A 230686-nucleotide genomic window follows, 5' to 3' on the forward strand; every position below is an offset into this window, starting at 1 on the left:
AAAGCCGAAGGCCATACGCAAGTCTTCTAACTTGTAGAATCCGTTGGGGGCACGGGCAAAGGCCTTGAATGGCTCGTCCCGATACTGCGCTCCTGCGATATCGGCGAACAGCGCCCCGCGGATATCCTGGAAGCCGATGGGCAACGGCCATCCCATGAGGAAGTAGCGGATCAGAGGGAAGCGGAATTCAAAGTTGGTCAGCACAAACCAGTTGCCCGCCAGCTCGTAGTAGCTCCCGCCGCGGAAGGGCATCTCGAAGGAGGCAAAATAGATCTCCTCGATGTTGTTGACCCGCACGTAGCCGCCGGCGAATTCGCGATTGATCCAGTTCTCCACGCCGCCGACAAAGAACTGCTGGGGCTGTTTCCCAAAGCTGGCTCCGCCCGCCGCCCGCAGGACAAAGTTGTACTCTTTGCCTATCTTGTAGTACCTGCGCCAATCCAGGCGGGCAGTGACGAATTCCGCACCGCGCTCCTCGAACAGCCCGGGGCTTGCCATCAGGCCAATGGCACTCCGACGCCCGTTCACCGGACCGGTCATGCCCCACAGCGACGTGTCGTCCACCCACGAGCTCCCCAGCAGGACGAACCGGCGCCGGGTGGGCGGCAGGTAACCGATGTCCTCGAGGAACTTCTGATCCTCCTCGCTAAAATCTAAGTAGTCGCGGTCAATGCCCATGAAGCCCGCGCTAAAGTCGATGCGCCGAAAGCGCGACAGCGGCAAGCTGAAGTAGGCGCTTAGCCCATAGTTGCGATCGCGGATGAGCCCGAGGTTGTAAGAGAAGAAGAAGTAGGCGTTGTGATAGCCACCGACGCCAATGTCCAGACGGCGCGGCAAGTAGAAGTAGGTGACCATGTAGTCCGAGTTGCGAAAATCATAGAAGAGGTTGGTGTAGATGTTGATGCGGTGGTTGCCCAGAACGTCGGAAAGGGCCAGTTGCGTGGTCCCCTGCACACCAAAGTACTGACTGTATTCTGCCGTGCCGTAGATGATGTCCGGCGAGAACTTGACCACGTAGTCGTGCACCCGGAAGGCGCCGCTCTCGGTCCTGATCTCCGCCGAGTCCAGCGCCACCTTCTTCACTTCCGGCTCGAACTCGATCTGGCCATCTGCGAACCTTTCGTCAAACACAAAGTTCCGGTACTTGTTCTCCCTCTCCGGGAATCCCGGGCGCACGTCCACCACCCGCGCAAGCTCCATCTCCCGCTTTTCCCTCTCCTTCTCCTGCTGCTCCATCACTCTGCTGAACAAAGCCGTGGGTGCAGGATTCACCGTGTGCGGCTTGATCTCCAGGGGATTGCTCAGGAGGTAGAGGTCGTAGCCCGCGTTGTAGAACGAGGTGAAGGCTAAGCGAGTGCCGTCCCCGCTCCAGGTCGGTTGAAAGGCGCCGGTGAGCACATCGGTGATCGCCCACTCGTCGCCGGTGGCCAGGTCTTTGAGGTAAAGATTGGCAATACCGGTGCGGTCGCTGGTGAACGCGATGTACTTGCCATCCGAGGAGTAGACCGGCGTGCGCTCCACGAAATCGGTAGTGGTCAACCTGGTGATGGCGCGGTCTTGCAAGGAGAGCTCGTAAATGTCAAAGTTCTTGTAGGCAATTTCGTGAATCTTCACATCGCCAGCCACGGTTGGGTCTACGTACGGCCCGCGGTCGCTGGCAAAGACAATCCTTGTGCCATCGGGCCTCCAGGAGGGCTCTACATCGCTGAAGCGGTCGTTGGTCAGCTTGCGGAGTTCCCCGGTCGGCAGGTCCACCACGTAGATATCGCTCTGGCCATGGTAAGTGCCGGCAAATGCGATCCGCCTGCCATCTGGGCTCCAGCTCGGGTTGAAGGCGCCATCCAAGGCAAAGCTCAGCGTACGCACGATCTTGCGCTGCTTGACGTCCACGATGTGCAACACGTCGCCTTCGCCCGCCTTGGAGCCGAAGACGATCTGCTCGCCATCCGGAGACCAGCTGATGTTCGGTCCTTTTAGCCAGTGCAACTCCTCGAGGTTGGCTGTCTTTTGTCCGCTCACCAACTTGGCCAGAATCTGTCCGTCCACGGCGCTCATTAGGTAGACGTCGAAGTAGTCAGAGCGGTCGGAGAGGAAGGCAATCTTGTCTCCCTTTGGGCTCAGGGCTGGGCTAGTGTTGACAAAGTTACGGTCCTTCTTGTGGTCGGTGAGGCGCTTGGCAATGTCCTCCGGCTCACGATGGGAGCCAATGTCCGGCCAATAAAGCTCCTTCACCCACTTCTGCCACCGTTTGGAAAGGTCCTTGACGTTGACACCAACCGCCTGCTTCACCCCACGGTCGACGCTCTTGCTCACTTTGATCTTGCCCAATAGCTCGCCGATCTTCTGCCCGCCATGGCGGTCGCTGACAAACAGCAACACCGACTGCCCACCCTTGTAGGCCAGGAACCCGCTGAGCATCTCGATCTCCGGCAGGTAGCCGTTGATGGCCGCGTCGCGCATGTACATGTCGGATTCAAAGTCCCAGCCGCGGCTCTCGTACTCGGCCAGCCCCTCCACCAGCCAGAGTGGCAGCTGCAGGCGCGTGAGCCCGGTAATGATGGACTGCACGCCACTGCCGTACACCATCTGGAGCATCACCGCGTGCGTCAGCTCGTGGTGGATGACGTGGCGAAACCTCTCCCACTCTCCATCATAGGGCACCACCACCCGGTTCTTGAAAAACTCGGTGAATCCACCCACCGACTCCTCAGGCGGCGAGAGGTCCACGTTGGTCTGGCCAAAGTCGTTGTGCGAGTTGTGCACGATGATGGTAATGCGATCGGTGAGCTCATAGCGAAAGTCCTTCTTCAGCGCGCGGTAGCTCTGTTCAGCCACCTCGGCTGCAAACTCGGCGATGCTTTGTCCCCCTTCGGTGAAGTAGATGTTGAAATGCTCCGACTGCAGGTAGTGCCACTTGAAGTTGGTGTACTGCACCTTGTTTTTGCCAAACTCTTGGCCCGTGGCAACGCTGGTGCCCAGCGTCCACAGGTAGGCAATGGCAAGAATGCGAGCAAGCTTCATGGTCCTACTCCGTGACTAAGAGGTGGCCGCCAAGCTGTGCGTCTCCTGGACAATGGGAGAAGATACATGCAAGCACCTTGCCAGCACAAGAAGGTCTGGCTGTGCAGGCTATTCGTGCTGCACTTCCGCTCTCGACGCAAAGTTTGTAGCCACCTGTGCAAAAAGTGTTTCGCCGCCCTGTTCGCGACGCCGATCCTATTGTACCAAATCCCCGCATAAGAATCAAGCGGAAATTGGCCCGCAGCAACTCCGCTCCCGCGGCCTTTCCGCGCTGGCAGCACCACTTGATGCGCGATTCAGCTCTGCAATGCCCACTGTTAAACTGGTGCCCGCGCTGTCCAGTTCCATTGCCAAGGCGCTTCATCCCGCAGCCCGGCCAGAGCGACAGCGGAAAACTCTTGACACAGAGGGTGGGGCTGCATTATATTTTACAGGGTAGACAAGGACAGGGAACGCGCAGACAAGGAGGCATGCAGGGACATGGCAAGGAGCAAGAGCAAACAGAAACGGCGTCGGATGAAGCTGCAGCAGAAAAGGAAGGCGCGGAAGAAGCGGGCCAAGGCGCTGCGGGCGGCGCAGGCGGCAGCGGCTACCGCAAGCGGCAACTGACGAGGGACAAGCTGCGAGCTGGCCGCACCGCGCCACTTTCCGGCCCGGCTGAAGGAGAAGGCACACGGGCAGCAGAGCGGCACCAACAGCATGGCCCCTGCAGTGCGGAGGGGAAGCGCTGTACCCTGTTGGCTGGGAGACAGGGGGAATTGACCCCTACGCCCGCGGGCAGTTCTTCATGTTGCACCGGTTCTCAGGATTCGTTACATTGCACTGGAGACGGATGACCCGGCAAAGGCCAACGCGGAAGCGGACGGAGCCTGCTACGGCTGGCAGCCTCCGCGGCGGGATGAATTCACCGCGGCGAAGAAAGCCGAGAAGTCCTTGACCTCACAACCTCGCTCCCCTTGACCTCTCTGCGTCCGGACCATTCCCGCGGTTCACAGGTTAGTGGAATCACACCAAAGGAGCGCACCCATGTCCGTACTGCAGCGCAGAGCCCACTTTCAGAACTGGCGTGATGAGGTGCCGAACCAGGAACTGACTAAGGAATTGGCCCAGGCACAAGACCGCGCCGGGATACGGGAGATCGCCGAGGGGCTATGCCACGACAACCCCAACGTGCAGAGCGACTGCATCAAGGTCCTCTACGAGGTCGGCTACCTCAATCCTGAGGTGATCGCCGAGTATGTCGACGACTTCTTGAACCTGCTGAAGAGCAGGAACAACCGCCTCGTTTGGGGCAGCATGATTGCCCTCTCCACCCTCGCGGGCATCAAGGCAGAAACGGTGTTTTCCCGGATAGAGGAAGAGAAGGGAGCGATGGAGAAGGGGTCGGTCATCACCGTGGACAATGGGGTGAAGACGCTTGCGGCTGTAGCCGCCAGGCACGAGGACTAGCGCAGGCAGATATTCCCGTATCTGCTGAACCATCTCCGCAGGTGCGCACCACGCCGAGAAGGTCCTTGTTACCGCCAGCAGCGAGAACAAAGGTAAGTTCATCGCCGTGTTGGCGGAGCGCTCGGCTGTGCTCAGCGGTGCGCAACCTTCCCGGGTGCGCAAGGTCATGAAAGAGGTCGAAAAGAGGTAGCGGTTTCCCCGAGTTCTGTCCACCGGCCGCCTGCTCAGTTGGGCCTTGTTTGGTCACGTGCGCTTGCTTGTTGCCCGAGTACGTGGCTCGCCGAAAAGGCCGCACCATCCCAGCGCGCTACGCACGCAAACACCCAGCTTCCCGAAACGAGGCCTTGAACGCGACCACGCCCCGCGCGCTAACATCAAGGCGGAACCGCCTTCGGTTCCGCCTTTCGCGTGGATGGATTGGGGAAGCCAACGCTTCTGTCAGCCAGGCATGGTCGGCCTCTTGGCAAGCCCCAAACCGCCAGGAAGCCCGCTCAGCCGCCAGTGCTGCTAGCCCTGCGTCGCGTTTCGCTCAGAACGGCCGCATCATGCGCGGTTGGGCGCTGGGGAAGATGCGCCCCAACACCTCCCGCAGATTGCCGCCCAAAAGGTCGGTGATCTCGCGCTCGGCCCATCCCTCCTCTTTCAGGGCGATGGTCAGTTCCAGCATGCGATCCAACTCCGCCACGCGCAACGGCTGGCCAAAGTCAGGATAGAGGGTCAAACTCTTCGGGCCGAGCTGCTCCCGCAACTCGCGGAGCTTGGCAACGGTGGCGGCCGACCCCTCCGCAGGGTCGTACGGCACGGCCAGTAGGGCGCCATTCTCCTTCAACTTCTGGCCTACTGAGTCGCTCACTGCAGCGACGCCCGCCACCACCACCGGCGCCTTGCTCGCGGCCACCACCTGGCAGATGACCGACTCCGGCAGGTTCTGGAGGATGAGCAACATCTTCTGCTCATTGGCAATGGCCACAGCCTGCTTGCCCTCCTCTGTGAGCCCGTTCCGTGTGATCCAGGTGCCGTCGCAGCCATTCAGCACAAGAAAGCGGGCGCCCAATTTCCCTGCCACCGCCAGAAATTGCAGGTCGCCATGCACCGTGCGTGCACCATCCAGGCCCACCAATGCCGCGGTCTTTTCGCGGCGCGAACTGAACATCATGGCCATGGCCCGGTCAAGCCGAGAGGGATCGCCCACCTCCTTGCTCGCCTGCTCCAAGGAGCGCACGACGTTGACCAGCTGATCAGAGGGCCTGAGCAGGGAGTCAAACGGCACGCTCACGAACTGCAGGTCGATCCACTCATCCTGCAGCGAGTCGAGCACGGCCATGCCTGGCGTGTAGGGGAGCGGGTGCAGATTGGCAACGACCGCCGATTTGTGGATGTAGCGGGGGAGCCGCTTTTCGACGATCAGCTCCCCTTCGTGGTCGGCAAGGAGCAGCGCCGTCTTGTAGACAAAGCGCGCCACCTTGCCCATCAGCTCGGCATCGATCTTTTCGGCATCATCGCTTGGATGGTGATAATTCGGGTGCGCATCGAACGGCGAGGTCATGAGCGCAAAGGCCGGCACGCCGCGCGTGATGAACGGCGTGTGGTCGCTGCCGCCCGGGCCGCCGCGGCTGGCTTCGATGAACTCCAGCTCTTCTGGCGTGAGGTTTTCCCTGATCAGCCCCCACAGCTCAGGCGCATAGTAGATGCCGGGAAAGCCCAGCTTCTTGCCCAAGCCCACCATGTCCATGTTCAAGTTGGCGACGGTCTTTTCGATGGGAAAGCGGGGGTGCTCGGCGTAGTAGCGGGAACCCAGCAGGCCGCGTTCCTCTCCGCCCCAGCAAGCGAAGACGATGCTCCTGCGCGGCTGCACCCCGTTGCGCGCCATCACGCGCGCCACCTCCAGCACGGTCGCCGCGCCAGAGGCATTGTCGTCGGCGCCGTTGTAGACCTCCCCGTACTGCACGCCGACATGGTCTAAGTGGCCGCCCAGAACAATAGCCTCCTCACGCAATTGCGGGTCGCTGCCTGGGAGCACGGCGATCACGTTTTTCCCCTTGCGGTTGGGGTCAAACACCACCTTCACGGAAAGCTCGGCTTTCTTGCCGGTTGTGTGCGACATGGGCTTGAGTTCTTTGTCCAATTTCTCCTGCTCAGCGCGCATCCGACGGTCAAACTGGCGCTTCGCCTCTTTGTCGCCGATCAAAAGGAACTGCGCGACTCTGTCGCTGACGGCGAAGGCCAGGAAGCCGGGTTTGTAGTTGCCGGGACGGAGTCGCCAGCGCCAGGCGCTGCGATCTTCCTGGCGGAAATGGGCGCACATGAGCATGCCCACGGCCCCATGCTGCACCGCCATGGCCGCCTTGGCGCTGTCGCTTGCCAACGCTCCCCACTTGGCCTCCTGGTCGCCCGGGCAGCCATGCATGAGCAAGACCACTTTGCCGCGCGTGTTCACCCCCGCATATTCGTCCAGGCCCTTCTCCGGGGCACTGATCCCGTAGCCCACAAAGACGACCTCGGCGCCGACTTTGCCTCCCCCTGAATAGGCCATCACGCGAAAGTCCTCCTCCTGGAACGAAAAAGGCCGCCCAGCTACTCTCAGCGTCGGCACTTCGATGTCGGCTTGATAGAACTCAAACGGAAACTCCTGGAAATAGGTGCCGTTGTCGCCGCCCGGTTGCAGGCCCCATTCGCGAAAATGCGCCGCCACCCAGGCTGCCGCCTTCGCAAAACCCGGCGTGCCAGTATCCCTCCCTTGCAGGGCGTCGCTGGCTAAATAGGTCACGTACGACTTGGCGGTCTCCCCGTTGGGGAGCTCCTGCGCCACCAGCGGCAAGGCCACCAGCGCGATGACCACCAGGATCAACGTCGCCTTTGCTGCATGCGTGCGCTTCATCTGTTCGTCTCCCATTCGCTTAGTCCTTCTGGTACACGACCTTTCCGCCGACAATGGTGAGCACCACCTCAGTGGTGAGCATCTCTTCAGGAGGAATCGACAGCAAGTCCTTTGACAAAATCACAATGTCCGCATACTTGCCAGGCTCGATGGACCCCTTCACCTCTTCTTGGAACTCGGCAATGGCCGCGCCGAGCGTGTAGAGGTAGATGGCCTCCTCGATGGTCAAACGCTGGTCCGGGAACCATCCGCCTGGGGGCTCGTGCGTGTCGATGCTTTGCCTGGTGACTGCAGAGTAGAGGCCGCGCATAGGGTCGAGGGGCTCCACGGGCCAGTCGGTGCCGAAGCAGATCTTGCCACCGGCGTCGAGGATGCGCCGCCAAGCATATGCGCCTTTGCACCGCTCGTGGCCGATGCGTTGTTCAGCCCAGCGCATGTCCGAGGTGCAGTGGGTGGGCTGCATGGAGGCAATGACCCCCAGCTCGGCCAGGCGTGGGATGTCCACCAGCCTGAGCACCTGCGCGTGTTCTAAGCGGTGCCGGCTGTCGCGGACACCAAAGCGCCGCTGCGCCTCCTCAAAGGCGTTGAGGGCCATCCAGTTGGCGCGCGAGCCGATGCAGTGCAGCCCTACCTGAAAGCCGAGGCTGTCGGCGGTGCACACCATGGCGGTGAGCTTCTCCTGGTCAATCTGCGGGATACCCACATTGCCCGGTTCGTCCTCGTAGCCCTCAAAGAAGTAGGCGGTACGGGAGCCCAGAGTGCCGTCGACAAAGCCCTTGAGCAGGCCAAGGCGGAGGCAGCGCCCGTCACAGAAGCGCTGGTTTTCTCGATGAACCTTTTGGAGCAGAGTGGGCTGCGCGGCAAGGCCAAAGTCCAACCACTCGGTAACCCGGACGGTCAGCTCGCCGCGGTCCAGAAACTGCCTGTACAAGCGTACTGACGAGACACCTGAATTGTCCTGGACGGAGGTAACACCCAGCCTGCGGGCCTCGGCGAGCGCCTTGCGCACCGCTTCCCGCTCCTGCTCGGCGGTAGGCGGTGGTACGACGCGTGCCACCAAGGAAGAGGCAGCCTCCTTGAGGATGCCCGTGGGCTCGCCTGTCAAAGGATCCCTCACGATCTGGCCACCCGGCGGGTCGGGGGTCTCACGCGTAATCCCGGCCCGGGCCAGGGCCAGAGAATTTGCCCAGCCCACGTGCCCGTCGACTCTGGTCAGATAGACCGGGTTGTCCGGGCTGACCTTGTCCAACAGGCCCTTGTGCGGCCAGGTGCCTTTGTTGAACAGCGTGTGGTCCCAGCCGCGTCCGGTGACCCACTGCCCGGGGCCAAGCTCGGCCACCTTGGCTGCCACCCGCTGCTGCACCTCTTCAGGCGTGCGACAGCCGTCCAGCACCACCTGCAGCAGGGCGGCGCCGCCACTCCTGAAGTGCAGGTGAGCGTCGTTGAACCCGGGCATCACCAGCCTGCCCTCGGCATCGATCACGGTGGTCCTACTGCCGCGCCGAGCGAGGATATCCGCGTTGCTGCCCAGGGCGACAATCTTGTCGTCCTGCACCGCCACGGCCTCCGCCAGTGGCTGTTGTGCGTTGACGGTCCAGACCTTGCCATTGATGATGATCAAGTCCGCGCTGCGGCCGCAGCCGCTTGCCAGCAGGCCAAGCAAGACGGCCAGTAGGACGAACCTCCTGGTCTTCATAGCGCAGTCTCCTCCTGGGTTCGGGTCTTGCGCAATATAAGAATCGTTGCCAAAGAATGCAAGAGAAATCCTGCAATTTTTGCGGCGTGTCGTGCGTCCGGCTCACACCCTGGCCAAGCCTCGGGCTGGCGCCCTACGAGGCTGTGTGAGGGTCTCCACAAGTCTTCGCCGGCCCGGGCGCTGCTTCGCTGTGCTTTTCCCTTGACATTGCCCCAGGAATTGCGTACAATAGCACGGAAACATGGGCCGCCCGGCGCCTCAGCTCCACATGACGGACATGGGAGGGGCAGGCAAGCACAGCCGGCCCAGGCCACCACCTCGGGCCAGAAGCTGCCAGGTGCAACCGGGCTGGCAATGGCGCCCGGGAAGTGTGGCCGAGGCGTGTCGCGGGCTGCTCGGTGTGCCGATTGTCAATTGGGAAACCCTTGCGCAAAGGAGCGCACCATGCGCCTGTTCGCCATTCTCATCGTAGCTGTTGCCCTTGGCAGATGCAACAGCCAGGGGGAACGAATGTTGCTCACCAAGGCCGACCACGGCAGAGAAGTGCGCGTTCGCCAGGGCCAGGAAATCGCGCTCACCTTGGAAGGAAATCCCACCACCGGCTTCACCTGGGAAGTGGCCGAAATCGACTCGGCCACCATTGTCCAGGCGAAAGAGGTGGAGTACGTGCCGCGCTCCAACCTCATGGGGGCGCCGGGGACTTTTACCTTCCGCTTCAAGGCAGTGAAGAATGGGGTGGCGACTCTGCGCCTGGCGTACCGGCGGCCATGGGAGAAAGAAGCACCGGCCGACACTTTCAGCGTGCGCATCGTGGTCAAGTGAGCAGGACGGCCGCGCCAGGCACCCTTGCCCTGCACTGAAGAGACCTGAGCATTGCTCGGCAGGCGGCCGTATCTGTTGCTTCGCAGCCTAAGCAGTGGAGGTGGGAACATGCGACGCACCCTCTTTGTGTTCTTGGCCCTGCTGCTGGTGTGCAGCGCCCTGCTTGCCCAGCAGCTCACGCAGGCACAGATCGAAGCGCACCTGCAGCGATTGCAGACGGAACTGGCCAGCGGGCGTTACTCCTTCACGGTCGGTGCCAATCCTGCACTGAGCTTCACCCTGGAGCAACTCTGTGGGTTGCGAGAAGCACCCGATTGGCGCAAGACGGCCCGGCAGCGCTCCTTAGCCACGGTGCGGCCCGCGCCGCTGCGCGCCATTGAAGAACGCGTGGCCCTCCCCTCTTCCTGGGACTGGCGGCAGCACAACGGGGTTAGTCCGGTGCGCGACCAAGATGGCTGCGGCAGCTGCTGGGCCTTTGCCACCGTCGCTTCTTTGGAGTCGGTACTGCTCATCAAACAGTCCTTGCTCACCGACCTCTCCGAGCAGTACCTGGTCTCCTGCAACGCCAAGGGGTGGGGCTGCAACGGCGGCTGGTGGGCGCACGACATGCTGGTGAGTCCGGGTGCGGTGCTGGAGGCCGATTTCCCTTACGTGGCCAGCGATGTGCCGTGCGGAGGGCCGTACAACTACCCCCACAAGCTGAACGGCTGGGCCTATGTGGACGGCGAGGACCGCGTGCCGGCAGTGGAGACCCTCAAACAGGCCATCTACGAGTATGGGCCGGTGTGCGCGGCGGTGTACGTGGGACCCTTCTTTCAGGCCTACACAGGCGGCGTGTTCGACAAGAACGAGGTACCCCAGGGCGGGCTATTCAGCTGCTGCCCGGCGCCCGCTTCGGTCAACCATGCCATCTTCATCATCGGCTGGGACGATAGCAAGGGGGCCTGGCTGCTCAAGAACTCCTGGGGCACTGGCTGGGGCGAGACCTGCGGCTATGGCGCGGAACGCGGCTACATGTGGATCAAGTACGGGACGAGCAACGTCGGCTACGCCGCAGTGGTCGCCTGGTAACCCCCAAGACCACGCCTGACAAGAGGCAGAAGCGCAGGTGGGATGGCTTAGAGCACCATCCCACCTGCGAGTTTTGCCCATGTCGGAGTTATCCCGCGAAGGCCTATTTCCTCACCCGCACCGGATAGGGCGGGCGCTGCGGCTTGCGGGGCGGGTTCTTCTCCAGTTCGACCATGATGAGTTCAATGGCTTTCTCAAGCTGGGGGTCGTGGCCGGCAATCACTTTGGCCGGCTCCTGTTCCACCTCATGATCGGGAGGCACGCCTTCGTTTTCCACGACGAAACCCTCTTCCGTCCAGATGGCCAAGTTGGGCGCCGTCACGTAGCCGCCGTCCATGAGCACCGGGAAGCCGAGGATGCCCACCAGACCGCCCCAGGTCCGCTTGCCCACCAGCGGGCCCAGGCCCAATTTGCGGAACATCCATGGCAGCAGGTCACCTCCCGAGCCGGCGTTCTCATCGATGAGCATCACCTTGGGGCCAAAGATCGCACCACTGGGCGTCACCAGGTCCTGCCCGTAGCGCAACGCCCAATTGCAGATGTACGGGCGCCGCAGGTGGTCGATGTAATAGTCCGCCACTTGCCCGCCACCGTTGAACCGCTCATCGATGATGATGGCCTCTTTGTTGGTCTGCGGGAAGAAGTAGCGTTTGAAATAGGTGTGCCCCAACCTGGCGGTGTTCGGCACGTACACGTACGCCACTCGCCCCGCGGTGGCGGCGTCCACCTTGCGGATGTTGCTCTCCACCCAGTCGCGGTTGCGCAGGTCGCTTTCGTCCTTGATGGGCACCACCTGCAGCGTGCGCGACCCCACGCCGTCCGGGCGCGGGCCAACGGTGATCTCCACGATCTTGCCGGCGGTGTTCTCGAAGCGGCTGAAAAGGTTCTCCGGTGGGCGCAAGTCCTTGCCATTGACCGCCAACAGGTACTCCCCCGCCTGCACGTCGATGCCCGGCTGCTTGAGCGGAGACTCCAAGTCGGGATTCCAGTTCAATCCGCCATAGACCTTGGCAAAGCGATAGCGGCCATTGTCGATGACATAGTCCGCTCCGAGCAGACCGCAGGGTACGCGCTTCGGCTTGGCAAGCTGGTCGCCGCCGCTCACGCGATGGTGTCCCACTGCCAGCTCGCTGCACATCCACTGGATGAGCCTGTTTAGGTCATTGCGGCAGGCAAGATCCGGCAAAAAAGCCGCATACTTCTGGCGCATGGCTTGCCAGTCGGCCCCGTGGAAGTTGGAGTCATAGAAGTAGTCGCGATTGATGCGCCAGGCTTCGTGGAAGATCTGCCGCCATTCGGCCTGCGGCTCGATGCGCACCTCGATGGCGTCGACGTCCAGCTTCCCCTTGCTCGTGTCAATTTTGTCGGCCAGGTCGGTGATGAACCACGACTGCCCGGTGCGGCACAGGAGCTTCTTGCCGTCCCGAGAAAGCTGGTAGTCATCGACCTTTTCCAAAATGACCTTATCCTCTCGCTTGTCGAGGTCATAGTGGTGCAGCTTCGTGGGACCGGCAGGCACGGTCTCGAGGAAGTAAAGCTGTCCCTCCTTGCCCACCTGCAACTCTCGGTAGTCTGCCTCCGGCAGCGGCAGCGCCACGATGCGTTCGTTCATGCCGGCAAAGTCGATGACCAGCTTCGCCGGAGGTTTTTTCTCCACCTCCTTTGCCTTCTCCGCCTTGTCCTCTTTCTCCTCCTCAGGCTTGCCCCTTTCTTCATCGCTCTGCCTGGCCAACGGCGAAGGGGTGCCTTTTTGCAGTGAGGCAAGGTAGATGGCGTTCTTCATGCGCACGTCGGCGTTGGACATGGCAAACCAATGCTTCACCGGGCCGGCGTCGGTGGAAGCGAAGAAGTAGAGGAACTTGCCGCTGGGGTCGAACACCGGGTCGCTGGCCTCGGCCATGCCATCGGTAACAGGCCAAGACTTGCCCTGCTCGATGTCGTACACGAAGATCTGCTGAAAGTAGGCGGTGTTCGTCAGCGTGTAGGCGACCCAGCGGGAGTCTGGCGACCAGGCGCCGCGAATGGTGCCAAAGGCACCTGGCATGTAGAGGGCCTCCTGCGCGATCTTAGTGATGCGGCCGGTCGCAAGGTCCAACCAGAAGAGCGTGCGAGCGTTGTCGGCAAAGCAAAGCTTCTTGCTATCTGGGGACCAGGAGATGGCGTTGTAGAAACCGGCGCCGCCCAGCGGCACCACGCGCGGAGCCCCTTTGCCATCCTGCGGCAAAATGTGCAGGGCATATTCGCCGGAGGCATCCGAGAAGTAGGCGATGAACTTGCCGTCCGGGGACCAGGCTGGGAAGCGCTCATGCACCCCTGGGGTCGCGGTCAGGTTGCGCGGGTCTCCCTTCTCTGCGGGCACCGTGACAATCTCGCCCCGGAATTCGAAGACTGCCCGCGTCCCCGAGGGAGAGATGTCGCGGCTGCGAATCCACTCGGCGCCTTTCACATAGCGAGGCCGCAGCTCCAAAAGGTCCGCAGCCACTCCTACCCGCAGCCTTTGCACCTGCCCGCTGACGAGGTCGTAGGTCTGCAGGTAGCCGGCCTGCTCGAAAATGATCACGCCCGCGCCGTAGGAGGCATCAAGCACCGGAAAGTCGGAAAAGAAGGTGATCTGCCGCACTTCCTTGCTGACGGTGTCGTAGCAAAAGAGATTGAACTCGCCGTTCCGGTCGGAGCGGAAATAGACCTTGTCTCCCACCCACATCGGATCGGTGTCGTTGCACCTGCCATCCGGCTGCGGGATCTTGTCCACGGAATGGTCCGCGAAGGTGTACAGCCAGATCGTGGCCACGGTGCCGCCCCGATAGTGCTTCCATTGCTGAAAGACCTCGCGTACCGGCAGGTAGGCCAGGCGCTTGCCGTCGGGCGAATAGCAGGCCTTGAAGCCCACGGGCAGCTCGAGCTGCTGCGGCCAGCCACCCTCCACCGGCACGGTAAAGAGCTGACAGTAGCGGCTGGTGAAGGAGAAGCGGGGCGAGTAGAAGAGCACCGCCTTGCCGTCCGGGGTAAAATCGCAGACCACGTCCGGCGCCGGGTGATGGGTCAGCCGGATAGGCACGCCACCGGAGGCCGGCACAAGGAAGATATCCGTGTTGCCGTCGTACTCGCCACTGAAGGCGATCCACTTGCCATCCGGCGAAAAGACCGGGTTGAATTCGTTCCCCTCACCAGAGGTCAGGCGCCGCACATTGCTGCCATCCCGGTCTGCCACGTACAGGTCACCGGCGTAGGCAAAGGCAATCTGGGTGGCGCTGATGGCCGGTTGGCTCAGCATCCGGGTGTCTGTGGTGTCAATGGCCAAAGCCACGGCCACGGTGAGGAGCAGTGCCGCCGCGGCGACCAACGTCACGCGACGCATGGTAGGTCCCTCCCTAAGCCGCGAGGGGCGAGCCGGCGGCCCACCCCTCTTCGGTTACCTGATTCCCTCAATCTCGTCGGCCAAGGCCGCGGCGTCGTAGAGCTTGCGCAACGCCTCGCTGATGTAGCCGGTGTGCACGGCCACGGCCCGGTTGGCCTCTTCGTCGTAGACAAAGCGCCCCACAAGACTTTCGATGTTGCCGTCAAAGATCAGGCCGACCACCTCGGCGCGCGCGCTGATGACCGGCGAGCCGGAGTTGCCACCGATGATGTCGCAGGTGCTGACAAAGTTCACCGGCGTCGAGAGATCGAGACGGTCCTTGCGCTGCCAGAAGCGCTCCGGCAGGTCAAAGTCCTTTTCCCGGTCAAAGCTCAGCGCGCGGTCGTAAAGCCCGTAGAGCGTAGTCTTGTATGGCGCCTTGGTGCCGTTCATGGGATAGCCTTTCACCGCGCCATAGGAAAGCCGCAAGGTGAACGTGGCGTCCGGATAGGCCGATTTGCCGTAGACGGCAAAACGCGCCTGCGCGATTTTCTCGGCAGCGGGAGTGATCACGCTCTCCACGTGCTTCTTGTTCCACTCGATGTCGGCGCGCATCATCGGCTCCAATTTGCGCATGAGCACGATGAGGGGATCGTTGCAGGCCTGGAGTGCGCTCTCGCCGCCTTCGAGGAGCGACTTGCGGAAGGCCACGTCGGCAAGCTTGGTGCCCTGGATGAGCTCTGCCGCCACCTCCCGCGGCGAACGGCCGTTGAGCACCGTCTTGATGAAGGGATGGTCGGCGCCCAATTGAGCCAACGACAGCGCAAGTGCCCCGCCAAGGTTGGCTTCTTCGAGGTCGTGATAAATGGGTGCCGGCGACAGGAGGCGGAACTTGAGCTCATCCAGCTCGGAGTCGTGGTAACCAGGAAGCCTCTGCCCGTCTGGCTTCTTGACTTCGATGCTGTAGAAGACCAGGGTCGAGGCGAAGCCCGCCAGGCGGGAGCCCATGATGCGCGCGTAGAAGCGCTCCTTGGCCCTGGCTGCCTGCTTCTTGATGACGCGGGCCACCGTGTCCCAGGCGTCGCCATAGGCCTTCTTCCACTCCGGCTTGGAGGCGACCAGGGCGCGGAATTCATCCTCGGCCTTCTTGCGCTTGGCCATCAGCTTTGCATCTAAGAGGCCCTGATACTCGCCGGTGAGGGCCTTCTTGCTGTTTTCCAGGCCGAAGATCTGCACCAAGGCGCGCCGCTCCTGCTCCGGGCCGCGCTTGGCGTACTCGCGCAGAATGGCGATGCGCTTGTTGATGTAGTCCAGCAGCATCGGGTACTGGTAGTCGCGCTGGAAAAGGAGCTGCTCGTAGGTGAACAACCGGTCTGTGGAGCCAGGGTTCCCGGAGACGAAGACCAGCTCGCCGTCGCGTGCGCCCTGCGCGTTCCACTTGAAGTAGTGCTCGGAGTTCACCGGCTTGTCATTTTCGTAAACGCGGAAAAATGCCACGTCCAGATCGTAGCGCGGGTAGGTGAAGTTGTCAAAGTCGCCACCGAAGTAGGCCACCTGTCGCTCCGGGGCAAAGACCAGGCGCACGTCCGTGTACTTCTTGTAGCGGTAGAGCCAGTACTCGCCGCCATGGTAGAGGCTGATGACATTAGAGCGGAGGCCCGTATTTTCGAGGCTCTCCTTTTCGATGGCGGCGATGGCTGCGCGCCGCGCCTCTAATGCCTGCTCGTCCTTCATGCCTGGAGTGACCGCCGCCCGCACGCGCGCAGTGACGTCTTCCATGGAGACAAGCACGTTCACTTCCAGGTCGGGGCACTTGAGCTCCTCTTCCGGCGTGGCGGCATAAAAGCCCGTGGCCACATAGTCGCGCTCAGGCGTGGACACCTTCTGCAGCTGGCCCACCGCCACGTGATGGTTGGTCATCACCAGGCCGTGCGGACTGACAAACGACCCGGAGCCGCCGTCCATGAAGCGCACGCTCGCCAGGCGCACGTGCTCTAGCCACTCCTGCGTCGGGGTAAACCCGTAGCGCTCCTGCAGCAACTTGGTAGGGGGACTATCGAACGTCCACATGCCTTCGTCGGCCACGCTGAGGTGGACCCAACAGGCAGCCAGGGCTAACGCCAGCAAAGCGCCACCGACCCGAGAAACACTCTTCCGGTACATCGTCGTTTACCTCCTGTTTGGTTCGCTCCACACCGCGCCGTGGGGACAACGCACGCGCCTTCGCATATGGCCCCGGGTGCGAGAAGTTTCACCCGCGCCGTGGTAGAGGCAAGGCTGCGATCGAGTGACTCGGCAAGCGCTGGGCCCTACGACGGATGGGCGCGAGCCTCGGCGCTTTTCGGCCCTCCCCAGCGGGCGCGGCCATCCCCGCCAACGAGCACAAGCACCGGGATCGGGAACCGGTCCTCGTGCGACCTGCCGAGTATACGCAAAAAGGAGGGAAAAATCAAGTGGAAAGATGGGGCATTTTGTGGAGAACAGAGCGCCTACCAAAGAAGGCCCGGCGGCGGAGCTGCGGCACTACCTCCTCCATCACCATCCTCTGCGGTGCTCCTGCCGAAGGGCGGACGGGGGGCAATTGGCCAGCCATCAAAGGCAACGGTCGTGACTCGTGACGGGAAGGACGCCCCGCGCGCCGCACCCACCGAGGTATTAGGGAGCGCGTCTGCTCTGTCCTCGGTTGACCTGCCGCCGGAGCCGCTGCCGGTTGCTGGCGTTCCACCAGCTGGCGGGGCAGGTCTTGCCAGCCACCGCACTGCCCTGAAATCAACCACAGCCGAGTAACGGCTACTCAATACACCAGCGTCATCTTCATTACGTCCGCAAACCCACCGGCGTGCATGCGACAGAAGTAGACGCCGGCGGGAACGCGAGCGCCGCCCTGATCGCGTCCATCCCCCACCACCGAGTAGTGTCCGGGTGCCCGCTGCTCATCTGCCAACAGGCGCACACGCCGCCCCACCACATCGTAGACCTCACGCACCACCTCGCCGCTTCGCGCCACACCGAAACGAAGCAGCGTCGAGGCATTGAACGGATTGGGAAAGTTCTGCGCCAGATAGAAGCTTGCCGGCACCCCAGGTCGGTCGCGGTGCACCCGGGACTGGGCGCGGTGGTACACCAGTACCCCACTCCCCTCGGTTGCCGCGTAGATGTAGCTCGGGTCCTTGGGGTCGACGCGAATCTTGTTTACCAGGCCAAGTGCGCCGGCAGTCCTTCGCCCATTTCTTGCCAGGTAGCGCCTGCGTCGTAGCTGACGTAGACCTCGGTACCCGCCGCGTAAACAATGTCGGTATCTGCCGGGTCGATGGCAGCCGAGAAGACATACTGCCCACCCTCCAGCCCGATACCCGTGTTTGCCGAATACCACGAAGGCCCACGGTCGTGTGATTTGTAGACACCGCCCTTGTACCCCAATGCAACCAACAAGGTACGAGAATTTACCGGATTGATGGCCAGGTCCTCTCCCAGGTGCCATTCACCCTCCGAAACTCCCGAAAAGGCGAACACCCAGTGCTCGCCTGTGTCCTCTGACCTGTAGAGACCATGTGGCTGGGCCACGGAACCGGAGCGGACGCCCGCATAGACAATCTCCGGCCGAGAAGGGTCCACGGCGACAAGTCCACGCTTCCTGGTGGCAGACCGCTGCTCCTTGGTTGCCAGGTCTCACCCCAGTCAACACTCTTGAACAGGCCGCCGCCCATTGTGCCGCAATATACCACTGCAGGGCTGCTGGGGTCAACGTCTATCGCGAGGGGAAAGAGGCCCGCCAATGGCGCGCCCACTGCACGCCAGCTGTGGCCACCATCCATGCTAACGATAACAGCATCCGCGTAGTAACGCGGTGGGCCTGCGCTGCGGACCACCGTCGCGTACATTGTCGAAGGGAGTGTAGGAGCGATTGAAAGCCCCCGAACCTCGAGCATACCGTTGTCGGCTTGCGCATCGACCCAGGTGTTTCCACAGTCGTCGCTGTAGTAAAGACCTCCGTGATCTGCGGCTGTCCACACTCGGGATGGCGTGGTGGTGGTATCGCAGACAGTAGATAGCATCGGGACGCAACGCTCCCCCCGTCGTAGGTTGCATACAGACCATCACAGGTGCCCAGGAGGAGACGTGCCGAGTCCAGCGGCAGGATGGAAAGAACCGCCGTGTTGCCCAGGCCAAAGTTGCGCTCCTCCCATGAGCGCCCGCCATCCGGTGAGAAATAGAGCCCCACGGTGGTGCCAACATACAAGCTCTTGGCAGGGGGTGTTCCTCGGGCCAACGCCCTTAGCCACAGTCGACCACCCCGGGAGGCGGGGCTGAAGATTTCCCGCCAGGCACTCATGCCGTCACCGACATAGACACCAGCAAGCCCCCCCAGCACCATCTCCTTCTCCCCCGCGAGCGGGGGGAGCACGGCGACAACCGCTTGGCCGGCTAAGTTCTGGCTGATGTCCCGCCAGCTGCCCGTTCCTGCCCCGCCGAGCCAGGCTCTTGTGTACACTCCGTCGCGCGTTGAAGCAAATAGGGTATCGCCAGTCGCGTCCCATTGGCGGTCAAGCACATTTCCGGACCGGAGGCCGGCGTTCGCGGGTCCCCAGCTGTTTCCGCTGTCCTGGGAATACATCACGCCAGCTGGGGAGTCGTTTCCCACCAGCAGCCCTCCCGCGCGCTTCGGCTCCACCAGCAGCACGGTGGGAACCATCCCTGCAAACCAGGCCATCAGCCCCCAGGTACGCCCCCATCCGAGCTCTTGAACAATCGGCCCCAAACGCCATAGTAGATGGGATTCTTCACGTGCGAGGAGACTACCACGTCTCCAAGATCGAACCCTGAGGCACCGCTCCCGACCCAAGGGTATTCCAGCACCCGGTCCCACGTGTAGCCCGTATCGGAACTCACGTGCAACCCTCCCTTCCCCGTATGCAGGAGGACGACTTCCGGGCGTACCGGACTCTGCGATCCTGTACACCGTGCATACCTGAGGACCGTCAGCGGTCCAGCAGTCATCGCCGGCCTGGGCCCACGGGGCGCTGATCACCCCGATGCCCACGGCAAAAGTAACAATCAGGCGTCGTCTCGTCATCATCTTTCACTCCTCCGGTTGGTGGCGGAGAGGCTGGGTCGGCCAGAACCGGTCAAGACTACGGAACTTCAAGGCACGCTTCGTTCAAAGCTCCGAAAGCCCAATAGCAGTGATAACCAGCCTGGACCAGGTCGAAGGCGCGGTAGTTCCCATCACAGCTCGGGCCAGAGACCGGATCGTAATATGATTGCCACTCATAAGGGAGCACGCCCTCAACGGCGACCTCGCCATCGCAGTAAAGATCCGTGGGTGGGCACCCGTGATACGACCACCATTCCACCCGTATCTCGTACCACCAGCCCCCTGGGGGCGCCCAAAGGGGCATTACCCCTGGAAAGAAGCTGTCCACATTGTAGTATTTGTTGCCGGTCTACTCCGCTGACATCATGTACACGATTATCGGGCTCCCCAGGACTCCTTTGCCCGCAAACAGGCCATCAAGGGCAAGCAGGAGCCCAGCCACCAGCAATAGCGACACTGATCTGCGCATAACCCACCTCCCGGGCCTTTGCAGGCCCTCATTCCTTTCCCCCATAAAGGTTCCTTCGGCCGGCCCGGGCCTCTATTGCCAGCGAATCACCAGGTCAACATCCGTGCACAGCTCTTTCCTTCTCACCCGGTGGAAGCGTCTTTCTCCTTCCAGCCATGTAGAATCAGGCCGCGGGGACAACTCCACCCCTTGCCAGCTGGCCGGCAGCACCACCACGAACTCTGCCTCTCCCACAGGCACCGGCCAGGCCTGAGTGGTGCGCAAAATGTAGCGTACCTTCTTGCCGCGCATTTCCTGCAGGTACCTCACCCTCACCGTCTCCGCACCAGCAGGCCTCACCTGCATTGCCCAAAAGATAGCCGTGTCGCTCACACTCGTCCAGAACTCGTGCCCCTCTACCTCACACTCATAGGGAAATGCCTGCTCTTCGTCCACGGCCACAGGAAAGCACACCGTTGCGGCCACAGTTGCCCTGCGCAGGTTCTGGAAAACATACAAGCCCTCCACCAGCACCTGTCCAGGCCAACACGAGAGCACCACGCGTTCTGCTGACAAGTGCAACCAACCCGGAGGGATGCGAAAGGAGCCTTGCTGGGCCACGCTCAGCGAGGGCAAGTAGGCGAGGTAAAACGAGGCCAAGAGCACCACAAGGATCGGGGCCGGCACCACAGCAGTGCTCGTCTTGTGCGCAGAGCGGATTTGGGGGCCCTGGCAAGAAGCCCCGCCTGGGAGAAAGGAGGATGCGGACCCGAAAGGGCCAATTCTCCCCGTCCCGGCAGTTTTGCTCCGCCACCATTTGCGCAGGGTTGAGCAGGGGCCGCGTCGTTGGTTGCCGGACGATGAGAGGAGCGCCTCCATTGTGGCCTCCCTTTCCTCTCCCGCATCCAAACGCTTCCGCCGACACACGTCTGCTGGCCCCCGGCCGTGGCTAAGGTAGTCGGCCATCGGCCCGAGAAAGCCATCAGTCTGCCTGATCCAACCTCGGTTCGCAAGCGTGATAAATGTAAAAAAAATGAGCTCCTGTCAATACTTTTCTTGAGGAGGCCAACCTCCGGGAGGTGCTCGCGCATCGAGTGGAAGGGGGTGCAGCCGCAGCCAGGCGTGCCGAGTGAAGAGTCATTTTCCCGCCCAAGGGAGCGCTCAGGGGAGCATGGTTAAGCACTGCCCGCCGAGGGATGAGACGGCTGGTCGCTCCCTGGCCCGAGCTCTGGCCGCAAGAGCAACCGCGCCACAGGGCCACCCTGCCCTCATTAGCCGCAAGGGGATGCCCCTTTGGGCAACACTATTCAGCCGCGTGGGGACAGCGCTTCGAACGACCCCAGGGTCACATCATCCTCTCCAGCACCAGGAAGCGCTGCCGCAGCGCGGCCCGCTGGAAGCGCACCAAGTCGGTGCGGAGGAAGCTTTGGAGGTCTCCGCTGCCGGCAATGCGCAGGGCTTCGTACCGCCATTGGTGGGGATCGTAATGTGGGCCCAGGGCGTTGTCGGCAAATGCCTCGGGGAAGGTCTCCACCCAGGCAGCGCAGCGCTCGGCAAGGGTGTGGCGTCCGCCTGCCGGCACGAGAGCAAAAAGCGCGCGGAGCTGCTTTTCGAGGCTGGCCCATTTGCCACTCACCCTGCGGGTGCCGCGCGCGGCACACAGCCAGTCGAACACTGCCCGCGCCGCATGGCAGAAGCGCGCAGGGTTATCCCGTTCGAAAGTGCGCCCCCGGAAGTCGACGTACCGCCAGCGCTCGTAAGGGAGGTCAGGATAAGCATAGGCCTGCAAGTGGCCAACCCTGGCCCGGAACAGGTCCAGCACCACATCCCAGGCACGTCGGCAGCGGCGCCATTCACCATCGACGAAGCGGCGCAGGGCGCGCACGTCGTTTTCCAGGTGGCGGCGCCCGGAGAAACCTTCGTGGGCCCAGGTGTCGGCGTAGGCGTGCAGTGCCACACCAAGCTGGTAAAGCCTCAGCTCACCCCGTTCGGCGAGGGCCCGTTCAACAGGTAGCCGGCTCAAGGTACAGTCCGCAGTGGTTGCATAGGGCGAGTACTGCCCATCCCAACGCAGGGAGGGGACAAAATGAAAGGGAAAGTAGATCTTCTTGTGCACGTTCCAGGTAAAGAACTGCAGGCCAAGATGCGCGGTGCGCACAGTGTCGAAATAGTAATCCCCTACCTTTACCTGACCGCTGTCGCTAGAATCATCCACGAACTGCGAGCTGTAGGCGATCACCCGGGCCTCGGCCGGAGAGAAGCCGGCAAGGTGCGCCAGCACCATCACCGCATAGTAGTGAAAGTCCTTCTGCATCATACCTCCCTGGCTCTACCCACACCCAGGCCGAGAGCTTGTCTCGCCCCAGGGGACTTTTCCTACTTAGGCCCGGGCCTGGCTCGCGATAGCCGGGTCGTGGTAGTGAGCTACCAACCAGGCTGACCTTCCCGTCGCTTCTTTCCATCGAATAATCCCCTCAGCGCCACGGGCGAAAGGTGCCAAAGAAGTAGCTATCGAGGTTCTCGTGGGAGGCTTGCGCCGGCATCGGCAAAGCCAGCAGGTCTCCCACGCGCGGCTCTTCTCCTGGCTCAGTCCTCACCAGCACCGCGATGCCGCGCTCCTCTCTCCGCTCTGAAAGCCTCACCGTGGCAACGACTCTCGTGCTTCCCCCCTGCGCCCGTACCACCTGCAGGGTCATGCCAGGACGCCAAGCTTCGGGCAGGCCAGTCACAAAGACATATTTCCCGCGGGTCTTGGCCACCTGCGGAACTGGGCCGGAAAGACCACCTGCTGCAGTTTCCTGAATCCTGGGCGCAGTTAAGGAAACTATGTCCCCTGGTCGGATCGGCTCATTGGGGCTTTCGCCCACGATGGCTGCTGTTGCACAGCTTGGCTCTACCTGCAGGAGCCGCGCCGCGCCGCTAGGGTGCGTGCCGCCCTCGCCTTGCCGCTCGATTGCCACGGTATCGCCGGGGGCACGCGGGGCACATGCGCCGGCGATGGCCAACTGCCCGCCTCGCACTGCCACCACCTGCGCCTTTGCGCGCTCATCGGCCCGTATCGGGCTTGCCAGCGGTACTCGCCCGTCCGGTGCCACCAGCCAGTCGCCAACTTGGACTTTCTGTGGGGCGATCTCGCTGACCACCCGGCAGATGGCAGACCCACGTGGGACTTCATCGATTACAGCCCTCCCCACAAGCACCAACTCTCGCCCGGTGGCGCGAAAGACCGACAGAGTGTCACCGACCCTGCCCCCGGGTGGCGGAGCAGAAGAGAGCGCGTAGGCGCCACGCACCCCCTGCACCTGCTGCCCCTCTGCCCCAGACGCCAAGGACAGGAGGACTGCGAGCATTGCGGCCATCACCCCTCGTCGCATGGCTCATTTCCCTCAAAACTCGTACTGAGCGCTCAGTCGCAGCAGCGGGGTAGGCTCCACGCCTACCAATCCCGTGAGCCATAGGCCAGAGGCCATTGGCACGCGGCCGCCAAGGTTGATCCTGGGCAGGGGAACGTTGCGGAGAGGCGTTCCCCCGTTGCCTCGGGGCCTCACCTCGTCGCCAAGATCGCTGCTCAACCCCACGAAGAAGTAACGAAGATCAAGGCCCAGGCCGCCGCCGTAGCGCAGGCGCAGCCCGCGCGCTTCGCGCCGTTGCAGTGCCAGGCTGAACTGGCCAGCATACAAGGCAAGGTGGGCAGAGAGAGCCACCGTTGCCGACTCCCACAATATGCCGAGCTGCAGAGAGCCGGGCAGGCGCAACTCTGGCATGAAGACATTGTGGCTGGCCAGGCGCTCAGTCAGCGTCAACTTCGCCAAATCGATCTTCGTGGCGTCGATGAGGTCCTCGACATCTCCGCCTGCCCCTTCTTCCACGCGGATGAAGGGGATGCGATTGTTGACGGTGGAATCTCGCCCGCCCAGGCGCAGCCGCGCTGGCAGGCTTGCGGCAGCTCCCACGTGCAGATGCTCCCCCAGCCGGTGCAGTACCCCAAGACGCACGCCCCAAGCCTCGCCGGCATATTCTGCAAAGAACGACTGGTGCAGCCTGTTCTGCTCCCCCCTGGCAAAGTCGATGCGCGGATCGTAAGGGTCATTGAAGGCGTACTCGCCTCCCGACATCTCCACAATCCCTTCAACTGCCGCGTAGGCATTGCACCTGCCGCGGAGCACAAGCCGCCTGAGCGCCACGCCGATGCTGGTGGCGCGCCCAAGCTGGGCGCCCAGGCCCACGTAAAGTTCGTGAGCCTTGATTTCCAGGTCCGCATTGACGTCCAGCCAGGTGCGCATGCGAATGCGCCGCCTCTCCCCTTGCACTTCCTGTTCGCTGTCGAGCGCTACTTCAAACCCGCTGCCCAGAAGGGCACCGCTCATGGCAAATGGTTGGCGATAACCCAGCCCTACTCCTACCTTCCTCCCGCTCACCTGGAAAGGCAGGCCGACGGCAAAACCGCTCACCAAAGGATGAAATCCCACATTGGCTGCCAGCTCTGGGTAGTGGACCGCTGCGGAAGGTGCGCCGTAGTCGTCGATAACCGCGTCCAGCTGTTCGTTCAACGTGCCGGAGAGATCGAGCAGAGATTGCGCGTTCTGCACCAGCCCAGGCACCCAGTCAAGCACCACGCTCCTGCGATTGAGGGCAGAAAGGCCGGCGGGATTCCAGCCGATGCAACTGGCATCGACGCGGCTGGCAGCGGGGCCACCGAGCGGGGCCATACTTCCCCCGAGACCCAGAAACGCGCCTGACAAGGAAACGTCTACCCGAAGGTGCTGACCAACCAGTTCGGTGATCGGGCGGTCGCTTTGGGCCAGTGCAACCGAGCTCAGGAAAAGCGCGAGGAAAGCGATGTTGGGGCGCGGCTTCATTTTCAGAACCACAGTGAGACCGAAACCCTGGGCGTGGGCGCCAGAAAGTGGAGTTGATAGGCAAAATCGAACCTGGCGCCGAAACTTTCCCAGAAGAACTGGATGCCGAATCCGCAGTTTGCCTTGCCGTTGGTTACCGGGTCCAAGTTCTGCGACCAACCAGCGCGCAGGTAGAGCATCCTGAAAAGGAGCCATTCCCCGCCCACACTGATCCGGTCCTTCAGGTCAGCGTAAAAGGACTTGTCCACATCAAGTGCCAGCACCACATTGGGCCTGGCCAGGAAGGCGGCACCCACAATCAAGGCCGCCGGGACTGCCTCCCCGTAGGAAGTGCGGCGCGTCTCATTTTCGTAGTGCAGACTGTTCAGGAAATCACGGAGCAACAGCCCTACGGCCCAGCGACCGGCCGGCTTCCAGCGGAGCCCAAAGTCGAGCCCGTAGCCGGCTGCCGTACCCTGAATACGCTGCTCTCCCCCGCCGGCATTGTTGCCAAAGCTCGACCAGCGCACCTTCGCCGTGAGGCCGGCAGAGAGCGCAGCCCCTGCTTTGCCCATGAAGTCCAGGCGGCGGGCATAGCTGAGGTACACGGCCGACTCGCGGAGCATCTCGTCGCCCGAGGTCAGGAAGCCTGCGCCCACCCCGGTGCCGTGGCCAGCCCCCTTGGCAGCAGCGGCGATGGCATAAGGCACAAGGCCGAATTGCCGCGCATACATGGTGCTGACCTGCCAACCCTGGACTGCGGTCAGGCAGGCTGGGTTCCAGAACAGTGCGTAGGGGTCGCTGGCCAAGGCGACATAGGCGCCGCCCATCCCCATGGGACGCGCACCGTACCCCACATCCGCGAACGCGGCCGGGATGTCGGCTCGGGCCACACCCGAGGCGACTAACGCCATTGCCGCAACCACCATCCAACGGCCGCTTCTCCGCGGGCGCAGTGCAGCGCAGCTTGCTGGCTGCCCAGGCATCAGCGGTGTGCAGGTGGCTTGCCACCTCCGTGCAGCGCGCACCATGGGTCTCATTTCACTAACACCACCGGCGTGAGCATCTTCTTACTCCCCTCACCGTCCTTCACCTCGATGTGCAGCAAGTACCTGCCATTCAGCGCCATTGCTCCACCGTCCGTCCTGCCGTCCCAGGTCACGCTGAACCTCTGCCCTTGGGGCACAGCGGCCTCAGTGAGTCTGCGCGCCAGCTCACCGGTCATGTTGTAGACCTTTATGGTCACAAACACTACGGAGGAACTCTGCGAGGTCGGCCGGAACGATATCTGCAGGGGAGCCACGAAAGGCGAAAAAGGTGTCGGCTCGGCCTTGAATTCACGGATGCCCAAAGGGAGCGACGGTTGCATCACCGCCCACTGGCCGAGCACGCTCACCTCCGCCTGTAAGCCGCCGGACACAGCGACGGACGGCAGCTCCTCCCACGCCAATCGGGAGGGATTCCATGCGAAGAGGGCGCACCCGGCGGCACTGGAATCTGGCACGGGGAGAGTGACAACCATCGGCTTCCGCAAGGTGATACCCCCGGGTCGCAGCGCGTAGGTCCGCCCGGCGATCTGGTAGCCCGGGACCCTCTTCTTGACGTCCGGCAGGTTCGGGTAACTTAAGCCCAGGCTCAACGGGCTTGCGACACAAGCCGCCGGCAGCGAGAATGTCGCCCCTCGATAGTCCGTGAGCACCCTCGCCGCACCGTTCGGATTGACTGTCGCCACGACCTGGAGCAACAACGAGTCCGCGACTCCAGAGAACGCATCGCGCAGCATAAGGCAGAGCGGGCCGATGTAGTCGCGCTTCGGGGTAAGTCTGCCGTTCTCGGAGAGCGCCTCCACCGCCGCTGGATGATCCACTGACCACTGGGCCTCAATCGGCACCTCTCGGCCGTCAGAAGTGGTGGCGCTGAATGAGAAACTTGCAGTTCCGTCGTTGGTGACCACCACAGGCCCGGAAATGGCGACGCTGGCCACGCCCACCCTGTCCAGTACAAAGTTCACGTTCAGGCTGTCGCCGCCGTTGTACAGGCTCACCGTGCGTGTGCGCGGCGTGCTCAAGTGGCCTGCCTTGGTCACCGAGACCTGATAGGCGTTTGCCGTCAGGCGCGCGAACCCATAGCGCCCTGTAGCGTCGGTGGTGTCCTTGAAGGCGGTGGCTCCAGCCTGCGCCTGGACGATGGCCCTCTGGACAGGCTCCCCGGACTTGAGCGTCACCTTCCCGCCGATGGCGCCGTAGACGCGGGCCAGCCGAAAGTCGGTGGTGTCGCCTTTGGTGGCCGACACGGTCCGGACTACGCTGCGATAGCCGCTCTTGCTCACCGTGAGCTGATAAGGATAGAAAACAGGGAGTGCCTGCAACTCGTACTGCCCATCGCTTTGCGAGGAGGTACGCGCTTCGTTGCCATGTCCGTCCCCGACGAATATGCTCGCCCCAGGTAACCCCTGGTTGGTTTCCACATCGATGACCGTCCCCCAGATGCGGCCTGCGTTGGCCGTGAGCCGCAAGGCGATATTGCCCTGGGGCGCGCTGACCACCGTGTCCCTGGCCCAGGTGTAGCCAGTCAACTGCGCGCTGAGCCGATACTCTCCCGGCGCAATAGGGGCGATCCTGAATGCGCCATTGCTGCGACTCACCGCGGTGAAGCGGGAGGTTCCGTCGCTCTTTTCCGCGATTACCAAAGCATCCGAAAGAGGTGCGTTCCCGTCGCTCACCACGCCCTCCAGCCAGGCCTCGTGGCGCCTGAGGGGCAGGTCCAAGGAGGCGGTGCTCCCTCCGCGCAGTGCCACACCCGTCACGACCGTGTCAGCGAACCCCTGCTTTCCTGCCCACAAGTCATAGGTCCCTTCGGTGAGGAACGGGCGACCCTTGTCGTCAACAAACTGGAACTCGCCGACCTGATCGGACACCGTCGAAGCAATCGTCTCTGCACCACGTTGCAGGCGTATGGCCGCAGCAGAGACAGGGGCGCCTTCGCGGGCGCTCAGCGTCCGACCCCGCAGGCCAGCAAAGTGGGTGCGGATAGCCAAATCGACCGTCCGCTCCTCACCGGCTCTCAATGTGACCGTCACCGGGGGTGCATCCCAGACGTAACCCGGCTTCCGCGCGAAAACAGCAAAGGTCCCGCCGCTGTGCGAAACAGGCAGCACATAGGTGCCGGACTGCGAGCTGGTGGTGGCAAATGTGTCCGGGCCGGCAACCGCCAGCACGCGCGCAGCGGACACCCGGGCCCCGAATTCGTCAAAAATCGTGCCTGCAAGGCGAGTGCTCAGCGGCGTGAGAGCCAGCTCAAGGGTCGCGGTGTTTCCGGCCTGGAGCGGGCCAGTCTGACGGGCTAGCGGCGCATAGCCAGGTTTGGTAGCGGTGACCGTGACGCCACTTGGCTGCGGGTCCAGTTCTATCTTGAAGCTCCCGTCCTGCCGCGATGTGGTGCTCAGACCGCCTGGGTCGACCACGAGGGAGGCGGACGGAATTGGGCTCCCGGTACCGGCATCCAGCACTGCCCCTTGCAGCGTGGCCACCGAACGGCTGAGGCGTATGTTTTGCCCCTCGAGCACTTGCGCCTGACCAACTTCTACAGTGACCGTCTCCGACGAGAAACCGGCCTTCTGCGCCGTCAGTGTCCAGACCCCTGGCTCCACTCCCAAGGAGTAGTTGCCGTTGTCGTCGCTCATGGTGCTCTTCTGGCCTGGGCCGATGGCTCGCACCACGGCGCCAGCCACGCCGGAGCCATATAGGACTCTACCTTTGATGACGCTGGCATGGGGAGGCAGGAGAAAGTTCACCCCTTGCACGCTCTGGCCGGCGCCAACGGTCACCTCCACCGGGGCCGGGTCCAAGTAACCTTCCTTCTTGGCCATTACTGCGTAAACGCCTGGAGGGACCGACAGCAGGTAACGGCCGCCGGCATCGGTGGCGGCGCTTTGCCCGCCCGCACTGACTGTGCCATTGACCAGGGGAACCACACCGTCCGTGGTAACGGTGCCGCTGATGCTCCCGGCATTGGGTAGCAAGAGCAATTCGATGCCGCTGACCGTCTCGCCGGGCGCCAAGCTGATGACCTGTGAGCCCGCTGAGGTGAAGCCGCTCTTGCGGGCCTCGAGGGTGTAGGTGCCGGCGCTCAAGCTGAGCGAGAAGCGGCCATACCCGTCGCTTGTACCCGACTGTATCTGACCCGCCAGCGGTATGGCGCGGATCTCGGCCTGGGCCAAAGGGGCCAGCCCATCGGTGACCACGCCAGCCACTAGCGCAGCCATCGGCATAATGGCGAGCGGTGGACTGATCTGGTACGACGTTCCACCCGCAACCGACACGCCCCGTTGTGCCGAGGAAACAAATCCAGCCTTGCTGGCCTGCAGGACCCAGGAGCCATCGAAGAGCGAGAAGCAGAAGCGGCCGGAGGCGTCGGTGGCTGCCTGCAGCCTTTCGCTGCCCGAAGTCGCCACCACAGTGGCGCCGTAGACGGGCACCCCTGCATCGTTCACCACCGCCCCGGTGAGTGCGTTCCGGTTGCGCGTGACCACCAAAGGTGCGGGCAACTCCTCCGCCTCACCTGCCTTGACTTCGACGGCCACCTCGGCGCTGGCCCGGAAGCCACTCTTCGTCGCCGACACCCGCCAGGAGCCGGGCGGAAGGGCGAGGCTGAATTGCCCTAACTGATTGGTCGCGCCCTCGCGCACCAGGTCGGTGCGCAGACTGTGCACGGCGCGCACCGTCGCGGCGGCGACCGCCTGCCCAGTTTGATCCCGCACATCCCCACGCACTGCTGCTGGGTCGGGCTGGAGGCGCAACGCCACGTCGTACACCTTCCCAGTGGCCACAACCAGCGTGTCGCGGAGCGGGGCATACCCTTCGCGCTGCGCGCGCAGCAGATACACTCCCGGCGCGAACAACACCCCATTGCGTCGCCCCTCCGTGTCGGTGGCCAGGGGCAGACCCAAGTCCACGCCGACCAAAGCATCATAGGTGACCGTCGTGCGCGGCAGGGGGATATCATCATCCGAAGCCTCAGTGCCGCGGTTATCCAGCGTCCTTAGGTTCACGGTGGCAGCTGGCGCATCATAGCGGAAGGCGCGCGGCAGACTGGGCACTTCCACACCATTGGTCGCCACCGCGGCCACTTTCCACAGGTAGTCTCCCTTGACCAGGAGACGAGCAGCCGGAAGGTCCAGCGCCGTGTTGGTGGTCGCGATCACCGACTCCCAAATCGGTCGAACCACCTGCACGCCCGCTTCCACCTCGATCTTGAACGGATAGAAGTGGTAAACGACGGCATTGCGCACTGCCTCCCACCGGAACAAAATGGACGGTCCGGACAGGGAGGCATTGTCCGCCGGAGATAGCAGAGCAGGCGCCCGCATGTTTGGCAACGGCAGGTCCACGCGAAATGAACCGACTCCTGACTGCGCGGTGGAGCTCAGCTCCGGCGTTGGGCCGTAGCAGTTGAGCACCACCCACCAGTACTCACCTGCTGGGGCAAGGGGTGCCGGAGCGGAGGTGAAAGTGCCGCTGGGATCGGGCACGCCGTACGGGACCCCATGCTCGGAGGTCAACACGGCCCAAAGGGGATTCGCCCCCTCAATGGAATAGTCGCCCGTCACCGGATCCTGGACAATGCTGATCTTCTGATCGGTCATGATGACCAGGTAGTAGGGGACACCCTCCACCGGTTCCCACTGGAACGTAGGGGAAAGAGTTCGTACTGGACCGAGGGGCGAAATCATCCGCGGGGCGCTCGGCGCCTCGACCACCAGAGTAAACTCGTCACTGGCCAGCGCGTCCAGGCGGATGCGGCAGAAATAGACTCCCAGCCCCATGCCCACCTCACGGGGCACAAAATGGACCTGATTGTTGCTACCCTGTTCGGCGATCGAGCCTGTGTAAGCGCCAGGCGACCGCCCATACTCAAAGACCGCCTGACCAGGAAAGGGCTCCTGCCACCTAAGTACCACCTCCCGGTCATAGGGAAAAAAGTTCCGCGTAGAGGTGAGCAGCATGGGGCGGGCCACCGCCGGCTCCACATAGAGCCGCCAGGAGTGCGTGTCGCGCAGGGTGCCGTCGCTGACTTCGAGCTCAACCTCTACTGTGCCAGCAAAGTCTAAGGGTGCCGCAAAGTTGAACGAGGCCCCTTGCTGGCCGGGGACCACCGTCCCGTTGGTCCGCCACGTGAAAGAAAGCGACGCGGGGGCTTCATCCTCTACCTGCACCCGCAGCGGCACCGTCTGCCCGGCCACCACCGTGGTATCGAAGCGCGGCGTGTAGGAAGTGATTGTCGGCGGCTCGTTGCCAGTGCTTTGGCCAGTCACTGTCACCGCGGTCTGGCTGCGGCGGGCCACATCGGCGCGCACGTAGTAGACCCGCTGGTTACTGCCATGGTCAATGGCCTGCAGCACCGCGCCACCGGCCACGGCAAACGGAGCGGCATCCCGTCGGACATGGAGCTTGACGAGCACACCGTCAAGGTCGACGTCGTTGTCGTTGCGGATGAGCGCCCCGGCCTTCCACGAGCTGCCGTCCTGCGCAGGATAGGTGTTGACCCACAGACGCCCACACTTGAGCACCGGGAAGTCGACGATCCTCCCATCGCGCACCTTGAGCAGCCGATACTCCCCATTGTCGTTCATGGTGAAGGAGGTGTTGAGCATGAGGCTCTGGCGCGTGCCCACGGTCCTGACGTTGTTAACGTGCGTGTGGCCGTAGATGACGGCATCGACCAGGTACTGGTCGAGAAAGTCGCTCGTGAGCTGACCAGACTGGTCATAATGGGTGAAAATGATGCGTGCGCCCTCCCTGGCGCTGATCGACTCGTCCAGCACATCGCGCAGCCACTTCATCTGCGAGGCGGGAAAGGTAGGGCTTGGGATGTCGTACATCTCCAGCCCCACGAAGCGCATGCCGCCGTACAGGAAGGTGTAGTCCATGGCAGCGCCGAAATAGCGGCGCCAAAGCTCGTGCCCGTCGTACCACAGGTCGTGATTGCCGCCAGTAAGGAAGAACGGCACCTGGCTCTGCTCCAGGAGCGATTGCGCGATGCGGTAGTGCTCGCCGATCTGGCCGTCATCGACCAGGTCCCCGGTCTGAAGCACGAACTCTGGGTTGAGATAGGCGAGCTCCTGGAGTATCTGGCTCAGCTCCGGCACAGTATTGCGGTCGTCGTAGAAACCGATCCAGGCCACCGATGGGAGATGGCAATCCGGCAGGTGCACAAAGGTGAAGGTATCGCGATAGGCTGGAATGACGCGCACGCAATGCCTCAGCACATCGCTCACCCCGCCGCTGCCTGTGAGGCGGAGGTCATAGAGCTCAAAGGGAGCAGAGGGTGGCACGGCAGCGGTGAGCGTTCGCACCCCATCGGCATAGCCACCCACCGTCAGCTGCAGCGGCACGTCGGCATAGGGCATGGAAAGCGAGGCCTGCCAGCTCCCTGTGGAGCTGGGGACTTTGCAGAGAATGGTGAACTGCCCCCCGGCAGCACGAATGCCGGGCGATTCATGAGCGGGTACTGCACAATCGACACGGGGTCGACCGCCCGGCCCGCAGTGCCCAATAGCAGAACCGCAGAAAAGACGAAGATGCCGAACCAGCGCTTGCGCAACGGTCTTCCTGCCCAACCCTCGGTTCGCGTCGCCACATCAGGAGTGAGTTTCCGGGTACATTTTCAACTTACGCCCCATGTCTCTCTTTTGCGGACAGCATCTCGGGCACCGGTCGGTCTCGCTTGTGGACCTCTGTCCTCTGCAACAAACAGCTTGCATTTCTCAAAGGATTTGTTAAATTGGTCTAGCGCAAGGGTACCTCGAACCAAATTGGAGATGGAAAGGAACGATGAAAGGACCAGCGATGTGCATGGCGCTCTGCTCGCTCATAGCCTTCGTTGCCCAGAACACAGCCCACTCCGGCGTCTTCCCTTATCCGTACCGCACGGAGGTGCTGGACAACGGTTTGACCGTAATCGTCATCCCCATGGAAAGTCCTGGCCTGGTCTCCTACTACACGGTGGTGCGTACGGGGAGCAGGGACGAGTGGGAACCCGGCCACACGGGATTTGCCCACTTTTTCGAGCACATGATGTTCCGTGGCACCAAGAAGTACCCGGGCAGTGTGTACGACCGCCTCATGACCGAAATGGGTGCAGACGCCAATGCCTACACGACTGACGACTACACCTGCTACCACATCGGTTTGGCCAAGTCCGACCTGGAAAAGGTCATGGAACTGGAGAGCGACCGTTTCCAGAACCTCTTCTACGACGAGCTCGCTTTCAAGACCGAGGCCGGCGCCGTGCATGGCGAATACCTGAAGAGCCTGGCGAGCCCGTGGATGGTATTAGAGGAGAAACTCCTAGCAACCGCCTTCACCGCCCACACCTACCGCCACACGACCATCGGCTTCCGCGAGGACATCGAAGCCATGCCCACGATGTACGAGTACAGTAAGAGCTTCTTTCAGCGCTACTACCGTCCCGAAAACATAGTGCTGATGATCGTGGGAGACGTGGAACCCGACGCCACCATTTCACTGGTCAAGAAGTACTACGGCCAGTGGCAAAAAGGCTATGTGCCTCCCCAAATCACGCCTGAGCCAGAGCAAAAAGGGGAGCGCGTGGCTCACGTCACCTACAAAGGCAAGACCCTACCCATTCTGACTGTGGCCTACAAGGGGCTGGCCTTCTCTCCCACCCAGGTGGACGTGGCAGCGTGCTATCTCTTGGGGGACCTTGCGTTTGGCCAGACGAGCGACATCTACAAGAAGCTGGTGATTCAGCAGCAGAGGGTCGAGTTCATTAGCGCCGACTTTTCTGCCAATCGCGACCCGAAGCTCTTTGTCATCTACACGATGGTGAAGGACCAGAACGACGTCGAGAACGTCCGCGACGAGATCTTTGCAGCAATCGCCGCCTTGCAAGACAAGCCGGTGACCCAGGAGAAACTGGACACGCAGCGCAAGAACACCATGTACAGCTTCCTCATGAACCTGGACACCCCTGACAAAGTCGCGGGCAACCTCGCCCGCTTCGCCGCTATGACAGGCGGCATCGCCTGCGTTGATCAGCTCTTCGCTACCTTCGAGCGCGTCACCCCGGTGGACATCCAACGGGTAGCCAAAGAGTACCTGGTGAGCGACAGACGCACGGTGGTCACAGTTACGGGAGGAGAGTAGGATGAAATCGTTCGCCTTACCTGCGTTGGCACTGCTCATGTTCCTGGTCGCCTGTGGTCCCCAAAAGAGGCTGGAAGTGGTCACCCTGCCGGTGGCCAGTGACCAGACCATTTCCATCAGACTCTGGTTCAAGGTCGGCTCGCAGAACGATCCATCAGGCAAAGAAGGGCTGGCTGCGCTCACGGCACAGATGATAGCCGACGCCTCCACCAAGAAGAACGGCTACGAGCAGATACTCGAGAAGCTCTACCCCATGGCCGCTGGCTACTCGGCGCAGGTGGACAAAGAGATGACCATCATCATGGGTAGGGTGCACAAAGACAATCTCGACGCCTACTACAAGCTCTTTGTGCAGGCCGTGCTGGAACCTGCCTTCCGTGAGGATGACTTTGCTCGACTGAAGAGCCAGCAGCTCAACTATCTGGAGCGCACCTTACGCTACCAGGACGATGAAGAACTGGGGAAAGAGGCACTCAGCCAGTTCATCTTCGCCGGCACGCCGTATGCCCATCCGGTCGCCGGACTCATCGAGTCGGCGAAAAGCATCACCTTGGATGACGTGCGCGCCTTTTATCGGAAATACTATACCAAGGACAACGTGGTGGTCGGAATCGGTGGCTCATTTGACAAGCGCTTTGCGGACCGACTGTGCCGCGATTTGGCGCGGCTGCCAGCCGGCGCGCCGGAACAGCCCGACCCACCGCAGCCGGCGCCCATCAAGGGGCTGCAGGTGCTCCTCATCGAGAAGGACACCGAGTCGACCGCCATCAGCTTTGGCTTTCCCCTCGATATTGTGCGGGGCGCTCCGGATTTCCATGCCCTCTGGTTGGTCAACTCGTGGCTGGGTGAACACCGCAATTCGAGCAGCCACCTTTACCAGGTTATCCGTGAGGCGCGGGGCATGAACTATGGCGACTATTCCTACATCGAGGCCTTCCCGCGCGGCAGCCGGCTGCAGTTCCCGCCCAGCAATGTGGCGCGCCGCCAGCAGATCTTCCAGATCTGGATCCGCCCGGTACGCAACGAGGCCCGTCACTTTGCGCTGCGCGCTGCGGTGCGCGAACTGCAGAAGCTGGTCGATAACGGCCTGAACCAGGAAGCGTTCGAGCTGACAGCGCAGTTCTTGAAAAAGTACTACCTCCACTTTGCGCCGACGACGATGGAGCGTCTCGGCTACGCCTTGGACGACGTGTTCTATGGGCTCGACGAGAATTTTCTTAACCAGTTCCCCAAGCATGTTGACGAGTTGACGCTGCCCGAGGTGAACGCGGCGGCGGGGCGCCACTTGCAGGACCAGAACATGAAGATCGTCATGGTGACCAAGGACGCCGAGGCTCTGAAGGAGGCGCTGGTAGCCAATGCGCCAAGTCCCATAAGGTACGCCACGCCCAAGCCGCAGGCAGTGCTCGAGGAGGACAAAGAGATCGCTGTCTATCGCTTGCCGGTGCGCCCTGAGAATGTGCAAGTGGTCAAGGTGGAACAAATGTTCCTGCGGTGAAATGGTGCTCGCTCAACAGCGTGCCCAGGTCTTGCTCTCGCAGAATGAACCTGGGCGGTGAAACGCGGTTACGCCTGCGGAGGCGCAAAGTGGGGGACTGCCCTTCCGGAAGTGCCAACCGATGCTGCGCACACGAAACAAGAAGGAGCGGAGGACTATGCAAAGCAGCAAGTGGCAAGGCCTGAGCGCGATCCTGATGCTCGTCGCCATAGGGAGCAGCGCCGCCCAGACGAACTTCCAGGGATCGGGAAACGCCCTCCTTGGCTTCCCGCAGGGCAAGTTCAAGGAGAACGCGGCCAGCATCGGTGGCGCGGCCGGTTTCGACTTTGCCTACTCGCCGGCAACCTCGCCATTTGGCCTCGGGGCAGCCGTCGGCTTCATCATCTACGGCTCCGAGACCAGAAGGGAGATTGTCAAGACCAGCACTGCCGATTTCTCGGTAGACGTGACCTCCACCAACGCCATCATTCAGGCGCACCTGATTGCCCGGGTTCAGCACAAAGGCGGCCCGGTGCGACCGTACCTGGAGGCGGCCTTTGGCCTCAACCACCTCACCACCGACACGAGCATTAAAGAAGCAAACGGATGGCATAGCGATGATGAGGATGGTGAAATCAGCACCAACAACATGAGCGACACCGCGGTGAGCTATGGCGGCGGCGCCGGGATCATGGTGAAAGTGCACGAGGGCAAAAGAGTCAGCAAATCGGGCAAGCCCGGGATCTGGAACCTGCTTGTGGACACCCGCGTGCGCTATCTGGTGGGCGGCCAGGCGCGCTACTTGAAGAAGGGCTCCATCAGGAGAGTGGACGACGACCTCGTCTACGACATCAAGGAGTCGGCCACAGACCTATTGACCGTGCAGCTCGGCGTCACCGTAGAGTTCTGAGAAGAGTCCGGAACTCGAAACCTTGCAGTGCGAGAATGCGGGTAGGTAGCGGCCGTTCACTGAGCCGCTCCCAGCGGCCGCAGGTCAAGAACGCGAGAGCCCCGCTCTATCCAGGGCGGGGCTCTGTGCTCCTCTTTCGCTGCGTCGGAGGGACCACGTTGTTTCTTGGTCGGGGCGCCGAGATTTGAACTCGGGACCTCCTGCTCCCAAAGCAGGCGCGCTAGCCGAACTGCGCCACGCCCCGTCGCTTGACCTCCAGCTCACTCACCTCCAGCCTCTACCACCTGGCTCGGCTGCATCTCCTCCGCAGAACGTTATCCCCTTTGCTCGTGGGTCTTCCACGTAGCGAGCACCGCTTTCGCCTGCCGCAGCGCCTGTCCACGATGGCTGAGCGCATTTTTCTGCGCAAGCGACATCTCCGCGAACGTCAGTCCGAGTTGGGGCACCAAAAAAACCGGATCATAGCCAAAGCCACCATTGCCCCTTGGCGCCATGGTGATACGCCCTTCGCATACCCCTTCCACCGTTTGCACGCGCTCGTCCTCAGCGATAGCGATTACGCACCGGAAGCGGGCGGCACGCTGCTCCTCTGGCACGCCATCCAGGTCGCGCAACAGCTTCCGCACGTTGTCGGCGTAGGTGGCACCCGGGCCCGCATAGCGACTGGAGCAGACCCCTGGGGCTCCGCCCAGCGCCGCCACTTCCAAACCGGTGTCATCAGCCAGCGCGACAAGACCCGTATGCTGGGCGATGACCAAGGCCTTCTTGATGGCGTTGGCCTCGATAGTGGTGCCATCTTCGACCACTTCTCGCACCTCGGGGAATTGCTCCAGCGACAGAACCTCCCAGCCGACATCTGCCAGCACCTGCCGCATTTCCCGCACCTTGTCCATGTTGCGGGTGGCCAATACGAGTTTCTTTGCCGTCACAGCCACGCGTGCAGGCTCCCCACAGGTCTTAGCTCAGCCAAGAACTTCCTTCTGCGTACACTTGCACACGCCAACAACCCGCTCGGTGAAACGCCATGCTCCACTGCGCCCGCGTTGCTCGCTCACCACCAGCACGTGCGGGACCAAAAGTTCGCCGCACTTGGGGCAGCGCTTGCCGAACTCCATCTTTGCCTTCGCCACCTTGGTGGCAAAGCTTCTATCCTTGCCCATCTATGCTCCTCCTTCGGGTATTCCCCCTCCGCATTGCACTTCGTGCTCGCCGGCACTCTCCGAAACCAAGCACTGTCCGGGAGCAAACGACCGGTGGCGAATATACAAAAAGAGTGGCAAAGAAACAACCGAAAAGAGCCTAGCCAGGGAGATGATGCGAAAAGGGCTATTCTCTCGGTGAGGAGCGGCGGAGGGAACGAATCTCTTTTTCCAGTTCTCCGAGGCGGTGTTGCAGTCGGCGCACGGTCTCTTCCAGGGTGCGCTGGTCTGTTGGCACGATGGGAGCCGGCGAGAGCTCGGGCAGCGGCCAGGCGGTGTTGGGGCTTCGCCGTACTGCCACTTTTGGGGCGGCCGGCCGTTGTCCCACCGTCACCTGCAGAGAGAGCGGCTGTCCATGGCGCTCCACCTCCAACGTGACGGTCGACCCCGGCGCGGTAGCACGGACTGCGCGCGCAGCCTCATCGCTGCCGGAGAGCTCTTTGCCGGCGAAGCGCAGGAGAATGTCCCCTTCCCGCACGCCTGCCTGGTGAGCCGGACCGCCTTCGACTATTGCCGTCACCATCGGCTTGTCCAAGGAGTCACGAGACATCACAGTGATGCCCAGCCAACCATCGCCCACGCTCTCTATCTCAATGATGCGTTGCACCACGCTGCGCACTTGCTCGATTGGGTAGGCCAGCACGTAGCTTGGCGCCTCCCCAGCAGAAAGCAGGGTGCGCCCATGGCTGCGTGCGCCCACTGCCGCAGCGACCAGGCCCACTACCTCGCCTCTGGTGTTGAACACCGGGCTCCCGGCACTGCCAGCCGCCACCGAGGCAGAAAGCTGCATGAGCCCGTCGTCGCGGAGGCCGTCCACCAGGCCAAAGGAGACAGTTGGCGCCATGCCCAGAGAGCTGCCGATTACCGTCACCCACGAGCCGGAGCGGAGGGCCTGCGTGGAACCGAGACGGGCGGCGCGCGGCACTGCCGGAATGCGGATGACCGCCAGGCCTACGCCATGGTCAGCACCGACAAAGCGTGCCGGCTCCAGGCGTCCGTCGTACAAGCGCACCACAATTTCATCCGCGTCCGCCACAACTGAGGTGCGGGTCACCACATGCCCGGAGTCGTCTACTACCAGACCCGATCCGACGTTGTGGAGGGTGACCGTACGTCTGCTTCTCTTCTGGCCCCACAGGCCCAAGAAGCCTCCCTCTCGTCGGTCCTCATAGCAGGTGACCACTTTGGCCGCCACCGATACCACGGAGGGCTTGGCTTCGTCCACCAGGGCAGCGAGGTCGCGCTCCAGCTCGCTGAGCACCGGGGCCTGCGTCTGTGCCAGCACTGCCGCTGGCATAGCGAGGCACAAGCATGAGGCAAGTGTGACGGCAGCAATCTTCATGGTGTGAAGACCTGAGGGCAGACTGCGGAAACGCGCTCAGAAGGACACAAGGCGAGGCTTCAGACTCGGCGGCGGTGCCATTTCCCTCCCCTCAACGCTGTCCGTGGCCAAGAACGGACCGCTCACAGGCTGCGAACTCAGCGGGACTCCTTTGCCCAAGAGCATCGCGTCCATGGGCACCGAATCGAGCACGTAGTTGACCCACACGCCGGCGCTGTCGTCTTCGAGTGCTGCGTCAACTGCCACGGCGCGCGTGCCCTCCTCCGACGATGCGACTAACTGTTGACCGTGCCGGAAGATGAGCAGAGCACCGAATGCCGCCAGGCATAGGGCCACCACCGCCAGCGCAAAGGCAGGCACGCGCCAGGAAGAAAAAGGCGCAGCGGCGAACACCTTGCGCCACCGCGCTTGCTCATCAGCGCGGAGACGGGCGCGAAGACCGACGTCGAATCCCGGGGAAGTACAGACTCGTGGGAGGTTGCGCAACTGAACCCGCAACAGGCGAAGCTTCTGCACCTGGGATGTACAATGCTCGCACTGCCGTAGGTGCTCCAGCAATCGCTGGCGGTCTCTCCCGGCGAGTTCCCCATCGACATAGTCCATGATGAGCGAAACAAAATCGTCGCAATTACCCATGGCCATCTACCAGACAGTTCCTCCTGCCTCGTGCACCTTCCCACCGCCGACCGTCTGCGTCAATTGGCGGCTATTTCCTCCAAACGCTTCTGTAACCTGAGCCGCGCGCGGTTCACGCGGGACTTGACCGTGCCCAACGGCGCCTTAATAATCTCGCTGATCTCCTCGTACGACAGCTCTTGGATGTCGCGCAAAATGATCACCTCGCGGAACTTCGGGGGCAACCTGTCGATCTCGCGTTGAATGATCGCCCCCTTCATGGTGCCGTCCACCTCCTGCTCCGGATCAAAGGCGCTATCCTCAATCTCATAGTCTTTGTCCTCGCAGCCGAGCTGGGAGATGGCCAGCAGGCGACGCCCTTTTCGTTTGCGCAACGCCGTCTTGGCCAAGTTGCCTGCGATGGTGTAGATCCACGTAGAAAAGCGCGCGATCCGGCGGTACGAATGCTTGTTGCGATACAGGCGCACGAAGGTGTCCTGAACAATGTCTTCGGCCTCCTCGCGGTTGCCCACGAAGCGGCAGACAAAGTTCGTCAGTTGGTTCTTGTACCGCCGGACGAGTACATCGAACGCGTAAAGGTCGCCGTTCTGAAACTTGGCGATCAATTCCTCGTCAGTGGGATGCAACCCTGCTCTGGTCTCTTTTGTCATGGTCACATGCACGCTATTTTAACGGCCGTGCGGAAAGCAAAGTTCCGTAGATTTTCCGGGGGTCTGCTCTCCGCGCCGCAGTTCTCTTGTTCGAGTCACTGCACTGCCGCGCGCGGGGCAGGCTGGCGCGCGCCAACAAGCTGCACCAGCAACAATTCTAACACCAAACGAGCCCGATTCCTGTGGGCGCTACTCTTGAGCGCGTTATCGGTGGCCAGCAACAACTCGAACGCCGCCCGCAGTTCCTCCGCCGTAAACCTCTTGCTCTGCTCCACGTATTTGTCCACGAAGTAAGAGGGAACGTCAAGTTTCTCGGCAAGCTCGGGAGCGGGCAAGCGCCCGGCCAGGCCGCGCGCAATAGTCAGTAGCCGGAAATGGCGCGCCATGCTGGCAAGCACCGCCGTGGGGGCTTCGCCCGCATCAAGTAAGTGGCGGAGGATGAGATGTGCCGCACGCAGGTCCCTCCTGCCCATGCTGTCACACAGCTCAAAGACCGTGAACCCCCTGGTCACGCCGATGGTGTTCGCTACGTCATCCTCGGCAATGGCAGTGCGGGGGTAGATGTTCATCAACACCTTGGTCAGCTCGCTAACAAGGGCGCGCAGCGAATTGCCTGTGCACGCATGAAGAAGGCGCAGGGCCTCTTCGCTGATCGCCACCCCCTGTTCGGCAAGATAGCTCCTCACCCATGCCTGCGCGCGGGAGTCCCGGAGCCCCTTCAGTTCCACCAGGGTGGCCTGCGCGCGCAAGAGACGCGCCCCTTGGCGACGAAGGTCCAACGACTCGCCCATCACCGCCAGGCACGTAGTGGGGCACGGCCGCCGGGCATAGGAGGCCAGCAACTGCAGCCCGGCAGCAGTCAGCCTCTCCGCCTCCTTGACCACCACGACGCGATGCCTCGCCGCCATGGGGTAGGCGGAGGCAGCGTTGACCATGCTGGCGGCATCGGCCTCGCTCGCGAAGAAAACGTCGAGATTGAACTGCTCGGCACCGGGTTCCAGCAGGCTGCCTATCAGCCGGCGCAGCAAATCCTCCGCAAGGAAATCCTCCGGCCCGAGCAAGAGGTAGGTCTTGCCGATGCTGCCCTGTTCGATCTGCGCCCGCGCCTCCCAGTAGTCCACGACTGTGCCTCCCTTGGACTCTCCGTTCTTCTCCGGCCCTACTCCTCTTTCCCCTCTGCGGCCTCATCCTGCCCCCGGCCTATCCGCACCAGGAGGTAAACAAATGTGCCCCACACTCCGCCGAGCCTGATCATCGTCATGGCGATGCCGAGCGCGCTCACGTCCGGCTCCCTGCGCTCAAGAACCGTCGCGCAAGGAATCTGTTGGCACACAGGAGGGCCCCAATGCCTGCGCCCCATTGCGCCAGACAGGTACCCAAACTGAAAGTTCGCAGCGGGTTCCACCAGGAGTGGGGCTCGAACACGACGATTGCCTGGTAGAACCACCAAGCGACCAGCGCCAGAAACTCTGCAGGGATCACGAAGCGCAGCAACAGTTCCCACCAGCGCCCGACCCGCATGCTTGCACCGGGGGCGTTAATCAGCTCCTCCCTGAACCTCCGCACGCCGTAGCGGTTCACCGCGATTGTGAAGAAAAAGCCGCATAGCAGCAAACCCAGTCCCCATGCCCAATCCTGGTTCTCGAGAAAGGAAAGGCGGAAGGCCGAGGGAAGGCCGGCCAAAAAGCCGAAGCCAGCGGCCACGCTGACTGCTGTGCGTCGTGTCATCCCAGCATCCACCAGGTTACAGGTAGCCAGCTCCAACATGCTCATCAGGGAGGTAATTGCCGCCATGCTCAAGGCGAGGAAAAAGACCACCATCAGCCATCTGCCGCCTGGGCACACCGCAAAGAGCCGGGGCACCCAAAGGAAGGCCATGCCGGTACTGGCCGGACCCGACTCGCGGAGAACATCGCCCGGCTCGAGGCCCAAACCAGGGGCCAAGGCAAACACCGCCGGAAAGAGGCCCATACCGACGAGTAACGAGGCGCTGTTGTTGCCAAAGCCCACGACCAGCGAGTTTAGCGGCACATCTTCGCGCTTGCGCGAATAGACGGCGTAGGTCAGGAAAAGCCCCCACCCAGCCCCCGTGCTCCAGGCAGACTGCGTGAGCCCTTCAAGCCAGACCCGGTAGTGGGCGAGAGTGCTCCACTTCGGGCGGAAGAAGAACTCTAAACCTCCTACGGCCCCCGGCAAAGTCAAGGCGCGAACGGCAGCAATTGCCAAGAGCACAAACAGTGAGGGGATGAGCACCTTGTTGACGCGCTCGATCCCTCTGGCCACACCGCCATGGAGGACGGCAACCGCTATGGCCATGGCACCCAGGTGGAAAAGGGAGGTCTCCCAGCGGTGAGCGATAAAGTTCTCCCAGTAAAGGCGAGTGTCGACCCCGGTCAACCCGCCGCCTAACGCCGCCGCCAAGTACCTGAGACACCAGCCGGTGACCACGGAATAGTAGCACATGATGGCGACCGTACACAGCGCCACAAACCCGCCCATCCAGGCACCTCGTCTGCCCACCAAGGAAGCGAATGCGCCGACAGTGCCACGGCGCGTGGCCTTGCCTATTGCCGATTCGGCCATCAGCAGGGGAATGGACCACAGGAGCAGAGCCAACATCCAGGGGATGAGGAAGGCGCCCCCCCCATTCTTTGCCGCGATGCGCGGGAAGCGCCAGATGTTACCGGTGCCAATGGCCATCCCCAGGGCGGACGCGACCAATCCCCACTGCGAAGAGAACTGTTCCTTCCTGGCCATGCGCATCTCCCTCTGCCTGGTCAGAGCACCGGTTGCTCATCTCCTGGCGTGCATCCTTTGCCGCACGGCGTCCAGGAACGCGGCGAAGAGCGCGCGCTGCCGCTCGTCGTCCCGCATCCGCTCTGGGTGCCATTGCACCGCTATCGTGAAAAAGTCCTTGGGCACTTCAATGGCTTCCGCCACGCCGTCGGGCGCGGTCGCCACCACGCGCACTCCCTCGGCCACTCGCCTGATGGCCTGATGGTGGAAGGAGTTGACCTCCGCCTCTACGCACCCAAGAATCTGGGCAATCCGGGAATCGGCATTTATGCGCACACGGTGCCTGGCGCCATGCGGGTTTCCCGCAGCTTGGTGCTGCAGGGCACCAGGAATCATGCTCGGAATGTCCTGGTACAGGCTGCCGCCCAAGGCCACGTTGATGGCCTCGCACCCACGACAGATGCCAAAAATGGGCATGCCTGCGCGGCGCGCCTCCGCAATCAGCGCCTGCTCGAACACCGTCCGCTGTCGGTCGGTCTTCCAGCGCAGGTCAAGCAGCCTTTCGCCATAAGCCTCTGGGTCAATGTCGTCTCCTCCGGTAAGCAGCAGCCCGTCGATTCGGGCCACGTAAGTCGCCACCAGCAGCGGGTCAGACGTGGAAGGCAGCACCATCGGTGCGGCTCCCGCATCGCTCAGCGGCCGCACGTAGTCGCAATTCACAAAGTACAGGTCATACCCGCGCGAGAAAGCCCGCTCATCATCCACTGGGCTGTAGTCGCAGGTAAGGCCGATGATTGGCGCCATCTGTTTTTCCTGGCGCTGGTGCACGCTTCCCTCCACTTTTTCCTCGCCCTCTTGGCCCGTCATCGGCCCTTTTCACCTCCTCGCTTGCCTGCGCAGCATCGGATAGAAGAGAAGCCTCGGCAAGAGAAAGAGCACCGTCACTGCCAACAGGAGATTGATCCCTGTCGAGCTCGTTACCGGCACCCTTTGCCACCAGAATGCCGCTGCCAGCAGGGCAAGTCCCAACAGGAGCCACCCCGTCAGGAGCGTGGCCATCCGCTGCTTTGCCCACTGCGCGAGCACGCGCGGCACGTTGAAGAAGAGGTCAAAGACAATGTGCTCCAGCAATGCTCCCTTCTCGCCAAAGACTGGGACGATACGCACCGTATTGGTCGCCCAGCGGCTGGCCATGAATCGCGCCAGAGCTGGATAGGTGGTGACCATCTGGAATGGGAATGCCAAGTACCCAAGGTACTTCACGAACGAGACCGGAGCCGCGACCATGTAGCTCCGGAAATCTCGCTCCTTCACCATCAGGTACACGACGTAGGCCCCTCGGCAGAGAGAACCCGGAGAGACCGGCACCACTTGGAAAAAACCCACCGCGAGGGTGAAGCGAGCCAAGGCATTCGCCCAAGAGGCACCTGCAAGAAGCGCCGACACCGCCAGGACACTCCCGACGATAACTGAGACTACCTGCGTAACCGGCAACGTTGCCATGTGCACGCCCAGGCACTTGAGATATTTGACGATGAACGGGTCGCGCACGTGTGCCAGGATAGTCTGCCGCTCGCCCTCGTCCAACATACCCTCTTGGCACCCTTCCTCCACAATGTCGGTGAACCACTTTTCCCGGAAGGCTGCGTCGCGGAAAAAGGAGCGCAGAAAAGACATGGCGTTGCGGACTCGGGCCACCACGTAACTCGGCTCCGCCACCTGGCGGTGCAGGCGGGGAGGGAGCCACCCCAACGTGATTCTCTGCAGCCAGAACAGCCACGGGCGAGCCAGGAGCGTGCGAGTGCGTTGCTCGCCGGTGCGACCCTTGCGGTGCCACTCCACAAGCCTTGCTGCCACCCCACTCCTGACGGCCCGCCGCAGGTACTCTCTGTCCTGCAGCATTTGCCGCACGTGGGCGCGGTAGGAGCTGTTGCCCCACAGGCGGCGCAGCAGGCGACCAAGAAGAGGGACTGCCCCCAAAACGTAGAACCGAGCAAAGCGCCAAGCAGAGCTGCGGAGACGTTCCGCAAACTCCGCATCGACCAGCTCCTTGACGAGATAGCCCTCCACCAGCCCAGCACGAACCTCCTTGCGGAGCGCGCCGTCCAGAAGAAGCCGCAGGCCATGGTGGGCAAGGTCGGGCATCGAGCGCCGGTACTGCCGGTCATAGTGCTCAAAGGCGTCCACGAGCGGCAGCAGCTCGCCGTTGCGCTTGTCAAGCGTCGCCGCATAGGCGCGGAGCTGCCGGTAGTCGCAGCGGTCGAACTGCACCAAAGAGCCGCGTGCCAGCCCCTCCATGATGAGGGTCACATCGCGCGGGTTCATTGGCAGGAACGGCAGCACCGCCAGCCCGGCACGAAAATCCACGGCACACAGTCCTGCCGCCGGGTGGTTGTTGGCATCCAGCCGCTTCAACACGTTGGGCTGGCCCTTCATCGTCCACCATTCGTACTGGCGCGCCAGCTCATGGCCGCCCAGGCGATGCAGCAACTGCACGAACTTGGCCATGAACTGCCTCTTCGCCACATACTCGGGGCTGCCGGTTTCCTTTGGGCACAGCTTCTTCCACTTGCGGCGCAACTGGAGTTTGGTGTCCGGCTCCAGACGCCAGACACGGCCTTCTATCCACTCCAGCACCTCGCCGTACGCGCGCAAGCCCGGCTCAAAGAACGATGCATACACATCGACAACGCGGGTCTCCTCACCAAACTCATGTGAGGCGGCCTGGCGCACGATTTTCTGCCAGAGCAGGCCCGCGCGGCACGCAGCGGCGTTCACCTGCGCACTAAACGGCGCCTGAAAGCCCAGCCAATAGACAAGGTCGCGGAAAAGTCGAGAGAACCGGGTGGGAGGCACCAAGACCTTCAGGGCGTAAACGCGCCCGGGCGCGAGGCCAGTCGCGCTGCACTCGGCCCCGTCGACCTCCTCCAACACCGCCTTGTACACCTGCCCGGCAAATCCCCCACCCACGAACTTGACAATCCGAAAGCGTGCGCGACAATTCTGCTCAGGCCAGACGGTGGTCAGCTCCAGGCTCAGCACTTCGTCGGCGTCGTAACGGAGTGGACGATAGCTCACCGCGAGGTCTGCCTGCTGGGCTATCTGCACAAGCTCCTTGCAAAGCTCACGAGAGTAGTCGGAATTACGCATTGCTCAAGCCTTTTCCAATGGGCAGAGGGACACTGCCTACGTCGCTTCGCTGCCTCTGCATCCAGCATTCTCCGAACAGAGGGGCCTCCCGCACGAGCGCATGGCTATAGGCCTTCCTGAGGAGCGCGACGGCGGAAGCAGAGCCCCGAAGACCGTGCCCCGCGACTCTTCTCAGGGGATACAAAATCGGTGAACCCCTTTGCTGCAACTCAAGCTCAAGGCTTTCCTGGCCCGGATGGGTCTTAGAAGAAGATGCGAATCTCACGTTTCTCCGGTGGGCCTGCCGTCACCCCTTCGGCGATGCTGTATCGGAGAGTGACCTCCCTACTTCCCTGACCAAGAAGAGCAGCCAGCTTCGTCACAACCTCGCGCACTTCTCTTGCTTTCGGCGCGGCCTCAACGGTACATTCCATCTCCACGCGCGGGCGGGCCTGCTCAGAAGGGGGAAGCATTACACTCGCCAGCCGGTAGTTGTCGGCCTGCAGTCGCTCCACCACCTTCTGCGCCAACAGGTCACTCTGCCCCTTGCTGGTGAACACAATCACTTTGTAGGCCGCGTTCTCTTGCATCAACTGCCTTCTGGCGGTTTCCTCCAGCAGTGAGCTCCCTTGGGTGCTAGCGTCATTTCCCGCAAGGGCCTGCGCTGAACCACTGCGGGATTCCGGGACCGTGGGAAGCACGCCAACCGCACTGCTCATGGCGGCGATCCTTGCTTCCATTTGCCGCAGGGCTTCTTCTGACTTGCGGATCTGGGCGTCCAGTTCGCCCACCAACTCCTTGTAGAACGCGGCCTGGCTCTGTAGCTCCTGCACCGCTTGCTCCGCCTTGGCGGCCCGGCTCATGGCGGCACGGAACTCGCGGGTCAGCATCGCCCGCACCGTGAAATGGATGAGCACCAGCGCCAGCACCACCCCCCCCGCCATGGCGATCCAGAAGCGTCGGCGCATCCATGGGACAAGCTCGCCTCGGAGCTCCAACAGTAGCTGCGTGCGCTGCCGACGGAAATCGCCACCTGGAGCTGGCTGAGCATCATCGCCGCTCGCTGGCCGGGGCTCCGCCTCCGCTGGAGAGGCACCGGCTGCTTCACCGTGCTCCACTTCTGCGGGACGTCCCTTCCTTCCGCGCAGCAAGCCGTTCCTGAGGACAAAGATGCGCTCATCCGCCGTGGTCAGGAACTTGGAAGAACAGAGCGAGCACGAGTAGTACCTGCTGTGGCGCAGCAGGCGCATCCACCATTTGCGCGAGATGCGCCTTGCAGTGCGATTCTGGCAAACGGGACAAACTCTGTCGTTCGATCTGTGCGCTTCGTCCATGAGTTCCTCAAACTTCCTACCAAGCCATGCCTCTCCGACCGCCAGCACATCCGATACCGGCAACCAGGGGACCACGTTCAAGCGGTGGAAAATTTACACAATTAAACCAATTAAGCAAGCAAAAAAAGCCCACGGCCAAGTGTGGACAAAAAAAGGGGCCGCCAGTGGCTGACGGCCCTCAAGTAGCCCAAAATGCGGCAGCGATCAGAAGGAAATAGCGTAGCCCGCCATGAGCTGCAGGTCGGGCGCCCCGTCGTCCAGGCCGATCCCCAAGGCACCGCGCAGGCGGCCGTTGCCCAGCTTGTAGTCGGCGCCCGCACTCAGGAGCATGTAGTCTCCCTCTGTGTGCATCACCAACTCGCCCACAAGGTGGAGCAGGTCACTGAGCGGGTAGATGGCCCCTGCGCCAAGGTTGAGATAGCTCTCGTGGGAGGTCTTCTCTTCGACTCGACCGGTCTGCATGTCCACATCATAGGTGGTGGTCTCATAGAAGATGAGACCCAGGGTGCCGGTGATGACCATGCCGTTTTGCAAGGCATAGCGCAGCGCACCAAAACCGCCGAAGTTCAGGTTGCCAGCGCCGATGTCTTCTGAGCCAATGGGCAGCGTCACCATGGCGCCCACAGAGCCGTTCAGCTGTTTGCTGTTGGCAAGGTTGTAACGGCCGTAGAGCTCCAGGTCGGAAATGCCCGACTGCCCCTCGCCATGTTCCGGCGACCAGCTCACATAGGAGAGCGCCCCTTGCACCTCGATCTTGTCGTTGATGGGGAACCCTCCCTGCGGGCCGATACCGAAGGTACTGACTCCCTCGTAGTCGGAGTAGACCAATCCCGCTTGAGCATAGGGTGCCTTGGCGATTGGTGAGTCAAAGAAATGCGACTGGAAGAGCCGCACTGACTGAGAGTTGGTCTGCGCAAGCAGCGGCAGAGCCGCCGCGAGTACGACCAATCCTGCAAGGACAACAGCTCTGTTCCGCATAGTACCTCCATCTGTTCTGTTCAAAGCCTCACTTCCATAGCACAAAACAGTGTACCACTTTGCCGCGACATTTGCAAGCTGTTTCTGGGTGCGCTCGGCCGGTCTGAGCTATGTGCCGCCAGCACGCGATGGTTCAAGCCTGCTTGAGCGAGGCAATTTCCTTGCGCAGTTCGGCAATCTCACTGCGCAGCGCTTGCACCTGTTGGTTGAGTTGCTCGATGTCCTTCTGGAACTTTGGCTTGAGCCTCTCGGTGGCTTTACCCACTTCCTCGTCGATCCACCCCCGCACCTGGCGGGAGTAGGCTTCGACCTTGTCGGCGGCTTCCTTGACGAATTTTGCCCGGTCCGCCTCGGCGACCTCGCCCCGCTTGACCAGATCGTCCACCAGCTCCTCCACCTTCTCCTTGGTCAAGCTGACAGCGCCGATTCCCGCCAGCACCAGCTTCTTCAATGTTGCCTCCATACCTCTTGCCTCCTTTCTTGTTCCGGGGCAGTGCCCGGCCAGCATTCATCAACGGAGTGGTACGATGGTGCCATTCTTGAACTGGAGCAGCACGGCGTCGTTGCACACGCGCGTGCCGTCGCGGAATGAGATGGTGCCCTTCAGCCCCTGGAAATCGCTGACCCCCTGGAGCACCCGCACGAACGCATCGCGGGATGTGCCACCGTCGCCCATGACCTTGAGAATCAGCCGCATGGTGTCGTAGCCAAAGACGTCCATTTCGGTCGGGCTGGCCCCCGTTGCCACGCGAAATGCATCGCGGAAGTCAGCGTACTCGAGGCTGCGTTCGTCGATGTGGTACGGGGCAACAAAGAGGGCACCCTCCACGTGGTCGCGATTGGCCCGCAGCTGTTCCAAGTCGTCCCAGTAGCTGCCGCCCAGGACCTGCGCCTGGATGTTGCGCAGGGCAAACTGCGGCACCACCAGGGGAATGTGGTCGTTGTAGATCGGGAAGAACACCGCGTCGATTCCGGCAGCTGCCATCTCTGTGGACTCTAACATCGACTTGCCTTCGGTGGAGTAGGCACGCGAGGCGCTCACCTCCTGCTGCCACGCCGCCTCGAACTCCGCGCCGGTGGGATTGCGGCCCTGCTTGGCAAGTTGCGCCTGCAGTGCAGACCTGAGCCCCTGTTCCCTAATGCTTGCCAACTGGCGCCCGACGTCCGTGGCGCCTTCGTAGTACCACTTCTGGGCCACGACCACGCCACCGAGGGCGTCCACGGTTTGCACGAAGGCATCGGTGAGCATCATGCCGTAGCGATCGCGCGGCGCTAAGGTGGCAAAGGTGCGCAGGCCGAGTTCTTGCACCGCGTAGCGCGCGAGCTGGCTGCCCTGCCGGTCCAAGTCGGCATTGAGTTGGAAAATCCCCTCACCCACCAGCGTGAGGCCGTTTTCGCTGCTCACGGGGATCAAGAGGGGCACACGCCTGGTGGCCAGAGCGGTGGCTATCGCCGCGCTTACGCTGCCTTCTAACTCTCCCACCACGCACAACACAGCCGGATCCATCGCCAGCTGCTGGGCGGCAAGCACTGCCTTGACCACGTCGCTTTCGGAGTCACGCACCACCAACTCCACGGCCGGCCTTGCCTGTTCGTTGACTTCTCTCAGCGCGCAGCGCATGCCGCGCAGCACGGCTCTACCCTGCTCGCCAAAGTAGCCGCTCAAAGGGAGAATGACCCCGATCTTGGCGCGGCCCGCCGTTTCCGATTGCGCCGCCTCCAGAAGTGCACGCACTCGGCTGGATTGCTGGCTCTTCGGGTATAGCTCCACCAAGCGCTTCAGGCGCCTGAGAGCATCCTCCTGCTGGCCGCTCTGCAACTCCCGCTCGGCCAGCTTGATGGTGAGCAGCGCCCGCGAACGCTCCCGGACATAGTCCAGCTCCAACCTCTTTAGCTCATCGAGCGACAGGTGGGCGCTCGCCAAGGCATCCAATTGCCTGGCCGCAATCGAACGCAGTCTTTCATCCTGGCTGCCGTCCAGGACCAGCATGTACTCCCTGGCCGCCTCGAAGGCGTTGCCCAGAGAGAACCAGTTCCAGGCCATGACTGCGTGGGCATCGTCGACGTAGTTGCTCCAGGGATAGCGGTCCACAAGTTCCTGGGCGTGCTGGTTGGCCTCGCGATAGGCACCGAGCTTCTGCAGGCTCTTGGCATACATGAGGTAGGCGGCGGTGATCCGCTGGCTCGCCGGCACTCCCGCCACCAGCGCGGCAAAGCGGAGGCGCGCCTGCTCGTACTGCCCGTCGCGGTAGAGGATGAGCCCCTCACTGAAGGACCTTTCGGCCTCCTCTGAGTATTGGACTTGTTGCCAAAGCGGCAACGCTGGCGAGTCCGACCCACCCACCAGGCCGCGGGCAGCAGCAGCGGTGAGCACCACGCTCAGCAGCAAGCGCCAGGCACCGATTCTTCGGTCGCGCATCGCGTTCATCAGGCTTCTCAGCTTATTCAACTGTCACACTCTTTGCCAAGTTCCGCGGCTGGTCCACATCGCAGCCGCGCAGTACCGCCATGTGGTAGGCAAGCAACTGCAAGGGGATGATGGTAACGATCGGCGAAAGGAACTCCAGCGTATCCGGCACGTAGATGACGTGGTCCACAAGCGAGGCAATCTCGGTGTCACCCTCGCTGGCAATGGCAATCACCCTGCCTCGCCGTGCCTTCACCTCCTGGATGTTGCTCACGATTTTGTCATACGTCGAGTCCTTGAGGGCCAGAAAGACCACCGGCATGTCCTCGTCGATGAGAGCGATGGGCCCATGCTTCATCTCCGCAGCTGGATAGCCCTCGGCGTGGATGTAGGAGATCTCCTTCAACTTCAGGGCACCTTCGAGCGCCACAGGAAAGTTGTAGCCCCGCCCCAAATAGAGGAAATTCCTGCAATCTCGGTACTGCCGGGCGATCTCCCGAATGAAGTCGCTGTTGTCCAGTACGCGAGCGACTTTGTTGGGCAGGGCCTTCAGCTCGGCCACGATCTCCCTTCCTCTGGTGTTCGAAATGCTCTTCATCCTGCCCAGCAGGAGGGTCATGAGCGCCAGCACGGTTACCTGAGAGGTAAAGGCCTTCGTCGAAGCCACGCCGATTTCCGGCCCTACGTGCAGGTACACGCCGGCGTCGGTCTCGCGGGCGATGCTGGAGCCGACCACGTTGCAAATGCCATAGACCTTGGCGCGTTTGCGCTTGGCCTCGCGCACCGCAGCCAAGGTATCGGCCGTCTCGCCCGATTGACTGATGACGATGACCACCGTATCGCGGTCGATAATGGGGTCGCGGTAGCGGAACTCGGAGGCGTATTCGACTTCCACAGGCGTGCGCACCAGGTCTTCGAACATGTACTCGCCGATGAGCGCAGCGTGCCACGATGTGCCACAGGCAGTGATGAGGATGCGCCGCGCATAGAGCAGAGAGTCGATATCGTGCTCGATACCCCCGAGGCGGGCGGTTCCCTCCTCCTCCAGGATGCGGCCGCGCATGGTGTCCATGATGGTCTGCGGCTGCTCCATAATCTCCTTGAGCATGAAATGGGGGTAGCCACCCTTTTCTACGCGCTCCAGATCGATGTTCACCTCTTCCACTTTGCAATCGACCACCACATCGGACAGTGTCCGGACAACCATGCCGTCTGGGCGCAGCTCCACCACATCCCCATCGTTCAGATAGGTGACATTGCGCGTGTAGGGGACCACCGGAGTGAGGTCCGAAGCCACGAAGAACTCATCGTTGCCGACGCCCACGACCAGCGGGCTCCCCTGCCGTGCGGCCACCACCGTGTGGGGCGCGGTGGCCGAAACCACCGCCAGCCCGTAGGTGCCATTGATCACCTTCAGGGCGGCGCGCACCGCCTCCTCGAGGGTGCAATTGTCGGTGAAGAAAGCCTCGATGAGGTGGGCTATGACCTCGGTGTCGGTGTCACTGCAGAAGGTATGCCCGGCTTTCTGCAGTTCCGCTTTGAGAAGGGCATAGTTTTCGACAATCCCGTTGTGGACCACGGCAATGCGCCGATGGCAATCGGTGTGGGGATGTGCGTTGGTCTCGTTGGGTATCCCATGAGTCGCCCATCTGGTGTGCCCAATACCTACGGTGCCCACTGGATGCTTCTCACCGATGCGGTATTCCAACTCGCTCACTTTCCCCGCGTGCTTGGCGAACCAGAGGCTCCCCTGCTCCACCACCGCCAGACCGGCCGAGTCGTAGCCCCGGTATTCGAGGCGCTTCAGGCCGTCCAACAGAATGGGTACGGCCTGGCGCCTGCCCACGTAGCCTACTATACCGCACATATCGCCCCCGTCACTGGTTCTCTGCCTTCCTGAGCAGTTTGTTTCCTACTCCCACTCGATCGTGCTGGGAGGTTTGGAGCTGACGTCGTACACCACGCGGTTCACCCCCCTCACGCTATTGATGATGCGATTTGACACGGCAGCGACAAGCTCGTGGGGCAGCCGCGCCCAGTCGGCAGTCATCCCATCCTGGCTGGTGACTGCGCGCAGGGCAACTACCGCTTCGTAGGTGCGCTCATCGCCCATCACTCCCACCGAACGCACCGGAAGCAGCACGGCAAACGCCTGCCACACCTGGTCGTACCAGCCGCTCTCCCGCAGGGCGTCGATGAAGATTTTGTCTGCCTGTTGCAAGAGAGCGACCCGCTCGGGAGTCACCTCGCCGGGGATGCGCACGGCCAGTCCTGGGCCAGGAAAAGGATGTCGGCCCAACAGCCTCTCCGGCAATCCCAATTGGCGCCCCACCTGCCGGACTTCGTCTTTGAACAGCTCGCGCAAGGGCTCTACCAGACGCAGCCCCATCCTTTCTGGAAGACCGCCCACATTGTGGTGCGTCTTGATTTTGGCCGATGGCCCGCGCGTCGAAGTGCTCTCGATGACGTCCGGATAGAGCGTCCCTTGCACAAGGAACTCCACCCCTTCTACCCGGCGCGCCTCTTCCTCGAATACGCTGATGAACTCGGCACCAATGATGCGTCGCTTCTCCTCGGGATCGGTCACCCCCCGCAGCTTGCCCAGAAAACGCCGGGAGGCGTCGACGAAGCGAAACTCGAAGGGAAAGCCCTCGGAAAAAGTCGCCCGCACCTCGTCAGCCTCTCCTTGCCGCAGCAGTCCGGTGTCCACGAACACGCAAGTCAGTTGCTTGCCAATGGCGCGCGCGGTGAGCACTGCTGCCACCGATGAGTCCACACCGCCACTCAGGGCACAGATGGCGCGCCGGTCGCCCACCTGCTCGCGAATGCTGGCGACCGTCTGTTCGATGAAAGAGCCCGCCGACCAGCCTCCCGCGCATCCGCACACCCGATGCAGAAAATTCCACAAAATCTCCTTGCCCTTTGGGGTGTGCACCACTTCCGGGTGGAACTGCAGACCGTAGATCCTCCGCTTCGGGTCGCCGACGGCCGCGACCGGCGCATCTGAGGTATGCGCCAGCACCTGAAAACCGGGTGGCAGCCTAACCACCTGGTCGCCATGACTCATCCATACGCGCTGGCGCTCCTCCAGGCCTGCGAAGAGCTCATCCTCGTGGTCCACCACCAGCTCAGCATGACCATATTCTCGCGTGGCAGCACGGGCGACCTCGCCGCCCAACAGGTGGGCAGTAACCTGCAGGCCGTAGCAAATCCCCAGGATGGGGATACCCAGGGAAAAGATGCCTGGGTCTGGGTGGGGGGCACCAGGCGCAAAGACCGACGCTGGCCCGCCGGACAAGACCAGCCCCTGGGGCGCCATTCTTTGCACTTCCTCTGCCGGCACGTCGTAGCGCACAATGCGCGAATAGACCCCCACCTCCCTGATGCGCCGCGCGATGAGCTGCGTGTACTGCGAGCCAAAATCTAACACTAAGACGAACTCCTCACCGGCCATCTTTCCCCCCGCTCCAGGCAATCTCCCAGCGCTTGAGCTCTTCGATGATGGCATAGTTGGTGAGGTCATAGTGGATGGGTGTGATGGATATTTTGTTCTGCTGAATCGCCCCGTCGTCAATTGACTCGTCGTTCTCCGGATCTACCTTGGTGCCGGTGAGCCAGTAGTAGGCCCGCCCGCGTGGGTCGCGGCGCATCTGGTACTGCTCGCGATACACCGCCTGCCCCTGGCTGGTAATGGCCACGCCTCTGATCTGTTTCGCAGGGACCGCGGGCACGTTCACGTTCAGATAGACCCCCTTGGGAAGTCCCCGCCTGAGCACCACCCGGGCCAGGTAGCGAGCAAACTGCGCTGCCGGTCCATAGTCGGGATTCTCGTACGTGGTGAGCGAAATGGCAAACGAGGGCACACCAAGGATCGCTCCCTCTGTGGCTGCCGAAACGGTGCCCGAGTAGATGGCGTTGATGCCAGTGTTTGAGCCGAGATTGATCCCTGATACGACCAGCGACGGCTTTGCCTGGTCTTTGAGGAGCGCCCAGAAGGCAATCTTCACGCAATCGGCCGGCGTGCCTGCCACCGCATAGCCGAACGGCTTCCCGTTCTTCTCATAGGGCCACACGCGCAGGGGTGCCGAGATGGTAATGGCGTGCCCTACGGCGCTCCGCTCGCCATCCGGCGCAACAACGATGACCTCGCCCACCTTGCGCAGTTCTTCATACAGGGCTTGTAGGCCTGCAGAGGCTATGCCGTCATCGTTGGTCAAAAGAATGCGCACCCTCTTACCCTTGTGCTCTCTGCTCATGGTCCCCCCGATCAGGCATGAGTGGGCGCGTAGCCGAAGAATTCGAGGATCGTGGTGAGCTTCTTCTTCATCTCGCGGCGGTCAAAGATGGCGTCCACGAAGCCGTGCTGCTGCAAGAACTCGGAGCGTTGGAATCCCTCCGGCAGGTCCTGCCCGATCGTCTGCTTAATCACGCGCGGGCCAGCAAAACCGATCAGGGCGCCAGGCTCAGCCAAATTGAGATCGCCCAGCATGGCATAGCTCGCCGTCACTCCTCCAGTCGTCGGGTTGGTGAGGATGGAGATGCAGGGAACGCGCGCTTCGTCCAACAAGGCGAGGCGGGCTGCGGTCTTGGCCATCTGCATCAGGGATAAGGCGGCCTCCTGCATCCGCGCTCCTCCTGAGGAGGAGACAATGATGAGCGGCCAACGTTCCTTGAGGGCCACATCGGCGGCCCGCGCCACCTTTTCGCCCACCACGGAGCCCATGCTGCCGCCGATGAAGGAAAAGTCCATGGCGCAGAGCACGACCTTGATGCCCGAAATGCTGCCGGTGAAGGTGCGGATGGCCTCAGGCAGGCCGGAACTCTTCATCGCCTCCTTGATGCGGTCTCGGTAGCGCTTGCTGTCCTTGAAGCCCAGGGGGTCAACCGACAGCAGGTTGTCGTTGAACGCCTCCACCGAACCTTCGTCCAGCAGGATGCGCACGTAGTCACGGCTGCCGATGCGGAAATGGTAGCCGCACTTCATGCACACGTGCGCGTTGTTCGCCAGCTCCTTGCGGTACAAGATCTCTCCGCATTGCTCGCACTTGACCCACAGGCCATCTGGTAGATCCCTCTTGGCCTGCGGAATCAGCCCCTTCTTCGTACGCTTGAACCAGTCCATTGCCGTCTCGTCACGCTCCGATGCTGAGGCTCATCAACAGTGCGTCTTCGCCACTGTCTTCATAGTAGCCGCGGCGGAGTCCCACCCTCCGGAAACCCATCTGCTCGTACAGACCGATGGCCGGCACATTGGACACCCGCACCTCCAGGTGGGCCACCGAGCAGTGCCGTGCCCGGCCGTAGGCAAGAACCGTGTTGAGCAGCTGCCGGGCGATCCCCAGCCGGCGAAAGCCGGGCGCCACCGCGATGTTGCCAATGTGGATTTCGGGCGGCACCAGCCAGTTCACCGCGTAGCCAACCACCCTCTCGTCAACGGTCGCCACGATGCTGAACACCGTGTCGCGGTCGGCAAGACAGGAGGCAAAGCTGCGCGCCGACCAAGGGCTTGAGAAGCACTCCTTTTCGATTTCCACCACCATCGGCAGATCGGCCAGTTCCATGTGGCGCACCACCAGCATCCTGCCGTCCGAGGTAGTAAACTGCACCGGCAGTTCAGTCAACGCAGGCAAGGGTGCTTGTTGGTCATATGACAGCTTCACGCAAGGGCACCTCAGCTCTGCAGGTCGATAATTCGCTTCGGGGTTGCAGCCACGAACTCCTGCACATACTGCGGTTCCAGGCTCACCACGTCATCGCACGCCCCAGCCACAAGCCTCTGATAACCCAACACGGCAACGCTGGCTGCACTGGGGAAGCTGCGCAGGGACAAGTCCACCGTTGCCCGTTGCCGCACTGCGCGCAAAATAGCCGGGTCAAGATGCCAGCAGCCAGGACCGGCCACCACCGCTCCTGCTGGTACCAGTTCGGGCAAGGCCTCTGCGGCCACCACCTCTACGCTGCCTTGCAGCTCCAAGGCACCATCCTCCTGTCGGAACTGGCCAAGGTAGAACAGCTTCGCCTTTGCGGGTATGATGGCACAGATAACCTCCGCGGCTTCCGTGGCTTGGCGGGCCAGGGCTTGCAACGTGGAAATGCCGACCACCTTAGTTTCTGTCACCAGCGCTAACCCCTTGGCTGCCGCCAGCCCTATGCGCAGCCCCGTAAAGGAGCCGGGCCCAATGGAAACCGCGATGCCGTGCAAGTCGTAGGGGCGGACGGCGCATTGCACAAAGAGCGAGCGCAGCATGCCATGGAGGCGCTCATTGTGCAGGTTAGGCCCCACAATACGCGCCTCGCCGCACAGTTTACCCTCCGCCACGAGGGCCACTCCGCACACGGAGGTTGCCGTTTCCATGCCGAGCACCAACATCGGGCAGCCCTCATCCACCATGCCGGGCAATGGCAATGCGCCGGCGGTTCGGCTCATCAACCCCGCATGTGGCGATGGCCACGTCAATGCGCTCCGGGGGCAGAAGGCGCAGCGCCCGTTCCGCCCACTCGATCAGGCAGACACCTTCGCCGTAAAAGTACTCTTCGAGTCCCAACTCAGCCAACTCTTCCTCGCGCTGGATGCGATAGAAATCAAAGTGATAGACTGGCATACGTCCCCGATATTCGTTGATCAACACGAACGAGGGGCTGGCCACAAAGCGCGCGACCCCCAAGGCCCGGCACACCCCCTGGATAAACCTCGTCTTGCCTGCCCCCAACTCGCCAAACAGGGCCACCACGCTCCCCGGCGCGAGGCTGGCCCCCAGCAGCTCCCCCAAGGACATAGTCTCCTCCTCGCTGTTGCTGAGGCGTTCCAAGGGAAGGCTGAGACGCTGCCGGGAGGGGGGGCGGTCGCTCATCGCTTCGGTCACTCTGCTACTTCGGCTCCAGCCGCACCACCGGCAGGATCATCTCCTCCATCGACGCACCCCCATGCTGCAGGCTGTCCCGGTAGTAGCTCAAGTAGTGGTGATAGTTGGTCGGATACACGAAGTAGAAATCCTCTTTGGCGATTAGGTAGTCGGTGTTCAGGCCCCGCGGCGGAAGGTTGAAGGCGGCCGGATTCCGCACGATGATCGCATTCTTCGGGTCAGCTTTGAGACTCTTGCCAAATTTGTAGCGGAGATTGGTGGAAGTCTCGCGGTCGCCGATAACCTTCGCCCCCCGCGCCACGCGAATGCTCCCATGATCGGAGGTCAGCACCACGGTCGCCCCTGCTGCCGCCAGCTCCTGCAGGGTGCGGAAGAGATGCGAGTGCTCAAACCAGGACTTGGTCAGGGAGCGGTACGCAGGCTCGTCCACCGTGATCTCCTTGAGCACCTCCGAGTCACTCCGGCTATGGGCAAGAATGTCGACAAAGTTCACCACGATAGAGACCAGCGGCAGCCCACCAAGGCTCCGCGCGTTCTTCTCCACGTTGCGCGCCTCTTCCAGGTCGAGCACCTTGATGTACTTGGCTTCCGAGCGCAGTCTCACCCCGAGCCGCGCCAGCTGCTGGTCGAGCAGCTGGCGCTCGTTCCGGTTCTGGCTCTGCTCGTCGTCCTGCCCCTTCTGCCAGAAATCGGGGAAAAGCCTCCCCAGCTCGATGGGGAAAAGACCGCTGAAAATGGCGTTGCGGGAGTAGGGGGTCGCCGTGGGCAAAATGGAATAGTAATAGTCCGTGGTGACGTTGAAGTACGGGTACAACATTGGCTCGAGCGTCAGCCACTGGTCCAGGCGGAGGTTGTCGATCACCATGAACACGGTGTTTCTGCCGACCTTTAGCAGGGGAGCAAGGAAAGTCGACACCACGTCCACCGACAGCGGTGGTCCGTCGCCGTCGCGCATCCATGCAGGGTAATGAGTCTCCACGAAACGACCAAACTCGATGTTGCAGGTGCGCCGCTGGTCGGCCAGCGTCTGCCTGAGGCCGAGGTCGGGGTGCTGGTCCAGCTCCACTTCCCACTGGCTGAGGCGCACGTGCAGGCTTATCCATTCCCGCCAGTCGGGCGACGAGGCGATGGCAGCCGCGATCTGGGCAAACTCGGCAACATAGTCCCGTGACAGGCGCGCACTCTCAATCTTGCGGCCTTCCAGCAGCTTCTTGCAGATGAGGAGAATCTGGCTGGGGTTGACCGGCTTGGTGAGGTAGTCGCTGATCTTCGCGCCAATGGCCTCCTCCATCAGCGACTCCTCCTCACTCTTGGTGACCATTACCACGGGCAGGGATGGTCTGAGCTCCTTCATGCGCGAAAGCGCCGAAAGGCCATCCATGCCGTTCAGCATCTCATCGAGCAGGACAAGGTCAAACTCCTGCCGCCTGATGAGCTCGATGCCGTCCTCGGCGTTGGCTACCGGGGTGACGGCAAACCCTTTGCTCTCCAAGAAGAGAATGTGCGGACGGAGCAGTTCGATCTCGTCGTCCACCCAGAGAATCTTGCCCTTTTTCTCGCCCTGCGTTGCCACCTTCGCCCTCGCGCAAGATAGCCTTCAGTTTGTTGATAAACTTAACGAATCTTCCGGAGTAAATCAATACTTTTTTGGGGACGAAAGAGAGGCTCACTCGTAGCGCAGGGCCTGCACAGGGTCAACGCGCGCGGCGCGCCGCGCAGGGAAGAGCCCAGCCACCACGCTCACCGCCAAGGCAAACGCTACCTCGCCGGCCACCAACCACCAGGGTATGTAGAAGAAGTTAACCTCCGCCGCTGCCTGCTTGAGGAGGAAGTGGTTCGCCACAGCATTGGCCACGATGGTCACCAGCCACCCCAAAACGAGCCCGCCCAAGCCCCCCATGAGCCCGATGGCCGCCGACTCTGCCACAAACAGCAGCTTCACCTCTGCAGAGGTGGCGCCTACCGCCTTCATGATGCCGATTTCCTTGTAGCGTTCCAGGACCGACATGACCATGGTATTGACGATGCCGAGTGCTGCCACCACCAGGGCAACCGTGCCCACCGCGCCAAGCAAGGCATCGAAGACGAGAAACCCCTTCTTCAGCTCTTTCAGCTCATTGAGCACGGTGAAGGTGCCATAGCCCATGGCCTCGAAGGTCTCCACCAATGGCTCGACCATCTCCACACTGGCCGCGCGCACATACACGGCGGGATACCCCCCGCCAGCTTGGAATCCCCCTAAGAGGTCGAACAGGGATCCAATGGCGCCAAGGCGTTCTTTCAATCCTTGCGGCATGACCAAGGTGGCCATGCCCGCAGGCCCAAACTCCTCGTGTTGCCACACACCCACCAATGTAGCCTGTGTAAGCTTCGGCACCAGCACTTCTTCCGCCTTGGGCGGGCCGCTCGAAGAGAAAAGTCGCAGCAGAGCGGAGGGGTCCAGGCCCGCTGCCACGAGTTCCACCGTGCTGCCCACCAGCGAGTCGGGGCGCTGGAAGCCCATGCGGCGCAGCACATGGTCCGCGCACGCGATTTCCGCAGCCGCGTCCGAGGCAAAGAAGCGTCCCCAGGTCATTTCCTTGTACGGAGCATATCGTCCGACCGTGACCGGCATCACCTGTGCCATTGTCTGGCGCTCGCGCCCTCCCACGCGCAACCGTACCGGGACGACCACTTCTGGATAGGCCATCTCCACGCCGGGAAGCGAGGCAACAAGACTCACGACGCTGTCGGTGAGCGCCTTGCTCTCTCCACTTGTCTGGGTTTCCCACAGGCCGTTCATAGCCGCATGGCGCGGCAGCACACGAATGGCGGCAAAAGCGTCCAGCTTCGCGAGCGCTTCGCCGACGTTTTTCTGCATGCCGGTACCAAAAGAGACCATCGAGACCAGAGCACCTATGCCGATGGTCACCCCGCAGGTGGTCAGCGCGGCGCGCAAGGGGTTACGCCTGAGGTTGCCGCACGCAAGCCGCATGATGTCGCGCACGTTCATAGCAGGAGCTCCTCGCCGACAATGCGGCCGTAGGAGAGCCGCACGATGCGCTGCGCAACTCGCCGGGCCATGGGCTCGTCGTGAGTGACCAGGATGACAGTCTTGCCTTCGCTCCTGTGCAGGTCAGCCAAAAGGTTGATGATTTCGGCTGCCGTGGAGCTGTCGAGGTTTCCCGTAGGCTCATCGGCAAGGAGCAGCTCCGGCCCGTTGGCAAGTGCGCGCGCCATGGCGGTACGTTGCAATTCCCCTCCGGAGAGCTCGCCCGGCCGGTGGTGGAGGCGCTCACCCAGCCCCAGCGCGCCGAGCAGCTCTCGTGCCCGCTGCCTGCGTGGGAGCGGTGGCGCACCGGCAAAGATCAGCGGCAGCGCGACGTTTTCCTCTGCGGTGAATGCTGGAATGAGGTTGAACGCCTGAAACACCATTCCCACCACCCGCTTGCGGTGCTCGGCGAGCGCCCGCTCAGGCAGGAGAGCGAGGTCGCGGCCCCCTACGATAATTTGACCGGAAGTGGGCCTGTCCAGACCCGCGATGAGATTGAGCAGTGTCGTCTTGCCGGAACCAGAGCTACCCACCACGGCCACAAACTCGCCCCGTCGCACCTCCATGCTCACGCAGTCCACGGCCTTCACCACCGCCTGTCCCATGCGGTAGAACCGACAAACCCTCTTCAGCACGACGATACTCTCGCTCTCCATGGGTCTCCTTGGGTACATAACCTGTGGGCCGGAGAAGTGCTCTCAGCGCTGCCTGAGGGAGAGGTCAGCTACTTCTCCCGGAAATCGTACACACCATCCCAACCCTCGGCGGGCGGGTTCTGGATGCAGTCCAGGCAGCGCTGAGTGTACAACCGCGAAGGGCCATCGGAGGGGAAGTAGCGCAGCACGCGGCGAAACTCCTTGAGAGCCTGATACCACTGCCGCTGGCGATAGGCATTGAGCCCGCGGGTGTAGGTGTCGATTATCAGGTCCTGCTCGATCCACGGCACGCTGTCCATGCCGCGCAGCTCGTAGATGCGAACCGGTTTCTTCTTCCCCACCACGCGGACAATGTCTAACTCGCGCGCGATCGCCTTGGTCCCCGCCTCCCGGTAAGTTCGCTCGCCGATGATGATGGTGGTCTGGTAGAACTTGTTAGCTCCCTCCAGGCGCGAAGCCAGGTTTACCTCGTCGCCGATCACGGTGTAGTCGAAGAGCTGGGCCGAGCCCAGGTTGCCGACGATCATCTGCCCGGTGTTTATGCCTATGCCCATCTGAAAGTACTCGCAGCGCGCATCAGACCATCGCTTTTGCAGGGTGCGCAGCTCTTTGACCATCTCCACCGCCGTGCGACAGGCCCGTTCGGCGTGGTCGGCAAAGTAGTACGGCGCACCAAAGAGCGCCATGATTTGGTCCCCCACAAACTTGTCCAGGGTGCCGTCGTGCCGGAAGATGACTTCCACCATGAGCGTGAAGTACTGCGACAGGTTGTGGACGATCTCCTCTGGCTGGTGATGCTCCACGTAGCGTGTGAAGCCGCGGATATCGGAGAAGAGCACGGTGAGCTCCTTGCGCTCGCCGCCGAACTTGGGGAGCTCGCCGTCTTCCAGCATCTTGTCCACGACACTGCGGGCCACATAGTGCTGGAAGGTCTGGCGATAGAAGCGCTTGGCCCGCCGCTCGGCAGCCACCAGATGCACGGTGTTGGCGATGTAGCTGGCCCCGATGCTCAGGATCGGAGCCACCAGGGGCATGATGAGCCGCGCGCTCACGAAGAGGTGCAGGCCGAAGCCCACCACTGCCGCCACCAGCAGCACAATCGCCACTAAGCCGAACATCGGCCGCAACAGGCGCGCCACCAGCCCGGCCATGATAGCAAGGCCCAGGAGAAACGCTACCTGTGCCCCAAAAGGCATAGTGGCCAAGTAGTCGCCCCGGAGCATGGTGTCGATGGCGTTGGCGTGCATCTCCACCCCAGGCATTTTCAACCGCCTCCCCCCGAACTCAAAAAACGGGGTCAGCTTGTTGTCGCCAAGCTCCTCTGCCGAAGCGCCGATGAGCACAATCTTGCCGCGGAAAGGACTCTCGCCAAAGTCCAGCGACTGCAGGGCGTCCTTGCCCGCCCGCTTGAAGAGTTCCATGTAGTCCACGTCGGCATCGCCACGCAACTGGAACTCTGCGTCATCTAAGACATCAGCCAATGAGTAGGTGGGGAAGGTGCCTGCCGGTCCGCGGAAGTTGATGAGCATGGTGTTGGCGCCGTGTTTCTTGATCCGCCTGCTGCCGACCACCAGCTCGCGCGCATTTTCCGGGTCTAACTTGCTGGGAGGGACTCCCTCAAGCAAACTCACAACCTGGACTGCCAATGAGTACCAGGTCTTTTTCTGCGCAGAGACGAAAAGTAGATAGCGGCGCAAGAAGCCGTCCGCATCGTGGTCATAGTTGACGATGCCGGTGCGCGCAGCGGCGCTTGCGAGGGTGGCGAAGGGCTTCAGGACGTACGAGGAGATGATGCCCCGCGGGCCTTGGTCGTACACCACCTTGGCGGCAAGCACCACATTGCCAGCCTCACGCACGGCCTGCGCAAATTCCGCGTCCTCCTCAGGTTTGCTACCGGAGGGCTCGGTGAACTCGATATCCAAGACGATGAGACGGGCCCCGGCCTCCTTCAAGTTGCGCACCGCACGCGCGAAGTAGGATCGTGGGTAAGGCCAGGTCCCAGGCACACTGGCAAAAGCCTCGTCGTCGACCGCCACCACGGTAATCTGCGTGTCGGGATAGACCAGCGGCCCGCGCAGGGCAAAGCGGGCGTCGACGGTTCGCAGCTCAAGATTCTGGAAAACGGGGACGACGCTCACCAGCAGGGCAGCACCTGCGGCGAGCAGTGCAAGCAACGAAGTGACGACCCACCTATTCCTGAGCAGCCCCTTCACTCCAGCTCCGTCAGGTCTGTGGGAAGACCTGCTCTGCCATCCCCTGGCACGGTTTCCCCGGGCATGGGCTCATGCGCTTTGCGGCCGTAGACCTTGCGGTAGGCGCGGCAGAATGGACAGAGCCTCTCCTCTACCTTGCACACCAAGGCGAACGCTAGGCCGCGCTGCCTCTTGTGCGCTTGGCGGCACAACGTACCGTGCACGCACACCGCGGCCAACATGCGGTGCAGCCTGCTGTACTCGCCACCAGCCTCATTTGTGCTCCCATGCAAAGTTTGCGAGGACATCGCCCTGTGCCTCCATGCCGAAACGGCAGCCGAGAAACACTCTCGCTGCCGCTCGCATCATCGCCAGGTGGGGGTGTCATGCACGGGCTTCAACCCCATGCTGCCCTGACTTCTCGCCGCCTCACTGCCTGCTCATCCCACTGGGTCGCCGCCTGCCCTCAGAAGCGCTTTTCCACGCGCAGGCGCGCGAGGAGGTCGTCATACGATGGACGCGGCGAGCCATCCGCGTTGATGCCGCGGTCGATAAAGTTGATGTAGGACAGATCAAGGTGCAAGAAGAGCGATGGCACCGGTCGGTACACCGCGCCCAGCAGGTAGCTGGTCTTGTTGTACTTGATGGTTCCGTCAGTGCCAATCAGACCGTGCGCCGATATCCGCCGCACGCTGCCGTTGAGCACCAGTTGTTCGCCAAGCAGGCGGTATTCGGCACCGAGGTCTCCCATCTTGAAATTGAACTGGCTCGTCCCTCCCAGCGCCTCGTTGTCGTTCCAAGCATAGTTGACCGTGGTCACCAGCGGCACGTTCCACTTGCTGCGCAGGGAGAGTACGCGCATGGCGGTGCTGACGTCGCTCGCATAGCCGCCAACGAGCCGCCTGCTCGCCAGACGGTCGGCGCGATCTGAGGTGATCCAATTGAGGCTGGCCGTATGCCGCAGGTCGAATAGCTCAAAATCCTGCGCCAGCTGCACCATGTAGTCCTGCGTCAGGTTGTTCTCCCCGATGGCAAAGGTATCGGCCTGGGCCGCGTAGAGGGAATCGACTCCGTTGTCGCGCAGCCGGCGACGATAGTCGACGCTCACGCGCGGCAGGCCCTTGCCCGGAAAGTACGAGAGTGCAACACTGAACGTGGTCAGATCCAGCGCCGGCTGACCATTGTCCCTGGAGAAATTATCCTGGTAGCGCTCCATCCCCAGTGTGCAGAAGAGTTGGTTGCGGAAGAGCCGTACCCGGTCCGATGCGTACCACCCGCGAATATCCCTCCGGAGGAAGGTATTGCCCAGCGAGTAGTACTCCGCACCTATGGACTTGTAACCGATGCGTATCAGGTTTCCGAGGTAGTTCAAGCGCAGGGTCACGTTGTAGGCCAGCGAGCTGAGATGCCGCGGGTCGATGGGCGTGGTGCTATCGTTGATGATCAGCAGCTTCTCGAATTGCTTGGGGTCAACCGGGATGTCCTCGCCAAAGATGGAGTCGATCCTGGCCTTGCTGAGGGAGCCGGGCAAGGTGTTCATGGTGGTCATGCTCATGGCGGCTGCAGCCTGCAGCTCGATGCGGCGCTTGTCCAGCGCTATGTAAAGGTCCGGCCCGACCACCACATTGTCGCGCGCAGAAGGTCCCCAGACCACCGAGAGGGTATCGTCTTTGACCTTGAGGAAATTCAGGCCAATGAGAAATCGGTTGGGCCGGCCAAGGCTGGGGCGGAAGCCGTAGAGCATCTGGCGATAAGTGCCGAAGCGCCGCACCCCGGTGGAGTCTCCAAGGCCCTCCACAGCCCGGTAGGTCTGGCCGTAGACGATGTCCACATTGACCACCCCCGTATGCAGGTAGCCGTACACGCCGCGCACCCGCTTGCCCCATAGCACCAGGTCGTTGAAACGCGGGGTCGCGTCACCCACTTGCACGCCCAGCCAGGGGAGATCCAAGCGGAGAGAGTACCGGTTCCTGGGTTGGGCATTTTTCTTCTCGCGCGAGGTCAAGAAGAGGTCGGTGCGATAGCTCAAGGCCCCATACTGGCCAGCCAATGACACGCCGGTCTGGTAGGTCTCTTCGGTAATGGAGCTCACATCCTCGTAGCGCAGGTCCGCATAGACGCGTCCGCTGAGTTCCCTGGCTGCGCCAGCCACCCCTCCAGAAGTAATTACAAAGCTCACCTTGGCCGGCTGCAAGGGACGACCGTTGCGATCGGCACCTCTGAGCTCGGCGGTATGTCTGCCTGGAGGCAATCGCTTTGGCACAAAGGTGACCAGGGCGCTGCTCACTTCGGCCCGCTTGGTCACGTCGCGGTCGTCCAGCAGCAGACGGTAGCTACTGGAGTCAACCTGGGCGGGGTCGCCGCGCAAGGAAAAGGCCACGACCACCTCCTGGGCCGCCACTCTCTCCTCTGGCTGGGGGCTCAACACCATGAGCTCCAGCTCCGAGTAGCTTACCTTCGGCCGGACCTCCGGCTTGGTCGGCCGCTCGCTCACCAGCACCTGCAGGGGCTCGTAGTAGGGATTGAACTCAGGATAAGTGAGGATGGTCTCTGCGTCCAGCACCACCGAGATGAAGTATTCGATGCGCGGCGCCACCACATCCCGGGCAGGGATCTCCCCCACCCATTGATCGACCCCCTCCCGCATCTCGACGTAGCGGTACCCCTGCTCCTCCGGTCGGCGGTAGTAGATCCGCGCCTCCAGGGCCCTTTGGGGCGTGCCCTCGATCTTGATAGCCAACTCAACGGGTTCGCCGGCGAACGCGCTGGTCACCGGCAGGTGCACCACCCGGGCCTGAAGGTCCGCCTGCGCCTGGGCCGTCGCCGTTGCCAAGAAGCTCAGCGCCATGCAGAGGAGGCCTAGTGCTAAGGAGCCGAACTTTCTCATGCGCAATGTTCCTTCCATGGACTCAGCGTGGGTTGTACCGGATGAGGAGGTAGCGCTTTGCGCCGCTCTCGTCACGAAACTCGACGCGCAACATGCCTTCTTCGGCCTGGACGTTTACACCTGTTTCGCCCCAGTCGGGCACATTTTGCGAGCCAGACGCCTGTGGTGGGGTGTCCCGCCCCATGGTGCCAGTCTGGCCAGAGCCGACCAGAACGCTGCCCAGGCTATTCATCAGTTCCACTATGCCGTCCAAGACGATGGCCGTCGCTGACCCATCCTCAGCCACCAGCAGGTAGAACTCGGTACCTTTCACCGCCGCGACACCGGAGGGAGTCTCCAGCCGATAGCCGCCTCCTCCCTTGGTGATCTTGGCCCACAGTTCGCCGGCGCCGACGGTCAGCCGCTTGCTTACCGTGCCTGCCTGTCGCTCGCCTTCTAAGCTAATCTCCGTGTCGGAGCGAATCTTGAGCAGACTCTTGTCGTCGGTGAAAATGAGGGTGGCTAAGGAGTTCTCGCCGGTGCGTATGCGGGCGCCGGAGCTGAGCCGCGTGCCCCGGGCAGCGGGCTTCCATCGCTGCTCGGCCGGGGTGCCAATTTCCACCTTCCCGGTGCTCTTCAGAATCACGGCGATGTCCCGGGCAGCGTCAGCAAAGGCAAGGCTGACGAGAAACACAACTCCTAAGGTCCCAAGCGCTCTCTTCCAGCACATCGTTCACCTCACCACTTGCTCAACGCCGCGCGGCTATTGTTCCAACACTTCGAAGGAAAGCTCGGTGCCGCTTTGCCGCAGTTGCGTTACCAGGCTCACCAACTCTGCCAGAGTCATCGCCCTGCCTTCGCCGTCCTGCACCACGCCAGTGAACACGCAGCCGTGGAGCGGGCCTCCCGCTGCGAAAAGAGCCTCAAGCGCCTCGTCCCCCAGGAGCGAGCGCAGCTGCGCAAGGAGCTGGAGGTGCTCAGGCGAAGTGTCCCCCGCGCTGAGGGGAGCCACCTTGAACCCCCAGATTTCGCTCTCCATCTCTGCGGTCGTCCCGGAGGTGGGCACAATGCCGGTGAGCCGCCAGAAGTACGTACGCCCTTCCTGCAAAGGCAGTACGCCGGTCTCGGGGTATTGGAAAAACGTCGAGGGCACAACCAAGATGTCTCCGCTCGAGGGCGGGGGCGCCCCAGGGCCGCGATGCACGCGTAGGTACTTGCTCAGCCGCACCTGGTCTTGCAAGATTTGCTCCGGGCTGGCATCGATAGGCACATGGACATCCACGGGTTTCTCGGCCACCACTAAGTGAAACAGGTCGATGTCCGACTCCCAGAGAAAGACCGGCCAAATGCTGTACACCAGCGGGAGGTCCTCGCCCTCGACGCGGGCGCCTGGCGCCACGAGATCAAGGGTCGAGGGATTGGTAATGTCCAAGGTGAGCGAGGCGTCATCCAGCATGCTTGCCGAGCCTGCGTCGTACACCTCGATGGTCAATGCATAAAGATCCGGGCGCAATTTGCCATGGGCAAACACATAGTCCTGAAGTTCGGCGGCCAGCTGATGGTTCCAATCGTACTCGACAAAGGAGTACCGACCACCTTCTTGAACCAGGTTCTGATTGTCAAGCCGCCGCACTTCAGCTGGACCCAAAGTGAACGTGTCGGTCTTACCCCATGCCAGCACGCCAAAGTCGTGACTTTCCAGTTGCAGCCGAATGTAGACCTGCTGCGCTGCTGAGCTCGTGTTGCGCAGCTCGATCCAAAAGATGGGCATGCCACCGCCCGAGCGCGTCAAGTCCAAGTCGGCGAGGTAGAACGTGCGCACGTCGCTGAACAACCCGGATGTCACCGTCACGGCCTGGGCGGATGCCCGCCGGGCGAAGGGAAGTGTGAGGGCCCACAGCGTGAGGCATACGCCTGCTATCCTTCTCAAACCCATGGCTACCTCCATTTCTGGCCAACCCTCAGACTGTCACGGCAAAGTGGATGCTACCTGCCGGGAATAACGCCAGACCGCGCTTTGCCCCTGATTCTCCGGCAATTAGCGAAGGGAACGGCGTGTCCCGGAATCCGGCAGAGAGGTCTCGTTTTGAGCCACTGGCGGCAACTCAGCCACCCTCGGGCTCAGACGAGGCCCCGTTGCCCGCCCGTCGCTTGCGGTCGTGGCTGGCACACCTTCCACGCTGCAAAATACGTGCACAAGGCCATCTGGGGTGTGACCAGACTCGCCATCCGCGCATTATCTTGAGAAAGAGCTAATAACTCCGCTGCACCATCCCCCCGCGCCCGCTAAGGCCTCGTCCTCCTGCCGGTCTCCCTGCCTCTGGGTCGTGCTGGCATAGCCTTGGCCACGCCGGTGCGATAGACGCTGGTGACGAAGGCAAACCGCAAGGGCAGCGTGTAGAAGATCCCCACACAGCAGAAGAGGAACCCTACGATTTCCATGAGCACGCTCAAGATCAGCGTGCCCAGCGCTCCCCAGAATTCGGCAAAGACCAACTTGCGGCTCGCCTCCATGCACGCCCAGAAGTCGGCTTTGGTGTCGACGATGGTCTGCGGGACGAACACGTAGAAGGTGCTCACGACGATTATCCCCGCCAGCAACACCACCGAGCCGAGGACGATGAGCAGCACACCGACTGCAGTGGGCCCTTCCACTGCCAGCACGACAATCCCGCCGGCAACCATGGCACCACCGGGGAGGGCCGCTGCCGCCTGGAAAAGCGCCACCACAATGGCCGCCGGCACCGCACTGCTCAGATAATCGAACCCACGGAAGAGGTCGCCCACCTGCACAGGACCTGCCTCGTCGTGGGCGCGCAGCGCAGCATAGGTCAGACCGCAGTCGAACCCAGGTTTGAGCACGAACAGCATCGCAAACATCAGGGGCAGAGAGAACGGCAAGAGCGCCCAGAAGCTCTTCGCGATGCCCAGGATAGCCAAGTAAAGAAAGCCCATCACCAGGAACTGGCCAAACCAGGTGTGGAGCACCTTGAACGAGGTGTTAAACCCCGTGCCGAGACGAATTCGCGCCGCCATACGTGCCCTCCTTGCAAGTGGGAAGATTTTGCCCTGCTCTAAGATAGCACTTTTCCAGAGATTGTCAAGACAAAAATGCGCTGCGACGGAAGGGTTTGCGGAGGGAGCCAATGGGCAAACAGCCGGGCGGCGTGACTCAGGTGCGCAGGAGGCGGTGTCCAGACGCGCCCCGGCCTGGTGCTGCGCTGGTTACTTTCGGCCGCGCAACACCAAATGCCAACCGATGGCTTTGCCCCAGGCCTGCGGAAGAATCATAAACACACGACAGAACACCCGATTGAACAGGAAGGCCTTCACCCCTTTCCGGGTGCTCTTGGCGGGCCGAGGCGGCCGCTCGAGGTAGACCTCCACGTCTTTGAACTGACGCAAAAGTTCCCTGCCCTGTCTCTTGGAGTAGGTCTTGATGATGGGGGCCTCTGCGTCGGTGTGCTCAATGTTCACCCGAAAGGCCTTGGACAGGAAATAGAGCCAGGAGTACTTGTGGTAAAGGATGGCGACAAACGTCCCCCCTGGGCTGAGCACACGGTGGATCTCGCCGATGGCTCCCTCGGTGTCGTCCACGTGGTGCAGGACCCCTGCCGACCAGACGGCGTCGAAAGAGTCGTTGGCAAAACAGAGCTTCTCGGCATCGCACACCACGACTTGCCCTTCAAGGCCAAAGGTGCGCAAGTGTTGTTTGGCGAGCCTCGCCCCGTTGAGGGTCATATCGATGGCTATTGGCTTCAGGCCAATGGCGGCGAGCTGCCGCAGGTCGGTGCCGGGGCCACAGCCCACCTCCAGCACGCGGCCTCCTGGGTGGAGCTGCCCCAGCCGACGGATCTCCTCCAGCATGTACCCCATGCGGCTGGGATCGTAGCGAAAGGTACGCAGGTCTTCGAAGAACTCCCGGGTGCCCACCTCGTGCTGGGCCACCTCGATGTCGTTGACATATGTCTCCCAGTACTGCCGGCTTTCCTTGGAAAAAGCCACCGAACTTTCTCCTCCTCTGCCTTTCACTTCCTCAGGTCGATGTAGATGTGCCAGCCGATGGACCTGGTAAGCCGTCTGGGAAGGGCATTGAAGGCCGGCACAAAAATCGAATTGTACAGGCCGACCAACAGCCCGTGTCGTTTCACCGTCTTCATGGGAAAGCCGGTCATGTGCATCTTGATGCTCGAGAACTTGCCGAACAGGCGGCGCACATCCCGCCGCGAATGGGTGGCAATCAGCGGGGCGTCCACTCCCTGCGTCTCGTAGCCGATCCCGGAGACGCGCACCAGCAGATTGTACCAGGACCACTTGTGGTAGAGCATGACCACCGCCTCGCCGCCGGGACGCAGCACGCGATAAATCTCGTCGATAGCCTTTTGGATGTTTGGCGTGCACATGAGCACGCCGATGCAGATGACCACATCGAAAGAGTTGTCCTCGAAGGGCAACTCCTCGGCACTGGCCACGCGCACGTCCCCTTTGAGGCCACGGTATTCCAGATATTTGCGGGCCAGCGCCACGCCGCTCTCGGTCAGGTCCACCGCCGTGACGATGGCCTCGTTGCGCGCGTACTTGATCAAGTCTCTCCCCCACCCGCACCCCACCTCAAGGAGCTTCTTGCCGGCAAAGTCGGCGTGGCGAGCGTACAGCTCTTCCTCCCGGTATTTGATGTCATAGTAGCGTTCCAGCTCGTCGAAGAACTCCGGCGTGCCAGGCTCTTTGTCGGTCACCTCGATGCCGATGACATTCTCGTTCCAGTACTTCTTGACCTCTTCGATGGTCACTGGGCCTGGGGCACTAGTGGTCATTTTTCTCCTTGCACCTCCGCGCTCGCATTCGTCCCTCTCGCCGCTCTTGCGGCTCCACTTGCGACGCCCTAAATATACGTCCAGGTAGCTGCTGTGCGGAAGGGCCCTCCAAAGTCGGGAGAACCCCTGCCAAGAACAGCAAGCCGGTTCCCGGGAAGATTCTCCCGAAATGAAAACCCACGTACTGGCCTCTACGCTCTCTTTGTGTGCCCTGCCCGCCGGGACTCCCGTGCGCCGGGGAGGTGCCTATGCCCGCACAACTTTTCCCTTGCATTTCTCTGCGAAAGCTGTAACTTAGTCACCCAGGAGGTGCACGAGGAGAGTATGGCACACGTCATCATCGGCACGGCCGGACACATCGACCACGGCAAATCGGCTCTGGTCAAGGCACTGACCGGCACGGATCCGGACCGACTCAAAGAGGAGAAGGAACGGGGTCTGACCATTGACCTCGGCTTTGCCTTCCTGGGCGAGCGGGCGGCGTTCATCGACGTCCCGGGTCACGAGCGTTTTGTCAAGAACATGGTGGCAGGGGTCAGCACGGTGGACGCCGTGCTGTTCGTGGTGGCGGCAGACGACGGGGTGATGCCGCAGACGCGCGAACATCTGGACATCCTCACCCTGCTCGAACTCAAGCGGGGGGTCATTGCCCTCACCAAGATTGACCTGGTCGACAGCGAATGGGTAGCCATGGTGACTGCCGACGTGCGCAATCTGGTGCAGGGCACCTTCTTACAGGAGGCGCCCATCATTCCGGTGTCGAGCGTCACTGGTGAGGGGATCGCACAGCTACGCCAGGCGTTAGATGAGCTCATCGCCAGCACCCCTTCGCGCTCCGACCAGGGTGTGTTCTGGCTCCCTGTGGACCGCTCGTTCATCATGAAAGGCTTCGGCACGGTGGTCACCGGCTCGGTGCTGTCGGGCGCGGCAAAGGTGGGTGACGAACTTGAGCTCCATCCCCAGCGCCGCTTGGTGCGGGTGCGTGGTTTGCAGACGCACGGCCGCGACGTCACGCTCGTGCGCGCAGGGGATAGGGCAGCCTTGAACCTGGTTGGCGTTCACAAAGAGGAAGTGCAGCGAGGGGACGTGCTGGCGAGCCCGGGATACTTCACGCCCTCGACCCTGCTGGATGTGCGCTTGCGCCTTTTGCCGGCAGCCGGACGCTCCCTGCGCCACAACACGCGCGTCCGCCTGCACGTGGGCACCCGCGAGCTCATGGCTCGGGTTTCCCTGCTCGAGCACAACGACCTCCCCCCCGGCGGGTCGACGTTCGCCCAGCTCCGCTTGGAGGAAGTCATTACGGCACGCCGCCTGGACCGCTTCGTGATCCGGCAGTACTCCCCGCCCATGACCATCGGCGGCGGCGTGATTCTGGACGCCAATCCGCGCCCGCATCGGCGCTTCCGCCCGGAGGTGCTGCAGCAGATGGCCGCCTTGGAGAAGGACACTCCAGAAGAGACGGTGATGGCTTTGCTGCAGGCGCAGCCGCTGCAGCCCCTCTCGCTCGCTCAACTCACCAAGGGGACAGGACTTGCCCAGCCGAACGCAGAAGAACTGGTGGGGCGCCTGGTGCAGAACGGCACGCTGCTCAGGCTCGGCTCTGAGCGCCAGCCGACCTACGCCTTGCCTGGCAGCGTAGTGGCGGTCAAAGAGGCGGCGCTTGCGGAGTTGCGGCGCTACCACGCCCAGTTTCCCCTCAGAGCGGGCATGCCGCGCGCCGAATTGCGCGAGGCGATCGGCCGTGGGCTGGACCAAACCCTCTTCACCGCCGCACTGGATGAGCTCCGGCACAGCGGCGAGGTCAAGGAGAATGGCGGCCTGGTCGCCCTGTCCACGCACCGCATCGTGCTCTCCCCTGCCGATCAAGCCCTGCGAGAAGAGCTATTGCAGGCACTCGTCGCGGCACGCTTCTCCCCGCCTAGCACCGAGGAGCTATCAAGAGCCTTGGGCCGGAGGCGTGAAGACGTGGAACGCGTCCTGGCGGCACTGTACGCCCTGGGCGAAGTGCTCCGCGTAGAGGAAGGCATCTACCTGCCGCAAACCCTTGTCGCCGAGGCCCAGAAGCGACTTGCCGACTACTTTGCCACCCACGAGGAAGTGACGGTGAGCGCCTTCCGCGAAATGCTGGGCACCAGCCGCCGCTATGCCCTGCCGCTTCTGCTCCACTTCGACGAGCAGGGGTTCACTGAACGCAGGGGGGAGGCGCGTGTTCTGAGGAAGAAAGATGCAGCCCGATGAGATTTCCGGCGGCCGGGGAACGACCATGAGGTCTTCGCTTCTCCTCCTCACTGCACTTTGCCTGCTGCAGGCAACGCCGGCAGCCTGCCAAAAGGCCGGGATCTTGTTGCGCGGCCCCGTTGCCCACGGACAGGCCACGCCGCAGCAGGCCGATTCCATAGCCGCAGAGTTGCAGCAGTGCTTAGCGAGCACAGGTGTGCTGGAACTGCTGCCGGCAACCACCCCGGGGCTCGAGGGGTCGGCACAGACTTCAGGGCACCAACCCCTCGCCGACGAGGTCATCGAGGGAAAGCTCACCAGGACAGGTGGCAGTTTTGCCCTGACCCTCACCTCCTCTCTGACTGCCACACGCGCGGTTGAAACATTCCATGGCGAAGCGGCGACTCTGGCTGAGCTGTGCACTCGGCTTGTGCCCACTTTTGCGCAGCAGGTGGCCGAACGCCACAAGAAGGGGCGGCTCGTCATCCGCATCGAACGTGGCTTCGACATCTACCCCATGGATAAATACTTCGGCGTGTCTGACCCGTTCGTGGAGGTGTACGTCGACACGTTGTTGGTGGGCGTTACCCAGGTGCGCCAGGACGAAAAAGACCCTGTCTGGGACGAGGAGTTCCTGCTCCCTGCGGTTGAGGCCAAGACGATAACGCTGTTCGTTTTCGACAAGGATGCTCTTGAGCACCGGGAGCTCATTGGCCGGGTCACTGTGCCCTGGGGCAGGGACGGCGTCTACTCCATCCGGCGCCCCCGTTACGTGCGAGATTTCGGGAAGGTTCAGGTCTCATTCGGTCGCTGACTCCGCCCGATTTTTCCCTTGAGGCTTTGCCCCATTTTGCTTACATTTAACAGGTACCACGGGAATGGATGGGTCCCTGGTGGGCCCCGCGGGCTTCAAACCCGTTGTTCCGTGCTGAACAGTGCGGAAGGTGGGTTCGATTCCCACACATTCCCGCAACAGGTCAGAAAGGACTCCTCGGTGGAGTCCTTTCTGGCTATGGGCGGAAGCATGGCGGGTGCCCTCAAGAGCCGACTTGCCAACCAGAAGACAAATACCGCGCGACATCTCCTGCAAGGGGGTGTCTGCGAAATACGCAGGAGCCGTGGGGTCTTGAACCCGGCCCTCGATCTTCTGCAAAAAGTGACGACCGCCGGTAAATTCAAGGAGTCAGTGGAGTAAGGCACGAGGATCGCGAGCAGCACTGCGGGTAGAATGGACAGCGAGAGCACGTGGGATGGCACACGCGGACCTTGGCGGCGAAGGCCGAGGCTTGTGGTACCTCCCCTTCTGGGGCTTGTGCACTTTGCGGCGCCACTGCTGTTCTTCTTAGCGGCTCCCACCGTCTTATCAGCAGATGAACTGCAGCAGTACGGCGTAGGTCGCCGCGACACTACCTTTTACCGCGCCGGGCGCACACTGCACACCGCCGTTTACTACCCTGCCACCAGTTCCGGCAGCGGGGCCCCCCTGAACACCTCCGGAGCACCCTATCCCCTGCTGGTCTTCGCCATTGGCAAACGCATGCAGGTGGAACACTATCTGAGCTACTACGAACACCTGGCAGCCAGTGGCTATGTGGTGATGGCGCCTCAGTTTCCGGACGTGGACAGTCCCAGCGCCTACACCTGGAACGAGGACCTGCGCGATTGCATCACCCAGGCGCTGAATGCGCGCACCGTGCCAGGCTCCGTGTTCTATCAGGCGATAGATCCCGGCAAGATAGGGCTCTTCGGCCACTCCTTCGGCGGCGGCACTGTGGTCGGCGTGGCCGCCGACGACGGCCGTGTGCGGGTGACCTGCGCCATCGCGCCCAATAACCCGGGCAACTACTCCTTCAACAAGATGCCCAATGTGCACACGCCCATTCACATACTCGGCGCCGAGCTGGACGCCATCAACTCGGTGGAGGCCATCGGGCGCCCGCTCTACGAGCGAGGTAACCCCGACAAGGCCTTATTGGTGGTCAAGGGCGGCAACCACATGCAGTTTTCCGACTATACCGGTTTTGACAGCGTGGATACACCCGCGACCATCACCCGCGCCCAGCAGCTGGCCATCACCAAGGAGCACCTGGTCAATCTCTTTGACGCTTACCTGAAGGGAAGAAGTAGCGCCCGGACACAGCTTTACGGCACCGCGACCCTCACCAAAGACAGCGTCTTTCTCTGGTTTGAAACGCAGGCAGCCAGCGCCTCTCGCCTGGTGTACGTTTCCGGAAACGGACAGAGCGCTCCCCCTGGACAGCTCACCCTCTTGCCGGTAGTGTTCAAGGTGGTGGATGCCCAAGGGAATGCGCTGCCCCGTCACACGGTGCACTTTCAAATCACGGCTGGCGGCGGCAGCCTGGCCGGACAGACCTGGCGGGACTTGGAGACCGACGCCGATGGTCTGGTAAGCATCTATCCTCGTCTCGGACCCTCTGAAGGGGTGGCCAACAACCTCATCGCGGTGAGCGCGTACAAGGGCACGGCCCATCTCACCGACTCTCCCCAGACTGTGGCGCTCTCGGGCACGACGCAACCGCTGCGCCGCATTGTCGTGCACAGCGATCCTGCCACGCTCACATACCAAGTGGACAACGTCGCTTACTCCAGCCCACAGACATTTCTCTGGCCGACGGGCAGCAGCCACACCGTTTCGGCACCCTCGCCGCAGGGTGAGGCGGCCGGCACGCGATTCGTCTTCTCCTCCTGGAGCGACGGCGGCGCCCTGTCCCACGCCTACACGGTGCCCGCGCGCGACGACACCCTTGTCGTCACCTTCCGGACCCAGTACCTGCTCACGTTGGCTTCTGCCTACGGCGCGCCCACCGGTGGTGGATGGTACGATGCCGGCAGTGTGGCTTCCTTCCGCGTGGATCGTCATGTCCCGGCCGGCCAGGCTAGACGCATGAGCTTGAGCGGCTGGGTGGGCACTGGCTCCGGTTCCTACTCGGGCCCGGACTCCGCCGCCACCGTGACCATGCACGGGCCTGTCACCGAAACGGCTATCTGGCACACCGAATTTTTCCTCACCACTGCTCAGAACCCGCCTGCAGGGGGCACGGTTTCGCCGGCACCGCCTGGCGCCTGGTACGACAGCAGCGCCACGGTGACGCTGGTGGCCACGCCTGCTCCCGGCTACGCTTGGGGCAGCTGGTCCGGCACCATCAATAGCACCGTCAACCCTCTATCGTTTGTCATGACAGGGCCCACGGCAGCCACGGCGAATTTTGTTCGCCTCGCCCTGCTCACCTTTCGCACCGAACCACCTGGCCTGACCGTTGTGGTGGACACGGTCAGCTATGTCATACCGCGCACTTTCTCGTGGCTCCCCGGCTCGGTGCACACTGTGTCTGCCACCTCGCCACAGGCAGGGGGCGCTGGGGTGCAATACCTCTTTGACTCGTGGAGCGACGGCAATCCACGCACGCACAACCTCGTCACACCGGCCCGGGACGACACGCTGGTGGCGCGTTTCCGCACGCAGTTTTTCCTTGCCGTGCAGTCGGCGCATGGCTCTCCGCGCGGTCAAGGGTGGTATGACAGCGGCGCGCAGGCAGCTTTCAGCGTCACCACCCCCGATTCACAGGCTGGCACGCGCCACCTGTTCCAGCAGTGGACAGGCGACTTCACGGGCACCTCTCCGTCTGGAACCGTGCTCATGGACCGGCCAAAAACCGTCACCGCCCTGTGGAAGACCCAACATTTGCTCACCGTGCTCAGTCCGTACTGCACGGCTTCCGGCGCCGGCTGGCACGACGAGGGTAGCCAGGCGCTCTTCCGCGTGCAGCCATGCGTCGTGTACGACAGCGCAGGCACCAGGCGGGTTTTTGCCGGATGGACCGGAACCGGGCCAGGTTCCTACACCGGCCCAGACAGCACAGGGACGATCGTGGTACAAGGTCCCGTCACCGAGGTGGCAAGCTGGCAGACTCAGTACCAGTTGACCGTCTCTTCCCCCTACGGCAGTCCTGTCGGCGCAGGTTGGTACCCGGCCGGTGCAACGGCCCATTTCGCCGTGACCTCGCCTGAAGTGGAAGGCCTGAGGCGCCACGTCTTCCGCCGCTGGAGCGGCCACTTTTCCGGCACTCAGCCGGCCGGGACACTGGTCATGCGCGGCCCGCGGACGGTCACCGCCGAGTGGGGCGACCAGTTCTACCTCGCCATCACCGCGGAGCCGCCCGAGGGCGGGACGGTGACTCCCCAACCTCCTGGCGACTGGTTCGAGGCGGACTCGGTGCTGCTCGTGCACGCCTCCCCTTCACCGGGATTTGCCTTTGGCGGCTGGGACGGGGATCTCAAGGGAAACGCCAACCCTGCTTCGCTTCTCATCGACCGGCCCAAAGAGGTCAGCGCGCTCTTTGTGCCCATGGGCATGGTGCGCGTCACCTCTGAACCAGAAAACCTGCTGGTCATCGTGGATGGCACTTCGTGTCTGACGCCGCACGACTTTGTCTGGCAACCCGGTTCGGTGCACACCGTGGAGGCCGTGTCCCCCCAGCAATATGACCGCCTCAGGCACACCTTCCAGTTCTGGAACGACGGCGGCGCCCGGACCCACTCTGTGACGGTGACCGGACCGGCCGTGTTCGTCGCCCACTACCAGAAGGAGTTTTTCGTCGCCACGGCGTGTTCGCCTCCTGAGGGAGGGAGCATTGTGCCGCCGCCACCAGGCGCATGGGTTGCCGAGGGCGAAGCTCTTCTGCTCCAGGCCACGGCAAATGGCGCCCAGGGTTACCTTTTCGCCGGCTGGAGCGGCGACCTTGTCGGGACAGACAACCCTGACACTCTGCTCGTCACCGAGCCGAAACAGGTCACGGCGAACTTTGTGAAGATCGGGCACACCACGATCGCCACCGTACCCGAAGGCCTCTCTATAATCGTGGACGGCACCCGATACACTGCTCCGCAGGAGTTCGTCTGGGCCCCGGGGTCCAGTCACCTCATCGCCGTGGAGTCGCCACAGGCTGTGGCACCTGGCCTCCGCTACGTCTTCGAGGAGTGGAGCGACCACGGCGCTCAGAGCCACACCATCACTGCTTCAAGCGGGGCGTTCTACACCGCTTCCTTCCGGGCGGAGTACGCCGTATCCATCGCCGTCGAGCCGCAAGGAGCTGGCACGGTGGAGCTGTCACCCCCGGGTGGCTGGTACCAGGAAGGCGCTTCCGTAACCCTGACGGCGAGGCCCGACTCGGCGCAAGGCTATGAGTTCGCCCGGTGGAGCGGCCATTTGACCGGCAGCGACAACCCTGCGACCTTGGCGGTGGACTGCCCAAAGGCGGTGGTGGCGCACTTTGTGGCATCGGACGTGCTGCCGCCGCTTCTTGTCTATGTCTATCCCCCTGCCGGTGCCACCTTCGTGCCCACGAACACGGCAATTGATTTAGCTATCAGCGACAATCCTGGCGGACGCGGGCTCGACGCCAAGTCGGTCGTCGTCAGCGTGAACGGCACCACGGTCGTCAACGGCGGCTCGGTCCTGCCAGGACAGCAGGCCACCTTGCGCGTGCGCGACGGGCTGGCGACGTTGCATTTCGTGCCGGCTGTGCCACTTGCTCCCCAAAGGCCGGTTGAGGTCCGCGTGCAAGCGGCTGACCTGGCCTCGCGCCCGCACACCCTCGACACCACCTTCACCTTCACCCTCGGGCCCTATCCGGTGCTCGTTACGGCCATGGAGACGATTGGCCCGCAGGGCGGCTTTGTAACCGACCCCGTGCACAAGCTGCAGATCAGCGTTCCTGCCGACGCCCTCTCCGACTCGACCACGATGACAATCGCCGTGGCTCCCAGCCCGCCACCGCTTCCGGACTCGCTTCTGGCTGTGGGTCCCACGTTCTACCTTGGACCGGACGGCCTGAGCTTCCTTGACTCGGTGACGGTGGCGATGCCCTACACCCAGGCCGACCTGGTGGCAACAGGCGCCAATGAGCCATCGGCCATGCCGGTGTACCGCTTCGACACTGCACGTTCCCGGTGGGAGAGACTCCGAGTCGGCCGCGTCTACCGCAATTTCCTCCTGGTGCCGATGCGCAGCTTCTGCTACCTCCTCTTCTGCGGCCCGCGCGGCACGCAGGTGGTCACGGAACAGGCTCCGCTGCCGGAGGTCTTTGCGCTGCGCGGGGGCTTCCCCAACCCGTTCAACAGTGGTACCACCTTCGTTCTGGACCTCCCTCATCCCTGCGCGGTGAAATTGACCTTCTACGACGCCTCTGGCAGGAGAGTGGCGAGTGTCGATGCGGGGGTGCTGCCGGCGGGCAGCCATCGCCTGCCTTGGGAGGCCCGCGATGCCCGGGGAGACGCCTTGCCCACCGGCATCTACCTTTGCCGCGTGGAGGCAGGGGCGCCCGGTGCGTCTCGTTCCCCAGCCTTCATCGCCACCCGCAAAATCGCCTTAGTGCGCTGAGGGGCTGGTAGGCTTTCCCCATTCGCAAACTGCCGGGTGCCTCGCCGCCGATAACGGCTGACGAGCCTTGTGGCCGTTGTGAGGACCCTCAGTGGCCAAGAAGAACCACAGATTGGTACAGATTCCCAAGGATGCGAGCCAACCCCCACTCATGAAGCCCTGAACTGTCGCCACCAGCGGTCCGTCAACCTCCAAGGATTCTAACCGCTGGTCAGCTCTGACGTTGTCATCGGCGCCTCTCACCGGAGTTCATACAACCACAGCTTGAGGCGGATCTCCACGGAGTGAGCTGAGACAAGATCGCGCAGGCGGCTGAGCCGTTCGGTCTGCCAATGACCGCGGACTTGGCCGCCGATGTCCGTTGCCGACATTTTGCTGGGCCATATCGCCACGTGCCCGCCGCTCATGACGGACCACAGATAGGCACCGATGTTCACTGCCAGAAGACCAGACCGGCAAGAGTCGCTGATTTGCCGCCTCCGGTCGGCGGAGCCCGAGGCCTTGCCGTCGCAAGGACATGCCGATGAGCTTTCATCCGCTGTCAGCGGTCCAGGAGAACCCGCATTGTGGGAGACGTGGCCACGAGTCTTCGCCGAGCGGGAGAATGGGAGATGGTCGCCTATGGCGATACCAGCCCTGGCCCTCGGGCGACGGCCCGCAAGTCCTACCTCCCGTATCAGTGCCCATCAATGATTCATGGTGAAAACCGGGTTGGCGCCGATCTTGACACGGAGTAATTGACCAAACCATCAGCATCTGGCCTCTCTCCCGCACGCGATTTTTTTTCTTGACTTTTCTTTGGAAATTGCTTATTACGTCAGCACGATAAGGGGAGGAGGACATTGTGAACAATCGGCGCGGGGGAAAACCGCAAAGGTTGGCCGTAGCGTGTGGGAAGCGAACCTGGGAAGTGGGGGCTGCGAAGATCGGGCCCCTCCGCCTGCTGCGGAGAGGCAATGTACCCCGCGCGTACTTGCTCCGCACTGAGCGGGTGCCGGACACTGCACGGCGCGCAGAGGTTGCATGTTTCACCGCCAAAGAAAACGACTCGTCGCCTCTTAGGCTCTAACAGGCGCCCTACTCCTTGCCGTATTTGTCCTGCTCTGGCCCTCTTCCGAGGCTCTGCAGGACCCCAAGCTCTTGCCCTACCGACTTGTTCCCGTCAAAGAACTGCCCCCCTCTCCTCACGACCCACGATGCTAACCACGACGGCTACGATGAGTGCTACCATGCGCGGAGTCTTGGTCCTGCCAAAGCGCTCACTGGGACCATCGAGCAGCGGGACCACAGGGGGAATAGCACAGAGCAGTACAACTTCCCTGGTGCAGAGACAGCTTCTCTCAGCTTTGCGGACTTGGTGGGCGACGGCCGCGAGGAACTGGTTGTCTGGCTCCTCCGCAATGACACTGCCTTTGTGGATATCCGCACCACGGACGACCAGCGGGTGACCCGCTTCCCTGCGCTCACCACCGACGAGCATACCAACCTCGACAACATCGGACGCTGGGATTGCCCAGGGTTCCTAATCGACAGCCGCGACTTGGACGGGGACGGGCAGAATGACCTGATCTTTCTGGTGCGCACAGGACATGCCGGGTCTCCCCGCGGTCTTTTCGCTTTCCGGTTTCCAGACGGCGCCATCTTATGGCAGGAGAAGATGGTGGCGTTTCCCACCGCGTCACTCGCCACCGACTTGGAAGGGGACGGGCTGCCGGAGTATGTACTCGGCACGGACACCCCACAGAATCTAAGGGCGCCAATCAACGGCACGAAGGACGACGTGGCTTACCTAATGGTCTTTGACCATGACGGCAAAAGACTTTTTAGGAAAGAGCTCGCCGCCAAGGGTACGTTTGTCCGCACCTACCAGTTCCGCGAGCACGCCCAGGGAACGGCGCGGTGCGCAGTCTTGTGTAACCGGGTCCAGAAGGAAGCACAGGTCCTGCCCAGCGACCTCTTCGAGATGGAATTCCCGCAGCTGGCCCTGCGCCGTCTCTTGCCGCCGCCTCCCTTCTCCCGCTCGGCCTTCACCATTGCCGACCTCGATGAAGATGGTATCTCCGAAGCCTTGCTCGTTGCCGAAGACTCGAGGGCTCAACTTTACCGCTATAGTGTCGACAAACGGGTTTTTGTGCCCCAACTGGAACGCAAGGTGCCCGTTCAGGGCATAGATGGTGCAGCCGGCGTCGCGTGCTACGACCTCAACCTGGACGGTACTAAGGAAGTAGTGTGCGAGACGCTCAGAGGGTTTGTCGTGCTCGACGCGCGGCTAAGGCTCCTCGGAGCAGATGCTGGCCTGGGAGGCCCCTTACTCATAAGACGGGGGAAAGAGAAGCCCCTGCTGGTAGCCAATCGTAGAGACCGAGAGGGCTCCCTCCTTCTGCGGTTCGAACCAACCCCGCATCTCTGGTGGAACTGTGCGGCCATCGTGGCGCCCCCATTGGCCGTAGTGGTGGTGCTTGGTCTGCTCACCTGGCACTTCTTGCTTTCGCTCTCCGCCTACTGCAGCCTCCCTGTGCTTAGCCCTACAGCGAACTGGGTGCGGTTAGACCGCCACCTGCGCCCACGGGAGTGGAGCGGGGCGCTGGCCGAGCGGGTCAACCGGAGCACGACCTCAATTTCCTTGGGCGACCTCCTGCCACCGAGCGCCGTGCAGTATGTGCAAGGTTGGCTGAGGGTACATGGTGCCCACAGTGCCGAGAGCGTTCAGGAGCTCGAACTGCCGGACCGAACGCACGGCCTCTTCATCTTCGAGTGGTACCCCCGGCCTGGGCTAACTCTCTCCGGTGGTGGCGTCCTTCTCTGGCGCCAGCTCCCCGTCTCCGCGCCGTTCCGCTCCGGGGAGTGGCTCAAACTGACCCGCGGCATGGTCCACGACCTGAACAATCCCCTTTCGGCGGCACTGACACTGCTGGGACGCCTGCGGCGGGAGTTGCAGCCCACAGTCCAAAATCAGGATCAATGCCAGGAGCACCTCGGAGAGATGGAGAACCAGGTCGTGCAAGCGCGCAACACGGCCCTTCGCTTACCCTCTTTGATGGACTTGGCATCGCACAAGCCACGCCCATGCGATGTGAACGCTCTGGTCGAAGAAGTTTGCAAGCAGTTCCGTGGCGAGGTGGGGCCGGAGGTACTCTTTCACCTCAACGCTGGCAAGGACCTCCCCCTGGTGCACGTGGCGCACGATGCCTTGCGCATGGCCCTGCGCAACGTCATCCAGAACGCGGTGGAAGCGGTGGGCAAACGTGGGAACATCTTCCTCACCACCTACCGTGAAAGCAGGCAGCGCCCGGAGAGCAGCCAGTGGGAAGAGTGGATTGTCATCGAGGTTCTCGACGACGGGCCGGGCATCCCGCCGGACCTTCTGGGCAGGCTGTTTGAGCCTGGTGTGACCACCAAGCCAGGAGGCTCAGGCGTCGGTCTCGCCATTACCAAGGAGATAATGCAGTCGCTGCAAGGCGACGTGCGCGTCGAGTGCCCAGGGGGGCACGGTACCTCGGTCACGTTGAGCATTCCGGTGCGCCACCCTCCCGCCTAAGGCACGCTGGCACGCCGGTTGCACTCGCTCCCAGGCCATCTCACAAAAATCGTGGCAGGAGCTCATGGAAGAACCTATTCGTGTCCTGATCGCTGACGACAACCGCAACCTCCGCCTGCAGCTGCGCGATATCGCCGAGGAAGCGGGTTACCAGGTGGAAGAGGCAGCTGATGGCGAGGAGGCGATCGGCCGGCTGTCCGATGCCGATTACGACCTGCTGCTCCTCGACCTGCAGATGCCCAAGCTCTCCGGCCTGCAGGTGCTGGAACGTGCCAAAGGCCTGGCGCACCCCCCGGAAGTGTTGATCGTTACCGACTATGCCACCGTTGACGCTGCCGTAGAGGCGACGCGCTTAGGGGCATTCGACTTTATCGAGCGTGACGCCGTGGAACGGCGCCTGCCGGTGAGCATGCGCAATGCGCTGCAAAAGCGGCAGATAGAACCTGAGAACCAGCAGCTGCGCAGCCTTCGCGAGCCTGGCGAACTGCTGGGCACCAGCGCGGTGATGGCTGCCCTGCGCCAGCGCATTGCCCAGGTGGCCAAAAGCGACAGCACCGTGCTCATTCTCGGCGAGAGCGGCTCAGGCAAGGAGCTGGTGGCACGGGCCCTCCATCAACAGAGCCCGCGCGCCGCCAAGCCGTTTGTCGTGGTCAACTGCAGCGCCCTGAGCGACACGCTGTTGGAGAGCGAGCTCTTCGGGCACGTGAAGGGGGCCTTCACGGGTGCCCACTCCGCCAAGAGGGGCATGTTCGAATGTGCCGATTCCGGCACTATCTTCCTCGATGAGATCGGCGACATGAGTCCGGCTGCCCAGGCAAAGGTCTTGCATGTGTTGGAGTACGGTGACGTGCACAAGGTGGGCTCCTTAGAGAGCATTCGCGTGAACGTGCGCGTGCTGGCTGCAACTAATCGCCAGTTGGAACAGGATGTTGCCGAGGGTCGTTTTCGGCCCGACCTCTACCATAGGCTGAAGGTAGTCGTCTTGCACGTCCCGCCCTTGCGCGAGCACCCGGAGGATATCCCCCTCCTGGCCAACCACTTCTTGCGCACCTTTTGTGAGTTGAACCGCCGCCCACCGGCGACTCTCGCCCCTGAAGCGTTGCAACTTCTCTTCCGCTACCATTGGCCCAACAATATCCGCGAGTTGCGCAACCTCATGGAGAGGGTGTGGATCCTGTGCAGCTCTGAGGTGGTAAACGCCTGGGAGTTAGAGCAGGTGTGGGAAAAAGAAGAGGGGCAGGTACCGGAGTCCCTGTTCCGTGGTCAGATTGTGCCGCTTGCGGAGGCCTGGCGCCAGTTTGAGCGGGCGTACATCAGGCGGGCCTTGGTCGCCTGCCGGGGCAACGTCAGCGAAACCGCGCGGCTTCTGCAGATCAACAGGAGTCATTTGCATGTGAAGATGAGGGAGTTGGGGGTGGGGGGCGGGCCAGCGTCGTAAATCGGGGTTGGTTTTGCGCTCTGCCTGCCGCAAAAGGACAGGAACGTGAGGAAGTCTGTTGGAAAAGCCCAACACAGTGTGGGAAGAATCCTACAGTAGCGTGACGAACTTGCAGTAAGGTGTGGAAAGAGCCCTTTGCCTCCTTCTCGACTTCGAGGCCAGGAGGAACCAACGAGAGGGCACGAAGATTGCGTTATGCGATTATCGAGCGGCCTCGATGACCACTTCATCCCTTGTGAGAAGAGGATCCCAGGATCAGCAAAGGGGAACACTCAACGCTGCAGGAGTCGGCGGCGTTAAGCCAGCGGGTTCTCTTTTGGAGCGGGTTGAAGTGCATTATTGGAGGGTCGGCGCCTGATGTTACCCCGAACGGGAAAGCGCTACATTGGGCGTTAGAGTTCGTGAACACTGTGTTCATCATGAGAGAAAGAGCCGCTCGCTGGCTAAGGTACTACGGTTAGCGGTGAAGCCGAGCTATGAACACGGGCGGGCTTTCTTTCCTCGCCCGATCGGACTCCCCGGGAAGGGGAGTGTTGTTGGACTGATGACAGTAGGGTTGCTGAGGCCACGGACTTTAGACACCCGCGATTGAGAGTAGGAGTACAGGCAAAGATACCTAACTTCGCAGCATGTTAACCCTTGTTGGTGTCCTCTGAGATTCGGGTGGTGTGAAACATGGGGAGAGACACAGGCCCCGAAGGGCATCGGTACCGTACGGGAGCGCCTGCGCGACTGATCAGTGAGGTCTTCAGATTCCTTAAACAAGTTGGAAGGAGTAGGAGTGAGACTCACGGCCATGCAGGCGCCGAAGCAGGCATGAGGACGTAACCCGGTTACGTCGAGAGTTCCTCCCGGCGCTGCTCACTGGGTGGAACGGGGTGGGAAGTCAAGCCATTTAGAGGCCTCGCGACGATGGATGGACGGGCAGGTACGGCTTGCAGGTAGGTAGGGACCCACCAATGTGGAAAGAGCAGGAATGGGTGGCAACTCTATGTGGCCCCCCTGCGAGAGAAGGATGCTGTAGCTTCTTCACAGGGGACCGAGCAGTCAAGTTTGTCTATCAGAACGGGGGACATCTTGTGAAGGCTCCACCTCACGGGTGGAGTATACCCCAAAAGCATGGTGGGCCGCTATCCGCTGGAGCGGTGGATTGAAGCCTTTCGATGTCCTTACCCTGGAGTGATCCAGATGAGAAACGAGCGAAAATAGAATTGTCAGTCTCCATAACGCACTTGTGCGAATTGAGAGTACGAGAAGCCCCCGACGTGCCAAACCTTCGGGCTTGGCCTGGGATGGAAGTTACTTGTGGTTGTGCGACATCAGCGAGAACACCGTGTGGAAGCTTAGCCGAACCGGCCAGGTGGCGGCCAGAATGTTTGTTCCCGGTACTTATCACACTGGTCTGGAATGGGACGGCCATTCTGCGTGGCTGGTGGACGGCGAGGCTGAACTCATCTACGAACTGGACGGCTCTGGCAACACTCGGAACTTCTATCTGCCGCCGGGGACCTTTCCCAGGGATATTGCCTGGGACGGCAGTGATCTTTGGATTGCAGATGCTGACAACGACAGAATCTACAAGTTGAGAGGTCCCATCATGGGGCCTGAGCCGAGGGCTTCGTTCACGGTAACCCCAACGTCCGGTTTCCTGGAGACCCTTTTCCTGGTTGACGCTTCCAGTTCACAAGACCAAGTTACTCCCCTCGCGGACCTCGAGGTTCGGTGGGATTGGGAAAACGATGGGGCGTACGACACCGAATACTCCAAGGTCAAGACTGCAAACCATCAGTACGCCTCACCGGGAACCAAGACAATTAGGCTTGAGGTCAAGGATACGGACGGGTATACCGGCACGACAACAAGAAGCGTCTCAGTAAGCGCGAGGGCCCCTCAGGCTTTCAGCCTAGTTTCTCCGCGATCAGGTGATACCGTTAGAACGTACCTGCCCTCATTCAAGTGGCGGACCGCGCGAGACGCTGACCCAGGAGATACGGTGCGCTATTTTGTTCAGTATTCGAAAAGCTCCTATTTCTCCATCTTCGATACACTCGCAGCAGGCACCGACACCCCTGCTGCCGTACGTGATTCTTTGCAGCAATTACAGAGGTACTATTGGCGGGTGGAAGCGGTGGATCGCTGGGGAGCAAAGACCCTGAGCTCTCAAAGTTGGAATTTCCTGGTCGCAGACCTCACGCCCCCCTCTTTCACAATCGGTCTCCTGCAGAATCCCATAATCACAGAGGATCTCGATCTGTACGCCATCCCCAACGAGACACTGGATCAGCGCGGGGTTCAGTGTACCGCCAACGGGATCCCTGTTCCTATGTCGGAGCTCGACGCTGCGCGTCGAATCTATGTTGGTGATTACCAGCTCTCGGGGGAGCGGAAGACTGGTGGTCATCATGAGAGGCAAAGATGCGATATGGGGAAATGAAGGTGCCGACAGCCTGTCCATCTCGGTGCAGCTAGTCAAAACAGTACAGGGGGGGGACGATCGCTAGTCTCGATGGGGCCTTGCATGCACAGTTCCCCGCTGGTTGCCTTCCTTACGACGCTTACGTCTTGGTTCTACAAGCGAACCAGGAACCAGGACGGAGGGAAGGCCTCTGTAGAAGGACAATGGAAAGTGACACAGTCATCGCCATTGGGACAAGCTACGGAATTGAGCCCGCAGGACTCCGGTTATCCGACTCTGTGCTGTTGGAGGCCAGTTACTCGGAGAGGGCCTTGGCAGACCTAGATGAGGAGAGACTAGAGCTTGCGATCAGAGAAAGTGACGGCTGGAGATCTCTCGGCGGTGTAGTGGACAAGAAGACTGACAGAGTGACCTTGCTGGTCGACCAGCTGGGAGAATACCGTCTGCAGTGGAATCAGAAACGTCGGACGTCAGGGAGTTTTCCTTCGCACTTGGTCCTTTTGCCAAACTACCCCAATCCGTTCAATCCGACCACTACCCTACATTATGGACTGCCTGAGCGATTTTCGGGCTGGGTGGAGCTGGGTATCTACGACGCCGCTGGGCGCGAAGTGTGTTGCCTGGTGGATGAGCCTCAGAACCCCGGGTATTATTCTGTCGTATGGGACGGGAGGGATAGCTCTGGTCGGCAGGTGCCAAGCGGAGTGTACTGTTGCCGTCTGCGGGCAAACAGGCTTTCCATTGCAAGAAAGATGATCTTCCTACGCTAAGTTGCTCAACACAAATGGAGGAATAGCCAATGACAGCCTTCATGCTCAAACAGTCGCCTGGACGTGCGGTGTTGATCTGCCTTGTCTGCGTCGTGGCCCTCGCTACCTGCAGCAAAGAGACACCCACGGCACCAAAGAAGGGTCCCGTTACATGGATTGCTGAGGGCTGGAGATACTTCGAGGCGAAGGACTTCGCCGAGGCAGTTAATTGCTTCAGCACTGCACTCAACATGAATCCAAGCGACAGCATCGCTGCAATCGCGCATTGCGGGTTGGGCTGGAGTCAGGCAAGGCAGCGCGCATACGAGGTAGCTCACAACAATTTCACTTTCTCGGTCCAGAAGGACTCCACCACGCCCGGCCCATATGTTGCCGACTCTTACGCCGGCAGGGCTGCAACCTTCTTTCGAATGAACCTCTACAGTGAGGCAATTTCTGACGTGAAGAAGGCCCTGAGCAGTACCGGCACCTATGAATTCGTTCACGACCGGACAGTGAGATTCACTGACCTTCACTTCTTGATGGCCGAAGCCTACTACCACACTCGTCAGTACCAAATGGCACAGGAAAAAGTAGACTTCCTTCGTGCCTTGTTTGCTCTTCCTCCGATCAACTGGACTGTAGTCCCCTATATGGTTGATGGTTTGGGGTATGGAACTTACCAGGAAGCTCTTCTCAAAGCGATCGAGGGACTTCGGAGCAGAGTGTAGGTTGTCCTTCCGTAAGTCCAGAAGGGTAAACCCAAACAAGACAAGGGGGGAAGGTGAAACGGGACTGGAGGACACAATCGCGGCGTCCGCGGTCACAGTGTGTCCGCGACAAACGGTTCCCCCGCACCTTTTCGATCAACCTTTGTCGAGCGTCTCGAGTGCGAGATTTGGTCGAGGGAACTCCGTCGGGAAAGGGACCACGTCTGATCGTGACTCAAAGGCCTTGGAATTGAGGCGAATCCGACCACGAACTAGGTCAACGATCGGAGATGGAGGAGCCCACAAGTGAGAGAACACCAAACTGCGCGTTGTCCGCGGGAATCGGTTTCCACGGTGGGCGCCCAGAGGACGAAGTCGTCACAACGTAACGTAAAGAGGCAAGCGATGAGAGAACCCAGTGGTCCATTCCGTCTTTTGATCATTTTGCTGGTATTTGTTGGCATTGGCGCCCACGCCGGAGAAATCCGCCCCGTGAGCCCGGCCACCGTCCTGGGGCAGGTGGGGGTCGAGTTCGACGTGTATGTGCGTGTGGATCAGGTAAGCAATCTCTTCGGGGTCAGTTTCGTTTTGACCTTGGACAACGGCTATCTGGAGGCGATTTCCGAAAACCCCGAGTCCTTCATGGGCAGTGACGTGGTATTTTTGGGCCAGCACAATAATGCCGCCGGCACAGTGGCCATCGGGATTTCCCGCAAAGCTGGGCAGGGAGGCGTCAGCGGCACAGGCAATGTCGCACGGGTGCGAGAGTTGTGCAAGGGGCCACGCAGGACAGAGTCCTCCGGTTCGGGCTCGCCTCCGTGGAAGCCATCGACCCCTTGGGCGCGTCGATTGTGCTCGCTCCAGGTGAAGCCACGACTACGCTGTCCAGGTTGGTCACGGTGTGGCCGGGCGATGCTGATGATAACGGCACTGTGAACATCTTCGACATTAACCCGATCGTTGCCAATCACTGGGGCCGGACGGGGCCGCAGCGGCCCAATGCCTCTGTAAACTGGACGGGCCAGGTATGCCCACCATGGACACCGCCTGACGCAACCTACCCGACACTAACGGCGACGGCCTGGTGAGCATTTTCGACATTAATGCCGTACCGGTCAACTTCGGCAAGACTCACCCCGGAACCGCCGGGGCCCCACTCCCGACACCGGTGGAACCCCAGGTCGTTGCGCTTGGCAAGGAAAGCGGGGTCACCTCACCGCCCATCGCGGCAAAGGGCCCGCAGCAGGTAGACAAGAACCAGGAATTCTGGGTAGACATCGAGGTTGGAGCCTTAGGCAATCCCGTCACCAACCTCAAGGTGGTCTCTTTCGAACTGACCTACACGAACACTGCCATAGTTGACTACCTCAGTTACGAGGTGGGACCTTTCTTGACGGGCGCGATAGCAACCGTGATTCCGGATGACCCCAACGGGAAGGTAAGCGCGTCGGTCTATCGAACCACTGGCAGCAACTCCGGCTACGGGGTAGTCTTGCGGCTGAAGTTTCGCACAAGCGCACAGGCCGCAGCGGGGCAGACGGTAAGCTTTGCCTTCGCCCAGGTGCTAGCCAACAGGGAGGACGGTAGCGTTCAGCCCTTGTCGCCCATTGGTCAGGTGGTCACCATTCAACCTGGCAGCGGCATACGCGCTGACGACTTCACGCCCACAGAGTTCGAGCTGGTGCAGAACTACCCCAACCCCTTCAATCCTGGGACGGTCATAGAGTACCGTCTCCCGCAGGCCAGCAGGGTGACGCTGCAAGTGTACAACTTGGCTGGAGTAAAGGTGGCCTCGCTGCGGGACGGGATGGAGAGTGCGGGTCGTCATTCGGTGGTCTGGGATGGCCGCGACGAAATGGGCAGGCCTGTTGCAGCGGGGGTATACATGTGCAGGCTGGTGGCCGGAACCTACGACAAGACCATCAGAATGCTGCTGCTCAGGTAGACTTGCCCGCAGGGGTAAGGCATAACTAACCAAATCGCGAGCGCCCTGGGGCAAATGCCTCAGGGCGCTCTGCCTTGTGTATCGCAGCAAAGCGCGAACGTATGGTCCCCCGTCTCCAGTCCTTGGGCCGGACGTCGAGCTCGGGCGCTCAGGCCGTTACACGGTCTGTATTATCAGGAGACGGGGCGGTCTCGTTTTGCCCAGGAGGATCAAGGTAGCCGCCCAGCCACGAGGGCCCACAGCCCTCAACAAGGCACGCCACACCCTTCGTCCCGGGAATCCCACGCCGTCCGCACGCCTCACCACCCCACCTCCGCCACCGCCCGCCAGTGCCGGCCGGGCATGGGGTAGCCGGCGGCCACCTGGTACTGCACGTCGAAGAGGTTGTCCATTCCTGCCCGGAGGTGCCAGGTCACGCCCCAGAAGGGCACGCGCACGCCCACATTGGCATCGGCCACCGTGTGCGCAGGAAGGCGCCGCGTGTTGGCTTCGTCCGTGTAGCGCGACCCCACATAGGAGGCAGTGACATGGCCGTAGAACGGGCGACCCTGAAAACCAGCCCGCAACGAGGCCATGTGTTCCGGCCGGTAGATGAGCCGCTTGCCCTGAAGACCAGGTATGCCACCAGTATCTACCGCCCGCAGATGGCTGTAGTTCGCCTCAAGGATGAGGCGCTGCGCAAACCCCTCCCACTTGAGCCGCAGCTCCTGCCCCGTAATCTCCGCCCTGCTCACATTGGCAGGCGACCACTTGTAACTCAGCGGGTCCATCCCCCAGACGATGAGGTCGCGGGCCCAGCGTCGGTACAAGCTGAGCTCGCCGTGCACGCGTCCGGCAGCCGGCACCCTCACGCTCAGCCCACCATCAATTTCCGTGGTCCGTTCCGGCTTCAGGTTGGGATTGCCCACGGTAAAGGCGTCCTCCGGCCAGTAGAGGTCGTTGAATGTCGGTGCGCGGAAGGAGCCACCCACATTGCCGCGTATCGCTACGTGGCTGTGCCGCACCCTGCTCAAAATTATCCCCACCTTCGGACTGGTGACGAAACCAACCCCCTCGTAGTGGTCGATGCGCGCCGTCGGCAGAAGGTTGGCCTGCCACTCGGGGCGACCGAGCAAGCCTTTCCAGGCGGCATCGGCCTGGGCAAAGGCGCCGAAAGACTCCCGCGCGTGGGTACCCAACGAGGTACCTCGCGAGCGCTCGTTCAGATAGCTGGCCCCCAGGGACAGCACCTTGTCCTGTGCCAAGGGCAGGTCACCCTGCAAAGAGGCACCGGCGCTGACGCCTTTGTTGTCGGCATTCGACGGCCAGAAGGGATTGGGGTCAACATAGCGGGTGGCGAGCTCGTGCCGGAACCCTGTCGCCTGTACGTGCACCTTGCCGCCGAGGCTCGTCTCCACACCCAGCTGCACGCGGCGGCTGTCGTCGGTCTGCTTTGCCTCGGGACTCGGAAAGGCCAAGGATCCAGGCGCACCCCGCTCGGCATGGGACCACTCGCCGGAAAGGGTGAGGCGTGTGAGTGGAGAAGACTGCCAGCTCACCTTGCCGAAGAGTTCATCCATGGCAAACGAATTGTTGATGCGCCTGCTCTCCCTTTCCCTGTCCGTGGCTGGGTCCTTGGTGCGGTAAATAAAGTCGCCGTCGCTGCGGGCGCGGCTTGCGGCCACCAGCAGGCCGACATCGCCCTGCTGGTGACTTGCGCCAAAGTGCGCCGAGCGGCTGCCCCAAGAGCCCATGCCCGTGGCAAGCGACAGCTGAGGCCTCACTCCTCCCCGCGGCGCGCGTGTGATGATGTTCACCACGCCGGCGGCGGCATCCGCCCCATAGAGCGAGGAGAGCCCGCTACGCACAAATTCAATGCGCTCCACCGCAGTGAGCGGCAGCAGGCCGAGATCGTACCCCCCGGCTAACGGCGAATTGAGGCGCGCGCCATCCCAGAGGATGAGCACCTGTTCCGCCGAGGAGCCGCGCACCGACAGCGACTTCATGGCCGCATCCGAGCCATAGCTTTTCACAAAGGCCCCGGCCACAGGCCGCAAGGCATCAGCCACGGTGCTGCCGTTGACCATCTCTATGTCCGCGGCGGAGACCACCTCCGCCGACACGGGCAACTCCCAGCTCAGCGATCTGCCACGCTTGCCGGTGACCATCACTTCCTCAAGTTCAATGATGGTCGGCACCAGGCGCACGGACACCTGTTGGGCGCCGCGATCCGCAACGCGGAGCGTGAGCAGCTGCGGCGCATAGCCCATGTAGGAAACGCGAAGCTGGTACGTTCCTGCCCGCAGCTTGGGAAGCACGAAACGGCCCATTTCGTCGGTGGCGGCGCCCTGCCCGCCTGGCATAACACTGACGTTGGCGCCGGCGAGCGGTTTGCCGGTGGTGTGGTCCACCACCAGGCCGGTCACTTGCGCAAGGGCACTCGAACAAAGGACCGCCACACAGAGGAGCGTCAGGAAAAGCGTCTTTTGCGTCTTCATCTTCGCCTCCCGTGGAACCCGGTTCACTGCTGTCTCTCTCCTACCTAACACTCCGATGGCCGCCGGCACCAGCAGCGCAAAGATTGCGGTGTTGACGGCGGCGTGGGTCAGGTAGAACACCGCCCCATAGGCGTAGGCTCCGAGCAAAGCCGGGAGGGTGAGCCGGGTCATCACGAGAAAGCCCACCGTGGTGAGAAAGTCGAAGGTCACCGTGAGGATGAAGCCGCTGGCCGCTAAAACCAGCACTTGTGGCCAGTGGATTTTGTGCCGCCGCGCCCTCCTGCCGATCAGCCCCCCCACAAACCCCGCCAGGCCCATCCCCAAGACCTGGCTGACCAGCAGAGTGACAGAGGAGATGCCGTAGGGGTTGATGGCCGCGTAGAGAAGCTCGCCGACCATGGCCGTGGCCAGTCCTCGCCCGGCACCAAGGAAGGCGCCGGCGACAAAGGCAGTGGCGGTCACCAGCTCCACGTTGGGCACGCTGCTGAGCAGGTAGCCCAAGGCGACCATCAACCCGGCGAACATGGCCATGCTGGCCAAAGAAACGGTGCCCGGTCTCACGACCTCATTCCTCCTCTGCCATGCGCGAGCACTCCACCACGCGGCGGGCGGCGCCAACAAAAAAACCCTGGCCTCCTCAAACAGACCAGGGTTCGCACGTCGCGCACGCTACGCACCGACACCTCACCCGCGGAGGCTCACACGGTGATACCGACTCCGGCAGGTTTCCTGGCTCTCCCGACCCTGGTCGCCTTCCCATCCAAGCTGCGGACAGTGGCACCGTTGACCAGGGCACCGGCGCATCGACTCATGCGCCCGGGATCACAGTAGCGGGGCTGCGACGGACTTGCACCGTCTTCCCTTTTCCTCCCCGGCGGGGAGCACCGGAATCTACGCCCATATCGCCAAAGAGCGACGGTGCAAATATAGCACAGCGCGAAGGCAATTGCAAGGAAAAAATGCTCACGGGCAAGGTTTCCGCGGAAAATTTGTAGCGGCCCGCCAGTTGGAACTTTTCCCTCTCTGAGGAAGTCTGACCAGCGTCAACGCGTTCGCACAAGTCTGAGGAGGTGGACGTGAAGACGCGCGCAAGAATTTGGCTGGCAACGGTCGTGGTAGGCAGTCTGCTTTCCTGTTCTCCGAGTCACAGGACTTCCCTGCAGAGCAAGATCGACGAGTACATGCGCCGCATGACTGCCCGCGGGTTTTCCGGGGCGCTCTTGGTGGCCAAAGAGGGCAAAATCATTTTGGCCAAAGGCTACGGGCTGAGCGATCGCCAACGGGGCGTCCCTGTCACTGCCGCGACGGTCTTCACCGTGGGGTCCATCACCAAGCAGTTCACGGCCACGGCCATCCTCAAACTTCAGCAGATGGGGAAGCTGAACGTGCACGATCCCATCACCCGCTTCTTCCCGGATGTCCCGCTGGACAAAGCGGACATCACCCTCCATCACCTGCTCACCCACACGGCCGGCTTCCCTGGCGCCATCGGCGACGATTTTGAGCCCATCGGCCGCCAGGAGTTCGTGGCCCTTGCCATGCGCACGCCCCTCCTCTTCGCCCCCGGGGAACGATACCACTACTCCAATGTCGGCTACAGCCTGCTGGGGGCGATCATCGAGGAGCTCACAGGGCGACCGTATGAGCGCTTCCTGCACGAGCACCTTTTCGCACCAGCGGGCATGGCGGAAACCGGCTATGTGCTTCCCTCCTGGAAGGAAGGGCAATTGGCGCACGGGTACCGCGGCGCCCGCGATTGGGGAACCCTGCGCGACCATCCGTGGGGCAGCGACGGCCCCTACTGGCACCTGCGCGCGAACGGCGGTATCCTCTCCACGGTCGGTGACCTTTACAAGTGGCACCTGGCCCTCGAGAGTGACTGCATTCTGCCCGATAGCCTGCGCGCGCTTCTCTCCCACCCTTTCGTGCGCGAAGGCCCTGATGCCGACTCCTTCTACGGCTACGGCTGGTCGATTTCCACAACGCCCAGGGGAACACGGCTTGTGGCCCACAGTGGCGGCAACGGCATCTTCTCTGCGGACTTGCTGCGTTTTCTCGATGAGGGGGTGGCCATCATCTGTCTGGCGAACGGGGCCGGCAAACCGGCCTGGCAGGTGAGCCAGTCGGTGGCACGCATCGTGTTTGGCGAGCGATATGAGCTGCCCCCGGAGAAGACCGAACTCCTGGATCTTGCCACGCTGGCCAGCTCGCCCATGGGGGCTCACGCCATGGCGCTCTTGGAAATCCTGGCCCGGGGAGATACCGGCGCCGCCGCCCGAAACTTGAGCGTGCATTTCGCGGAATCCTACTGCCAGCCGGAGAGGCGACAGCGCCTGCTGGCCTTTGTGCAGCGCGTCGGCAGCAGACAGGCGCCCTTGCGTCTTGTCAAAGCAGAGAAAGTCGGCCCCGCCACCCTCGAGTTCACCGCCCAGTCAGAAAAGACGGGCGACTGGTGGCTGCTCACGATAGATTTCGAGGAGCAAGCTCCCCACCGCATCGCCGGCATACGGATGCAGGACACGGTGCCGCCAGAAGGCCAGGAGGAACAGTAAGGCGAGCGCGCACGCAGGGTCGCGTCGCTCCTGGCCTTGGGCCTGGGCTCAGGGATGCTGCGCTAAGAACTCGGTCACTGCCGTGGCAAACTCATCTGGCGCATCGGCAAAGAGAAAGTGGCCGGCCTGCGGCATGGTGCGCGGCTCCGCATGAGGGAGCAGTTGCGCGTACGTGGCGGTGGCCGCCTCCGGCTAAATGTCCATCCCTCCGTGGAGAATGAGCGCCGGTGCGGTGACCCGCTGCAAAGCCGCGCGGTAGTCGTGCTTCTTGCCCATGCTGAGATACTTCGCCTGCACCATCCAACCGCCGTTGCCGTGGAAGCGAAGCGTGCTGGGCACCGGCATGCCCTTCGCCTTTGCGGCAGCAAGGTAGAACCTGGTGAAACGGGAGTTCAGGCCGATCATCTCCCCCTCACTGCGCGAGAAGAGGTGCTTGAAATCGAGATACTCCTTGAGGAAAGTAGCATAGTCGCTCTTCAGCTCTGCTGGCAGGAGCGCGCCCACCTCGTCCAGGAGGTTGCCCTCGCCGGGAAACACGAGGAGCTGCGCCGGTGCAATCAACACCAGGGCACGCACATGTTCGGGAAACTCCGCCGCGTACAGGGTGGCGAGAAAGGCGCCGATGGAGTGTCCGACCAGGATCAACCTATCCACGCCCAGGATGCGACGGATGCGTTCGACGTCAGCCACCTGCGCACCTATGCCGAGGGCCCTATCGAGGTTGAGCATGTTGCGATAGAGGCTCTTGTCGGATAGCCGATCCACTGGCCGCGTTGAGTTGCCGCAGCCGCGCTGGTGGTAATAGATAACGCGATACTGCGCCGCCAGCTGATGCAGACCAGGTGGTGGGGGAGGTAGGGATAGCCAGGGCCACCGTGCAACACCAGAACCTGCGAGCCAGACCCTTCTTCGAAGAAGAAGAGCTTCACATTCGGCTCAACCAGCCAGAGGTTTGCGCCTGCCGTTTGCGGCGGCGGAGCCAGTGGCGCCCGCAGGTTCTTTGCCTGCCGCACCATTCCTGGTCGGTACAAAGGCTTTCCGGCGGAAACGACAAAGAGCACCCCAGCAACCACCACTACCACAAGCACCCCCGCCAGCAGCACCAGCATTACTCTCTTGGCCACGGTTTCTCCTCCTCAATCCACAAAGCTCCAGTTGACGCCCCAGGCAAAAAAGCGCGTGGGCATGGGATATCCCCAGGTGGTCTGGTACGCGCGCCCAAGAAGGTTTTCCATCCTCACCCAGATGACGGCGTTGTGCATGATCCGCGCCCTGGCTTCGGCGCCAGGGACGGCCACTGGTGGCAGCCTGTGCTCGCTCTCCGCGTCCCACCGCTGGCCAAGGAGCTGGCAGAAGAGTTGCGCGGTGACCTCGAGGTCGGAGTTGAACAGGGAAAGGCCGTAACCTGCGGCCAGCCAGCCGTGCCAACTCGGCAGTTGCGGTAGGCGTTCGTCGCCAAGCACGGGGGACTGCGCCACGACCCAGCAGCGCAGGAAGGAACGCTTGACCGGCTCCCCGAAGAGGCTCGCCATCACTCCGGCCGACCGATGCCTTCCGGCCGCTTGCGTGAACAAGAGCGAGTCCCCTGAGGCTCCAAAACGCGCGTCTATCTCCCGTGCGCCGTGCCGCACAAAGCCGCCGACGTAGAACGCCGCGTGAGGGCCCTGGGACGACATGCCTGCCACCACTCTGTGCACAGCCCACGGGCGAAGGCCCTGAGTGCCCCACACGCGCTGCCGGCCGTATCGCTCGGCAAAGCTGGGAAAAAAGACCTCGCGGCTGCCGTGCACCTCCACCCAGGAATTTGTGCTCAGGCGCCGGACAACCTGGAGGGACGGGGCAAGAAAGAAGCGCGTATCCTGGCGCGCCATACCATCGCAAAGGAGCTGGAGGTGCCAGGACTTGCCAGGTTCGCTGCGCAAGCCGCACCGCAGGCTCCCCTCCACGTCCGTGTGGCCGGCCATAACCTCACTCTCCACCTGGGCATAGCGCACAAAGGCGCCCACGAGGCCGGCAGCCTTCTGCCCGCCCACGCTCGCCGATGACGCTAAGGTGAGGACATGGCTTTCTTCCTGCCAGCGCAGCCGCAATGGGTAGTCGTGAAACTCGCGCCGCAGGTCTGTGTGCACGATGCTTGCCGCGACGTCAACAGGGCGCCCAAGGGTGCCCCGCAGCGTGAGCGCGTGGTCTATCCTGCGATCTTTGCGCACCGGGTGGACCGCCATGCGCAGGGCGAGTTGGCGTTGGTCCGGCGTTTCCTCTGTCTGCGACTTTGTGAGGAGGGCCACATAGTTTGCCGAGCAGTTGTCCGCCAGTGCCGCGCTTGCGGTTGCCCTGATCCTTTGTGCATCATACTCCTGCCGCAGGGCAAAGCCCTCGAAGCCAGAGAGCAGGGCACCCGCCAACACGTCGGCCTTGGGGCTCACCTTCATGCCAAGGGCGACGTCCACGGCGTGTACGCCCCAGTCGCCGTTCTCATAGCCGACATGGGAAAGTGGCCGCTGCCCGGTGTGACGGCGCGCTGTGCAGGAAAGCGTCCCCCCTGCCAGACCACGGGGCGTTCCCCACCCGGCAGCCGTGGCCTCGAGGCGGATCGCCGACAGCCAGTAGGTGGGAAGCATGTGCACATCAGCCGTGCCGGAGATGGGGTCGCGGAGGTCTAATCCGTCCACGAAGAGACCGGTCTCCCGCGGCGTACTCCCCAGCGCGGAAAAGGTCAGCCACTGGCCGGGTGCCCCTCTGTCGTGGAGAAAGATGAAAGGCAGCTCGGTCAGGACCTGTGCAGGCCTGGGGCGCAAGAGCGCCACCCCCTCGAGCGAGAGCGGCTGCCGCATCGGCAGGCTGTCCTGGGAAGCCACGGTCCCGGCCGCCCCACCCTGGGCTCCAGAATCGGCAGACCACCCCAGCACCAGCAGTGTCACCAGAGCCCACAACGGCACGGTCCACATGGGCATTTGGACGCGGCTCATCATGCGCGCTCCCCTTTTGGCGAAGTGGCAAGCTGCCCGCATGCCGCTTGGATGTCGTCCCCCTTGCTACAGCGCACGATGACCGGCGCCTTCAAGGGTGCTAGCCCCTGCCGAAATGCCTCAATGCGCGCGGCGGTCGGCCGGCGGAAGAGCTCATCGGTGGGATTGTAGGGGATGAGGTTCACCTTGCAGGGCACCTGCTTCAGCAAGTCGCGCAGACGCTTAGCGTCCTCGGCCGAGTCGTTTACCCCTGCCAAGAGCACGTACTCGAAGGTCGGTCTGCGACCTGAGCGGCGGTGGTAGAAAATCACCGCGTTGAGGAGCTCCTGCAGCGGATAGCGCTCTGCCACCGGCATGAGCGCCCGGCGTTGTTCGTCAGTGGTGGCATTGAGGGAAATCGCCAGCTTGAAGCGGTGCCCCTCTTCGGCCAGCCTCATGATCCCGGGCACCCAGCCAGCGGTGGAAATGACGATGCGCCGATGGCCGATGGCTATGCCGCGCTCATGGCGCACAAGCTCGCAGGCAGCAATCACCTTATCATAGTTGAGCAGCGGCTCGCCCATGCCCATGAGCACCAGGTTGCTCACCTCCTCCCCGACCTCGCGCTCGACGAGCAGCACCTGGTCAACAATCTCCCCTGCCGACAGGTTGCGACGGAAACCCAGGCGTCCGGTGGCGCAGAAACGGCACCCTAAGGCGCAACCGACCTGCGTGGAAACACAGAGGGTGTGGCGCCCTGCCTCGCGAATGTACACGCTTTCGATGCGCTCGCCATCGCCGAGCTCGAACAAGAACTTGCGCGTGCCTCCGTCCCGTGAGGATACCACCGCCACAATCTTCAGGAGGCCAATCTCGGCAACTTCGGCCAGGCGCAGCCGCAAAGGCTTAGAGATGTCGGTCATTTCGGCAAAGTCGCGCGCTCGCTTGTTGTAGAGCCAAGCGAACAGCTGCCGCCCGCGGAAAGGCTTCTCGCCTATGCTGGAGGCAAACTGCTCCAGCTCCTCCATGCTCATGCCGACAAGTTGTCTCTTGCCTGGCTCAGTCTCCATCAGCAGTTCCTCTCAGTCCCGCAATTGCTCAGGGGCAAATTTACGCAAATGGCGTGGCCTGCGCAAGGAAAAACGTTGACAATTGCGGCGAAAAATGATAACTTAAACGAGCCCTATGACGACATGCGAAGGAGAACCTATGGCCCTTGCGCAACCCCAAAAAGGCGACTTGGAGATTGTCGAGCAGCTTAAGGAAGCGCACGACCGCATTACTAGAGAAATTGGCAAGGTCATTGTCGGTCAGCGGCAGGTCATCGACGAGCTGCTGATTTCGTTGCTGTCGCGCGGGCACTGCCTGCTCATCGGCGTGCCCGGCTTAGCCAAGACGCTGCTCATCAGCACGCTGGCGCGGGTGCTGAACCTGTCCTTTTCGCGTATCCAGTTCACCCCGGACCTGATGCCCTCCGACATCACCGGCACCGAAGTTATTGAGGAGGACGTGAGCACGGGGCGGAAGACCTTCAAGTTCGTGCGCGGACCGGTATTTGCCAACATCGTGCTGGCCGACGAGGTGAACCGGACGCCGCCCAAGACGCAGGCGGCCCTGCTGCAAGCCATGCAGGAGCACGAGGTCTCGGTGGCCGGGCAAACCTACAAGCTCGATGAACCCTTCTTCGTGCTTGCCACCCAGAACCCCATCGAGCAAGAGGGTACCTATCCGCTGCCGGAGGCGCAGCTTGACCGGTTTATGTTCAGCCTGTGGGTCGACTATCCCGCCGCCGAGGAGGAGGAGCAGATTGTACGTTCCACCACCAGTGCCTACGCCGCGCAACTGCACAAGGTTCTGGAGGCGCAGGAAATTGTTGCCCTGCAGGACCTGGTGCGGCGCGTGCCGGTGGCCGATGCGGTGATTCACTATGCAGTCGAGCTGGTGCGCAAGACTCGCCCCAACCACGACGGCGCGCCGCAGTTTATTCGCGACTGGATTAGCTGGGGAGCGGGACCGCGCGCCTCCCAATACCTCATCCTCGGCGCCAAGACGCGCGCCATCCTGGACGGTCGGCCTACCCCGGACATTGCCGACGTGCGGGCGGTGACCCTGCCCGTGCTCCGCCATCGCCTGGTGACCAATTTCAACGCCGAGGCCGATGGCGTAGGCACCGAGGAGATTATCCGCCGCCTTCTGGACACCACCGGAGCATGACCACGATGCCGCGCGCGGCGCAAGACTACCGCCGATTCCTGCAGCCAGAAGTGGTGTCTAAGCTGGCGTCGATGGACCTGCGCGCCCGCCTTGTGGTGGAAGGCTTTATCGCCGGCCTGCACCGCAGCCCGTACCACGGCTTCAGCGTAGAGTTCGCCGAGTACCGCCAGTACATGCCCGGCGACGAGGTCAAGCACATCGACTGGAAGGTCTACGGCCGCACCGACCGCTTCTACGTCAAGGAATTCGAGGAAGAGACTAACCTCAAGTGCTATCTGCTCCTGGACGCCTCTGGCTCCATGGGCTATGCCTCCGGGCCGCTCACCAAGCTGCAATACGCCAGCTACTTAGCAGCCGCCCTCACCTACCTGATGCTCCAGCAACGGGACGCTGTCGGGCTGGTGACTTTTGACCAGAAGATTCGCACCTTTGTGCCGCCGCGCTCGGTGTCCAGCTACCTGCACGTGATTCTACGCCAGTTGGACCGGATGCGCAGCCGCAGCAGAACCAACGTGGCCGCCACACTCCATGAGTTGGCCGAGAGGATCAAGCGCCGCGGCCTCATCATCCTCTTCTCTGACCTATTCGACGAGCCCAGCGAAGTGCTGGCTGGCCTGCAGCACTTTCGCCACCGCAAACACGAGGTCATCGTCTTTCACATTCTCGACCCGCTGGAACGCACGTTTAGCTTCCGGCAGGACGGCCTTTTCAAAGACCTCGAGACGGACGAGACCATCAGCACCCAGCCGTGGCACATCCGCGGGGAGTATCGGGCGCTGGTGGAGCAGTTCCTCGACACCTACCGCCGCGGCTGCCGCCAGCATCGCATCGACTATGTGCTGATGGACACGGCCGCCTCGTACGACCGCGCCCTCTTGCAGTACTTGCTGAAACGACAGCGCGTGGGCGGCTGATAGAAAACCGCACGGCCGGGACAGTCTGCAACCGCTGGTGAAACCCATGAGCAGCAAGACCGTGGACGACATCCTCAATGCATTGAATGCCGAACAACGCGAAGCGGTGACCTTCGGCGAGGGACCCCTGATGGTGGTGGCCGGTGCAGGCACTGGCAAGACGCGCGTCATCACGCATCGCATTGCCTACCTGATCGCCACCAAGCAGGCCCGTCCGGAGGAGATCTTGGCGCTCACCTTCACCGACAAGGCCGCCGCGGAGATGGAAGAGCGCGTGGACGTGCTGGTGCCCTATGGCTTTGCCAATGTGTGGATCAGCACCTTCCACTCCTTCGGCGACCACCTGCTGCGCCAATACGCCTTTGAGTTGGGTCTACCTCCCGACTTTCAAGTCCTTGCCGAAGCAGAGCAGAACATCTTCTTCTGCCAGCACCTTTTCGCCTATCCGCTGGATTTCTACCGGCCGCTGGGCAACCCGACCCGTTTCCTCTCCGCGCTCCTCTCGCTGTTCAGCCGAGCAAAGGACGAAGACGTCAGCCCTGAAGAGTATCTGGCCTACGCCGAACGGCTGCAGAGCGAGGCTGCGGCCCATCCAGAGGACGGCGAGCTTCAGGAGGAGGCGGCGCGGCAGATGGAGCTGGCGCGCACCTATGCCTGTCATCAGCGCCTGTTGGCCGAAAATGGCAAAATCGACTTTGGCGACCAGGTGAGCCTCGCCCTCAAACTGCTGCGCGAGCGTCCTGCCGTGCTACGAGAATTACGGCAGCGCTACCGGTACATCCTGGTGGATGAGTTTCAGGACACCAACTATGCGCAGTTTGTGCTCCTGCAACTTCTGGCCGGGTCGCACGGCAACATCACCGTGGTGGCCGACGATGACCAGTCCATCTACAAGTTCCGGGGTGCGGCAATCAGCAACGTCATCAATTTCTTGCGCACCTACCCCGACGCCCGCCTGGTGGTGCTGAGGGAGAACTATCGCTCCACCCAGCAGATTCTGGATGCGGCCTATCGCCTCATCAGCCACAACAACCCCGAGCGCCTGGAGGTGCAGCGCGGCATCAGCAAGCAGCTGCGGGCGCAGCGCGCCGGCGGGCCTGCAGTCATGCACCGCCATTTCGACAGCCTCTCCACTGAAGCAGACGCGGTGGCGAGCATCATCGAGCAGAAGATGCAGGCAGGTGGTTACTGCTATCGCGACTTTGCCATTCTCGTGCGCGCCAACAACCACGCCGATCCCTTCCTGCGCTCGCTGAACATGAAGGGCATCCCATACCAGTTCAGCGGTAGCCGTGGGCTCTACAGCCGCGAAGAGGTGCGCCTGCTGACCCACTTCTTGCGCACCCTGAGCAATCCCGACGATGTGGTGAGCCTTTTCCACTTAGCGCAATCTGAGGTGTACCAGTTCCCGCCTGTGGAGTTGGCGCGCTGCAACAGCTATGCTCATGCCAGGAACCTGTCGCTCTTCCAGGTCTTTGAGAGCCTGCCACGGCTCGCCGACCTGGTCGTCTCTCCGGAGGCGCAGGCCACCGCCGCCAAGATTGTGGAGAACACGCACAAATTCTTGGAATTTGCTCGCACGAATAACGCCGGCGTGGTGCTGTACCGATTTCTGACCGACAGCGGTCTGTTGAAACGGCTGACCAGCGCGCAGACCGTGGACGCAGAGGTGCAGCTTCTCAACATCGCGCGCTTTTTCGAGATTGTGCGCAGCTTCTGCGCCATGGCCACCGAGGACCGCGTCCAGGAGTTCGTCACGCACTTGGACGCCCTCATCGAGGCGGGCGACGACCCGCCCACCGCGCAGGCCGACACCGACTTGGACGCCGTGAACGTGCTCACAGTGCACAAGGCCAAGGGGTTGGAGTTCCGCGCCGTGTTTCTGGTGGGACTGGTGCAGGACCATTTCCCGACGCGCGCCAGGTCGGAGGCCCTCGCCTTGCCCAAGGAGTTGATCAAAGACATTGTGCCGGAAGGGGACGTGCACTTGCAGGAGGAGCGCCGCCTCTTCTTCGTCGGCATGACGCGCGCCAAGGAAGAGCTCTACCTCACCAGCGCACGCGACTATGGCGGCAAGCGCCCGCGCAAAATCAGCCAGTTCGTGCTGGAGGCCTTGGACACCGTGCGCGCCGACGACAGCTACGAGCGCCCATCTCCCATAGAGGTGATCCAGCGCCACGCACCAGCAGCGCAGACCACTCCCGACTTGGCCGCGCCCATCCCCGAGGACCAGCTCCTCACCATAAGCCATAGGCAGATTGACGACTACATTACCTGCCCGCTCAAGTACAAGTACATCCACGTGCTGCGCGTGCCTCTGTTGCCGCACCACACCATCGTCTACGGGCAAGCCATTCACAAGGCCATCGAGCAGTACCATCGGCGCAAGGTGGCCGGCCAGCCGGTGACCCTGCAAGACCTGCACGAGGCGTTTCGCAGCGCCTGGAGTAGCCAGGGGTTCTTGTCGCGAGAGCACGAGGAGCAACGGTTCGCCGCCGGCCTCAAGGCCCTAGAGCTCTTCTTCCACCAGGAGGAGGAAAACGGTTGCACGCCGGCCCTGGTGGAACAGGAGTTCAGCTTCATCCTGGACAACGACCGGGTAACGGGCCGCTGGGACCGAGTGGACGTTCGCGATGGGGCCGTGTACATCGTCGACTTCAAGTCGTCGGCAGTGCAGGACCAGGACAAGGCCAACGAAGAGGCAAGAAAGAGCCTGCAGCTGGGGATCTACGCCTTGGGCTATCGCGAAGTGAACGCCCGCACTCCAGATTTCATCGAGCACCGCTACGTGGAGAGCGGGATCACCGGGCGAGCTGCCGTGACCGACAAGTTGCTGGCCAAGGCCACCGAGAAGATTAAGATTGCAGCCCGCGGCATTCGGCAGCGGCACTACACCGCCCAGCCGGACGAGTACACCTGCCCCTACTGCGCCTACAGCCAGATCTGTCCGGCCACGTCGAGCAGTTACCTCATCACCGAGTGAGGATCATGTCCACCGCTTCCCTGCTCCTTTTTGCCGCCATGACGCTGGCCGTCATCGCCACCTTGGGCATCATGCACGCACGCCAGGAGCGGCGCTGGCGGGAATTCGAGAAGCGCCACCCGGATGCCCCCGCCTTGAGCGTCATTACCCAGTGGCTGCAGGACATGCGCGGCAGCTTAGAACGGAGCACGGCGGTCATGCAGCAGCAGATGCAGGCCACCCAGCGCAGCATCGCCGAGCGCCTGGATGCCGCGGCCCAGGCGCTGAGCATGGTGCATCACGACTTGGGGCAGATGCAAGAAATCGGCCGGCAGATGCGGGAGTTTCAGGACTTTTTCCGTTCCCCCAAGCTGCGCGGCAATATCGGCGAGCAGGTATTGCGCGAGCTACTGGAGCAGGTGCTCCCCCGCGCCTGCTTTCGCTTGCAGCATCGCTTTGCCAACGGGCAGGTGGTGGACGCAGTCATCGTCAGCGACAAAGGGCTGATCCCCATCGACGCCAAGTTTCCGCTGGAAGACTACCGACAGATGCGCGCTGCCCGCAGCGAAGACGAACGCGCCGTGTTTGCGCGGAACTTTGTACGCACCATCCGCCGCCACATCGACACCATCAGCGAAAAGTACATCGCCCCTGCCGAGGGGACGGTCGATTTTGCACTCATGTACGTGCCTTCCGAGGTCGTCTACTACGAGATCATCGCCGGCGACTACTCCCTGCTGGCGCATGCGCAGCAGCGGCGCGTGGTGGTGGTCTCGCCCAACAGCTTCTACCTCTTTCTCCACGTGGTGCTGATGGGCTTAGAAGGACAGCGCATCGAGGAGACTGCGCGACGCATCCTCCAGGCCCTGGACGCGCTCCGCCACGATGCCGGACGCCTTGGCGAGGGTTTGCGCCTGCTCAATACGCACGTCAACAACGCTCGCGCCGCCCTGGAGCGGGTCAACAACGACTTTGCGCTACTCACCAGCAAGATCGAGGGAATGCGCCAGTTGCGCCCGGGGGAGGATCATGCACAAGCCAAGCTGCCTGGCGAGGGCGTGTGAGCCGCTCCTGGACAGGGGCCGCGCGGTAGCCGGTTCACGGAAAAAGAAAAGCCCGTCGCTGCCGACGGGCTCATTGTTCTCGGTTGAGGATGTTGCTCAGCGGAACATCGCCTTGATGCTCCCCCAGGTGTGGCGGACGCTGGAAATTTGCGGCGACACCGACACCACCTTGTCGTAATACGCAAAGCTGCCGTCGAAATCGACCAGCTTCAAGCGATAGTAATAGGTGTTGCCGGTGGACTTGAAGACCGTGCGATCCTCGTAGGCATAGTCCCGCGGCGAGGAAGAATTTCCCGCCGCCTCGACGAAGACAATCGCCTGGAAGCTCTTGCCATCCAGGCCACGTTCGATTTCAAAACCCTTGAGATTGGACTCGGCAGCAGTAGTCCAGCGGAGGGTGACCTTGTTCAGCCCAGGCTCCGCCTCGAAGCGGGAGATGACCGCACCCCCCAAAAGGGCCCTTAGCGAGCCAAATGTGACCAGCACAACTATCGCGACTCGGCTCATACCCACCTTGCGGTCTGTGTTCTACCTTGAAGCACGCCTAAAGATAATCATTTTCCTGAAAAATGCAAGTCTTTTTTTTGCGATTTTTTTCGGTTGTGAGGGGCGGTTTCCTGGGGCGACCTGCCAGAGAAACCGGTTGACAGAGAGCAGACGATTACCTATATTTCGAGCAGGCTGCAAAGCATGGCTCACTAACGGCAGGTTCCGATGCCATCCTCCAAGAAACGCCGCGATCGCGCGGAGGGCCATTCCTTGGACAGGTATCTCCGGGAGATCGCGCGGGAACCTCTCCTTTCTCCCAGCGAGGAGGTGGAGCTTGCGCGCCTGGCGCGGCAAGGCGATACCGCGGCCTTGGAGCGTTTGACCAAGGCGAACCTTCGCTTTGTGGTCAGCGTCGCCAAGCAATTTCAGAACCAAGGTCTGGCGTTGGGCGACCTCATCAACGAAGGCAATTTGGGGCTCATCAAGGCGGCGACGCGCTTTGACGAGACCCGAGGGTTCCGCTTCATTTCCTATGCGGTGTGGTGGATCCGGCAGGCGATACTGCAGGCCCTTGCCGAGCAATCGCGCGTTGTGCGTCTGCCGCTGAACCGTGTGGGTGCGCTGACCCGCATCGGCAAAGCGTTCTCCGCGCTGGAACAGGAGTACGAGCGCGAACCTTCGCCGCAAGAGGTGGCCGGGGTCTTGGAGATGAGCCCTGTGGATGTGACTGACGCCCTCCGCTTCGCCGGCCGCCACGTCTCGCTCAGCGCCCCTTACTTCGCCGACGACGGCACCTTGCTTCTCGATACCATTCCCAACCCGGACATCCCTGCTCCGGACTCACCGTTGGTCGAGAAGTCCTTGCAAGAAGAGATCGAGGCTGCCCTTTCCCGGCTCACTGCCCGCGAAGCGGAAATCATCCGCCTCTACTATGGCTTAGACCAGGAACCCGCGCTCACCCTGGAGGAAATCGGCACCAGGCTCGGCTTGACCAGGGAGCGCGTGCGGCAGATCAAAGAAAAGGCACTTCGCAAGTTGCGCCGCTTTGCCAAAGGAAGAGGATTGCGTTCCTACCTGGGCTGAACAAAGCCGGGGAAGGGTCTGCACGCCGTCCCACGCCCGCCAACACAGGTCGCGAAATCTTTTTACACGAATGAAATTTTTTTCTTGACAAATGGTGTTTCTTTTATTAAATTGCAGCACACCCTTTGTTCTGCACCCGCTTTCACCCAGGAGAGTGCCTGGGCAGGGGCCACAACAGCTCTTGCCAGGCGGAGGAAACGAGAGGAGACCGAAGGAAGCACACATGCGCGGAAAATCGATCAAGTTGATCTACTTCTCCCTGGGGGGGTCAGAGGTGAGGGAGATCAACCTCGGATGGAGACACGCAGTGCTCCTGGGGGTTTCTGCTGTGGCGATGATAGGCGTGGTAGTGGTGGGTGTGCTGACGTTGTTTACGGACTTTTTTCAGGACGCTCGCCTCAAGAGCCTGGCAAGCGCGAACATGGCCCTCAACATCCGCTTGGCCGACATGGGCGCGCAGATCGACCGCATCCAGTCCAAGATTGTGGAGCTGGAGAAGAAAGACAACGACATGCGCATCTTCGTCGATCTGGACACCCTGGGTAGTGGCGTGAGAGCAGCGGGCGTGGGCGGCTTCACCAAGAGCATAGACTATCCCGAGCCTCCTGCCGGCTCGCCGCTGGCGACCACAGAGAGCTCCAAAACGTTGCTCGACGAGCTTGAGCGGCGCCTGCAGCTGCTGAAGACCAGCCGCGAGCAAATCGAAGCAAAGTGGCAGAGCAAGCAAGACCTTTACAACCACACCCCTTCCATTCCGCCGGTGGAAAACTACCGCATCACCGACACCTTTGGCATGCGCCGGCACCCGTTCACCGGCCGGCGGACGATGCACGAGGGTTTGGACTTTGCCGCCCACCGAGGCGAGCCGGTCTATGCCACTGCTGATGGCGTGGTTATTTCGGCGGTAGACAGGTTCAGACCCAACAATGGCTACGGCAAGGAGGTCATCGTTGACCACGGCTACGGTAAGCAGACGCGGTATGCGCACCTCTCCAAGGTGCTGGTGAGGCAAGGGCAACGCGTTTCCCGTTGGGATGTCATCGGTCTTCTTGGCGACACCGGTCAGGCCACCGGACCCCATGTGCACTATGAGGTCTTGGTGGAAGGAAAACCGGTCAATCCGAAGGACTTTATCTTAGAATAGACGCGCGCAATCCGTGTGTCCAGGAAGAGCACAAGGCCCACCGCTCAGGGTGGGCTTTTTTTCTACCCGGTCGTCCTGGGCCTGGCAAGGTGCGCAGCCCCGAAAAGCAGGCACATCACCTGCACCGTCGGCAGAAAGGCTGGCGATACTGAGGCGCCATGAAACGACGGAGCGCACGACCCTTTGCAAAACTCGGCCTGTTATCCATCTGCCTGGCAATGACCCTTGGGGGAATGGTGCTCCTGCGGGCCCCACAGGCTCTGCTCGCAGACGACCCCATCGGGCCAGCCCCTCCCGACCCTCTCGTCCTGCGTGGCATCGAGCTCACCGTCAACCACCACTACCAAGAGGCGCAAAGCTGCTTTGACTCCTTGGCCAACTCCTTGCCCGACCACCCGGCTGGCCCTTTTTTCAAGGCGGCGGTGCTCCATTCAAGGATGTTGGACTATGAATCGGACCGGGGCACTGCAGAGTTCGCCCGCCTCGTGCAGGAGGCCATTGCTTCTGCCAGCCGTCGCCTGCACCAGAATCCTTCGGATGCGTGGTGCCTTTTCTTCCGTGGAGCCGCATACGGCTATCGGGCGTTCCACGCCGCACGCCAGGGACAATACCTCGCGGCCTTTCACGATGGGCAACTTTCCGTGCAGGACTTGGAGAAGGCAGTGACGCTCGACTCGTCGCTGGCCGATGCCTACCTCGGCATCGGCAGCTACAAGTACTGGCGTGGCAAGCTTCTCCGCTACTTAAGCTGGCTTCCCTTTGTGCCCGATGAGCGTGAGGAGGGAATTCGCCTCATCCGCCTGGCCATTGCGAAGGGGCGGTACTGCTACCTGACCGGTCTCAACGATTTGGCATGGGTCCTCATCGATGCGGGCAGGTTTGACGAGGCAGCGCAGGCTGCACAGAGGGGGTTAGCGTCCTACCCGGAGAGCCGCTTCTTCTTGTGGCCGCTTGCCGAGGCCTACTTCGCCAAGCAGGACTACCCCGCGGCGGTGCACTGGTACGAATGCCTGTTGGCGTCCGTGCTACGGGCGCCGGAGAACAATCACTACAACGAAATCATATGCCGCCTGAAGTTGGCCCGCGCCTATTGTGCCTTGGGCCAGGCCGACAAGGCGCGCATGCACGCCACCACGGTCCTCAGCCTGAAGTTAGAAAAGGAGATTGCGCAGCGGGCGAAAAAGAAGCTGGCGCTGGCCAGGGAGATACTCGAACGCTGCGGTCCTCCCGCAGATGCTCCATGACGCTCCTCAGACCCAGCCCCCGTGGAGTCCTCAGAAACTGTAGCGTATGCCCACCTGGTTAACTGGCTTGCCCACAAAGGTGCCGTGCACACGTTGGTAGTTGACGGCCACTTTCCCCACCACGTATTTCAGCACGCCGGCTTCTAGATAGTAGTCGGTGGCGTAGCCGGGAGTGAGATGCCGATTGAAATCCGCGGTGAACTCCACCTGGAACCACCACTTGAGCTTGACCTGATTGATGGACACAATCTGCAGGGTGTTGCCAGCGCTGGCGCCGGAATCGAACGCGTTCTTGTACAGGGACACATCGTTCACCAGTGGGCAAAAACCCACCAGCTTTTCGCCTGCCCCGGCCAGACCGACCAAGAAAAAGAGCAGAAGACCGCACGCCAAGATGCGCATGTTGGGCTCCTCGCAGTCTGCGAAGCTAACGGTAACGCAAAGTCGAGACGAGCGGTGCCAGCGCGCTCAGATGCCGGTCACTATGGCACCGCCGTGCACTTTGTAGGCGAAGGCCATGCGCGGGGTATTGAAGGCCCAGCCGAGCTGTCCTCGCGGGTTGATGGCGATGGCGCCCCCCAGTCCTTGCACCTTCCTGCCGAGAATGGCAACCCCTTCGGCCACCGCCTCCCTGCTGTCGAAGCCGGCTCCCATGAGGTCGCAGATGGTCTTGGCGAGGACGACGCGCATGATCGCCTCGCCCCAGCCGCTGGCTGACACCGCCCCTGTGGCATCGTCGGCGTAGGTGCCGCAGCCGATGAGGGCCGAGTCGCCCACTCTGCCGGGCAGTTTGAGGGGCGTGCCGCCGGTGGAGGTGGCTGCTGCCAAGTGCCCATGCCAGTCGATGGCTACCGCACCGACGGTCCCGCGCGGCTGACTCGCAAAGAAATCGCGGGTTGACAACGAGTCCTGGTTGCGCAGGCGCCGATAGCGTTCCTGCTCCCGCGCCACTACCAGTTCCTCTGGCGAGCAGAGGGCCATTCCCTGGTTGGCGGCAAAATGCCATGCCCCCTCACCCACCACCAGGACGTGCTGGCTGTACTCCATGACCGCTCGCGCGAGCATGATTGGGTTCCGCACGAAGCGTACCGCAGCCACCGCTCCCGCCCGCAAAGTCGCGCCGTCCATGAGCATGGCGTCTAACTCCACCTCGCCAGCGGCATTGAGCGCCGCACCATAGCCCGCGTCAAAGGTCGGATCGTCTTCCATGAGCGCCACTGCCGCCTGGACTGCATCCAAGGCACTCCCCCCACCATCGAGCACAGCCCATCCTGCGGCAACGGCCTTGCGACACCCCTCACGATGCGCTTCAACGGCATCGTCGGGGATGTCCCATGCACCTCCATGTACGATGATCGCCGGTTTCACCTCTTGCTCCTTGCACCCATAACTATCGCCGGCTCTATTGAGCACCAACGGCTCTCCTCAGCCGCCGGAGGACCGAGTCGCGAACCCCCCAGGGAGCATTCTCGCCGATCCGAGGCGGCCTGTACAGTGAGCCGGCCCAAGAGAAGGCTTCACCCCCTCGCTCCGGGCCCCACTTTGAACACCAACGTGGCCACCAATTCGATAAGCAGGGCATACACGGCACCCATCACCACGATGGCAAAAGCGGTGCCCGTGCCCATTTGCGGCGCCTCGAGGAAAAAGGCTGCCAACGGCAGACTAAAGATCGCCCCCAGCACCAGCGCGTGCAGCCACCACCGCAAACGCAGCCTGCTTATGCCCAAACCGAAGCCCATCACCGTCCTGCCGAGGATGACGGCAAGCGCAGCGGAGGTGCTCACCAACGGGTTCTTGGCGCTTATCAGGCCCCAGCAGACTACGCCGAACACCAGACCCAGCAGCGTGCACAGGATAAGGCGCTTGTCCACTGCTCCTCCCTTCGTCTGTCACCTTTCAGGATTTTTCTGGAAAGAGCTTGGCCAGGCTCGCCTTGCTTGGCGGCGGGGTCAGCAGGCTCACCACCACCAGACCAAGGAAAGAGGCCAGAAACGCCGGATATATGCTGGGAATGCCCCACGGGTCGCCACCTTTGAGCACCGAGGGAAAGGCGTAAGGAATCACCACCTCGAGAACCAGCGCCACCACTGCCCCTGCCACGATGGAGGTCACGCCGCCCGCCTTGGTGGCACGTTTCCACGCCAGTGCTGCGATCAGCGCCGGCGTAATGGCCACACCGTACATGGTGTAGGCAAAGTAGGAATACTTGAGCACCGAAATGGGCAGATGGAGGACCGTGGGGACAAAGATCATTAGGAACGCGCACAAGCCTAAGATGACAATGAAGGTCTTTTGCAGAGCAACCATCCGCTTTTGCTCTGCCTGCGGGTTGAGAAAACGCTGATAGATGTCGCGCATGATGCTGGTAGTCGGCGAGAGCAGGTAGTTCATGCCCGTGGAGATGACGACGGCACACGCTGCTGCCAAGAGGAAAAGTCCCACGGGTGCCGGCACCATGTGCCGGGCCGCCTGCAGCACCACCGAGGCAGGATCGATCCCCTTGCCCCAGAAATAGGCCGCGCCGTAGATGGCAATCACCACCACCACGGTCTCCACCACGATCGTGCCCAGAATCCAGAAGACCACCGCCTTGCGCGCCTCCCTTGCGCTGCCGGCACTGTAGAATTTCTGGTACATGCTTTGGACCCCGAGCAACAGGAGCATGGTGGCAAGGCAGTAGCTGAGCGCCTTCAGGACAGGGTACTGGCCAAAGTCAGGAGAAAAGACCGCCATGTGCCCTGGTGGGAGCGTCTGGGCGGCGGCTTTCCATCCTCCGGCGGCGGCCACGGTGAAGGGTGTCGCCACGCAGCAAGCCAGCACAATGATGATGCCGTTCGGCAGGTCGGTGTGAGCCACCGCCACCATGCCGCCCAAGGCGACAAAAAGAATCACAAAGCCGGCGGCCAGCGCCTGGCCCACCTCCACGCTCACTCTCCCATCAGTGATCACGTTGAGAATGTAACCACCCGCCCGGAACTGGTAGGAGACGATGGTCGTGAAGGCGATGATGAGGGCAATCGCCCCGAACAGGCGGGCAAACTTGCCATAGCGCTCCTCCAAGATGTCGCCCACCGTGTACTGCCCGAACGTGCGGATTTTGCCGGCAAGGAAGTAGATGATCGCAATGCCCACCCACGCTCCGGCAGGCAGCCAGAGCGAACTCCATCCCGCCTTGTATGCATACTCGGCGCCGGCAATGAAGGTGCCGGAACCGATCCAGGTACAGACCAGGGTAAAGACCATCTTCGTGGTGTTTAGGCTACGCCCGGCCACCATCATGTCGTCCTGCGTCTTCACCCGCCCTGCCCGGTAGAAGTTGAGCACAGTCAGCACCAGCAGATAGCCCAAGATGACGTACAGATACCAGACCATGCCATGCCCTCCCGTTGCGTTACCTTCCTCTGTTCCTTGCTAAGACTGCCGGACCACGCACTGCGCGCTGGTCGTTCAGCGGATGAGCACCATCTTGCGCCACTCCACGCCTTCTTCGCCCACCAGCCGATAGAGATAGACTCCCGCGGCCAATGTCGCCCCGTCGAACCGCACCCGATGCGGCCCTGCGCTCATTCTCTGGTCCAGCACGGTGCACACCTGTGCCCCAAGCGGGTTGAACACATCCAGGCGTACTCTGCTCTCGTGGGGCAGTTCAAAACAGATCTCTGTGACCGGATTGAAAGGGTTCGGGTAGTTTTGGTGGAGGCGGAAAGCCTTGGGCAACGCTCCTTCGCGCGGGGCCTCCACAGCGGTCTGCAGGTAGTGGGCAGTAAAGTCGTCGAAGTAGAGCACGCCGGCGTCCTTGCGATTGTCGTCGGTCTCCGCCAAGTAGATGCGCTTCCAGGTAATTGGAAAAGTGAGAACCGCCGCGGGGTTACTCCAGTGCACAATCACGCTGTCCATGGACACGCGCAGGTAGCGCCAAGTGCCAGACCAATTGATGCCAGGCGATGCCGGGGTAAAGTTCACCAAGAACTTTTCGCCATCGGCGTCGGCAAACTCCCCGCGCAGCCAGTGACCTTTGCCATCGCCATACACGTGCACGCCCACCGCAGTAGGTGTCCCCGAGAGCGGAATCGAGCATTCCATGTACAGAGCGCTCGTCCCCCCAGTGGCCAGGGAATAGGTGAGCTTTCCGGAGGTAGGCGGGGAGAAGATGACGGCGCTATCAAGCGTCAGACTGCAGGCCGGCAGGTTGACCCGCACGCCGGTCAGACTCCAGCGCGCAAGAGAGCTAAAGTCGTCCACCACTACGTCCGTGGGAAGGCCAACGTAGACGGCGGCAGAGCCTACCACGCTTCGATACGCCGCCCTAATCTCGCCCTCCCCCGGTTTCACCGCAGTGAAGACTCCTGTGGCGCTGACGGTGCCCACCTCTCCCACCACCGACCAGTGGTAATCGGTGGCCAGCAGACTGATCTGACTGCCGAAGCTGTCGTTGGCCCGTGCGGTGATAGTTTGCGTTTGACCAACTTGCAGCACCACCGGATTGGGCGTCAGGGTAATGGCTGCCACCCTGGTGATGCGCACCATGGCCGAGTCGCGTGCCACGCCCGCAGTGGCGTAGACGTACCCAGAGGTATCGTGCAGTCCGGCCACAAACGTGCCTTGGGCGTTGATGCTCCCTATCCACGGATCGCAGCTCCAGGCCACGGTGCCGGCCGGCAGGCTGAGCGGGTTATAGAACTCGTCAAACCCTTGCACGGTAAAGCGCAGCGTCCCTTCAGAGAGGACAAAGGCCTCCCGTGGCGAGATGCGCAGCACGCGCAGTGGTCCGGTAGGGGCGTTGCTCACCACCAGCAGCGCGTTTGCTACCGGCCGCTCCGTGCCATCCGAAGGGCTATTCACCACGCGGCCGCGCACGACCATGGTGGTGGAGCCGCCGCCATCCAAGTTCACCGCCTGATGCACACCCCATTCCCGCATGTACGCGGCGAGCTCAAAAAGGGACATCCCCACGCTGTACCCGGCCTGACGGCCATCCACGGTGACAAAGAACAGCTTCGTAGAGTCGGCAGAAAAGCCCACTGCCGTTCGCGGATGGCGATCGTAAGCAAAGTTCTTGTTGGTGAGCCCCTCCTGGTCCCATTCCACCGAGACGGCCCCGTCGCGAATGATGCGCGGCACGCCACCGACTAACTCGACAATCCGCTTGCGCGTGGGGGGCAAGCGCAGCACCACGGCCACGGTATCCCCCACGAAAACATGGGCATTCAGAAAGGCGCTCGCCTGTCCGTGGCCAGAAAGAACGACGCCGTTCCTCGGAATGGCCGCATTCCCGTGGCCAGCCGCCATGATGCTATCCTTGGTGGTGGCAACCAGCCACACCGTATCGTTGACCGCGAAATCGCTGCCCAGATACTGCGCCACGACTTCGGTACCCCAGTAGTTCGTGCGGGTGTTGTTCCCGTAGAAGGAGTTGTAGATGATGAGCTCGTCGGTATCTCTGCTTTCGTTGACGCCGTTCACCGCTGCTTGTCCCTTCTTGCTGATGAGGGTGCCGGCAAAGGTGACGATATCGATGAGCGGGCGGCGCTCGTCAGTGTAGGCAAAGACCGAGCGGCTAATCGGCCGCTTGATGAGCACGCCTCTCACCACCTGCGCCCCAATGGGGGTGCCGTCGGTTTCCCAAAAGTCGGCGTTCATGGCGCCAACCACCTTGTGCCCCTCGCGGTCGCTGCGGGCAGCCATGGCCGAGGTCAACTCCCGCCCTCCGGAGAGCAGGTCGTTGGACTTGACGCTTTCGATGGCCACCCACGGGTTGGTCAGATCGATTTCCAGCACATGGAAGTGCCATGGGCCAGCCTCCCGGTATTCGTGGTGGTGCACCACGCCCGGGCCCACTGGCACACTCTCCTTCCAATCCGCTACGGCGATGCCGCAGAAGGCTGCCAAGGCCACAATGAGCAGCAAGAGCAGTTTCTTCGGGATTCGGGAATTCATGGTCACTTGCTCCTTATTCCTCCGTGAACTTGTTATTTCTTCAGTACAGCCGTGCCAGACTCAACCCCACCGCCCAGGCCGATCGATCCAGCCTCCTGGTCACATCGCATCGCAAAAAGCCCAGGAGCCCGCTGAGAGACAGGCCCAACTCCTGGTGGAACCCTGCCGAGAAATGCCCTTCCCCCTCCCGAAAAGAGGAATCGCCACGCCATGTCCGGGCCGCGCCGCCGTGCACGAGCAGCCCAATTCCTTGGTCAACCAGCCAGCGCAGGTCAAGAAGCTCGAAGGGCACCGTGCGGAAGTTGTGTTCCCAAGACAAGCCCAAGTACTTCTTCCCCTCGTACCAGCCGTGCAGCGTGCGCAATCCGCCAAAGGGGCTGAGGAACGCCAACCGCCCCTCTATGGTGCCCAAGCGCTGCCTCGGGGCCAAGCCCTCTATCATCCCAGCGACCAGCCTTAGGTCCAACCGATTGGGCAACAAACGGCGACGCACAAAGGTGCTGGTGGCATAAGCCGCTTCGACCCGATAGCTCGTAAAAGAAAAATCGCTGCCGAACAGGCCGCGCAGGCAGCGCTCTACTTCCACCTGCAGGCCCTTATGGCTGGTGACGCTCCAGGCGGAACCAAGCCCTCCGACGGTCAACTTGAACCGCACCGAGCCCAGGCGGCCCTCGTCCACAAGCGGATTCGGGTGTTGGCAGCGCCTCGGGCTGAGCAGGGCAAAGTCGGTCTGCTTGGCCGCGGAGCTATGGCGTTCGGCCGCTACGGCCACCTCCATGGCCAAATCCCACCGCCGTACCCGGTGGGTCAGCCCCACGGTCGTGCCGGTAAGCCAGAAGTAGTCGAAGTAGTCGGCAGCCCCGAAAAGATTTAGGAGGGAGTTGAAGACGCGCGGATAGAGGCTGCCGGCCGGCCTGGACGCAGTGTCGTGCAGATGGCGCACCCAGGCCTGGGTGTTCTTCCCTGCCGGCGCGGCGAAAGCCAGTTGGTAGGACCATTGGCGTAGGCCAGTCTTGTAGCCGCCGCCACCCTGCACCTGCCAGCCCTTCGCTGGGCGAGACTGGTAGACTGCCCCGAGGTGCAGTCCGTCGACGCGATCGTAGCGCAGGTCGGGGAGCACGCTACCACGGTTGCTTTTCCGCCTGGTCGCCCTGGTCTCAGCGGCTTCGCTGCGCTCAGACCCTTCCCGTGATTCTGCCCGTACGGAGGCCTTCACCAGCCTGGCCAGCGGCCCCTTCGGACGGAACTGCTGCTGCAGGGTCCATGTGCTGTCCACCCGCTGGTAGGCCACCAGCTCCGGCTCGGTGAGGGGCACCGCTCTCACCCCGCGCGCCAAGAGCGTGTCCTGCTGAACCACCAACGAGTCAAGGGATACCACGCGTCGCCTGGCGTAGAGACTATCCGGCAGGGGCACATTGACCTGGTAGTCGGTGAGCCTGGCCAGGCGGTCGTACTTTATCGTCGGGAAGCGAAGGCCCGGCACCCCAACGCGCACCTCGCCGTGCTCCTGCATGTCCACCGGCAACCAGAACTCCTGCCCGAAGCTGTGAAAATGTTGTCGCAACTGCACCTGCCACTCTTCCACCGGGAACGGCAACTGCAGGGCATTGCCCGGCTGCAGCTCTGCCCCAACCAAGGCATAGGCAGAGTCCAGAACCGCGAGGGTGCCAGAGAAGCACGGTTGCAGCTGAGTCTTGGGGCTCACCGCAATGTCGTAGATGATCCCTTGGTCCATCCCCCGGCGCCCCAACAGGACAAACCGATAATGGTCAAGTGCTTCTGGACTGGTCACGCCCACGAACTTGTTCCCCAAAACCTCGACGTCATCATCGTAAAAGTTGGGAAAACCGACGGCGAAGATCATCGCCTCCTTGGGGACATTGCTCGTTTGGATACGGGAAGTGACCACCTCGCGCGAGCCTCGCGTGCCGTCCCAAAACAGGCGCGAGGTGCTCTCCAGGATCATGACCATAGCTGTGTCATTGGAGACCGAGAATCGCGAAAATGCCTCAGCGGCAAAGGTGCGCAGTTTGCCGCGCCACTGCTGTTTGCGCCGGATCACCTCGCGCATGATGGCCACTGCCGGATCCTCACTGGTGACCACTACCGGCGGCAATTCCACCACTGTCGGCCGCAAATGGATATCCACAAGCTCCGGCGTAGCGGCAGTGACCACAATGCGCTCAGAGTGGTACCCGATGTAGCGGACTTGCACAGTGGCAGGCACGTGCGGGATCAGCAGGCTGTACTGGCCCTGGGCATTGCTGGTGGTGCCGCGGTAGGTGCCCTCAATCCAAACATTCGCCAGGGGGAGCGCCTCTCCTGTGCGGGCGTCGCGGACCGTGCCATGAATGCGGACTTCTTGCGCAAGAGTGTGAGCTTCCCCCACTGCGAAAAGACAAAACGCTATGAGCGCGTGGAGTCTGCTCATTGGCAACTTGCCTCATAATAGCTCAAGAACCGGCAGGCCGGCATTGGCCTGTACGGGCGCACAGGCCAATGCCACACCGACCCGAGAGCAGCGCTTTGCATCTTGACGGAAGCGATTACTGCTGGCCGCGATTCTGCTGGGGCCGCGCCGAGCGCACCAGGCGACTCAGCATCCGGCCCACCTCCTCGCCGAGATTCCAGAGCGCCTCAAACTCCTTGAGCAATCCCAAGTCGCGCGCCAGGATGAGGTAGTAGCGGGCACGCTCCAAGGCTGACAGGCTCTCGCTGTAGAGGCGCAGCTTTTCCGGCTGGATCCTGCAGCGGAACCCTGCGGCAATGTTGGCCGGCACGGCGGCAATCGCCTTGCGCAGCTCCGCAGCCAGGCCGTCGCGTTCTTCCTTGGGGAATTTCTTCGTGGCTCTGAATATCTCCAAAGTGAGTTGGTGGCTCCTTTGCCACACAACCAGGTCGTGGAAAGTAATCCTCTTTTCTTGTTCCATGCTTGTTGCCTTTCGGTTGAGGAGGCCCCCGCAGAAGCTTCCGCTACCGCGGGTAGCCCGCGTAGCGCAGCATCTGGCCCAGGAAATCACAAGGATAGGTCACCATGACATCTATGGGCTTGCCATTCGCGTCGGTGACCAGGGACAACTCAGGATTCACGTAGGCAGTGTAGGTGGGCAAGTCGAGCTTGGCAAAACGCGCCACTACCTCATCGCGCAGCACAGGATCGAGAGAGCTGCCGTAGGTGGTGACTAGCGCCCGGGCCGCCTGATAGTCCCCTTGCGCCTTGATGCGCATGATCTCGGCCAAGAGGCGCCCCACGCCGGCATGCATCGCCGCATAGTGCCTCACGCGCAAGTAGCTCTTCCCCCCTTTGCGCTCCAAGGCGATGGCGTCGGTGGTGGCACGCAGGTAGCTGACGATCAAGTGGGCGGCGCGGTCGTGGTCCTCTTCGATGGTCGTGGCGTGCGGGTACAGGCGGAGCAGGGTCAGGTCATCGCGCGCATAGTCGTCGTAGGCAGCCTTGCCGACTTCCTCAGAATTGCTCACCAGGCCGATCTCCACCAGCTTGGGGTCGAAGATGTTCCACAGTGCCATTAGGTCCGCGCGGGCCTCCTCCAGCGTCGAGTAGTACTCCCTGAGAAAGTCGGAGGGGTCCCTGCCCAGAGCCGGGTCTGCTTTGCCACTGCCATGGCCGACCACTTCGTGCAGCGCCAGGCAGGCGTCGGCCGCCTGGTCTCCCCACTTCTTGGCGCGTCGCAGTTCGCCGCTTGTGGCGCAGAACTCACGCAGCAAGGCTTCCGATTGGGCACGGCGCCGCGCGGCAATCATGTTCTGCAAGGTGATGCTCTTGCTGCCATGTTGCTCGCGGATCCACTGCTCATTGGGCAAGTTGATGCCCGCCCAGCCGATAGGTCCTTGATCCCCGGTCTGCGTGAGCACCTTGATGGCACTTGCTACCGGCGGGTGCACGCCCTGCTTCTTGAAAGCTTCGTCCCAAGGCGCACGATCTTCGAAATACTGGGCCGCAGCCGCCAAGGCGCGCATCTTCGCCGTGGTCTCCTCGTCGACAAAGAAGACGATCCCTTCCCAGGCGCCCTTCACCGCACGCGCGTCAAGGTAGGTCTCCACAAAGCCATTGATGGTATCCACGAGCGGGTCGTCGCGCACCCATAGCAGGTAAAAGTTGTAGAACTCCCGGACGTCGCCGGTCCGGTAGTAGGCGATCAGGTGCCGCAACGCCTGACGTTGTGCTCCCTCCGCCACGGCCTCTGCCCGCTCCAAATGGGAAACGACCGCCGCCAACTCGGCAGCATAGCGTCCAGGCGGAATGCTGTCGGTGCCAACCCGGTAGACCTCCTCCACCAACTGTCCATCTCTCTTCACCAGGCGAGAGTTGAGCGGGTAGCGCTCGGCAAACCGCTCCACCTCGGCCAGCGTGACGCCTTCGTACAGGTTGTTGGCGCTGGCGGTCAGGATGTCCTGACCAGGTCCCGGCGTCTTGTTGGTCTTGAAAGGCTCATAAGCCGGGTCAAAGATGGTTGGGCGCAGGCGTTCTATCAGTGCCTCCAACGATTCGCCCTCTGCACCCTGGATCGAGGCGCCATTGCGCACGGCGATGCGCGCGGCGGCAAGCAGCTCCTCGGGGGTAAAGTCGGGCACGAACTTGGCAAACGACCGGCTGTAGTAGTGGCCATTGTTGATCCACACCAGCTTGGCATAATGCACGATGCGATCCAAGAGCGGCTGCTCGATGCCCTGCGGGTGGAGGATGATCTGCTCGAGCATGCGGCGGATCTCCAGGGCGTGGCGGTGATTCTGGTCGTACATGATGTCGCGCCCGGCGATGGCCGCCTCACAGAGGTGGTAGGCGAGCACTTTCTGCTGCAGGGGCAGACGCTCGAATCCGTCCGCATACATCTGCACGATCTGCGTGTTCCCCACCCGTTCGAGGAAATAGCGGCGTTGGTTGCCCCCACACGCCACGAGGAGCACCGCCAACACGATGGCGCCTAACGAGTACGTCGCTTTGCCAGCCAAGCTTCCTCCCTGGTCCAGTCAAACTTTCCAACAAGCGGCAGGGTAAGATACGCAATCCACAGTGCAAAAGCAACGAATTTTTCGCGCCAGGTCCGCGCAACAGGTGCCACAAGCCTCGCAGCGACCGGCCAAGGGTCGACAGACAACATGAAGAACCTTTCCCGTGCCCCCGTGCAACAAAGATCTCGGGTTTGCGGCCGGAGACTGCCGGTGCGCCGTGCCGACGCCCACGCGGGCTGGTCATCATGCTACAGGTGCAGCCTCCCTTGCGCATGTGGACTGCGAGCAGGGTTCCTCACCGGCTCATGCGCCGGAGCCCCGGCGAGGAGCCTCCTGCGTTGACCTCTCTGGTCACCCCGTTGTCTTTCTCTCGCTCCCTTTTGGATTGGCGGAGGCCCCACACCTCCGTATGGTGAGGACGGCAACGACCGTTCCTGCGACCCCTGAGGAGGGCAAGGAGCTCCCAGGCGCGGCAGCCGCCAGATCCATGCAGTGCTTGCCCCTAACAAAAAAGCCCTCCCGCAATATGTGGGAGGGCTCGACGTTAGGCACCTTATGCCTTGCTGACCTTCTTGGGCAGCTCGTCGATCCACTTGGTCAAAGCATCGTACTTGATCTTGGCCACTTTATAGACCAAGTTGTCGTACTGCACAAACATGAAGTAGCCTTTGTCCTTCTCAAACTCGCGGCCGAACACGACGTTGTAGCGCGAAGGATCATTCTGCTTCGTGAAGACCATGAAAAGGCTGGGCCGGTCAAACTGGTAGCGGCTCTGCTTGCCCAGGTCGGCCAGGGTGTTGCCAATTCGGTCGACCACTTCCTGCGCGTAAACATAGGTCACGTCGCCCAGGAATCTATCCACTTCTTTTTGGTCGATCTTGAGCTGCCGTCCGCCGCGGACCAACACCCATTCGTACTCCTTCCTGCTCGCCGAGTCCGAGCTGGCGGAGGCGGCCTTTTGCACGCGGCGGATGACCACCTCTTTCCCGCCGCTGGCCATGGCTACCAGCTCGAGGTCCTTCTTCTCCAGCTTCACCGCGGTGAGGTCCACAAAGGAGTTGTCATTAAAGCGCGACAGAGTATCCAACTCGCCGTAGATGGCCAAGCTGGAGAGTATGTTCTTGTCCACGGCATAAATCTTCTCGCGATTGGCGAAACGGACAAAGCCGGTGTTGTAGTCGTCACCCCGCTTGCCGATAATCAGGTTGGCCAAGGGTTTCTGCGCAGCGTCCTTGAGGATCAAGTGCACGCCCTGGTCGTCCCCGACCTGGAAGGTCGCAAAGTGCTTGGGGTCAGCGGCCCTCACCCTGCCGGTCATCTCCAGTAGGTCGTCGATGATGCGGTTGACGCTGTACTCGCGCGCCTTGGCGTTGAGCCTGGTGGGAATGTACCACTGCTTATCCTTTTTCACAAACTCCATGCGGATCTCGCCACCGGGGGTCTGCTTGTACACCTCGATGGCCTGCACATCGTCGCGGCCCACGCCGATGACCACACTCTGCTGCAGTTCATCAACGTTGACCGTCTTCATGCGCGGCTTGGTCACGAAAAATAGCAGCAGCAGCGCGCAGAAGACGCCACCCAGGATGTAGAGTTGCTTTTCCTTCATCATAGCGCTTCCCTCATTGCTTACTGGCACGTTCCCTGGGGCGCCAGCCCATGCCTCACTTCATCTTCCGCCGCATGGTGAGCACCACGCCGAGCGCCACAAAGCAGAGAGCCGGGAACCAGACGACGAAGAACTTGGCCAGCGACTTGCCAAAGGCGCTGGTCTCTTTGATGCGCCGCGCTTCGATGTTCTTGGCGCGGATGTGAATGAGCTCATCGCCAAGCGTCAAGGCATCCACACTGTTCAGCAAGAGCGCCTTGTGGCTGTCCACGGCACGGAGCACGTCATCCTTGAACATGTTGCTGCAGCCGTAGGCGATGATCTTGGTCGGGGCGCCCGGTCCGGTAATGAGCGGCGCAGCCGTGCTGTCCACCCCAGAACCTTCGCTGGACCACTTCGGAGGCGGCTGGTCAAGGTAGCGAGCGCTGAAGGTTCCCTCAATCAGCACGCCGAGCGGCTGCCGCCGCAAAAAGTCGCCGGAGGCCGGCTCGGAGGTGTCCACAGGCCGATAACCCAGGCTCTCTGTAGTCCAACTATGGTTGCTTGAGGTAAAAAGTACGGTCGCCTTGAGATGGTCCTTTTCCAAGATCTCGTTGTACAGGTTCAGCCGGTTGCCGTACATGTAGAACAGCTCGGTGATCTTGTTGGCCACCGATACACGGCTGTTGATGTTCTCCTGGTTGACCTTGATGATGACCGGCTTGCTCACCGGCTCGTAGCTCTGCTCCTGGATCTGGAAGATACCCATGCGTCGGGTGCGGTAGGTAGGCACCTGGACGAAGGCGGCGCTGCGGTCCATGAAGATCTTGGTGTCGATCTCAAAGCCATAGTTCTTCGTTAGGCTGTTGATGTTGATGCGGGTAGGCATGGCCTGCACATCGAATCCCCCAGATGCGCCGCCGCGGGCGGGGTAGATCTGGTAGTTGTACGTCTGCCCCGCTAACACCAACCGCACGCCCTTGTGCACCAGCCGGTCGATTTCGTAGAGCTGCCGTTCGGTGAGCGGTTCGTCCACCATCATCACCATCGTCTGGATGTCGCCGGGGATGGTGTCATCCTTGGTGATGTTGGTGCGAACCACGTCATAGCCGGCGTTGCGCAGCAGCTCGACTGCCATGCTGTAGGCATCAGGCGGCGACTGTTGGAACTGGCGGTACTGCGGAGGAGTCTCGGGCTGGTCCGGGAAGAACCCCACCTTAGGCCGCTTGGTGGCAGTCAGCTTGTAGATGCGGGAGACGATCTCATATTCCAAGCTGCCGAACATCTCCGGCCGCACTTGCTCGATCACATCTTCCTTGCGGTCCAGGTAGGATAGGACAAGCGACGAGTAGATACGTTTGACGGCAAATTCGTCGCGCTCGGCGCTCTGCACGCCAAATGGCCCCACCCCCTTTTCCGCCAGTCGCTCGGCAATGCGTTTGCGCGGCGCGGGTTTGCTGGCTTGGCCCTTCTCCTCCTTCTCTTTGGCGCGGCGTTCCTCGTATGCTTCGCGCTCCTCCTCAGCAGAGGGGTCGAACACCTTGTAGGTGACCCTCCCCTTGGAGGCCAACTTCAGCTCCTCAAGCTTGTCGATGACGTCCCGCTCCAAGTTCTTCCACTTGGTCGGCATCTTCTCCGACGAGGAGACGTAGTAGGTGATTTCGATGGGCGCTTCTAACCGCGACAAAATCTTCTCCACCGAGGGCGAAAGTTTGTAGACCTGCTCGGCAGTCAGGTCGAAGCGACCGAGGTTGAGATTGTCGAAAACCATGATGACCAACAGGGCGATGCCCAAGAGCAGCCCTGAGCCGATCAAGAAGGTCCTAATGAAGAGCTTGCGTAGGTTCTTCATGGCTAATACTTTCTCCCATCCAGGTACTTGATGTTCAACGTGATGAACAGAGCACTCAAGGAGAGGAAGTAAACGAGGCTGCGGACGTCAATCACGCCGCGAGCGATGTCGTTAAAGTGCCGGGTGACGCCCACGTAGCTGTACAAGAAATCGCCGAGACCAGGGAACCACCCGTCGATGACCATCGGCACGTACTGCCAGCCAATGAGGGCAAAGAACCCGCACACCAGGCTGGTAATAATCAGCGAAACGATCTGGTCGGCAAAGAAGCCGGAGATGAAGATGCCGACCGCCAAGTAGAAGGCGCCCAAGAGCACCGCGCCGAAGTAGCCACCGATGATGGGCCCAAAGTCCGGCTTGCCCAGGAACAGCAGCATGATGGGAATCGCCAGCGTGCCAGCCAGCGCCACCAGGTAGAAGGCAAGGCCGGCCAAGTACTTGCCCAGCACCACGTGCTCGGCCTTCATGGGCAGCGTGAGCAGCAGTTCGATGGTGCCCAGCTTCTTCTCCTCAGACCACAGGCGCATGCAGATGGCCGGGATGAAGATCAGCGCCAAGGTCACCGGCAGCGCCGAGAAGAACGCGCGCATGTCGGCGTTGCCGAAGAAGAAGAAGTGAAACATGTACAAGCCGCAGTTGAGCACGATGAAGATGATGCTGAACACGTAAGCTATGGGTGAATAGAAGTAGGCGGCGAACTCCCGTTTGAAAATGATCCAGATGTCTTTCATGTCTCGCCTCCCTTCTTACGCCTGAGCTTGCTTTCCAGGCTGCCCGGCGCGCTCCTCTGCGCCGCCGCCTTGGGTGAGAAGGATGAACGAGTCCTCCAGCGACAGCTTCTCCGGATGGAACTCCAGAATGTCCCACTGGGCCTCACGAATGACGCGGTTCAAATCCGCGATGAGGTCCTTGCCCGCGTCGTAAGAGAGGGTGCAGCGCGTCACGCCTCGCTCCCCACCGTCGCGGAAGGTGACGTCCAGGAGATTGTCCAGCCCCTTCAGGCGCTGCTCCACCTCCTTGCGCGGCGCTTTCACCGCCAAGGACAACGACGTGCGCGTTGCCAGCTTGTTGCGCAGCTCCTCGAAATTGCCGTCGGCCACCAGCCTGCCCTGGTTGATTACCAACACGCGATCCGCAACTGTGGCCACCTCCGGCAAGATGTGCGTGCTGAGGATAATCGTCTTGTCGTGTGCCAACTTCTTGACCAGATTGCGGATGCCGATGATTTGCAGCGGGTCAAGACCCGAGGTGGGCTCGTCCAGAATCAGAACATCTGGGTCATGGATGAGCGCCTGGGCGAGGCAAGTGCGCTGGCGAAAACCTTTCGACAGCACGCCGATCTTGCGCTTGAGCACCGACTCCAGGCCGCAGGCCTCAATTACCCACGCCATGCGCTCGTTCAGCTTGCCGTTCAGGTGCCTGGCCTCGCCAATGAAGCGGAGGTACTCGGAGACCAACATGTCGGCGTACAGCGGCACTGTCTCCGGCAGGTACCCGATGATGCGGCGCACATCGTAGGGGTTTTCCAGCACGTCGTAGCCCCCCACCCGTGCCGTCCCCGAGGTGGGGGCCGTGTAGGTAGTGATAATCTTCATTGCCGTGGTCTTCCCGGCACCGTTCGGCCCCACAAAACCCACGATCTCACCCTTCTTGATCGTGCAGGTCACATCCTCGAGGGCAGTGGTCAAGCCGTACCGCTTGGTGAGGTTCTGCAGTTCGATCATGGCTATCCCTCTGTTTTGACCTCCACTATGCCCACTGAAAACTCAATTCGCCGAATTGAACGAGAAAAAAGCCTTTGGAGTTCCGGCGAAATTCGCATAGATTTTCGCGCTGGCTTATATACAAAATTTCCGTCTTTTCGTCAACCGAAAAGTGAGCTGGCAGGGAAGGAGCTGCGGGGAGTGTGGGAAGGCAGACGGTCGCCACCCCCAAGCGGCGACGGTGATCGCCTATGACGGACGGAGCTATCGGCCAGGGTTTCCCAGCAAGCGCCGGCGGAGAGCCTCCGGCGCCAACCTCGTGCACGAGGATGGACTCAGGCTGGTCTGCACCGCCCGTGTGGCGAAGAGGCGTGCCTTCGCCGGCCTGATCTGGCCGCCATGACGCCGTGTGGCACTCGCCTTTTGCTCCGATCATACCTGCTGCTCTCGCATGACGCTGGAGGCGCAAGCCAGTACCCCCATTCCGAGGTCACTCATGCCAAGACAAACTTTGCAGGCCCAAAAAGTCCCGCGTCTGCTCAGTACCTTGAGGCACTCCACTCATCCGGCCAGGACCTGCCCCACTGCGCTGGCGGGCTTGCTTTTCTGGGGGCTTTTGCCAGGGACGAGCACCGCACAGAGTTGGAGCACGACTGGCAGAGTCGTTGGCTTTGAGACCGGAGCCACCATCTCGCTTGGCGCTTACAAGGCATACGCCAGCGCCTTTGTGAATCTTGCGCGAAGGCAGGGCACACCAGTCTTCCTTACCGGAAATGAGGGGCGCATTTACGCCTATTTGGGCAGGCGGCTCCTTTCCCCTAAGTACCTGGTGGTGCAGGCCACCCTCTACCCGCTGGCGACCCTCAGCAGCTACGCGGAGACCTACCATCCGCGGCAGTTCGACCGCCTCGAAGTAGCAGGCTTCAACGTCTTGCGCTCCCTCGGCTCTGGCAGCGAGGAACCGTACGCGCTTTCCCTGCTGGTTGGCAACATCGCGTTCCTCGGTTACTACGAGCATGCGGAGGGCTCTGTGCGGGTTCGCCAGGCCGGTTCAGCGCTCGCCGGCCTGTTGCTCTCCACCGGCCACTGGCACATCCACGACAACATCCGTGTGAACGACCGCTGGTGGCAGGCGGAGCTGATCCTCAAAGGCACCTCAAGCCGCCCCGGCCTGGAGAAGCTGGAATGGAACTTTCGCGGCGGGGTGAAACTGCACGGCAATCACCTTGCCCCGGACGCTGTCGCCTTCGCCCTGTTTCGCGACGATGTTCACTGGCAGGCACGTGGCTTTTCCCTCCTAGCCAACAGCCAAATCGCCTACGAGGTACGCTTCCCTCTTGACGAGCAAGACCAGGCCATGCCGTTTGTTGTCAGGCACCTGTTCAGATACGGGAAAAAGTTCCCACTGCGCATGGGGGGCAAGCGGATGGTCCCGCAACTCGGCGGCGGGGTCTTGTGGGAGTGGGTGCGAAGTTACGACCGCCAGGCACGACGGTTCCAGCCACACGGGGCCGGACAGTGGGTTTGGCTCATCCAGCCCACCGTCTCGTTTTGACAGTGGCGGCGCTCAGGCCGCGACCTTCTCCGACGGCCCCGCCTCAGGGACGGGTCATCCTCAGGTCGTCGTAGAACTGCACCGACGTGCCAGAGGCAAAGTCCTGCGCCGCCAAGACCAGTGCGTCCCACTGCTCGCCAGAGAGGTAGAACATGGAGGCCTTCTGTTCGCCGTCCACAAAGACGTTGCCATGCGGGTAGACCAGCTCCACGCGCACTGTGTACCAGGTCAGGGGCTCGTAGGGTTGCAGCTCCGTGCGCTGGTCTTTTCTGGCGGCGTAAATGTGGCCATCTTCAGCGAATTCTATCCAATCGACAAAGGCGCCCCCTCCGGCAGCGCCACGGTTGAATAGGCCCACGACAGCCCCGCTGCCACCCTCTTGCAGCAACACGCTCACCTGGATGGTGAGGCTGTCTGCACGCCGCAGCGGCAAGAGGTCGCGCCTCGGGTGGCCCGGGGATGATTCCTGGCGAAAGCTCTGCGCGCCACTAAAGGCATAGGCTCTGCTCACGCCGCCGCCTACTCCCGGCGCCAGCACTTCCCACCCCCCAGCGGATGGGTAGGCGCCCACGGCGTACGTTTCAAAGTCCTCGGCCGCCAGCAGCGTAGCCAGCGCAATCGTAACCTGCGCCATGGCAGTGTCGCCTTCGAACACCGCGAGCACGGCTTCCTGGCCAGTGGCCTGCAGCCCCGCCAGGAAGAGGCCGGTGTCGTCAATGCTCCCGGCGATGCCTGGCTGCACGGACCAGACTGCGTGCTTGGTCACATCCACCTCTCGACCATCGGAGTAGTACGCAGTGCAGCGGAAGCGCTGGCTCAGGCCGTTCTTCAGGGGAGCAAAGTACGGACGCACCTCTAGCCAATAGAGCTGCGGCCCCACATCCCAGACCTGCACCGCGGCGCGGGCAGGTTCTCCTTCCCGCACCATGACCTCGCCTTCGCCCCAGTAGCGAATACTGTCGCCTTCGATCATGCCCACGCAGAGGTAGTTCAGCCCAACCACCCCTGTGACGGTCCCCTTGGCATAGTCCCCCTCGATGCTCAACGCCTGGTCGGCGACCACTCGGAAAAAGTCGCCAAGCAGCTTGCGCCATTCGGCCCAATACTTCAGGTCTCCTGGCCAGCTGTCGCGCGCGTGCACATATTTGTGGTACTCTTCCGACTCGAAGTGCTGCGACGCACTGTCATAGGCAGAAACGTCCAGGACCATCGCCCTGACGATGTCCACCTTCTCCTGGCCAGTCCTTTTGGCGAGAGGTTGTGCCGGCGCAGAGGGCCGCTCCGGGACTTTGCCGATATGCGGTGCGCCTGCCGGGTCAAAGACAAAGCGCAGCGTGATGCTCGGCTCGCCTCCGTCACTGGTCGGCTGCTTGCTGCACTGCAAGGAGAGCATGAGGCTGCCCGCCGCAAGCAGGCACGCGCCTATCGTCAATCTCGTCATCATGGAGAACCTCTTTCTTTCCCCCAAGGGGTCACAAAAAGTATCGGAACAAGGCATCCACCACAAAGCCTGTCAGATGTGCTTTCTTCGGGCCGCTCTTGAGATTCCCGGTGTAGTAGCGGATGCCCAGGTCGCCGTCGATTTTGCTCCCCAATCTCAGCAGAGCGCCGCCGCCCAGGCCAACCAGGAGTGCGGAGCCGGTGCCATACTCATTGTCGCCGTACGCCTTCAGGTCCACCAGTGCCTTCGGGCGCGTGCCCTGCGCAGCGCCGAAGAGCATTTGCGAGGAGAACTCGAACTCGTTCCCGTTGCTGTTCTTGCGCTCCTCGGCAAACAGATCACCAATCCCTGTCTTGTTGCGGCCCTTCAGCCGCTCGCGCAACGTGAGGAGCAGATCGAAGGAACCCGGGCGTGCGAGCAGGCCGCCCTGGATGAGCAGACGGTTGCCGCTCTTGAACACCACCTGGCCTGCCCCCCTGTCTTTGCCATAGATGCTGTACACCAGGTCGGTGGTCAGGCGGGCGTCGTTGCCGAACAGGGTCAGGGCGCGATCGATGCCCGCCGACAGCGTCAGTTCGCCGCCAGGCTTGTACTCATAGTCCATCCCGTGGAACGGGCGGAAGGCACCTTTTGCTAAGTAACTGGCTCCTGCCCCCAAAACAAAGTCACCGAGCTCCGCCGCAGTGGCCAATCCCACATGGAGATCGAGGCCCTGGCCCATGTTGGGCACGCGGAAGCCTAAGGCATGCAACGCCAGCACGTTGGAAACGTTGAACTCCTCTGCAGTAAGCGAGTGCCTGCCCGTGGGAAAGTTTGCGCCAAAGGTGAACAAGAAACGGCCATTCGGCGTCCAGTAGTGGCCGCTGATGCGCGTGTCGGAAAGCCCACCCAACTGGTTAGCGGCGACCGTGGTCAGCTTGGAAAAAGCTGGCGCCGTCGCCACCACCACCCGCATGCGCTCGTTGACCGGATACACGAAGCTCACCGGTAAAGCGACCTGATTGACCTTGTTAGTACCAGCCGTCCACCACTGGCCAGTCACTCCCGCTCCCAAGGATACCCGGCTCTGCAGCCTGCTCAGCAGCGCTTGGGCCCGAGAAGCCCCAGGCATTAGCGCGCCGAGCAGCAGAATGTAAACAAGGGCGTCACGCTTCATTTCAGCACCTCGCCACCGGTATCTGTTCACTTGGGAATAGGAACCACCACTTCGATGCTGGCGCCAGAACCAAAGCTCGACTGGCTCTGCTCCTGCAGGGGTTGTCGCGCATCGACACCGGGCACAAATCCGGCGCTGAGCTGTTGCTGCGTCTGCTGCAGCCGGTCCAGAGTCGACGGTTTGAGCGCCTCGGCCACTGCCGGAGGTGGCTCGAGGGTCTTCTTCAGCTCCTGGATGTCCTGGCTGCCCACTTGCATCGCCTCCACCTGGGCTACCGCAGCGTTGGCAGCCTTGAACCTGGGGTCAAGTTCGGCTGCCTGTGCGTAGGCCTCCCGCGCAGCGTCACACATGCCACGATCTTCATAGTCCAGGCCCTTGCAGTAGGCCAAGAAGGCGAGCATGTTCTCCGTGGGGATGAGCAGGATCGCATCACGCTCTTCCTGGCTCAAGGGCACGCCGATTTGGTCGAGGATGCGGAAGACCAGCGCCTTCTCCATGCGGAAAAAGTCCTGCACAGAACCGCTGATGCGGCGCGGGCCACTGATGGTGCGGCTCCTGGTGTCCACCAGGGCTGCCTCGATGCGCAGCTGCTCCCCTTCGAGGCCCAAGAATCCGCCCTGCACGACTTTGGCCACGCCCAGCAGGCGGCCCAGCCGCGGCGCAGTGGTTTCGTCGACCAGGCCAGTCATGCCCAGGACAATCTCCTCGAGCAAGGCCTGCATCCTGGCCCGTTCGATGACGCGCAGCGCCTTCGCCTTGGACAGGTCGGTGATGAGCATCTCGGCTATGCCCTTCTCCAACGGGTCGAGCTCCTCGGGACCGCCCAACCGGGCGAAGTTCAGCACAGCCACCGCATTGTGCGGGATGCGCACGGTATCAAGGGCTGCCTCATTGGCCAAGGCCTGCCGCGCCTGCTCGGCCAAGCGCCGCCGCAGCAGCACCTGCAGTCGCCCTTCCAAGGCGCGCCTCATCTGGCTCATGCCGCCCACGCGCGTGTACCGCCGGTACATGTCGATGGCCCCATCCAGGTCGCCGGTCAATTCGTACGCGGAGCCAAGGTAAAAGAGCGTGCGCGCGTCGGTGGAATCCAGCCGGAACGCCCTCCTCAGCACCGAGATCGCCGCGGCATAGTCCTCCTTGCCATAGAGGGCAATCCCTGTGTCGCGGAGAACAAGTGGGTCTGCGCGTCGCTGCTCTAAGGCGATGGCTAAGTGAAGGAGGGCAGCGTCGTAGTTTTGGCGGCGTAACTCGCTCTTCGCCTGGCCGTAGTGGGAAGCAGCGCATCCCATGAGGACCAGGCTCAGGCCCAAGGCAAAGCTCAGAACAAGACTTCTCCGCACGAGGATTTCCTCCTGTGCCAATGGGCGCCAGGCCCGCTACTTGAGATGCACTTGGATCTGCATCAGGCGTTGCTTAGCTTGCGCGAAGGAAGGGCTCACGGCAAGGGCTTTGCGGTACATCTTGTAAGCCTCAAGAGGCTGGCCGCTGTCCTCAAATTCCAGCCCCTTGGCGTACAGGACAGCCGCTTCAAAGGAAGCCTCGCCACTTTCCTCCAGCCGCGCGCGGTCCTCCTTGGTGAGCGCTACATCCAGGTCACGGACAATCTTCTCCGTGAGTCGCTTGACCATGTCGAACAGCTTGTCGACCTTGCCGGTCTCTTCTTCAGCCTTTATGGTCAAGCCGGTCTCCACTTCCACGATCCGGGCGTCGATGCGCATCTTTCCGCCGAACATGTGCACATAGCTGCCCAACAAGAGGTGCTTCGCTCCCAACAGGCGACCCACCTGCACCGCGCTCTTTTCGTCGATGAGGCCGGCCTGGGGCAACTTCATCTCTTCTAAGAGCTGCTGCAGCTGCGCGCGCTCAATCACCTGCAAGGCACGTACCTTGGCAAGCTCGGTGATGAACATGTCGGCCAAGCCCTTGCTCAGCGCAGCCACCTCGTCCTTCTGCGCCAAGCTGTTGTTCTGGAAGTAAAGCACCGCAAGGGTCTTCGCTTGTTGGGCACCTAAGGGGATGGCAGCAGTGACAAGAAGAATAGTCAACAGGAGTGCCAAGAGTCGTTTCGAAGCGCACATAGTCAACCTCCCATTGGCTTGCAGGAACGGGTGGCTCCACCGGCAGAAAAAAGCAGGAGGCCCGGCTCAGCCTCTCAGCCGTCGTCCATCTGCCACTTTCCGTCCAATGCTAAGCAATTTGGCGGACAAATACAAGGATTTTCTGTTGGCCGTGCGAAAAACGGGGCATTGAGGAGCACCGAACTCTCGATCGCGGGCGAATGCCTGCCCCTGGCTTGTGCAGCCAGAAGCGAAAAGACCACGTTCTCTTGCCTCGACTCTGGGCTATGCCCGGCTGTCCCCGGGAGGTTTGGCTGCACACCAGGCTGCAGGTTCGCGCCCGCAGCGGCGTGGGAGCGGCGCGACTAATAGAGCTGCAGGTACTTCTGCACCTCCCAGGGGGTCACCTGCGCCCTGAAGTCTTCCCATTCGCGGGACTTGATATCCAAGTAGCGCTCGAAGAGGTGCTGCCCAAGAACCTTCAGAGAGAGCTCGTCTTTCTGCAACTCCTGCAGCGCCTCGTACAGCGAACTGGGCAGGAGCTCGATCTGCTTCGCCTTCAGGCCCTCTTCGTCAAAGAGGTACACATTCTCCTCCACCGGCTCTGGGGGCTGCCACTTGTTGCGAATGCCATCCAGGCCGGCCTCGAGCATGAAGGCAAGGGCCAGATAGGGATTGCAACTGGGGTCAGGGCAGCGCAACTCGATGCGCGCCGACTGCTTGCGGTCGTGAAACCATTTCGGCACCCGAATCAGCGCCGAGCGATTGATCCGCGCCCAGGTCACGTAGACCGGCGCCTCGTAACCGGACACCAGGCGCTTGTAGGAATTCACCGTCGGGCACAGCACCGCACACATCGCTCGGATGTGCTTGATGATGCCCGCCATGAAGTGATAGGCCAGCGGCGACAGGTTGTAGGGGTCGTCCGCATGGTAGAAGGCGTTTAGGCCCGACTTGAAGTCAAAAAGGCTCTGGTGCGTGTGCATGCCGTTGCCTGGCGCGCCGAACAGAGGCTTGGGCATGAAGGTGGCGTCCAGGTTGTACCGCTGGGCGATCTTTTTCACCGTGTACTTTAACGTGAGGATGCGATCGGCCGTCTCTAAGGCGTTGCCGTAGAGGAAGTCTATCTCGTACTGCCCGCTCCCGACCTCGTGGTGAGAGGCCTCCACCGGGATGCCGAAGCTGTGCAGCGCGCCGAGGATTTCGCGCATCACGAAGTAACCCTCATGCGAGGAAAAGTCAAAGTAACTCCCCTCGTCGATGGGCCGCTGTGCGTCCTGCTTATCCCTGCGGAAGAGGTAGAACTCCAGCTCCGGGCCGACATTGAACTGGAAGCCCATCTCCTGGGCGTCGGCCAGGGCCTTTTTCAGGACGTGGCGAGGGTCTCCTTCGTACGGGTTGCCGTCCCGGCCGAAGATGTCGCAGATCAGCCGAGCGGTTCTGCCGTTCTCCAGGAGCCAAGGCACCAGGGAGTAGGTGGAAAGGTCCGGCCGCAGGAAGAGGTCGCTCTCCTGGATTCTGGCGAAACCCTCCACCGACGAACCATCAAACCACACGCCGAACTCGGTAGCCTCTTTGAGCTGCCGCGCCGGGATGATGACTTCCTTGACTACGCCGAGAAGGTCAGTAAACTGCAGGCTGATGAACTTTACCTCCTCCTCCTCAACGCGCTGCAGGAGCTGTGTTCTATCCATCGAATAACCTCCCTCTGTGGATTTGAATGGCGCAAATATACGAAAATCCAGGGGGAGTATCAATGGCTATTCTTGTCGCGGCGGGTCCTTGTGGCAGGTCTTTCCCTGGGCACGGCGGGGTCTGGAGTCCGCCTTTGTGCGATGCCGCACAGCCGTTAGACCGCGTAGAGCAGCACGGCTTGCCCCAGGGCGGGGTCCGGAGTGCGCCGCCTTCATGCGATGCAGCGCGGCCGCAAGGCCGCGTTGGGGCGGGGTCGTCCCCACCCGGCAATGCATGAAGGCATTGCACCCCATATTCCATTTTGGCGAGTTGCCCGAAACTGCCGGGGCGGTGCCCTTCGCCCATCTCCGCCTACGGGCTGGTCAGCTCACCGCCGGTTCGTCGAGGGAAAGCCGCCCTGTCCTAGCGTCCAGCGTGGCCATGACGCCGATGGGCAACGTCGGCTTGTCGGCCGCGTGCCCAAGGGACAGACCAAACCCCACCGGCTTGCCAAGGTGCCCCAGCCGGTCGCTTACCACCTCCTCCACACTCAGCGTCGTGGCGAAGGCAGGCTGATAGTCGCGCGGGCCGCAGCGCTGCATCCGGTCAATGGCAATTCCCACAACACCCTCCAATTTACCCGCAAGCAGAAGATGCGTCAGGTGTCGGTCGATGGCGTACGGCTCCTCTCCCACCTCTTCGAGAAAAAGCAGGCGACCGTCGGTGTCCACCTCGTAGGGCGTGCCGAGCGAGGCGGCGACAAGCGTCAAGTTGCCGCCGATGAGAGGGCCACTGGCGCGGCCGGATAGGCCGCTCACCCCAATGGGAAGCGCTCCTGGTGCCTCGCCGATTTCGCCGAGCGGCTCATTCTTCATGAGCACGCGCTGCAGCAAGTCCACCGTGTACGGGGAAAAGGTCGACAGCGCCACAGGGCCGTGGAACGTCACCAGGCCGGTCATCTGGTGCACGGCCAGGAGCAGGATGGTGATATCGCTGTAGCCCAGCAAAATCTTCGGATGTGTCCGGATGTGCTCATAGTCCAGGTGGTTGAGGATGCGCAGGCAGCCATAGCCACCGCGCAGGGCGATGATGGCCTTCACCTGCGGGTCGTCGAACATCTCCTGCACGTCGGTGGCGCGCTCCTGGTCGGTGCCGCCCAGGTAGCCGTACTTCTTGCCCACATTCCTGCCGACCTTCACTTTGAACCCAAGCTTCTCCATGGTCATTTTCCCCTCGCGGATGGCCAAGGGCCCGAACGGTGCGCTGGCCGGACAGACCAGCCCCACCGTGTCGCCAGGGCGCAACCGCGGCGGCCTGATCAGGGGCTTGCGCTCGCGCTTTTCTGCCCCCCAGCGCCCGTGAGCCTGCCACCCCTGCAGCGCTCAAGGCCGCCACTTCACCCACGAACTGCCTGCGTGTCACTCCTTTCCGCTTCATGGTCCCTCCGAGGCTCTTCTTCGCACAACAATTACGTTGGCAATTGGGCGTTCTTTGCCGTCCTCTGGCGTCCGATTGGCCACCGTGCCGTGGATGGCCATGGTGGTGCTGCCGCCACCTGGCCGCCCGCCTTCGCGGAAGTGAGTCCAGCTCTGCCGCCCGGCTGCACCTCAACGGCGTTGCTGAGCACCTCAGGCGCAGAAGGACGCAACTGGTGGCGGTGCACCCCGGGCGCAACCTGTACCCCCCTGACCGCGCCGGGGAGAGCACCTCCTCCCACCCCCTCCGCGGCCGGCGCCAACCAATCCAGCAGCTGCAGCCACCATCGCATATGACCTCACCCGTGTGCCTGGCGATGTGCTCCTGCAATGATAGTAAATCCGCGCCGAAAAGCAACCGGTTTTCTTGCGCTTCTGCCCACCGAAGTGGGGAGCGCTGCCGGCTCTGGGGAGAGAAGAAAAGGGTTGAATTTCTCGCTCCATTTGGCTATTTTAGCACACGATGTCGAACCGTATGCGCAATCGCCGCCTGCGTGGTCTCTGCCTCGTGGCCCTGCTCGTTGTGGGCGGGTGCGCGCGGCAGGGTTTTCCGCCGGGCGGACCCGAGGACAAGACCCCCCCGGAGGTGGTCGCCACTTGGCCGGCGGGCAACGCCGTGCAAGTTCCTCCCTCGGTGCGGGTCTCCCTCACCTTCAGCGAAAAGATGCAGCGCCAGTCGGTGGAGCAGGCGCTGTTTGTTGTACCTAAACCGGCGGGCACCACCTCGCTGCGCTGGCGCGGCCGCACCCTTTTCATCTCCTTCTCCGAGGCTCTGCGCCTCGGTCGCACCTATGTGGTGACGGTGGGCACCGACGCCCGCGACCTCCGCAACAACCGAGTCAGCCAGGCCTTCTCCTTGGCCTTTTCCACGGGTCGCACACTGGACAGTTGCGCCGTGAGCGGTCGAGTGTTTGGCACCGGCCAACTGGCCGGCACGGCCATCTGGGCCTTCGACTTGTCCGCGGAGGCCTGCCCGGACCCGTCCAGGACCGTCCCGGACTATGTGACGCAGTGCGGGGCCACCGGCGAATACCTGCTACGCTCCATGGCACCTGGTGCCTACCGGCTGTTCGCGGTGCTGGACCGCGATGGCAACCAGCGCTATGACGCCGAGTACGATGCCTTGGGCGTTCCTGCCGGCGACGTCGAGCTGAGCGCCGAGGCCCCCTTGTTCCGGGGCTGCGACTTCCGCCTGGCGGTGCGGGATACCACTCCCCCGCGCCTGGAGTCAGCGACTGCCTCGGACGCGCGGCATGTGCACGTGCGCTTCAGCGAACCGATGCAGAGCTGGCCGCTCACCGTGCCCGACAACTATCTCATCCTATCGCAGGACGGCGGCGACTCGCTGCGGGTAATGGCCGCCTATGTGGACACGGAGCGGCCCAGCTTTGTGCACCTTGCAACCTCCCTGCAAAGGCCCGCATCCTACCGCCTCACCGTGCGCAGGGCGTGCGATGCCAATGACCTCTGCCTGCACGAAGCCACCATCGAGTTTGCGGGCAGCGGGCTTGCCGACACCGTGCGGCCTGCGCTGGTAAAGTCGGTCCCCAAAGACAGCGCCCGCGTCGTGCCATGCACCCTCACTTTGGCCTTCACTTTCAGCGAGGCCATGGACACCGCCTCCGTGCGCACGGCATTGACGTTCACGGACAGCGCCGGCGTGCTGATACCGGGCCGCCTGCAGTGGCCTTCCGCGGCGCAGTGCGAGTTTGTGCCACAGCGTCCCCTGGCCGGACGCTGCCGCCACCGAGCGACGCTGCTCGGCTCGCTGGCTCGCGACCTTTCCGGGCTGCCACTCCGCCTGGACACGGTGCGCGTCACCTTCTGGACGATGAACTGCGACACGCTCTCGTCGATTGCTGGCACGGTGCGGGACGAAGATCCTACTGCCACCGGGCCGGTGGTCATCCGCGCCAGCCAGGTACGGCCCAAGGGCGCAAGCCACGAGGTGATGCTCCCCGAACCCGGCCCCTACGAAATCGCCGACTTGCTGCCCGGAGTCTACCTCCTGGAGGCCTACCGTGACGAGGACGCCAACGGTCGCTACTCGCTAGGTTCGGCCTTGCCGTTCAGGCCAGCAGAGCGCTTTGTGGTGCTTGCCGACTCTGTGCAAGTGCGCTCCCGCTGGCCCAATGTGGGGAACGACATTGTCTTGCCGCGCTGGGGTGCACCAAGGACTTCCCAACTAGAGAGGTGAAATGCAGCCGACCATCCCGTTTTCGTTTCGCGATGACCAGCTTTGCTGCGAAGGGGTAAGTGTTGCCGCGCTTGCCGAAACCTACGGCACGCCGCTGTACGTGTACAGCAAGAACGGCGTGCTCAGCGCCTACCAGGCCATTGACCGGGCATTTGCGGACATTGCCCACGCGGTCTGTTATGCCCTGAAGGCCAACGCCAATCCCCATCTGCTGTGGCTGTTGGCTGCAGCGGGTGCAGGCGCAGACGTCGTCTCCGGCGGGGAGCTCCGCCTTGCGGAGCAGGCCGGCTTTGCTGCAAAGAGGACAGTCTTTGCGGGCGTCGGCAAGACCAATGAGGAAATCAAGCAGGCTATCGACGCAGGGATCGCGGCGCTGAACATCGAATCGCGGCAGGAGTTGGAGGTGACTGCGGCCCTGGCTACCGCTCTGGGGAAGAGAGCGCCGATTGCCATTCGCATCAACCCTGACGTGGATATCGAGGGGCATCCCTACCTGACCACCGGCCGAACGATCAACAAGTTTGGCATCCCTTTGGACGACGCGCGCGACTGCTGCCTCTGGGCCGCGCGGCAGCCGAGCTTGGAACTGGTCGGTGTGCACGCGCACGTGGGCTCGATGATCAAGAAGACGCTCCCCTTCCGTAGGAACGCCGAGGCATTAGCCAACTTCGTCAGTGAGCTGCAACGCCTCGGCATCGATGTGCAGCACATCGACATTGGCGGGGGAATTGGCGTGGACTATGCGCGGGTGCTCGCCGAGCAAGGCGCCCCGCTGTACATCGATCCGGAGGAGCTGGCCAAGGAGGTAGTGCCCATCATCAAGGCGACCGGTTGCGAGCTCTTCCTCGAGCCAGGGCGGGCAATTGTGGGCCCACACGGCATCTTGGTGACGCGGGTGGTCTTCACCAAGGAAAGTCGCGGCAAGCGCTTTGTGGTCGTGGATGCGGCGATGAACGACCTGATCCGCCCGGCGCTCTATGGGGCGCACCACGAGGTGCTGAAGCTCTACCGCAGCGATGGCCAGGCCAGCCCGGCCGATGTGGTGGGCCCGGTATGCGAATCCGGGGACTTTTTTGCCAAGGACCGGCTAATGCCGCCGGTGCAACGTGGCGACTTTTTGGCCATCATGACTGCCGGCGCCTATGGCTACGTGTTGGCAAGCACCTACAACCAGCGGATGAAACCCGCCGAGGTGCTGGTGGACGGCACCTCGCACCAGGTCATCCGGGAAAGAAGCTGGTGAGGGCGATCCAGACGCCCAGCTGGGTAGTGGGCGGATACAAAGACATGTCGGCGGTGGTCGTGAGGCTTGCGCCGCAGGCGGGCAACCTCCGCCAGGTACCCAGTTCCCCCTGCTGGCCAAGAGGGTAAAGCATCATGCGCCTGCGCTTCGTGAAGATGTCAGCCACCGGGAACGATTTTGCCGTGTTCGACAATCGGCAGGGATACTTGGACCTTCGCCGTCACCGCGCATGGTTGAGCTGGTTCTGCCAGCGCCGCACTGGCGTGGGCGCCGACGGGGTGATCTTGGTGCAGGATAGCGGCGCGGCGGATTTTGGCTACGTGCACATCAATGCCGACGGCAGCATTGCGGAGATGTGCGGCAACGGCTCGCGGGCCGTGGCCTTCTTTGCCCACCAGGAAGGGATCGCCGGCTCGCCCATGCGCTTTGAGATTGGCGGCCGCATCTACGCGGCATGGGTCGAAGGGAAGACGGCGACCATCCAGTTCGTGCCACCTTCTTCGCCACGCCTTGAGCCGGGCGTCGCCAAGGAGCCCTTCCTGCAGGAGGGAGGATTCATCGATACAGGCGTGCCGCACTACGTGCTCTTCGTGGAGGCCGTGGAGGGCATCGACGTCTTGAGCCTTGGCCGCAAGTACCGGCACCATCCCGCATTCGCGCCGCGCGGCAGCAACGTCGATTTCGTGCAGGTGGTTGACGAGCACCAGCTGCGCATGCGCACGTACGAGCGCGGCGTCGAGGACGAGACGCTGGCGTGCGGCACGGGCGCAGTGGCCTCCGCCATCATCGCGCATCTGCGGCGCGGCTGCCAGTCCCCCGTTGAAGTACTGGCTCCCGGAGGCCTGCTCCAGGTGACTCTTGACCGGGATTTCCGCCATATCACGCTTTCTGGAGAAGTGGACCCTGTCTTTGAGGGCCATATTGATGCGCCGGCGTAGGCTGGTCGCATCGCTACGCCACCCGGCGGTTGCGCGAAGACGGTGCTGGAGCAGCGGCCTTGCCGCTCGGGGCACGAGTTGCCGGAAGACACTGGCGAGCACCTCTGACCTGGCATTTTGCCTGGTGCGGGGCCGCTCTCAGCGTGCTTGAGCCGTAATCGTCTCCAAACTGCGAGGCACCATGTCTTTTGGGAAATGGCAAACGAAAGGCGCACTCCCTAAGGTAGCGATCGCCAGCCTTCTTGCCCTCATCGCGGCGGGGGCAGTGGGACTGGTGACTGAGCTGCAACTGGCCGGCATCGTCGACAGCTTTGAGGCCAAGACCTTGGACTGGCGCTACGGGCAACGGCTGGACAGGTTGGCGCAACAGCGGGACGGCGCTCCTTTGGACGACATCATCATTGTCGACATCGACGACCGCAGTTTGGACAAGCTGGGACCGTTCAGTCAATGGCCGCGCACCTACCATGCGCAGCTCATCGACTGTCTCACCTCAGGCCATGCCTTGGCCATCGCCTTTGACGTGCTGTTCGTGGAGCCGAGCCGCGACCCCAGCGTGGACGACTCGCTGGCGGCCGCCACCTTTCGCTCGGACATCGTCTACCATGCCATGGCCTTCTCCGCTGCCTCCCCGGACATCTTCCTCTATGCCATGACCACCCCACCTGAGGGTTTCCAGAGCGAGCGGTACTCGTTCTCTTTCGCTCGCCAAGCGACCGCGCGCTTTCCCTCCGCTGAGCGCATGGATGGCAAGATCGTGCGGCTGTACAATGCTGCTGCCGGCATCGGCTTTGCGAACTTTTCGCCCGACGACGACAGCGTGATTCGCCGCATGCCCATGTTCATCAACTTTGCCGGCAGGCAGTACCCGGCGCTCTCCTTGGCGGTTGTCAGAGGGCTGCTCAATCTCTCCGCCGAGGACATCAAGATGGTACCAGGCAAGAGGATTGTCCTGATGCCTCCTGGTTTGCCAGGGAAGCGGCTGGTCATCCCCATCGACAAGCACGGGCGGATGCTCATCAACTACCTGGGGACCATGGGCACTTTTAGGTACGTTTCGTACTATGACGTATTGATGCAGCGGGTGCCGGCAGAGTTGTTTGAAGGCCGCATTGTCATGGTTGGCACTTCGGCCGCCGGGCTCGCAGACATTCGTCCGGTGCCGTTCCAAGGGGCGTTTCCTGGAGTGGAAATCCATGCGACCATCATCCACAACATCCTCACCCAGCAGTACATCTTCCGGCCCAGCAAGGTGCTCATCTACCCCCTGGCCCTGGGCCTGGCCGTGCTGGTGGCCGTTGCGGCCATGCTCCTGCGTCCGTGGTTGAGTGGCCCGTTGGCCCTGTTCATCGGCGTTGCCTATCTGGTGCTTGCCTTCCAGCTCTTTGCCCATTCCGCCTTGTGGCTGGAGGTGGTCAGGCCGCTGGCCACCCTCCTGTTCGGTTTTCTCGGCGTGTTCATCTACCGCTACGTCGAAGAGGAGCGGAGCAAGCGCAGAATCAAAGGGATGTTTCAGTACTACCTGTCCGCCTCGGTGGTGGATGAGCTCATCAAGAACCCGGAGATGCTCAAGCTCGGCGGCGAGCACCGCGTCGCCACGGCTTTTTTCTCTGACATCAAGGACTTTACCTCGGTCTCCGAGGCGCTCACTCCCGAGGAACTGGTCACGCAGCTAAATGAGTACCTATCGGCAATGACCGCCATCGTGTTCGCGCACCACGGTTTCCTGGACAAGTACGAGGGCGACGCCATCATGGCGGTCTTTGGCGTGCCCGTGCCATCGGAGGAGCACGCCGTGAACGCCTGCCGCGCCGCCCTGGCAATGCAGCGCAAGCTGGTCGACTTGCGCCAGAAGTGGCAGGCGGAGGACAAACCCCACTTCCATGCCCGCATCGGCATCAACTCCGGACCGATGATTGCCGGCAACATCGGCGGCGAACAACGCTTCGACTACACGGTGATCGGCGATAGCGTGAACTTGGCCTCGCGTTTAGAAGGGGCCAACAGGAGCTACGGCACCAACATCATGATCAGCGAGTTCACGCACCAGATGCTCAACGGCAGGTTCGTGACGCGCGAGTTAGATCTGCTGCGCGTCAAAGGCAAGACCCTGCCCGTGCGCGTGTACGAGCTTTTGGCCGAGCACGCCGCTGAACTTGAGGAGCGGCAGTTGCGCGCTCTGGAGGTGTTTGCCAAAGGACTTGCAGCCTATCGCGCGCGCCAGTGGCAAGAGGCGCTGCGAACGTTTCGGGCAGCCTTGGAACTTCGGCCGGACGATGGGCCTTCCCGTGTCTACTGCGAGCGTTGCACGCTTTTCCTGCAAAGTCCCCCGGCCGCGGACTGGGACGGGGTTTTCGAGATGAAAACCAAATGAGTCCGGTGACATCGCCAAAAGAGCATCGGAGCATCCTGGTCAGCCGGCTCCGTTTCCTTGGCGATGTGGTGCTCACCACCCCGCTGCTGCGCGCGCTTCGTCGGGCGTTTCCGCAGGCGGGGATCGCCTATCTAGCGGAGAGCCCGTACATCGAGGTGCTCGTCAACCACCCGGATGTGGACACCCTGCTGCCCTTACACCGTCAAAGCCGCAGTGCGCAACTGTCCACGCTGCGGCAGCTGCGCCGGGCGCATTTTGACCTGACCATTGACCTGTTCGGCAACGCTCGCTCCGCCCTGTTGCTCTGGCTCACCGGTGCGCGCCAGCGGGTGGGTTTTGACTATCGGGGGCGTCGGCTGCTGTACACCACTGTCGTGCGACGCGATGCGCGGCCGAAGAGTGCGATAGAGTTCCATCTGGAAACACTCAGACCTCTCGGCGTAGCGCCGGCTGGCTTGGAGACGCACTTGGCCACCTCGCCCGATGAAGATGCCTGGGCCGTGAACTACCTGCACGAAAAAGGGGTGGGTGCGCACGAGCGCCTGGCAGTGGTGCACGCCGGCGCTTCGTGGCCGGCCAAGCGCTGGTTTGCCGAGCGATTTGGAGAACTGGCCAGGCGGATGGGCACAGAACTGGGCACGCGGGTGCTGCTCACCACCGGTCCGGGCGAGGAGGAACTTGTCGCGCGCGTGGCGCAGGTGGCGCCTGAGGCCGTGGTACTGGAAGTGCTCCCCATCCGCCGGGTGATGGCCGTAGTGAAGCGTTGCCAGGTACTCGTGGCCAACGACTGCGGCATCCTGCACTTGGGGCCGGCTCTGGGCACGCCGACCATCGGCATTTTTGGCCCTGGCGAACCGGAGATCTGGTTTCCTTACTCACCTGCAGCGGGCCACTATGCGGTGCACCAAGAGCTCGACTGCAGCCGCTGTCAGCGCGACTTTTGCGAGGAGCTCCGCTGCATGGCCGCCATCCAGGTGGATGAAGTGCTGGCGGCTGTGGCGCACGCGCTGCAGCAAGGTGCAGCCCGCAGACCCACCGTCTACACGGTCGGCCACTCCTCCTTGAGCCTGGCGGAGTTTGTGGCGCGGCTGCGAGCCCATGGGATCCGGCGCGTGGTGGATGTGCGGCGCTTTCCGACCTCGCGGGCCTTCCCCCATTTCAGCCGCGACGCCCTTGCCGCGACGCTTCCTGCAGCGGGGATCGACTACCGATGGCTTGGCCAGGGCTTGGGGGGTTTTCGCAGCGGCGGCTACCAGGGGTATATGCAGACCCCCGACTTTGCCGCGGCGCTGGCAGAACTGAAGAGCTTGGCCGGCGAGCTGCGCACCGCAGTGATGTGTTCGGAAGCGCTCTTTTTCCGCTGCCACCGCCGCTTCATAGCAGAAGAGCTCGTGCGCCAGGGCTGGCGGGTGGTGCACATCATCGACGAGTCCCACACGCGGGAGCACCGCCTGCGCCAGGCGCATCACTCTGGGCAAGACATGGGGGGAGGGAGCACTGATGACCAGGCAGAAGGTCATCGTTGACGGCTACAACGTGATCCACGCGGTGCCTGCTCTTGCGGCGCGACTCAATCAAGACCTTGGCAGCGCGCGCGTTGCCCTGCTGCAGCGGCTTTGCGCCTATGTGAGCAAACGCCACCTCGAGCTGGTGGTCGTGTTCGACGGTGCGGAGGTGCACCCGGTAGAGGAGCGCGCGGCCCCGCCGGGGGTGCGAGTGCTCTTCTCCCGTCCGCCGCAAACCGCTGATTCGCTTATCGAACATCTGCTCTTGAGTGAGGCTCACCCACGGAGCGTGACTTTGGTGAGTGGCGATCGACACCTGGTCGGGGTGGCGCGAGAGCGCGGCGCCACAGTCCTCTCGCCTGCGCAGTTCTTCAAAAGGATGGACAATCGGCCGCGCGGCGAGGACTTTGCCGATCAGAAATTCGGCCGCGAGCTAACTGAGGAGGAAATGGCCGAATGGCTCGCCCTGTTCGGCGAGAAGACCCCACGCCCACTTCGTCCCTGAGCGAGTTCGGTGGAGTGCAGCAGTCAACCGTCCGTCGGCGCCGCATGTTCGTTGCCGCGGTGGTGGGTGCTTCGCTGCTGGTGCTCATCGCCCTCAACGCCGCCAGTTGGCTCTTCGTCAAGCGGATGACCAGCTACCTGGACAGCGAGCTGGGCAGGCGGTTGGAGACGGTGGCGCGTCTGGCCAGCCGCTCCTTGGAACGACAGCGCATCGACTACCTCAGCGGCGAAGATCGCACGCTGCTGGCGCTTGAACTGCTGCGCTTGCGTCGCGACGCCCAGCTACAGGCCGTGCACATCATCGACGCCGACTACCGCATCGTGGCCAGCTCGCAGCCCTATGTGGGCACCGGCGAGCCTCTGCATTACCTGCGCGCCGACAGCCAATGGGTGGCCCGGGCGTGGGAAGGCGAGGCAATCGCCGGGCCGTTGCGCTCGCTGGGCAGCAACCGCTTCAAGGTAGCCTATGCGCCCTTGCACGACCTGGGGGGTGCAGTTGTCGCCGTGCTCTCAGCCGAGGCAAGCGCCGACTTTTTCGAGCTGCTCAGCCTTTATGATCGCGCGCGCCTGGTCGGCCTGCTGGCAAGTGGCGCCCTCCTGCTCCTCCTGACGCTCTTCCTGCTCTGGTCGCTCACCCTCTTGCTGCGAACAGAGGCTTCCCTGCGCCAAGCCGAACGCCTGGCCACCATCGGACACATGGCTGCCACCGTCGCTCACGAGATCCGCAACCCACTGGGCATCATCAAGACCACGGCGGATGTACTTCGCCAGCGATACTGTCCACCAGGCCATAGCGATGAGTTGTTCGACTTTATCCCGCAAGAAGTGTCGCGACTCAACCGTCTGGTGGACAACTTCTTAGTTCTCTCCAGGGGACCAAGGCTTGCAATGGAGCAGCAGCGCGCCCAAGAGGTCATCGGTCGAACCATTGCGCGGTTGCGGCCGGAGTTTGAGAAGGAGGGCATCTCCTTGCTGGCCCAAAGCGACGAGAACTTGCCTGCCTTTCCGTTCGATCAGGACGCCCTGCAGCAGATGCTCCTCAACCTGTTACTCAACAGCCTGCAGGCGACTCACAGCGGCGGCTGCGTCACCGTGACGGCAACCACGGTCGACAGCCGGCGGGGAGCAGCCGTGCGCATCTCGGTGCACGACAATGGCTGCGGCATAGAGGGCGACCCGCAGCTAATCTTCGAGCCCTTCTACACCACCAAGCCATCAGGAAGCGGCCTGGGCCTGGCAGTCACCAAGAGGCTCATCGAAGCACACGGCGGCTGGATCGAGGTGGCAAGCGGTCGCCACACCGGCACCGACTTTAGCCTCTACTTTCCGCTGCGGGTCAAGTGAGGCCGCACGTCCTGGCGGGCCGGACTCTTCACGGAGGAGCAGCTTTTCTAGTTGACGGCAAAGCGCTTTTTTTGTAAATTCACCCGCGGGCTCGGGAAATTCAGGCCTCGCAAGCCAACAGGTAGCCGCATGTGGCCAGTCAATAGAAAGATCGCCTCTTTCGCACTGACCGGGGTAGCACTCCTCTTGGCGGTCAGCGCCGGCCATGGCCAGTACTACTTCGGCCGCAACAAGGTGCAGTACGACAACTTCCGCTGGCATGTCCTCCAGACCGAGCACTTTGACATCTACTTTTACCCGGAGATGCGCAAGATTGCGGAGATCGGTGCAGCCTATGCGGAGGAAACCTACCGGGTTTTGGAAGACCGCTTCGACCACAATATCAACCGGCGTATCCCCCTCATTTTCTACGCCAGCCACGCCCACTTTCAGCAGACCAACACCACCCCCTATCTGGTCCCTGAGGGCGTAGGCGGCTTTTTCGAATTCCTCAAAGGACGGGTGGTGGTGCCCGCCAATGGCTCCCTATCCGAGTTCAAGCACGTGATCCGCCATGAGCTAGTGCACGTGTTCACCTACAGCAAGCTGACCACCGTGTTCAAAGAGCGCGGCAGGCTGGCGCCGACGGGCCTGCCCCTCTGGTTCGTCGAGGGGCTGGCTGAGTACTGGTCCACCGGCTGGGACTCGCAGGCAGAGATGTTCATCCGGGATGGCGTGCTCAACGGCTACATCGTCCCGCTCAACCAGATGTACCAGATCTACGGCTCCTTCCTCATGTACAAGGAAGGACAGGCGATTCTCAAGTACATCGGCGAGACGTTCGGTGAGGAGAAGATCCTGCGCCTCATCGAGAATAGCTGGAAGCAGGAGCGCTTCGCCGACGTGATGAAGATCACCCTGGGGGTGGACATAGAGCAGTTCGACAAACAGTGGCTCTACGCGCTGAAGAAGAGCACCTACCCCCTGTTGGAGCGCCGCGACTCTCCGGAGATGAGCAGTACGGTGGTGACGCGCGAAGGCATCGACACCAAACCGGTCTTTTACCGCCGCGCAGATGGCGGCTACGTGGTCTTTGTCTCCAATCGCATGGGCTACTCGAACATCTACTTGCAGAGGATAGACGGCGGAAGCGGGCAGCCAAAGGCGGAGGTGCTGATCAAAGGGGAACGGACCTCGGAGTTCGAGAGCTTCCATGTGCTGCAGAGCAAGATCGACGTGACCCCTACCGGTCTGCTGGCCTTTGTGAGCCGAAGCGGCGCCAGCGATGTGCTGAATGTCTTCGCCATCGAGCACCGCAGCATGGTGAAACAGGTCCGTTTCGATTCGCTCGTCTCCCTGTACTCGCCGTCGTGGGCGCCGGACGGCCAAAGGTTAGTGGTCACCGGACTCAGCTTTGGCGGGCAAAGTGACTTGTACCTGGTAGACCTGCAACGCGAGACAGCCGAACAGCTCACCAACGATCTCTTTGACGACCGCGATCCTGCCTGGTCTCCAGACGGGACGGTCATCGCCTTTCGGAGCGATCGGCCACCCTACGGTGCCGACGGCTACTACAACCTCTTCATGCTCAACCTGGGCACCGGGGTTGTGGAGCCGGCAACCTGTGCGCCGCACAACGACCTCTCGCCTGCCTGGTCGCCGGACGGCCGCTACTTAACCTTTACCTCAGACCGCGATGGTGCCTACAACATCTGGATGGTGCGCAATACCGCCAGGGGTCCGTTTGCCTCGCGCTCGGGGAGCAGGGTAGAATCCCCTTCCGACACGAAACACTACCCAGCTGCCACCGACGAGCTGGACGAGCTGCGGCAACTCACCTTTTTCACCACCGGCGCCTTCGACCCCGATTGGACGGACAATGACCAGATCCTCTTTTCCGCCTTTGAGAACTTTTCTTTCCGTCTGCGCCTTCTGGACGAGGTGGTGAAGAAGTTCGATAGCTCGAAGGTCGCCTCTGCAGACACGCTCCCCCAGCAGAGCACGGAGCGGCTCAGCCAGGAGGTGAGCGGCGATGTCTTCAGCAAGACGGTCAAGTATCGTCCCAAGTTCGACCTTGACGTGGCACAGAGTGCCGTCACGCAGGATCCCATCTATGGCACTTCCGGGGGCGCGCAGTTGGCCATCACCGACATGCTGGGCAACGCCCAGTACTACTTTCTCCTCTCCAATAACGCCCGCACGCGTGATGAGTTTTTGGAGAGCTTCAACGTTGCGGTCACCCGTCTGGACCTGACGCATCGTACCAACTTTGCCGTGGGGCTCTATCACTTTGCCGGCCGCTACTATTCGCTGTACGACTTTTACTTCTGGGAGCGGCGCGCCGGAGGATTTGCCGCCGTCAGCTACCCCTTTTCGGTGTTCAACCGCTTCGAGGCCAGCCTCAACGTGCGCTATTCAGACAAGGACTGGTACGTCTTCAACCGGCGGCGCAAGGCAGTGTTGGTCTCCAACATCGTCTCCTTCGTGAAAGACAATTCGCTTTGGGGGCCCACCGGCCCGGTGGATGGCGAACGGTACAATATCACCCTCGGCAACACCCTCGACGTGCAGCACTCGCACGTGAATTTCGTGACGCTCATCGTCGATTACCGGCACTACTTCCGCATCAGCCGGAGCGTCACCCATGCCCTCCGTCTGATGACGATGATGAACAAGGGCAAGGAGGCCACGCCGTTCTTCATGGGCGGCAGTTGGGACCTGCGCGGCTATCCCCTGTGGCGCATCTGGGGAACAAAGCTGGCCCTGGTCAGTAACGAGCTCCGCTTTCCGTTCATCGACCGCTTCTTCATCAAGTTCCCCATTGGCGGCTTGGCATTGAACGCCATCCGGGGAGCCCTCTTTGTCGACCTTGGCAACGGCTGGGACCAGCACTTTGACGAGCTCCTGGGCAGCGTGGGCTTTGGCGTGCGCTGGCGCATCGGCGGCGTGCTTGTGCTCCGTTTGGATGGGGGGCGCAAATTCACCGTGCCGGAACCATCGCGGTTTCACCACCTCAAGGACATCAACATTGACAAGCACTGGTTCACACAGTTCTTCTTCGGCTGGGATTTCTGAGCAGCGACGTGTCCTGGGGCTCGCGTGTCTGGTCGCGAGCACCGTGGTGGCTTTCGCTGGGTGCGCCCGGCTCCTGCTGCCTCAGCTCGCCGACAAGGGAACGACCCATCTGTGGCCGCAGTGCGGCGGGGCATCGGCGCGGACCAATGAAATCGCTGCAGAGCTGGTCCCGCCGTTGGAACTTGTCTGGCAGCGTAAGGCCACCGCCGGCATCGGACCGACGCTCCTGGCAAACGGGGGGAACATCTTCTGCCCCACGAAGGACGGCCACTTGCTGGTCGTGGATGCGGTCTCCGGCAAGAAGGTTGTCCAGAAAAAATTCCGCCCCGGCTTCGAGATCACCTGTGCGCTGCAGGAAGATCTTCTGGTTGTTGCCCGACGCCATGGGAACCCAAGCCTCAGCCTGCACGACCTGAGCGACGGTCACATGCTTTGGTCTGCGGCTGCGGGGAGCATCGAGACTGAACCGCTCATCGTCGACGGCCGCCTGATCGTGGCTGCCGAGGAAAAGCGGCTCATCGCCTACGAGCTGCGCAGTGGCAAGGTGCTCTGGTCCCTGAACACCGAGGACAACCTGCGCTCTACGCCGGCGTGCGCCGGGGATAAGGTGGTGTTCGGCAGTGACGACGGCCGCGTGCGCGCCGTGGACGTGCACAAGGGCACGCTCATCTGGCAATATCGCACCGGAGGGGCAATCCTCGCCGCGCCGGCCATCGGGCATGGCACGGTCTACGTGGGTTCGACCGACCGCAGCTTCTACGCCCTGTCGCTGGATTCGGGAATCGTCCGCTGGGTCTTCCCCACGGGGGGAAGAATCCGCCACGGGGCAGCAGTGGCCGACTCGGTGGTCATTTTCGGCAGCAATGACCACTCTCTGTACTGCCTGTCCCTGCGCAACGGCAGCGAGCGCTGGCGCTTCCAGGCCAAGAGCATCATCAGCACGCCACCGCTGGTGGCAGGCAAGGTGGTGTATGTGGGCTCGCTGGACCAGCACGTCTACGCGCTGGAGCTGGAAAGCGGCCGAGAACTGTGGAAATATGACACCGGCGGCCGCGTGCGCACCGCACCGCTGGTAGCATGCGATAGACTTTTCGTGGCGGCAGAGGGCAACCGCATTCTCGCCTTTCGGGCGAAGGGCGGAGCATGAAAGCAGGCCTCCTCCGGCGGAATGTGCACAGGGCAGCCCTGTGCTGCGCGGTGCCATTGAGTCTCGCGAGCTGGGCCGTGGCATTCTGCCAGCATGGAGATGAGCTGGGGCACTCCCCACACGGCCCTGCTGCTGCACTCAGTCGTGCCCAGCAGCTCCAGTCGGCTCACTTCCACTCCCCTCTGACCGCGTGGCGCAACCCCTCATCGGGGCGGTTCCTCTGGCCAGCGGCCGACACGTCTCGACGCCTTATCAGCGCGCGGGTGCACGTCGACCCGCGCAAGAAGCGGGACGCCCGCATTTCGTGGTTCTTCTTGGGGGCCACGGTGCTTGCCGGTAGCGCCTCAATGCACCTGAAGAGCACCGCCGACGATCGCTATGAGCGCTACCTGCGAGCAGGCTCGCCTGCGGCCATGAACCGCTACTACGACGAGGCCTGTCGTCTTGATAGGTACGCCGCAGCGGCTTACGGCACCTTTCAGGTGAGCTTTGTGCTGTGGGTGATCTTTTTTTTAAAGTCTCGCTGAGGCGACGTTGCCTGCCAGGCACAGGGGAGGTCTACCGGGAAGAAGAAATGGCTACATTCTTGTCCGACACTCATCCCAAAATGGAGCCTTTGCAGACCCAACTCTTGCGGCAGGCGAGTCCCCCGCGCAAGATGGCGATGTTGGCACAGTTCAATGCTGCAGCCCGCTCGCTGCCGCTCACCGGATCCCGCTCACAACGCCCGCACGACAGCGAGGCCGAACTGCGCCGCCGACCGGCAGACTTGCTCCCGGGCGAGGAGCTGGCGCACAAGGTGTACGGTGGCACTCTTCACGCAAGATAGACCCGCACCATCTGGCTCGGCCCAGGGGGCAAACAGTGCGTGCGCGGGTCGCCATCTGCTCGAGAAAGAAAAGGGGGAGCGCCGGGTTGCATTGGCGCATTCTCCCGAATACGCAGTCGCTATGGCGACGGAGTGGCAAGAGGTAGCTAACCAATGCACAGCACTTATCCCACTGGCTTGACGATGGTGTGAGATCGGCTAATGTGCGTGTCCGCACCAGAAGACGAAAAGGAAGGGACAGACCAGATGGAACAACGGCCAAGGATTTCCCTGATCAGCGACCAGCTCATTGACCGCGTCATCGATGAAGCCATGGACGTCCTGGAGCGAGTGGGGGTAATGGTGGAGCACGACGAGGGGCGCCACCTCCTCCTGGAAGCCGGCGCCAAGGGCCAGCAAGATGTGCAACAGGTGACGATACCGCGCACCTTGGTGGAAGCCACCTTGCGCACCGCACCAGGCGCCATCCCGGTGTTCGACTGCCAGGGCAGGGAAGCCATGCAGCTGCAAGGCGACTTTGTCCACTTTGACCCAGGTTCGGCCGCGCTCACCATCCTCGACTGGGAGACGCAGAGAGAGCGCACACCAGTGACCGCCGACCTCGTGGCCTTTGCGCGGCTGACCGAAGCCCTGCCCCATTTTGCTGCCCAAAGCACTGCGGTCATTCCGGGCGATGTGCCAGGGGCCATCGCCGACCGGTATCGGCTGTTCATCGCCCTGCAGTACTGCAGCAAGCCGGTGGTCACCGGCACCTTTGCCGTGGACGGCTTTCGGGTCATGCGGGAGATGTTGCTGGCGGTGCGCGGCAGTGAGGAGGCGCTCCGCCAGAAGCCGCTGGCCATCTTCGACTGTTGCCCTTCCCCACCCTTGAAATGGAGCACGCTCACCTGCCAATGCCTGATCGACTGCGCGCGTGCCGGCGTCCCGGCTGAACTGGTGTCGATGCCCCTCACCGGTGCCACGGCCCCTGCGACGCTCTTAGGCGCATTGGTACAGCATACGGCCGAGACCTTGAGCGGCGTGGTCATCCACCAGGTGGCATGTCCAGGTGCGCCCATCATCTATGGGGGATCACCTTCCGCCATGGACATGCGCACCGGCACCACGCCCATGGGGGCCATCGAGACGATGATGATCGATGTAGCCTACGCGGCGGTGGGCAAGCGCCTTGGCCTGCCCACCCACGCCTATATGGCCCTGAGCGACGCAAAAGCGGTGGACGCCCAGGCTGGCCTCGAGACCGCCATGGGCGCCCTACTGGCAGCCTTGGCCGGCATCAACGTCGTCTCCGGGCCGGGGATGCTGGATTTCGAGAGCTGCCAGAGTCTGGAGAAGTTGGTCATCGACAACGACATCTGCGGCGCCGCCCTCCGCCTGGTGGCCGGCCTGCGCGTGCGCACGCCTCGCCTTGCCGAGGACCTGTACGGCGCCATTTACGAGGGCGACCACTTTTTGACCTCACCTGTCACGCTGGAGTGGTTTTGTCATGAGGTGCACACGCCCAGCGAGGCCATCGACCGCGACAACTACCAGAGCCGCCAGGCAAAGGGCGACTTGACCGCCGGCGAGAGGGCGCACCGCATCGTGGAGCGCCTCCTGTCATCGCCGCCACAACCAGGGTTGCCAAAAGAAGTGACCAGGGAGCTTCACCGCATCATGCTGCACGAGGCACGACGCCACGGCATGCAGACGCTGCCGGCGATTTCGTAAGCTGCAAGGAGGGAGAGATGCGCACGGAGATTGCCTTTGTTCTTTCGCTACTGGTCTTGACCGGTGTGGGCCTCTCGTGCCGCCATGCGGAGAGCCCTGCACCCTCAGTCGACCACGTACGTGGGCTCAAGGATACCGTGGGATTCTGCTTTACTGCCGCGCAGATCGCGCGGGCGGTGCAGGCGGCAGAGGAGTTGGAACGCGACAGGCTGCTCGCTAACGCCGCTCGCCTCGGCCTGGATAACGACAGCCGCTGGGTGGCTGCGGTCTGTCCCCATGACGACCACCTGCTAGCCGGGAGGGTCTATGTGCACGTGTTCCGGCACCTGCGCGCCCGGCGAGTAGTCCTGTTTGGCGTGGCGCACAAAGCAACTGACTACGGCCTCCATGACCAGCTCGTCTTTGACTCGTTTACCGCCTGGCGCGGTCCCTATGGCCCAGTGCCCGTTTCACCCCTCCGGCAGGAGCTCCTGGCGCAGCTTCCCAAGGATTCCTATGTCATCCACGATGAATTCCAAGCTGTGGAACACTCCGTGGAGGGGATCGTCCCGTTCATGCAGCACTATATTCGCGACGCCGAAATCGTTTCCATCCTTGTCCCGCCGATGAATTGGGAGCGCATCGACCGACTCTCTGCGCAGTTGGCCAAGGCACTGGCCTCTGCCATCCGTCGGCACAGGTGGACCATGGGGACGGATATCGCCTTCATCTGCTCCAACGACGGTGACCACTACGGCGACCAGGACTGGGGCGGCAGGAACATGGCCCCCTTCGGCGCGGACCTGTGCGGACATCGCATCCAGACGGCCATCGACAGCTTGCTGGCATTGTCGACCTTGGCCGGCCCGTTGGCCGCGCCCAAGTTAGAGTCCTTCTGTCGCCAAGTCTGGGGAGAGGAGGACATCCGGCAGTACAAGATTCGCTGGTGTGGGCGGTTCGCCGTGCCCTTTGGCCTGGAGACGGTGCGCAAGACGGTGGCAGAGCTTGGCCTCTCGCCCCTCCAGGGCCACCTCCTGCGCTACGATACGAGCTTCCGCCTGGGAACCCTGCCGTTGCCCGACATCGGCATTGGGACCACCGCCCCCTATCACCTTCGCCACTGGGTGGGCTACACAGCCCTCGGCCACCGCTGAAGGAGAACTGGCGCAGGGCAATGAGGAGCGTGCTCATCATAGAGCCATACGGCGGGGACTCTCACCTGCAGCTGCTGAAGGGCATGCAGCGGTGGTTGCCGTTTTCGTTTCGCACCATCGTCATGCCGGCCCGCAAGTGGAAATGGCGCATGCGCGGAGCAGCCCTGCACTTAACTGAAGCCCTCGCCGCGGAGGAGCCGGCTGAGGTGGTCTTCTGCTCCTCCCTTCTCAGCCTCACGGACCTCTTGGCCCTGGGGCCGCCCTGGCTCAAGGATGCGCGCAAGGTAGTCTACTTCCACGAGAACCAGTTTGTCTATCCGGCGCGCCTGTACAAGGAGTGGGACTTTCACTTCGCGCTGACCAATCTGACCACTGCCCTTGCCGCCGACGTGGTCGTCTTCAACAGCAAGTTCAACCGCGACACGCTGCTGGAGGGGGTACCCGCACTGCTAAAGAAATTCCCGGACTTTCGCCCCAGGGGCATTGTCCAGCGCATTGCAGAGAAGAGCCACGTTCTGCCGGTGCCTTTGGATCCCAGCGACTTTCCTCCGCCGCAGCCCAAGCACGGCCCGGCGCGCGTCATCTGGAACCATCGGTGGGAGCACGACAAGGCGCCAGAAGCGTTTTTTGCCGCGCTCTACGAGCTGCAACGGCGAGGGGTGGCCTTCTCCCTGTGCGTCCTCGGCCAGCAGTTCAAGGAGTGCGCGCCCATCTTTGCGCAGGCCAGGGAACGCTTGGCGGATCACATTGCCCACTGGGGCTACGCGGACTCGCGAGAGGAATACCTGCGCATTCTGAGTAGCGGCGACATTGTGGTATCCACCGCCCTGCAGGAGTTCTTCGGCGTGGCAGTGCTGGAGGCGGTGCGGGTCGGATGCGCGCCCCTAGTCCCAAACCGCCTTGTCTACCCCGAGCTCTACCCTGCGGACTTTTTGTACGAAGACGGCACGCTCGTCGAGCGACTTGTCTGGGCGGCAGAGCACGTTACAGACCTGCGACGCCAGGACTTTGCTTGTCTGGCCCGCCCTTTTGAGTGGCAGTACTGGATCGACGGTTACTGTGAGGTCTTGCAAGGATAGACAACAAACGTTCAGACAGAAAGGGTAGCTACGGTGCACTCTCCCCTGGTGGCCCGGCTCAAGGTGCGGAGCTATGAATTGGACTCCTTTGGCCATGTCAACAACGCCAATTTCCTCCACTACTTGGAGTTTGCCCGCGGTGAGTTCATGGCGCTCAGGGGCATGGGTTTTGCCGACTTTACTCGGTGGCAAGCGCGGCCAGTGGTGGTGCGCGCCTGCATCGATTTCCGCACCCCTGCCTTTGCCGATGACCTGCTGCGCATCCAGGGGGCGATCACCAGCTGGGGCCGCGCTCGCTTCACGCTCTCCTACGTCATCTACAACGAAACACGCCGTCGCCTCTGCGCCGAGGCAGAGACAGTGATGGCCTTTGTGAACATAGCCGGCAGACCGGTGGCAATTCCGCAAGCCTTCCGCGAGGCCTTCGCAGATGGCACAAGAAAGGAATGAGGAGACAGCCATGGCACAGACCGTTTTAGAGCGATTCCTCCGCTATGTGGCATATGACACGCAATCGGCAGAGGAGGCCACGTCCTTCCCCAGCACCGACAAGCAGAAGGAACTTGGCAAAGTGCTTGTCGAGGAGCTAAAGGCCATGGGACTTGCCGCGCACATGGACGAGCACGGCTATGTGTTCGGCGAGCTGCCCGCCACGAGCTCCCGCCGCATTCCTACCATCGGGTTCATCGCACATCTGGACACCTCCCCGGATGTCTCGGGCGCGGGAGTGAAGCCCATCATCCACCGCAACAACCAGGGCGGTGACATCACGCTGCCGGGCGAACCGCCGGTGGTGATCCGTGCAGCGGAGAATCCGGCGCTCGCCCACCAGATAGGCAACGACATCGTCACCTCGGACGGCACGACCCTGCTCGGCGCAGACGACAAGGCAGGCATCGCCGAGATTTTCACGGCCGTCGAGTACCTGGTCAACCATCCCGAGGTCGAACACGGGCCCATCAAAGTGGCCATTACGCCGGATGAAGAAGTCGGCCAGGGCACCAAGTTCTTCGATGTGCAAGCCTTCGGGGCAGACTATGCGTACACGGTGGACGGCGAGACACTGGGCGAGATCGAAAACGAAACTTTCTGCGCCGACACGGTGGTCATGACCGTGCACGGGGTCAATGTGCATCCCGGGTACGCCAAGGGAAAGCTAGTGAACGCCATCAAGGTTGCTGCCGAGATCATACAGCAATTGCCCAAGGACCGCCTGTCGCCTGAAACCACCGAAAGCCGCGAGGGGTACGTCCATCCCAACAGCATCAGCGGAGGTGTGGAACAGACCACAGTCAAGTTCCTGATCCGCGACTTTACGGCGGAAGGGCTCAAGAAGCACGAAGAGATGCTGCGCGCGCTGGCTGAGGAGGTGATGGCCCGTCACCCACGGGCCCGGCTGGATTTCAATATCGAAGAGTCCTACCGCAACATGAAGTACAAACTGGACGAGGACCCCAAAGTGGTAGAGTACGCTCTCGAGGCGGTGCGGCGCGTCGGCCTGGAGCCAAAGCTGAGCCTCATCCGTGGCGGCACCGACGGAGCGCGCCTCTGCTACCAGGGCCTGCTCACGCCGAACATCTTCACCGGCGGGCATAACTTCCACTCCAGGCAGGAGTGGATCTCCGTGCAAGACATGGAAAAGGCAGTGGCAGTGCTGGTGGAGCTGGTGCGCGTGTGGGCGGAGAAAGAATCGACTGCCTGAGCTTTGTCGCGCAGGAACGCGAAGCAGCCATGAGGACGCAAAGGTCGCTAATCAACCCCTTGGCCAACTGGGCGCCGCGATTCCCCGGGCAACGACTCCGGCAGGCAGCCCTTGCCTGGGCTTTGGCGCTGGCATCTGCCATGCAGCCGACGTGGTGTCATGCCCAGCAAGCGCGGCCCGATACCGTGGCTTACCGCTTGCCCGCGGTGGTGGTCACCGCCAGTCGCCACGAACAAGACCCCTTGTTCACCAGCGTGCCGGTGAGCGTGCTGGAGCGGCGAGCCATCGCGCAGGCTCTCCCCGCCACCGTGGGCGAGGCCCTCGTCCTTGCCCCCGGGCTCGCCGTTACCTCCACCGGGCCGTGGAGCCAGCAGCCGGTCATCCGCGGCCTGAAGGGTGCGCAGGTCCTCACGCTGGTCAACGGCCAGCGGCTGGACGTGCTGCGTTCCTACGGCCAGCACGCTCCCCTCTTGGACATCGCGCAAGTGGAGCGAGTGGAAGTCGTCCGCGGGCCTCATTCGGTGCAGTACGGCTCCGACGCAGTGGGTGGGGTGGTGAACTACTTGACCACCCCTCCCTTTGTCGCCGCACGACGGCCGACAGTCACGACGCGCGGCTTTGTGCAGGGGAGTTCTGCAGATGAACAGCGTGCCGCCGGATTTGCCCTCCTGCTGCGGGGAGCGCGTGCCAACGCCCGCGTGCGTCTGGGAGGGCGACGGGCGCAAAACGTGCGCACGCCCCGCGGACGGTTGCCCAACAGCCAGTACCAGGGCATTGACGCCGACATCGACTTTGCCTACCAGCCGTCGCCTGCGCATCTTGTGCGGTGGGCCGTCTCCTCGGTTCGCTCGTCAGATGCGGGCGTTCCCACCTCCCCCTATGCGGAACGCGCCCGATTTCGGCTCTACCAGCGCACGGTGCTGAGTCTCGCCTATGAGCGCCAGCCACGGCCTGGCGCACCGAGAGTGCAGCTGAACGCTCATTACCAGTGGGGAAGGCGCAACTTCGAGGCTTTGCTGCACGTGCCGCGAGGGGCGCAGCGTGTGGACCAGGCTCTGGAGGCGCACCGCTCAGCCGACTCCTTCGGGGCTACGCTCCTGGCAAGTGGGCTCCTGGGGGGCCGTCACTTTCTCACCGCCGGCCTTGACCTGTTTGGTGAGGATGACAATACACAGCGCACCGCCACCTCCCGCCTCTATGACGGCAAAGGTGTGCTGGTGAAAGAGGCAGTGGACCACATTCCACCCACGCCGCCTGCGCGGCGGTGGGGCTTAGGGCTGTTCACCTGCGCCGAGCACGCGCCCGCACGGTGGGCTATGGTGAGCGCCGGTCTGCGCGTCGATCGCCTGCAAAGCACCGCGACCGGCACGCCCGGCACATTGGCTGAGGCAGACCTTGTGCGCCGCGAGCAAAATATCAGCGGCAACCTTGGGGCGAGCATCGCGGTCACGGACAAGGTGCGGCTCTTTGCCAACCTCGGCCGCGCCTTCAAAGGCCCCGCACTCCAGGAACGCTTTTTCAAAGGTGTGGGCCAACTGGGATTTGTGGTGGGCAATCCGGAGCTCAAACCGGAGACCAGCCTGAACCTCGACGCCGGAGTGAAGTGGCGGACGGAGCGCTGCCGTGGCGAGCTCGACGTGTTCCGCAACAGGGTAGATGACCTCATCGTGCTCAGCCGGGTGACCGTCGCGCCGGACACCTTCAAGTACGCCAACGTGGGCCGCGCGCTCCTGCAAGGCGGCGAGTTCGAGCTGGAGGCGAGGTTACTCGGACCGCTTTGGGCACAGGCACAGGCCTCCTACGTGCGGGGTACCGATGAGGCATGCGGGCAGCCCCTGCCGCAGATTCCGCCGCTCAACGGACGCATTTGCCTGCACCTCCGGCCGCCATCCGGCGGATGGTGGGCAAGACTCACCATGCGGCTGGTTGGCGACCAGCGCCGCGTCGCCGCCAACGAACTGGCCACCCCGGGCTACATCCTGGGCGACGCAGGGGCTGGGCTGCGCCTGCACGGCGGAGCGACCCCTGTGGAGCTGGCTATCAACATCACCAACCTCTTCGACCGCAGCTACCGCGACCACCTCTCCACGGTCACCTGGTGGGACGCCCCAGGCAGGAACATCGTGCTAGGCCTGAGCTGGGGAGCAAAGGACTGAGTGCCTGTTCCTCGCTAAGATCACCCTGGCGCTGAAGGCGCGACTGGGACGTGGCAGGATCCTGCGCTTTCCCCCCTTGGCCAGGCGCTGGCAGCGGACGCTCCTCGACCAGGCGTGACCCTCCTCTGCGGGGCGCCTCATCCTCCGCAGGGATACGGCTCCGCAGCAGGAGCTTTGCTTGGAGGACCGGCTAAGCCGCCTCCGGCGACTCCCTCTGCAGCCGCTGGCGCATGACTTCGGCCATGACAATCGCCGCGGCGTGGCTGAGGGCCAACGAACCGACGCTGCCCGCGATAGGGATGCGCACCATGCCGTCGCACTGCCGACGCACCGCCGCTGACAGGCCACGCTTTTCGCCCCCGATGGCCATGAGCAGCGGCCCGGTCAAATCCACCGCGTAGATGGCCCGCCGCGCGCTGGCCACGCACCCGCACAGACGCAGGCCAAGCTTCTTGAGCTGCGGAATCTGACGCTCCACTTGTTCGATCATCGCCAGGGGCATGCGCTCAAAGGCCCCGGACGAGGCGCGCGACACGGCCGTGGCGTCAAAGTCCCAGACGTGCTTCTTCAAAAGGACGGCATCGATGCCCAAGGCTTCTGCAGAACGGATCGTGTAGCCCAGATTTTGGCTGTCGTCCACGCCATCGAGGAGGAGCAGTGCCGGTGGCCGTGCCTGCTGCGCTAAGCGCTCCACTAGCTCCGCAAGGGGCACGGGCGGTTTGGGCGCCGCCAGGGCAACGACCCCGCCATGTGTCTTGCCGTGGGCCATGGCCTCGATCTCTGCCGCCGGGGCGAATTTGACCGGCACGCCCTGTTCCTCGGCCATCTGCAGAATCGCCGCCACCCGCTTGGGGTGGATCCCTTCGCGCACAACGACCAGGCGCTCACGCCGCTGCCGGGCCGCCAGGGCCGCCTCTACGCAAATGCGCCCCTCAATAAGCGCCAACGCCTGTTCCCTCCAGCCTCGGTTGTGCCAAGTGCAAGAGCAAGAGGACAGAAAGCTCCAGGGCAGTCAGCAGGGCCTCACGCCGGCACTTTTCGGACAGCCACGGCCCCCCGGCCTACGCGAGCCACAGGAGATCTTCGGGCTTGGCAGAGGTTTCCCTGGGTAGTAGTCGCCACTACCTCGCGCTGCCTTCACCGCAACTTCAAGGTCATCACCTCAAACGGTGAGAGCTTGATGCGTCCGCGTCCTTGTTCCCACCCTGGGCCTCCGCGCTCTCGCTCTAACAAATCCGCCACGTATGCTTTCTGTGTGCCGAGCTGCGCATGCACCGCGGCGGCAGCAGGTAGGCCCGCCGATTCATACAGGCGGAGGACGAGACTCTGGTCGTCTTCGCTCTGTTTCAGGGTGTCCACCACCAGCGATGGCGCGCCTGAGATGGCGACAAAGCTCATCCTTTCGGGCAGGGTGCCCGCGTGAGGCTTCTGGCGAATCACAAGAAGCGGCGCATTCAGCTCATAGCCCGCCTGCACCGTCCCACCTGCGCGCCAGTCGCCTGCGTGGGCCCAGAGCGCGTAGCCAAAGCGATGCAATCCTTCGTCGGTCTGTCCATTGTACAGCACGCCATATTGGCAACTTTGCGGGTCTGGCGCATAGCAGTTCTTTAGCAAGGTCAGGCGCAGGACGTTGTCGCGCACGTCGTAGCCGTACTTGCAATCGTTGAGCAGGCTCACTCCGTAGGTTCCGTCGCCAAGGTCTGCCCAGCGCTGCGCCGGCACTTCGAAGCGCGCTTGCTCCCAGGAGGTGTTGCGGCGCGTGGAGCGCGTGATGGCGCCGAACTGGATTTCGTAGGTGGCCCGTTCTGCCCACACCGCCACCGGGAAGGCTACCTTGAGCAGAGTGCGCGGATCGTGCCAGTCGGCGAGCGTGTCAAAGTCGATGCGGCGCAGGTCGCGATAGAAGATGATGTCCTGAGCAAGGGAAGACCGGCTGCAGGCGAGCCGCACCCTTGCCACGGCGCACACCGGTCCGGCGTGGAAACGGACCTTTCCCCTTGGCCGCAGAAGCTGCAGGGGCCGAGCCTCATAGTCCGGCGCGATCTCCCAGGCCTCCCAGAAGGGCGGATAGTCCAAGAAGGTCTGCAGCACATTGCCGCGTGCGCCCTTTGCCAACACCTGCCGGGAGCAGTCCTTGTCCACGAGCCGTAGCAGCTCTCCCCTCTCGTTCAGCACGGCCTCGAAATGGGGTGTGAGCACCCTGCCGTCCTCTGCCCGGCAGTCAGGCTGGGTCGCCGCCGGGCGTCCCTCCACCAAGCGGAAGGTGGTGTAGCCACAGGGCGGGACGTCGTGCGCGATGAACAGCACCTCCTCCCTTCCGTCCACGCGCCGCAGCCGTTGGTGCGGCACCGGACGACCGGAAAGGTCTTCGATCCTCAAGAAACGGGCCAGCCCCTCTGCAGGCAACGCAACTACGTCCGTGCGCGGCCAGCCTAAGGTGTTGAAGACGAGGAGGCTCTCCCCTGCACCGCCGGTGTTCACTAGCTCGCCGAGGGCCTGCAGTGCGTTGTCCCTTGCCCGGCCGGCATTTTCCCGCACGAACTCATAATCGGCCAGCGCATCCTGATAGACCTCGGGAATCGAGCTTCCCGGCAGGATGTCGTGGAACTGATTGCGCAGCAGGCGCTCCCAGCACGCACGCAAGGTCTCCGCCGGATAGGCGTGTCCAAACCGCGAGGCGATAGCGGCCAGGAGCTCGGCGTCGCGCAACAGGAGCTCGCACTGGCGATTCTCGCGTTTGATGGCGCCATGCGTGGTGTAGGTGCCGCGATGTCCCTCGAGGTAGAGCTCGTCTGCCCACACCGGCAGGTCACGGCTATTCCGGCGTGCTGCAGCGAAAAACTGCTCCAAGCTCCCCTGCCGCAGAATCGGATGCCCTGGCGCGTGCGCCAGGCGCTTCTGCTGTTCCAAATGCGCACGGGTCGGCCCGCCACCGCCATCGCCGTAGCCAAAGGAGAGGAGCACATCGCGCGCCGAGTCCTTTTGGCGAAAGTTCTCCCAGGATTCTCGCACACCGGCCGCGTCCAGGCCCGCGCTGTAGGCCTGGCGATGAAAACAGAGGTGCGCCAGCACGCGCGAGCCGTCCACGCCTTGCCACCAAAACGTGCTGTACGGAAAGGGGTTCTGGTACAGCCACCCAATTTTGGCGGTGAAGAAATAGTCGATCCCAGCCTTCTTAAGGAGTTGCGGCAGCGCCCAGGAATAGCCGAACACGTCCGGGAGCCACAATACCCGCGCCGGGGCGCCGAATTCCTGTTGCAGGAAGCGTTGTCCGTAGAGAAGCTGCCGCACCAGCGACTCGCCGCTGGGAATGTTGCAATCGGCCTCGACCCACATGCCGCCGGTCGGCTCCCATTGCCCCACCTTGACCTTCTCGCAGATGCGCCGGTACAGGTCCGGGTAGGTCGACTTCACAAAGGCGTAAAGCTGCGGTTGGCTCTGCACAAAGTGGTACCAGGGATACTCCTCCATCAGCGCCAGCGCCGTGGCGAAGGTGCGCGCGCTCTTGCGCTGCACTTCCTTGATTCGCCACAGCCAGGCGACATCAATGTGCGCGTGTCCCATGGCCCACACGCGCCCAGGACAGCGGGAAGGCAACTCTTGCCAGGCGCGGCGGAAAAACCGCCCTGCGCGTTCCACTGCCGCAAAATAGTGTGCACTGCCTGGTTCCCGGGGATCAAGAAGCCGCATGGTCTCTGCCAGCAGTGTTGCCACCTGCTGCCGTTCTTCGGAGCCGGGTGGCAGCCCCGCCCACACATCCAGAGCAACGCGCAGGTCGTGGTAAAGCTCCCATGCGGCCGGCCACAGGAGCCGCAACTCAGCTTGGCGAAAGATGCGTCTTTCGTGGGTGAGTCCCGCGTAGGCCTCTATGGCCAGCGCAAAGCGCTCCCCTCCTTTCGCCCGGGGCGTGAGCAGATGCTCGCGGTGGTTGAGGTCGATCCCTTGCGCCGGCGCCCCATCCACGAAAAGCAACGACTCGTCAATATCGAGGTAAACTTGCACTGGACTGCCGCGCCACTGCTTGGGGACCTCGGCGTGCGCAAAGAACCAGGCCGTCTGGTCATAACCACCCCATGCGGCGGGCAGTTCAACTTCCGGCCAGTTCGCATCAGGGCCGGCCGCCACTCGGTCCGGAGCCATTTCGCCCTCCCAGATGCGCCACCGCGCCCAAGGTAACCGTGCCGCCCACAGATGCTGCTGCAACTCAATTGCGAATCGTAGGACTTTCTCCACATCTCCTCCATTACCGGTCCGTCCCAGCTCGAGGCCGAAATATAGCAACAAATGCCGCCAAATGCAAGCGGGCCATCACAGCGGCCAACCTGAACCAGGTGGCGACCACAGAGCACACGCAGAGCAGAGTTCGGGGCCGGCAAACGTTGGTGCCAAGCCGGGCGCGGCGCCTCACCGCACTTACCGTTCTGCGGGGACGAACAGCCACCAGCCCCGCCTCGGCATGGAACAGCTGGCGTGCCCCTCCCAGGGGAGAACGTGGTTCGCTTGGCAGCGGGAGGAGGATTTGCCTTGCGGATGAACCAGCGGCGGTTGACGCCCGTGATGTCGGCTCTCGCTCCTCTGCGTTGGCTCGCGCGGAGCTTCTTGTCGCCAGCGCAACAAAGACCTTGCATGCCTGGAGCAAAATGGCTATATTGGCGCAAGGAACCAATCGGAGACGCCTATGCCAGAACGCCTCTTGCTCAAGAATTGCCTGCCGTACGACGCGCGTAGGAATGCCGCGCCAATCGACCTCTTGCTCGAAGATGGACGCATTGCCCAGATGGGGCCCAAGCTCTCCGCTCCGCCGGGAGCAGAGACCCTGGAGGCCGAGGGCCGCGTAGTGGCGCCAGGGTTCATTGACGTGCACATTCAGGGCGCAGGCGGCGCGGATGTGCTGGACGGGACAACGGAAGCCCTCCACACCATGGCCCGCACCCTGCCCCGCTTCGGCACCACAAGCTTCTTGGCGACCACCGCCTTTCACTTCAACAAACCGAACCACCACTTGGAGGTGGCCGCCCGCGCTGTTGGCAAAGACTTGGGAGGCGCGCATCTGTTGGGGATTCACTTGGAGGGGCCGTTCATCAACCCGGATAAGCGCGGCGGTATGAGTCCCACCTGCATCGGGCCGCCATCCTCTCGTACCTGGGGCGAGGTCTTTCGACTCACCGGCGACGCTCTGAAGATGATGACCATTGCCCCGGAGCTGAACGGGGCGATACCGCTGGTCATCGAGCTCCTTGGCAAGGGGGTGGTGCCCTCATTCGGACATTCGGCGGCGACTTACGAGCAGGCGGCACAGGGTTTTGCTGCTGGTATCAGGCATGTCACCCATCTTTTCAATGCTATGGCGCCCTTTCACCATCGGGTGCCTGGGCCCCTGCCCGCCATCGCCGAGACCAAGGGCGTGACTGTGCAGCTCATCGCCGATGGCGTGCATGTGCATCAGGCGGCGGTGCGTTTGGCGTGGCGCCTTCTCGGCCCGCAGGGCATTGTCTGCATCACCGATGGCATCCAGGCCCTCGGGCTTCCCGAGGGCGGGTACGTTTACAACGGCAGGGAGTACGAGGCGCGCAACGGGATCGCCCGCTACTTAGACGGCACGCTCATCGGCACAGCGATGGGGCTGAACAGTCTGGTGCGGCGATTGCAGCTTTTCACCCGTTGTTCGCTCAAGCAAGCCATCGACACGGTGACTGCGAACCCGGCGCGCCTGCTCGGTCTGCAGCGCAAAGGCGCCCTGGCAGTGGGAGCGGACGCTGACCTGGTAGTGCTGGAAGAGGGTCTTGCCGTCTGGGCCACGATAGTCGGCGGAAAGACTCGCTTTCGCAGAGAATGAGGCGGGCCACACCCCGCGTTGGGGCATGGCACCGCCGTGCGCCCGCCTCGTCATGGGCTGCTGGCAAGCCGGAGGCTTGCCCTACCACGGCGAACGGATGCCTCACAGATTGGCGTGGCAGGAGCACTGCGCTCCTGTACCCCTTTCTCATGGCCGCTCCCCAAGACGTTCTCTCTGGCAGTATCCCGCAGGAACACAATAGGGCAAGCCAAAGGCTCGCCCTACGGAAAGAACAGACCAACTTTGGAGAGTTGGCCTACACGTACAGCAAGGTTGCCGTGGCGCTTGGAGGCCGTGTGCTGCTGCGCCCATTCGCCGCAACGGCGGCGTCTACCTACGTCGCCCCGCGGCTCATGGCTCCTCTAAGCCATTCCCTCTGCTACACCCCGGCAATCCTCCTCTTGTACTCAGCCAGCGCCTCGCTCAGCCGCTCACGAGCCGTCGTGTCGCCTGGCACATTGTGCGAGGGATGAATGTACAGACGGTGACCCTTTTCCACGAGAATCTCGGCCACGGTGCTGATGATCATCCACACCGCCGTGGTGAAGGCGATGGTGGAGATAGGGCCCACGTTGTCCACGTGGTTCTTCAGCGCGACTACCGCATCGCGCGCGGGCACACAGGTGTCCACCACCACATCGGCGAGTTCAAAGATCTTCTTTCCGGAAGAGTGGCGCGTGGGCGCATCCTTGAAGGCCTGGGCCGAACCGGTGGCCACCACTTTCATGCCTAACCTCTTGGCCTCCAGCGCAACGTCGATGTTCACATTGTTGATGCCAGAATGGGAGAAGATCCACATGGTATCGCGCGGATCGAAGGTGTAACTGCGCATGATCTCCTTACCATACCCTTCCACCCTTTCGAGAAACACGAACTGGTGCACGCCCATCTCGCCCACAATGTGGGTGAAGAATGACAGCGGCAGTTCGATCATGGGATGGAAACCGACAAAGCCGCCGATGCGGGGGTACATCTCCTCTACCGGCAGGGTGGCGTGGCCGCAGCCGAAGGTATGCACCCAGCGCCCTGCGCCGATGGACTCGGCCATGATTGCCGCCGCTTGGGCAATATTCTCACGTTGCGTGGCCGCGATGTCATCGATAACCTTGCGTGCGTGGCCAAGCCAGATGTCAGCCAGCATTGCAAGCTCCCTGTTGTCAGTTCGTCTGTACGGTGCGCGCCAGGCGGCCACTCACCACGGTGAAGAGCCCGCCTGCGCACAACAGGCCAATGGGGATGAGGAGGAATGAGGCGCGCAAGCCGTGCGCGTCGCCGATCACGCCTGCCAAAGCCGGCAGGGTCATGCCGCCGGTCAATGCCATCACAAAGGCAATACTGAACGCAGTGCCGGAAAACCTCGGGTAGGCGTCACCGACAAAGCTCAGCACCGTGGGGAAGAGCCCGGCGAATCCTGCGCCGATCACGAACAGGCCGACCAGCGCGAGTCCCGTTGAGCGCGAAAGCAAGGTGAGAAGTGCGCCAACTAAGGCAGTGGCCATGGCGACGCGCACCACCTTCGCCCGAGCTGCCGCCTTGAGCATCGTACCCAAAATCAGGCGCGCCCCGACAAGCCCAAGCCAATAGGAAACCAGGCAGAGCACCGCCTTGTCTTGCCTGACGCCAAGCTCTTCCTGCAAAAACACCGCGCTCCAGCTCCCCGTGGTAATCTCCATGCCGCTTTGAAAGAAGAGCATGCCGCCGAGTAGGAGCAGGGTGGGCTGACCCACCAACTTCAGAGCATCGCGGAGAGGAAAGCCTTGCGCATGCTTCGGCTTTGGAAAAGGCACGGCCAGCGTGAACAGCAGCGGGACCGCCACGGCAGCCCCGGCGATGCCGATGACCCACTGGTAGCTGGTCTGTGTGCCGAGCGCCCCGAGCAGCAGCGGCACCCCCGTGGCGCCGATGCCGAAAAAGACCCCCAGGAGGTTGAGACCGGCGCCACGTCCTTCCTCACTGATTTCGGCCACTAAGGCATTGGTCCCACCATTGATGACCCCGCCCCCCAGCCCGATGAGGAAGACGAAGGCGCGCAGCACGCCCATGGAAGGCGCCAGGGCAATCCCCTCGAACCCTATCAGGAGAAGGGCAGTGCAAAAGGCCAACAAGGCCTTGTAGCCGTAGCGGTCGGCGATCGGGCCAAAGACCAGAGAGCCGCTCAGGATGCCGAAGGAAAGAAGCGCCATGAGCGAGCCGGCCGCAGCCTTGCCGATGCCGAACTTGGGGATCACCTTCGGCAAAATGGCGCCCAGGGTGGTGAGCACCACACCGAACATCAGCATCCCCAAACAGCAGGCTGCAAACACCTGCGCACGACGATAGCTCATGACTTCCTCACCATGTTTTCTTTCCGGCTGCCAGCCAGGCGAGGCGGGCGGCGCCATAGAGTCCTGCCTCGCCACCCAACGCGGAGGCCACCAGCCGCACCTGGGTTATGCTGATGGGCTGCGCCCACAGCCGTGCCTCTTCGGCGATACGTTCCAAAAACTGCACGGCCGGGCCAAAGACCCCGCCCCCGAAGATGATCTGCTCCGGGTTGAAAAGGCTCACCAGGTTAGCCACTGCCATGCCCCAAAAAGCGATGCACTGGTCAAGAACGCGAATGGCCAGCCCATCTCCTTGGGCAAAGGCGGCAAAGACATCCGGCGCGGTGAGCTGCTCCGCGGGCTTTGCGCGCAATGGGCCACGATAATCGGGTTCGCGGGCGAGGAGCTCGCGGGCAAGGCAGGCGATGCCTGCGCCCGAAGCATAGTATTCAAAGCAGCCGCACGCCTTATACTCAGGGCGGTAGGGCCTGTCCAAGGCCAACCAGCCAATGGCGCCGGCCACATCACCGTGTCCCCGCAGCAGGTGGCCGTCGACCAGGATGCCGGCGCCAATGCCCGTGCCCACCGCCAAGAAAATGGCGTTTCGGCACCCCTTGGCCGCGCCTTGCCACGTCTCGCCGAGGATGTAGGCGGCACGGTCGCTGTCGATGGTCACCACCAGCCGCGATGTAGCCGGCAAAGAGCTAATCTCCTCAAGGAGGGGGTACTCCTGCCACCCTGGGATGTTCGGCGCCCACACCCGACCGCTGGCAGCGTAGTAAATGCCCGGTACCGAGACTCCAATGGCCTGCGGCAGATAGCCGCCGTCCTCCGCTGCCTCGAGCAGAGCGTTGATCTGGGCGCAGATGAGGGCGCCGACCTCGCGACCGCTCCTCTGTTGCAAGGGCACGATGTCTTTGCGCAGCGCCTGGCCCTCCTCGGTGAAAAGGGCCGTGGCCAACTTGGTGCCACCCAGGTCGAGAGCTAACACGACGGGAGTCACCTTGGTCCGCCTCGCTCTTTCTTTGTTGCCACTCCCACGAATTGGTGACAATATAAGAAAACGCCTGGGCGATTGCAAGAAGAAAAAGGCCCAACGCCGCGAGGGGCGTTCTACCGACAGGGCACCTTTCTCTTGCCGTCATGTGGGGGCGCTCGCTTCTCAGCAGCCCTCGCTGCCCAGCCGTGCCGCGGAAGCAGCTTTTGCTCCACCCCGAACGCAATCCGGCGCAGAAAACACTTGACTTTTGCCCCCGCTGTGATTATATTGCACGCGGCGGCCGGCCCAGTGGTGGCTCGTCTTTGTCTCCCGGACCCCGGCCACGCACCGCGGGAGAACAAGGCGTCCAGAAAAGCGAGAGGCGACCTTGGCTCACATATTGGGTGCGACGACACCATCGACAGACCCCACGCGAGAGGGAGTAATCCTCCTCGCTCCTTCCTCCACAGGGAGCAAGCTACAGTGCAATCGTCTCCACAGCACGGAGGGATCACATATGGTGCATAGGCGTACTGCGCAGGGTTGGCTGGTCTCACTGACCGGCCTGGTGACACTGGTTTTGATTTGCATGTGCCCACCTGCACAAGCAGCAAATGGCAAGATAGCCGGTCGAGTCTACGACGCCCAGACCAAGGAGCCGTTGCCTGGTGCCAACGTCATCGTCGAAAGCATTTGGCAAGCGGGTCGGCCGGTGCCGCTGGAATTGAAACTTGGCGCCGCAGCCGACCGGGAGGGATACTTTGTCATCCTCAATGTCCCCCCTGGCACCTATGACATAAGGGCCAGGATGATGGGCTATGGGCCCTTGCTCAAGCAACAGGTGCGGGTGAACTTGGACCGTACCACCACGGTGGATTTTGCCCTCAGCACCCAGGTGCTGGAGATGGGAGCTATCGAGGTGGTGGCAGAGCGGGAACCCATCCGCGCCGATGTGGCGGGCACGCAGGAGATTATCCTCACTCAGCGACTGGCAGAGACCCCGGTGCTGCGCGTGGACGAGTTCGTCAACAAGATCAAGGGTGTGCAGCTGGTGGCCGACAATGACGGCCAGGGCCTCAGCATCCGCGGTGGGGGCATCCGCGAGACCGACGTGCGCATCGATGGCATTTCCTTGCGCGACCCGCGCTCCGAGAATTCGTACCTCTCGCTCAACTCCACCTCCGTGGAAGAGTTGCACGTGCTCACGGGTGGGTTCCAGGCAAAGTACGGCGGCTTCCGCTCCGGGTTGGTCAACGTGGTGACCAAGGAGGGGCGGCGCGACCGCTACTCGTTGTCCCTGCGCATGGATGCCACGCCCGGCGGACAGAAGAAGTTCTTCGGCGTCAACCCCTGGAGCGACGAGTCGTGGATCTATCGGGTCTTTGCCGACACGAGCGAAAAAGGCTACGCCTGGAAGGGCACCATCGGCGACACAACGGTGCCGGAGGAGCTGCGCTACTTCCGCGGGTGGAAACACAAGAATGAAGGCAGGAGCAACTATGAGGCCATCGGCATCCCCCGCAACGCTAAGCTCACGCCCGAGCAGAAGCTGGCATTGTGGAAGCGGCAACACCCGCAGTATCGCTTCGCCGACAAGCCAGACGTCTTCGTGGAGGGTACGCTCACCGGTCCAGTGCCGGGTGGCGGCTTGCCACTAGTGGGGGCCCTTCTGGTCCGCACCACCTTCCTGGCTGGGTTCAAGTACGAAGACACGCAATTCGCCTTTCCCCTTGGGCCGCGCAACAACTACGTGGACTGGAACGGCCAGCTCAAGTTGACCACCACCTTCAGCCCCAGCATAAAGTTGTCCCTGAACAGCATGTACGCCGAGGTGAATACCTTGACCGCCGGCCGGCCCAGCACCTTCGGCGGCGCGCTCATCGATAACTCCAGCCGCTTCAACTTCCTCAGCAGCACCGAGGTCTCCGTGGCCCAGCAGGCCGCCCTGCTCGGAGGGAGCAACGGCTTCGTGCAGATGTTCAACAAGAGCCGCCTGCAGTTCTACGACAAACGCCTGCTCGTCGGCGGCGCCAAGCTGACGCACACCCTGTCGCCCAAGGCCTTTTACACAGTCGACCTGCAGGTGGGGTACACCGACAACAAACTCACCCCCTTCGCCTTGGACACCTCGCGCGCCGATGCCTGGTTCATGTTGGACAGCACCTACCGCGTGCTGGATGCGCCGAACAAGGGCACTCCCAACGGCTCCACCAACTGGCTGACCGACATCACCAACATGTTTTGGCTGTACGGCGGCCTGCAGGCTGCAGACTCTTCCTACTCCTGGTCGGCGAACCTCAAGGCCGACCTCACCGCCCAATTAGGCCGGCACCACCAGCTGGAGACCGGCATCAGTGTCGACTTCAACCACATCTCGGTCAACTCTGGCACCTGGTTGCAGTCGGAGCAAAGTTGGACGCCCGACACCTGGCAGTACTACACGGCCAAGCCGCTGGAGATAGGCGCCTACCTCCAGGACAAACTCGAATTCCAGGGCATGATTGCCACCTTAGGCGTGCGGGCCGACTACTTCAATCCCAACAAGAAGGCGTATCTGGTTGCCCATCCGCTGGACCAGGACTATGCTAACTTCTTCAACTTGGTCTACCAGTACTTGCCAGGGAAGTTCGGCTCGTGGGAAAAGTGGGTCAAGTTCCGCGAGATGTTAGATGAGCCGCCCGGTTGGCCGGCCACGGAGAACAAGACGCAATTGAAGCTCTCGCCGCGCGTGGGGGTCTCTTTCCCGATAACCGTGAACAGCAAGCTCTATTTCAACTACGGCCATTTCTACCAGCGGGCGAATCCCACCTTCCTCTACAATCAAGCGGTGATGCCGGGCGCCACCAATGTGCCCTGTCCTGACCTGACCATGGCGCGCACGGTTGCCTATGAATTCGGCTACGAGCAGAACTTCTGGAAGGACTTTTTGTTCAACGTCACCTTCTACTACAAAGACGTGAAGGATGAGCCGCTGTCGCGCTCCTATGTGGACTACTGGGAAGAGCAGACGGTGCAGAAGTATTTCCCCGATTTCTACAAGGACATCAGGGGCGCGGAATTGCGCCTGGAGAAGCGGCTCGGTCGCTTCTTCACCTTCTGGGGCAACTATGAGTACCGCCTGCAGACTACTGGCCGCACCGGGCTGGCTTACGTGTACGAAAACCGTCTGCGCGCCAGTGAGGAGGAGCGGTGGCCGAACATTGTGACCACCGACCCCAGGCCGCTTGCCCATGCCAACATCAACCTGCACACGCCCATGAATTGGGGACCACGCCTGTACGGGCTCTGGCCGCTGGCCGGCATCTACGTCAACTTTTTCTTCGAGTGGCAGGATGGCGGCCGGCAGATCATCAATCCGCAGGAGCCTGAGGAAAAGCAACACCGCATCGAGGTGGTGGACTATTCCAACGCCGCCTTGCGCGCCGCCAAGATGGTACGCATCGCCGGGGTGAACATCGAGCTGGTGGCGACGGTGCAGAATCTCTTCAACCAGAAGCGGCTGTCGTTCCAAAACATGAGCACCGCCCAGTTTGACCGGTACAAAAACTCGCTGCACCTGCCCTTCGAGAGCGGAGAGCAGCACGGCAACGACAAGTTGGGCGAGTGGGACAAGGACTATATCGACATCGGTTGGTTCACGGCGCCCTTGTTCCTGAACCCGCGCCGCGTGCTCCTCGGGCTGCGCATCAACCTCTGAGGGCCATTTGCATCTGTCCAGGCAACAAGGGAGTGTCCACCCCGCCGCACTGGTCTTGAGTGGCGCACTTCTGAGCTGTGCATTGGCGAGCTCCTCGCTGGCGGGAACGCGCATGGTCGTGGGCTATTACCCTTCCTGGGTGCAGCAGAGTTTTCCCCCTGCGGCGGTCGATTTTGCCAGGGTGACGCACGTGGCCCATGCTTTTGCGTGGCCCAACGCCGACGGCACCATTGCTTCCTCCCCCGAGTTTGATCCGCGGGGATTCGTAGCGGCCGTGCACGGCGCCGGCAAGAAGGCGCTCCTCTCCCTTGGCGGCTGGGGGCAGTCGGACGGCTTTTCCCCGATGGCTGCAGACCCGGCACGCAGGGCCCGCTTCGTCAGGGCGGTCACCGACATGTGCCAGACACACGGTTACGATGGCGTGGACCTCGACTGGGAGTACCCGACGCTTTCGGATCGCGGCAATTTGACGGCCTTGGTGAGCGAATTGCACCAGGCCCTGGTCGGCATGACCCCATCCAGGCTGCTCTCCATGGCGGTGCCCGCAGGATCCTGGACGGCAGGCCAGTACGACTATCTCGCCCTCGCCCCGCATCTGGAATGGTTCGGGTGCATGACCTACGACTTTCACGGCAGCTGGACTGCGCACGCCGGGCACAATGCGCCGCTCTATCCCTCTGGCGGAGACCGGTGCGGCTCGGTGCACGAGGCCGTAACCTTTCTGCTTTCCCTCGGACTGCCCAAAGAGAAGCTGCTCATCGGCGTCCCGCTGTACGGACGACTGTTCAATGCCACGGGCTTGTACAGTCCCAGCACTGGCGGCGGCGAGCTATGGTACAGCGGCGCAGCGGCCCTCGCCCTCGCAGGCTGGACGTATCACTGGGATGAGGCAGCGCGAGTTCCCTACCTCACCAATCCCAATGGCACGATGCTCCTGACCTTCGACGATACGGCCTCGGTGGCGCTCAAGTGCGCGTACATCGAAAGCAAAGGGCTTGGCGGAGCGATTGTCTGGGCGCTGGGGCAGGACGTGATCGGCGGCCAGCAGGTCCTCTTGGCAACCCTGGGCCGCAGGCTTCTCACTCCCACTGCGGTAGCGCAGAAACCAGGCAGGCCGGCAGGGCCGTTCTTGCGCTGCTACCCCGACCCGTGTAATGCTTCTCTCACCGTGCTCTACAACTCGCCGCAGCCCGGTATGGCAAGGCTCCAGCTTTACGACATTTGTGGAACAATGGTGTGGGAGAGCGAGGCGCCAGCATGGGGCGCCGGGGAACAGCGTATGCCCGTCGACGTGTCTGGCTTGGCCAGCGGCACGTACGTGTGCCGGCTGCAGGCGTCGTCAACGGTTCTCACCAGGAAAGTGGTGATCGTGCGATGATTGCCGGAGCCCCTTTGGGCGACTATTGCCTACGGATGACCAATGAGGAGAAGCAACGATGAGGCGACAGTTGTTCTGTTTTGCGCTCGCGAGCCTGTTCCTCTGGAGCAGCGCGCCTTCCCTGTGGTCGCAGAAGGACTACAATGGCCCCCCGCTGTTCATCGATGTGAACGCCATCAAGCTCGACATGAAGAAGCTGAACGGCGAGGGACAGTTCACCACGCAGTACAGCTGGATGCTCACCGGCACTGGCCCAGAAAAGACCGAGATCTTCTTCTACCCCCAGGACCAGTGGCACGCGCAACTGCTCTACCAGATCTTCAACCCCATCTGCCTGGATGACAGCGGCTGTGTGGACCAGAAGGGCAATCGCAAGATCATCCCTACCCCTTTTGTAAGCAACGGGGTGAACGACTGGTCGCAGGAGATCCGCCGCTATCGCCCGCCCTATGTGACCGTCGACGGCGTGCCATTGTTCCGCGAGTATCGCTGGCAGGTGGACCCCAAGCTGAAGCCGGACATCGCCGCCGTCTGGGAGGATATCCTCCCCTTCTGGGGCATTCGCACGCACGTGGAGGTCTATGCCTTCAGCAACCCCAATCATCAGGACTACATCATCTGGAAAGGCACCTACAAGTTCACGGGCGAAACCAGGCGGCCGATTGAGAATCCAGGCCCGGAGGATGTGTTCCCCGATCAGACGATTCGCCTCTGGTGGCCGGTGGCCTTCAGCTTCGGTCCCTCCAAGGCTGGCGAGTACGAGGTGTTCGGCCACTTCGCCTACGAGGGGGAAGACGATTTGGACAGCTGGTTCGCGCGCAAGTCACAGCTGGTGATAGGTCGGGCCCGCGATACCCTGAAGGTGGCCTACTACTGGGACTCCACCCTTGGCGGAAGTGCCGCTTATCCCAACGGCAGAAGGGACCACACGGGCGACCCAGATCGCACCACCGGCCACCTGATGTCGCCGCAGGTGCCCGGCTATGCGCTGCTCTACGCCTGCACTTCGCCCACCGATCCGGCCGATGATCCTACGCAGCCCTACGCGATGCCGCACGCCGGAATCGTCAAGGACCTTTGGGGGCGGCGCGACTTTGGCCTGCGCGACACCTACATCGGTCACGATAGCCGCGGCAAGTTCCCGAAAGACGCTATCACCGAAGGGTGGGCCACCAGTCCGGAAAAGGGCCCGATGCGCTTCATCACCGTGGGGCCCTATCGGCTGACCAAGAACGCCGCTGTCGGTCGCTACGATTCCATCACCGTCGTCTACGCCATCGGCGTGGGCTCACTGTCGTGGGAGATGGCAGACAGCATAGGCAAGGCCTGGTTCCGCGGGCAGCTCACCGATGAGGAAAAGAACGCCTGGGTACTCACAGGGCGCGACTCGCTGTTCAAGGTCTTGGATCGGGCGTACTGGGCGTGGAACCGCGGGCTGGACATTCCCGACCCGCCGCCTCCGCCGGATCTGGAGGTGATCAGCGACGCCGATCGGGTCGTGGTCAAATGGTCATACCCCGATCCGTCCTACTTCAAGGACCCCGACACGGGCGTGGACGACTGGTATGCCTGGCGCGTGTACCGCAAGAAAGGGGCCTCTTTCGTGGGTGATCCTCAGGACGCCTACAGTGGCGAACGCTGGCAGCTCATTTACGAGACCACCAACCGCAACGAGACCACGTACATCGACAACGACGTCACGCGCGGCGTGAGCTACTACTACGCGGTGACCGCGGTGGACAACGCCACTCAGAATCGTGACGGCCTCTTCCCGGGGCAAAAGCTGGAGAGCTCGCGTTTTGCCAATCGTTCGGCCATGCCCGCCATACCCTTCAAGGCCGGTCTGGCCACCACCGAGCGCGTGCGCGTGGTGCCCAACCCAGCAACGAGCAAGGCGGGTGGCCTTGGTTTCCCCGGCACTGCCGACCGCATCCTGTTCACCCAACTGCCCTACAAGTGCAAGCTGCGCGTGTTCACCGAGACAGGTGACCAGATCACCAGCATCGACCACTTTGGCACGGACCAAGAGGTGTGGGATCAGCGGACCGATGCCAATCAGTATGTGACCAGCGGCATTTACATCCTTGCGGTCACTGAGGCGGAAGACGTCAATGGCCGCCAGCTCCCTGACCAGTTCGTCAAGTTTGTGCTGGTCCGTTAACCTGGCAGCCTTTTGCGGCAAGAGCGAGGAGAAACCATGAAGAGCAGACTGGTGTTGCTGATGATGGCGGTGACGCTTTGCGCGGCGTTACCCCTGCAAGGGCAGATTATCAAGAAAGGCCAGGTGGGGTTCAGGTTCTTGGAGAATCCCATATCTGCCGAGGCCGTAGGACGCGGCTGTCTGGGCGTGGCGGCCGCTCGCAGTGCCAACGCCGTTTTCTGGAATCCTGCCGGCTTGCCTTGGATCGACGGCCGATGGGATGTGGCGCTCAACTACACGAAAGGGATTGCCGACATCAATCACACCTCGGCGGCCGCGGCGTTACAGCTTTCCCGCGTGGGCACACTGTGTTTGGATGCCATCATGATGGACTATGGCGATTTCTACGGCACCCGACGCGCCGACAACGAGCAAGGTTTCATCGATACGGGCGTATTCTCGCCATCCGCCTGGGCAGTCGGCCTTTCCTTTGCACAACGGGTGAGCGACCGCTTCTCCTACGGCGTGCATCTCAAGTACGCCTACCAGGACCTTGGCGACGCTTGGGTGGCCACTGCCGGCGCCGACGTGGACGACCCCAACTTGCGGATCGCGCAAAAGTCCTACGCGCACGGTGAGCCGGCAGTGGATGTGGGCGCGGTCTATGACTTTGCCTATCACGGCATCCGCTTCGGCGCCGTCATCCAAAACGTCTCTCGCGAAATCCGCTACGAGAGCGAGAAATTCCCCTTGCCGTTTGCAGTGAGCTTTGCGCTGAACGTCAATCCGCTGTCGTTCCTGGTCCCTGAGCTCAACGGGCATGACCTCGTCCTGGGCTTTGAGTCGCGCCACCCGCGTGACTTCAAAGAGAAACTCAAAGTAGGAGCCGAATACACGTTCCACGAGGTGCTCCTGGTACGCGCGGGGTACATGGGCAACTATGACGAGCGCGGTCTGACGGCGGGCATCGGCGTGCGGCAGAAGGTCGGCAGCTCCACAATGCGCATCGATTACGCGTTTCAGGACTTTGGCCTGTTCAGCAGCGTCCACCTTTTCACGTTCGGCATGAGCTACTGAGCCCGGCTGCCGGCAGATTGCTCCCAGGCGAGCCCTGGCCTCTGCCAGGGCTCGCGCGCAATTGCTCAGCCAGATGGACGCCGCTCAGCCGGCAAGTTAGCAATGATTAAGGAGACGAGCTTGCGCCCAGGAAGAAGCGAACTTCTCCGCGCGGGCAGGCACCTTGGCCTGCCCGCCGCCTTGCTGGTGGCATTGAGCGTTGTGCAGTGCGCCGCGCACCGAGGTGAGCTGGCCTCACGCCCTGCGCCTCACCCCGACGTGGTGGCCACCACGCGCGCAGCGCCCGCCCCATGGCTCAATGAACCGGCAAGCCGCTGGCTGCGCGACTTTTCCGGCTCGCCCCGCGACGACACGCTGGCCCTTCCCACATCCAGCCTTAAACAGGAAGGCATCGGCACCAAGAAGCGGGTCTTTGACCTGTTTGACCGCTGGCAGCTGCGGCCAGAAATCCGCGCCGACCGCGGCACCGCCTGGGCCGACATCACCGGCCAGTGCAAGGGGATGATCGAGCTGGACTTTGCCCTCACCCCCGAGCAATGGCAGGACCCGGAGCGGCGCCGCGCCTACTACCGCGCCGTGGATACGCTGATCACCAACATTGGGAATAGGTTGCTTGCCGATTTCGGCGACCTGCTACAAGGCACAGAGCGGGAACTCTTCCTGCGCGCCCTCAAGGCCTTAGCCTGGCAGGAGAGCAGATGGCAACACTACCTGCGCTACAAAGACTGGTTCTTCGTGGTCGTGAGCGGTGGCTCTTACAACAAGTTGGATGACTGGGGGATCACCCAACTGGCACGATCTTCGTTTGACGAGAAGGTGCTGTTGAACAAGAACTTTTTCGACAGCAACGGCTACTGCTCCATCTCCAGCACCCTCTACTACGGCTTCATGCACTATTACTATTGCTACTTAGAGGCGCGCAGCAACCCGGACAACGGCCCGAGCCTCCTGAACAAGATAGTCGGTGCCTACAATCGTTACTCGTCGGGGTACAGCTCCAGTTGCTTTGCCTTAGCGGAGAGTGACTCGGCCTATCGCACCTACCAGATTCGAGCCATGGGGCTATTCAAGGACAATTTTGTCCTTGAGCCTTGGCGAGCACAGACAGGGTGGTGAACGACCGCCGCCGGCCCGCTGACGAGCCACTCAAGCGCCGCGGTCCGCTCGTCTCCGCACCAGATGTGCTCGGGGCGCTCTGCACAGAGAGGGACAGAACGCCCCGCGCGCATTTCCTCACACCTTGAGCAGCTCTCTGAGCTTCGTCTCGATCTTCTGGGCCTGGTTCTCGCCCGAGCCGACCACGATGAGCTGCACTATCCCTCTTTGGTCGATCACCGCGACGGTGGGGATGCCTTTTACCCCGTAGGCGTCAAAGTTGCGCTTTGCCTGCTGCTCGTTTGCCACCGCGTATGGGAAGGGGATCTCGTGGTGGAGCTTGAACTTCTTTATCCACTCCAGTTCTTCCTGTGGTGACAAGCCCTTGAGGTTCTGTTCTAACTGGTTGAACCGGCCGTAGTGCTTGGTGAGGCCAATAATCTCCAGTCCCTTGTCGTGGAACTCCGCATACCACTTTTTCAGGTGGGGAAAAGTGGCGCGACACGGTCCGCACCAAGGCGCCCAAAAGTCAAGGAGCACCACCTTGCCGCGCAGGGCTGCTAAGGTAGTGGGTTGGCCGTCGATCCAGTCGCTGGCTGCGAAGGCAGGTGCCGGTCTGCCTGGCAGCTGGAGTCTGGTCAGCGTGGCGCGCAGGTAGCTTTGCGCCCGCTCGTCCTGGGTCGCCTTCATTTCCTCATCCAGCAGGCGCAGGGCGCGAGACAGCTCGTCGCGGGCCGCGGCAATTTCTGCCTTGAAGCTGACGGCCGAATAGCGCTGCTGGTCGGGGGCCTTTTCTATGGCGCGGTCCACCCAGAGTTCAGCCTTCTCCAGGCCTCCTTCGTCGAAAAAGCCGTAGGCCAAGCCCAGGCACTGTCCATAATCCGGTTGCAGGCCCAGGGCAGGCATCTTCTCCTGAGCGAATGCTTCCGCCTTGTGCAGACTGTCGGCGAAGAGGTAGCTCTGCAGCAGGCGCACTGCGGCCAGGCTATCTTTCTGCCCGCGAACGGTCAGGTACTTCTCCAGCGCCTGTTGCTCCTTGACGTAATCACCCAGCACCTGGTAGAGCGAGCCCAGCGCCAGGAGGTCTTCGCCCTGCACCCGCTGAAGTCGCACTCGCTCGGTGTAACGTCTGGCCAGGTCCATCTGCACCGTGCGCAGGCTGTCGTAGTTGCGCGACACCTTGAGCCCCTTGGCCCACACGCTGTCCACTTCTGCCGCTTTGGCGGCCAAGTTGGCCTCGGGGGCCTTTCCGCAGGAGGCCAGAATCAGGGCCATCCCTGCAAGAATGCACGCGACGCGCGCCCAGCTTCTTGCCGTTTTCTCCATAGACCTTCCTCCTGGTTACCGTTCCAAAGCTACTGGAGCCGATCCTATTCTTCGCACATCACCCTGTCCGCAGGCGTTCCGCGAAAAGTGCGCTGCGCCATCCTGTTCATCGTGCGGGAGACTCCCCTACGCCTCTACCGACCCCGGGCTATCTTTCAAGTCCGCCGCGCAACGGAACTCGTTGACACTTCATGCCTCAGGTGACGCGCCGCAAAAGTGTCGTTCCGTCGGCTTCTCGCCCCCAACCGGGAAAGGCCAGCAAGGCTTTCGGGTGTGTACCTCCCCTGCCTCTGCTTTGGCAGCCCCCTGCCCTGTACCCTGCCAGGGGTTGCCGCGCGCTCGGGGGCGCCAACAAGACGCACCCTTGGCGAAGCCCCCTCTTCGCGGCGAGAAAAAGCTTGACTTTGACGCGCAAAGTTCGTACAATAAGAGTAGGTCGCGCGCAGCAACATTTCGATGAACCTTCCTTGGCACGAGGGCGCACCCTGGGTTCCGGCAGAGGCTGGCAGCCCAGGTCGTCCATGCGCCGGCATGACCCTCACTCACGAAAGGAGGAAACGGCCATGCCCGACTCGCTGGACCGCATCCTACTGGCAGTTAGGTCGATAGAGGACTCGGTCGCTTTCTACCGCAATGTGCTGGGCGCACGCGTCAAGTTGCGCGAGCCAGACCTCTGCATCTTCACCCTCGGTGGCATCGAGCTGTGCGTCGAGCTGGAGCGCCCGGAGCTGGCCGACGAACGCCCGGTGAAACATGGTTTCGCCTTCGGCTTCAGCGTGGCCAATGTGGATAGCGCCTACAGCGAACTCCGCACTAAGAAAAAGGCGCCTGTGCTGACAACGCCGCGCGAGTCGCGCCTGGGGCGTTACTTCGAGATCGTCGACCCCGACGGCCACATCATCAGGTTCACCGAGAAACGCTGAGCGCCCGCGCCAGACTCGCGTAGTGCATTCCTTTCCCCTGCCCTCGTGCCGCCCCGCCGAGGTGCAGGTTCGGGCAAGCGGGAGCACCAGCACAGGGTCAACTCCGCACGGCGCGCTCGGTGAGGCCATAGGAGGCGACCTTTTCCCTGGCGCAGGCGTCAAACCCGACGAGCAACTCCGGCCGTTCGGGAGCATGGGTGCGCACAAAATCTTGCAAGAGCTCCCGCCCTCGCGCCCATGCGTCCCTTTCAAAAGCCAACCTTTCTCCCCCCAGCGGCAGGTCCACAAGGCGCCAGTACTCCGCAATGTGCCCTTGCCTCTCGAGCTCGCGATACTGCAGGTAGTGGCCCGCTTCGTGGAAGAGAAGGTAGAGCTCTTCGCTGTGCTCTTGTTCTCGCGGGACAAATAGGACCACCGCGCCGCGCTCTGCTTGCGGGGCGAAGAAGTAGGAGACCGGGCCATCTACCTCCACAAGTTGCACCGCAAGCCCGGGGAGACGGTCCCAACACAGGAAGGCCTTGGCCTGCACCAGAAGTTCGCGACCCACGCGCACCATGGAGCGCCACCCGCTTTGGCTATGCCTCGGCGAGGCGGGCCAAGGCAGCCGTCAGAAGCTTCCAGAAACTTTCCACGGAGGCGACGTTGACGCGCTCCTCAGGCGAATGCGGGTGTTGGATGGTGGGACCCAGCGAAATCATGTCCATGCCCGGGAACTTTTCGCCAATGATGCCGCACTCCAGGCCGGCGTGCACCGCCGTCACCTCGGCCTCTTTGCCGAACACCCGGCGGTGCACCTCCTGCATCACCGCCAGCAAGGGCGATTGCAGGTTTGGCGTCCAACTGGGGTAACCGCCGGGCTGTTCAATCTCGCCCCCCACCAGCTCAGCAAAGGCCTTGAGGCGGTTGCGCACGGCCTCCAGGGCCGACATCACCGAGCTGCGACTGCTCATTTGGATGACGGCGTGCGTTTCGTTGCAGGCTAAGGTGGCCACATTGTTGGAGGTCTCCACCAGCCCGGCGATCTCTCTGCTCATGGCCAGCACGCCGTGGGGCAACACGTACAGCGCATTGAGCAGTCGCTGCCAGGAGGCGCTGTCCAAGACACGCGCCGGCGCCTGCGGCAGCTTCTCGACCCGCACCTGCAGACCCGGCTCAACAGTGCGGAATTCGAACTTGATCGCCTCGGCCAGACGGTTGACGCGCGTGGTGAAATCCTCGACGCTGTTCCTACCCACCACGACGTCCGTCCAAGATTCGCGGGCGATGGCATTGCGCTTGTTACCGCCCCCACAGTCGGCTGCGGCGTACTCGTACACACCATCCGCCCGCCACAAGAGGCGCGTCAGCACCTTCAGAGCATTTGCGCGACCAGTGTTGATGTCCAATCCGGAGTGCCCACCGCGCAGGCCGCTGACATGGACTTTCAACGCCTCCCCTATTGGAGCCGGCACGTAGCTGACCGGCAGCTTGAGCACCGAGTCTGCCCCGCCGGCGCAGCCGATGGTGTAAACCCCCTCTTCTTCGCTGTCGAGATTCAGGTACTTCTTGCCCTTCAAAAAGCCTGGTTTGATGTGCCGCGCGCCGGTCAGGCCTGTCTCCTCGTCAACCGTGAAGAGGAACTCCAGCGGGCCATGCACGAGGGAACTGTCTTCCATGACTGCCAATGCCGCGGCCACGCCGATGCCGTTGTCCGAACCGAGGGTGGTCCCCTTGGCGGTCACCCAGCCGTCGACGAGCTGGAGCTCGATGGCGTCTCGCCGAAAATCGTGGGCCACGTCGGAGTTCTTCTCGCAGACCATGTCCAGGTGGCCCTGCAAGATGACCGTTTCCGCCTGCTCGTGCCCAGGCGATGCCGGTTTGCGTACCACGATGTTTCCCACCTCATCCCTCTCCGCCGCCAAGCCATGTCTTGCCGCCACTGCCAGCACATAGTCGCCCAGTGCCTTTTCGTTGCCTGAGCAGTGGGGGATCGTGCGGATCTCGTCAAAGTGCCGCCACAGTGCCGTCGGCTTCAATCCTTCCAGCAGTGATGCCATGAGCCTCTCCTCCCTTTTCGCTTCGCATCGAGCAACCATAAAGCCTTCTGTGCAAAACGCTTGACTGCTTCAAAGTTATCACTCTCTGTCCAGAAATGCCACAAGTTTTTCGGCCGGGCGCGCCGCACCGTCGGCCTAAGAGGGCTCTGCCTGGGACATATCCACGAGCACGAGGAAGCGGGGCTTGCCGCCCCTGAAGCACTCGAAGTTCGCCGCCAAGCCTGGCGGGGCAGGGAGTTCTATTCGTGCGGGGCGGGCCGAGCGCACATATGCCGCAAAGAGCTTTCTAATGTGGTCGTGGTTGCTGATGACGTTGGACACCAGAACGTAGCGATAGGTACTGCGCCGCAACGAACGCCTGAGGGCCTTCGCCAGCAGTGGGAAGAATTGCAGATAGTGGGCCTGGGTGGAGCGTGGGATCTGGATACGGTCAATGACCAGGGCTCGCGCCACATCGCCAAAGTCCAAGCAGTACACATTGCCGACCCATTTGCGGCCGCGGAAGAGGCGCATGTTAAAGAAGCGGGGCTCGGCCAGGTGCCGCCGTGCCAAGTCCGCCCCCGAGCTACAGTCGCCGGAAATAGACCCCTTCAAAAGGTCCAGATAGTCCTTGGTTGGGTAAAGGTCCAGGAAGTCCTTTCGGTATAGCACGCTCCTGATCTGCGTGGTGAAGTGCACCCTCACCCCGTAGGATTGTGGCCGGTAGACCTTGCTCAGCGGCACCAGGTCCTTTTCGAGAACAAACTGTTCGTAGAGTTGCCGCGCCCTGGTAAGCTCGATGCGCAGATTGCGCAACATTCCCAAGAGGCGCGTCTTCTCGCCCTCGTCAATGCGGAAGATGCGCACCGCGCGCTCAGCGGCGCCTAGCCTGCGGGCAACGTTCTCCGGCTCAACTGCTCGGCGCACCATCGAGGTCAGGGCATTCCGTTGGTAGACCGTGAGGTCAACCTTTTCAAGACGGCGCACAAAAGTCTCGATGGGCACCTGCGGCCGGAGCAGACGCGTGTAGAGTATCCTGGGCACGCGGCAAAAAAGAAGTTCGGCCACAACATTCTGGAAGGCAACCGACTCTTTGCCCTCGGCCAGCCCTTGCCGCACCGCATCCAGCACATCCTCGTTGCCCAGGCCAAATGCCGTGTACGCCAGCAGGAGGGTGCGGAGCGCGGCTATGCGCTGCGCATCGTGCACCCCACCTTCGATGAGGCGCTTGCACAACGCGCGCAGGTGAGTGGCAAGAACGCGAACGAGGAGGTGGTGCGGATCGAGGTACGCGCTGAGCTTGGCTCGCACGTCGTCGGAGAAGAGCGCCGATCCTTCGTCGCTTCCGGCTACACCCGCCACGAAGGAACCCAATTCACGGGCGCCTGCAATGCGCTCAAGAGAGGCGGAGTACGGGGCAAAGAGGGCGCCGTTCTGCTCCAGAGCCAACGCAGCGGTCGTTCTGACCTGCATGCGGGGAATGCGCACGAGCTCCGTGGTACGCAATTGGTAGGCCTTGAGGCGGATCCTCGGGCGAAGTGCCGCTAAGGCAGGCGCGACCGTTATCTCCAGGCCCCTGACCAACCTTGCCAGGCGTGCCATATCGTCCTTCTGGAATCCGGGAGGGGGGATCACGAGCGCTGCCTGGAGCTCCTCCCAGGTAGTGATGCGATAGGGTGGAAACAGATACGCCAGGGCTGTTTCTTGCGGTGTCATCTTTCAGCTTGCCAGGTGCTGGCGAAAAGAGTGCGAAAAAAAACCCCGACGCCAGCGACGTCGGGGTGTGCGGGATCCTGTCGCGGTCAGATGACCGAGACGTTCGTGGCCTGCAGGCCTTTCGGGGTCTCCATGATGTCGAATTGCACGCGCTGGCCTTCGCTCAGCTTGCGAAATCCTTCGCCCTCGATCTGGCGGTAATGCACGAATACATCGCCACCCGAATCGCGGGTGATGAACCCGTACCCCTTGGCCTCATTGAACCACTTTACCACTCCCTGTTCCATGCTGCAAAATCCTTTCAAAACGGTGAGACGGACCAGTACAACCGGAGTGTTGCAGCTCTGTTCGGAACGCTCGGCGGACCGCGAGAGCATCTCGCCCACCCGTTCGCCGCGCCCTCGCCTCCTCCCCCGCGGCACTACTGCGCGTACAACAGAGGGCTGACATACAGTACTTCGGTGTACCAACGACTGTGTGCAAATGTAACAACAATCCGTGAAGAATGCAAGGATTTTCTTCACATTTTTCTCTTTCTCCCCAGGAGCGCTGCCTGGGGCAGAGAAAGCAAAGGCAGCCCGACGAGCTGCCTTTAATAGTAGCGGGGGGTGGATTTGAACCACCGACCTTTGGGTTATGAGCCCAACGAGCTACCAGACTGCTCCACCCCGCGATTTCTATGAGTAATATACAACAATTTTGCCGAAAATCAAGGGCTTTTTTTGACGCGCTGCAGCAAAGTCGGCGACTCGTGTGTGCCCTCATCGGTCTGTGGGCAAGTGGCAAGGCCTCCTTGCTTCTCCCGAGCTGGGCAGTGTACCGGGTTCGCCCAGGACAACGTGCCGTCGAGGCGGCGCGCCAGTTTCAGTCCGCTGGGCTGCCCATGACAAACACCCTAGTCGTCCTTGTCCAACAGGCAGCCATAACCCCAAAGGCATTGTCTACTCCTGCGGAGGGAACTCCCGCGAAGACGTGTTCGAAGTAATGTCGGTCGAAAGCCATGACTTTGATAGCGAACATGCCATAGTGCTTCTCCGACACCGACACCCTGCCCGCCCAGGTGGTGTCCCCCAACACCACGTAGCTTGGCGGCGACCACCTGCCGCGACCTCCTGTCCCTGCCGCCTGCTCAGAAGCGATTTCCACGACGTATCCCGCTCCACCACGTGAGCGAGTCCATGACACTTGCAAATCGACGTACCCCCTACGACGAAAACCGTGTCCCCTGGATGTGGCAGCAATATGCGGAAATCACCAGGAACTGTTGTGTGACCGCGGATTTCGGTTCCGTCCGGGCACAAGGCTTGGAGGAAAAACTGGCGCCCCGGTATGACTTCCACTCGATCCCCCGTGTCTGCATACGCGGGAAAACTCGTCCCCCAGAGGCGATTCGGCACCTCGCTCTTAGTCAACGCAACGGACCCTTCAGACCAGGAGAGAAGCACCTGGGCGCCTTCTACCAGGCTGGACGACGAGTCGACGGGAACCACCGCGTAGATCGTTACCCTTGTGGGCGCAGTGCCGTTGGACAACACGCAGATTACGGAGTAGCGCGGGATCTCGCCGCTTGGAGAATTGGAAAAGCCACTGCATCCCTGCAACGCGGCAACGACCGCGACCACCACAGCAGCATGGGCCAGGCTCTTTGCCGGTTTCATTGTTTCTGCCCGCCGCTTAGTGCCCGGTAACGGACGCCGATCATTGGAAGCCGCATCAGACCTCGCACAGGCCTCCTCTCTGCCCGACTCTCCTCCATGTTGCGAAGGTATGCCAATGGGTTTTCTTGGTTGGTGACGTTGAACACCCTCAAGTACAAAACCCATTCTGCCCCCGCCGACCTCCTGAACCCGTACTCGAGTCCGACATCGAGGCGGAAGTACGCGGGGGTGCGCGCACCGAAGAGTTGCGAGAATGCGCCCCTCCACTCGGTCTCTTCGTCGGGTCCAGAAGCGTAAATTAGGTCCTGGTAGAAGCCGCCCGCCTCCCCGGACAAGTCTGGCAGCGCCCTGAACCTGAGGTCCGCTTCTGTGTAAGGCAGGCCGCTTGCTACATTGGCCAGCGCATGGAACGCGAAACGACGCCCGGGGCGCCACTCTGCGGAGAGTCTTGCTTGGAGCGGCCGCTCGTAGTGGGCCACATGCCATCTTCGCTCCTGCAAGAAGGCGCGGGCCACATCCAAGGAAGCAGAGGCAGCCAGCTTTGCCGACGTAAAGTCGACCGACAAACCAGCCCCATACGCTCGCCCCTTGCCTCTGACCTCATCGTGCCTGAGAAAATCGGTCAGAGGCAGATTATCGAACCTTTTCACATGGGCGTGTGCGTGCGCCGAAAGCATGCGCCGTGCCGCGAGCAATGTGGCCGCCAGATACTGCACAGCGGGTGCCCGGCGGGGATCGGTACATAAGAAGAATGCGCTGGCCGGTTCAAAGACTTGCTCGTTCAGGTCTTGTTTCCGGGCATAATGCCACTGCACACTCTTTCCGGCGAGAAGCCCTGCCTCAAGCTGCTCCGACCTCCACGAGAGAGTGGCAGAGGCCGACACGAGAGGGAGGTTCCAGTGCCGCTCCAACAGGTGAGCCCGGATGGACAGCTCCATGCTCATTCGGCCATGGCGTACCTCGCAGTCCCACGACGGACTGAGCACGAAAAGGCGCTGCCGGTACTGGAATCGTCGCGGGGCAAAGTCGAATAGCAGGCGGGCCGGATTGCCGACCAGGTCCCACAACTCCCGGCTGCTCAAGTCCCAGTTGTGCGACGCCAAGTAGAGCCGGTAGGCAACCGATACCTGCCAGCGGTGGCTCGAAACAGACGAAGAGACAGACTCGGAGAGCTCTGCGATGCGCAGCGAGGAACTGAGGTGGTCGTGGGGACCTTTCCCGTGCACTGCAAAGTCACTGAGCAGGGCCGCAGATTGCCATACCGAGGAGTCGGGACGTTTCCACGTTATTGCAGTTCTCGCCAAAGTATTGCCCCACAAGATGTCCCAACTGGCACCCGGCCGTTCCTTCCACCCGCCGGTTTCCACGCGGAGCAGGTCACGGGCAGCAAACATAGCGACCTCCGCTTCGGTGTTACCGCCAAGCCTTGCCCTGCACCATCCACCGGCGTCAGCAAAGTTGTACGGCAGCTTTACCCCGGCGCCCTCGCCGATGGTGGCCAAGTGCAGAACCCGAGCATGTGCAGAGCAAGCAACCCCTCTGCGCACACCCGCATAGCCCACCATCGCCGAAACAGGGTTCAGGTCGACCACCCAGCAACTGTCTGGCTTTGACCAGATTTCCAGGGCGCCACCCAATGCCAAGGGCCCAACCGATGGCGGGGCGAGTACACTTGCCACAATGCTGTCTCCTGGCAGAGCCACCAGTGAGCTGACCACGCCACCCAGGTGTGTGCTGTTCAGCGCAGGGGTGCCATTCCAGTAGACCATCCTGTGGTAGAAATCAGAACCGGCTGCGTAGAAGGAAGAGGAAAAGTCCGAGCGGAAGCCCACCGCTGGCAGGGTTTGCAGGAAGCGCACCGCATCCCCTGGCCAAAGAGGCGCCAGATCAAGAACGCCGCCCCGGAGGGCATATTTTGCCGGACCAGCCATCACAACGCGAAGGCGCGAGGCCTCCACGGTGACGGGACTCATTGGAATGATCCTCGGAGAAAGCCTGACGCTCACGGTGCGCTCTGTTTCACCACTGCGAACACAGACTGTTTCCACGGCAGCACCGTATGCCACTGCCGTCACCGTCAAGACGAAACACGGCCTACCACCGCTGACATGCACCCTGAGCACGCCCGTCGAGTCAGCCTGTCCCATGCACACTTCGTCCACATAGACAACAGCAAATGCCACAGGCCCGCCAGTGACACTGTCGACGGCGGCTACGCTAATCGCGACCTGCTGCCCAGCCAGGCGCAAGGGCCCACCGAGGAAACCAACCAACATTGCTACCGCAGTGACTGCGTGCTCTGCCAGTGGTGCAGCCAAGGATGGTTTCACTGCCTCCACCTCAGCACGGGTTTGCCTTGGCGAGAACAGGCAACAGAGGGCCGCTGGGGAGACGTCCGGGAACGACCCCAGAGGCCGTCCCCCTTCCTGCAGCGGCCAGGCTGATCCAACGCTACGAGGGGTTCTTTGGCACAACCTGCACCCTCACATCAACGTCGCCGCTGCCACATCCATCAAATCGTTGCTCGTACTCGGAGAGAGGGATCCAAATGCTACATCCTTCTCCATCCCAGTACTTTTCAACCAGGTCATCACCGGAACCCCAGTCATCCTCCCACACTTCGAGCTTGGCGTACTGTGTCCCCGAGTACCCAAGGTCGAGAATGCAGACGTCGTAGAGCGTCCACGGCGAGGTGTTGTTCACCGGCGGGGTAATGCTCGTCTCCTCCCATCCAGCGCCATAGTTCGCTTTCACGTAGAATTCTGGTGGTTCAAGCCAGTCGGGTTCGTGGTCGTCGTATATGTGGATCCATTTCAACTGCCACAGTCTTTCGTATTGCGGCGCGGCTGAGAGCTGTCCAACGCCCACGCTCGACGCAGGGGATCCGTGATGTTCAGGCCCTTCATCGAACTCTGGGTAAGCAGCCACAAGAACCCAGACATCCGTGCGCTGGCCGTCTTTCAACGTGAGCTTTTCACCGCTTCCCACCAGCCAGCCCTCGATGAAGTCCCCTTCGGGCAGCCTGGGGTCGCACCAGACAACAGCCACTGTGGCAGGCGGGGTAAGCGCCTTGCTCCATCGCTCTCGCTGGCACCAGTACGGGTAGAGGACCATTGGTCGCTCAGCGCCAGCCAAGGCCCCAGCCAAGAGGAGTGCATCCACGAGGTCCTTTCCGTTGGGCCTGCACCAGGCCAGGAGATCCTGGCACAGTTCGGTCAGATCCACGAGTCGTCTTTCGCCCTCTCCCCCGCATACTCGCTGCGCGACTTTGTGGCGCAAAGGCTCCGCTGCCATCGCTTGAGACACTGCCTGGGCTGCCATAGCCAATGGGTGAGCAGCCAGCGACACCCCCGGTGAGGCGTGTGGACTCCTCGGTTCGACCTCCGCTAATAGGCCAGCGGCCTGTTCCTTGTCCCCCGTAATCCTCTCCCCGCAGGCCGGCCAGAGCAGCAGCCCTGCCACGCAGCCTGCACCGACACAGACCAATGTGCTCCTCGTAACGTGCCCTCCTCCGCTTGGCGTCCATGAGCCCTATGTCACTTTCTGCCACGGACGCCCCCGGAGGGCTCCGCCCAGAAACAGAAAGACCCGAGCGCAGGGCGCCACCCGGCACCGCACACTCAGGTCTCTCTCTGCCTATTGGGCACGTTATCCGCCCGCAGCGCCCCCCACTTTGTCGGGGGGGCAGCATGCGGGCCCTCTGCCCCTACCAGTTGCCTCTGGCTATGTCCAACTGCCTCAACCATGGCGCTGCCCTGGTACCTTTCGGCGCCCCAGCCTCGGAACGGGGCCGGCAGAGGGCGGGGCCGCGCAGGTTGTAGTATAGAAAAACGCACCGAAACAATCAAGCACAATCTTCACGTCCGAGCAAGGACACCGTTCCCCGCCTGCGGCCAAGAACGCCGCAGCAGATTCATCCTCCGCCTCCACCGCCACGCCCCCGGGACGGGATACTCGGCCCCCCGCTGCCCTGTTCTATTTGCTGCAAGGCAGCCTTCAGGGAAAGAATCCGCTTTCTGGTGGCGCGCAGCACCTGGAACTGATACTTCCCCACCTCCACGAGCTCGCCCCTTCTCGGAATCCTCCCCAGGCGCGCCAGAATCAATCCGGCCACGGTGCTGTAGGGCCCGGAGGGCAGCTTCCACCCCATGGCCGCGTTCAGCTCCTCCACGCTCAGGCGGCCATCCACCCAGACTCCCCCATCGGGCAGGGGCCGCCACCGAGTCACTTCCTCGTCGTGCTCGTCCTCGATCTCACCGAACAGCTCCTCCAGCACATCCTCCAGGGTAACCATGCCGGCGGTGCCGCCGTATTCGTCCAATGCCACGGCCACTGCCGCGCTGGTGCGCCGAAACTCCAGAAGAAGCCGATAGCAGGAGGTCGTCGCCGGCACAAAAAGAACGTTCCGTACAATGGCGGCCAGCGACTCGGGTCTGCCCAGCAGGTCACGCACGTGGACGACTCCTTTGATGTCATCCAGGGTCTTCTCGTATACCGGCAGCCGGCTGTAGCCGGACTGGCGAAACACACGCTGCGCCTGCTGCAAGCTACTGTTGAGAGGCAAGGCGACCATATCCACGCGCGGCACCATGATGTTTTTCACCGGCCGGACTGCCAGCCGCAGGAGGCGGGAAATCAGATCGCGCTCATGCCTGGCAATGGTGCCGGCAGCAAAGCTCTCGCGCAGCAAGATGGTCAGGTCTTTGCGCGAGAACAGGGCGTAGGCCGCACGCGCATCGACCGTTCTCGGCCCGGTCAACCTCAGTACCACCCACCGCAGGGCCCAGTTCACCGGCCAGAAGAGAAGCTCGAAAAAGCGCAGGGGATAGGCCAGTCTTAACACTGCAGACTGTGCTCTCTCTCGCAGCAACGTCTTCGGCACGATTTCCCCCAAGAGCAGGAGGGTCATCGAAGAAACCAGCACGATGGTACCCGCCGACAGGTGCGGCTGCAACAGCAGGGCCGCAAGAGCAGAAAAACCCACAGTGGCTACGTTGTTGCCGATGAGCGTGGTGAAGACGAAGCGCTCAGGATTCTGCACAAAGCCATAGGCAAGGTGGGCGCCTCGCTTCCCAGTACGCCGAGCTATTTCGCAGCGGACGCGGTCGGCCGCCACGAAGGTCACTTCGGTGCCTGAGAAGAACGCGCTGAGCGCCAGCGCCAGAAAGATGCCCGCCAACGACACCGGTCAGCCTCCGCTCATTCTTCGCGCACCGTCGCCCTGCCTGAGGTGGCGGCTGCTATGCGCCGCAGGCATTCTTCGGCAAGGCTGTGCCGCACGGCGACCACCAGGGTCACCTGCTGACGATAATCCACCGCGCGCACCCGACCCTGGACCTTGCGCACCACTTGCTCCAGGGCATTCTCCAGCTCATAGGGGCAGCTCACCGCGAAGGTGCGCATCAGGAAGCGTTCCACCACGCCGGCCCGGTCAAGTGTTTGGGCGGCACACTGCCCATAGGCCCGCGCCAATCCGCCCATGCCGAGTTTCGTGCCGCCAAAGTACCTGGTGACCACCACGATGGTGTTGGTGAGACGTCGCCCTTCCAAGGCCTCTAAGATAGGTTTGCCAGCAGTGCCTGAGGGTTCGCCGGCGTCGCTGCTGCGCACCAGCGCCTGTGCCCCGCAGCCGAGGCGGTAGGCGTAGCAGTGGTGAGTGGCATCGTGGAAGCGGCGTTGGACGTCGGCCAGGAAAGCCTCGGCTTCCGCGCGGCTGGTCACCGGCTGTGCCTGCCCCACGAACCGCGAGCCTTTCACCCTGATTTGGTGCTCGGCGTAGCCGGCCACCGTGCGATAGGCATCCGCCGCCGATGTCAGTCGGTCCCTTGCCATTGCCCTGGGGTTCTCCGTGCCTTAGAATATACGCAACACGCTTACGATGTGCAAGGGCTTTCTCCACGGAGAGGACAGCGGCAGAGCACGCTCAAGAGGCGAGGCAGGATCGGCAACCTGCGGAGAGCGTAGAGGTCCAACGGCCTTCTCACGCCGGCAGATTGGGGTGCACAGCCGAAAAGAAGCCCTGGGGTTCCCTCAGGAGCACCATAGGCAACTACGGGCCGAGCCTGCGTGCGCTTTCCGATGCCGGCCGTGAGATTTCCAACAGCGAGGTTCTCACTGCGCCAACAGCCAGGGCCGGCGGACCGCCATCCGGCGGGGACCAACGCGCCATGAGCCCCAACCAGCAAGAATGCCCACCTCTCCTCTGGCCCTGCAAGGTGGGCATCCTCCTGCTGCGATGCAAACAAACCGCTTTGCCGTGCCTCTCAAGGGGCCACGCGCATCACGCCTGGGGACGCGGCTCTGCGGGCTCAGGCACGTGCGTGCTTGGCGCTCTCGCGGATCAGGCTGCGCCCGATGACGTTGCGCTGGATCTGGTTGGTCCCCTCGTAGATCTGCGTGATCTTGGCGTCTCGCATGTACTTCTCGATGGGGTATTCGCGCATGTAGCCGTAGCCGCCGAAGATTTGCACGGCATCGGTAGTCACCTTCATGGCCACATCAGAGGCAAAGACCTTGGTCATGGCCGAGACCTTGGCGATGTCGGTGGCACCGGAGTCGATGTAGCGGGCGACGCTGTAGATGAGAGCCCGCGCCGCCTCGATCTGCGTGGCCATGTCCGCCAACATGTGCTGCACCGCCTGGAAGGCGATGATAGGCTGGCCAAACTGGTGCCGCTGCCGGGCGTAGTTCACGGCCAGATCAAAGGCCCCTTGTGCGATGCCCAAGGCCTGGGCCGCAACACCCGGGCGCGACTTGTCCAACGTCTTCATGGCGATGATGAAGCCGTGCCCTTCCTTGCCCAAGAGGTTCTCCTTTGGCACCCGACAGTCTTCAAAAACCAGCTCGCAGGTGGCCGAGGCCCGGATGCCCATCTTGTCTTCCTTCTTGCCGTAGGAAAACCCCTCCATACCCTCTTCGACGATGAAGGCGGAGGCGCCGCGCCCACCTCGAGCCGGGTCGCTCATGGCAATCACCGTGTAGATTTTGGCCACGCCGCCGTTGGTGATAAAGTGCTTGGTGCCGTTGAGCACATAGCAGTCACCATCTTTGCGCGCCGTCGTCTTGATGGCCTCGGCGTCGGAGCCGGCTTCTGGCTCGGTCAACCCGAAGGCGGCCAGTGCCTCGCCGCTGGCCAGGCGGGGCAGGTAGCGCGCTTTCTGCTCGTCGCTTCCGGCAATGATGATGGGGAAGGCGCCTAAGGCAGTACCGGCCAGTGCCAAGGCAATGCCGCCGCATGCTCTGGACAGCTCCTCGGTGACAATGACCAGATCGAGCACGCCGCCGCCCAGGCCGCCGTACTTCTCCTCAATCCACACGCGGAAAAAATCCATCTCGGCCAAGGTCTTGACGATTTCCCACGGGAACTCGCCGGTCTGGTCGTGCTTGGCCGCCACCGGGCGGATCTTCTCCTCGGCGACGGTGCGCGCCATCTCGCGCAACATTTTCTGCTCTTCAGTCAGAAAGTAGTCCATCAGGCTTTACTCCTCCGCCTCAGATCACGTGCAATTTGAGCAGGGCGCCGCGTGCTGCCCTCTGTTCGGCCGCCTTCTTGCTGCCTCCCTGGCCTGTTCCGTACTGCCTGCCCCCAATGCTGACTGCCACGGTAAAGACCTTGTCGTGCTCGGGGCCATCTTCGCGTTCCACGCGGTAGGCCGGGGTGGGCATCCTTTCGCGCTGGCAGTACTCCAGCAGCAGACTCTTGTAGTTCTGGTTCTCCTCCCTAGCGAGAATGCCGGGCAGACGCGATAGGACCAGGCGCTGCACCACTTTGCGCGCCGGCTCCAGGCCGCCATCAAGGTAAACGGCGCCGATGATGGCTTCCATGGCATCGGCAAGGATGGAAGGACGCTGTGCACCTCCTGCTCTGCGCTCCTGCTCGCTCAGGAGGAGGTGCTCCCCTACGTTCAGCGCCCGTGCCACATTGGCCAACACGCCGCGGCTCACTGCCAGGGACTTCATCACCGTGAGCTCCCCCTCGGGGCGACGCGGGTAGCGATGGTAGAGATATTCGACCACTGCCAGGGACAGCACGGCGTCGCCCAACAATTCCAGCCTCTCGTTGGCCATGTAGCGCGGCTCACCGCTCCCGGCAAGGTAGGAGCGATGCTTGAGGGCCTGGGTCAGGTAGCCTGCATTCTTGAAACGGTAGCCCAATTTCTGGCCGAGGGGAGAAGCTGCATCTGCGTCTGGGGCACGACTCCGGAGGCCGACTCTTCGCAGGAGGGAGGCAAGCGAAACGCGCAAGGCTATTGATACCTCCTCACCGCGATGCAGACGTTATGCCCGCCAAAACCGAAGGAGTTGCTCAGGGCAACATTGACCTCTTTCGGCCGAGCGCGCAAAGGCGTGTAGTCCAAGTCGCACTCGGGATCCGGCACCTCAAGGTTGATGGTGGGGTGAATGGTGTTGTGCACAATGGTCAGCACGGTGGCCACGAACTCGGCAGCGCCCGAGGCGCCGAGCAGGTGGCCGATCATGGACTTGCTGGAGCTGATGGCTACCTTGTAGGCATGTTCGCCCAGGGCGGCCTTGATGGCCATGGTCTCGATGCGGTCGTTGTGCGGGGTAGAGGTGCCATGGGCGTTGATATAATCCACCTCCTCGGGGCGCACGCCGGCCTCGGCCATGGCCAGGCGCATGGCGCGGGCTGCACCGTCGCCATCCGGGTCAGGCGCGGTGATGTGATAGGCGTCTGCAGTGAAACCGACGCCCACCACCTCGGCATAGATTTTGGCCCCCCGCCGCAGGGCATGGCCAAGCTCCTCCAGGATGACCACTGCCGCCCCTTCGCCCATGACGAAGCCGTCGCGATGCAGGTCAAAGGGGCGACTTGCCGCCTTGGGGTTATCGTTGCGCGTGGAGAGCGCCTTCATGGCATTGAAGCCGGCAAAGCCCATACGCGTGCAGGAGGCTTCCGAGCCGCCAGTGACCATGACGTCGGCATCGCCATAGGCGATCAGGCGAAACGCGTCGCCGATGGCGTGAGAACTGGAGGCGCAAGCCGACACCGTCGAGTAGTTGGGCCCTTTCAAGCCGTGGCGGATGGACACATAGCCGGGAGCAATATCAGCAATCATCATCGGGATGAAAAAGGGGCTGACGCGCTGCGGGCCTTTGTCGAAAAGAACCTTGTACTCCCGCTCAAAGGTATCCATGCCTCCTACGCCGGAGGCCAGCACCACGCCGATGCGCGTCTTGTCCTCCTTTTCCAAATCGAGGCCGGCGTCCTGGAGGGCGAAATCGCTGCAGGCAACGGCGAACTGGGCGAAGCGGTCCATGCGCCGCGCCTCTTTGCGGTCCATATAGGCCTCCGGGTCAAAGTTCTTGACCCAGGCAGCGAACTTGGTGTCGAACTCGGTAGTGTCGAAGTAGGTCACATAGTCGACACCACTGGTGCCGGAGACGAGTCCTTGCCAGTAGTCATCCAGACGAAGGCCCAGGGGAGTGATGACCCCCATGCCGGTGACCACGACGCGCCGTTTCTCCATGCATTACCTCATGCTTAGTCACACGACTTGCGGCGCACCGGAAAGGTGGCGCCCTCACTGCCCACAGCCAGACTACCTGAGCGGCACTGGCCGCGGTGCGCGCCGTGCCGCCCGGACATTCCCTCCAGAGCGGCACGGTGCCCGCTGGTCGTAATGACAAGAAATAGTCCCGCCAACAGACGGGACCTGGTTGTCCAGATTACTTCTCGGCCAGCTTCTTCTCGAGGTACTCCAGCGCCTTGCCCACGGTCGTCAGCTTCTCGGCCTCTTCATCGGGGATTTCGATATCGAACTCCTCTTCGAAGGCCATGATCAACTCCACCGTGTCCAAGGAATCGGCGCCGAGATCGTCGATGAATGAGGCTTGGTCAGTAACCTCGTTGGCGTCCACACCAAGCTGGTCGACGATAATCTCTTTCACCCTCTCTTTCACCTTCGGGTCAATGGCCATCTTTCACACCTCCTCTCTGGTGAAATGCCTTTAACTGGTTGGCCGTCGTCTATGCCTGCAATGCTCTTGTTGTTCCTACATCACCATGCCGCCGTCCACCCGGAGGACCTGTCCGGTTATGTAGGCGGCAGCCGGCGAGGCAAGGAACACCACCGCCTCGGCCACCTCCTCCGGCTGCCCCACGCGCCGCAAGGGGATAATGTTCAGGTACGACTGCCGCACACTTTCCGCTAGGTTCTTGGTCATCTCCGTCTCGATAAAGCCCGGGGCCACGGCGTTCACCGTGATGCCACGCCCTGCCAGCTCGCGCGCTGCCGACTTGGTCAGGCCGATCAGCCCGGCCTTGGAGGCGGCATAGTTGGCCTGGCCGACATTGCCGATCAAGCCGATCACCGAGCTGATGTTAATGATCCGCCCCCTGCGCTGCTTGATCATCACCTTGGCAGCCGCCCGCAGGCAGTTGAACGCGCCCTTGAGGTTGACAGCGATCACCTGGTCCCAGTCGCTCTCCTTCATGCGCAGCAGCAGGTCGTCCCGGGCAATGCCGGCGTTGTTGACCAAAATGTCCAGGCTGCCCAGGCCCTCGACGCAGGAGGTGATCAGCTGCTCCGCCTCGGCTGCCACCGAGACATCGGTGCGCAGGGCTAAGGCCTTTCTCCCCAAGTCCATGATCTCCTCGGCGGTGGTGTGGGCAGTGGCCTCGTCGATGTCGGCCACAGCCACATGGCAGCCTTCGCGGGCAAGCGCTAAGGCGATGCTGCGGCCGATGCCACGTCCTGCGCCGGTTACGGCAGCCACTTTGTCTTGCAAAACTGCCATCGCTCCTCCTTGCGACTCACGCCTGAGCGAGCTCTTCTGCCGTCCCCAGCGTGCGGCCGGGTATGTCCTTGTTGATCCGCTTGAGCAGGCCCGTCAACACGTTGCCGGGGCCGACCTCGTAAAAGACGGTCGCCCCATCGGCCATCATGTTCTGCACGGTATTCTGCCACAGGACCGGCCGCGAGAGCTGCTCGTGCAACAGTTGGCGGATCTCTGCGGCGCTGCGCACCGGCCGCGCCGTGACGTTGGCATAGACCGGAATCTGGGCGTCGCGAATATCCGCTGCCGCCAGCACTTCGCCCATGTGCTGACGGGCATAGTCCATGAGCGGCGAGTGGAAGGCGCCGCTCACCACGAGCGCGACGACGCGCTTGGCGCCACGGGCCCGCGCCAGCTCCATGGCGCGATGCACAGCCTGTACCGCACCGGACACCACCACCTGACCTGGGCAGTTGAAATTAGCCGGCTGCACGACGCCCGTCTCCGCGGCCTGCGCGCAGATTTCGGCCACTGCCCCTTCGTCGAGGCCGATGATGGCAGCCATGGTGCCCGGCGCAATGCTGCCCGCCTGCTGCATCAGCTCACCCCGCCGCTTGACCACGCGCAGACCCTCGGCAAAACTCAGCGCCCCGGCGACCAGCAGCGCCGAGTACTCGCCCAAGCTGTGTCCGGCGGCCATGTCCGGCACCACTCCTCGCTCTCGCAGCAGGGCACTGACAATGGCGGAATGGACAAAAATGGCCGGTTGGGTGATGGCCGTCTGCTTCAGCCGTTCTTCTGGGCCATGGAAGCAGACATCGGCTAAGTCAAACCCAAGAATCTCCTGGGCCTGCGCGAACAGGTCGCGCGCCAACGGGAAGGCGTCGTACAGATCGCGAGCCATCCCCACGTACTGCGAGGCCTGGCCGGGGAATTGGAATGCCACAGAGCTCATGGGCGCTCGATCTGCTTGCGCAGCTTGGCTGCATCCACGCGTGCGGTGCGCGCCCTCGCCAGAGCCTCGAAGTAGAGGTCTTTCGACTGCAGTTTAATGGCCCGCTGGTACTCGGATTCGGCTTTGTCCAGGTCGCCCAGCACCTCGTGGGCGAGGCCGAGATTGTAGTGGGCAGCGGCATTCCGAGGCTCTGCAGCCACCGCCTGCGCAAAGGCATCGCGGGCATTCGACCACAGCCCTTTCATGGCGTACTTCTTGCCCACGGCCATCATCCCCTTGCCGCCTTCGATGGGGCGCCGCTCCACCTCCACGTAAGGGGCGATTTGCCGGGCAAAGTCCTCCACCACCTCGCCGAGCAGGTCCTTGAGTATCTGCTCCCTGGGCTTGAGGGTGCCGCGGCCGGCGACCACCTTGCCGCTGTCGTACGACTTGGTGTTGGACTTGACCGCCAGCAATTCGCCCGTCTCCACGTTCACCATGCGGAAAGTGACACCCACAGCCCCCCGCCGGATGCGATACTCCTGGTCCACAAGCACGGTCTTCATGATCTCTTGGCGCACCTCTTTGCCGAAAAGCTTGACAGTACGGTACTCACCCGTGCCCACCTGGCGCTCGACCTTCTCGGTGCCCACCTGGTCAGGCTCCAAGGAATAGGCAGTCACTTCCCCGAAGATGAGGGCGTCGACCCCGAGCAGGCGGCCCGCTTCTTTGGCGGAGGAGGCGTCAACGATGCCGGACATGGCCAACTTGTGTTCCTGGAGGATCTGCAGCACCCGCTCCCGCTCGACGATGTGGAAGAACTTGCTTTCGAACAGGCGCGAGGTGAGCATGCTGCTGGCAATGGCACCGGAATTCTCCGGGCCAGCAAAATCGACGATGGCAATGCTCTTGATGCCGGTGATGTCGACCTGCGCCGGCTTGGTCACCGGCACGTTGACGCGCGAGCTGGCGCATTGCAACGTCAAGGCGAACACGGCGACAAGCAGTGCGCTGACCACGATGCGGCGATTTGTCATATCTCCCTCCTTCCCGCGACCTACTCTCGCGGCTACTCTCTGCGCCCCAATGGCGCGAACGCTCTTGTCAGAGCCTCACGGCGGCTGAGCCCCAAGTGAAGCCCGCACCGAACGCCACCATCACCACCACATCGCCCGCCTTCACGCGCCCTGACCTGCGCGCCTCGTCCAGGGCGATGGGGATGCTCGCTGCGGAGGTGTTGCCGTACCTATCCACGTTCACATAGAGCCGTTCCTGGGGAATCCCCACTCTCTTGGCGGTGGCATCCAGAATGCGACGGTTTGCTTGGTGAGGGATGAGGAGGTCCACCTGGTCGCTGCTCAACCCGCTCTTGTCCAGGATAAGCTCCGCAGCCTCCCCCATGGCGGTGACGGCGTACTTGAACACCTCCCGGCCTTCCATCTTTATGAAGAACATGCGTTGGGCGATGGTCTCCGGCGACGGACGGTACTTCACGCCTCCGCCCGGCATGTAGAGCAGGTGGTGCAGTCGGCCGTCGCTCTTCATGTAGGTGGCAAGCACCCCTCGGCCATCACGCGCCGGCTCCAAGACCGCCGCACCCGCGCCGTCGCCGAACAGCACGCAGGTAGCGCGGTCTTCATAATCGGTGATCAGAGAGAGGGTCTCGGCACCAATGGCCAGGACGCGTTGCGCGCGGCCGCATGCAATGAGTGCATCACCCAAGGTGAGGGCATAAAGGAACCCGGAGCAGGCGGCGGCAATGTCCATGGCAGCGGCGTTGACCGCCCCCAACTTTTCTTGCACAAAGCAGGCAGTGGCCGGAAAACCGAGATCGCCGGTCACCGTGCCCAGGATTATCACATCAATCTGGTCGGCGGTGAGCCCGGCATCCTCGAGGGCGCGTCGCCCCGCCTCGGCAGCCAGATCGGAGGTAAAGACGCCCTCTTCGACGATGTGGCGCACCTCCATGCCCGTGCGCTCTCTAATCCACTCATCAGAGGTTTCGACGAGCCTCTCCAGGTCGGAATTGGTGAGCACCCGATCTGGCACACACATCCCCGTGCCCGTGATCATCGACTGTGGTTGCTTAGCCAACGCGTTCTCCTGAAAGCTGATACAGTTCTGCGGCGATATGCTGATTGACTCCTTCGCGCACCATCTTCACTGCCTCACGGATGGCGTTCTTGACGGCCCGCGGCGTGGAGCGCCCATGGCCGACGATGCAGACCCCATCGACGCCCAGCAGCGGTGCGCCGCCATATTCCTGGTAATCAAAGATCTTGCGCAGACCCTCAAACGTCGGCTGGAGCAAGAAAGCGCCGAACTGCCGGATGACGTGCTTGCCGATCTTGCGGCGCAGGATGGAGCGGTACAGACGATCAACGCTCTCCGCAAACTTGACCAGGATGTTGCCCACGAAGCCATCGCACACCACCACTTCTGCGCCACCTTTGAGCACGTCGCCGCCTTCGACGTTGCCAATGAAATTGAGCTTGCTCTTGCGCAGCAGGCGGGATGCAGCTATGGTGGCCGCATTTCCCTTGCTCTCCTCCTCGCCGACGCTGAGGAGGGCGACCCGGGGCTCCGGATGCCCCAGCACGTGGCGGTAAAAGATCGTCCCCATGAGCGCGAACTGCAACAGGTGCACGGGGCGGCAATCGACATTGGCGCCCACATCCAGCAGCAGGGTACCTCCTTCCAGGCGAGGCAGGAGCGCACCCAGCGCCGGCCTGGCTACCCCTTGCAGTCTCCCCAAGTTCCACACTGCGGCGGCCATGGCAGCGCCGGTGTTGCCCACGGTGACCACTGCATCCACCGTCTGCTGGCGATGCAGGCGCATCGCCACTGCGATGGAGGCATCCCGCTTGGCACGCAGGGCTGCCGCCGGCGGCTCACCCATCTCGATGCGCTCCGCGGCATGGTGGATGCGGAGAGGAAGCTCGGCAGTGCGGAAGTGGCGGGCCAATTCGCGCTGGATCTGCAGGCGATCGCCAACCAGAACGATTTCGTACTCGCCGCGCGCGGCACGTGCTGCCTCGACTGCGCCATGGACGACGTCCTCTGGGGCATTATCTCCCCCCATCGCGTCGAGGGCAACGCGCACTGTGTTGCGCTCCGCCACGGCTGATCCTCTGCGAGGGGCCTTACCTACACTTCACGCGGCAGGAACACCGAACGTCCACGATAGTACCCACAGTTCGGGCAGGCCCGATGGGGTAATTTTGGTTCACCGCAATTGGCACACTTGCTCACCGTCGGGGCGGCCGCCTTCCAATGTGTGCGGCGCTTATCCCTTCGCGAGCGAGAATGACGTCTCTTTGGTAGTGGCATGCTTTCCTGAGTTCCTTTCTTCTACTCCTGCATCCCGCGAAATTTGGCCAGTTTGGCCCAACGGGGATCAATCTCCGCGATGTGGCAGGTGCAGGTCTCATAGTTCAGATTTGCCCCACAATGGGGACACAAACCCTTGCACTCTTCGGAGCACAGCATCTTGATGGGGAGCATGAGAATCAGCGCCTCCCGCACCTGGCGCGCCACAGCGATTTCGGTCTGGCCCGGTTGGAGAAGGTAGACATCCTCCTGCTCAAGGAGCTCGGGCTCGGGCGTGAAGATCCACAGGCAATCTTCTGCAAAGGTCCGCTCGAGCGGCTCCAGGCAACGGTCACACGTGGCCAGGGCCTGTCCGCTGACCCGCACGCGCAGGTGCACCTCTCGGCCAATCTTGCTGATGCCACCATGGACGGTCACCTTGCCACGGTAGGGGGTGTAGTCTTCGAGGTCGAGAGCCACGCTGGTGGACTCCAGCTCCACCACCCTCAGCACCTCGTCCAGGTCGCCTATGTAGATCTTCATGGTGCTACCCCAAAAATCGATATTGAAATTTACCAATAATTGCCCTCATTGTCAAGCACAAAATTGGCGGGAGCGCGCGCCCGCCAATTGTGCCACTGCTAAGCCCTTGTTTGTCAAGGCGGTAGCTGGTGCCCACCTCAAGCCCGATCGGCAGCAGAATAGTGAATGCCATTCACCGTCGAGGTGCTTCTTACCCGCACAGGGCAGGCCGCTCAGCCCGCAGCGCCCTCTGCCCGCAAGAGCTCCTCGGTGCTGAAGAAGAAACTGACCTCCCGGGCGGCGTTCTCCGGCGAATCGGAGCCGTGCACGAAATTGCGACGGATGCTCTCCCCATAGTCGCCGCGCAGCGTCCCCTTGGGGGCCTTCTGGGGGTCGGTAGGGCCGATGAGCTGCCGAAACTTGTCCACCGCTCCCGGCGCCTCCAGCACCATGGGCACACAAGGACCGGAGCTCATGTATTCCACAAGCTCGGCGAAGAATCCCTTGCCCCGGTGCACGGCATAGAACTCCTCCGCCACAGGCCGCGACAAGCGGGTCAACTTCATGGCCACAAGGCGGAACCCCGCCCGCTCAATGGCGGCAATGGCGTTGCCAATCAGGTGCTTCTCCACACAGTCAGGTTTCAAGATAGCCAGCGTCCTTTCCATTCCTCAACTCCGCAGTCGCATGGCTGTCCGCGTTCGTATCTGCTCTTCTCAGTCCTTTTTGAGCGTTTTTCCCACCGCCAATCCGGCGTGGAAGGCCTTGAGGTTGAGCTCCTCGGTACCTTTGGGCACGCGCGCGCGGATGGCAGCCTCCATGGCACCCTGGCTGACTACATTGGTAATGGCAGTGATGATGCCTAAGGCAACGATGTTCGCCACCAGCGCACGGCCGGTTTCGCGCTCGGCAATGGCCACCATGGGCACGCGATAGACGGTGAACTTGCCTTGGGGCACGCGCTCCACGGCCTCAGCGTCCACCAGGAGGATGCCGTCCTCCAGCAGGTCTTTCACGTACTTGTCGCAAGCCTCTTGCGTCAGGGCAAGCAGCAAATTGAGTCGCGTCGCCTTGGGGTAGTCGATCTCTTCATCGGCGATGATTACCTCCGAGCGGCTGGCCCCGCCGCGCGCCTCCGGCCCGTAGGACTGACTCTGCGTTGCGTTCCTCTCGTCGTAGATGGCAGCTGCCTCGGCAAGGATCTTGCCGGCCAGCACTAACCCTTGCCCTCCTTCGCCACTCAAACGAATCTCATAGCGGAATGCCATCCTTTCCCTCCTTCGCGCTGCCAGCACGCATTGGTCGCTTGTTACGACAAACTCGCCTTCCGTCTGAGGCTGTCGATGAGCGCCTGATAAGTCTCCAGGTACTCCGGGCGGTCTACGTCGGTGAAAACGCCGGTCACGATCTTGTCGTTCAGTTGCTCGGGGGACAGTTTGGCTGCCTCCTGCACGCTGATGGTGTGCTCCTTTTGCCAGCGGATCATGTCCACGCCTGTGCCGAGGCGGTTGCGGCGCCCATAGGCCGTCGGGCAGGGCGTCAGCACCTCGACCACCGAAAACCCGCGCTTGAGCAGAGCTCGCTCAATCAGTTTGTCCAGTTGAAACACGTGATAGACAGTGCCACGGGCGACAAAGCTTGCCCCCGCTGCCTGCGCTAAGCCGCTGATGTTGAAAGACGGCTCCACGCTACCAAACGGCGCGGTGCTGGCCTTCATCCCCATGGGAGTTGTCGGCGAAACCTGTCCGCCGGTCATGCCATAGATGTTGTTGTTGAAAATAACCACCGTCAGGTCGATGTTGCGGCGCGCGGCATGGATGTAGTGGTTGCCGCCGATGGCCGTGGCGTCGCCATCGCCGGTGACCACGATGACGTGGAGCTCCGGTTTGGCCATCTTCACGCCGGTGGCAAAGGCGATGGCCCGCCCGTGCGTGGTGTGCAGCGTATTGAAATCCACATAGCCCGGGGTACGGCTGGAGCAACCTATCCCGGACACCGTGCAAACCTGATCTTTGGGCCAACCGATCTTGTCGATGGCCCGCAAGATGCTCTTCAAGACGATGCCGTTGCCACAGCCCGCGCACCAGATCAAGGGGAACTTGCTGATGCGGAGGTATTTGGTATAGTCGATCATCTGGCGACCTCCCGGATTGCCTGCAGGATGTGCTCGGGTGGAATGGGTTCGCCGTCGACGCGGTTGACCCGGTGCACTGGCACCTTGCCACAAACCGCCCACTCCACCTCGTGTGCCACTTGCCCCATGTTCAGTTCCGCCACGATGAGGGCGCTCACCCTTTCGGCCAGCGCGCGCACCTCCTTGTCCGGGAAAGGCCAGAGGACAAGGGGACGAAGCAGGCCGGCAGGAATCGCCTCCTCCCGCGCAAGTCGCACCGCCCGACGAGCGGCCCGCGCTGTGGCCCCATAGGCAACCACGCCAATCTCTGCGCCATCCAACTGCTCTTCAGCGACTTGCACGATGTCGTCGCGATGACGCGAGATCTTGCGATTCAGCCGCCTGATCAGGCGATCGATCTGCACCGGGTCGTTCGTGGGGAAGCCAGTCTCGTCGTGGCACAAGCCGGTGACGTGGAAGCGGTAGCCAGTGCCGTAACTTGCCATCGGCGGTATGTCGTCCTCGGTGAATTTGTAGGGGAGGAACTCCTCCGGGGGGCAATTGGGCAGTTTCCGCTCGTACACCTCAATTTCGTCGGGTTCGGGCAGGACCACTTTCTCGTTCACGTGCGCCACAATCTCGTCCATGAGGAGGATCACCGGCGTGCGGTAGCGTTCCGCAAGATTGAAGGCGCGCACGGTGAGGTCGAAGGTCTCCCGCACGCTGTACGGGCACAGGGCAATGATTTCGTGGTCGCCGTGGGTGCCCCACCTGGCCTGCATAACGTCCATCTGCGCGGGGAGCGTGGGCAGGCCAGTGCTCGGCCCACCGCGCTGCACATCGACCACCACGCACGGCACCTCGGCCATGGCGGCAAAGCCAATGTTCTCCTGCTTCAAGGAAAAGCCTGGGCCACTGGTGGCAGTCATTGCCTTGGCGCCAGCCAATGAAGCACCGATGACGGCCCCCATGGCTCCTATCTCGTCCTCCATCTGGATGAACTTGCCGCCGAGGTGCGGCAAGCGGTAGGAGAGAATCTCGGCAATCTCTGACGAAGGGGTGATGGGGTAGCCGGCAAAAAAGGTCAGTCCTGCCGCCAGCGCACCCTCGGCGCAGGCGTCGTTGCCAGTCATCACCTCCACTCGCGGCCCATTGTTGCGCTGCATCACAGTTTCCTTTCCCATCCTCTGTGCTCTGCTTCAGGCGACTTTTTTCTTGCGCCGCTCCCCGACCACGGTGATGGCAAAGTCGGGGCAGCGCGCGTCACAGAGCTGGCAGGCCGTACAGGCCTCCAGATTCACCACCACGGGATAGTTCCGCTCCATGGCAAGCACGTGTTGGGGGCAGAACTCGACGCAAATCCCACACCCCTTGCAGAACTTCTTGTTAATGATAATCTGAATCCCCTGCTGTTCCTCTTCCTCGTTCATCTTTATGTTCCTACCTAGCTATTCGGGAACGATGCGCGTACCGGTCAATCCCTCCAATGCATCAGGCATGCCCTGGATGGAGGTAATCACGACCAACTTGCCGCCCCACTGCAAGAAATCGATAGCCGCCTCTATTTTCGGCCCCATGCTTCCGGGCGGGAAATGGCCTTCGGCCAGGTACTGCTTGGCTTCTTGCAAGGTCAGGCTCTCCAGGTCGCGTTGCTGGGGCGTGCCGAAGTTGAGCGCCACCTTGTCCGCGCCGGTGAGGATATACAGCTCCTGGGCGCCGATGTCTCGCCCCAGCACCGCTGCGGCGCGGTCCTTGTCGATGACGGCATCCACACCTTCCAGGGTGCCGTCCTCCTCCAGATAGACGGGGATGCCGCCCCCGCCTACGGCGATCACCACATAGCCTTCCTCCACCAGGTGCTTGATGCACTCCTTTTCCACGATCGCCCTGGGCAGCGGAGAGGGCACCACCCTGCGGAAACCCCTGCCCGGGTCACGCTTGATCACCCAGTTCCGCTTGCGCATCAGCTCCTCCACCTTGTGCTCATGGTAGAACGGACCGACGAACTTTGTCGGGTTCAGGATGGAGGGGTCATCGCGGTCGACAATCACCTGAGTGACGATCGTGACCACCTGTCTGTTGATGCCGCGCTTGATGAGTTTGTTCTGCAGGGACTGCTCGATCATGTACCCCATGCCCCCTTCCAAGTCGGCCACGATGACGCCCAAAGGCACGGGTGGGACCAGGTGACGTGTTTCCTCCACGCGGATCAAGGCGTTGCCCACTTGCGGCCCATTGCCGTGGGTCACGACTACCCGGTAACCCTTCTCTATGAGGTCGGCCACACCGACCAGGCTGCGCCGCGTATTGGCAAACTGCTGCGTGATGTTGCCCTCTTCGAACTCGCGAGTGATGGCGTTGCCGCCGAGGGCGACCACCGCGATTTTGCCGTCGCTCACTCCCATAACACCCCCTCACCTTGCCCTTGGCTTTTGGTTTGCCCCTAAGCCTTTCCTCGCAGCGCCAGCACTTCCCTGAGGATCTCCTCCAACGTGGGCCAGCCTATCTCTTGCAACTCGTAGCGCACGCGTACGCTGGGATGCTTGAGGCGGAGTACCCGCCGGAGGTCAATGGGGGTGCCGACGATGACCGTGTCGCAATCGCACGCGTTGATGGTGGCCTGCAAATCTTTGACCTGCCGCGGCCCATAGCCCATGGCGGGGAGTAGGTTGCCAATCTCGGGGTACTTGTCGAACGTGGCCAGCAGGCTCCCCTTGAGAAAAGGCCGGGGGTCGACTAACTCGCAGGCGCCGTACTTTTGCGCCGCCACCACACCTGCCCCATAGCTCATCTCCCCGTGTGTCAATGTCGGGCCGTCCTCGACCACCAACACGCGCTTGCCGCGCACCAGCTCCGGCTTGTCCACCGCAATCGGCGAGGCGGCATCCACGATGATGGCGCGCGGGTTGACCTCCACGATATTGGCCCGCACAGTCTCGATATCCTCAAAAGAGGCCGTCGTCTCCTTGTTAATGACCACCACGTCGGCCATGCGCAGGTTGGTCTCCCCGGGGTAGTAGGTCACTTCGTGACCAGGGCGCAGCGGGTCGGCGACGGTGATGTGCAGCACCGGCCTGAAGAAGGGTATGTCGTTGTTGCCACCATCCCAGAGAATTACCTCAGCCTCCTTTTCCGCCTCGGCCAAAATGGCGGCATAATCAACGCCTGCGTAGACCACGCTCCCACGGTCCAGATGGGGTTCGTACTCCTCCCGCTCTTCGATGGTGCACTGGTGGCGGTCGAGGTCCTCGTAGGTGGCGAAGCGCTGCACCCGCTGCTTTCTCAGGTCGCCATACGGCATGGGATGGCGCACCACCACCAGCCGTTTGCCCATGCGGCGCAAAATATCGACCACCCGCCTGGTGGTCTGGCTCTTGCCGCAACCGGTGCGCACCGCGCAGATGGCCACCACCGGCACCTTGCTCTCCAGCATCGTCGCCTTGGCCCCGAGCAGGCAAAAGTCAGCACCTGCAGCGTTGGCGATGGCTGCCTTGTGCATCACGTACTCATGGGAGACATCGCTGTAGGAAAAGACCACCTCATCAATCTGTTTTTCGGTGATCAGCTTGGGAAGATCCTGTTCCGGATAGATGGGAATGCCGTGCGGGTACAAGGGGCCAGCCAGTTCGGCAGGATAAACGCGGCCCTCTATGTCCGGAATCTGTGTAGCGGTGAAGGCAACTACCTCTGTGTCCTGACGGTCGCGAAAGCAGACATTGAAGTTGTGGAAATCGCGTCCTGCTGCACCCATGATAAGCACTCTCTTCCTTGCTGCCATAACCTCTCCGAGCTTGTCCGACCGACCTTATCATCATAGTCCCCCGGCTGTTAGCAACGCCCCTCCTGCTGCGCTAACCAACCCATCAGCGTGTCGCGCACCTCGGCAACGGTCTTGAGCGCCATTACCTGTGAGCGCACGACCTTGGTGCCGGGGATGCGTTTCAGGTACCATGCCACATGCTTGCGCATGCGCACCACCGCCACCGTCTCGGGTAGCTGCGCAGCGGCCAGCTCTAAGTGGTGCAGGCACGCGGCAATGCGATCCTCCACGGAGGGGAGACCTGGCTCCTGGCCGGCAAGAAGCTGATTGATGTGCCGAAACACAAAGGGGTTGCCAAGGGCACCCCTGCCGACCATGAGGAGGTCGCACCCGGTCTGTTCCATCATTTGCCGCGCGCTGTAAGCGTCGACCACGTCCCCGTTGCCGATGACCGGCACGGTCACGGCTGCCTTCACGGCGGCGATCACTCGCCAATCCGCCTTGCCGGTGAACATCGCCGACCTGGTGCGGGCGTGCACGGTAATGGCGGCCACGCCACAATCCGCCAGGCGGCGTGCGATCTCCACCGCCTGGGCACCATCATGCCAGCCGGACCTGACTTTGGCGGTCACCGGCACCGTTGCCGCACCCACGGCAGCGCGGCAGATGGCCTCCATGCGCGCCGGTTCCTTGAGCAGCGCCGCACCGGCACCCTGGCGGATGACCTTGGGCATCGGACAGCCAAAGTTCAGGTCAATAAGCTCCGGCCGCAGCTGCTGCACCAGCTGCACCGCCTCAGCCACCACGACGGGATCAGCGCCGAAGAGTTGTACCGCGATGGGCCGCTCCTCGTCCGCGAAGCGCAGATAGTCCCACGTACGCGCGCTGCCCCGTACCAAACCGTTGGCGCTGACCATTTCCGTGAAGACCAGCGCCGCACCATAGGAACGGCATAGGCGGCGAAAAGGGGCATCGCTCACCCCCGCCATCGGCGCCAGGACTGCCTTGCCGGATACTTGTACCGTGCCGATGCCCATGGATGGCCAATATAGCACTTTGGGCCCTAAGTTGCAATATCTTTTTTGTTGCTTTTTCATTTGCATTTTTGTATAATTCACACCGGTTTGGTCGGACATGATGAACTCTAACGCGGGAGTAGATTGATGGCACGGAGATGTGAGATCTGCGGCAAAGGACCCTCTGTAGGCCACAATATCAGCCATGCGGACAACGTGACGTTGCGACGCTGGCTTCCGAATCTGCAGACGGTGCGGGTCAAGGTTGATGGCGGCTCAAAGCGCATGCGCGTCTGCACCCGCTGCCTGCGCAGTGGACGCGTGCAGAAGGCCGTATAGCGATAGCTTCCGGGGATCGCGAGGCGCGGCGGCTCGGCGCAAGAGACGAGGCGCCGTTTTTGTTTTGGCGTTTTCGGAAAGCGACCACAGACACGGAGGTCGCACGGCTCGCCTGGGCAGCGGGGTCGCCGTCTTTAGGAGCGACCACCCCTTTGTGCCTCGTGCCCCACGCCAGCGTTCCTCAGACCGTTCCGGACAACCTCCGCTTGCGCCCGTTTGCGGCGTGCGGCGGTGGCTCCATGCCACCGACCGCCGCCAGCCGACAATGGGCGAGATGCCCTCCAGGGACCTTCCCCTGTCACGAATCCGCACACTGAGCTCTCCAGGACACCCCCTATGCCTCGGGGATCTCAGCACCGTGTCCGGTTTCCCCTTCCGCCGCTTGGCCGTGCATGCTCCGCCATTGCCGCCAGAGCTGGGCGCGGCTTATGCCGGCGTCCACGATGTCCCATGGAAGCTTGGATTGGTACGTTCGCGGCCGATGGATGAGCTGCCGCCAGTCGACCCCTGCTGCGCTCCAGGCCTGGGGCCAGCTTAGGTCGCGCCGGACCTTCAGTACCAGGGCCAGGCCCACCTCCTGCCCTCCCAAGGAAAGAATGGCCTGCAGGAGTTCCTGCCGGAGGCTCTTCGGCCGGACACTAACCCCGCTCACCCGGCGCAACTGTGCCTCTAACCACTTCCGCCGCTCCTGCAGCTCTGCACGCTCGGGCAGGGCCGCCCATTGGAGCACTGTCCACGCTTTGGGGATGACCGTGTTGATGCTCACCGTGAACCGCCGTCTCTTTCCCTTGCCCGTAAACCGCGCTGCCGCTTCGCGCACCATGCGCACGATAGCCTCTAGGTCGCTTTCTTCCTCCCCGGGCAGGCCAATGAGGAAGTAGAGGCGCAGCGTCTCCAGCGGAGCGTGCGAGATGAGGCTCAGAGCCCTGTCGATCTCTGCGTCGCTGATGCGCTTGTGGATGAGAAAGCGAAGCCGCTCCGAGCCCGCCTCTGGCGCTAAGGTGATGGAACGGACATTTGCCCGGGCAAGCGCCTCGAGCAGTCGCTCGCAGAGGGCGTCGATGCGGAAGGAGGAGAGGCCCAGTTCATATCCTGCGTCGACGAGGTGTTCGCACAGAAGGTCCAGTTCCGGAAAGTCCGAGAGGGCGGCACCTACCAGCCCCACCCTTTTCGTGGCGAAGATGTGTCGCCGCACCACTTCTTCAACCTCTGCGCTGCTGAGCAGTCGGCGGGGACGGTAGATACGCCCGGCGGGGCAAAAAGAACAGCCGCGGGCACAGCCGCGGCCTACTTCTACGAGAAACATCTTGCGGTAGTGACTGTGCGGCGTCACTACCGCCGAAAATGTCGGATGGGCGTGCAGTTCGGCCACGTACTGTCGTGCCACAGCAGGGCCTCCCATTCGCGTGCCGACCGAGGCCGGAGCGAGAACCCCAGGCACACCTCCCACCTCTTCCACCATGCCCGCCCGGCCTCGGCCAGCATCACGTCCTCTCCGATACGCAGCAACGATCGGCTCGATTGCCTCTTCGGCTTCGCCGATAAAGATGGCATCCATAATGGGCATCATCGGCGCCGGATTGAGGGTTACCGCCGCGCCACCCGCAAGCAGCAGCGGGTCATGCTCCCCCCGCTCTTCCCTCAGAGGGGGAATCCCTGCCTGGTGGAGCATCCACACCGCATTGGAGTAATCCAACTCAAATGAGAGCGAAAAGGCGACAATGTCAAATTCGCGCAGGGACCGCCCCGACTCTAAGGTGCGCACTTCGCGGTGGAGAGGGCCCTCACCGAGGAAGGCCCTCTCGCATCGCGTCTCGCCACAACCGTTGAGGAGGCGGTAGAGCGATTGATATCCCAAATTGGCCATCCCCACCTGGTAGGAGTTGGGGTAGACCAGTGCCACCTGGATCGGCGCCTCCGGCTTGAGGCGCACTGTGCTGTCCTCTGCACTGAGCAGGGCCTCAGCGTAGCGTCGAAAGTCTCTTGTGCCCCTGCCCATTTTCGTTCCAATCAAAAGAGCCGTCGGCGTTTGCGCAGGTATGCGGGCTCATCCTGCTCATTCTCGAGCACGATCTCCTGCACCTGGCCTGGCTCCTCGAACCCGTTGCCGCCGTTGGCGGGTTCCTCCGCCTGCGTCTTGCGGGCAAAGGCAGGGATCTGGCTCGGCTCCAGGCTCGAGGGGGGGCTCATGCGCCAGATGTCCTCTGGCGGTGCTGCCTTCTGGCGCGCGGAGCGGCCAAAGCCTGTGGCGATGACCGTGACGCGCACCTCGTTCTTCAACTTCGGGCTGATCACTGCCCCGAAGATGATGTTGGCATCGGGGCCTGCTGCATCGCGGATCACAGTGGCAGCCGCAGAGGCCTCATGGAGAGTCAGGTTGGGCGGGCCGGTGATGTTGACCAACACACCGGCGGCGCCTAAGATAGAGGTCTCGCCAATGAGCGGGCTGCTGATGGCCGCGCGGGCGGCGGTGACCGCGCGATCCTCTCCGGTGCCCACCCCAGTGCCCATGAGGGCGTCGCCCGCCTCCGTCATCACCGTGCGCACATCGGCAAAGTCCAGGTTGATGAGCCCCGGCACGGTAATCAGGTCGGAGATGCCTCTGGTGGCATTGAGCAGCACCTCATCCGCCAGCCGGAAGGCCTCGGTGAGGGGCGTGTCCTTGGGCACAATCTCCAGCAGGCGCTGGTTGGGCACGACGATGAGGGTATCCACGCGGTTTTTGAATTCACCGATGCCCTCTTCGGCGCGGCGCATGCGCTTCAGCCCTTCAAACTCGAACGGTTTGGTGACAATAGCGACGGTGAGGGCGCCAAGGTCTTTGGCAATCTCGGCCACGATGGGTCCGGCGCCGGTGCCGGTGCCGCCGCCCATGCCGGCAGTGACAAAGACCAGGTCCGAGTCGGTCAGAGCCTCCACCACGATCTCGCGGCTCTCCTCGATTGCTCTGCGGCCAACCTCAGGGTCTGCACCGGCGCCCAGCCCCTTGGTGGTCATGCGTCCGATTTGGAGTCGAACCGTGGCCTTACACTGCGCCAGCGCCTGCACGTCGGTGTTGATGCCGATGAACTCAACGCCAGTCAGGCCGGCCTCGACCATGCGGCTCACCGCGTTGCAGCCTGCGCCGCCAACCCCTACCACCCGCAGCTTCGCCGCCGGGTCCGGTCTCTCATCAAACTGGATAGTGAGGTTCATAGTCGACTCCTCTTACGCCTTCCCACGCAGCTTTCTGATTCCCATGAGCAGCTCCCACGGCTTACAGGGACTTCCCTTATGCCTCGTGCCTCTTGCCGGTCAGCCATCGCCAGATGCGCGCCCACAGACCGCCATCTGTGCCAGGCGACCCAAAGCCGTCGCCAAATTCCTCCGGATGGCGCACCTGGTAGAGCACCAACCCCACCGCCGTGGCAAAGGCCGGATTCTGTACCTCCACAACCAGCCCGGAAACGCCATTGGGAATCCCCAACCGGACCGGTGCCTTGAAGATCTCCTCGCAGAGTTCGGTCGCCCCTTCTAACGTTGCACCGCCGCCGGTGAGCACCACACCTGCAGTCGCCAATCGGCTGTACTCGCACTTTTGAATCTCCTGGTAGGCCAACGACAAGATCTCCTCCATGCGCGGCTGAATGATGTCCACCAGCACTGCCTTGGAAACCTTGCGGGTGCTCTGTCCGCTGAGGGCCGCGACTTCGACAAAGTCCTCCTTGTCCCCTTCGCAATGATAACTGCTGCCGTGGTTGGTCTTGACGCGTTCGGCCTCCTCAAGGGAGGTGCGCAGGCCGTAAGCCAAGTCGCTGGTCACATTGCGCCCTCCGAGCATCACTGCACCTGTGTGCCTGATGGAGCCCTCGAAGAAGACGGCAACGTCGGTGGTGCCGCCCCCAAGGTCGACGAGTATGCCGCCGAGGTCCTTCTCCTGCTCGCCCATCACTGCCTCGGCGGAGGCCAGAGCCTCCAGCACAATGCCGCCCACGCTGTAGCCCGCCTTCTCGACGCAGCGAATGATGTTCTGCACAGCGGTGACGGCAGCGGTGATGATGTACACCTCCGCCTCTAACCGGACCCCACACAGGCCCACCGGATCCTTGATGCCCCGCTGTTCATCCACCACGAACTCCTGGCGGATGATGTGGATGAGCTCGCGGTCAGACGGCAGTGCCACCGCCTGGGCAGCGTTGATGACCCGTTCCACATCATCTGCGGTGATCTCGCGGTCCTGGCCGCTGACGGCCACTACACCCCGGCCGTTGATGCCGCGGATATGGGAGCCAGCAATACCCACGCACACCGGCGGCACCTCCACGCCAGCCATCTGGCCGGCCTGGTACATGGTCTCCCGGATGGCCTGAACTGTCCTTTCCAGATTGACCACCATGCCGTGGCGCAGGCCCTCGCACGGCGCTGTGCCGACGCCAATGATGTGCACCCCACCATCCTCGTCCACTTCGGCGATGATGGCTGCCACTTTGGTCGTGCCAATGTCCAGGCCAGCTACGTATTCCATCCTCCGGCTCCTTCTTGCTGAGCGGAAGCTGATCTTGTCAACTTGTTTTCTCCAATCTGGCCACTACCTGGCCGTCCAGGCGCAGCTCCAGAAGCTTGACGTTCGTCAGACCCTGCCCACTGTCCAGGTAGCGCAGCACCGTGGCCAGATAGGCCACCTTGCGTTTGACGTGTCCCCTGCCCACGAGCACAGGCACTCCCCGGCCCTCCAAGTAAAGGATGCTGCCGAGCTCCGGGTTTATGGCCACCTGCCCGATGCGACAGAAGAGCGCAGGGCTTGTTTCTCGCGCACTGGCAAGGAATTCGAGGGCCTCCAGCACCTCACCGCTCAGCACCTGGTGGCGCTCCGGGTCGATGAGCACCGCCGGGCAGGTGATCATAGGGAGGTCCTTCTTGCGCTCCGACGCCTCGGGCGCAACAAGTCGCCCTTTCCGGTCCACCGGGAAGCGGGTGGAATTGAGGAAAGCCAAGGGGGTCGCTCTTGCCAAATGCGCACTGCCAAGGTCCCCGATCGCGTTCAACGGAATGCCCACGCTGGACAGCGCGGCATTCGCCTTTGCTTGGCGTGTAGGGCCTGCCACGGCCACGCCTGCTGCAGAAGAGTCGCCCCCGGCTGGGACCGGGGACTTGCTCGGGCCAGGCAAGAGCAAGAGCCCCCCAAGCAGGGCTACACTCCACAAGCCCAACCCCAGCTGCGCGGCTATCGCCGGCCAGTTGCGCCTCCTGCGCACTGGAGGAGCCAAGTAGTAGCGCCGGTAATGTGCCTTGTTCACGATGCCACCTCTATGCAGTCAGGCGGCTTTGGCAGTGGCGGCTCGCACGCGACTCACTCTCAACCACTGACTACAGCGCCCACTCCGAAGGAAGTCGCACCCTTCCTACCCTGCACTCTCACCCTTTGGGCTCTGTATCGCCAGCACGCGTGTCGGAACGAGCCGCCAGCGCCAAAGTCGCCTGAACTATTCGCGCCGCTGCATCGGGCCGAGCCAACTCGGCCATCTGCACTCCCATCCGCTTCAGCCCATCCTCATCGTCCAGCAGCAGCGTTATTTCCACCACACAACGTTCTGCGGTAAAGTCACCGTCCAAAACCACTTGTGCCGCGCCACGCTGCGCCAGAGTGCGCGCGTTCCATTCCTGGTGCTGCGCCGCAGCAAAGGGGTACGGCACCAGCAGCGCAGGCAGGCCAAAGAGCTGCAGCTCCGCCAACGTAATGGCACCTGCCCGACACACGGCAAGGTCGCTCGCCCGGTAGGCAGTGTACATGTCATCGATATAAGCACGCACGAGCACGCGCTCGCCGAACCCAGCAGCAGCTTCCCTCACTTTAGCAAAGTCGGCATTGCCCGTCCCCCAGATCAGCTGCACGTCAGGCCGGGCCATGAGGGCCGGCAGCGCGCCTAAGAGCGCCTCGTTGATGCGCCGCGCTCCCTGACTACCGCCAAACACCAGCACCGTCTTCCTGCGGGGGTCCAGTCCCAACTGCATACCGGCTTGCTCCTGCGTCAGGTCGGGCGGCCTCCTCCGCACCGGGTTGCCAGAAAGCCGCACCTTGTCCGGGTTGCGAAAGAACGGAATCGACTCCTGGTAGCTCACGTGCACCTCGTGCACGATACGCGCCAGCAACAGGGTGGTGGCCCCAGGGCGAACGTTCTGCTCCTGGATCACACGGGGTAGTCCCAAGAACCACGCGGCGACCACCACCGGCCCACTCACGTACCCACCTGTGCCAACCACGGCGGCGGGCTTGAGCCGTCGCAACAGTGCCACCGACTGCGCCACGCTGGCAGCAGCTTGGACAGGTACCAACAAATTGCTCGGGGCAAGGCGTCGCCGCATTCCTCGCACCGCAATCATGCGCAGAGGCCATCCCAAGCGGGGCAGCACCGTTGCCTCCAGTCCACGAGGTGTGCCCACAAAGACCACCTGCGCATCGGGCGCCTGCCGCCGCAACTCCTCGGCCAAGGCGATGGCCGGATAGAGATGGCCGCCAGTGCCTCCCCCGGCAAACACGAAAACTCGCGAAGCCTGTCCGCTTGACTGATCGGCCATTGCCTTCTGCCCAGGGAACGATGCCTAACGCGCCCAGGGCCTGATCTTCGCCGCAGTGGTTGGCCTGCCCACAGGCAAGCCCCTGCGCCGCAGGCGCTCCCGGTACGCAGCAGCACTCAGATACCCTTCCGCCCCCTCAATTGATTCGCGAGAAATGGCCAGCAACACCCCAACTGCCAACATGTTCACCACTGTGGCCGTCCCGCCGTAGCTAATGAACGGCAGCGGCAAACCACTGGTCGGGGCCATGCCGGTCACCACTAACATGTTTACCACCGCGTAGAGCGCGATGCTGGCCGTCAACCCCATGGCGATCAAGCGGGCGTCTGCAGAGCACGCGCGCACGGCGATGCGTATGCCGCGCCAGAGGACCACCGCGAACAGCCCTACCACGGCCAGCGTTCCCACCAGTCCGAACTCCTCGCCGATGATGGCAAATACAAAATCGCTGAAGGCCATGGGCAAGAAGCTGTACTTCAGCGCCCCGCGGCCGGGCCGGAACCGCAACAATCCACCGTCTGCCATGCCGGCAAGCGAAGCGGTGACCTGAGTGTTTGCCCCTGCGCCCTCTATCCCTATGCCACATCTGGACGCAAGCCAGCCGAAAATTCTGGACTGAAAGTGCCCGAACACGACCATGAGCACCACTGCCGCCGACAGAGCGGTGGCCCCGCTGACCAGCACCACATTTCGCTCCACCCCGGCAAACACCAGCATCAACAGGAACACAATCACCATGAGCCCGGCGGTGTCGATGTCCGGCTGCATCGCCACCAGCCCGGCGACCACACCCGTGGCCGCGAAGGCCAGGACCAGATGCCGGACACTATCTTCTTGATCGCGCTTGTTCCTCCAGTCGCCCAACTTTGTCGCCACGAAAACCACCAGGGCAAAGCGGGCGATTTCCGAAGGCTCGAACGTGAACCCTGCGATGCGCAACCAGCGCTTGCCGCCGTGCACCGACACGCCCCAGGCCAGCACGCACACCAGCAGGATTATGCTCACCGCGAGCAGTCCGTCTGCGATTTTCGGCCAATGCCGGGGTGGCAGATGCACCACCCCCACCAGCACCAGTCCTCCCACCAGCAGCCGAAACAAGTGGCTCTTGAAAAAGAAGTGCGGGTCGTTCCGCTGCAACGCCGCCGTATGCGAGCTCGCAGAGTAGACCTCAATCAACCCCACGGCCAAGAGAATCGCTACCGCCAACAGCAGCACATAGTCGAATCCTGTTACGCCCTCGTCGAAGATTGGCAAGGTCCAGAAGCGACGCCTCTTGTTCGGCAGCAGCCGTTGCGGGGTGTGGCGCATGTGAACCTACCGCACCTTGAACGTGGCCAGACTGAGGAGCACTAACAAGATGCCGATGATCCAGAAGCGCACCACCATCTTGGGCTCCGGCCAGGCCTTCTCGCCAATCTCGAAGTGGTGGTGCAGAGGCGCCATGCGAAAGACCCTGCGCCCGGTCCTCTTAAAGACCGCCACCTGCACCATCACCGAAATGCTCTCCGCCATGAATACCCCGCAGATGATCGGCAGGAGCAGCTCTTTCTTTATCAAAATGGCCATAGTGGCCAACGAAGCGCCAAGGCTCAGCGCGCCCGTGTCGCCCATGAACACCTCGGCCGGATAGGCATTGAACCAGAGGAAACCCAGGCAGGCGCCGACGAGAGCCGCCGCGTAGACCATCAGCTCGCCGGCACCGGGCAGATAGGTGATGTTCAGGTAGCGCGAAAAGTCCACCCGCCCGGTCACGTAGGCGATTACCCCAAATGCCGCCGCCGCAATTCCGCTGAGGCCGATACACAGACCGTCAGCCCCGTCGGCAAGATTGGCCGAGTTGCTGGTGGCAGTGATGATGAAGACCACCACGGGAATGTACAAGACCCCGAAATCGACCAGGTAGTTCTTGAAGAAGGGCAGCGTGGTCGCCGAGCGCACGTCCGCAACAGGCGGAAAAAAGTAGAGCACCGACCCCACGATGCACCCCAAGAGCACTTGGCCAGCAATCTTGTAGCGGCCTATCAGCCCTTTGGGCAGCTTCTTGACCACCTTGAGATAGTCGTCCAGAAAGCCCACGCCGCCCATGAAGACGGTGGCCAACAGCACCAGGAGCACGTACACATTGTCCAAACGGCACCAGAGGAGCAGAGGTATGACCGTCGCCACTATGATGATGATCCCGCCGAAGGTGGGGGTTCCCTGCTTCTTGAGGTGCGTCTTCGGGCCGTCCGGGCGCACCTCCTGGCCCAGGTGTAGCTCCCGCGCCTTTCTAATGACGTAGGGCCCAAGAAAAAACGCGATGAACAGCGCCGTTATTGCCGCGCCGCCAGCCCGGAAGGACTGGTAGCGGAACACGTTCAGTCCCGAGATATGCTCTCGCAGTGGAAAGAGAAGGTGGAAAAGCATAGCGCCTCTCAGCTAAACCTTGCTGCGCAACCTTGCCCGCACACCCTCCACCACTTCCTCCATCCTCATCCCTCGCGACCCCTTGACCAGCACGATGTCCCCTTCCCCCAATATCGCCATCAGGCTCTGCGTGAGGGCTTCTTTGTCAGCAAAGTGCTCTGCCTGCACCCCGCCGTGCCTGGCGACCCTGGCAACCTCTCGCGAAGCTTCCCCAAAGGTAAGAAGTACGTCGATGCCGTTCTCCACGACCAACTCGCCCAGACGCCGGTGAGCCGCTTCGCTGGCCTGGCCCAGCTCCAACATATCGGCGAGCACGGCGATGCGTTTGGCTCCTGCTGCGACCGGCATCTCTCGTACGAACTCCAGCGCGGCCTTGGCCGACCGCAAGTTGCTGTTATAGGCATCATCAACGATGCGGATGCCGCCTGCCTCGATGATTTCTAAGCGCTCGGGCACCCGTTCTACTTCCTCCAGCCCCGCCTTGATCTCCCGGAGAGGCACGCCGAGCTCGAGTCCCACCGCCGCTGCGGCCAAGGCGTTGCTCACCACGTGCCTGCCAGGGATGCGCAAGTGAATCAAGTTCCTCTTGAGCACAAAGCGCGCGCAACCCCGCTCGTCCAGCCCGCGGAAGTGCCCCTTCACGTCGGCCTGCTTCTCCAGGCCAAAGGTGACGGTGCGGCTCACCGGCATGCGCTGCCTCGCCAACAACGGATCATCGGCATTGTAGATGCCAACCCTCTCTCCGACCAGCCCTTCAAAGAGCTCCATCTTTGCCCTGAGCACCCCCTCACGGGTGCCGAAGAACTCCAGATGGGCCTCCGCTATGCCGAGAATGACGCCGTACTCCGGCTCGGCCATGCGGCAGAGCGCCGCGATCTCGCCGAAGTGGTTGGTGCCCATTTCGAGCACCACCGCCTGGTGGTGCGGCCGTATCTCCAACAAGGTGAGCGCCACGCCGATGGCGTTGTTGAACGACTTTTTGCTCTTCAGCGTGGCATAGCGCCTTGCCAGTACGGCGGCCATCAGCTCCTTGCTGGTGGTCTTGCCCACTGAGCCAGTCACTGCCACCACCGGCAGCGAGAAGCGCCGACGATGGTAGTGAGCGATGTGCCCTAAAGCTGCCAGCGTGTCGGACACGCCGATGAGCAGCGCTCCAGGGAGCTCGCCGACCAGGCGAGGTAGCGCGTCGTTGCGCACCACTGCCGCCACTGCACCTCGCGCGAACGCCTCAGCCACAAACTGGTGGCCATCGAAGCGCTCCCCCTTGAGCGCGATGAACAGGTCGCCCGCCCCGACCGTGCGACTATCGGTGCTGACGTTGCGAATCTGTTGGCGGAGAGAGGCGTGCGGCCCAAGATACCCCTCAGCCGCGCCGCAGCAGTGCACCACCTCCCCGATGCGCAACCCAACGGTGTCGTTCTGCAGGGTCAGGACGGAGCTCTCCCTCTCACCAGCGCGGCGCATCAACAAGTGCCACCCCGGACTGGCATTCCAAGGTACACCGCCCGCCGCGACGGATCTCCTCGCCTGGCGCTGGGTGCTGGCGAACAACTCGCCCGGCACCGCTCACGTCGACATGCACGCCGAGCAGCCGAAGACGGTTGACCGCCTCGCGAGCAGTGAGCCCGATGACCCGCGGCATGAGGAGGCGCTCGCCCGTCTCCGCTTCCCTCGCTTCCGCGCCCAACTCCAGCACGATGGTCGAACCAATTGCCACCTGAGCGCCCGGCTCAGGATACTGTTTCTGGACGAACTCTCCCCTGCCCTGCCACTGGGCACGCAGCCCCAACTCACGCAGCACCGCCCTGCAGGTTGAAACGTCACGATGCTGTAACACCGGCACGGCCACCAGCGTCGCCCGCGAGGGAGCGGGTATCTCTTCGGGCGCCTCCACCGGTGGCGTCACCTCCTGCTCGCCACGCCACTTTAGGATGCGCTGCAGGATCCTCTTGAACGTCGGCGCGGCCACGTCGGCCGCGTAGTACTGGCCCTTGGGATCGTCCACGACCACCAGGATGCAGAGTTCAGCCTTGCCGATCTCCGCTGGGTAATAGCCGACGAACGAGGAAAGGTAACGTTCTTCGTGGCCGAGGCCCTGCGGTTTCACTTTGCGCGCAGTGCCTGTCTTGCCGGCGATCTTATGCCCGGGTATCTGCGCCTTCCGCCCGGTGCCGTGGTCCACTACGTCAACAAGGATCTCGTTTAGCATCTGCGCCGTGGCCTCGGAGATAACACGCCGCACCGCCTCTGGTTCTCCAAGGCTGAGGTCCTCTTTGCCGTCGCGCACCGTCCCGAGCACCACTTTCGGACGCATGAGCACGCCGCCATTTGCCACGGCGGCGTAGGCCATGGCCACCTGCAGCGGCGTGACGGCAATCTCGTACCCGTAGCTCATGGCCGCAGGCGTAAAAGCGCTCCATTGGTTCAGATTGGGCACGATGCCGCGCGCCTCGCCCTTCAGTTCTATGCCCGTGGCCGTGCCAAAACCGAAGTTGCGCTCGTAGCGGAGCAGAAGCTCGGGAAGTACCTTCAGTCCGATCTTGGCAATGCCTATGTTGCTGGAGTTAACCAGCACTTCGCGCACGGTGAGCCAGCTGTAGGGTTCGTGGTCTTCGATAGTCTGTCCCAAGACCCGGTAGCGCCCATTTTCGCAAAAGACCGTCTCCTCAGGCGTGCGCAGATGCTCCTCGAACACGAGGGCCATGGGAACGAGCTTCATCACCGAGCCGAGCTCGTACGCATCGGTGATGGGCCGCAGTCGCCACAAGTCGGGATGCACCTTGGTCCCTTCGCTGGGGTCAAAGAGGGGTGCGCATGCTAAGGCCAAAAGATGGCCGGTCTGAGGCTCCACCACTACCGCGCACGCCGCCGCGGCGTCGAATTGGCGCACGGCTTCTAACAGCTCCTCCTCGCAGATGCGCTGCACCACGCGGTGGATGGTGAGGATGAGCGTCTCCCCCGGCACTGGGTCCACCTGCGGTGCCCCCGGCATGCGGAAGACGCGCCCCTGGGCGTCAAGGTGGAGGTGGGCGAGGCCGGGTTTGCCGTGCAGACGGTCATCCCAGGCGTACTCGATACCGGCCAGCCCGCGGTTGTCCACGTCGGTGAAGCCCAAGAGATGGCAAGCGGTGGTGCCGAAAGGATAGGCGCGGCGCCATTCGTCGACCACGCGCACCTGGAGCAAGCCGAGGCCGCGCACGCGGTCGCCCACCTCAGCCGACAGCCTCCGCCCCAGCCAGACAAAGGAGCCGCCCCGGGCCAGTTTGGCCTGCAGGGCATCCGGTGATTGGCCCAAGATGGGCCCCAGCTGCCGCACCACCAGCGTGGGGTTGCCGCTCTGGCGCAGGTCATATCCCACCGAGGCCGCCGGCTTGTTGATGACCAAGCGCACCCCTTCGCGGTCGAGTATCTCGCCGCGCCTCGGTTCCAACTTGCTCAGCCGCACGAGCGGCATCTTCTGTCTGTAGGCCTTAGGTCTGATGAGCTGCACCTCCACCAGCCGGCCGGCCACCAGCACCAACGCCAACGTGACCAGCCAGCCAAAGCGCACACAGCTGACAATGTCCTCGCACCTCTCCTGTCTTGTCACGTGCCTCAGCACCACATGCACCTTTCCACCGCATTACCGAGAAAGAGGGAGCCGGGACCATGACCTACCATCTGCCCTATTCTACACCTTATCGACCGCTGCTCTGCCGCTCATCTTCCTCGATCAGAGGGCGCAGGCTGGACGGCACCACCAGGTTGCGCTTGCCGTAGAAACCGAGGTTGAGCTCGCGCGCCGCCTGCCCGGTAATGTAATCAAAGCTGACCAGCCTCCCCCTGGTCTCTTCGAGCTGCGCCACTTCCTTGCTGAGGACTTCCACCCGCTTCTGGTGCGAGGCAATCTGCCGCATGAGCCCCTGGGCGTGGACCAACTGCCATACATACAAGAGAACCGCGGCACAGCATAACGCCACCAGCGCCAACCAACGTGCGACCCTGTGCCGCTGCTGCTGCAAACGCTGCCGCGCAATTCGTGAACCCGGGTGAGCAGGGCGTCTTGTGCCTGTGGCGATGAGCATGGTCGCGGATCCTGACTCCTCAAGAGAACTCCCTGCCGCTTTGGTGCCCTACGGAAGCCGTTCAGCCGCCCGCAACTTTGCTCCCCTGCTGCGCGGATTTCGTCGCCTCTCCTCAACCGAAGGCACTAATGGCCGCTTGGTAAGCACCCGCATGGTTGGCTGCCTGCCACAGACGCACCTCGGCAGCGAGGGCGGGCAAATGCACCCCTTTTGCTGCTCGAGGAGAAAGGTCTTGACAATCCGATCGCTGATTGACTCATACGACAGCACCACCACGCGCCCTCCTGCCCTCAGGAGGCTGGGTACCTGCTCCACAGCCTGGCGCAAGGCCTCGTGTTCGCGATTGACCGCCATGCGCAGCGCCTGAAAACAGCGCGACAGCGTCTTCACCTGGTGGGGGCCAGGCACGGTAGCGCGAATTATCGCCGCCAATTGGGTCGTGCTCCGAATGGGTTCCCTCTTTCTGGCGCGCACGATGGCAGCGGCAATGCGCCGGGCGTGTCGCTCCTCACCCAACGTGTGCAGGAGGGACGCCAGCTCTTCCTCGGAGCTGCGCGCGATGATGGTCTCGGCGGTAGTGGTATGACTGGTGTCCATGCGCATGTCCAACGGCCCCTCGAAGCGATAAGAGAAGCCACGCGCTGCGCTGTCCAGCTGGTAACTGCTCACCCCGAGGTCGAAGAGGATGCCGTCGACCCGGTCGATGCCAAGCTCGGCAAGCACCCGTCCCACGTCACGGAAATCGCCCTGCCGCAAGATGACTTGCGAGCCGAACTGTCGTAGCGCTTCTTGTGCAGCTGCCAGGGCGTCCCCATCCAAGTCAATCCCCACCACGCACACCCCAGGGCCGAGTCTCGGCAGCAAAATGCACTCATACCCGCCGCCGCCTATGGTCGCATCAACGTACACGCCCTGCGGCCGCTGCAGCCAGTAGCGCGCAACTGCCTCAACAAGTACAGGCTCATGGAATTGCACGGGCAGACCAACGACCTCATGCCCTCTCTTCAGTCGGCACGGGCCCGTTCCCCAGTTCCGGAGCCCCTCTGGCATGCACCAGATTGCCGAACATCTCCGCGAACTCTTGCTCCACCTCTTGAATTGCCTGCTGGAGCAAGCTCGGGTTCCACACTTCCAGGTGGTCTACCACCCCGCCGACAATCGCCTCGTCTTCGATGTGCGCATGTTCGCGCAAGTTCGCTGGCAGAGGTATTCTTCCCTGTGGATCGAACTGCACCAGCATGCTGGGCATCGCCCACCGACGATTGAAGCGATACTTCTGCTTGAGATTGCCCCACTGGCTCTCGAATAACTCGGTGAGACGCGCCCACTCATCCAGAGGATAGGCATAAATGCACGGCTCGATGCCCTGCATGAGGATCAAGCCGTCCCGGGATTCAACCGAAAGGAGCGCACGGAACTTTGCGGGGATGCTGATGCGACCCTTCTGGTCGACGGCAACCTTGCTGTAGCCCTGGAATTCCGTGTAAAGCGACTGCGAAGGGTCTTTTGTCTGCACGATCGGCATGGCGCGCGCCCACGGAGTGGTAACCGTTCCCAATCCTTCCTAAGTCTGGGCAAATATAAGCAAAAGTTCCCAAGCTGTCAAGCAAAATCTCGCGTTTTCTCCAAGAATTAGCGAAAATTCCTGTCCATTTTTTGGTCACTTGCCTGGTGAAGAAGCGACATGGCAAGGTTAGAGTTCCCGGCATGGATGTCCCTCGCCCGTACCGCACGTCACCAAGGGGCTCAGTCGGGCAGCAGCAAGGAGCTGTTCTTCCTGCATCTTCCCACTCCGCAAACTGAACCCGCTGGGGGTAATGATACGACCGGTATGAAGTGCCTGGCCCGCTTTGCACTCCGCGGCGTGTTGGCCCCAATTTTGCCCCAGAGGTGGCAAAGCATTCAGCGCGAGGGCTTTGAGCACATTTTCACCGGCAGGTGACCAAAGAAAGCGAACGCCTGTCTCACGGTGAAACGGATTACCCGGTGCGCACCGACGCCGAGGGCGCCCCCAGGTACCAGCACCGGTCAGGGTCGAACTGAATAGACGAGACGAGTGGCAAAGGAGAGCTATCCATCATGCACAGAGGGCGGTCGTGGGCACGATTGGTCTTGACAGCCGGCTTGTTATTCAGCTCACTGGCAGCACAGGGCTTGGCCCAAACGCGCATCATGCCAGTGGGCAACTCCATTACCGACGGCAGATACGGCAGCTCCGACGGACTCGGGTTTCGCAATGACCTCTATGCACGGCTGCGCGACGCTGGGCTGAGCTTCGATTTTGTCGGTGGCACCGGGACGCCGCCGTACGAGGGGTACTTCTTTCCCGGCGCACGCATAGAGGAACTCTACATTGGTGGGTTCGGCACGGGCGCCCGTGACATCGCGCCGGACATGAACAACTATGCCCCTGAGTACATTCTCCTCCACATCGGCACGAACAACATAAGCAACACTGAGACGGCGGCCCCTTATTCCAACGACCGCGGGCAGACCTTCCTCAACACCGCCTCCGGGAAACTGGCGGAACTCCTTGCCTACCTGGCGCGCTGGAAAACCGGAGCATACGGCTCCAGCCTCAAGAAAATTGTGCTCTGCAAGATCATCCCGAAGGTAGCCTACCCCGACCAAATCGCCCTTTTCAACCAAGAGGTGGCCAAGATCGTCACCGACTCGGAGCAAGGGAGGATCCCTACCATTCCTGCCGGCACACTCTACCTCGTTGACCAGTACTCCCCGTTTGACGTGGCCACCATGATGTCTGCGGATGGCATCCATCCGAACGACGTGGGCTACAGCAAGATGGCCGACGTCTACTTCAATGCACTGGCTTCCATCCTCCTGCCAGGCGACAACTTCAATCGAACATCCCTGGGGCCCTATTGGACGGCAGACCCTGAGTATCGCATCGTCAACAATGAGCTGGCCAATACTTCCAGCGACAATGTGTGGGGGCACTTGGCGGTCTACAATCTCGCCAGCAACGCCAATGACGTCTCTTTCCAGTGGGGTGCTGCGGCGCCGCAAGAGGGCATTGACCAGGGCGGCTTTGCCCTGCTGCTGAATGCCGCCTCGGTAAATGCCGATGGCTACCTGCTCTTCCGGCGCACCAATGGCACTATAAGCCTGTGGACCATCGCTGGCGGCGTGCCGGGTCACAGCGTCGCTTCTGCCACCGGCAGCCAATCGGCGCCGCGTGCCGGCGATGTGATGCGCGTGCTGGTGAGCACCAGCCCGGCTGGTCACCATTTTGACCTGTACATCAACGGCCGCTACGACGGCCGCGTCACCGATACCGCCAAAGAAAAGGGCAACAGTGCCAACAAGTACGCCGGCATCATGTTGAAGGGCGGGTACAACACCAGCATCGACAACTTCTTTGCCCGCACCACTCTGGATGTGACCCCGCCAGCAGCGATCACCAACCTCGGCATTGCCGGCCTCAGCTCCATGGCGGTGACGCTCACCTGGACTGCTCCCGGCGATGACGGCAACGTGGGCACGGCATCATCCTACGTCATCAAGTACCTAGATCAACCGATAACTGCGGCCAACTTTGCCTCTGCGGTAACTGTGCTCAACCCTCCGGTCCCCAAGGCTGCCGGCTCGGTGGAGACATACGAGGTAAAAGGGCTGCTCTCCAACAAGACGTACTTCTTTGCCATAAAGGCCGTGGATGAGGCGGGCAACGTCAGCGATCTATCCAACATCGTCTCGGCGGTGACGCCTGGCCAAGCGACACTTGCCACCTTCACCGACGACTTTGAGCGCGAGTCCTTGGGCGCCAATTGGTCAGCACACTCCGCGTACGCCATCGTCAACGGCGACTTAGCAAACACCTCGCCCACCTATGCCTGGGGCTACATGGCCGTGCTCAATAACCGGGATAACCCAGAGGAAGCCTCCATCAAGTGGGCAAACAACGCGGATGCCACCGGCATAAGGGAAGGTGGCTTAGCCCTGATGCTGAACGCACCCATGCCTACTGCCAGCGGCTACCTTGTCTGGAAGGACGGGAAATACGTGCGGCTTTGGACAGTCACCTATGGCAACCCGGGGCAAACCGTTGCCAACGTGGAGGGCCTTCTGCCGCAGCCTGGGCCTGGGGATGTGTTCAAGGTCAAGATGTCCACCTCTGTCTCCGGGCACCACTTTGACGTGTTCATCAACGACCAGTTCGACGCCCGGGTCTCGGACACGAACAAGCTGCAGGGCAACGCCACCACCAAGTACGCAGGAGTCTATCTCAAGGGTGGGCTGAACAACAACGTCGCCGAGTTCTCAGTGGCCGTACCTCTGGGTGATCCGTCGATCCTGGTTGTGGCCGCCGGCAACCAGCAGGGCGGCCCGGTGGGTACCAGGCTGCCCGTTCCCTTGACCGCCCAGGTGACCGACCGCAACGGTTACCCGGTCTCGGGCGTCTACGTGGACTTTAAACTGGCCTCGGGCCAGGGCTTCCTGAGCACCGATTCCGTGAGCTTTAACGGGTACATCTGGATGGAGGCTGAGGAGGGGATTGTCACTCCACCGATGGTAAAGGCTTTTGACCCGAACGCCTCGGGCGGGGCGTATGTTCATGTGCCGGACGGAACCGGAGCAAACGCAGGGAAGGTCACCTTCACAGTCTATTTGCCTGTCTCTGGAACTTTCTATTTGTGGGGCAGGGGACTCGGTCCCTCGGGCACCTCCGATTCGTTCTGGTCTTATGCCGACGACGGCACGGCCGAAATCTTCAGCCTGCAGAGCCAGACGACGTGGGGGTGGCGGCGCCGCACCACGCCCTTGGCCCTCAGTGCCGGGGTGCACACCATCGTGTTTGAGAATCGCGAAGATGGCACACTCTTGGACAAAATCCTGTTGACCAACGTCAGCACCTTCACCCCGTCGGGCCTGGGCGGCATTACGCCGCCTTTGACCAACGTTTCCAACACCTCTGGCTTTGCCTACAGCTATCTCACTCTCGGCACGCAGGCAGGCCAGGTCACGGTCAATGCCACAGCTTCCTACAAGGGGACGCCCCTTTCTGGGAGTCCTGCCCAGTTCGTGGCCTATGCCACCAGCAGCACACCGACGCCGCTCCGCTACGTGTCCGGCAACGGCCAGACCGGCCCTGCGGGCCAGCCTCTGCCGGCGCCGTTCGTGGTGGAAGCAAGGGACTCCTACAACAACCCGGTCGTGAACTTGCCGGTGCTCTTCGAGGTAGTGGAAGGCGAGGGCAGGCTTTCAGAGGCACAGCCGGTGTTCACCGGCGCGAACGGCCGCGCCGCCACGGTGCTCACGTTGGGGACGACGCAATTCAAAAACGTGGTGCGGGCGTCATCGCCCGGGGTGAGTGGCGCCCCGGTGGAGTTCACCGCCTATGCCACCTCGGGCATCCCCACAGAAATCCAGTACGTGAGCGGCAACTACCAGACAGGGGTTGTCGGCAGCCAGCTGGCCCAGCCCTTAGTGGTGCGTGTGCTCGACAATTTGGGTGACCCGCGGCCGGGATGGCCTGTGGTTTTTCGCATTCAGACTGGCGATGGAGCTCTGGATGGTGGCATCGACAGCCTCTCGGTGTTCACTTCGCAAGAGGGCTTGGCGCAGGCAGTATGGACGTTGGGTACCAAGGCAGGCATTGCCAACAACATCGTCGCCGCTGTGGCTACTCACGGCGATAGCCTGCTCGCCGGAGCACCCGTCCTGTTCCAGGCGTCGGCCTCCGCCGCGGCGCCGCACGGCCTGCAGATGATCTCCGGCGACCACCAGTCCGCCCCCATCGGCTGGGAGCTTGACCAGCCGCTGAGTGTCCTGGTCGTCGACCGCTTCGGCAACCCGGTGACAGGATGCAAGGTCAGGTTCGAAGTGACCGTAGGCACGGCATCCTTCGCGGGCAGCACCTTCCTTGAGGTCACTACCGACCAGAATGGTATCGCCCAGGCGGTCCTTACGATGGGCAACATCCCTGGGCAGGAGAACCGCGTCGAAGTGCGAGGGGCGAGCCAGGCGCTCGTCGGTGAACCCGTGGGGTTCCGGGCCACCGCCACCGAGGGCGTGGCCAGCCATATTTACAAGATTTCTGGCGACCAACAGACCGCCACAGTGGGCACCCTCCTGCCTCGGCCGCTGGTGGTGCAGGTGAAGGACATATTCGGCAACGTGCGGCCAGGCCACACCGTGCACTTTACCGTCACCGCAGGCGATGCACGCATCGCTGGCGCCACCAGCAGCGACGTGGTGACCGACCAGCAGGGACTCGCGCAAGTCAACGTGACGGTGGGCACCACCGCGGGCGCAAATCTCTACTCCATCGCCGCCTCCTCCCAGGACATCCGCGGCCGGCCCCTGGTGGGCTCTCCGGTCCTCTTCACCGCCTCCGCGACACCAGGGGCACCGGCGCAGCTTGCCAAAATTTCGGGGGACGGCCAGAGCGCGCCGGTCAATACTGCCCTGGAACAGCCACTGAAGGTCCGCGTCACCGACCAATACGGCAATGGGGTCTCCGGCGTCAACGTCCTCTTTCAGGTCCTCTCGGGTGCAGGCTCCATTGAGGGGGTGCGGCAAAAGACCGTGCCGGTGAACAGCCAGGGCTATGCCCAGGTGGTCCTCACCCTTGGCTCGGTAGCCGGCACGGACAATGTAGTACAGGCCAGCGTGACCATTGCCGGCCAGCACTTGGCCGGTTCGCCGGTCACCTTCCGCGCGACCGCGCTCCCAGGGGCAGCAGCAGGCCTGGTGCGCGTGTCGGGGAATAATCAGACAGGAAAAGCAGGCTCCAGGCTGCCACAGCCCTTCGTGGTGCGCGTGCGCGACCAGTGGGACAACCCTGTGCCCAACTTCCCGGTGCGCTTTACGGTGGCAGCTGGCGGTGGCAACATTGACAGCCTTTCCTTTAAAGACGTGCTGACCGATTCGACAGGGCAGGCACGTGCGTACCTCACCCTCGGCACGGTGGCCGGCACATTCAACCACAAGGTGACCGTCACCGGGCAGGGTTTGTCCGGTTCGGTGGACTTTTTTGCCTCGGCCACTGCCGACAACCCGCATCGCCTGGTGCAAGTCTCAGGCGATGGGCAGACGGCGATGGCCGGGACGCGCCTCACCTCGCCATTCGTGGTGCGAGTGGTCGACCGCTTCGACAACCCCATCGCGGCGCACAGTGTCATCTTCACCGTGCTCCAAGGGGGCGGCACCATCGACGGCGTCGCTGAGCGGACAGTTGCTACCAACGCAACCGGTTACACGCAGGTCTTTTTGACGCTGGGCACGGCTCCAGGCAGCCAGGTCGTGCAGGCACGTGCCTCCTACGCAGGGACAAACCTGCAAGGCTCGCCAGCGGTCTTTACCGCTACCGCGACAGGGGCTCCTCCGGCGCGCATGGCCCAGCACTCCGGCAACGGCCAAGTCGGTGTCGTCGGCAACTTCTTGTCAATGCCGGTGAAGGTGCTGGTGACCGATCAGTACGGCTATCCCGTGCCTGGCCACACGGTCACCTTCTCCGTGGTAAGCGGCGGAGGTGCGCTTGGTCCGGCACAAGCGGCCACTGCTGCGGTCGTGACAGATGCTGTGGGGATCGCACAGATGACCTGGCGGCTGGGTCCTGAGGCCGGCATCGACAACAACGTCGTGCACGCCACTGCCACTTACCAGGGAGTGGCGCTCACCGGCTCCCCGGTGGTGTTCACCGCCTCGGCGCGCACCTCTGCTGCACGGACTATTCTGATCGAGTCCGGCAACAATCAGATCGGCGTGGTGGGCAGACCTCTGCCCGGCGCGCTCAGGGTCAAGGCAGTCGATGCGGATAGCAGCCCGGTAGCAGGGCACCCGGCGACCTTCCGCGTGATCTCCGGCGGGGGCAAACTCAACGGCAACGACACCACGGCAGTGCGCACCACGGGGAGCGATGGCATTGCGGAGGTGACCCTGACCCTCGGGCCGAGAACGGGAACAGCCAACAATGTGGTGCAAGCCACGGCTACCGATGGCCTCAATCCGCTGGCTGGCTCGCCGCTGAGCTTCATCGCCTCCGCCCTTCCGGACGTACCCAGCTCTTCGGCATCCTCGGTCACGGCCACTTCGCCGGTTCCCGCGGACGGCGTAAGCCAGTCGCTGATTACTGTGACCTTGCGTGACACCTTCAACAACCCCGTGCCCGGCCGAGTGGTGAGCATCTTGGCTTCGGGCAGCGGGAACACCCTCACCCAGCCGAGCGCCCCCACCGATGCACAGGGAAGGGCCACGGCAGCCTTAGCCTCGACAAAGGCAGGGCAAAAGACCGTCCGGGCACGCGTGGAAAACGACAATGTGCTTCTCGCCGACTCTGCGATTGTGACCTTCACGCCTCTGTCGGCCAGCAAGATCGCCTACCACGACGGGAACAATCAAGTGGCCAATGTGGGCACGGCGGCCAGTAAGCCGTTGGCCGTCCTGGTCACCGATCGCAACGACAACCCCGTGAGCGGCCACCAGGTGCAGTTTGTCGTCATCTCCGGCGGCGGGCGCATTGTGGAAGTGCAGCCGATAGCCACCAATGGCGACGGTATCGCCCGTGCCACTCTTGTGGTGGGGCGCAATCCCGGCAGCAATGTCGTGGACGTGTACGCGCTGGGCTTGAGCGGCTCGCCCGTGCGCTTCCAGTGCCAGGGGGTTATCCCGGTGCCTTCCACGCTGCTGAAACTTGCCGGCGACAACCAGACGGGCCCGGTCAATGCTGCGCTGCCCGACCCGTTCAAGGTGAAGGTGCTCGACACACAGGGACGGCCGGTATGGGGCGCGCCGGTCACCTTTGCCTGCACCACCTCGCCTGCCGGCGAATGGCTCACGCAAGTGCCGGATACGAGTGACGAGTACGGGGTTGCTCAGGCTTCCTACCGTCTCAGCACTCGTGCCGGAGTCAACAGCATCAGGGCAAGCACGCCGGGAGTGAGCACCTGGGTAGCCTTTACGGCCACCGGCATTGCCGGCCAGGCAGCAAAGCTCACGCAAGAACCCTTCCCCACCGAAGGGACCGTCGGCCAGGTCTTGCTTGGGCCGCTGCGTGTGCGAGTCACCGACACCTACGCCAACCCCGTGGCGGGATTCCCGGTGGAATTCAGCGTGGTGAGCGACCAAGGGGCCGTGCTCAATCAGCAACCCTCCATCTCGGATACTTCAGGAATCGCCTCAGCGACGGTGATTCTGGGAACCACGGCCGGGTCCAACATCTTCAAGGCTCTGGCTCCTGGACTGAGCGGTTCGCCCGTGTACTTTGTGGTCAACGGCGAGGCGGGGCCGGCTGCCTCCATGGCCAAGCACGCTGGGGACGCACAAATCGGCACGCCGGGGATGCCCCTGCCCTCTCCCCTGCAGGTCATCCTCAAGGACCGCTATGGCAATCCGGTGCCGAACACCACGGTGAACTTTGTGGCCGCCACAGGCGGTGGTTCCTTCGTGGAGGAGCAGCCGGTGCGCAGCGACCAGCAGGGCATCGCCGCCGCGCGTTGGGTGCTGGGCAGTGCCCTTGGAATGCAGACGGCGTGGGCCGTGAAGGCCGGAGTGAGCGGTTCGCCGTTGGTCTTCCAGGCAACTGCGGTAGCCAATGCCTTCCCCATCATCACGTTCGTCGGCGACACGGTACGGTACGAGGCCGAACCGGTGATGGTGCGAGTGCAGGTCTCCGATCTAGATGGCGACCCGGTCACCCTGAACGTCACTGGTCTACCACCGGGAGCAACGTTCGACCCCGCCACCGGCGTGCTGAGCTGGCAGCCCACCTACGAGCAGGCCGGCACGTATCCCATCACTTTCACGGCGCAAGACAACAAGGGGGCGACCACGACGCGCGTGCTCACCCTTGTGATACTGAACAAGAACCGGTTGCCCGTCATCGTCGCCTTCTCACCTCCGGAGAAACAGTTGTCCTTGGAGCAAGGACAGACCCGCCGCTTCAGCATATCCGCGCGCGATCCAGATGGCGACCCGCTCCATTTCCTCTGGAAGGTGAACGGAACCACCGCGGGGTACGATACCACCTATCTCCTGGTAGCGGCGCAATGGTTCCCCGGGCACTACGCGGTTACTGCCTACGTTTTTGACGATAGTGACACCACCTCAGAGAGCTGGAGCGTGGACATCCGCACGGCGGTGGAACTGGTGGCGTTTTCGGCCCAGGTGGTGCCTTACCAGGGGGTGACCATATCCTGGAAGACCGCCTACGAGGTGGGCAACGTGGGATTCCAGATACTGCGCAGCGTGACTGTTGCTGGGCCCTACGAAGCCCTGAACTCTGAGCTGGTTCCGCCGCGCCCAGATCGCACCTACAGCTTTGCAGACGTCACGGCGAAAGTCGGGCAGACCTACCACTACCGGCTTGCCGATGTGGACGCCATGGGCAGGACTACCCTTCATCCGCCGCTCACCGTGGTCGTGCCCGTGCCCGCGCAGTACAAGCTTTGCCAGAACTTCCCCAATCCGTTCAATCCGGTCACCACGCTCCGCTATGAGCTGCCCAAGTGCGAGGCGGTGCGGCTCCTGGTGTTCGACGTGATGGGCAGGGTGGTACGGACGCTGGTGGACCGGCAGCAAGAGCCAGGCTACCACACCGTCACCTGGGATGGCCGCAACGAGGTCGGCCAGTCAGTCGGCTCGGGCGTCTACTACGTGCGCCTGGAGGCCGGTGACTTCCGCGCGGTGGTGAAGATGGCGCTGGTGCGGTAGGCAGCCGGGGCAAGGCAGGTTGGGGGGCCAGGGTAGAGGTGTGCCGGCTGAGCAGGCGGTTGCGCGCGTGCCCAGGCCGCTGGCGTTGGGGGAGTTTGGGCCAACCAGGAAACCCGCAGGGCGGGGCCAACAAGCTCCGCACCCGCATCCAAGGAGTCCGTACCCGAACTGCTTCCGCCCCCCCCGGCAGCGGGGCACCACTGCCCCAGATGGAAGCAAAATGCCTGCAAAATATCTTGCA

General features: G+C 62.4%; 169 protein-coding genes, 3 tRNA genes and 1 riboswitch (1 of these 173 only partly in view). Of the genes, 53 read left to right on the plus strand and 119 right to left on the minus strand.

Translation table 11 applies throughout. The features are described 5' to 3' along the window. Positions 1–3021 carry the 5' portion of a BamA/TamA family outer membrane protein gene (locus NUW13_02175; protein MCR4437836.1) on the minus strand. It extends 117 nt beyond the left edge of the window, so 3021 of the gene's 3138 nt are visible here — the first part of the coding sequence; the start codon lies at positions 3019–3021; its stop codon lies off the left edge, out of view. 480 nt (positions 3022–3501) lie between these two features. On the opposite strand from NUW13_02175, the gene NUW13_02180 reads away from it, so the two are divergent. Together NUW13_02180 and NUW13_02185 are read left to right on the plus strand one after the other, a co-directional pair. Then, a complete protein-coding gene (locus NUW13_02180; protein ID MCR4437837.1) occupies positions 3502–3630 on the plus strand; it encodes a hypothetical protein in 129 nt (42 codons plus the stop codon). Positions 3631–4047: 417 nt separating this feature from the next. After that, positions 4048–4470, plus strand: a complete 423-nt coding sequence (locus NUW13_02185; protein ID MCR4437838.1) for a hypothetical protein — start codon at positions 4048–4050, stop codon at positions 4468–4470. A gap of 529 nt (positions 4471–4999) precedes the next feature. Here NUW13_02185 and NUW13_02190 read toward each other — a convergent pair. Both NUW13_02190 and NUW13_02195 read right to left on the minus strand, forming a co-directional pair. After that, positions 5000–7348, minus strand: coding sequence for a M20/M25/M40 family metallo-hydrolase (locus tag NUW13_02190; GenBank protein ID MCR4437839.1), 2349 nt, complete (start codon positions 7346–7348; stop codon positions 5000–5002). A 19-nt stretch (positions 7349–7367) separates the two neighbouring features. Next, positions 7368–9044: an amidohydrolase gene (locus tag NUW13_02195; protein MCR4437840.1), complete on the minus strand. Its 1677-nt coding sequence runs from the start codon at positions 9042–9044 to the stop codon at positions 7368–7370. 444 nt (positions 9045–9488) lie between these two features. On the opposite strand from NUW13_02195, the gene NUW13_02200 reads away from it, so the two are divergent. Together NUW13_02200 and NUW13_02205 are read left to right on the plus strand one after the other, a co-directional pair. Next, positions 9489–9866: a protease inhibitor I42 family protein gene (locus NUW13_02200; GenBank protein ID MCR4437841.1), complete on the plus strand. Its 378-nt coding sequence runs from the start codon at positions 9489–9491 to the stop codon at positions 9864–9866. 108 nt (positions 9867–9974) lie between these two features. Continuing rightward, entirely contained in the window at positions 9975–10937 is a 963-nt protein-coding gene (locus tag NUW13_02205; protein ID MCR4437842.1) for a C1 family peptidase, read from the plus strand. A 103-nt stretch (positions 10938–11040) separates the two neighbouring features. Here NUW13_02205 and NUW13_02210 read toward each other — a convergent pair whose 3' ends face one another. From NUW13_02210 to NUW13_02260, 11 genes are all read right to left on the minus strand, one after another. Beyond that, positions 11041–14295, minus strand: a complete 3255-nt coding sequence (locus tag NUW13_02210; protein MCR4437843.1) for a PDZ domain-containing protein — start codon at positions 14293–14295, stop codon at positions 11041–11043. A 54-nt stretch (positions 14296–14349) separates the two neighbouring features. Next, positions 14350–16437, minus strand: a complete 2088-nt coding sequence (locus NUW13_02215; protein MCR4437844.1) for a S46 family peptidase — start codon at positions 16435–16437, stop codon at positions 14350–14352. Positions 16438–17068: 631 nt separating this feature from the next. Beyond that, a complete protein-coding gene (locus NUW13_02220; GenBank protein MCR4437845.1) occupies positions 17069–17398 on the minus strand; it encodes a hypothetical protein in 330 nt (109 codons plus the stop codon). A gap of 68 nt (positions 17399–17466) precedes the next feature. Beyond that, positions 17467–17889, minus strand: a complete 423-nt coding sequence (locus NUW13_02225; GenBank protein ID MCR4437846.1) for a hypothetical protein — start codon at positions 17887–17889, stop codon at positions 17467–17469. A gap of 1095 nt (positions 17890–18984) precedes the next feature. Then, positions 18985–19164, minus strand: coding sequence for a hypothetical protein (locus tag NUW13_02230; GenBank protein ID MCR4437847.1), 180 nt, complete (start codon positions 19162–19164; stop codon positions 18985–18987). A 746-nt stretch (positions 19165–19910) separates the two neighbouring features. Beyond that, on the minus strand, positions 19911–20507 hold the full coding sequence (locus NUW13_02235; GenBank protein MCR4437848.1) for a hypothetical protein: 597 nt from the start codon (positions 20505–20507) through the stop codon (positions 19911–19913). A 655-nt stretch (positions 20508–21162) separates the two neighbouring features. Continuing rightward, the gene (locus NUW13_02240) at positions 21163–22134 is read right to left on the minus strand and encodes a hypothetical protein (protein ID MCR4437849.1); all 972 of its coding nucleotides are present in this window, start codon (positions 22132–22134) and stop codon (positions 21163–21165) included. A gap of 157 nt (positions 22135–22291) precedes the next feature. Then, positions 22292–23191, minus strand: coding sequence for a hypothetical protein (locus tag NUW13_02245; protein ID MCR4437850.1), 900 nt, complete (start codon positions 23189–23191; stop codon positions 22292–22294). A gap of 12 nt (positions 23192–23203) precedes the next feature. After that, complete coding sequence (locus tag NUW13_02250) at positions 23204–24526, minus strand: hypothetical protein (protein ID MCR4437851.1); 1323 nt, start codon at positions 24524–24526, stop codon at positions 23204–23206. A 152-nt stretch (positions 24527–24678) separates the two neighbouring features. Next, on the minus strand, positions 24679–25584 hold the full coding sequence (locus NUW13_02255) for a hypothetical protein (protein ID MCR4437852.1): 906 nt from the start codon (positions 25582–25584) through the stop codon (positions 24679–24681). A 107-nt stretch (positions 25585–25691) separates the two neighbouring features. After that, positions 25692–32063, minus strand: coding sequence for a carboxypeptidase regulatory-like domain-containing protein (locus NUW13_02260; protein ID MCR4437853.1), 6372 nt, complete (start codon positions 32061–32063; stop codon positions 25692–25694). A 424-nt stretch (positions 32064–32487) separates the two neighbouring features. On the opposite strand from NUW13_02260, the gene NUW13_02265 reads away from it, so the two are divergent. The 3 genes from NUW13_02265 to NUW13_02275 all read left to right on the plus strand — a co-directional run bounded on the left by NUW13_02265 (position 32488) and on the right by NUW13_02275 (position 36209). Then, positions 32488–33822: an insulinase family protein gene (locus tag NUW13_02265; protein MCR4437854.1), complete on the plus strand. Its 1335-nt coding sequence runs from the start codon at positions 32488–32490 to the stop codon at positions 33820–33822. Position 33823: 1 nt separating this feature from the next. Continuing rightward, positions 33824–35320: an insulinase family protein gene (locus tag NUW13_02270; GenBank protein ID MCR4437855.1), complete on the plus strand. Its 1497-nt coding sequence runs from the start codon at positions 33824–33826 to the stop codon at positions 35318–35320. Between the two features lie 157 nt (positions 35321–35477). Continuing rightward, the gene (locus NUW13_02275) at positions 35478–36209 is read left to right on the plus strand and encodes a hypothetical protein (protein ID MCR4437856.1); all 732 of its coding nucleotides are present in this window, start codon (positions 35478–35480) and stop codon (positions 36207–36209) included. A 166-nt stretch (positions 36210–36375) separates the two neighbouring features. Here NUW13_02275 and NUW13_02280 read toward each other — a convergent pair. The 33 genes from NUW13_02280 to NUW13_02440 form a co-directional block, all read right to left on the minus strand. Further along, positions 36376–36453, minus strand: a tRNA-Pro gene (locus tag NUW13_02280). Positions 36454–36523: 70 nt separating this feature from the next. Then, positions 36524–37138 (minus strand): XTP/dITP diphosphatase, encoded by a 615-nt coding sequence (locus NUW13_02285; protein ID MCR4437857.1) that lies wholly within the window; start codon positions 37136–37138, stop codon positions 36524–36526. Positions 37139–37171: 33 nt separating this feature from the next. Next, complete coding sequence (locus tag NUW13_02290) at positions 37172–37369, minus strand: hypothetical protein (protein ID MCR4437858.1); 198 nt, start codon at positions 37367–37369, stop codon at positions 37172–37174. A 166-nt stretch (positions 37370–37535) separates the two neighbouring features. Then, complete coding sequence (locus NUW13_02295) at positions 37536–38705, minus strand: S1C family serine protease (GenBank protein MCR4437859.1); 1170 nt, start codon at positions 38703–38705, stop codon at positions 37536–37538. An 81-nt stretch (positions 38706–38786) separates the two neighbouring features. After that, entirely contained in the window at positions 38787–39392 is a 606-nt protein-coding gene (locus NUW13_02300) for an anti-sigma factor (GenBank protein ID MCR4437860.1), read from the minus strand. 53 nt (positions 39393–39445) lie between these two features. Beyond that, complete coding sequence (locus NUW13_02305; GenBank protein MCR4437861.1) at positions 39446–40036, minus strand: sigma-70 family RNA polymerase sigma factor; 591 nt, start codon at positions 40034–40036, stop codon at positions 39446–39448. A gap of 95 nt (positions 40037–40131) precedes the next feature. After that, positions 40132–41157: a DNA polymerase III subunit delta gene (gene holA / locus NUW13_02310; GenBank protein ID MCR4437862.1), complete on the minus strand. Its 1026-nt coding sequence runs from the start codon at positions 41155–41157 to the stop codon at positions 40132–40134. A 38-nt stretch (positions 41158–41195) separates the two neighbouring features. Beyond that, a complete protein-coding gene (locus tag NUW13_02315; GenBank protein ID MCR4437863.1) occupies positions 41196–41318 on the minus strand; it encodes a hypothetical protein in 123 nt (40 codons plus the stop codon). Further along, complete coding sequence (locus NUW13_02320) at positions 41315–42793, minus strand: sodium-dependent transporter (protein MCR4437864.1); 1479 nt, start codon at positions 42791–42793, stop codon at positions 41315–41317. Before NUW13_02320 ends, NUW13_02315 begins: the two co-directional genes overlap by 4 nt. 36 nt (positions 42794–42829) lie before the next feature. Next, positions 42830–43639 (minus strand): gamma-glutamyl-gamma-aminobutyrate hydrolase family protein, encoded by an 810-nt coding sequence (locus tag NUW13_02325; protein MCR4437865.1) that lies wholly within the window; start codon positions 43637–43639, stop codon positions 42830–42832. Positions 43640–43648: 9 nt separating this feature from the next. Next, the gene (locus NUW13_02330) at positions 43649–45922 is read right to left on the minus strand and encodes a hypothetical protein (protein ID MCR4437866.1); all 2274 of its coding nucleotides are present in this window, start codon (positions 45920–45922) and stop codon (positions 43649–43651) included. A gap of 242 nt (positions 45923–46164) precedes the next feature. After that, positions 46165–47235, minus strand: a complete 1071-nt coding sequence (locus NUW13_02335) for a hypothetical protein (protein MCR4437867.1) — start codon at positions 47233–47235, stop codon at positions 46165–46167. 204 nt (positions 47236–47439) lie between these two features. Next, a complete protein-coding gene (locus tag NUW13_02340) occupies positions 47440–48213 on the minus strand; it encodes a hypothetical protein (protein MCR4437868.1) in 774 nt (257 codons plus the stop codon). Between the two features lie 133 nt (positions 48214–48346). Beyond that, complete coding sequence (locus tag NUW13_02345; GenBank protein MCR4437869.1) at positions 48347–48676, minus strand: phasin family protein; 330 nt, start codon at positions 48674–48676, stop codon at positions 48347–48349. Between the two features lie 48 nt (positions 48677–48724). Further along, positions 48725–50662, minus strand: a complete 1938-nt coding sequence (locus NUW13_02350) for a penicillin-binding protein activator (protein ID MCR4437870.1) — start codon at positions 50660–50662, stop codon at positions 48725–48727. Beyond that, the gene (gene glmS / locus NUW13_02355) at positions 50655–52487 is read right to left on the minus strand and encodes a glutamine--fructose-6-phosphate transaminase (isomerizing) (protein ID MCR4437871.1); all 1833 of its coding nucleotides are present in this window, start codon (positions 52485–52487) and stop codon (positions 50655–50657) included. Before glmS ends, NUW13_02350 begins: the two co-directional genes overlap by 8 nt. 45 nt (positions 52488–52532) lie before the next feature. Next, a complete protein-coding gene (gene guaA, locus NUW13_02360; protein ID MCR4437872.1) occupies positions 52533–54074 on the minus strand; it encodes a glutamine-hydrolyzing GMP synthase in 1542 nt (513 codons plus the stop codon). Further along, complete coding sequence (gene surE / locus NUW13_02365) at positions 54064–54876, minus strand: 5'/3'-nucleotidase SurE (GenBank protein ID MCR4437873.1); 813 nt, start codon at positions 54874–54876, stop codon at positions 54064–54066. Before surE ends, guaA begins: the two co-directional genes overlap by 11 nt. Before the next feature lie 11 nt (positions 54877–54887). Then, positions 54888–55742 carry an acetyl-CoA carboxylase, carboxyltransferase subunit beta gene (accD, locus tag NUW13_02370; protein ID MCR4437874.1) on the minus strand — a complete coding sequence of 285 codons (855 nt, stop codon included), beginning with the start codon at positions 55740–55742 and terminating at the stop codon, positions 54888–54890. 10 nt (positions 55743–55752) lie between these two features. Next, positions 55753–56280: a ribosomal protein S18-alanine N-acetyltransferase gene (rimI, locus tag NUW13_02375; protein ID MCR4437875.1), complete on the minus strand. Its 528-nt coding sequence runs from the start codon at positions 56278–56280 to the stop codon at positions 55753–55755. An 11-nt stretch (positions 56281–56291) separates the two neighbouring features. Beyond that, positions 56292–57047: a tRNA (adenosine(37)-N6)-threonylcarbamoyltransferase complex dimerization subunit type 1 TsaB gene (tsaB, locus tag NUW13_02380; protein MCR4437876.1), complete on the minus strand. Its 756-nt coding sequence runs from the start codon at positions 57045–57047 to the stop codon at positions 56292–56294. Beyond that, positions 57001–57471, minus strand: coding sequence for a tRNA (adenosine(37)-N6)-threonylcarbamoyltransferase complex ATPase subunit type 1 TsaE (tsaE, locus tag NUW13_02385; GenBank protein MCR4437877.1), 471 nt, complete (start codon positions 57469–57471; stop codon positions 57001–57003). The genes tsaB and tsaE overlap by 47 nt, the downstream gene beginning before the upstream one ends. A 16-nt stretch (positions 57472–57487) precedes the next feature. Beyond that, positions 57488–59056, minus strand: coding sequence for a PglZ domain-containing protein (locus NUW13_02390; GenBank protein MCR4437878.1), 1569 nt, complete (start codon positions 59054–59056; stop codon positions 57488–57490). A gap of 93 nt (positions 59057–59149) precedes the next feature. Further along, complete coding sequence (locus NUW13_02395) at positions 59150–60475, minus strand: ABC transporter permease (protein MCR4437879.1); 1326 nt, start codon at positions 60473–60475, stop codon at positions 59150–59152. Continuing rightward, the gene (locus NUW13_02400) at positions 60472–61170 is read right to left on the minus strand and encodes an ABC transporter ATP-binding protein (protein MCR4437880.1); all 699 of its coding nucleotides are present in this window, start codon (positions 61168–61170) and stop codon (positions 60472–60474) included. The genes NUW13_02395 and NUW13_02400 overlap by 4 nt, the downstream gene beginning before the upstream one ends. A gap of 68 nt (positions 61171–61238) precedes the next feature. Continuing rightward, the gene (locus NUW13_02405) at positions 61239–63383 is read right to left on the minus strand and encodes an adenylate/guanylate cyclase domain-containing protein (protein ID MCR4437881.1); all 2145 of its coding nucleotides are present in this window, start codon (positions 63381–63383) and stop codon (positions 61239–61241) included. Next, entirely contained in the window at positions 63380–63670 is a 291-nt protein-coding gene (locus tag NUW13_02410; GenBank protein ID MCR4437882.1) for a hypothetical protein, read from the minus strand. The genes NUW13_02405 and NUW13_02410 overlap by 4 nt, the downstream gene beginning before the upstream one ends. Positions 63671–63828: 158 nt before the next feature. Then, the gene (locus NUW13_02415) at positions 63829–66249 is read right to left on the minus strand and encodes a hypothetical protein (protein ID MCR4437883.1); all 2421 of its coding nucleotides are present in this window, start codon (positions 66247–66249) and stop codon (positions 63829–63831) included. Between the two features lie 22 nt (positions 66250–66271). Then, positions 66272–66958 (minus strand): FecR domain-containing protein, encoded by a 687-nt coding sequence (locus NUW13_02420; protein MCR4437884.1) that lies wholly within the window; start codon positions 66956–66958, stop codon positions 66272–66274. Between the two features lie 33 nt (positions 66959–66991). Next, positions 66992–68164 carry a hypothetical protein gene (locus tag NUW13_02425; GenBank protein ID MCR4437885.1) on the minus strand — a complete coding sequence of 391 codons (1173 nt, stop codon included), beginning with the start codon at positions 68162–68164 and terminating at the stop codon, positions 66992–66994. Positions 68165–68514: 350 nt separating this feature from the next. Next, a complete protein-coding gene (locus NUW13_02430; protein MCR4437886.1) occupies positions 68515–69264 on the minus strand; it encodes a hypothetical protein in 750 nt (249 codons plus the stop codon). A 189-nt stretch (positions 69265–69453) separates the two neighbouring features. Next, positions 69454–70233 carry a class I SAM-dependent methyltransferase gene (locus tag NUW13_02435; GenBank protein MCR4437887.1) on the minus strand — a complete coding sequence of 260 codons (780 nt, stop codon included), beginning with the start codon at positions 70231–70233 and terminating at the stop codon, positions 69454–69456. Between the two features lie 23 nt (positions 70234–70256). Next, a complete protein-coding gene (locus NUW13_02440; protein ID MCR4437888.1) occupies positions 70257–71042 on the minus strand; it encodes a class I SAM-dependent methyltransferase in 786 nt (261 codons plus the stop codon). A 324-nt stretch (positions 71043–71366) separates the two neighbouring features. Between NUW13_02440 and selB the strand changes: the two genes are divergently transcribed. The 4 genes from selB (at position 71367) to NUW13_02460 (ending at position 79659) form a co-directional block, all read left to right on the plus strand. Next, a complete protein-coding gene (gene selB / locus NUW13_02445) occupies positions 71367–73280 on the plus strand; it encodes a selenocysteine-specific translation elongation factor (protein MCR4437889.1) in 1914 nt (637 codons plus the stop codon). Next, on the plus strand, positions 73267–74073 hold the full coding sequence (locus NUW13_02450; protein MCR4437890.1) for a C2 domain-containing protein: 807 nt from the start codon (positions 73267–73269) through the stop codon (positions 74071–74073). Before selB ends, NUW13_02450 begins: the two co-directional genes overlap by 14 nt. A 60-nt stretch (positions 74074–74133) precedes the next feature. Further along, positions 74134–74229: transfer RNA gene (locus NUW13_02455), tRNA-Sec, on the plus strand. Between the two features lie 318 nt (positions 74230–74547). Continuing rightward, complete coding sequence (locus NUW13_02460; GenBank protein ID MCR4437891.1) at positions 74548–79659, plus strand: hypothetical protein; 5112 nt, start codon at positions 74548–74550, stop codon at positions 79657–79659. A gap of 239 nt (positions 79660–79898) precedes the next feature. Here the strand turns inward: NUW13_02460 and NUW13_02465 are convergent, their stop codons facing one another. Beyond that, complete coding sequence (locus NUW13_02465) at positions 79899–80066, minus strand: hypothetical protein (protein MCR4437892.1); 168 nt, start codon at positions 80064–80066, stop codon at positions 79899–79901. A 746-nt stretch (positions 80067–80812) separates the two neighbouring features. Between NUW13_02465 and NUW13_02470 the strand changes: the two genes are divergently transcribed. The 7 genes from NUW13_02470 (at position 80813) to NUW13_02500 (ending at position 90455) form a co-directional block, all read left to right on the plus strand. After that, the gene (locus NUW13_02470) at positions 80813–83197 is read left to right on the plus strand and encodes an ATP-binding protein (protein MCR4437893.1); all 2385 of its coding nucleotides are present in this window, start codon (positions 80813–80815) and stop codon (positions 83195–83197) included. Between the two features lie 64 nt (positions 83198–83261). Continuing rightward, positions 83262–84635 (plus strand): sigma-54 dependent transcriptional regulator, encoded by a 1374-nt coding sequence (locus NUW13_02475; GenBank protein MCR4437894.1) that lies wholly within the window; start codon positions 83262–83264, stop codon positions 84633–84635. Positions 84636–86007: 1372 nt separating this feature from the next. After that, the gene (locus tag NUW13_02480; GenBank protein ID MCR4437895.1) at positions 86008–87069 is read left to right on the plus strand and encodes a PKD domain-containing protein; all 1062 of its coding nucleotides are present in this window, start codon (positions 86008–86010) and stop codon (positions 87067–87069) included. A gap of 185 nt (positions 87070–87254) precedes the next feature. Next, a complete protein-coding gene (locus NUW13_02485) occupies positions 87255–87821 on the plus strand; it encodes a hypothetical protein (GenBank protein MCR4437896.1) in 567 nt (188 codons plus the stop codon). A gap of 29 nt (positions 87822–87850) precedes the next feature. After that, the gene (locus NUW13_02490) at positions 87851–88531 is read left to right on the plus strand and encodes a tetratricopeptide repeat protein (protein MCR4437897.1); all 681 of its coding nucleotides are present in this window, start codon (positions 87851–87853) and stop codon (positions 88529–88531) included. 384 nt (positions 88532–88915) lie between these two features. Further along, positions 88916–89446, plus strand: coding sequence for a cohesin domain-containing protein (locus NUW13_02495; protein MCR4437898.1), 531 nt, complete (start codon positions 88916–88918; stop codon positions 89444–89446). Between the two features lie 148 nt (positions 89447–89594). Continuing rightward, positions 89595–90455, plus strand: coding sequence for a T9SS type A sorting domain-containing protein (locus NUW13_02500; protein ID MCR4437899.1), 861 nt, complete (start codon positions 89595–89597; stop codon positions 90453–90455). Positions 90456–90754: 299 nt separating this feature from the next. Here NUW13_02500 and NUW13_02505 read toward each other — a convergent pair whose 3' ends face one another. Then, a complete protein-coding gene (locus NUW13_02505; GenBank protein MCR4437900.1) occupies positions 90755–93493 on the minus strand; it encodes a TonB-dependent receptor in 2739 nt (912 codons plus the stop codon). A 140-nt stretch (positions 93494–93633) separates the two neighbouring features. Further along, a riboswitch (cobalamin riboswitch) is annotated at positions 93634–93836 on the minus strand. 172 nt (positions 93837–94008) lie between these two features. On the opposite strand from NUW13_02505, the gene NUW13_02510 reads away from it, so the two are divergent. Next, a complete protein-coding gene (locus NUW13_02510; GenBank protein MCR4437901.1) occupies positions 94009–95484 on the plus strand; it encodes a beta-lactamase family protein in 1476 nt (491 codons plus the stop codon). Between the two features lie 192 nt (positions 95485–95676). On the opposite strand, the gene NUW13_02515 is transcribed toward NUW13_02510, so the two are convergent. The 3 genes from NUW13_02515 to rlmN all read right to left on the minus strand — a co-directional run bounded on the left by NUW13_02515 (position 95677) and on the right by rlmN (position 99502). Continuing rightward, positions 95677–96321, minus strand: a complete 645-nt coding sequence (locus NUW13_02515; protein ID MCR4437902.1) for an alpha/beta hydrolase — start codon at positions 96319–96321, stop codon at positions 95677–95679. A 299-nt stretch (positions 96322–96620) separates the two neighbouring features. Then, entirely contained in the window at positions 96621–98456 is a 1836-nt protein-coding gene (locus NUW13_02520) for a hypothetical protein (GenBank protein ID MCR4437903.1), read from the minus strand. After that, positions 98453–99502, minus strand: a complete 1050-nt coding sequence (rlmN, locus tag NUW13_02525; protein ID MCR4437904.1) for a 23S rRNA (adenine(2503)-C(2))-methyltransferase RlmN — start codon at positions 99500–99502, stop codon at positions 98453–98455. The genes NUW13_02520 and rlmN overlap by 4 nt, the downstream gene beginning before the upstream one ends. Positions 99503–99641: 139 nt before the next feature. Between rlmN and NUW13_02530 the strand changes: the two genes are divergently transcribed. The 4 genes from NUW13_02530 to NUW13_02545 are packed head-to-tail and all read left to right on the plus strand — an operon-like array spanning position 99642 to position 105586. Next, positions 99642–100646, plus strand: coding sequence for a MoxR family ATPase (locus NUW13_02530; GenBank protein ID MCR4437905.1), 1005 nt, complete (start codon positions 99642–99644; stop codon positions 100644–100646). 5 nt (positions 100647–100651) lie between these two features. Then, positions 100652–101560 carry a DUF58 domain-containing protein gene (locus NUW13_02535; GenBank protein ID MCR4437906.1) on the plus strand — a complete coding sequence of 303 codons (909 nt, stop codon included), beginning with the start codon at positions 100652–100654 and terminating at the stop codon, positions 101558–101560. A 46-nt stretch (positions 101561–101606) separates the two neighbouring features. After that, positions 101607–104543, plus strand: a complete 2937-nt coding sequence (locus tag NUW13_02540) for an ATP-dependent helicase (protein ID MCR4437907.1) — start codon at positions 101607–101609, stop codon at positions 104541–104543. 5 nt (positions 104544–104548) lie between these two features. After that, positions 104549–105586 carry a DNA recombination protein RmuC gene (locus NUW13_02545; GenBank protein MCR4437908.1) on the plus strand — a complete coding sequence of 346 codons (1038 nt, stop codon included), beginning with the start codon at positions 104549–104551 and terminating at the stop codon, positions 105584–105586. A gap of 96 nt (positions 105587–105682) precedes the next feature. Here the strand turns inward: NUW13_02545 and NUW13_02550 are convergent, their stop codons facing one another. Next, positions 105683–106093: a hypothetical protein gene (locus NUW13_02550; protein MCR4437909.1), complete on the minus strand. Its 411-nt coding sequence runs from the start codon at positions 106091–106093 to the stop codon at positions 105683–105685. Positions 106094–106300: 207 nt separating this feature from the next. On the opposite strand from NUW13_02550, the gene NUW13_02555 reads away from it, so the two are divergent. The 3 genes from NUW13_02555 to NUW13_02565 all read left to right on the plus strand — a co-directional run bounded on the left by NUW13_02555 (position 106301) and on the right by NUW13_02565 (position 109546). Next, positions 106301–107158 carry an RNA polymerase sigma factor RpoD/SigA gene (locus NUW13_02555; GenBank protein MCR4437910.1) on the plus strand — a complete coding sequence of 286 codons (858 nt, stop codon included), beginning with the start codon at positions 106301–106303 and terminating at the stop codon, positions 107156–107158. Between the two features lie 223 nt (positions 107159–107381). After that, positions 107382–108302, plus strand: a complete 921-nt coding sequence (locus tag NUW13_02560) for a M23 family metallopeptidase (protein ID MCR4437911.1) — start codon at positions 107382–107384, stop codon at positions 108300–108302. A 158-nt stretch (positions 108303–108460) separates the two neighbouring features. Further along, the gene (locus NUW13_02565) at positions 108461–109546 is read left to right on the plus strand and encodes a tetratricopeptide repeat protein (GenBank protein MCR4437912.1); all 1086 of its coding nucleotides are present in this window, start codon (positions 108461–108463) and stop codon (positions 109544–109546) included. A 30-nt stretch (positions 109547–109576) separates the two neighbouring features. Here NUW13_02565 and NUW13_02570 read toward each other — a convergent pair whose 3' ends face one another. From NUW13_02570 to NUW13_02625, 12 genes are all read right to left on the minus strand, one after another. Further along, positions 109577–109948 (minus strand): hypothetical protein, encoded by a 372-nt coding sequence (locus NUW13_02570; protein ID MCR4437913.1) that lies wholly within the window; start codon positions 109946–109948, stop codon positions 109577–109579. A gap of 66 nt (positions 109949–110014) precedes the next feature. Continuing rightward, the gene (locus tag NUW13_02575; GenBank protein ID MCR4437914.1) at positions 110015–110959 is read right to left on the minus strand and encodes an isoaspartyl peptidase/L-asparaginase; all 945 of its coding nucleotides are present in this window, start codon (positions 110957–110959) and stop codon (positions 110015–110017) included. A gap of 104 nt (positions 110960–111063) precedes the next feature. Beyond that, entirely contained in the window at positions 111064–111420 is a 357-nt protein-coding gene (locus NUW13_02580; protein MCR4437915.1) for a hypothetical protein, read from the minus strand. Between the two features lie 25 nt (positions 111421–111445). Continuing rightward, on the minus strand, positions 111446–112921 hold the full coding sequence (locus NUW13_02585) for a sodium:solute symporter family protein (GenBank protein ID MCR4437916.1): 1476 nt from the start codon (positions 112919–112921) through the stop codon (positions 111446–111448). A 75-nt stretch (positions 112922–112996) separates the two neighbouring features. Beyond that, positions 112997–115486, minus strand: coding sequence for a phosphodiester glycosidase family protein (locus NUW13_02590; GenBank protein MCR4437917.1), 2490 nt, complete (start codon positions 115484–115486; stop codon positions 112997–112999). A gap of 40 nt (positions 115487–115526) precedes the next feature. Then, positions 115527–117917: a DUF5686 and carboxypeptidase regulatory-like domain-containing protein gene (locus NUW13_02595; protein MCR4437918.1), complete on the minus strand. Its 2391-nt coding sequence runs from the start codon at positions 117915–117917 to the stop codon at positions 115527–115529. A gap of 115 nt (positions 117918–118032) precedes the next feature. Then, positions 118033–118416 carry a four helix bundle protein gene (locus NUW13_02600; GenBank protein MCR4437919.1) on the minus strand — a complete coding sequence of 128 codons (384 nt, stop codon included), beginning with the start codon at positions 118414–118416 and terminating at the stop codon, positions 118033–118035. 43 nt (positions 118417–118459) lie between these two features. Continuing rightward, a complete protein-coding gene (locus tag NUW13_02605; GenBank protein ID MCR4437920.1) occupies positions 118460–120457 on the minus strand; it encodes a dipeptidyl peptidase 3 in 1998 nt (665 codons plus the stop codon). 553 nt (positions 120458–121010) lie between these two features. Continuing rightward, a complete protein-coding gene (locus NUW13_02610; protein MCR4437921.1) occupies positions 121011–122069 on the minus strand; it encodes a DUF4340 domain-containing protein in 1059 nt (352 codons plus the stop codon). Positions 122070–122121: 52 nt separating this feature from the next. Further along, positions 122122–123897: a GldG family protein gene (locus NUW13_02615; GenBank protein ID MCR4437922.1), complete on the minus strand. Its 1776-nt coding sequence runs from the start codon at positions 123895–123897 to the stop codon at positions 122122–122124. A 2-nt stretch (positions 123898–123899) separates the two neighbouring features. Further along, a complete protein-coding gene (locus tag NUW13_02620; protein MCR4437923.1) occupies positions 123900–124628 on the minus strand; it encodes an ABC transporter permease subunit in 729 nt (242 codons plus the stop codon). A gap of 15 nt (positions 124629–124643) precedes the next feature. After that, a complete protein-coding gene (locus NUW13_02625) occupies positions 124644–125621 on the minus strand; it encodes an ABC transporter ATP-binding protein (GenBank protein ID MCR4437924.1) in 978 nt (325 codons plus the stop codon). A 475-nt stretch (positions 125622–126096) separates the two neighbouring features. Between NUW13_02625 and NUW13_02630 the strand changes: the two genes are divergently transcribed. Beyond that, positions 126097–127155: a hypothetical protein gene (locus NUW13_02630; GenBank protein MCR4437925.1), complete on the plus strand. Its 1059-nt coding sequence runs from the start codon at positions 126097–126099 to the stop codon at positions 127153–127155. Positions 127156–127198: 43 nt separating this feature from the next. On the opposite strand, the gene NUW13_02635 is transcribed toward NUW13_02630, so the two are convergent. The 6 genes from NUW13_02635 to NUW13_02660 form a co-directional block, all read right to left on the minus strand. Then, on the minus strand, positions 127199–128599 hold the full coding sequence (locus NUW13_02635; protein MCR4437926.1) for a hypothetical protein: 1401 nt from the start codon (positions 128597–128599) through the stop codon (positions 127199–127201). A gap of 28 nt (positions 128600–128627) precedes the next feature. Next, positions 128628–129752 carry a hypothetical protein gene (locus tag NUW13_02640; GenBank protein ID MCR4437927.1) on the minus strand — a complete coding sequence of 375 codons (1125 nt, stop codon included), beginning with the start codon at positions 129750–129752 and terminating at the stop codon, positions 128628–128630. Positions 129753–129778: 26 nt separating this feature from the next. Continuing rightward, positions 129779–131092 carry a tetratricopeptide repeat protein gene (locus tag NUW13_02645; GenBank protein MCR4437928.1) on the minus strand — a complete coding sequence of 438 codons (1314 nt, stop codon included), beginning with the start codon at positions 131090–131092 and terminating at the stop codon, positions 129779–129781. Between the two features lie 36 nt (positions 131093–131128). Then, positions 131129–131830, minus strand: a complete 702-nt coding sequence (locus NUW13_02650; protein ID MCR4437929.1) for a hypothetical protein — start codon at positions 131828–131830, stop codon at positions 131129–131131. Positions 131831–132174: 344 nt separating this feature from the next. Further along, the gene (gene glnA / locus NUW13_02655) at positions 132175–133503 is read right to left on the minus strand and encodes a type I glutamate--ammonia ligase (GenBank protein ID MCR4437930.1); all 1329 of its coding nucleotides are present in this window, start codon (positions 133501–133503) and stop codon (positions 132175–132177) included. A gap of 363 nt (positions 133504–133866) precedes the next feature. Then, positions 133867–134787 (minus strand): LD-carboxypeptidase, encoded by a 921-nt coding sequence (locus NUW13_02660; GenBank protein MCR4437931.1) that lies wholly within the window; start codon positions 134785–134787, stop codon positions 133867–133869. Between the two features lie 646 nt (positions 134788–135433). Between NUW13_02660 and NUW13_02665 the strand changes: the two genes are divergently transcribed. Further along, positions 135434–137155, plus strand: a complete 1722-nt coding sequence (locus tag NUW13_02665; protein ID MCR4437932.1) for an Ig-like domain-containing protein — start codon at positions 135434–135436, stop codon at positions 137153–137155. A gap of 1 nt (position 137156) precedes the next feature. Continuing rightward, the gene (lysA, locus tag NUW13_02670; GenBank protein ID MCR4437933.1) at positions 137157–138398 is read left to right on the plus strand and encodes a diaminopimelate decarboxylase; all 1242 of its coding nucleotides are present in this window, start codon (positions 137157–137159) and stop codon (positions 138396–138398) included. On the opposite strand, the gene NUW13_02675 is transcribed toward lysA, so the two are convergent. Next, positions 138376–138534: a hypothetical protein gene (locus tag NUW13_02675; protein MCR4437934.1), complete on the minus strand. Its 159-nt coding sequence runs from the start codon at positions 138532–138534 to the stop codon at positions 138376–138378. The two genes, lysA and NUW13_02675, sit on opposite strands and share 23 nt — an antisense overlap. On the opposite strand from NUW13_02675, the gene dapF reads away from it, so the two are divergent. The 15 genes from dapF (at position 138533) to NUW13_02750 (ending at position 157873) form a co-directional block, all read left to right on the plus strand. Beyond that, on the plus strand, positions 138533–139336 hold the full coding sequence (gene dapF, locus NUW13_02680) for a diaminopimelate epimerase (GenBank protein ID MCR4437935.1): 804 nt from the start codon (positions 138533–138535) through the stop codon (positions 139334–139336). The two genes, NUW13_02675 and dapF, sit on opposite strands and share 2 nt — an antisense overlap. 181 nt (positions 139337–139517) lie before the next feature. Continuing rightward, a complete protein-coding gene (locus tag NUW13_02685) occupies positions 139518–141710 on the plus strand; it encodes a CHASE2 domain-containing protein (GenBank protein MCR4437936.1) in 2193 nt (730 codons plus the stop codon). Next, entirely contained in the window at positions 141707–143236 is a 1530-nt protein-coding gene (locus NUW13_02690) for a DUF488 family protein (protein MCR4437937.1), read from the plus strand. The genes NUW13_02685 and NUW13_02690 overlap by 4 nt, the downstream gene beginning before the upstream one ends. After that, positions 143211–143720 carry an NYN domain-containing protein gene (locus NUW13_02695; GenBank protein ID MCR4437938.1) on the plus strand — a complete coding sequence of 170 codons (510 nt, stop codon included), beginning with the start codon at positions 143211–143213 and terminating at the stop codon, positions 143718–143720. Before NUW13_02690 ends, NUW13_02695 begins: the two co-directional genes overlap by 26 nt. After that, complete coding sequence (locus tag NUW13_02700) at positions 143672–145063, plus strand: ATP-binding protein (GenBank protein MCR4437939.1); 1392 nt, start codon at positions 143672–143674, stop codon at positions 145061–145063. The genes NUW13_02695 and NUW13_02700 overlap by 49 nt, the downstream gene beginning before the upstream one ends. Positions 145064–145192: 129 nt before the next feature. Further along, a complete protein-coding gene (locus NUW13_02705; protein MCR4437940.1) occupies positions 145193–148117 on the plus strand; it encodes a hypothetical protein in 2925 nt (974 codons plus the stop codon). A gap of 43 nt (positions 148118–148160) precedes the next feature. Further along, complete coding sequence (locus NUW13_02710; GenBank protein MCR4437941.1) at positions 148161–149264, plus strand: PQQ-binding-like beta-propeller repeat protein; 1104 nt, start codon at positions 148161–148163, stop codon at positions 149262–149264. Between the two features lie 263 nt (positions 149265–149527). Further along, the gene (locus tag NUW13_02715) at positions 149528–149791 is read left to right on the plus strand and encodes a hypothetical protein (protein ID MCR4437942.1); all 264 of its coding nucleotides are present in this window, start codon (positions 149528–149530) and stop codon (positions 149789–149791) included. 47 nt (positions 149792–149838) lie between these two features. Beyond that, positions 149839–150093 carry a hypothetical protein gene (locus tag NUW13_02720; protein MCR4437943.1) on the plus strand — a complete coding sequence of 85 codons (255 nt, stop codon included), beginning with the start codon at positions 149839–149841 and terminating at the stop codon, positions 150091–150093. Between the two features lie 246 nt (positions 150094–150339). Next, entirely contained in the window at positions 150340–151803 is a 1464-nt protein-coding gene (locus NUW13_02725) for a trimethylamine methyltransferase family protein (protein ID MCR4437944.1), read from the plus strand. A gap of 17 nt (positions 151804–151820) precedes the next feature. Beyond that, positions 151821–152936 carry an AmmeMemoRadiSam system protein B gene (amrB, locus tag NUW13_02730; GenBank protein ID MCR4437945.1) on the plus strand — a complete coding sequence of 372 codons (1116 nt, stop codon included), beginning with the start codon at positions 151821–151823 and terminating at the stop codon, positions 152934–152936. A 20-nt stretch (positions 152937–152956) separates the two neighbouring features. Continuing rightward, positions 152957–154015, plus strand: coding sequence for a DUF3524 domain-containing protein (locus NUW13_02735; protein ID MCR4437946.1), 1059 nt, complete (start codon positions 152957–152959; stop codon positions 154013–154015). A 33-nt stretch (positions 154016–154048) separates the two neighbouring features. After that, the gene (locus NUW13_02740) at positions 154049–154465 is read left to right on the plus strand and encodes an acyl-CoA thioesterase (GenBank protein MCR4437947.1); all 417 of its coding nucleotides are present in this window, start codon (positions 154049–154051) and stop codon (positions 154463–154465) included. Positions 154466–154475: 10 nt separating this feature from the next. Next, the gene (pepT, locus tag NUW13_02745; protein ID MCR4437948.1) at positions 154476–155717 is read left to right on the plus strand and encodes a peptidase T; all 1242 of its coding nucleotides are present in this window, start codon (positions 154476–154478) and stop codon (positions 155715–155717) included. After that, on the plus strand, positions 155690–157873 hold the full coding sequence (locus NUW13_02750; GenBank protein ID MCR4437949.1) for a TonB-dependent receptor: 2184 nt from the start codon (positions 155690–155692) through the stop codon (positions 157871–157873). Before pepT ends, NUW13_02750 begins: the two co-directional genes overlap by 28 nt. A 190-nt stretch (positions 157874–158063) precedes the next feature. Here NUW13_02750 and rlmB read toward each other — a convergent pair whose 3' ends face one another. Next, complete coding sequence (gene rlmB / locus NUW13_02755; GenBank protein MCR4437950.1) at positions 158064–158819, minus strand: 23S rRNA (guanosine(2251)-2'-O)-methyltransferase RlmB; 756 nt, start codon at positions 158817–158819, stop codon at positions 158064–158066. A gap of 191 nt (positions 158820–159010) precedes the next feature. Next, positions 159011–162013, minus strand: coding sequence for an alpha-mannosidase (locus tag NUW13_02760; protein ID MCR4437951.1), 3003 nt, complete (start codon positions 162011–162013; stop codon positions 159011–159013). A gap of 538 nt (positions 162014–162551) precedes the next feature. Between NUW13_02760 and nagA the strand changes: the two genes are divergently transcribed. Then, the gene (gene nagA, locus NUW13_02765) at positions 162552–163709 is read left to right on the plus strand and encodes an N-acetylglucosamine-6-phosphate deacetylase (GenBank protein MCR4437952.1); all 1158 of its coding nucleotides are present in this window, start codon (positions 162552–162554) and stop codon (positions 163707–163709) included. A 379-nt stretch (positions 163710–164088) separates the two neighbouring features. On the opposite strand, the gene NUW13_02770 is transcribed toward nagA, so the two are convergent. The 3 genes from NUW13_02770 to NUW13_02780 are packed head-to-tail and all read right to left on the minus strand — an operon-like array spanning position 164089 to position 167003. Beyond that, on the minus strand, positions 164089–164850 hold the full coding sequence (locus NUW13_02770) for a sugar isomerase domain-containing protein (GenBank protein MCR4437953.1): 762 nt from the start codon (positions 164848–164850) through the stop codon (positions 164089–164091). Positions 164851–164866: 16 nt separating this feature from the next. Continuing rightward, positions 164867–166033, minus strand: coding sequence for an MFS transporter (locus NUW13_02775; GenBank protein ID MCR4437954.1), 1167 nt, complete (start codon positions 166031–166033; stop codon positions 164867–164869). A gap of 7 nt (positions 166034–166040) precedes the next feature. Further along, positions 166041–167003, minus strand: a complete 963-nt coding sequence (locus NUW13_02780; protein ID MCR4437955.1) for an ROK family protein — start codon at positions 167001–167003, stop codon at positions 166041–166043. A gap of 505 nt (positions 167004–167508) precedes the next feature. Here NUW13_02780 and NUW13_02785 point away from each other — a divergent pair. From NUW13_02785 to NUW13_02805, 5 genes are all read left to right on the plus strand, one after another. Beyond that, on the plus strand, positions 167509–170688 hold the full coding sequence (locus tag NUW13_02785) for a TonB-dependent receptor (GenBank protein ID MCR4437956.1): 3180 nt from the start codon (positions 167509–167511) through the stop codon (positions 170686–170688). 112 nt (positions 170689–170800) lie between these two features. After that, positions 170801–172066 carry a glycosyl hydrolase family 18 protein gene (locus NUW13_02790; protein MCR4437957.1) on the plus strand — a complete coding sequence of 422 codons (1266 nt, stop codon included), beginning with the start codon at positions 170801–170803 and terminating at the stop codon, positions 172064–172066. A 58-nt stretch (positions 172067–172124) separates the two neighbouring features. Beyond that, positions 172125–174227: a hypothetical protein gene (locus NUW13_02795; GenBank protein MCR4437958.1), complete on the plus strand. Its 2103-nt coding sequence runs from the start codon at positions 172125–172127 to the stop codon at positions 174225–174227. 36 nt (positions 174228–174263) lie between these two features. Beyond that, positions 174264–175283, plus strand: coding sequence for a PorV/PorQ family protein (locus NUW13_02800; protein MCR4437959.1), 1020 nt, complete (start codon positions 174264–174266; stop codon positions 175281–175283). A gap of 120 nt (positions 175284–175403) precedes the next feature. After that, entirely contained in the window at positions 175404–176399 is a 996-nt protein-coding gene (locus NUW13_02805; GenBank protein MCR4437960.1) for a hypothetical protein, read from the plus strand. Positions 176400–176516: 117 nt separating this feature from the next. Here the strand turns inward: NUW13_02805 and NUW13_02810 are convergent, their stop codons facing one another. Then, on the minus strand, positions 176517–177704 hold the full coding sequence (locus tag NUW13_02810) for a redoxin domain-containing protein (protein MCR4437961.1): 1188 nt from the start codon (positions 177702–177704) through the stop codon (positions 176517–176519). Between the two features lie 563 nt (positions 177705–178267). On the opposite strand from NUW13_02810, the gene NUW13_02815 reads away from it, so the two are divergent. Then, a complete protein-coding gene (locus tag NUW13_02815) occupies positions 178268–178627 on the plus strand; it encodes a VOC family protein (protein ID MCR4437962.1) in 360 nt (119 codons plus the stop codon). Between the two features lie 97 nt (positions 178628–178724). On the opposite strand, the gene NUW13_02820 is transcribed toward NUW13_02815, so the two are convergent. The 29 genes from NUW13_02820 to dusB all read right to left on the minus strand — a co-directional run bounded on the left by NUW13_02820 (position 178725) and on the right by dusB (position 206428). After that, positions 178725–179183 (minus strand): hypothetical protein, encoded by a 459-nt coding sequence (locus NUW13_02820; protein MCR4437963.1) that lies wholly within the window; start codon positions 179181–179183, stop codon positions 178725–178727. A 19-nt stretch (positions 179184–179202) separates the two neighbouring features. Further along, positions 179203–180663: an aminoacyl-histidine dipeptidase gene (locus NUW13_02825; GenBank protein MCR4437964.1), complete on the minus strand. Its 1461-nt coding sequence runs from the start codon at positions 180661–180663 to the stop codon at positions 179203–179205. Positions 180664–180798: 135 nt separating this feature from the next. Further along, positions 180799–182358 (minus strand): hypothetical protein, encoded by a 1560-nt coding sequence (locus NUW13_02830; GenBank protein ID MCR4437965.1) that lies wholly within the window; start codon positions 182356–182358, stop codon positions 180799–180801. 86 nt (positions 182359–182444) lie between these two features. Further along, a complete protein-coding gene (locus NUW13_02835) occupies positions 182445–182645 on the minus strand; it encodes a cold-shock protein (GenBank protein ID MCR4437966.1) in 201 nt (66 codons plus the stop codon). Positions 182646–182957: 312 nt separating this feature from the next. Next, a tRNA-Met gene (locus NUW13_02840) sits at positions 182958–183031 on the minus strand. Positions 183032–183222: 191 nt separating this feature from the next. Further along, on the minus strand, positions 183223–183504 hold the full coding sequence (locus tag NUW13_02845; protein MCR4437967.1) for a hypothetical protein: 282 nt from the start codon (positions 183502–183504) through the stop codon (positions 183223–183225). A 508-nt stretch (positions 183505–184012) separates the two neighbouring features. Further along, the gene (locus tag NUW13_02850) at positions 184013–186346 is read right to left on the minus strand and encodes a hypothetical protein (protein ID MCR4437968.1); all 2334 of its coding nucleotides are present in this window, start codon (positions 186344–186346) and stop codon (positions 184013–184015) included. A 121-nt stretch (positions 186347–186467) separates the two neighbouring features. Continuing rightward, entirely contained in the window at positions 186468–187178 is a 711-nt protein-coding gene (locus NUW13_02855) for a hypothetical protein (protein ID MCR4437969.1), read from the minus strand. A 751-nt stretch (positions 187179–187929) separates the two neighbouring features. Further along, positions 187930–189201 (minus strand): hemolysin family protein, encoded by a 1272-nt coding sequence (locus tag NUW13_02860; protein ID MCR4437970.1) that lies wholly within the window; start codon positions 189199–189201, stop codon positions 187930–187932. Between the two features lie 14 nt (positions 189202–189215). Then, positions 189216–189848: a YigZ family protein gene (locus tag NUW13_02865; GenBank protein MCR4437971.1), complete on the minus strand. Its 633-nt coding sequence runs from the start codon at positions 189846–189848 to the stop codon at positions 189216–189218. 476 nt (positions 189849–190324) lie between these two features. Beyond that, positions 190325–191488, minus strand: coding sequence for an acyl-CoA dehydrogenase family protein (locus NUW13_02870; GenBank protein ID MCR4437972.1), 1164 nt, complete (start codon positions 191486–191488; stop codon positions 190325–190327). 19 nt (positions 191489–191507) lie between these two features. Further along, complete coding sequence (rnc, locus tag NUW13_02875; protein MCR4437973.1) at positions 191508–192260, minus strand: ribonuclease III; 753 nt, start codon at positions 192258–192260, stop codon at positions 191508–191510. Between the two features lie 2 nt (positions 192261–192262). Then, positions 192263–193504, minus strand: a complete 1242-nt coding sequence (gene fabF / locus NUW13_02880; GenBank protein MCR4437974.1) for a beta-ketoacyl-ACP synthase II — start codon at positions 193502–193504, stop codon at positions 192263–192265. A gap of 199 nt (positions 193505–193703) precedes the next feature. Then, a complete protein-coding gene (locus NUW13_02885; GenBank protein ID MCR4437975.1) occupies positions 193704–193955 on the minus strand; it encodes an acyl carrier protein in 252 nt (83 codons plus the stop codon). A 75-nt stretch (positions 193956–194030) separates the two neighbouring features. Continuing rightward, positions 194031–194774, minus strand: a complete 744-nt coding sequence (gene fabG / locus NUW13_02890) for a 3-oxoacyl-[acyl-carrier-protein] reductase (GenBank protein ID MCR4437976.1) — start codon at positions 194772–194774, stop codon at positions 194031–194033. A gap of 16 nt (positions 194775–194790) precedes the next feature. Then, positions 194791–195708: an ACP S-malonyltransferase gene (gene fabD, locus NUW13_02895; GenBank protein MCR4437977.1), complete on the minus strand. Its 918-nt coding sequence runs from the start codon at positions 195706–195708 to the stop codon at positions 194791–194793. Next, on the minus strand, positions 195705–196724 hold the full coding sequence (locus NUW13_02900; protein ID MCR4437978.1) for a tetratricopeptide repeat protein: 1020 nt from the start codon (positions 196722–196724) through the stop codon (positions 195705–195707). The genes fabD and NUW13_02900 overlap by 4 nt, the downstream gene beginning before the upstream one ends. Positions 196725–196791: 67 nt before the next feature. Beyond that, positions 196792–197760 carry a ketoacyl-ACP synthase III gene (locus tag NUW13_02905; protein MCR4437979.1) on the minus strand — a complete coding sequence of 323 codons (969 nt, stop codon included), beginning with the start codon at positions 197758–197760 and terminating at the stop codon, positions 196792–196794. A 13-nt stretch (positions 197761–197773) separates the two neighbouring features. Beyond that, the gene (plsX, locus tag NUW13_02910; protein MCR4437980.1) at positions 197774–198808 is read right to left on the minus strand and encodes a phosphate acyltransferase PlsX; all 1035 of its coding nucleotides are present in this window, start codon (positions 198806–198808) and stop codon (positions 197774–197776) included. A gap of 26 nt (positions 198809–198834) precedes the next feature. Beyond that, positions 198835–199017, minus strand: coding sequence for a 50S ribosomal protein L32 (gene rpmF, locus NUW13_02915; GenBank protein MCR4437981.1), 183 nt, complete (start codon positions 199015–199017; stop codon positions 198835–198837). A 21-nt stretch (positions 199018–199038) separates the two neighbouring features. Next, complete coding sequence (locus NUW13_02920; protein MCR4437982.1) at positions 199039–199575, minus strand: DUF177 domain-containing protein; 537 nt, start codon at positions 199573–199575, stop codon at positions 199039–199041. 176 nt (positions 199576–199751) lie between these two features. After that, positions 199752–200186: a nucleoside-diphosphate kinase gene (gene ndk, locus NUW13_02925; protein MCR4437983.1), complete on the minus strand. Its 435-nt coding sequence runs from the start codon at positions 200184–200186 to the stop codon at positions 199752–199754. 48 nt (positions 200187–200234) lie between these two features. Continuing rightward, complete coding sequence (locus NUW13_02930; GenBank protein ID MCR4437984.1) at positions 200235–200786, minus strand: 2-oxoacid:acceptor oxidoreductase family protein; 552 nt, start codon at positions 200784–200786, stop codon at positions 200235–200237. 41 nt (positions 200787–200827) lie between these two features. Continuing rightward, positions 200828–201652: a 2-oxoacid:ferredoxin oxidoreductase subunit beta gene (locus NUW13_02935; protein MCR4437985.1), complete on the minus strand. Its 825-nt coding sequence runs from the start codon at positions 201650–201652 to the stop codon at positions 200828–200830. After that, positions 201649–202815 (minus strand): 2-oxoacid:acceptor oxidoreductase subunit alpha, encoded by a 1167-nt coding sequence (locus tag NUW13_02940; GenBank protein ID MCR4437986.1) that lies wholly within the window; start codon positions 202813–202815, stop codon positions 201649–201651. Before NUW13_02940 ends, NUW13_02935 begins: the two co-directional genes overlap by 4 nt. Positions 202816–202830: 15 nt before the next feature. After that, the gene (locus NUW13_02945; GenBank protein ID MCR4437987.1) at positions 202831–203061 is read right to left on the minus strand and encodes a ferredoxin family protein; all 231 of its coding nucleotides are present in this window, start codon (positions 203059–203061) and stop codon (positions 202831–202833) included. Between the two features lie 18 nt (positions 203062–203079). Beyond that, complete coding sequence (arcC, locus tag NUW13_02950; GenBank protein ID MCR4437988.1) at positions 203080–204036, minus strand: carbamate kinase; 957 nt, start codon at positions 204034–204036, stop codon at positions 203080–203082. Positions 204037–204074: 38 nt separating this feature from the next. Next, on the minus strand, positions 204075–205409 hold the full coding sequence (locus tag NUW13_02955; GenBank protein ID MCR4437989.1) for a cyclic 2,3-diphosphoglycerate synthase: 1335 nt from the start codon (positions 205407–205409) through the stop codon (positions 204075–204077). A gap of 50 nt (positions 205410–205459) precedes the next feature. Then, positions 205460–206428, minus strand: a complete 969-nt coding sequence (gene dusB, locus NUW13_02960) for a tRNA dihydrouridine synthase DusB (protein MCR4437990.1) — start codon at positions 206426–206428, stop codon at positions 205460–205462. A 126-nt stretch (positions 206429–206554) separates the two neighbouring features. Between dusB and rpmB the strand changes: the two genes are divergently transcribed. Then, positions 206555–206746, plus strand: a complete 192-nt coding sequence (gene rpmB, locus NUW13_02965) for a 50S ribosomal protein L28 (protein ID MCR4437991.1) — start codon at positions 206555–206557, stop codon at positions 206744–206746. A 334-nt stretch (positions 206747–207080) separates the two neighbouring features. Here the strand turns inward: rpmB and NUW13_02970 are convergent, their stop codons facing one another. From NUW13_02970 to NUW13_03025, 12 genes are all read right to left on the minus strand, one after another. Beyond that, positions 207081–208745: a B12-binding domain-containing radical SAM protein gene (locus NUW13_02970; protein MCR4437992.1), complete on the minus strand. Its 1665-nt coding sequence runs from the start codon at positions 208743–208745 to the stop codon at positions 207081–207083. Positions 208746–208756: 11 nt separating this feature from the next. Beyond that, the gene (gene ftsZ, locus NUW13_02975) at positions 208757–209941 is read right to left on the minus strand and encodes a cell division protein FtsZ (GenBank protein ID MCR4437993.1); all 1185 of its coding nucleotides are present in this window, start codon (positions 209939–209941) and stop codon (positions 208757–208759) included. A 76-nt stretch (positions 209942–210017) separates the two neighbouring features. Then, on the minus strand, positions 210018–211250 hold the full coding sequence (ftsA, locus tag NUW13_02980) for a cell division protein FtsA (protein ID MCR4437994.1): 1233 nt from the start codon (positions 211248–211250) through the stop codon (positions 210018–210020). Between the two features lie 37 nt (positions 211251–211287). Then, positions 211288–212022, minus strand: coding sequence for a hypothetical protein (locus NUW13_02985; protein ID MCR4437995.1), 735 nt, complete (start codon positions 212020–212022; stop codon positions 211288–211290). 118 nt (positions 212023–212140) lie between these two features. Beyond that, the gene (gene murG / locus NUW13_02990) at positions 212141–213301 is read right to left on the minus strand and encodes an undecaprenyldiphospho-muramoylpentapeptide beta-N-acetylglucosaminyltransferase (GenBank protein MCR4437996.1); all 1161 of its coding nucleotides are present in this window, start codon (positions 213299–213301) and stop codon (positions 212141–212143) included. A gap of 24 nt (positions 213302–213325) precedes the next feature. After that, entirely contained in the window at positions 213326–214609 is a 1284-nt protein-coding gene (locus tag NUW13_02995) for a putative lipid II flippase FtsW (GenBank protein MCR4437997.1), read from the minus strand. A 6-nt stretch (positions 214610–214615) separates the two neighbouring features. Then, complete coding sequence (gene mraY, locus NUW13_03000) at positions 214616–215707, minus strand: phospho-N-acetylmuramoyl-pentapeptide-transferase (GenBank protein MCR4437998.1); 1092 nt, start codon at positions 215705–215707, stop codon at positions 214616–214618. A 12-nt stretch (positions 215708–215719) separates the two neighbouring features. Beyond that, positions 215720–217171, minus strand: coding sequence for a UDP-N-acetylmuramoyl-tripeptide--D-alanyl-D-alanine ligase (locus tag NUW13_03005; GenBank protein MCR4437999.1), 1452 nt, complete (start codon positions 217169–217171; stop codon positions 215720–215722). After that, positions 217155–219296: a penicillin-binding transpeptidase domain-containing protein gene (locus NUW13_03010; GenBank protein MCR4438000.1), complete on the minus strand. Its 2142-nt coding sequence runs from the start codon at positions 219294–219296 to the stop codon at positions 217155–217157. The genes NUW13_03005 and NUW13_03010 overlap by 17 nt, the downstream gene beginning before the upstream one ends. A gap of 88 nt (positions 219297–219384) precedes the next feature. Further along, a complete protein-coding gene (locus NUW13_03015; protein ID MCR4438001.1) occupies positions 219385–219603 on the minus strand; it encodes a hypothetical protein in 219 nt (72 codons plus the stop codon). Positions 219604–219819: 216 nt separating this feature from the next. Beyond that, the gene (gene rsmH, locus NUW13_03020; protein ID MCR4438002.1) at positions 219820–220746 is read right to left on the minus strand and encodes a 16S rRNA (cytosine(1402)-N(4))-methyltransferase RsmH; all 927 of its coding nucleotides are present in this window, start codon (positions 220744–220746) and stop codon (positions 219820–219822) included. A 16-nt stretch (positions 220747–220762) separates the two neighbouring features. After that, complete coding sequence (locus NUW13_03025; GenBank protein MCR4438003.1) at positions 220763–221296, minus strand: division/cell wall cluster transcriptional repressor MraZ; 534 nt, start codon at positions 221294–221296, stop codon at positions 220763–220765. A 554-nt stretch (positions 221297–221850) separates the two neighbouring features. Between NUW13_03025 and NUW13_03030 the strand changes: the two genes are divergently transcribed. Continuing rightward, positions 221851–230445: an Ig-like domain-containing protein gene (locus NUW13_03030; protein MCR4438004.1), complete on the plus strand. Its 8595-nt coding sequence runs from the start codon at positions 221851–221853 to the stop codon at positions 230443–230445. Positions 230446–230686 lie beyond the last annotated feature (241 nt).

The sequence above is a fragment of the candidate division KSB1 bacterium genome (assembly GCA_024655945.1).
Classification (GTDB): domain Bacteria; phylum Zhuqueibacterota; class Zhuqueibacteria; order JANLFK01; family Oleimicrobiaceae; genus Oleimicrobium.

Excerpts from the sequence above, each read along its gene's own strand:
- NUW13_02675 (MCR4437934.1), bottom strand. The coding sequence starts at position 138,534 with ATGATGCTTTACCCTCTTGGCCAGCAGGGGGAACTGGGTACCTGGCGG.
- NUW13_02295 (MCR4437859.1), bottom strand. The coding sequence starts at position 38,705 with ATGCCAGCGGCAGTGCTGGCACAGACGCAGGCCCCGGTGCTCAGCGAG.
- NUW13_02820 (MCR4437963.1), bottom strand. The coding sequence starts at position 179,183 with ATGGTGCGCGTGGGTCGCGAACTTCTGGTGCAGGCCAAGGCCTTCCTG.
- NUW13_02520 (MCR4437903.1), bottom strand. The coding sequence starts at position 98,456 with ATGATGAGCCGCGTCCAAATGCCCATGTGGACCGTGCCGTTGTGGGCT.
- NUW13_02300 (MCR4437860.1), bottom strand. The coding sequence starts at position 39,392 with ATGGCCATGGGTAATTGCGACGATTTTGTTTCGCTCATCATGGACTAT.
- NUW13_02480 (MCR4437895.1), top strand. The coding sequence starts at position 86,008 with ATGTTTGTTCCCGGTACTTATCACACTGGTCTGGAATGGGACGGCCAT.
- NUW13_02180 (MCR4437837.1), top strand. The coding sequence starts at position 3,502 with ATGGCAAGGAGCAAGAGCAAACAGAAACGGCGTCGGATGAAGCTGCAG.
- NUW13_02275 (MCR4437856.1), top strand. The coding sequence starts at position 35,478 with ATGCAAAGCAGCAAGTGGCAAGGCCTGAGCGCGATCCTGATGCTCGTC.
- NUW13_02760 (MCR4437951.1), bottom strand. The coding sequence starts at position 162,013 with ATGGCTCCGGACCGAGTGGCGGCCGGCCCTGATGCGAACTGGCCGGAA.
- NUW13_02395 (MCR4437879.1), bottom strand. The coding sequence starts at position 60,475 with ATGAACGTGCGCGACATCATGCGGCTTGCGTGCGGCAACCTCAGGCGT.
- NUW13_02205 (MCR4437842.1), top strand. The coding sequence starts at position 9,975 with ATGCGACGCACCCTCTTTGTGTTCTTGGCCCTGCTGCTGGTGTGCAGC.
- NUW13_02565 (MCR4437912.1), top strand. The coding sequence starts at position 108,461 with ATGAAACGACGGAGCGCACGACCCTTTGCAAAACTCGGCCTGTTATCC.
- NUW13_02400 (MCR4437880.1), bottom strand. The coding sequence starts at position 61,170 with ATGGAGAGCGAGAGTATCGTCGTGCTGAAGAGGGTTTGTCGGTTCTAC.
- murG (MCR4437996.1), bottom strand. The coding sequence starts at position 213,301 with ATGGCCGATCAGTCAAGCGGACAGGCTTCGCGAGTTTTCGTGTTTGCC.
- NUW13_02250 (MCR4437851.1), bottom strand. The coding sequence starts at position 24,526 with ATGGCCCCGCTCGGTGGCCCCGCTGCCAGCCGCGTCGATGCCAGTTGC.
- fabG (MCR4437976.1), bottom strand. The coding sequence starts at position 194,774 with ATGGCAGTTTTGCAAGACAAAGTGGCTGCCGTAACCGGCGCAGGACGT.
- NUW13_02725 (MCR4437944.1), top strand. The coding sequence starts at position 150,340 with ATGGAACAACGGCCAAGGATTTCCCTGATCAGCGACCAGCTCATTGAC.
- NUW13_02640 (MCR4437927.1), bottom strand. The coding sequence starts at position 129,752 with ATGAAGCGTGACGCCCTTGTTTACATTCTGCTGCTCGGCGCGCTAATG.
- mraY (MCR4437998.1), bottom strand. The coding sequence starts at position 215,707 with ATGCTTTTCCACCTTCTCTTTCCACTGCGAGAGCATATCTCGGGACTG.
- NUW13_02615 (MCR4437922.1), bottom strand. The coding sequence starts at position 123,897 with ATGAAGAACCTACGCAAGCTCTTCATTAGGACCTTCTTGATCGGCTCA.
- NUW13_02320 (MCR4437864.1), bottom strand. The coding sequence starts at position 42,793 with ATGGCCAGGAAGGAACAGTTCTCTTCGCAGTGGGGATTGGTCGCGTCC.
- NUW13_02695 (MCR4437938.1), top strand. The coding sequence starts at position 143,211 with ATGACCAGGCAGAAGGTCATCGTTGACGGCTACAACGTGATCCACGCG.
- ftsZ (MCR4437993.1), bottom strand. The coding sequence starts at position 209,941 with ATGAACCTCACTATCCAGTTTGATGAGAGACCGGACCCGGCGGCGAAG.
- NUW13_02665 (MCR4437932.1), top strand. The coding sequence starts at position 135,434 with ATGCGCAATCGCCGCCTGCGTGGTCTCTGCCTCGTGGCCCTGCTCGTT.
- NUW13_02185 (MCR4437838.1), top strand. The coding sequence starts at position 4,048 with ATGTCCGTACTGCAGCGCAGAGCCCACTTTCAGAACTGGCGTGATGAG.
- NUW13_02240 (MCR4437849.1), bottom strand. The coding sequence starts at position 22,134 with ATGATGCAGAAGGACTTTCACTACTATGCGGTGATGGTGCTGGCGCAC.
- tsaB (MCR4437876.1), bottom strand. The coding sequence starts at position 57,047 with ATGAGCCGAACCGCCGGCGCATTGCCATTGCCCGGCATGGTGGATGAG.
- guaA (MCR4437872.1), bottom strand. The coding sequence starts at position 54,074 with ATGGCCGGTGAGGAGTTCGTCTTAGTGTTAGATTTTGGCTCGCAGTAC.
- arcC (MCR4437988.1), bottom strand. The coding sequence starts at position 204,036 with ATGGGAGTGAGCGACGGCAAAATCGCGGTGGTCGCCCTCGGCGGCAAC.
- NUW13_02495 (MCR4437898.1), top strand. The coding sequence starts at position 88,916 with ATGAGAGAACCCAGTGGTCCATTCCGTCTTTTGATCATTTTGCTGGTA.
- NUW13_02775 (MCR4437954.1), bottom strand. The coding sequence starts at position 166,033 with ATGAGCTATCGTCGTGCGCAGGTGTTTGCAGCCTGCTGTTTGGGGATG.
- amrB (MCR4437945.1), top strand. The coding sequence starts at position 151,821 with ATGCGCACGGAGATTGCCTTTGTTCTTTCGCTACTGGTCTTGACCGGT.
- rpmB (MCR4437991.1), top strand. The coding sequence starts at position 206,555 with ATGGCACGGAGATGTGAGATCTGCGGCAAAGGACCCTCTGTAGGCCAC.
- NUW13_02555 (MCR4437910.1), top strand. The coding sequence starts at position 106,301 with ATGCCATCCTCCAAGAAACGCCGCGATCGCGCGGAGGGCCATTCCTTG.
- NUW13_03015 (MCR4438001.1), bottom strand. The coding sequence starts at position 219,603 with ATGCGGCAGATTGCCTCGCACCAGAAGCGGGTGGAAGTCCTCAGCAAG.
- NUW13_02650 (MCR4437929.1), bottom strand. The coding sequence starts at position 131,830 with ATGTGCGCTTCGAAACGACTCTTGGCACTCCTGTTGACTATTCTTCTT.
- dusB (MCR4437990.1), bottom strand. The coding sequence starts at position 206,428 with ATGGGCATCGGCACGGTACAAGTATCCGGCAAGGCAGTCCTGGCGCCG.
- NUW13_02340 (MCR4437868.1), bottom strand. The coding sequence starts at position 48,213 with ATGCGGAACAGAGCTGTTGTCCTTGCAGGATTGGTCGTACTCGCGGCG.
- rlmN (MCR4437904.1), bottom strand. The coding sequence starts at position 99,502 with ATGGAGACTGAGCCAGGCAAGAGACAACTTGTCGGCATGAGCATGGAG.
- NUW13_02245 (MCR4437850.1), bottom strand. The coding sequence starts at position 23,191 with ATGCGACGAGGGGTGATGGCCGCAATGCTCGCAGTCCTCCTGTCCTTG.
- NUW13_02255 (MCR4437852.1), bottom strand. The coding sequence starts at position 25,584 with ATGGTGGTTGCGGCAATGGCGTTAGTCGCCTCGGGTGTGGCCCGAGCC.
- NUW13_02610 (MCR4437921.1), bottom strand. The coding sequence starts at position 122,069 with ATGATGAAGGAAAAGCAACTCTACATCCTGGGTGGCGTCTTCTGCGCG.
- NUW13_02270 (MCR4437855.1), top strand. The coding sequence starts at position 33,824 with ATGAAATCGTTCGCCTTACCTGCGTTGGCACTGCTCATGTTCCTGGTC.
- NUW13_02475 (MCR4437894.1), top strand. The coding sequence starts at position 83,262 with ATGGAAGAACCTATTCGTGTCCTGATCGCTGACGACAACCGCAACCTC.
- dapF (MCR4437935.1), top strand. The coding sequence starts at position 138,533 with ATGCGCCTGCGCTTCGTGAAGATGTCAGCCACCGGGAACGATTTTGCC.
- NUW13_02550 (MCR4437909.1), bottom strand. The coding sequence starts at position 106,093 with ATGAGCCGAGTCGCGATAGTTGTGCTGGTCACATTTGGCTCGCTAAGG.
- NUW13_02795 (MCR4437958.1), top strand. The coding sequence starts at position 172,125 with ATGAGGCGACAGTTGTTCTGTTTTGCGCTCGCGAGCCTGTTCCTCTGG.
- NUW13_02700 (MCR4437939.1), top strand. The coding sequence starts at position 143,672 with ATGGCTCGCCCTGTTCGGCGAGAAGACCCCACGCCCACTTCGTCCCTG.
- NUW13_02720 (MCR4437943.1), top strand. The coding sequence starts at position 149,839 with ATGGCTACATTCTTGTCCGACACTCATCCCAAAATGGAGCCTTTGCAG.
- NUW13_02905 (MCR4437979.1), bottom strand. The coding sequence starts at position 197,760 with ATGATCACGGGCACGGGGATGTGTGTGCCAGATCGGGTGCTCACCAAT.
- NUW13_02635 (MCR4437926.1), bottom strand. The coding sequence starts at position 128,599 with ATGATGACGAGATTGACGATAGGCGCGTGCCTGCTTGCGGCGGGCAGC.
- NUW13_02420 (MCR4437884.1), bottom strand. The coding sequence starts at position 66,958 with ATGTGCTGGAAGAGAGCGCTTGGGACCTTAGGAGTTGTGTTTCTCGTC.
- NUW13_02930 (MCR4437984.1), bottom strand. The coding sequence starts at position 200,786 with ATGGCATTCCGCTATGAGATTCGTTTGAGTGGCGAAGGAGGGCAAGGG.
- NUW13_02485 (MCR4437896.1), top strand. The coding sequence starts at position 87,255 with ATGGAAAGTGACACAGTCATCGCCATTGGGACAAGCTACGGAATTGAG.
- lysA (MCR4437933.1), top strand. The coding sequence starts at position 137,157 with ATGCAGCCGACCATCCCGTTTTCGTTTCGCGATGACCAGCTTTGCTGC.
- NUW13_02415 (MCR4437883.1), bottom strand. The coding sequence starts at position 66,249 with ATGAGAAAGTTCGGCTCCTTAGCACTAGGCCTCCTCTGCATGGCGCTG.
- NUW13_02790 (MCR4437957.1), top strand. The coding sequence starts at position 170,801 with ATGGTCGTGGGCTATTACCCTTCCTGGGTGCAGCAGAGTTTTCCCCCT.
- NUW13_02835 (MCR4437966.1), bottom strand. The coding sequence starts at position 182,645 with ATGGAACAGGGAGTGGTAAAGTGGTTCAATGAGGCCAAGGGGTACGGG.
- NUW13_03030 (MCR4438004.1), top strand. The coding sequence starts at position 221,851 with ATGCACAGAGGGCGGTCGTGGGCACGATTGGTCTTGACAGCCGGCTTG.
- NUW13_02690 (MCR4437937.1), top strand. The coding sequence starts at position 141,707 with ATGAGTCCGGTGACATCGCCAAAAGAGCATCGGAGCATCCTGGTCAGC.
- NUW13_02900 (MCR4437978.1), bottom strand. The coding sequence starts at position 196,724 with ATGACAAATCGCCGCATCGTGGTCAGCGCACTGCTTGTCGCCGTGTTC.
- NUW13_02465 (MCR4437892.1), bottom strand. The coding sequence starts at position 80,066 with ATGAGCGGCGGGCACGTGGCGATATGGCCCAGCAAAATGTCGGCAACG.
- NUW13_02970 (MCR4437992.1), bottom strand. The coding sequence starts at position 208,745 with ATGGGCAGGGGCACAAGAGACTTTCGACGCTACGCTGAGGCCCTGCTC.
- pepT (MCR4437948.1), top strand. The coding sequence starts at position 154,476 with ATGGCACAGACCGTTTTAGAGCGATTCCTCCGCTATGTGGCATATGAC.
- NUW13_02325 (MCR4437865.1), bottom strand. The coding sequence starts at position 43,639 with ATGACGGGCCAAGAGGGCGAGGAAAAAGTGGAGGGAAGCGTGCACCAG.
- NUW13_02870 (MCR4437972.1), bottom strand. The coding sequence starts at position 191,488 with ATGGACTACTTTCTGACTGAAGAGCAGAAAATGTTGCGCGAGATGGCG.
- NUW13_02190 (MCR4437839.1), bottom strand. The coding sequence starts at position 7,348 with ATGAAGCGCACGCATGCAGCAAAGGCGACGTTGATCCTGGTGGTCATC.
- NUW13_02410 (MCR4437882.1), bottom strand. The coding sequence starts at position 63,670 with ATGTCCTCGCAAACTTTGCATGGGAGCACAAATGAGGCTGGTGGCGAG.
- NUW13_02430 (MCR4437886.1), bottom strand. The coding sequence starts at position 69,264 with ATGGCGGCGCGAATTCGTCTCGGCACGGGGTTTAACACCTCGTTCAAG.
- tsaE (MCR4437877.1), bottom strand. The coding sequence starts at position 57,471 with ATGAGCGACCGCCCCCCCTCCCGGCAGCGTCTCAGCCTTCCCTTGGAA.
- NUW13_02425 (MCR4437885.1), bottom strand. The coding sequence starts at position 68,164 with ATGGGTTTGAGAAGGATAGCAGGCGTATGCCTCACGCTGTGGGCCCTC.
- ftsA (MCR4437994.1), bottom strand. The coding sequence starts at position 211,250 with ATGGAATACGTAGCTGGCCTGGACATTGGCACGACCAAAGTGGCAGCC.
- NUW13_02570 (MCR4437913.1), bottom strand. The coding sequence starts at position 109,948 with ATGCGCATCTTGGCGTGCGGTCTTCTGCTCTTTTTCTTGGTCGGTCTG.
- NUW13_03025 (MCR4438003.1), bottom strand. The coding sequence starts at position 221,296 with ATGCCGATCGTGCAGACAAAAGACCCTTCGCAGTCGCTTTACACGGAA.
- nagA (MCR4437952.1), top strand. The coding sequence starts at position 162,552 with ATGCCAGAACGCCTCTTGCTCAAGAATTGCCTGCCGTACGACGCGCGT.
- NUW13_02735 (MCR4437946.1), top strand. The coding sequence starts at position 152,957 with ATGAGGAGCGTGCTCATCATAGAGCCATACGGCGGGGACTCTCACCTG.
- NUW13_02195 (MCR4437840.1), bottom strand. The coding sequence starts at position 9,044 with ATGAAGACCAGGAGGTTCGTCCTACTGGCCGTCTTGCTTGGCCTGCTG.
- NUW13_02865 (MCR4437971.1), bottom strand. The coding sequence starts at position 189,848 with ATGGCAAGGGACCGACTGACATCGGCGGCGGATGCCTATCGCACGGTG.
- NUW13_02825 (MCR4437964.1), bottom strand. The coding sequence starts at position 180,663 with ATGGCATCACTGCTGGAAGGATTGAAGCCGACGGCACTGTGGCGGCAC.
- NUW13_02210 (MCR4437843.1), bottom strand. The coding sequence starts at position 14,295 with ATGCGTCGCGTGACGTTGGTCGCCGCGGCGGCACTGCTCCTCACCGTG.
- NUW13_02535 (MCR4437906.1), top strand. The coding sequence starts at position 100,652 with ATGCCGCGCGCGGCGCAAGACTACCGCCGATTCCTGCAGCCAGAAGTG.
- NUW13_02705 (MCR4437940.1), top strand. The coding sequence starts at position 145,193 with ATGTGGCCAGTCAATAGAAAGATCGCCTCTTTCGCACTGACCGGGGTA.
- NUW13_02560 (MCR4437911.1), top strand. The coding sequence starts at position 107,382 with ATGCGCGGAAAATCGATCAAGTTGATCTACTTCTCCCTGGGGGGGTCA.
- fabF (MCR4437974.1), bottom strand. The coding sequence starts at position 193,504 with ATGGAGAAACGGCGCGTCGTGGTCACCGGCATGGGGGTCATCACTCCC.
- NUW13_02945 (MCR4437987.1), bottom strand. The coding sequence starts at position 203,061 with ATGAACGAGGAAGAGGAACAGCAGGGGATTCAGATTATCATTAACAAG.
- NUW13_02305 (MCR4437861.1), bottom strand. The coding sequence starts at position 40,036 with ATGACAAAAGAGACCAGAGCAGGGTTGCATCCCACTGACGAGGAATTG.
- NUW13_02770 (MCR4437953.1), bottom strand. The coding sequence starts at position 164,850 with ATGCTGGCTGACATCTGGCTTGGCCACGCACGCAAGGTTATCGATGAC.
- NUW13_02585 (MCR4437916.1), bottom strand. The coding sequence starts at position 112,921 with ATGGTCTGGTATCTGTACGTCATCTTGGGCTATCTGCTGGTGCTGACT.
- NUW13_02545 (MCR4437908.1), top strand. The coding sequence starts at position 104,549 with ATGTCCACCGCTTCCCTGCTCCTTTTTGCCGCCATGACGCTGGCCGTC.
- NUW13_02330 (MCR4437866.1), bottom strand. The coding sequence starts at position 45,922 with ATGCGTAATTCCGACTACTCTCGTGAGCTTTGCAAGGAGCTTGTGCAG.
- rpmF (MCR4437981.1), bottom strand. The coding sequence starts at position 199,017 with ATGCCACTACCAAAGAGACGTCATTCTCGCTCGCGAAGGGATAAGCGC.
- NUW13_02685 (MCR4437936.1), top strand. The coding sequence starts at position 139,518 with ATGTCTTTTGGGAAATGGCAAACGAAAGGCGCACTCCCTAAGGTAGCG.
- NUW13_02450 (MCR4437890.1), top strand. The coding sequence starts at position 73,267 with ATGCAGCCCGATGAGATTTCCGGCGGCCGGGGAACGACCATGAGGTCT.
- NUW13_02590 (MCR4437917.1), bottom strand. The coding sequence starts at position 115,486 with ATGAATTCCCGAATCCCGAAGAAACTGCTCTTGCTGCTCATTGTGGCC.
- accD (MCR4437874.1), bottom strand. The coding sequence starts at position 55,742 with ATGGACTGGTTCAAGCGTACGAAGAAGGGGCTGATTCCGCAGGCCAAG.
- selB (MCR4437889.1), top strand. The coding sequence starts at position 71,367 with ATGGCACACGTCATCATCGGCACGGCCGGACACATCGACCACGGCAAA.
- NUW13_02935 (MCR4437985.1), bottom strand. The coding sequence starts at position 201,652 with ATGATCGACTATACCAAATACCTCCGCATCAGCAAGTTCCCCTTGATC.
- glmS (MCR4437871.1), bottom strand. The coding sequence starts at position 52,487 with ATGTGCGGTATAGTAGGCTACGTGGGCAGGCGCCAGGCCGTACCCATT.
- NUW13_02600 (MCR4437919.1), bottom strand. The coding sequence starts at position 118,416 with ATGGAACAAGAAAAGAGGATTACTTTCCACGACCTGGTTGTGTGGCAA.
- NUW13_02335 (MCR4437867.1), bottom strand. The coding sequence starts at position 47,235 with ATGGACGAAGCGCACAGATCGAACGACAGAGTTTGTCCCGTTTGCCAG.
- NUW13_02540 (MCR4437907.1), top strand. The coding sequence starts at position 101,607 with ATGAGCAGCAAGACCGTGGACGACATCCTCAATGCATTGAATGCCGAA.
- NUW13_02630 (MCR4437925.1), top strand. The coding sequence starts at position 126,097 with ATGCCAAGACAAACTTTGCAGGCCCAAAAAGTCCCGCGTCTGCTCAGT.
- fabD (MCR4437977.1), bottom strand. The coding sequence starts at position 195,708 with ATGAGCTCTGTGGCATTCCAATTCCCCGGCCAGGCCTCGCAGTACGTG.
- NUW13_02955 (MCR4437989.1), bottom strand. The coding sequence starts at position 205,409 with ATGGCAGCAAGGAAGAGAGTGCTTATCATGGGTGCAGCAGGACGCGAT.
- NUW13_02800 (MCR4437959.1), top strand. The coding sequence starts at position 174,264 with ATGAAGAGCAGACTGGTGTTGCTGATGATGGCGGTGACGCTTTGCGCG.
- NUW13_02815 (MCR4437962.1), top strand. The coding sequence starts at position 178,268 with ATGCCCGACTCGCTGGACCGCATCCTACTGGCAGTTAGGTCGATAGAG.
- glnA (MCR4437930.1), bottom strand. The coding sequence starts at position 133,503 with ATGGATAGAACACAGCTCCTGCAGCGCGTTGAGGAGGAGGAGGTAAAG.
- NUW13_02490 (MCR4437897.1), top strand. The coding sequence starts at position 87,851 with ATGACAGCCTTCATGCTCAAACAGTCGCCTGGACGTGCGGTGTTGATC.
- NUW13_02620 (MCR4437923.1), bottom strand. The coding sequence starts at position 124,628 with ATGAAAGACATCTGGATCATTTTCAAACGGGAGTTCGCCGCCTACTTC.
- NUW13_03005 (MCR4437999.1), bottom strand. The coding sequence starts at position 217,171 with ATGCGCCGCGCTGGTGAGAGGGAGAGCTCCGTCCTGACCCTGCAGAAC.
- NUW13_02885 (MCR4437975.1), bottom strand. The coding sequence starts at position 193,955 with ATGGCCATTGACCCGAAGGTGAAAGAGAGGGTGAAAGAGATTATCGTC.
- NUW13_02810 (MCR4437961.1), bottom strand. The coding sequence starts at position 177,704 with ATGGAGAAAACGGCAAGAAGCTGGGCGCGCGTCGCGTGCATTCTTGCA.
- NUW13_02215 (MCR4437844.1), bottom strand. The coding sequence starts at position 16,437 with ATGTACCGGAAGAGTGTTTCTCGGGTCGGTGGCGCTTTGCTGGCGTTA.
- NUW13_02530 (MCR4437905.1), top strand. The coding sequence starts at position 99,642 with ATGGCCCTTGCGCAACCCCAAAAAGGCGACTTGGAGATTGTCGAGCAG.
- NUW13_02260 (MCR4437853.1), bottom strand. The coding sequence starts at position 32,063 with ATGCCCTATGCCGACGTGCCGCTGCAGCTGACGGTGGGTGGCTATGCC.
- NUW13_02290 (MCR4437858.1), bottom strand. The coding sequence starts at position 37,369 with ATGGGCAAGGATAGAAGCTTTGCCACCAAGGTGGCGAAGGCAAAGATG.
- NUW13_02785 (MCR4437956.1), top strand. The coding sequence starts at position 167,509 with ATGGTGCATAGGCGTACTGCGCAGGGTTGGCTGGTCTCACTGACCGGC.
- NUW13_02345 (MCR4437869.1), bottom strand. The coding sequence starts at position 48,676 with ATGGAGGCAACATTGAAGAAGCTGGTGCTGGCGGGAATCGGCGCTGTC.
- NUW13_02595 (MCR4437918.1), bottom strand. The coding sequence starts at position 117,917 with ATGAGCAGACTCCACGCGCTCATAGCGTTTTGTCTTTTCGCAGTGGGG.
- surE (MCR4437873.1), bottom strand. The coding sequence starts at position 54,876 with ATGAGCAGAGAGCACAAGGGTAAGAGGGTGCGCATTCTTTTGACCAAC.
- NUW13_02440 (MCR4437888.1), bottom strand. The coding sequence starts at position 71,042 with ATGACCACTAGTGCCCCAGGCCCAGTGACCATCGAAGAGGTCAAGAAG.
- NUW13_02265 (MCR4437854.1), top strand. The coding sequence starts at position 32,488 with ATGAAAGGACCAGCGATGTGCATGGCGCTCTGCTCGCTCATAGCCTTC.
- NUW13_02995 (MCR4437997.1), bottom strand. The coding sequence starts at position 214,609 with ATGCGCCACACCCCGCAACGGCTGCTGCCGAACAAGAGGCGTCGCTTC.
- ndk (MCR4437983.1), bottom strand. The coding sequence starts at position 200,186 with ATGGAAAGGACGCTGGCTATCTTGAAACCTGACTGTGTGGAGAAGCAC.
- NUW13_02830 (MCR4437965.1), bottom strand. The coding sequence starts at position 182,358 with ATGACACCGCAAGAAACAGCCCTGGCGTATCTGTTTCCACCCTATCGC.
- NUW13_02625 (MCR4437924.1), bottom strand. The coding sequence starts at position 125,621 with ATGATCGAACTGCAGAACCTCACCAAGCGGTACGGCTTGACCACTGCC.
- NUW13_02200 (MCR4437841.1), top strand. The coding sequence starts at position 9,489 with ATGCGCCTGTTCGCCATTCTCATCGTAGCTGTTGCCCTTGGCAGATGC.
- NUW13_02940 (MCR4437986.1), bottom strand. The coding sequence starts at position 202,815 with ATGGGAAAGGAAACTGTGATGCAGCGCAACAATGGGCCGCGAGTGGAG.